Annotated in this window: 225 protein-coding genes, 6 tRNA genes and 1 pseudogene (1 of these 232 running past the window's edge); 104 read left to right on the top strand and 128 right to left on the bottom strand. The window is 70.8% G+C overall.

Annotated elements, in window-relative coordinates; all coding sequences use genetic code 11:
* The first annotated feature begins 13 nt into the window (after positions 1 to 13).
* From ABCS02_RS25410 to ABCS02_RS25315, 20 genes are all read left to right on the top strand, one after another.
* A complete protein-coding gene (locus ABCS02_RS25410; RefSeq protein ID WP_345838479.1) occupies positions 14 to 472 on the top strand; it encodes a flavodoxin in 459 nt (152 codons plus the stop codon).
* 120 nt (positions 473 to 592) lie between these two features.
* Positions 593 to 2,047 carry a 30S ribosomal protein S1 gene (gene rpsA / locus ABCS02_RS25405; RefSeq protein WP_345838478.1) on the top strand — a complete coding sequence of 485 codons (1,455 nt, stop codon included), beginning with the start codon at positions 593 to 595 and terminating at the stop codon, positions 2,045 to 2,047.
* An 82-nt stretch (positions 2,048 to 2,129) separates the two neighbouring features.
* The gene (locus ABCS02_RS25400; RefSeq protein ID WP_345838477.1) at positions 2,130 to 2,501 is read left to right on the top strand and encodes a DUF4440 domain-containing protein; all 372 of its coding nucleotides are present in this window, start codon (positions 2,130 to 2,132) and stop codon (positions 2,499 to 2,501) included.
* A 16-nt stretch (positions 2,502 to 2,517) separates the two neighbouring features.
* Positions 2,518 to 4,131, top strand: coding sequence for an MFS transporter (locus ABCS02_RS25395; protein WP_345838476.1), 1,614 nt, complete (start codon positions 2,518 to 2,520; stop codon positions 4,129 to 4,131).
* A gap of 27 nt (positions 4,132 to 4,158) precedes the next feature.
* Positions 4,159 to 4,857: a hypothetical protein gene (locus ABCS02_RS25390; protein WP_345838475.1), complete on the top strand. Its 699-nt coding sequence runs from the start codon at positions 4,159 to 4,161 to the stop codon at positions 4,855 to 4,857.
* A gap of 104 nt (positions 4,858 to 4,961) precedes the next feature.
* On the top strand, positions 4,962 to 6,731 hold the full coding sequence (locus ABCS02_RS25385; RefSeq protein WP_345838474.1) for a PAS domain-containing sensor histidine kinase: 1,770 nt from the start codon (positions 4,962 to 4,964) through the stop codon (positions 6,729 to 6,731).
* Complete coding sequence (locus tag ABCS02_RS25380; protein ID WP_345838473.1) at positions 6,731 to 7,915, top strand: hypothetical protein; 1,185 nt, start codon at positions 6,731 to 6,733, stop codon at positions 7,913 to 7,915. Before ABCS02_RS25385 ends, ABCS02_RS25380 begins: the two co-directional genes overlap by 1 nt.
* Before the next feature lie 24 nt (positions 7,916 to 7,939).
* Entirely contained in the window at positions 7,940 to 8,557 is a 618-nt protein-coding gene (coaE, locus tag ABCS02_RS25375; RefSeq protein ID WP_345838472.1) for a dephospho-CoA kinase, read from the top strand.
* A 177-nt stretch (positions 8,558 to 8,734) separates the two neighbouring features.
* Positions 8,735 to 10,816: an excinuclease ABC subunit UvrB gene (gene uvrB, locus ABCS02_RS25370; RefSeq protein ID WP_345838471.1), complete on the top strand. Its 2,082-nt coding sequence runs from the start codon at positions 8,735 to 8,737 to the stop codon at positions 10,814 to 10,816.
* 310 nt (positions 10,817 to 11,126) lie between these two features.
* Positions 11,127 to 12,638, top strand: coding sequence for a UDP-N-acetylmuramoyl-L-alanyl-D-glutamate--2,6-diaminopimelate ligase (locus tag ABCS02_RS25365; RefSeq protein ID WP_345838470.1), 1,512 nt, complete (start codon positions 11,127 to 11,129; stop codon positions 12,636 to 12,638).
* A 72-nt stretch (positions 12,639 to 12,710) separates the two neighbouring features.
* A complete protein-coding gene (gene uvrA, locus ABCS02_RS25360; protein ID WP_345838469.1) occupies positions 12,711 to 15,602 on the top strand; it encodes an excinuclease ABC subunit UvrA in 2,892 nt (963 codons plus the stop codon).
* Between the two features lie 17 nt (positions 15,603 to 15,619).
* Entirely contained in the window at positions 15,620 to 17,479 is a 1,860-nt protein-coding gene (gene uvrC, locus ABCS02_RS25355; protein ID WP_345838605.1) for an excinuclease ABC subunit UvrC, read from the top strand.
* 23 nt (positions 17,480 to 17,502) lie between these two features.
* Positions 17,503 to 18,381, top strand: coding sequence for an RNase adapter RapZ (gene rapZ, locus ABCS02_RS25350; RefSeq protein WP_345838468.1), 879 nt, complete (start codon positions 17,503 to 17,505; stop codon positions 18,379 to 18,381).
* Positions 18,382 to 18,513: 132 nt separating this feature from the next.
* Positions 18,514 to 19,494, top strand: a complete 981-nt coding sequence (whiA, locus tag ABCS02_RS25345; protein WP_345838467.1) for a DNA-binding protein WhiA — start codon at positions 18,514 to 18,516, stop codon at positions 19,492 to 19,494.
* A gap of 64 nt (positions 19,495 to 19,558) precedes the next feature.
* The gene (locus ABCS02_RS25340; RefSeq protein ID WP_345838466.1) at positions 19,559 to 20,185 is read left to right on the top strand and encodes a superoxide dismutase; all 627 of its coding nucleotides are present in this window, start codon (positions 19,559 to 19,561) and stop codon (positions 20,183 to 20,185) included.
* Positions 20,186 to 20,289: 104 nt separating this feature from the next.
* Complete coding sequence (gene gap / locus ABCS02_RS25335; RefSeq protein ID WP_345838465.1) at positions 20,290 to 21,300, top strand: type I glyceraldehyde-3-phosphate dehydrogenase; 1,011 nt, start codon at positions 20,290 to 20,292, stop codon at positions 21,298 to 21,300.
* A gap of 8 nt (positions 21,301 to 21,308) precedes the next feature.
* Entirely contained in the window at positions 21,309 to 22,523 is a 1,215-nt protein-coding gene (locus ABCS02_RS25330) for a phosphoglycerate kinase (protein ID WP_345838464.1), read from the top strand.
* Positions 22,514 to 23,305, top strand: a complete 792-nt coding sequence (gene tpiA, locus ABCS02_RS25325; RefSeq protein ID WP_345838463.1) for a triose-phosphate isomerase — start codon at positions 22,514 to 22,516, stop codon at positions 23,303 to 23,305. The genes ABCS02_RS25330 and tpiA overlap by 10 nt, the downstream gene beginning before the upstream one ends.
* Before the next feature lie 31 nt (positions 23,306 to 23,336).
* Positions 23,337 to 23,585, top strand: coding sequence for a preprotein translocase subunit SecG (gene secG, locus ABCS02_RS25320; RefSeq protein WP_345838462.1), 249 nt, complete (start codon positions 23,337 to 23,339; stop codon positions 23,583 to 23,585).
* Complete coding sequence (locus ABCS02_RS25315; protein ID WP_345838461.1) at positions 23,585 to 23,941, top strand: RNA polymerase-binding protein RbpA; 357 nt, start codon at positions 23,585 to 23,587, stop codon at positions 23,939 to 23,941. Before secG ends, ABCS02_RS25315 begins: the two co-directional genes overlap by 1 nt.
* A gap of 148 nt (positions 23,942 to 24,089) precedes the next feature.
* Here the strand turns inward: ABCS02_RS25315 and pgl are convergent, their stop codons facing one another.
* Genes pgl through tkt form a run of 6 tightly spaced genes read right to left on the bottom strand, consistent with a single transcriptional unit; the run spans position 24,090 to position 32,190 of the window.
* Positions 24,090 to 24,869: a 6-phosphogluconolactonase gene (gene pgl, locus ABCS02_RS25310; protein WP_345838460.1), complete on the bottom strand. Its 780-nt coding sequence runs from the start codon at positions 24,867 to 24,869 to the stop codon at positions 24,090 to 24,092.
* The gene (locus tag ABCS02_RS25305; RefSeq protein ID WP_345838459.1) at positions 24,862 to 25,806 is read right to left on the bottom strand and encodes a glucose-6-phosphate dehydrogenase assembly protein OpcA; all 945 of its coding nucleotides are present in this window, start codon (positions 25,804 to 25,806) and stop codon (positions 24,862 to 24,864) included. The genes pgl and ABCS02_RS25305 overlap by 8 nt, the downstream gene beginning before the upstream one ends.
* Positions 25,803 to 27,353 (bottom strand): glucose-6-phosphate dehydrogenase, encoded by a 1,551-nt coding sequence (gene zwf, locus ABCS02_RS25300; protein WP_345838458.1) that lies wholly within the window; start codon positions 27,351 to 27,353, stop codon positions 25,803 to 25,805. The genes ABCS02_RS25305 and zwf overlap by 4 nt, the downstream gene beginning before the upstream one ends.
* A 15-nt stretch (positions 27,354 to 27,368) precedes the next feature.
* Positions 27,369 to 28,991 (bottom strand): glucose-6-phosphate isomerase, encoded by a 1,623-nt coding sequence (locus tag ABCS02_RS25295; RefSeq protein WP_345838457.1) that lies wholly within the window; start codon positions 28,989 to 28,991, stop codon positions 27,369 to 27,371.
* Complete coding sequence (gene tal / locus ABCS02_RS25290; RefSeq protein ID WP_345838456.1) at positions 28,988 to 30,097, bottom strand: transaldolase; 1,110 nt, start codon at positions 30,095 to 30,097, stop codon at positions 28,988 to 28,990. The genes ABCS02_RS25295 and tal overlap by 4 nt, the downstream gene beginning before the upstream one ends.
* Positions 30,094 to 32,190, bottom strand: a complete 2,097-nt coding sequence (gene tkt, locus ABCS02_RS25285) for a transketolase (RefSeq protein ID WP_345838455.1) — start codon at positions 32,188 to 32,190, stop codon at positions 30,094 to 30,096. Before tkt ends, tal begins: the two co-directional genes overlap by 4 nt.
* A 238-nt stretch (positions 32,191 to 32,428) precedes the next feature.
* Here tkt and ABCS02_RS25280 point away from each other — a divergent pair, with 238 nt between their 5' ends.
* The gene (locus ABCS02_RS25280; protein WP_345838454.1) at positions 32,429 to 33,352 is read left to right on the top strand and encodes a heme o synthase; all 924 of its coding nucleotides are present in this window, start codon (positions 32,429 to 32,431) and stop codon (positions 33,350 to 33,352) included.
* Between the two features lie 6 nt (positions 33,353 to 33,358).
* Here the strand turns inward: ABCS02_RS25280 and ABCS02_RS25275 are convergent, their stop codons facing one another.
* Complete coding sequence (locus tag ABCS02_RS25275) at positions 33,359 to 33,751, bottom strand: TIGR03618 family F420-dependent PPOX class oxidoreductase (protein WP_345838453.1); 393 nt, start codon at positions 33,749 to 33,751, stop codon at positions 33,359 to 33,361.
* Between the two features lie 49 nt (positions 33,752 to 33,800).
* On the opposite strand from ABCS02_RS25275, the gene ABCS02_RS25270 reads away from it, so the two are divergent.
* Complete coding sequence (locus tag ABCS02_RS25270; RefSeq protein WP_345838452.1) at positions 33,801 to 34,235, top strand: MarR family transcriptional regulator; 435 nt, start codon at positions 33,801 to 33,803, stop codon at positions 34,233 to 34,235.
* A gap of 57 nt (positions 34,236 to 34,292) precedes the next feature.
* Here the strand turns inward: ABCS02_RS25270 and ABCS02_RS25265 are convergent, their stop codons facing one another.
* Together ABCS02_RS25265 and ABCS02_RS25260 are read right to left on the bottom strand one after the other, a co-directional pair.
* Entirely contained in the window at positions 34,293 to 34,730 is a 438-nt protein-coding gene (locus ABCS02_RS25265) for a hypothetical protein (RefSeq protein WP_345838451.1), read from the bottom strand.
* 104 nt (positions 34,731 to 34,834) lie between these two features.
* Positions 34,835 to 35,818 carry a COX15/CtaA family protein gene (locus ABCS02_RS25260; protein ID WP_345838450.1) on the bottom strand — a complete coding sequence of 328 codons (984 nt, stop codon included), beginning with the start codon at positions 35,816 to 35,818 and terminating at the stop codon, positions 34,835 to 34,837.
* Between the two features lie 212 nt (positions 35,819 to 36,030).
* Here ABCS02_RS25260 and sufB point away from each other — a divergent pair, with 212 nt between their 5' ends.
* From sufB to ABCS02_RS25220, 8 genes are all read left to right on the top strand, one after another.
* Positions 36,031 to 37,449, top strand: coding sequence for a Fe-S cluster assembly protein SufB (sufB, locus tag ABCS02_RS25255; protein ID WP_345838449.1), 1,419 nt, complete (start codon positions 36,031 to 36,033; stop codon positions 37,447 to 37,449).
* A 32-nt stretch (positions 37,450 to 37,481) separates the two neighbouring features.
* A complete protein-coding gene (sufD, locus tag ABCS02_RS25250; protein WP_345838448.1) occupies positions 37,482 to 38,672 on the top strand; it encodes a Fe-S cluster assembly protein SufD in 1,191 nt (396 codons plus the stop codon).
* Complete coding sequence (locus ABCS02_RS25245; RefSeq protein ID WP_345838447.1) at positions 38,669 to 38,998, top strand: non-heme iron oxygenase ferredoxin subunit; 330 nt, start codon at positions 38,669 to 38,671, stop codon at positions 38,996 to 38,998. Before sufD ends, ABCS02_RS25245 begins: the two co-directional genes overlap by 4 nt.
* A gap of 54 nt (positions 38,999 to 39,052) precedes the next feature.
* Complete coding sequence (gene sufC, locus ABCS02_RS25240; RefSeq protein ID WP_345838446.1) at positions 39,053 to 39,823, top strand: Fe-S cluster assembly ATPase SufC; 771 nt, start codon at positions 39,053 to 39,055, stop codon at positions 39,821 to 39,823.
* 10 nt (positions 39,824 to 39,833) lie between these two features.
* Positions 39,834 to 40,163 (top strand): metal-sulfur cluster assembly factor, encoded by a 330-nt coding sequence (locus ABCS02_RS25235; protein WP_345838445.1) that lies wholly within the window; start codon positions 39,834 to 39,836, stop codon positions 40,161 to 40,163.
* Positions 40,164 to 40,229: 66 nt separating this feature from the next.
* A complete protein-coding gene (locus tag ABCS02_RS25230) occupies positions 40,230 to 41,783 on the top strand; it encodes an FAD-dependent oxidoreductase (RefSeq protein ID WP_345838444.1) in 1,554 nt (517 codons plus the stop codon).
* A gap of 9 nt (positions 41,784 to 41,792) precedes the next feature.
* Positions 41,793 to 42,956: an aminotransferase class I/II-fold pyridoxal phosphate-dependent enzyme gene (locus ABCS02_RS25225; protein ID WP_345838443.1), complete on the top strand. Its 1,164-nt coding sequence runs from the start codon at positions 41,793 to 41,795 to the stop codon at positions 42,954 to 42,956.
* 80 nt (positions 42,957 to 43,036) lie between these two features.
* Positions 43,037 to 44,635: an ABC-F family ATP-binding cassette domain-containing protein gene (locus ABCS02_RS25220; protein ID WP_345838442.1), complete on the top strand. Its 1,599-nt coding sequence runs from the start codon at positions 43,037 to 43,039 to the stop codon at positions 44,633 to 44,635.
* Between the two features lie 12 nt (positions 44,636 to 44,647).
* Here the strand turns inward: ABCS02_RS25220 and ABCS02_RS25215 are convergent, their stop codons facing one another.
* From ABCS02_RS25215 to ABCS02_RS25190, 6 genes are read right to left on the bottom strand one after another with little or no spacing between them, the layout of a single operon-like run.
* On the bottom strand, positions 44,648 to 44,974 hold the full coding sequence (locus ABCS02_RS25215) for a CHY zinc finger protein (RefSeq protein WP_345838441.1): 327 nt from the start codon (positions 44,972 to 44,974) through the stop codon (positions 44,648 to 44,650).
* The gene (locus tag ABCS02_RS25210; protein ID WP_345838440.1) at positions 44,971 to 45,582 is read right to left on the bottom strand and encodes an energy-coupling factor transporter transmembrane component T; all 612 of its coding nucleotides are present in this window, start codon (positions 45,580 to 45,582) and stop codon (positions 44,971 to 44,973) included. The genes ABCS02_RS25215 and ABCS02_RS25210 overlap by 4 nt, the downstream gene beginning before the upstream one ends.
* The gene (locus ABCS02_RS25205) at positions 45,576 to 46,259 is read right to left on the bottom strand and encodes an ABC transporter ATP-binding protein (protein WP_345838439.1); all 684 of its coding nucleotides are present in this window, start codon (positions 46,257 to 46,259) and stop codon (positions 45,576 to 45,578) included. The genes ABCS02_RS25210 and ABCS02_RS25205 overlap by 7 nt, the downstream gene beginning before the upstream one ends.
* On the bottom strand, positions 46,256 to 47,380 hold the full coding sequence (locus ABCS02_RS25200) for a thiolase family protein (protein WP_345838438.1): 1,125 nt from the start codon (positions 47,378 to 47,380) through the stop codon (positions 46,256 to 46,258). Before ABCS02_RS25200 ends, ABCS02_RS25205 begins: the two co-directional genes overlap by 4 nt.
* A complete protein-coding gene (locus ABCS02_RS25195; protein ID WP_345838437.1) occupies positions 47,370 to 48,458 on the bottom strand; it encodes an AMP-binding protein in 1,089 nt (362 codons plus the stop codon). Before ABCS02_RS25195 ends, ABCS02_RS25200 begins: the two co-directional genes overlap by 11 nt.
* Positions 48,455 to 49,069 carry a biotin transporter BioY gene (locus ABCS02_RS25190; RefSeq protein WP_345838436.1) on the bottom strand — a complete coding sequence of 205 codons (615 nt, stop codon included), beginning with the start codon at positions 49,067 to 49,069 and terminating at the stop codon, positions 48,455 to 48,457. Before ABCS02_RS25190 ends, ABCS02_RS25195 begins: the two co-directional genes overlap by 4 nt.
* A gap of 85 nt (positions 49,070 to 49,154) precedes the next feature.
* Between ABCS02_RS25190 and ABCS02_RS25185 the strand changes: the two genes are divergently transcribed.
* Positions 49,155 to 49,772, top strand: a complete 618-nt coding sequence (locus tag ABCS02_RS25185) for a TetR/AcrR family transcriptional regulator C-terminal domain-containing protein (RefSeq protein ID WP_345838435.1) — start codon at positions 49,155 to 49,157, stop codon at positions 49,770 to 49,772.
* Positions 49,773 to 49,783: 11 nt separating this feature from the next.
* Here the strand turns inward: ABCS02_RS25185 and ABCS02_RS25180 are convergent, their stop codons facing one another.
* Genes ABCS02_RS25180 through ABCS02_RS25165 form a run of 4 tightly spaced genes read right to left on the bottom strand, consistent with a single transcriptional unit; the run spans position 49,784 to position 51,819 of the window.
* On the bottom strand, positions 49,784 to 50,683 hold the full coding sequence (locus ABCS02_RS25180) for an SURF1 family protein (protein ID WP_345838434.1): 900 nt from the start codon (positions 50,681 to 50,683) through the stop codon (positions 49,784 to 49,786).
* Positions 50,680 to 50,895 (bottom strand): hypothetical protein, encoded by a 216-nt coding sequence (locus ABCS02_RS25175; RefSeq protein ID WP_345838433.1) that lies wholly within the window; start codon positions 50,893 to 50,895, stop codon positions 50,680 to 50,682. The genes ABCS02_RS25180 and ABCS02_RS25175 overlap by 4 nt, the downstream gene beginning before the upstream one ends.
* On the bottom strand, positions 50,892 to 51,251 hold the full coding sequence (locus ABCS02_RS25170; RefSeq protein WP_345838432.1) for a DUF3099 domain-containing protein: 360 nt from the start codon (positions 51,249 to 51,251) through the stop codon (positions 50,892 to 50,894). Before ABCS02_RS25170 ends, ABCS02_RS25175 begins: the two co-directional genes overlap by 4 nt.
* 37 nt (positions 51,252 to 51,288) lie before the next feature.
* On the bottom strand, positions 51,289 to 51,819 hold the full coding sequence (locus tag ABCS02_RS25165) for a DUF4190 domain-containing protein (RefSeq protein WP_345838431.1): 531 nt from the start codon (positions 51,817 to 51,819) through the stop codon (positions 51,289 to 51,291).
* A gap of 112 nt (positions 51,820 to 51,931) precedes the next feature.
* Between ABCS02_RS25165 and fabG the strand changes: the two genes are divergently transcribed.
* Entirely contained in the window at positions 51,932 to 52,642 is a 711-nt protein-coding gene (fabG, locus tag ABCS02_RS25160) for a 3-oxoacyl-ACP reductase FabG (RefSeq protein WP_345838430.1), read from the top strand.
* Between the two features lie 70 nt (positions 52,643 to 52,712).
* Here fabG and serB read toward each other — a convergent pair whose 3' ends face one another.
* Both serB and glgC read right to left on the bottom strand, forming a co-directional pair.
* Positions 52,713 to 53,345, bottom strand: coding sequence for a phosphoserine phosphatase SerB (serB, locus tag ABCS02_RS25155; protein ID WP_345838429.1), 633 nt, complete (start codon positions 53,343 to 53,345; stop codon positions 52,713 to 52,715).
* A 36-nt stretch (positions 53,346 to 53,381) separates the two neighbouring features.
* Positions 53,382 to 54,626, bottom strand: a complete 1,245-nt coding sequence (gene glgC, locus ABCS02_RS25150; RefSeq protein WP_345838428.1) for a glucose-1-phosphate adenylyltransferase — start codon at positions 54,624 to 54,626, stop codon at positions 53,382 to 53,384.
* A gap of 46 nt (positions 54,627 to 54,672) precedes the next feature.
* Here glgC and glgA point away from each other — a divergent pair, with 46 nt between their 5' ends.
* The 4 genes from glgA to ABCS02_RS25130 all read left to right on the top strand — a co-directional run bounded on the left by glgA (position 54,673) and on the right by ABCS02_RS25130 (position 58,101).
* Positions 54,673 to 55,881, top strand: coding sequence for a glycogen synthase (gene glgA, locus ABCS02_RS25145; protein WP_345838427.1), 1,209 nt, complete (start codon positions 54,673 to 54,675; stop codon positions 55,879 to 55,881).
* Between the two features lie 10 nt (positions 55,882 to 55,891).
* Complete coding sequence (locus tag ABCS02_RS25140) at positions 55,892 to 56,677, top strand: ABC transporter ATP-binding protein (protein ID WP_345838426.1); 786 nt, start codon at positions 55,892 to 55,894, stop codon at positions 56,675 to 56,677.
* A 105-nt stretch (positions 56,678 to 56,782) separates the two neighbouring features.
* A complete protein-coding gene (locus ABCS02_RS25135; RefSeq protein ID WP_345838425.1) occupies positions 56,783 to 57,037 on the top strand; it encodes a type B 50S ribosomal protein L31 in 255 nt (84 codons plus the stop codon).
* Between the two features lie 158 nt (positions 57,038 to 57,195).
* Positions 57,196 to 58,101, top strand: a complete 906-nt coding sequence (locus ABCS02_RS25130; protein ID WP_345838424.1) for an alpha/beta hydrolase — start codon at positions 57,196 to 57,198, stop codon at positions 58,099 to 58,101.
* On the opposite strand, the gene ABCS02_RS25125 is transcribed toward ABCS02_RS25130, so the two are convergent.
* Positions 58,082 to 58,735, bottom strand: a complete 654-nt coding sequence (locus tag ABCS02_RS25125) for a histidine phosphatase family protein (RefSeq protein WP_345838423.1) — start codon at positions 58,733 to 58,735, stop codon at positions 58,082 to 58,084. The genes ABCS02_RS25130 and ABCS02_RS25125 overlap by 20 nt on opposite strands.
* A gap of 16 nt (positions 58,736 to 58,751) precedes the next feature.
* Positions 58,752 to 59,615: a Sir2 family NAD-dependent protein deacetylase gene (locus tag ABCS02_RS25120; RefSeq protein WP_345838422.1), complete on the bottom strand. Its 864-nt coding sequence runs from the start codon at positions 59,613 to 59,615 to the stop codon at positions 58,752 to 58,754.
* Positions 59,616 to 59,708: 93 nt separating this feature from the next.
* On the opposite strand from ABCS02_RS25120, the gene ABCS02_RS25115 reads away from it, so the two are divergent.
* On the top strand, positions 59,709 to 60,560 hold the full coding sequence (locus ABCS02_RS25115) for an RNA methyltransferase (RefSeq protein ID WP_345838421.1): 852 nt from the start codon (positions 59,709 to 59,711) through the stop codon (positions 60,558 to 60,560).
* Here the strand turns inward: ABCS02_RS25115 and ABCS02_RS25110 are convergent.
* Positions 60,557 to 61,417: an SGNH/GDSL hydrolase family protein gene (locus tag ABCS02_RS25110; RefSeq protein WP_345838420.1), complete on the bottom strand. Its 861-nt coding sequence runs from the start codon at positions 61,415 to 61,417 to the stop codon at positions 60,557 to 60,559. The genes ABCS02_RS25115 and ABCS02_RS25110 overlap by 4 nt on opposite strands.
* A gap of 62 nt (positions 61,418 to 61,479) precedes the next feature.
* On the opposite strand from ABCS02_RS25110, the gene ABCS02_RS25105 reads away from it, so the two are divergent.
* Together ABCS02_RS25105 and ABCS02_RS25100 are read left to right on the top strand one after the other, a co-directional pair.
* Positions 61,480 to 63,318, top strand: coding sequence for a DEAD/DEAH box helicase (locus tag ABCS02_RS25105; protein ID WP_345838419.1), 1,839 nt, complete (start codon positions 61,480 to 61,482; stop codon positions 63,316 to 63,318).
* A 106-nt stretch (positions 63,319 to 63,424) separates the two neighbouring features.
* Positions 63,425 to 64,525: a VIT1/CCC1 family protein gene (locus ABCS02_RS25100; RefSeq protein WP_345838418.1), complete on the top strand. Its 1,101-nt coding sequence runs from the start codon at positions 63,425 to 63,427 to the stop codon at positions 64,523 to 64,525.
* Between the two features lie 3 nt (positions 64,526 to 64,528).
* Here the strand turns inward: ABCS02_RS25100 and ABCS02_RS25095 are convergent, their stop codons facing one another.
* The gene (locus tag ABCS02_RS25095) at positions 64,529 to 65,113 is read right to left on the bottom strand and encodes a TetR family transcriptional regulator (RefSeq protein ID WP_345838417.1); all 585 of its coding nucleotides are present in this window, start codon (positions 65,111 to 65,113) and stop codon (positions 64,529 to 64,531) included.
* A gap of 64 nt (positions 65,114 to 65,177) precedes the next feature.
* Here ABCS02_RS25095 and ABCS02_RS25090 point away from each other — a divergent pair, with 64 nt between their 5' ends.
* The 5 genes from ABCS02_RS25090 (at position 65,178) to ABCS02_RS25070 (ending at position 69,143) form a co-directional block, all read left to right on the top strand.
* Positions 65,178 to 66,266, top strand: coding sequence for a hypothetical protein (locus ABCS02_RS25090; RefSeq protein WP_345838416.1), 1,089 nt, complete (start codon positions 65,178 to 65,180; stop codon positions 66,264 to 66,266).
* A 43-nt stretch (positions 66,267 to 66,309) separates the two neighbouring features.
* Positions 66,310 to 66,549, top strand: a complete 240-nt coding sequence (locus tag ABCS02_RS25085; RefSeq protein ID WP_345838415.1) for an AbrB/MazE/SpoVT family DNA-binding domain-containing protein — start codon at positions 66,310 to 66,312, stop codon at positions 66,547 to 66,549.
* Positions 66,546 to 66,965 carry a PIN domain-containing protein gene (locus ABCS02_RS25080; protein WP_345838414.1) on the top strand — a complete coding sequence of 140 codons (420 nt, stop codon included), beginning with the start codon at positions 66,546 to 66,548 and terminating at the stop codon, positions 66,963 to 66,965. The genes ABCS02_RS25085 and ABCS02_RS25080 overlap by 4 nt, the downstream gene beginning before the upstream one ends.
* 55 nt (positions 66,966 to 67,020) lie before the next feature.
* Complete coding sequence (locus ABCS02_RS25075) at positions 67,021 to 67,650, top strand: ABC transporter ATP-binding protein (protein WP_345838413.1); 630 nt, start codon at positions 67,021 to 67,023, stop codon at positions 67,648 to 67,650.
* Positions 67,651 to 67,739: 89 nt separating this feature from the next.
* Positions 67,740 to 69,143: a hypothetical protein gene (locus tag ABCS02_RS25070; protein ID WP_345838412.1), complete on the top strand. Its 1,404-nt coding sequence runs from the start codon at positions 67,740 to 67,742 to the stop codon at positions 69,141 to 69,143.
* Positions 69,144 to 69,233: 90 nt separating this feature from the next.
* Here the strand turns inward: ABCS02_RS25070 and ABCS02_RS25065 are convergent, their stop codons facing one another.
* Positions 69,234 to 70,571 carry an FtsX-like permease family protein gene (locus ABCS02_RS25065; protein WP_345838411.1) on the bottom strand — a complete coding sequence of 446 codons (1,338 nt, stop codon included), beginning with the start codon at positions 70,569 to 70,571 and terminating at the stop codon, positions 69,234 to 69,236.
* A complete protein-coding gene (locus ABCS02_RS25060) occupies positions 70,568 to 71,308 on the bottom strand; it encodes an ABC transporter ATP-binding protein (protein WP_345838410.1) in 741 nt (246 codons plus the stop codon). The genes ABCS02_RS25065 and ABCS02_RS25060 overlap by 4 nt, the downstream gene beginning before the upstream one ends.
* Before the next feature lie 125 nt (positions 71,309 to 71,433).
* Between ABCS02_RS25060 and ABCS02_RS25055 the strand changes: the two genes are divergently transcribed.
* On the top strand, positions 71,434 to 72,717 hold the full coding sequence (locus ABCS02_RS25055) for a histidine kinase (protein WP_345838409.1): 1,284 nt from the start codon (positions 71,434 to 71,436) through the stop codon (positions 72,715 to 72,717).
* Positions 72,698 to 73,372 (top strand): response regulator transcription factor, encoded by a 675-nt coding sequence (locus tag ABCS02_RS25050; protein ID WP_345838408.1) that lies wholly within the window; start codon positions 72,698 to 72,700, stop codon positions 73,370 to 73,372. Before ABCS02_RS25055 ends, ABCS02_RS25050 begins: the two co-directional genes overlap by 20 nt.
* Before the next feature lie 25 nt (positions 73,373 to 73,397).
* Here the strand turns inward: ABCS02_RS25050 and ABCS02_RS25045 are convergent, their stop codons facing one another.
* The 6 genes from ABCS02_RS25045 to ABCS02_RS25020 form a co-directional block, all read right to left on the bottom strand.
* Entirely contained in the window at positions 73,398 to 73,847 is a 450-nt protein-coding gene (locus ABCS02_RS25045) for a hypothetical protein (RefSeq protein WP_345838407.1), read from the bottom strand.
* Between the two features lie 34 nt (positions 73,848 to 73,881).
* Entirely contained in the window at positions 73,882 to 74,433 is a 552-nt protein-coding gene (locus tag ABCS02_RS25040; protein ID WP_345838406.1) for a hypothetical protein, read from the bottom strand.
* A 32-nt stretch (positions 74,434 to 74,465) separates the two neighbouring features.
* On the bottom strand, positions 74,466 to 74,879 hold the full coding sequence (locus ABCS02_RS25035; protein ID WP_345838405.1) for a hypothetical protein: 414 nt from the start codon (positions 74,877 to 74,879) through the stop codon (positions 74,466 to 74,468).
* Positions 74,880 to 75,013: 134 nt separating this feature from the next.
* Positions 75,014 to 75,364: a PadR family transcriptional regulator gene (locus ABCS02_RS25030; RefSeq protein WP_345838404.1), complete on the bottom strand. Its 351-nt coding sequence runs from the start codon at positions 75,362 to 75,364 to the stop codon at positions 75,014 to 75,016.
* Between the two features lie 85 nt (positions 75,365 to 75,449).
* On the bottom strand, positions 75,450 to 75,755 hold the full coding sequence (locus tag ABCS02_RS25025) for a type II toxin-antitoxin system RelE/ParE family toxin (RefSeq protein WP_345838403.1): 306 nt from the start codon (positions 75,753 to 75,755) through the stop codon (positions 75,450 to 75,452).
* Positions 75,752 to 76,015, bottom strand: coding sequence for a hypothetical protein (locus ABCS02_RS25020; protein WP_345838402.1), 264 nt, complete (start codon positions 76,013 to 76,015; stop codon positions 75,752 to 75,754). Before ABCS02_RS25020 ends, ABCS02_RS25025 begins: the two co-directional genes overlap by 4 nt.
* Positions 76,016 to 76,100: 85 nt before the next feature.
* On the opposite strand from ABCS02_RS25020, the gene ABCS02_RS25015 reads away from it, so the two are divergent.
* The 3 genes from ABCS02_RS25015 to ABCS02_RS25005 all read left to right on the top strand — a co-directional run bounded on the left by ABCS02_RS25015 (position 76,101) and on the right by ABCS02_RS25005 (position 78,075).
* Entirely contained in the window at positions 76,101 to 76,466 is a 366-nt protein-coding gene (locus ABCS02_RS25015; RefSeq protein ID WP_345838401.1) for a GntR family transcriptional regulator, read from the top strand.
* Between the two features lie 62 nt (positions 76,467 to 76,528).
* Positions 76,529 to 77,368, top strand: coding sequence for an ABC transporter ATP-binding protein (locus ABCS02_RS25010; protein ID WP_345838400.1), 840 nt, complete (start codon positions 76,529 to 76,531; stop codon positions 77,366 to 77,368).
* Positions 77,365 to 78,075, top strand: coding sequence for a hypothetical protein (locus ABCS02_RS25005; RefSeq protein ID WP_345838399.1), 711 nt, complete (start codon positions 77,365 to 77,367; stop codon positions 78,073 to 78,075). The genes ABCS02_RS25010 and ABCS02_RS25005 overlap by 4 nt, the downstream gene beginning before the upstream one ends.
* Positions 78,076 to 78,135: 60 nt before the next feature.
* Here the strand turns inward: ABCS02_RS25005 and ABCS02_RS25000 are convergent.
* Positions 78,136 to 78,220, bottom strand: a tRNA-Leu gene (locus tag ABCS02_RS25000).
* A gap of 108 nt (positions 78,221 to 78,328) precedes the next feature.
* Between ABCS02_RS25000 and ABCS02_RS24995 the strand changes: the two genes are divergently transcribed.
* From ABCS02_RS24995 to ABCS02_RS24985, 3 genes are read left to right on the top strand one after another with little or no spacing between them, the layout of a single operon-like run.
* On the top strand, positions 78,329 to 79,633 hold the full coding sequence (locus ABCS02_RS24995; RefSeq protein WP_345838398.1) for a M20/M25/M40 family metallo-hydrolase: 1,305 nt from the start codon (positions 78,329 to 78,331) through the stop codon (positions 79,631 to 79,633).
* Positions 79,634 to 79,688: 55 nt separating this feature from the next.
* The gene (locus ABCS02_RS24990; protein WP_345838397.1) at positions 79,689 to 80,519 is read left to right on the top strand and encodes an undecaprenyl-diphosphate phosphatase; all 831 of its coding nucleotides are present in this window, start codon (positions 79,689 to 79,691) and stop codon (positions 80,517 to 80,519) included.
* Positions 80,520 to 80,523: 4 nt separating this feature from the next.
* Complete coding sequence (locus ABCS02_RS24985) at positions 80,524 to 81,285, top strand: DNA alkylation repair protein (RefSeq protein ID WP_345838396.1); 762 nt, start codon at positions 80,524 to 80,526, stop codon at positions 81,283 to 81,285.
* 190 nt (positions 81,286 to 81,475) lie between these two features.
* On the opposite strand, the gene ABCS02_RS24980 is transcribed toward ABCS02_RS24985, so the two are convergent.
* Complete coding sequence (locus ABCS02_RS24980) at positions 81,476 to 82,339, bottom strand: PAC2 family protein (protein WP_345838395.1); 864 nt, start codon at positions 82,337 to 82,339, stop codon at positions 81,476 to 81,478.
* Between the two features lie 101 nt (positions 82,340 to 82,440).
* Here ABCS02_RS24980 and ABCS02_RS24975 point away from each other — a divergent pair, with 101 nt between their 5' ends.
* The 9 genes from ABCS02_RS24975 (at position 82,441) to lnt (ending at position 92,424) form a co-directional block, all read left to right on the top strand.
* Entirely contained in the window at positions 82,441 to 83,127 is a 687-nt protein-coding gene (locus ABCS02_RS24975) for an HAD family phosphatase (RefSeq protein WP_345838394.1), read from the top strand.
* The gene (locus ABCS02_RS24970; protein WP_345838393.1) at positions 83,124 to 84,134 is read left to right on the top strand and encodes a tRNA (adenine-N1)-methyltransferase; all 1,011 of its coding nucleotides are present in this window, start codon (positions 83,124 to 83,126) and stop codon (positions 84,132 to 84,134) included. The genes ABCS02_RS24975 and ABCS02_RS24970 overlap by 4 nt, the downstream gene beginning before the upstream one ends.
* A 4-nt stretch (positions 84,135 to 84,138) precedes the next feature.
* Positions 84,139 to 85,095, top strand: coding sequence for a hypothetical protein (locus ABCS02_RS24965; RefSeq protein WP_345838392.1), 957 nt, complete (start codon positions 84,139 to 84,141; stop codon positions 85,093 to 85,095).
* 26 nt (positions 85,096 to 85,121) lie between these two features.
* Complete coding sequence (locus ABCS02_RS24960) at positions 85,122 to 86,123, top strand: WYL domain-containing protein (protein WP_345838391.1); 1,002 nt, start codon at positions 85,122 to 85,124, stop codon at positions 86,121 to 86,123.
* Complete coding sequence (locus ABCS02_RS24955) at positions 86,110 to 87,075, top strand: WYL domain-containing protein (protein ID WP_345838390.1); 966 nt, start codon at positions 86,110 to 86,112, stop codon at positions 87,073 to 87,075. The genes ABCS02_RS24960 and ABCS02_RS24955 overlap by 14 nt, the downstream gene beginning before the upstream one ends.
* 86 nt (positions 87,076 to 87,161) lie before the next feature.
* Positions 87,162 to 87,434 (top strand): twin-arginine translocase TatA/TatE family subunit, encoded by a 273-nt coding sequence (gene tatA / locus ABCS02_RS24950; protein ID WP_345838604.1) that lies wholly within the window; start codon positions 87,162 to 87,164, stop codon positions 87,432 to 87,434.
* Between the two features lie 66 nt (positions 87,435 to 87,500).
* Positions 87,501 to 88,262: a twin-arginine translocase subunit TatC gene (gene tatC, locus ABCS02_RS24945; RefSeq protein WP_345838603.1), complete on the top strand. Its 762-nt coding sequence runs from the start codon at positions 87,501 to 87,503 to the stop codon at positions 88,260 to 88,262.
* Positions 88,259 to 90,724, top strand: coding sequence for a DEAD/DEAH box helicase (locus ABCS02_RS24940; protein WP_345838389.1), 2,466 nt, complete (start codon positions 88,259 to 88,261; stop codon positions 90,722 to 90,724). The genes tatC and ABCS02_RS24940 overlap by 4 nt, the downstream gene beginning before the upstream one ends.
* Positions 90,725 to 90,822: 98 nt before the next feature.
* Positions 90,823 to 92,424 carry an apolipoprotein N-acyltransferase gene (gene lnt / locus ABCS02_RS24935; RefSeq protein WP_345838388.1) on the top strand — a complete coding sequence of 534 codons (1,602 nt, stop codon included), beginning with the start codon at positions 90,823 to 90,825 and terminating at the stop codon, positions 92,422 to 92,424.
* Here lnt and ABCS02_RS24930 read toward each other — a convergent pair.
* The 4 genes from ABCS02_RS24930 to ABCS02_RS24915 form a co-directional block, all read right to left on the bottom strand.
* A complete protein-coding gene (locus tag ABCS02_RS24930; protein WP_345838387.1) occupies positions 92,421 to 92,807 on the bottom strand; it encodes an RNA polymerase-binding protein RbpA in 387 nt (128 codons plus the stop codon). The two genes, lnt and ABCS02_RS24930, sit on opposite strands and share 4 nt — an antisense overlap.
* A 130-nt stretch (positions 92,808 to 92,937) precedes the next feature.
* Entirely contained in the window at positions 92,938 to 93,714 is a 777-nt protein-coding gene (locus tag ABCS02_RS24925) for a glycerophosphodiester phosphodiesterase family protein (RefSeq protein WP_345838386.1), read from the bottom strand.
* Positions 93,711 to 94,649 (bottom strand): SPFH domain-containing protein, encoded by a 939-nt coding sequence (locus ABCS02_RS24920; RefSeq protein WP_345838385.1) that lies wholly within the window; start codon positions 94,647 to 94,649, stop codon positions 93,711 to 93,713. The genes ABCS02_RS24925 and ABCS02_RS24920 overlap by 4 nt, the downstream gene beginning before the upstream one ends.
* Positions 94,646 to 95,113, bottom strand: coding sequence for an NfeD family protein (locus ABCS02_RS24915; RefSeq protein ID WP_345838384.1), 468 nt, complete (start codon positions 95,111 to 95,113; stop codon positions 94,646 to 94,648). The genes ABCS02_RS24920 and ABCS02_RS24915 overlap by 4 nt, the downstream gene beginning before the upstream one ends.
* A gap of 40 nt (positions 95,114 to 95,153) precedes the next feature.
* On the opposite strand from ABCS02_RS24915, the gene ABCS02_RS24910 reads away from it, so the two are divergent.
* Positions 95,154 to 95,927 (top strand): SDR family oxidoreductase, encoded by a 774-nt coding sequence (locus ABCS02_RS24910; RefSeq protein ID WP_345838383.1) that lies wholly within the window; start codon positions 95,154 to 95,156, stop codon positions 95,925 to 95,927.
* 62 nt (positions 95,928 to 95,989) lie between these two features.
* On the opposite strand, the gene ABCS02_RS24905 is transcribed toward ABCS02_RS24910, so the two are convergent.
* Together ABCS02_RS24905 and ABCS02_RS24900 are read right to left on the bottom strand one after the other, a co-directional pair.
* Positions 95,990 to 96,541, bottom strand: a complete 552-nt coding sequence (locus tag ABCS02_RS24905; protein ID WP_345838382.1) for a DUF308 domain-containing protein — start codon at positions 96,539 to 96,541, stop codon at positions 95,990 to 95,992.
* Positions 96,542 to 96,621: 80 nt separating this feature from the next.
* Positions 96,622 to 97,542, bottom strand: coding sequence for an AEC family transporter (locus tag ABCS02_RS24900; RefSeq protein ID WP_345838381.1), 921 nt, complete (start codon positions 97,540 to 97,542; stop codon positions 96,622 to 96,624).
* 48 nt (positions 97,543 to 97,590) lie between these two features.
* On the opposite strand from ABCS02_RS24900, the gene ABCS02_RS24895 reads away from it, so the two are divergent.
* Both ABCS02_RS24895 and ABCS02_RS24890 read left to right on the top strand, forming a co-directional pair.
* Entirely contained in the window at positions 97,591 to 99,951 is a 2,361-nt protein-coding gene (locus tag ABCS02_RS24895; RefSeq protein ID WP_345838380.1) for an excinuclease ABC subunit UvrA, read from the top strand.
* 173 nt (positions 99,952 to 100,124) lie between these two features.
* Positions 100,125 to 100,643 carry a hypothetical protein gene (locus tag ABCS02_RS24890; protein ID WP_345838379.1) on the top strand — a complete coding sequence of 173 codons (519 nt, stop codon included), beginning with the start codon at positions 100,125 to 100,127 and terminating at the stop codon, positions 100,641 to 100,643.
* Between the two features lie 94 nt (positions 100,644 to 100,737).
* On the opposite strand, the gene ABCS02_RS24885 is transcribed toward ABCS02_RS24890, so the two are convergent.
* Positions 100,738 to 101,577 (bottom strand): aldo/keto reductase, encoded by an 840-nt coding sequence (locus ABCS02_RS24885; RefSeq protein WP_345838378.1) that lies wholly within the window; start codon positions 101,575 to 101,577, stop codon positions 100,738 to 100,740.
* A 105-nt stretch (positions 101,578 to 101,682) separates the two neighbouring features.
* Here ABCS02_RS24885 and ABCS02_RS24880 point away from each other — a divergent pair, with 105 nt between their 5' ends.
* The 6 genes from ABCS02_RS24880 to ABCS02_RS24855 all read left to right on the top strand — a co-directional run bounded on the left by ABCS02_RS24880 (position 101,683) and on the right by ABCS02_RS24855 (position 105,352).
* On the top strand, positions 101,683 to 102,033 hold the full coding sequence (locus ABCS02_RS24880) for a hypothetical protein (RefSeq protein WP_345838377.1): 351 nt from the start codon (positions 101,683 to 101,685) through the stop codon (positions 102,031 to 102,033).
* A gap of 122 nt (positions 102,034 to 102,155) precedes the next feature.
* Entirely contained in the window at positions 102,156 to 102,662 is a 507-nt protein-coding gene (locus tag ABCS02_RS24875) for a DapH/DapD/GlmU-related protein (RefSeq protein ID WP_345838376.1), read from the top strand.
* Between the two features lie 92 nt (positions 102,663 to 102,754).
* On the top strand, positions 102,755 to 103,099 hold the full coding sequence (locus ABCS02_RS24870) for a metalloregulator ArsR/SmtB family transcription factor (protein WP_345838375.1): 345 nt from the start codon (positions 102,755 to 102,757) through the stop codon (positions 103,097 to 103,099).
* Positions 103,096 to 103,743 carry a dihydrofolate reductase family protein gene (locus ABCS02_RS24865; RefSeq protein WP_345838374.1) on the top strand — a complete coding sequence of 216 codons (648 nt, stop codon included), beginning with the start codon at positions 103,096 to 103,098 and terminating at the stop codon, positions 103,741 to 103,743. Before ABCS02_RS24870 ends, ABCS02_RS24865 begins: the two co-directional genes overlap by 4 nt.
* 9 nt (positions 103,744 to 103,752) lie before the next feature.
* Positions 103,753 to 104,214 carry an SRPBCC domain-containing protein gene (locus ABCS02_RS24860; RefSeq protein ID WP_345838373.1) on the top strand — a complete coding sequence of 154 codons (462 nt, stop codon included), beginning with the start codon at positions 103,753 to 103,755 and terminating at the stop codon, positions 104,212 to 104,214.
* A gap of 97 nt (positions 104,215 to 104,311) precedes the next feature.
* Positions 104,312 to 105,352 carry an aldo/keto reductase gene (locus ABCS02_RS24855; RefSeq protein WP_345838372.1) on the top strand — a complete coding sequence of 347 codons (1,041 nt, stop codon included), beginning with the start codon at positions 104,312 to 104,314 and terminating at the stop codon, positions 105,350 to 105,352.
* Between the two features lie 10 nt (positions 105,353 to 105,362).
* Here the strand turns inward: ABCS02_RS24855 and ABCS02_RS24850 are convergent, their stop codons facing one another.
* Positions 105,363 to 105,959, bottom strand: a complete 597-nt coding sequence (locus ABCS02_RS24850) for a cation transporter (protein ID WP_345838371.1) — start codon at positions 105,957 to 105,959, stop codon at positions 105,363 to 105,365.
* Between the two features lie 21 nt (positions 105,960 to 105,980).
* Entirely contained in the window at positions 105,981 to 106,868 is an 888-nt protein-coding gene (locus ABCS02_RS24845; protein WP_345838370.1) for a helix-turn-helix transcriptional regulator, read from the bottom strand.
* Between the two features lie 95 nt (positions 106,869 to 106,963).
* On the opposite strand from ABCS02_RS24845, the gene ABCS02_RS24840 reads away from it, so the two are divergent.
* The 5 genes from ABCS02_RS24840 (at position 106,964) to ABCS02_RS24820 (ending at position 111,721) form a co-directional block, all read left to right on the top strand.
* Positions 106,964 to 108,529 (top strand): Na+/H+ antiporter, encoded by a 1,566-nt coding sequence (locus ABCS02_RS24840; RefSeq protein ID WP_345838369.1) that lies wholly within the window; start codon positions 106,964 to 106,966, stop codon positions 108,527 to 108,529.
* Positions 108,530 to 108,616: 87 nt separating this feature from the next.
* The gene (locus ABCS02_RS24835; protein ID WP_345838368.1) at positions 108,617 to 110,101 is read left to right on the top strand and encodes an MFS transporter; all 1,485 of its coding nucleotides are present in this window, start codon (positions 108,617 to 108,619) and stop codon (positions 110,099 to 110,101) included.
* Entirely contained in the window at positions 110,094 to 110,423 is a 330-nt protein-coding gene (locus tag ABCS02_RS24830) for a carboxymuconolactone decarboxylase family protein (RefSeq protein ID WP_345838367.1), read from the top strand. The genes ABCS02_RS24835 and ABCS02_RS24830 overlap by 8 nt, the downstream gene beginning before the upstream one ends.
* Positions 110,424 to 110,442: 19 nt before the next feature.
* Positions 110,443 to 111,330: an aldo/keto reductase gene (locus ABCS02_RS24825; RefSeq protein WP_345838366.1), complete on the top strand. Its 888-nt coding sequence runs from the start codon at positions 110,443 to 110,445 to the stop codon at positions 111,328 to 111,330.
* A 7-nt stretch (positions 111,331 to 111,337) separates the two neighbouring features.
* Positions 111,338 to 111,721 (top strand): nuclear transport factor 2 family protein, encoded by a 384-nt coding sequence (locus ABCS02_RS24820; RefSeq protein WP_345838365.1) that lies wholly within the window; start codon positions 111,338 to 111,340, stop codon positions 111,719 to 111,721.
* A gap of 22 nt (positions 111,722 to 111,743) precedes the next feature.
* Here ABCS02_RS24820 and ABCS02_RS24815 read toward each other — a convergent pair whose 3' ends face one another.
* A complete protein-coding gene (locus ABCS02_RS24815; RefSeq protein ID WP_345838364.1) occupies positions 111,744 to 112,658 on the bottom strand; it encodes a patatin-like phospholipase family protein in 915 nt (304 codons plus the stop codon).
* Between the two features lie 292 nt (positions 112,659 to 112,950).
* Between ABCS02_RS24815 and ABCS02_RS24810 the strand changes: the two genes are divergently transcribed.
* From ABCS02_RS24810 to ABCS02_RS24795, 4 genes are read left to right on the top strand one after another with little or no spacing between them, the layout of a single operon-like run.
* Positions 112,951 to 113,217 carry a PadR family transcriptional regulator gene (locus ABCS02_RS24810; RefSeq protein WP_345838602.1) on the top strand — a complete coding sequence of 89 codons (267 nt, stop codon included), beginning with the start codon at positions 112,951 to 112,953 and terminating at the stop codon, positions 113,215 to 113,217.
* On the top strand, positions 113,214 to 114,434 hold the full coding sequence (chrA, locus tag ABCS02_RS24805) for a chromate efflux transporter (RefSeq protein WP_345838363.1): 1,221 nt from the start codon (positions 113,214 to 113,216) through the stop codon (positions 114,432 to 114,434). Before ABCS02_RS24810 ends, chrA begins: the two co-directional genes overlap by 4 nt.
* A 12-nt stretch (positions 114,435 to 114,446) precedes the next feature.
* Positions 114,447 to 115,658, top strand: a complete 1,212-nt coding sequence (locus ABCS02_RS24800; protein ID WP_345838362.1) for a protein kinase — start codon at positions 114,447 to 114,449, stop codon at positions 115,656 to 115,658.
* 41 nt (positions 115,659 to 115,699) lie between these two features.
* Complete coding sequence (locus ABCS02_RS24795; protein ID WP_345838361.1) at positions 115,700 to 116,278, top strand: dihydrofolate reductase family protein; 579 nt, start codon at positions 115,700 to 115,702, stop codon at positions 116,276 to 116,278.
* Here the strand turns inward: ABCS02_RS24795 and ABCS02_RS24790 are convergent.
* Both ABCS02_RS24790 and ABCS02_RS24785 read right to left on the bottom strand, forming a co-directional pair.
* Positions 116,275 to 117,420, bottom strand: a complete 1,146-nt coding sequence (locus ABCS02_RS24790) for a HAMP domain-containing sensor histidine kinase (protein ID WP_345838360.1) — start codon at positions 117,418 to 117,420, stop codon at positions 116,275 to 116,277. The genes ABCS02_RS24795 and ABCS02_RS24790 overlap by 4 nt on opposite strands.
* Positions 117,414 to 118,109 carry a response regulator transcription factor gene (locus tag ABCS02_RS24785; protein ID WP_345838359.1) on the bottom strand — a complete coding sequence of 232 codons (696 nt, stop codon included), beginning with the start codon at positions 118,107 to 118,109 and terminating at the stop codon, positions 117,414 to 117,416. Before ABCS02_RS24785 ends, ABCS02_RS24790 begins: the two co-directional genes overlap by 7 nt.
* A 173-nt stretch (positions 118,110 to 118,282) precedes the next feature.
* On the opposite strand from ABCS02_RS24785, the gene ABCS02_RS24780 reads away from it, so the two are divergent.
* Entirely contained in the window at positions 118,283 to 118,729 is a 447-nt protein-coding gene (locus tag ABCS02_RS24780) for a DM13 domain-containing protein (RefSeq protein ID WP_345838358.1), read from the top strand.
* A gap of 2 nt (positions 118,730 to 118,731) precedes the next feature.
* On the top strand, positions 118,732 to 119,220 hold the full coding sequence (locus ABCS02_RS24775) for a DoxX family membrane protein (protein ID WP_345838601.1): 489 nt from the start codon (positions 118,732 to 118,734) through the stop codon (positions 119,218 to 119,220).
* Positions 119,221 to 119,296: 76 nt separating this feature from the next.
* On the opposite strand, the gene ABCS02_RS24770 is transcribed toward ABCS02_RS24775, so the two are convergent.
* From ABCS02_RS24770 to polA, 3 genes are read right to left on the bottom strand one after another with little or no spacing between them, the layout of a single operon-like run.
* Positions 119,297 to 120,064, bottom strand: a complete 768-nt coding sequence (locus ABCS02_RS24770) for an SGNH/GDSL hydrolase family protein (protein WP_345838357.1) — start codon at positions 120,062 to 120,064, stop codon at positions 119,297 to 119,299.
* A gap of 2 nt (positions 120,065 to 120,066) precedes the next feature.
* Entirely contained in the window at positions 120,067 to 121,740 is a 1,674-nt protein-coding gene (locus ABCS02_RS24765; RefSeq protein ID WP_345838356.1) for a DUF885 domain-containing protein, read from the bottom strand.
* Between the two features lie 28 nt (positions 121,741 to 121,768).
* A complete protein-coding gene (gene polA, locus ABCS02_RS24760) occupies positions 121,769 to 124,402 on the bottom strand; it encodes a DNA polymerase I (protein WP_345838355.1) in 2,634 nt (877 codons plus the stop codon).
* A 63-nt stretch (positions 124,403 to 124,465) separates the two neighbouring features.
* Here polA and ABCS02_RS24755 point away from each other — a divergent pair, with 63 nt between their 5' ends.
* A complete protein-coding gene (locus tag ABCS02_RS24755) occupies positions 124,466 to 124,885 on the top strand; it encodes a hotdog fold thioesterase (RefSeq protein ID WP_345838354.1) in 420 nt (139 codons plus the stop codon).
* An 11-nt stretch (positions 124,886 to 124,896) separates the two neighbouring features.
* On the opposite strand, the gene ABCS02_RS24750 is transcribed toward ABCS02_RS24755, so the two are convergent.
* Complete coding sequence (locus ABCS02_RS24750; RefSeq protein ID WP_345838353.1) at positions 124,897 to 125,505, bottom strand: response regulator; 609 nt, start codon at positions 125,503 to 125,505, stop codon at positions 124,897 to 124,899.
* 93 nt (positions 125,506 to 125,598) lie between these two features.
* Between ABCS02_RS24750 and ABCS02_RS24745 the strand changes: the two genes are divergently transcribed.
* Together ABCS02_RS24745 and ABCS02_RS24740 are read left to right on the top strand one after the other, a co-directional pair.
* Positions 125,599 to 125,681: transfer RNA gene (locus ABCS02_RS24745), tRNA-Leu, on the top strand.
* A gap of 39 nt (positions 125,682 to 125,720) precedes the next feature.
* Positions 125,721 to 126,533 (top strand): cytochrome c oxidase assembly protein, encoded by an 813-nt coding sequence (locus ABCS02_RS24740; RefSeq protein ID WP_345838352.1) that lies wholly within the window; start codon positions 125,721 to 125,723, stop codon positions 126,531 to 126,533.
* Between the two features lie 6 nt (positions 126,534 to 126,539).
* Here ABCS02_RS24740 and ABCS02_RS24735 read toward each other — a convergent pair whose 3' ends face one another.
* From ABCS02_RS24735 to ABCS02_RS24520, 44 genes and pseudogenes are all read right to left on the bottom strand, one after another.
* Complete coding sequence (locus ABCS02_RS24735; protein WP_345838351.1) at positions 126,540 to 126,911, bottom strand: SHOCT domain-containing protein; 372 nt, start codon at positions 126,909 to 126,911, stop codon at positions 126,540 to 126,542.
* A 90-nt stretch (positions 126,912 to 127,001) separates the two neighbouring features.
* A complete protein-coding gene (gene pyk / locus ABCS02_RS24730) occupies positions 127,002 to 128,450 on the bottom strand; it encodes a pyruvate kinase (RefSeq protein WP_345838350.1) in 1,449 nt (482 codons plus the stop codon).
* A gap of 45 nt (positions 128,451 to 128,495) precedes the next feature.
* Entirely contained in the window at positions 128,496 to 129,962 is a 1,467-nt protein-coding gene (locus ABCS02_RS24725) for a glutamate synthase subunit beta (protein ID WP_345838349.1), read from the bottom strand.
* Complete coding sequence (gltB, locus tag ABCS02_RS24720; protein WP_345838348.1) at positions 129,955 to 134,535, bottom strand: glutamate synthase large subunit; 4,581 nt, start codon at positions 134,533 to 134,535, stop codon at positions 129,955 to 129,957. The genes ABCS02_RS24725 and gltB overlap by 8 nt, the downstream gene beginning before the upstream one ends.
* 54 nt (positions 134,536 to 134,589) lie before the next feature.
* Positions 134,590 to 135,561 carry a prolipoprotein diacylglyceryl transferase gene (lgt, locus tag ABCS02_RS24715; RefSeq protein WP_345838347.1) on the bottom strand — a complete coding sequence of 324 codons (972 nt, stop codon included), beginning with the start codon at positions 135,559 to 135,561 and terminating at the stop codon, positions 134,590 to 134,592.
* Between the two features lie 43 nt (positions 135,562 to 135,604).
* Positions 135,605 to 136,390: a tryptophan synthase subunit alpha gene (trpA, locus tag ABCS02_RS24710; RefSeq protein ID WP_345838346.1), complete on the bottom strand. Its 786-nt coding sequence runs from the start codon at positions 136,388 to 136,390 to the stop codon at positions 135,605 to 135,607.
* The gene (trpB, locus tag ABCS02_RS24705) at positions 136,387 to 137,640 is read right to left on the bottom strand and encodes a tryptophan synthase subunit beta (protein ID WP_345838345.1); all 1,254 of its coding nucleotides are present in this window, start codon (positions 137,638 to 137,640) and stop codon (positions 136,387 to 136,389) included. The genes trpA and trpB overlap by 4 nt, the downstream gene beginning before the upstream one ends.
* Complete coding sequence (trpC, locus tag ABCS02_RS24700) at positions 137,637 to 138,422, bottom strand: indole-3-glycerol phosphate synthase TrpC (RefSeq protein ID WP_345838344.1); 786 nt, start codon at positions 138,420 to 138,422, stop codon at positions 137,637 to 137,639. Before trpC ends, trpB begins: the two co-directional genes overlap by 4 nt.
* A complete protein-coding gene (locus tag ABCS02_RS24695) occupies positions 138,419 to 138,649 on the bottom strand; it encodes a DUF6704 family protein (protein WP_345838343.1) in 231 nt (76 codons plus the stop codon). The genes trpC and ABCS02_RS24695 overlap by 4 nt, the downstream gene beginning before the upstream one ends.
* 40 nt (positions 138,650 to 138,689) lie before the next feature.
* Entirely contained in the window at positions 138,690 to 139,292 is a 603-nt protein-coding gene (locus tag ABCS02_RS24690; RefSeq protein ID WP_345838342.1) for a Trp biosynthesis-associated membrane protein, read from the bottom strand.
* On the bottom strand, positions 139,289 to 139,651 hold the full coding sequence (gene hisI / locus ABCS02_RS24685; RefSeq protein WP_345838341.1) for a phosphoribosyl-AMP cyclohydrolase: 363 nt from the start codon (positions 139,649 to 139,651) through the stop codon (positions 139,289 to 139,291). The genes ABCS02_RS24690 and hisI overlap by 4 nt, the downstream gene beginning before the upstream one ends.
* Positions 139,648 to 140,412, bottom strand: a complete 765-nt coding sequence (gene hisF / locus ABCS02_RS24680; protein ID WP_345838340.1) for an imidazole glycerol phosphate synthase subunit HisF — start codon at positions 140,410 to 140,412, stop codon at positions 139,648 to 139,650. The genes hisI and hisF overlap by 4 nt, the downstream gene beginning before the upstream one ends.
* Positions 140,412 to 141,254, bottom strand: coding sequence for an ATP phosphoribosyltransferase (hisG, locus tag ABCS02_RS24675; RefSeq protein WP_345838339.1), 843 nt, complete (start codon positions 141,252 to 141,254; stop codon positions 140,412 to 140,414). Before hisG ends, hisF begins: the two co-directional genes overlap by 1 nt.
* A 45-nt stretch (positions 141,255 to 141,299) precedes the next feature.
* Positions 141,300 to 141,563: a phosphoribosyl-ATP diphosphatase gene (locus ABCS02_RS24670; RefSeq protein WP_345838338.1), complete on the bottom strand. Its 264-nt coding sequence runs from the start codon at positions 141,561 to 141,563 to the stop codon at positions 141,300 to 141,302.
* A gap of 60 nt (positions 141,564 to 141,623) precedes the next feature.
* Positions 141,624 to 142,280, bottom strand: a complete 657-nt coding sequence (gene rpe / locus ABCS02_RS24665; protein ID WP_345838337.1) for a ribulose-phosphate 3-epimerase — start codon at positions 142,278 to 142,280, stop codon at positions 141,624 to 141,626.
* 208 nt (positions 142,281 to 142,488) lie between these two features.
* Positions 142,489 to 143,895: a transcription antitermination factor NusB gene (locus tag ABCS02_RS24660; RefSeq protein WP_345838336.1), complete on the bottom strand. Its 1,407-nt coding sequence runs from the start codon at positions 143,893 to 143,895 to the stop codon at positions 142,489 to 142,491.
* A gap of 71 nt (positions 143,896 to 143,966) precedes the next feature.
* Positions 143,967 to 144,887: a methionyl-tRNA formyltransferase gene (gene fmt, locus ABCS02_RS24655; protein ID WP_345838335.1), complete on the bottom strand. Its 921-nt coding sequence runs from the start codon at positions 144,885 to 144,887 to the stop codon at positions 143,967 to 143,969.
* Between the two features lie 8 nt (positions 144,888 to 144,895).
* Positions 144,896 to 146,884, bottom strand: coding sequence for a primosomal protein N' (locus tag ABCS02_RS24650; protein ID WP_345838334.1), 1,989 nt, complete (start codon positions 146,882 to 146,884; stop codon positions 144,896 to 144,898).
* A 1-nt stretch (position 146,885) separates the two neighbouring features.
* Positions 146,886 to 148,079, bottom strand: coding sequence for a methionine adenosyltransferase (gene metK / locus ABCS02_RS24645; protein ID WP_345838333.1), 1,194 nt, complete (start codon positions 148,077 to 148,079; stop codon positions 146,886 to 146,888).
* Positions 148,080 to 148,087: 8 nt separating this feature from the next.
* A complete protein-coding gene (gene rpoZ / locus ABCS02_RS24640) occupies positions 148,088 to 148,342 on the bottom strand; it encodes a DNA-directed RNA polymerase subunit omega (RefSeq protein WP_345838332.1) in 255 nt (84 codons plus the stop codon).
* Between the two features lie 62 nt (positions 148,343 to 148,404).
* Positions 148,405 to 148,602 carry a hypothetical protein gene (locus ABCS02_RS24635; RefSeq protein ID WP_345838331.1) on the bottom strand — a complete coding sequence of 66 codons (198 nt, stop codon included), beginning with the start codon at positions 148,600 to 148,602 and terminating at the stop codon, positions 148,405 to 148,407.
* A gap of 144 nt (positions 148,603 to 148,746) precedes the next feature.
* Positions 148,747 to 148,896: pseudogene (locus tag ABCS02_RS24630) on the bottom strand (helix-turn-helix transcriptional regulator); the annotation flags it as partial.
* A 122-nt stretch (positions 148,897 to 149,018) separates the two neighbouring features.
* Positions 149,019 to 149,924: a guanylate kinase gene (gmk, locus tag ABCS02_RS24625; RefSeq protein WP_345838330.1), complete on the bottom strand. Its 906-nt coding sequence runs from the start codon at positions 149,922 to 149,924 to the stop codon at positions 149,019 to 149,021.
* Entirely contained in the window at positions 149,917 to 150,756 is an 840-nt protein-coding gene (gene pyrF, locus ABCS02_RS24620; RefSeq protein ID WP_345838329.1) for an orotidine-5'-phosphate decarboxylase, read from the bottom strand. Before pyrF ends, gmk begins: the two co-directional genes overlap by 8 nt.
* On the bottom strand, positions 150,753 to 154,040 hold the full coding sequence (gene carB / locus ABCS02_RS24615) for a carbamoyl-phosphate synthase large subunit (RefSeq protein ID WP_345838328.1): 3,288 nt from the start codon (positions 154,038 to 154,040) through the stop codon (positions 150,753 to 150,755). The genes pyrF and carB overlap by 4 nt, the downstream gene beginning before the upstream one ends.
* Complete coding sequence (gene carA / locus ABCS02_RS24610) at positions 154,033 to 155,208, bottom strand: glutamine-hydrolyzing carbamoyl-phosphate synthase small subunit (RefSeq protein ID WP_345838327.1); 1,176 nt, start codon at positions 155,206 to 155,208, stop codon at positions 154,033 to 154,035. The genes carB and carA overlap by 8 nt, the downstream gene beginning before the upstream one ends.
* Complete coding sequence (locus ABCS02_RS24605; RefSeq protein ID WP_345838326.1) at positions 155,205 to 155,717, bottom strand: hypothetical protein; 513 nt, start codon at positions 155,715 to 155,717, stop codon at positions 155,205 to 155,207. Before ABCS02_RS24605 ends, carA begins: the two co-directional genes overlap by 4 nt.
* Entirely contained in the window at positions 155,714 to 157,024 is a 1,311-nt protein-coding gene (locus ABCS02_RS24600) for a dihydroorotase (RefSeq protein WP_345838325.1), read from the bottom strand. Before ABCS02_RS24600 ends, ABCS02_RS24605 begins: the two co-directional genes overlap by 4 nt.
* Before the next feature lie 17 nt (positions 157,025 to 157,041).
* Entirely contained in the window at positions 157,042 to 158,010 is a 969-nt protein-coding gene (locus tag ABCS02_RS24595; RefSeq protein WP_345838324.1) for an aspartate carbamoyltransferase catalytic subunit, read from the bottom strand.
* Positions 158,007 to 158,597 carry a bifunctional pyr operon transcriptional regulator/uracil phosphoribosyltransferase PyrR gene (pyrR, locus tag ABCS02_RS24590; protein WP_345838600.1) on the bottom strand — a complete coding sequence of 197 codons (591 nt, stop codon included), beginning with the start codon at positions 158,595 to 158,597 and terminating at the stop codon, positions 158,007 to 158,009. Before pyrR ends, ABCS02_RS24595 begins: the two co-directional genes overlap by 4 nt.
* Positions 158,598 to 158,766: 169 nt before the next feature.
* Complete coding sequence (locus ABCS02_RS24585; RefSeq protein WP_345838323.1) at positions 158,767 to 160,323, bottom strand: Rieske 2Fe-2S domain-containing protein; 1,557 nt, start codon at positions 160,321 to 160,323, stop codon at positions 158,767 to 158,769.
* A 64-nt stretch (positions 160,324 to 160,387) separates the two neighbouring features.
* Positions 160,388 to 160,798, bottom strand: a complete 411-nt coding sequence (gene nusB / locus ABCS02_RS24580; protein WP_345838322.1) for a transcription antitermination factor NusB — start codon at positions 160,796 to 160,798, stop codon at positions 160,388 to 160,390.
* Between the two features lie 4 nt (positions 160,799 to 160,802).
* Positions 160,803 to 161,363, bottom strand: coding sequence for an elongation factor P (gene efp / locus ABCS02_RS24575; protein ID WP_345838321.1), 561 nt, complete (start codon positions 161,361 to 161,363; stop codon positions 160,803 to 160,805).
* Between the two features lie 164 nt (positions 161,364 to 161,527).
* Positions 161,528 to 161,968 (bottom strand): type II 3-dehydroquinate dehydratase, encoded by a 441-nt coding sequence (gene aroQ, locus ABCS02_RS24570; RefSeq protein WP_345838320.1) that lies wholly within the window; start codon positions 161,966 to 161,968, stop codon positions 161,528 to 161,530.
* Entirely contained in the window at positions 161,965 to 163,041 is a 1,077-nt protein-coding gene (gene aroB / locus ABCS02_RS24565; RefSeq protein ID WP_345838319.1) for a 3-dehydroquinate synthase, read from the bottom strand. Before aroB ends, aroQ begins: the two co-directional genes overlap by 4 nt.
* Positions 163,038 to 163,592, bottom strand: a complete 555-nt coding sequence (locus ABCS02_RS24560) for a shikimate kinase (RefSeq protein WP_345838599.1) — start codon at positions 163,590 to 163,592, stop codon at positions 163,038 to 163,040. The genes aroB and ABCS02_RS24560 overlap by 4 nt, the downstream gene beginning before the upstream one ends.
* Entirely contained in the window at positions 163,564 to 164,817 is a 1,254-nt protein-coding gene (aroC, locus tag ABCS02_RS24555; RefSeq protein ID WP_345838318.1) for a chorismate synthase, read from the bottom strand. The genes ABCS02_RS24560 and aroC overlap by 29 nt, the downstream gene beginning before the upstream one ends.
* Before the next feature lie 30 nt (positions 164,818 to 164,847).
* Positions 164,848 to 165,672 carry a shikimate dehydrogenase gene (locus ABCS02_RS24550; protein ID WP_345838598.1) on the bottom strand — a complete coding sequence of 275 codons (825 nt, stop codon included), beginning with the start codon at positions 165,670 to 165,672 and terminating at the stop codon, positions 164,848 to 164,850.
* Entirely contained in the window at positions 165,666 to 167,024 is a 1,359-nt protein-coding gene (gene mltG / locus ABCS02_RS24545; protein WP_345838317.1) for an endolytic transglycosylase MltG, read from the bottom strand. The genes ABCS02_RS24550 and mltG overlap by 7 nt, the downstream gene beginning before the upstream one ends.
* Entirely contained in the window at positions 167,024 to 167,491 is a 468-nt protein-coding gene (ruvX, locus tag ABCS02_RS24540; protein WP_345838316.1) for a Holliday junction resolvase RuvX, read from the bottom strand. Before ruvX ends, mltG begins: the two co-directional genes overlap by 1 nt.
* Positions 167,488 to 170,154 (bottom strand): alanine--tRNA ligase, encoded by a 2,667-nt coding sequence (gene alaS / locus ABCS02_RS24535; protein WP_345838315.1) that lies wholly within the window; start codon positions 170,152 to 170,154, stop codon positions 167,488 to 167,490. Before alaS ends, ruvX begins: the two co-directional genes overlap by 4 nt.
* A gap of 64 nt (positions 170,155 to 170,218) precedes the next feature.
* Complete coding sequence (locus ABCS02_RS24530; protein WP_345838314.1) at positions 170,219 to 170,494, bottom strand: ATPase; 276 nt, start codon at positions 170,492 to 170,494, stop codon at positions 170,219 to 170,221.
* Positions 170,495 to 170,568: 74 nt separating this feature from the next.
* Positions 170,569 to 171,198, bottom strand: coding sequence for a 30S ribosomal protein S4 (rpsD, locus tag ABCS02_RS24525; protein WP_345838313.1), 630 nt, complete (start codon positions 171,196 to 171,198; stop codon positions 170,569 to 170,571).
* A 172-nt stretch (positions 171,199 to 171,370) separates the two neighbouring features.
* Positions 171,371 to 172,696, bottom strand: a complete 1,326-nt coding sequence (locus ABCS02_RS24520) for a replication-associated recombination protein A (protein ID WP_345838312.1) — start codon at positions 172,694 to 172,696, stop codon at positions 171,371 to 171,373.
* 83 nt (positions 172,697 to 172,779) lie between these two features.
* Between ABCS02_RS24520 and ABCS02_RS24515 the strand changes: the two genes are divergently transcribed.
* From ABCS02_RS24515 to ABCS02_RS24505, 3 genes are all read left to right on the top strand, one after another.
* Positions 172,780 to 173,049 carry a dioxygenase gene (locus ABCS02_RS24515; RefSeq protein WP_345838311.1) on the top strand — a complete coding sequence of 90 codons (270 nt, stop codon included), beginning with the start codon at positions 172,780 to 172,782 and terminating at the stop codon, positions 173,047 to 173,049.
* Between the two features lie 142 nt (positions 173,050 to 173,191).
* Positions 173,192 to 174,421, top strand: coding sequence for a DUF349 domain-containing protein (locus ABCS02_RS24510; protein WP_345838597.1), 1,230 nt, complete (start codon positions 173,192 to 173,194; stop codon positions 174,419 to 174,421).
* Between the two features lie 67 nt (positions 174,422 to 174,488).
* The gene (locus ABCS02_RS24505; RefSeq protein WP_345838310.1) at positions 174,489 to 175,064 is read left to right on the top strand and encodes a hypothetical protein; all 576 of its coding nucleotides are present in this window, start codon (positions 174,489 to 174,491) and stop codon (positions 175,062 to 175,064) included.
* On the opposite strand, the gene ABCS02_RS24500 is transcribed toward ABCS02_RS24505, so the two are convergent.
* From ABCS02_RS24500 to ABCS02_RS24420, 17 genes are all read right to left on the bottom strand, one after another.
* Entirely contained in the window at positions 175,043 to 177,292 is a 2,250-nt protein-coding gene (locus ABCS02_RS24500) for a bifunctional (p)ppGpp synthetase/guanosine-3',5'-bis(diphosphate) 3'-pyrophosphohydrolase (protein ID WP_345838309.1), read from the bottom strand. The two genes, ABCS02_RS24505 and ABCS02_RS24500, sit on opposite strands and share 22 nt — an antisense overlap.
* A gap of 127 nt (positions 177,293 to 177,419) precedes the next feature.
* Positions 177,420 to 178,415, bottom strand: a complete 996-nt coding sequence (gene secF / locus ABCS02_RS24495; protein WP_345838308.1) for a protein translocase subunit SecF — start codon at positions 178,413 to 178,415, stop codon at positions 177,420 to 177,422.
* Positions 178,415 to 180,136, bottom strand: a complete 1,722-nt coding sequence (gene secD, locus ABCS02_RS24490; protein ID WP_345838307.1) for a protein translocase subunit SecD — start codon at positions 180,134 to 180,136, stop codon at positions 178,415 to 178,417. The genes secF and secD overlap by 1 nt, the downstream gene beginning before the upstream one ends.
* A gap of 38 nt (positions 180,137 to 180,174) precedes the next feature.
* Positions 180,175 to 180,636, bottom strand: a complete 462-nt coding sequence (locus ABCS02_RS24485; protein WP_345838306.1) for a preprotein translocase subunit YajC — start codon at positions 180,634 to 180,636, stop codon at positions 180,175 to 180,177.
* Positions 180,637 to 180,733: 97 nt separating this feature from the next.
* Positions 180,734 to 181,765 carry a Holliday junction branch migration DNA helicase RuvB gene (gene ruvB, locus ABCS02_RS24480; protein WP_345838305.1) on the bottom strand — a complete coding sequence of 344 codons (1,032 nt, stop codon included), beginning with the start codon at positions 181,763 to 181,765 and terminating at the stop codon, positions 180,734 to 180,736.
* Positions 181,758 to 182,369 carry a Holliday junction branch migration protein RuvA gene (gene ruvA / locus ABCS02_RS24475; RefSeq protein WP_345838304.1) on the bottom strand — a complete coding sequence of 204 codons (612 nt, stop codon included), beginning with the start codon at positions 182,367 to 182,369 and terminating at the stop codon, positions 181,758 to 181,760. Before ruvA ends, ruvB begins: the two co-directional genes overlap by 8 nt.
* Positions 182,370 to 182,418: 49 nt before the next feature.
* Positions 182,419 to 182,985: a crossover junction endodeoxyribonuclease RuvC gene (gene ruvC, locus ABCS02_RS24470; RefSeq protein ID WP_345838303.1), complete on the bottom strand. Its 567-nt coding sequence runs from the start codon at positions 182,983 to 182,985 to the stop codon at positions 182,419 to 182,421.
* 120 nt (positions 182,986 to 183,105) lie between these two features.
* Positions 183,106 to 183,864: a YebC/PmpR family DNA-binding transcriptional regulator gene (locus ABCS02_RS24465; RefSeq protein ID WP_345838302.1), complete on the bottom strand. Its 759-nt coding sequence runs from the start codon at positions 183,862 to 183,864 to the stop codon at positions 183,106 to 183,108.
* Positions 183,865 to 183,912: 48 nt separating this feature from the next.
* Positions 183,913 to 184,446 (bottom strand): DUF1697 domain-containing protein, encoded by a 534-nt coding sequence (locus tag ABCS02_RS24460; RefSeq protein WP_345838301.1) that lies wholly within the window; start codon positions 184,444 to 184,446, stop codon positions 183,913 to 183,915.
* A 99-nt stretch (positions 184,447 to 184,545) separates the two neighbouring features.
* On the bottom strand, positions 184,546 to 185,145 hold the full coding sequence (gene pdxT, locus ABCS02_RS24455) for a pyridoxal 5'-phosphate synthase glutaminase subunit PdxT (protein WP_345838300.1): 600 nt from the start codon (positions 185,143 to 185,145) through the stop codon (positions 184,546 to 184,548).
* Between the two features lie 4 nt (positions 185,146 to 185,149).
* Positions 185,150 to 186,064 carry a pyridoxal 5'-phosphate synthase lyase subunit PdxS gene (gene pdxS / locus ABCS02_RS24450; protein ID WP_345838299.1) on the bottom strand — a complete coding sequence of 305 codons (915 nt, stop codon included), beginning with the start codon at positions 186,062 to 186,064 and terminating at the stop codon, positions 185,150 to 185,152.
* A 44-nt stretch (positions 186,065 to 186,108) separates the two neighbouring features.
* A complete protein-coding gene (locus tag ABCS02_RS24445) occupies positions 186,109 to 186,663 on the bottom strand; it encodes an HIT domain-containing protein (RefSeq protein ID WP_345838298.1) in 555 nt (184 codons plus the stop codon).
* On the bottom strand, positions 186,660 to 188,639 hold the full coding sequence (gene thrS / locus ABCS02_RS24440; RefSeq protein WP_345838297.1) for a threonine--tRNA ligase: 1,980 nt from the start codon (positions 188,637 to 188,639) through the stop codon (positions 186,660 to 186,662). Before thrS ends, ABCS02_RS24445 begins: the two co-directional genes overlap by 4 nt.
* 46 nt (positions 188,640 to 188,685) lie before the next feature.
* The gene (locus ABCS02_RS24435) at positions 188,686 to 189,111 is read right to left on the bottom strand and encodes a hypothetical protein (protein ID WP_345838296.1); all 426 of its coding nucleotides are present in this window, start codon (positions 189,109 to 189,111) and stop codon (positions 188,686 to 188,688) included.
* Positions 189,112 to 189,177: 66 nt separating this feature from the next.
* Positions 189,178 to 189,252 (bottom strand) — tRNA-Val (locus tag ABCS02_RS24430).
* A gap of 28 nt (positions 189,253 to 189,280) precedes the next feature.
* Positions 189,281 to 189,354, bottom strand: a tRNA-Cys gene (locus ABCS02_RS24425).
* Positions 189,355 to 189,422: 68 nt separating this feature from the next.
* Positions 189,423 to 189,495: transfer RNA gene (locus ABCS02_RS24420), tRNA-Gly, on the bottom strand.
* A 148-nt stretch (positions 189,496 to 189,643) separates the two neighbouring features.
* Between ABCS02_RS24420 and ABCS02_RS24415 the strand changes: the two genes are divergently transcribed.
* The 4 genes from ABCS02_RS24415 to ABCS02_RS24400 all read left to right on the top strand — a co-directional run bounded on the left by ABCS02_RS24415 (position 189,644) and on the right by ABCS02_RS24400 (position 192,782).
* Positions 189,644 to 189,719: transfer RNA gene (locus ABCS02_RS24415), tRNA-Val, on the top strand.
* Between the two features lie 140 nt (positions 189,720 to 189,859).
* Entirely contained in the window at positions 189,860 to 190,702 is an 843-nt protein-coding gene (locus ABCS02_RS24410; protein ID WP_345838295.1) for an NAD(P)H-binding protein, read from the top strand.
* A gap of 23 nt (positions 190,703 to 190,725) precedes the next feature.
* Positions 190,726 to 191,298 (top strand): YdeI/OmpD-associated family protein, encoded by a 573-nt coding sequence (locus tag ABCS02_RS24405; RefSeq protein ID WP_345838294.1) that lies wholly within the window; start codon positions 190,726 to 190,728, stop codon positions 191,296 to 191,298.
* A gap of 134 nt (positions 191,299 to 191,432) precedes the next feature.
* Positions 191,433 to 192,782, top strand: coding sequence for a DUF222 domain-containing protein (locus ABCS02_RS24400; protein WP_345838293.1), 1,350 nt, complete (start codon positions 191,433 to 191,435; stop codon positions 192,780 to 192,782).
* A 29-nt stretch (positions 192,783 to 192,811) separates the two neighbouring features.
* On the opposite strand, the gene zapE is transcribed toward ABCS02_RS24400, so the two are convergent.
* Positions 192,812 to 193,783, bottom strand: coding sequence for a cell division protein ZapE (gene zapE, locus ABCS02_RS24395; RefSeq protein WP_345838292.1), 972 nt, complete (start codon positions 193,781 to 193,783; stop codon positions 192,812 to 192,814).
* A 196-nt stretch (positions 193,784 to 193,979) separates the two neighbouring features.
* Between zapE and ABCS02_RS24390 the strand changes: the two genes are divergently transcribed.
* Genes ABCS02_RS24390 through ABCS02_RS24380 form a run of 3 tightly spaced genes read left to right on the top strand, consistent with a single transcriptional unit; the run spans position 193,980 to position 196,094 of the window.
* The gene (locus ABCS02_RS24390; RefSeq protein WP_345838291.1) at positions 193,980 to 194,879 is read left to right on the top strand and encodes a sulfurtransferase; all 900 of its coding nucleotides are present in this window, start codon (positions 193,980 to 193,982) and stop codon (positions 194,877 to 194,879) included.
* Positions 194,880 to 194,917: 38 nt separating this feature from the next.
* On the top strand, positions 194,918 to 195,355 hold the full coding sequence (locus ABCS02_RS24385; protein ID WP_345838290.1) for a SufE family protein: 438 nt from the start codon (positions 194,918 to 194,920) through the stop codon (positions 195,353 to 195,355).
* A gap of 1 nt (position 195,356) precedes the next feature.
* Positions 195,357 to 196,094: a dihydrofolate reductase family protein gene (locus tag ABCS02_RS24380; RefSeq protein ID WP_345838289.1), complete on the top strand. Its 738-nt coding sequence runs from the start codon at positions 195,357 to 195,359 to the stop codon at positions 196,092 to 196,094.
* On the opposite strand, the gene ABCS02_RS24375 is transcribed toward ABCS02_RS24380, so the two are convergent.
* Positions 196,063 to 197,301, bottom strand: a complete 1,239-nt coding sequence (locus ABCS02_RS24375) for an alpha/beta fold hydrolase (RefSeq protein WP_345838288.1) — start codon at positions 197,299 to 197,301, stop codon at positions 196,063 to 196,065. The genes ABCS02_RS24380 and ABCS02_RS24375 overlap by 32 nt on opposite strands.
* 25 nt (positions 197,302 to 197,326) lie before the next feature.
* On the opposite strand from ABCS02_RS24375, the gene ABCS02_RS24370 reads away from it, so the two are divergent.
* The 4 genes from ABCS02_RS24370 to ABCS02_RS24355 all read left to right on the top strand — a co-directional run bounded on the left by ABCS02_RS24370 (position 197,327) and on the right by ABCS02_RS24355 (position 202,609).
* A complete protein-coding gene (locus ABCS02_RS24370; protein ID WP_345838287.1) occupies positions 197,327 to 197,914 on the top strand; it encodes a DUF3000 family protein in 588 nt (195 codons plus the stop codon).
* Positions 197,915 to 197,990: 76 nt separating this feature from the next.
* A complete protein-coding gene (locus tag ABCS02_RS24365) occupies positions 197,991 to 199,148 on the top strand; it encodes a ribonuclease D (protein WP_345838596.1) in 1,158 nt (385 codons plus the stop codon).
* Positions 199,149 to 199,226: 78 nt separating this feature from the next.
* Complete coding sequence (locus tag ABCS02_RS24360) at positions 199,227 to 200,426, top strand: thiolase family protein (RefSeq protein ID WP_345838286.1); 1,200 nt, start codon at positions 199,227 to 199,229, stop codon at positions 200,424 to 200,426.
* 14 nt (positions 200,427 to 200,440) lie between these two features.
* Positions 200,441 to 202,609 (top strand): 3-hydroxyacyl-CoA dehydrogenase NAD-binding domain-containing protein, encoded by a 2,169-nt coding sequence (locus tag ABCS02_RS24355; RefSeq protein WP_345838285.1) that lies wholly within the window; start codon positions 200,441 to 200,443, stop codon positions 202,607 to 202,609.
* On the opposite strand, the gene ABCS02_RS24350 is transcribed toward ABCS02_RS24355, so the two are convergent.
* The 6 genes from ABCS02_RS24350 to dut all read right to left on the bottom strand — a co-directional run bounded on the left by ABCS02_RS24350 (position 202,606) and on the right by dut (position 210,230).
* Entirely contained in the window at positions 202,606 to 203,400 is a 795-nt protein-coding gene (locus ABCS02_RS24350) for a siderophore-interacting protein (RefSeq protein WP_345838284.1), read from the bottom strand. The genes ABCS02_RS24355 and ABCS02_RS24350 overlap by 4 nt on opposite strands.
* 53 nt (positions 203,401 to 203,453) lie before the next feature.
* Positions 203,454 to 205,400 (bottom strand): 1-deoxy-D-xylulose-5-phosphate synthase, encoded by a 1,947-nt coding sequence (dxs, locus tag ABCS02_RS24345; protein ID WP_345838283.1) that lies wholly within the window; start codon positions 205,398 to 205,400, stop codon positions 203,454 to 203,456.
* 61 nt (positions 205,401 to 205,461) lie between these two features.
* The gene (locus ABCS02_RS24340; protein ID WP_345838282.1) at positions 205,462 to 208,296 is read right to left on the bottom strand and encodes an aconitate hydratase; all 2,835 of its coding nucleotides are present in this window, start codon (positions 208,294 to 208,296) and stop codon (positions 205,462 to 205,464) included.
* A 46-nt stretch (positions 208,297 to 208,342) separates the two neighbouring features.
* Positions 208,343 to 209,089 carry a DUF3159 domain-containing protein gene (locus tag ABCS02_RS24335; protein WP_345838281.1) on the bottom strand — a complete coding sequence of 249 codons (747 nt, stop codon included), beginning with the start codon at positions 209,087 to 209,089 and terminating at the stop codon, positions 208,343 to 208,345.
* Entirely contained in the window at positions 209,086 to 209,772 is a 687-nt protein-coding gene (locus tag ABCS02_RS24330) for a DUF3710 domain-containing protein (RefSeq protein ID WP_345838280.1), read from the bottom strand. Before ABCS02_RS24330 ends, ABCS02_RS24335 begins: the two co-directional genes overlap by 4 nt.
* Complete coding sequence (dut, locus tag ABCS02_RS24325) at positions 209,769 to 210,230, bottom strand: dUTP diphosphatase (protein WP_345838279.1); 462 nt, start codon at positions 210,228 to 210,230, stop codon at positions 209,769 to 209,771. The genes ABCS02_RS24330 and dut overlap by 4 nt, the downstream gene beginning before the upstream one ends.
* A 12-nt stretch (positions 210,231 to 210,242) precedes the next feature.
* Here dut and ABCS02_RS24320 point away from each other — a divergent pair, with 12 nt between their 5' ends.
* Positions 210,243 to 210,716 (top strand): DUF3093 family protein, encoded by a 474-nt coding sequence (locus ABCS02_RS24320; RefSeq protein WP_345838278.1) that lies wholly within the window; start codon positions 210,243 to 210,245, stop codon positions 210,714 to 210,716.
* A 32-nt stretch (positions 210,717 to 210,748) separates the two neighbouring features.
* Here ABCS02_RS24320 and ABCS02_RS24315 read toward each other — a convergent pair whose 3' ends face one another.
* Complete coding sequence (locus ABCS02_RS24315; protein WP_345838277.1) at positions 210,749 to 211,042, bottom strand: DUF4193 domain-containing protein; 294 nt, start codon at positions 211,040 to 211,042, stop codon at positions 210,749 to 210,751.
* A gap of 203 nt (positions 211,043 to 211,245) precedes the next feature.
* Here ABCS02_RS24315 and sepH point away from each other — a divergent pair, with 203 nt between their 5' ends.
* Complete coding sequence (gene sepH / locus ABCS02_RS24310) at positions 211,246 to 212,304, top strand: septation protein SepH (protein WP_345838276.1); 1,059 nt, start codon at positions 211,246 to 211,248, stop codon at positions 212,302 to 212,304.
* A 10-nt stretch (positions 212,305 to 212,314) separates the two neighbouring features.
* Here sepH and ABCS02_RS24305 read toward each other — a convergent pair whose 3' ends face one another.
* The gene (locus ABCS02_RS24305) at positions 212,315 to 213,448 is read right to left on the bottom strand and encodes a nucleotide pyrophosphatase/phosphodiesterase family protein (protein ID WP_345838275.1); all 1,134 of its coding nucleotides are present in this window, start codon (positions 213,446 to 213,448) and stop codon (positions 212,315 to 212,317) included.
* Between the two features lie 76 nt (positions 213,449 to 213,524).
* Here ABCS02_RS24305 and ABCS02_RS24300 point away from each other — a divergent pair, with 76 nt between their 5' ends.
* Complete coding sequence (locus tag ABCS02_RS24300) at positions 213,525 to 215,999, top strand: DNA topoisomerase (ATP-hydrolyzing) (protein ID WP_345838274.1); 2,475 nt, start codon at positions 213,525 to 213,527, stop codon at positions 215,997 to 215,999.
* Positions 216,000 to 216,253: 254 nt separating this feature from the next.
* Here ABCS02_RS24300 and ABCS02_RS24295 read toward each other — a convergent pair whose 3' ends face one another.
* Complete coding sequence (locus ABCS02_RS24295) at positions 216,254 to 218,329, bottom strand: DNA topoisomerase IV subunit B (RefSeq protein ID WP_345838273.1); 2,076 nt, start codon at positions 218,327 to 218,329, stop codon at positions 216,254 to 216,256.
* 157 nt (positions 218,330 to 218,486) lie between these two features.
* Here ABCS02_RS24295 and ABCS02_RS24290 point away from each other — a divergent pair, with 157 nt between their 5' ends.
* Positions 218,487 to 218,702 (top strand): hypothetical protein, encoded by a 216-nt coding sequence (locus tag ABCS02_RS24290; RefSeq protein WP_345838272.1) that lies wholly within the window; start codon positions 218,487 to 218,489, stop codon positions 218,700 to 218,702.
* Here the strand turns inward: ABCS02_RS24290 and ABCS02_RS24285 are convergent.
* On the bottom strand, positions 218,686 to 219,741 hold the full coding sequence (locus ABCS02_RS24285) for an alanine racemase (protein WP_345838271.1): 1,056 nt from the start codon (positions 219,739 to 219,741) through the stop codon (positions 218,686 to 218,688). The two genes, ABCS02_RS24290 and ABCS02_RS24285, sit on opposite strands and share 17 nt — an antisense overlap.
* Positions 219,738 to 220,430 (bottom strand): alanine racemase C-terminal domain-containing protein, encoded by a 693-nt coding sequence (locus ABCS02_RS24280; protein WP_345838270.1) that lies wholly within the window; start codon positions 220,428 to 220,430, stop codon positions 219,738 to 219,740. The genes ABCS02_RS24285 and ABCS02_RS24280 overlap by 4 nt, the downstream gene beginning before the upstream one ends.
* Positions 220,431 to 220,477: 47 nt before the next feature.
* On the opposite strand from ABCS02_RS24280, the gene ABCS02_RS24275 reads away from it, so the two are divergent.
* Positions 220,478 to 221,500 (top strand): sugar-transfer associated ATP-grasp domain-containing protein, encoded by a 1,023-nt coding sequence (locus ABCS02_RS24275; RefSeq protein ID WP_345838269.1) that lies wholly within the window; start codon positions 220,478 to 220,480, stop codon positions 221,498 to 221,500.
* A 2-nt stretch (positions 221,501 to 221,502) separates the two neighbouring features.
* On the opposite strand, the gene ABCS02_RS24270 is transcribed toward ABCS02_RS24275, so the two are convergent.
* The 3 genes from ABCS02_RS24270 to ABCS02_RS24260 all read right to left on the bottom strand — a co-directional run bounded on the left by ABCS02_RS24270 (position 221,503) and on the right by ABCS02_RS24260 (position 224,822).
* Positions 221,503 to 222,201, bottom strand: a complete 699-nt coding sequence (locus tag ABCS02_RS24270; protein ID WP_345838268.1) for a coenzyme F420-0:L-glutamate ligase — start codon at positions 222,199 to 222,201, stop codon at positions 221,503 to 221,505.
* 10 nt (positions 222,202 to 222,211) lie between these two features.
* Positions 222,212 to 223,648 (bottom strand): RNA polymerase sigma factor, encoded by a 1,437-nt coding sequence (locus ABCS02_RS24265; protein ID WP_345838595.1) that lies wholly within the window; start codon positions 223,646 to 223,648, stop codon positions 222,212 to 222,214.
* A gap of 241 nt (positions 223,649 to 223,889) precedes the next feature.
* Positions 223,890 to 224,822 (bottom strand): PAC2 family protein, encoded by a 933-nt coding sequence (locus ABCS02_RS24260; protein ID WP_345838267.1) that lies wholly within the window; start codon positions 224,820 to 224,822, stop codon positions 223,890 to 223,892.
* Positions 224,823 to 224,947: 125 nt separating this feature from the next.
* On the opposite strand from ABCS02_RS24260, the gene ABCS02_RS24255 reads away from it, so the two are divergent.
* Positions 224,948 to 225,198 carry the beginning of a leucyl aminopeptidase gene (locus ABCS02_RS24255; RefSeq protein ID WP_345838266.1) on the top strand. It continues 1,216 nt past the right edge of the window, so only the first 251 of its 1,467 coding nucleotides appear in the window; it begins with the start codon at positions 224,948 to 224,950; its stop codon lies off the right edge, out of view.

Here is a 225,198-nt window from a genome sequence, read left to right as displayed (position 1 = left end):
GCAGGATCGGAGGGTGACGCATTCGACGCGGCTGCTGGTCGTCCACCATTCGCCCACGGCGCGAACGCAGGAGCTCGCGGGGCTCGTCCTCGCCGGCACGCGAGCGGACGGCCTGGAGGGCGTCGAGATCGTCGAGTCGGCCGCCTTGACGACGACGTCCGAGGACGTCCTGGCTGCCGACGGCTACCTCCTCGGGACCACCGCGAACTTCGGTTACCTCTCTGGCGCCCTCAAGCACTTCTTCGACACGACCTATGACGAGACGCGGGAGCTCACGGCCGGGCGCCCGTTCTCGTTCTGGATCCACGGCGGCCACGACACGACGGGAGCGGAGCGCGCGATGCGCTCGATCACGACCGGCTACGGCTGGCGCCTCGCTGCCGAGCCGCTCGTCTTCGTCGGCGAGCTCACGCCCGAGCGCCGGTCCCGAGCGCAGGAGCTGGGCGCGACCATCGCCGCGATGCTCCTCTGATACCCTGGAGTGTCACACGTATGGCTCGTTCCGCACGCCTGTGACAGCGCGTGACCACAATCCATTCGGCCCGGGTTCGACCGGGCCCCGACTTCCCACCCCAATAGGACAACCCACTACATGACTACCGCAACGACCGCCCCGGCCACCAAGCAGGTCGCGATCAACGACATCGGATCTGCCGAAGACTTCCTGGCCGCGGTCGAGAAGACCCTCAAGTTCTTCAACGATGGAGACCTCATCGAGGGCACCGTCGTGAAGATCGACCGCGACGAGGTCCTCCTCGACGTCGGGTACAAGACGGAGGGTGTCATCCCCTCCCGCGAGCTCTCCATCAAGCACGACGTCGACCCCAACGAGGTCGTCAAGGTCGGCGACCCGGTCGAGGCCCTCGTTCTCCAGAAGGAGGACAAGGAAGGCCGTCTGATCCTGTCCAAGAAGCGTGCGCAGTACGAGCGCGCGTGGGGCGACGTGGAGAAGATCAAGGAGAACGACGGCGTCGTCACCGGCTCGGTCATCGAGGTCGTCAAGGGTGGCCTCATCGTCGACATCGGCCTCCGCGGCTTCCTGCCGGCCTCGCTCATCGAGCTCCGCCGCGTCCGCGACCTGACGCCGTACCTCGGCCAGGAGATCGAGGCGAAGATCCTCGAGCTCGACAAGAACCGCAACAACGTGGTCCTCTCGCGCCGCGCCCTGCTCGAGCAGACGCAGTCCGAGTCGCGCACCACGTTCCTCAACAACCTGCACAAGGGTCAGGTCCGCAAGGGCACGGTCTCCTCGATCGTCAACTTCGGTGCGTTCGTCGACCTCGGCGGCGTGGACGGCCTCGTCCACGTGTCGGAGCTCTCGTGGAAGCACATCGAGCACGCGTCCGAGGTCGTCGAGGTGGGCCAGGAGGTCACCGTCGAGATCCTCGAGGTCGACCTCGACCGCGAGCGCGTCTCCCTGTCGCTCAAGGCGACGCAGGAGGACCCGTGGCAGGTGTTCGCCCGCACGCACGCGATCGGGCAGATCACGCCGGGCAAGGTCACGAAGCTCGTCCCGTTCGGCGCGTTCGTTCGCGTCGCGGACGGCATCGAGGGCCTCGTCCACATCTCCGAGCTGAGCGGCAAGCACGTCGAGCTCGCCGAGCAGGTCGTGTCCGTCGGTGAGGACGTCTTCGTCAAGGTCATCGACATCGACCTCGAGCGTCGCCGCATCTCGCTCTCGCTCAAGCAGGCGAACGAGTCGGTCGACCCGTACGGCGCCGAGTTCGACCCGGCCCTCTACGGCATGACCACGGAGTACGACGAGAACGGGGAGTACAAGTACCCCGAGGGCTTCGACCCCGAGTCGGGCGCCTGGAAGGACGGCTTCGACGAGCAGCGCGAGAAGTGGGAGCAGGAGTACGCCGCTGCTCAGGCGCGCTGGGAGGCTCACAAGGCGCAGGTCGCCAAGACGCTCGAGGCCGAGGCGGAGAACCCCGGTGGCCTCGACGCCGGGTCGTCCTCGTACTCGAGCGACAGCGGCTCGGTCGGCACCCTCGCCGACGACGAGGCGCTCGCGGCTCTCCGCGAGAAGCTCGCCAACCGCTGATCGCCAGCTGACACGGAACGGGTCGGGACTTCGGTCCCGGCCCGTTCTGCATTTCGACGCGTGGCACGTGTACGGTGGCGGCGTGGCCGCTCCACCCCCGGACCCCGAGCGCCTCGTCATCGAGGCGGAACGCCGCCTGCTCGACCCGCTCGTCCGCTCGGACGTGGTCGAGCTCAGCCGCCTGCTCGCGCCGAGCTTCCGCGAGATCGGCCGCTCCGGCACGGTGTGGAACCGCGACGCGATCATCGCCGCCCTCGCCGCCGATCCCGGTGTTCCGGAGGGGCGGATGGACGACATCCTCGTCGACGTCCTCGCACCGCAGCTCTACCTGCTCCTGTACTCGTACGCGACGCCGTCCGAGGTGGTGCGGCGTGCGTCCGTCTGGCGGATGACGGCCCGAGGTCCGCGGATGGTGTTCCACCAGGGCACCCCCGTGCACGAGTCCCTGTCATAGCCCTAGCCTTGAGCGGGTGAGCACCTCGACCGCCCCGGCGGATGCCCCGCGTCGCGCGCCCCTCGTGCTGACGGCCCTGATCCTCAGCGCGCTCGTCTGCAACATCAACCTCGCGACCGCCAACATCGCCCTGCCCGACATCGGCGACGCGTTCGGTGCGAACCAGACGCAGCTGAACCTCGTCGCGGTCGGATGCTCGCTGGGCCTCGCGATGTCGGTCGTGTACCTCGGCGCCCTCGCCGACCGATACGGACGGAAGCAGCTCCTGCTGCTGGGCCTCTCGCTCACGATCGTCGCGAGCCTTCTCGCCGCGTTCTCGGTCTCGATCGGGATGCTGATCGGGGCGCGCATCTTCACCGGCATCGCGGCGGGCATGTCGTATCCCACGACCCTGTCGCTCATCACGGCCCTCTGGGCACGCGGACCCCGGCGCACCGTCGCGATCGCCCTGTGGTCCAGCATCAGCGCGATGTCGTCCGTGATCGGCTCCGTGATCGCAGGCGTCCTCCTGATCTGGTTCTGGTGGGGCTCGACGCTGCTCATCGCGGTGCCGCTCGCCGCCATCGCGATCGTGCTCGTGATCCTCTACGTGCCCTCGCACGTCGCGGAGTCGAGCGACCCCGTCGATCACCTGGGCGGCGTGTTGTCAACGCTCCTGATCGCGTGTCTCGTCCTCGGGGTGAGCACGGTCTTCGCGCCCGACACGGGGCTGATGGGGATCATCCTCCTGGCCTCGGCCGTCGTGCTGCTGCTCCTGTTCGGCTGGCGCCAGCTCCGCGCGCGCTTCCCCCTGTACGACCTCGGCGTCGCCCGTCGGCGCATGTTCTGGGTGCCCGCGACCGGCGGCCTCATCGTGTTCGGCTCGCTCATGGGCGCGATGTTCGTGGGGCAGCAGTTCCAGCAGAATGTCCTGGGCTACCCGCCGCTGCAGGCGGCGGTCTCGATCGTCCCCGCCGCGGTCGGCCTGCTCCTGGTCGCGCGGTTCTCGGCGAGCATGGTCACGCGGTTCGGCTCCCGGGTCACGATGCTCGTCGGCTACGCCTTCGTGTTCTCCGGCTTCGTCACGATGCTGTTCTGGGGGGAGTGGACGCCGTACTGGTATGTGTCCATCGCCTACTTCCTCATCGGCTGCGGCGCGGGTTTCGGCATGACCCCCGCCTCTCGGGCGCTGACCGAGAGCACCCCCGTGCGGCGCGTGGGCATGGCCTCCGCGACGTCCGACCTGCAGCGCGACCTCGGCGGCTCGATCATGCAGGCCCTGCTCGGCGCGATCCTCGCGTCGGGCTTCTCCGTCGCGTTCGGGAAGCTCATCGCCGCGAGCCCGCAGGCGTCCCAGATCAGCTCAGAGACGACCGCGGCGCTGCAGGCCTCGTACGCGTCGGCGCTGCACGTGGCCGAGCAGTATCCGCAATACCAGAGCCAGATCATCGAGGCCGCCCGCGAGAGCCTCGTGAACGGGGCGATCGCGGCGTACGCGGTCGGTGCCGTCGCGATCCTCATCGGCGCCGCGGTCGTCGGGTTCCTGCTTCCCGCACACAAGCGCGAGCGCGAGCTGGTCGACGGGTACGCGGCGAAGGACGGTGCCGCGGCCTCCATCCCGGCACCCTCCCAGGCGGCCGGCCTAGGGTGAGGAGTCCCCGCGACCTGGAGGACGACCATGGGATTCCTGGACCGCCTGTTCGGATCTGACGAGCAGCGACCCAAACGCCCGACCGCCGCGCAGACGCCCCCCGCCTACGCGCAGACCCCGCAGCCCGCCGCGCCGCAGCAGCCTCTCACCGAGGACGAGCTCGCGATCCAGCGCTATCGCTACCTGCTGCGCACGGCCCCGCCCGAGACGATCGAGCAGGTCCACGCCGAGGCCTTCGCGAGGCTCACCGACGCACAGCGCCAGCAGGTGCTCGCCGACCTCTCCACCCAGCTCCCGCCGGCGGAGCGCCCGCGCACCGACAGCCCCGACGACCTGGCCCGCGCCGCGACCCGCGCGGAGTACACGAACCCCGGCTTCATGGAGCGCTCCCTCGGGAACAACGCTCGCGCGGGCGGCGGTCCGAGCTTCGGCTCGATGCTCGGCACCTCCATCCTCGGCGCGGTCATCGGCTCCGTCGTGGGCTCCGCGCTCGTGAGCGCGTTCGTCGCGCCGGCCGTCGCCGCCGACCAGGGCGGCGCCGACACCGGGACGGATGCCGCGGGCGCCGACTCCGGGACGGATGCCGGGGGTACCGCGGGCTCCGACGCGGGTGCCGCCGACGCCGGTGGGACCGACGCCGGCTCGGTCGACGCCGCGGGCTGGGACGGCGGGTTCGACGGGGGAGATTTCGGCGGCGGGGACTTCGGCGGCGACTTCGGCTTCTGACCGGCCCCGGAATCCGCTGAACGGGGGCCTTCGCGCACGAGCCTGACGGCGATTCCCGAGTCACGTGTGGGCTGCGTACCCTTCGACACGCTAACGTCGCGGGTATGCACGACGACCGCGCGATCGCCGGTGACACGCCCGCACCGCGTGGGGTGCGGGCGTTTCTCGCGCGGAACCACAATTCGTTCCTCGACAACGCGCGCGGACGCATCGCGGCGCTGAACCAGCTGCTGCTGTGCGTTATCGTCCTGGTCGTCGCGATGGTCGTCCTCTTCGACGACGGCGGCGGCTCTTACGACCTGTTCATGATCGGCGTCCTGCTCGTGTTCCTGGGCGGTGCGGCGGCGCTCATCGTGCCATGGAACCGGATCCCGCCGGTCTGGGTCTCGGTCATCCCGCTGATCGACATCGTCGCGATCGCGCTCTTGCGGATCGCGGAGCCCTCGGCCGGCTTCGCGCTGCTCTGGGCGTTCCCCGCCCTCTGGCTCGCTACCCTCGGCCTGCTCGGACTCGTCGCCTCGATCGTGGTGACCTCCACGATCTACTGGGTCATCCTGGCGATGCTCCCGCTGCAGACGCTCGGATACTCGAGCTTCCTGCTGCCGCTCGTCATGATCGCCATCTCGGTCACGTCCTACATCAGCACCCGTCGGTTCAACGCGCAGCGGATCCTCCTCGACAAGCAGGCCGGACTCCTCTCCGGTGCGCTCAAGCGCGCGCAGCAGCACGAGCAGCTCGTCGTCGACGTCATGGACGCCGTCGACTTCGGGGTCATCCGCATCTCGCTCGACGGCGACGTGTCGTTCGTGAACGAGGCCGTGAGCCGTATCCAGCAGGCGATCCCGGAGTTCGGGAAAGTCGACCAGCCGCTCCAGGAGATTTACCATCACGACGGGATCACGCCGCTCACCGAGGAGGAGCGACCCCTGCGCCGCGCCCTGCGCGGGGAGGTGTTCGAGAACGCCATCGTCTGGTACGGCGCACCGGATGCCGGACGCCGCTGGGCGATCAGCATGACGACCCGCCAGCTTCGCGACGGGCTCGGGAACCCGGCCGGCTCCGTACTCGTGGCCCGCGACGTGACGGCGGAGCTGACCGCGCTCCGGGCGCGCGACCGGCTCGTCGCGTCGGTCTCGCACGAGCTGCGCACGCCGCTCACCTCGATCCTCGGCTACCTCGACCTCGCGGCGGAGGACACCCGCGTGCCGGAGTCGACGCACGGCTACATCGAGGTGGCGCAGCGCAACGGCGAGCGACTGCTCGAGATCGTCGCGGACATCCTCGCGGCATCCAGCGCGTCGCGCTCGTCGGTCGACCTCACGATCTCCCCGGAGATCGTGGACGTCGCCCCGCTGGTGCGCCAGTCCGCCCAGGCGTGCGAGGCGTGGGCGGCGGAGCGCGCCATCCGCGTCGAGACCGCCGAACTCGAGAGCGCGCCCGCCTTCGCGGACCCGCTGCGCCTCCGGCAGGTGATCGACAACCTCGTTAGCAACGCCATCAAGTACAACCGCGACGGCGGCGTCGTCGGGCTCGCGAGCATGTCCGACGGGCGCACGACGTGGATCCTCGTGCGCGACAGCGGCATCGGGATGTCGGAGGACGACCAGGCACGCCTGTTCGAGCGGTTCTTCCGCGCCCGCGAGGACGTCGGCGGCACCGGGCTCGGGCTCGCGATCGCCCGCGACATCGCTCGCGCGCACGGCGGCGACATCACCGTGCGGAGCGCACCGGGCATCGGCTCGACGTTCGTCGTCCGGCTCCCCGCGACCGACGACGGGGAAGGCGACGGCGACGTGCTCCCGCACGAGACGGTCGTCGAGATGCTCGATCAGCGGCGAGCGCAGTCGCGCCGCCGCGCGGCGGAGGCCCACTGATGCTCGACCTGTTCTCCGTCTCGGTCATGACGGCTCTGGCCGTCAACGTCTGCGGCGTCGTCTTCATCGCGGAGACGCTCATCCGTCGCGACGAGCGCGCGGGCCGAGTCTGGTCGATCGCGTACCTGTTCGGGATGCTGACGACGCTCGCCTACGGCGTCTGGGCGTCCGGCCAGGGCGGCATCACCTCGGTCGCGATCGCCAACGGCTTCTTCGTCGCGTCGGCAGGCTTCATCTGGCTGGGGGCGCGGCGCTTCAACCAGCGTCCGCTCATCCTCGGCACGCTCGTGACCGCGGTGGGCATGATGCTCTCCTCCGGCATGGTGTTCGTGTTCTGGGACGCGGACGGCGAGTGGGCCGGCGTCGCGTTCATGTACGTCTCCGTCGCCCTGTTGACGGCGCTCGGCGCGATCGAGTGCTTCCGCGCCCCGATGGGCCGCATCCGCACGGCGTGGGCGCTCGCGTTCGTCCTGGCGTTCGTGTCTGCGTTCTACGCCGCGCGCGCGATCGTGTTCCTCGTCTGGGGTCCGGACAGCCCGGTCTTCTCGATCTGGTTCAGCACGATCGTGGCGAGCATGGTGACCGTGACCGTCACGATCGTGGGCGCGATCGTGACCTCGGTGCTGCGGTCGGCGGACGTCGATCCCCGCGCCTACGCGTGGGTCGGCTCGCGTCGCGTCACGTCCGACGGCATCCTCCTCAACGACGTGTTCACGGAGGCGCTCGACGACCTCCTGGAGCGGGCGGCGTGGCGGAAGGAGCTCGTCGCGGTGGTGTCGGTGCGGGTCGACGACCTCGGCCAGATCGCGACCGCCTTCGGTAGCGACATCGTCGACGCCATCACCGTCGCGTGGCGGGCCGGCGTGCGCCGCTACGCCCCGTCCGACGCGCTCGTCGGCGAGGACGGCCCGCGCGGCATCCTCGTGAGCTTCATGCCGTCGAACGCCGCAGAGGCGCGTCGCCACGCGGCCGTCATCTACCGCGGCCTGTTCGACGAGCTCGACGCACTGGAGACGGGGGTCATCCCCGTCGTGGGCGTGGGCATCGCCTTGACCGAGCGGTTCGGGCACGTCACCGACGTCCTGACCGCCAACGCGCAGCGCACGGCCCGCAAGGCCGCGACGAGCGCGGACTCGTCCGTGCTGTTCAGCGGCCTCGAGCCGGAGGCCGTGACCGGCGCCTGACGGCATCCGTGGCATCCTCGAACCATGCCGCTCGTCGCCCTCACCGGAGGCATCGCCTCGGGGAAGTCCACCGTCGCCCGCCGGCTCGCCGAGCACGGCGCCGTCGTGGTGGACGCCGATCAGATCGTCCGCGACGTGCAGGCGCCCGGGTCGCCGGTGCTGGAGCGCATCGCGGGGGAGTTCGGCACCCGGATGCTGCGGCCTGACGGGGCGCTCGACCGGGCCGCGCTCGGCGCGGTCGTGTTCGGCGACCCCGAGGCGCTGCGCCGTCTGAACCGGATCGTGCACCCGGCCGTCGCGTCCGAGTCGAAGGCCCGGTTCGAGGCGGCCTTCGACGCTTTCCCGCACGCGGTGGTGGTCTACGACGTGCCCCTGCTGGCGGAAGCCCGGGCATCCGACCCGTGGTCGTTCGTGATCGTGACGCACGCGCCGGAGGCGCTGCGGATCGAGCGGCTCGTCGAGCTGCGGGGCATGACCGCCGACGAGGCGCGGGCCCGGATCGACGCCCAGGTGGCCGACGAGGTGCGGCTCAAGCTCGCGGATGCCGTGATCGACACCTCGGGCGCGCTGGTGGACACCGACGCCCAGGTCGACGCCCTCTGGCCGCGCCTGGCCGCCCTCCCCACGCCACCCCCCGCCTGACCACCTCCACCTGAGAACGCGCTTGTGTCACGTTCTTGCGGCGTGTTCGTGACATACGCGCGTTCTCACGGGGCGAGTGCCCGAGCCACAGGGGCGAATGCCCAAGCCACGGGAGAGGCGGAGGCATGGGAGAGGGGCCCGAGGCCGATGTCGGAGGGCGCGCCTACGCTGGAGGGCATGCAGACCACGCGTTCCGTACGGCCGTTCGAGGTCGTCAGCGAGTATGCCCCGAGCGGCGACCAGCCGCAGGCGATCGCCGAGCTGGCGGCCCGCATCAACGCGGGTGAGACCGACGTCGTCCTGCTCGGCGCGACGGGTACGGGCAAGTCCGCGACGACGGCCTGGCTCATCGAGCAGGTGCAGCGGCCGACGCTCGTCCTCGCCCACAACAAGACGCTGGCGGCCCAGCTCGCGAACGAGTTCCGCGAGCTCATGCCGCACAACGCCGTCGAGTACTTCGTCTCGTACTACGACTACTACCAGCCCGAGGCGTACGTCCCGCAGACGGACACCTTCATCGAGAAGGACTCGTCGATCAACGCGGAGGTCGAGCGCCTGCGGCACTCGACGACGAACTCGCTGCTCTCGCGGCGCGATGTCGTCGTGGTCTCGACGGTCTCGTGCATCTACGGCCTCGGCGCGCCGGAAGAGTATCTGCGCGCGATGGTCGCGCTACAGACGGGGGAGCGGTACGACCGTGACGCCCTCATCCGGCGCTTCATCGCGATGCAGTACAACCGCAACGACGTCGACTTCTCCCGCGGCAACTTCCGCGTGCGCGGCGACACGATCGAGATCATCCCCGTGTACGAGGAGTACGCGATCCGGATCGAGTTGTTCGGCGACGAGATCGAGGCGCTGTACATGCTGCATCCGCTCACGGGCGACATCGTGCAGAAGCTCGACGCCGTGCCGATCTTCCCGGCGTCGCACTACGTCGCCGGCACCGATGTCGTGCAGCGGGCGATCGGCACGATCGAGCAGGAGCTGGAGGAGCGGCTGAAGGACCTCGAGTCGCAGAACAAGCTCCTCGAGGCGCAGCGGCTGCGCATGCGTACGTCGTTCGACCTGGAGATGCTGCAGCAGCTCGGCTTCTGCTCCGGCATCGAGAACTACTCGCGGCATCTCGACGGTCGCGTGGCCGGGGAGCCGCCGCACACGTTGCTCGACTTCTTCCCCGACGACTTCCTGCTCGTGATCGACGAGTCGCACGCCACGGTCCCGCAGATCGGCGCGATGTACGAGGGGGATGCGTCGCGCAAGCGCACGCTGGTGGAGCACGGGTTCCGGCTGCCCAGCGCGATGGACAACCGACCCCTGCGGTGGGACGAGTTCAAGAACCGCATCGGCCAGACCGTGTACCTGTCGGCGACCCCCGGCCGGTACGAGATGGGCATCGCCGACGGCGTCGTGGAGCAGATCATCCGCCCCACGGGTCTTATCGACCCGGAGATCGTCGTGAAGCCGTCGAAGGGGCAGATCGACGATCTGTTGGAGGAGATCCGCCTCCGGGTGGAGCGTGACGAGCGCGTGCTCGTCACGACGCTGACGAAGAAGATGGCGGAGGAGCTCACCGACTTTCTGGGCGAGCACGGCGTCCGGGTGCGGTACCTGCACTCCGACGTCGACACCCTGCGTCGCGTCGAGCTGCTGACCGAGCTGCGCGCCGGCGTCTACGACGTGCTCGTCGGCATCAACCTTCTGCGCGAGGGCCTCGACCTGCCGGAGGTGTCGCTGGTCTCGATCCTCGACGCCGACAAGGAGGGGTTCCTCCGCAGCGGGACCTCGCTGATCCAGACGATCGGCCGCGCGGCGCGCAACGTCTCCGGTCAGGTGCACATGTACGCCGACACGATGACGGACTCGATGCGCTCGGCGATCGAGGAGACCGAGCGCCGTCGCGAGAAGCAGGTCGCCTACAACCTCGCGAACGGGATCGATCCGCAGCCGCTGCGGAAGAAGATCGCCGACATCACCGACGCGCTCGCCCGCGAGGGCGCCGACACCCGCGCGCTGCTGTCCCGGAAGGATGCCGGGAAGACGAAGAGCGGGAAGGGCAAGTCCCCGACCCCGCAGCTGCGTCGCGAGGGCATCGCCGCCGAGGGCGCTCAGCAGCTCGAGGACACGATCGCCGATCTCAACGACCAGATGCTCGCGGCGGCCGGCGAGCTGAAGTTCGAGCTCGCCGCGCGGCTTCGCGACGAGGTGCAGGACCTCAAGAAGGAGCTCCGGGCGATGGAGCGGGCCGGCCACGCCTGACCCCCGCCGACGGGCGGGGCTCGCACACGCCTGCACCTGGTCCCGCACTCCCGCGCCGGCACGAGCGGAGGAGATGTGAGCAGCGGAGGGCCCAGCACCGGGATTCGGTCCTCCGCTCGTCCCATCTCCTCCGCTCGTGACCGGGCCGGCCACGCCTGACCCCCGCCGGCGGGCGCGGGAGTAGCGCTCCCGGTGTCTATGCGGTTCGTTCGGAGGGACTGTCGGTACGCTGTGAGCGCACCACGGCACGGGGCGGTCTCCTCCGGTCGATCGCAGGGGAGGTGCCCGAGAGAGCACGGAGTCGCCTACTTTGGCTGAGCAGTCGAACGCCAACCGACCCGCACGACCGCCGCAGCGGTCGATCGCGGAGGTCGCGTCGCAGCTCCCCGGGGGACACGTCCACGGCGACGCGGTCGTCACCGGTCTCAGCATCAGCGGCTCCTCCACCGTTCCCGGTGACCTGTTCGTCGCGGCCCGCGGTGCGCGGACGCACGGCGCCCGCCACGCCCCCGAGGCGCTCGCGGCCGGAGCCGTTGCGGTGCTCACCGACGAGGAGGGCGCGGCCCTGCTCGACCCGGGTACCCCGCACGTCGTGATGCCCGCCTCGCCGCGCACCGTCCTCGGCCCGTTGTCGGCGTGGTTCTACGACCACCCGGCCGAGGCGATGACGACGGTGGGCATCACCGGGACCCAGGGCAAGACCACCACGACCTACCTCGTCGCGGCCGCGCTCGCCGACCGGCACACGGGCGTCATCGGCTCGATCGGCACCCGCATCGACGGGGTGCCGATCCCGTCGTCCCTCACGACGCCGGAGGCTCCGCAGCTGCACGCGCTCCTCGCGCTCATGCGCGAGCGCGGGGTGCGCACGGTCGCGGCGGAGGTCTCGAGCCACTCGCTCGTGCAGGGACGCGTGGACGGGCTCCGGTTCGACGTCGGGATCTTCCTCAACCTCGGACACGACCACCTCGACTTCCACGGCGACCAGGCGAGCTATCTGGAGGCCAAGCGCGAGCTCCTGCTGCCCGCCCACTCCGCGCACGGGCTGGTGTGCGTCGACAGCTCGGTGGGTCGCCGGCTCGCCGCGGATCCGGGGCTCGACGCGCGGAGCTTCTCGATCGCGAACTCCGGCGCGGACTGGTTCGCGGAGGCGATCCGGGAGGATGCCGCGGGCACGACGTTCACCGTGCGCGGCCCGGACGGTGCGCGGCAGGAGTTCCGCACCCCGCTGCGCGGAGACTTCCACACCACCGACATCCTCGCCGCCGTGGCGGCCCTCGCGGAGTCCGGGCATCCGCTGCCGGAGCTGGCCGAGGCGATCGCCGGATACCCCGGCGTCGAGGGACGGATGCAGTTCCTCGACCTCGACCCCGAGCTGAAGGTCGTGGTGGACGCCGGCCACAAGCCCGAGGCCATCAACGCGCTGCTCGTCGCGCTGCGCCCGATGACGGACGGCCGCGTGATCACGGTCATGGGCTCCAACGGCAACCGCGATGCGCACAAGCGGCGGCTCATGGGCCGGCTCACGGCCATGGCGTCCGACATCCTCGTCGTCACGGACGACGACCCCGAGCACGAGGATCCCGCGGAGATCCGCCGCGTCGTGATCGACGGCACGCGCTCGACCGAGGCAGAGGTGCTCGAGGAGGGCGACCGGGCTAGGGCGATCCGGCTCGCGGTGTCGCTGTGCCGCCCCGGCGACGTGCTCGCGGTCGTCGGCAAGGGGAACAACCACTACCAACTGCTCGCGGAGGGGTGGACCTACTTCAACGACGAGGAGCAGATCGCCGCGGCGCTGCGCGAGCACCCCCTCCGCGCGTAACAGCCCTCCGCGCCTGATGCGCCGGAGGCGAACCCGGGCGCCCGTGTCGGAGGGCGCTTCTACACTTGACGGGTGCCCATCGTCCCCGTCGCCAGCGCTGCGACGCTCAGTGTCCGCGGAGCCCGAGTCCACAATCTGAAGGACGTCGATCTCGATATTCCGCGCGACGCGCTCGTAGTGTTCACAGGGCTCTCCGGCTCCGGGAAGTCGAGCCTTGCGTTCGACACGATCTTCGCGGAGGGCCAGCGCCGCTACGTCGAGTCGCTGAGCGCGTACGCGCGCCAGTTCCTCGGCCAGGTCGATCGGCCGGACGTGGACTTCATCGAGGGCCTCAGCCCCGCAGTGTCGATCGACCAGAAGTCGACGAACCGCAACCCGCGCTCGACGGTCGGCACGATCACCGAGGTGCACGACTATATGCGCCTCCTGTGGGCGCGCATCGGCGTGCCGCACTGCCCCGACTGCGATGCGGTGATCCAGCGGCAGACGGTGCAGCAGATCGCCGACCAGCTCATGGAGCTGCCCGAGCGCACCCGCTACCAGATCGTCGCGCCCGTCGTGACGCAGAAGAAGGGGGAGTTCGTCGACCTCTTCAAGGAGCTGTCCGCGAAGGGGTATGCGCGCGCGGTCGTCGACGGCGACCTCATCCAGCTGGCCGAGCCGCCGGCGTTGAAGAAGAGCTACAAGCACGACATCGCGGTCGTCGTCGACCGTCTCGTGGCGGGCCCCGACATCCTCAGCCGCGTCACCGACTCCGTCGAGACCGCGCTGAGCCTCGCGGGCGGCGTCATGCAGGTCAACTTCGTCGACGAGGAGGGGGATGCGGCGTGGCAGTCCTTCTCCGAGAAGCTCGCGTGCCCCAACGGGCATCCGCTGCAGCTCACGGAGATCGAGCCGCGCACGTTCTCGTTCAACGCCCCGTTCGGCGCGTGCCCGGCCTGCTCGGGCCTCGGCACGCGCATGTCCGTCGACGTCGACCTCATGCTCGGCGACGAAGACCTCTCGATCGCCGAGGGCGTCCTCATCCCGTGGACCACGCAGGGCAAGGGCCTGTTCCAGTACTACGAGCGGCTCCTCGAAGGGCTGGCCGCCGACCTGGGCTTCTCCCTCGACACCCCGTGGCGGATGCTGCCGCAGGACGTCCGCGAGGCGGTCCTCCACGGCGAGAACTTCAAGGTCAACGTGCGCTGGAAGAACCGGTACGGCCGCGAGATGCGGTACACGTCCGGCTTCGAGGGCGTCGTGCCCTACATCGAGCGGCAGTTCCTCCAGGCCGAGTCCGACACGCAGCGGCAACGCTGGTCCGAGTACCTGCGCGAGGTGCCGTGCCCGATCTGCGACGGCGCGCGTCTCAAGCCCGAGGTGCTCGCCGTCAAGGTCCACGGGCACTCCATTGCGGATGCCTCGCGGCTCAGCCTCGCCGACGCGCAGGCGTACTTCGCGAACCTGGTCCTGACCGACCGGGAGGCCGCGATCGCCGCGGCGGTGCTGCGCGAGATCCGCGCCCGGCTCGACTTCCTCATCCAGGTCGGGCTCGCCTACCTCAGCCTCGGGCGCTCGGCGGGGTCGCTGTCCGGCGGCGAGGCGCAGCGCATCCGCCTCGCGACCCAGATCGGCTCGGGCCTGACCGGCGTCCTGTACGTGCTCGACGAGCCGTCGATCGGCCTCCATCAGCGCGACAACCGCCGGCTCATCGAGACGCTCGTGACGCTGCGCGACCTCGGCAACACCCTGATCGTGGTGGAGCACGACGAGGAGACGATCCACGCCTCCGACTGGGTCGTGGACATCGGCCCGCGCGCGGGCGTCCACGGCGGCCAGGTCGTCCATTCCGGTCCGCTCGCCGCGCTGCTCGCGGCCGACGACTCGCTCACCGGCGACTACCTCGCCGGGCGCCGCGCCATACCGACGCCGGCGAAGCGCCGCAAGATCGACCGGAAGCGCCAGATCAGCGTCGTCGGCGCCCGCGAGAACAACCTGAAGAACGTCACGGCCGACTTCCCGCTCGGCGTCCTCACGGCCGTGACCGGCGTGAGCGGCTCCGGGAAGTCGTCGCTCGTCAACGACATCCTCTATGAGGTGCTCGCCTCGCGCCTGAACGGTGCCCGCACCGTCCCCGGCAAGCACACGCGCGTGACGGGTCTCGACAACCTCGACAAGGTCGTCCACGTCGACCAGGCGCCGATCGGCCGCACGCCGCGCTCCAACCCGGCGACGTACACGGGCGTGTTCGACCGCATCCGCACGCTTTTCAGCGAGACGCCGGAGGCGAAGGCGCGCGGCTACCAGCCGGGCCGGTTCAGCTTCAACGTCAAGGGCGGCCGCTGCGAGACCTGCGCGGGCGACGGCACGATCAAGATCGAGATGAACTTCCTGCCGGACGTGTACGTCGACTGCGAGGTGTGCCACGGCAAGCGCTACAACCGCGACACGCTCGCGGTGCACTACAAGGGCAAGAACATCGCCGAGGTGCTCGAGATGCCGATCTCAGAGGCCGCGGAGTTCTTCGAGCCGATCCAGGCGATCCACCGCTATATGAAGACGCTCGTCGACGTGGGCCTCGGCTACGTGCGACTCGGCCAGTCCGCGACGACGCTGTCCGGCGGCGAAGCGCAGCGCGTCAAGCTCGCGACCGAGCTCCAGCGCCGCAGCAACGGCCGCTCGATCTACGTCCTCGACGAGCCGACCACGGGCCTCCACTTCGAGGACGTGCGCCGGCTGCTCGAGGTGCTGAACGGGCTCGTCGACAAGGGCAACACGGTCATCGTGATCGAGCACAACCTCGACGTCATCAAGTCCGCCGACTGGGTCATCGACCTCGGCCCCGAGGGGGGCGCGGGCGGCGGCCAGGTCATCGCGACCGGGACGCCGGAGCAGGTCGCCCGCGCGGAGGGCAGCCATACCGGCGCGTTCCTCGCCGAAGTCCTCCCCGACGCGCAGGTCTCGCGCCGCAAGGCGGGCTGAGGATGGCTCGACCCGCCATCGGGTCGCCCCTGGCATACCGGCCCAAACCGGGGGAGATCCCGACCGAGCCCGGCGTCTACCGGTTCCGCGACGCCGAGGGCCGCATCCTGTACGTCGGCAAGGCGAAGAACCTCCGCGCGCGCCTGTCGAACTACTTCGCTCCGCTCCACACGCTGCACGAGCGCACGCGCCGCATGGTGACGACCGCGGCATCCGTCGAGTGGACGGTGGTCGCGAGCGACGTCGAGTCCCTGCAGCTCGAGTACATGTGGATCCAGGAGTTCACGCCGCCGTTCAACGTCCGGTACAAGGACGACAAGTCATATCCGTTCATGGCGATCACGCTCGCCGACGAGGCGCCGCGGGTCATCGTGACGCGCAACCGGCGCATCGCCGGCGCCAAGTACTTCGGTCCGTACCCGAAGGTGTGGGCCGTGCACGACGTGATCGACCTCATGATCAAGGTGTTCCCGATCCGCACGTGCTCCGACGCGTCGTACAAGAAGGCGATGGCCTCGGGCCGTCCGTGCTTCCCCGGGCAAATCGGGCGGTGCGGCGGTCCGTGCTCCGGCCGGGTCACGATCGAGGAGCACCGCGCGATCGTCGACGACTTCGTCGCGTTCATGGCCGGCGGCGACGAGCGTTTCACGCACGAGCTGACGGCCCGTATGCGCGAGGCGTCCGCGGCGATGGACTACGAGTCCGCCGCGCGGTACCGCGACCGGCTGCAGGCGATCGAGGCGGTCCTGAACAAGTCCGCCCTCGTCCTGCCCGACGACACGGATGCCGACCTGTTCGGCATCGCGGAGGACGAGCTCGCCGCCACCGTGCAGCACTTCGTGATCCGTGGCGGCCGCGTCCGTGGCGTCCGGGCCACGACGATCGAGAAGGAGCTCGACATCGCGGGCGCCGAGCTCGTCGACCAGGTGCTGCAGCGCACGTACGGCGACGCCGCGGCCGCGGACATCCCGCGCCAGGTGCTCGTGCCGGAGCTCCCGGAGGATGCCGCGGAGCTCGAGCAGTGGCTGCGCGAGACGCGCGGCAAGCAGGTGTCGATCCAGGTCGCGCAGCGCGGCCCGAAGGCGGACCTGATGGCGACGGCCGAGCGCAACGCGCAGCAGGCCCTGATGCTGCACAAGACGCGGCGGTCGAGCGACTACGTCGCCCGCACGCAGGCGCTCACCGACCTGCAGGAGGCGCTCGCGCTCGCCGAGGCGCCGCTGCGGATCGAGTGCTTCGACGTGTCGCATCTTTCCGGGACGAACGTGGTCGCCTCGATGGTCGTCTTCGAGGACGGGCTGCCCCGCAAGGACCAGTACCGCTCGTTCTCGATTCCCGAGACGACCGACGACACCGACTCGATCTTCCAGGTCATCACGCGTCGCGCGGCGTATCTCGACACTGACCCGGAAGACCCGGGCGCCGCCCCGAAGCGGCAGCGCTTCGCCTACCGGCCGCAGCTGCTCGTCGTCGACGGCGGCCAGCCGCAGGTCGAGGCCGCCGCCCGCGCGCTGCGCGAGGCGGGCCACGCGGACGTCGCCCTCGCGGGGATCGCCAAGCGCCTCGAGGAGGTCTGGCTGCCGGGGGAGGACTACCCGGTCATCCTCCCGCGCACCTCCGAGGCGCTCTACCTCCTGCAGCGGCTCCGCGACGAGGCCCATCGCTTCGCGATCACGCACCAGCGCAAGCGCCGGAAGCGCGACATCACGAGCGTCCTCAGCGAGGTCCCGGGGCTCGGGGAGGCGCGGATCAAGGCGCTCCTCCGCCACTTCGGATCCGTGTCCGCGCTCAAGCGCGCGACCCCGGAGGAGATCGCCGAGCTGCCCGGCATCGGGCCCAAGCTCGCGGCGGCGATCCACGCTCATCTCGCCCGCTAGTCTGGTGCGGGACGGGAGAGGGCATGGCGGAGACGAACCGGGCGGCCGGCGAGGTGATGGTCGTCACCGGGATGTCGGGAGCCGGTCGCTCCACCGTCGCCAACGCGCTCGAGGACCTCGGCTGGTACGTCGTCGACAACCTGCCGCCGCAGATGCTCACGCCGCTCCTCGACGTCACGGAGCGGGCCGGGGGAGCGCTGCCCCGGGTCGCGGTGGTCGTCGATGTCCGCGGGCGTGACCTCTTCGCGGACCTCCCGCAGGCGCTCGCCGCGCTGCGCGACGGCCGCAATCTCCGGACCGTGTTCCTCGACGCGTCCGACGCGGTCCTGGTGCGGCGCTTCGAGGCGGTCCGGCGTCCGCATCCGCTCCAGGGCGACGGGACGATCCTCGACGGCATCCACGAGGAGCGCGAGGAGCTCGCGCTGATCCGCGACGACGCCGATGTCGTGATCGACACGTCGCACCTGAACATCCACGAGCTGGCGTCGCGCGTCTACGAGCTGTTCTCCGAGGAGGGCGCCGCGCGGCACATGCTCACGATCCTGAGCTTCGGGTTCAAGTACGGCCTGCCGCCGGACGCGGACATGGTCGGCGACATGCGCTTCCTTCCGAACCCGTACTGGAACCCCGAGCTGCGGCCCTTGACCGGCCAGGACGACCTCGTCCGCGAGTACGTCCTGGGCCTCCCCGGTGCCGCCGAGTTCCTCGAGGGGTACTCCGCCGCGCTCGTGCCGGTGCTGGAGGGGTATCAGCGGGAGAACAAGCGTCACGCCGTGCTCGCGCTCGGCTGCACGGGCGGGAAGCACCGCTCCGTGGTCATGGCCCGCGAGCTCGCCGCCCGCTTGGCCGCGGTCCCGGGTGTGGCCGTTCGCGTGAAGCACCGCGACCTCGGCCGCGAGTAGAGCCGCTCCCGTGTCACTCGCGCACGCCGCGCGAGCCTCCGGACCGTGCGGAGGCGACACCGGAAGGGCTCGGGATGGGGCGGGATCCGAGTAGGGTAGATCCTCGTCGTCCGACCGAGCGTGAGGAGCACCGTGGCGCTGACCGCTGACGTGAAGGCCGAGCTCATGCGGATGCGGGATCCGCGTCCGGCGGCGCGTGTCGCGGAGGTGACGACGATCCTCCGCTTCGCGGGCGGGCTGCACTCGATCGCGGGGCGCATGGCCGTCGAGGCGGAGCTCGACTCGGAGGCCCTCGCCCGTCGCGTCGCCCGCGACCTCGTCGAGCTGTACGGGGTGCGTCCCGAGCTCGCGGTCGTGCAGGGCTCGGGCGGCCGCAACGGCGGCACGGGCTACGTCGTGCGCGTGATCGACGGCGGCGAGACGCTCGCGCGCCAGACCGGGCTCCTGGATCAGCGCCGCCGGCCGGTCCGCGGGCTCCCGAACCGCCTCACGACCGGCTCGCGCCCCGACCTCGCCGCGATCTGGCGCGGCGCGTTTCTCGCCGCCGGCTCCCTGACCGATCCGGGTCGGTCCGCCGCACTCGAGATCTCGTGCCCGTCGTCCGAGGCGGCGATGGCGCTCGTGGGCGCCGCGCACCGCATCGGCATCGCGTCGAAGGCCCGCGAGGTACGCGGCGTGCCGCGCGTCGTCGTGCGCGAGGGCGAGGCGATCCGCGAGTCGCTCCTCGAGATGGGGGCGGCGACCACGGCGGAGGAGTGGGATCAGCTGCGCCAGCGCCGCGAGGTGCGCGCGGGCGTCAACCGGCTCGTGAACTTCGACGACGCGAACCTGCGGCGATCCGCCCAGGCGGCGGTCGCGGCGTGCGCGCGCGTCGAGCGGGCGCTGGAGATCCTCGGCGACGGCGTGCCGGGGCACCTGCGCGAGGCGGGCGACCTGCGTCTCGCGCATCGCGACGCGAGCCTCGACGAGCTGGGCCATCACGCCGATCCGCCGCTCACGAAGGATGCCGTGGCCGGCCGCATCCGCCGGCTCCTCGCGATGGCCGACAAGAAGGCCGAGCAGGACGGCATCCCGGGCACGGAGTCCGCCGTGCCGCTCGGCGCCGACGACTAGGATCGAGACTGTTCCCCTCGCCGCGTCGAGGCCTTCGGCGCGGCGCCGACAGGAAGAAGAGAAGATGGCACAGTACAGCCTGCCCGAACTCCCGTACGACTACGCCGCGCTCGAGCCGCACATCAGCGCGACGATCATGCAGCTCCACCACGACAAGCACCACCAGGCGTACGTGACCGGCGCCAACACGGCGCTCGAGCAGCTCGCCGAGGCGCGCGACAGCGGCAACCTCGCGAACGTCAACAAGCTCGAGAAGGACCTCGCCTTCAACCTGGGTGGACACACCAACCACTCGATCTTCTGGACCAACCTCTCGCCGAACGGTGGCGACAAGCCGACCGGCGACCTCGAGTCCGCGATCGACGACCACTTCGGCTCGTTCGACAAGTTCCAGGCCCACTTCACGGCCGCGGCGCTCGGCGTGCAGGGCTCCGGCTGGGCCGGCCTGTTCTGGGACTCGATCGGGCAGAACCTGATCATCCAGCAGTTCTTCGACCAGCAGTCGCAGTTCGCCGCGGGTTCCGTGCCGCTCCTCCTCCTCGACGTGTGGGAGCACGCGTATTACCTCGACTACAAGAACGTGCGCGCGGACTACGTCAAGGCGTTCTGGAACATCGCGAACTGGGCCGACGTGCAGCGTCGCTTCACGACCGCCCGCGAGAAGACGGCGGGCCTGCTGGTACTGTCGTGAGCAGGTGAGGATGCCTCGGGGCCCCCGCCTTCTCGCGGGGGTCCCCGCATCCGCAAGTACGACTGTCAGGCGCGTCCGTGCGCCTACGAGAAACAGGAGACTGGGTGTCTGTCAAGATCGGCATCAACGGCTTCGGCCGCATCGGACGCAACTACCTTCGAGCGGCTCTCGCGCAGGGTGCCGACCTCGAGATCGTGGCGGTGAACGACCTCACCGACAACAAGACGCTCGCACACCTCCTCAAGTACGACTCCGTCGGCGGCAACCTGAGCGAGTCGGTCTCCTACGACGGCGACACGATCACCGTCGGCGGCCGCGCCATCAAGGTCTTCGAGGAGCGCGACCCCGCCGCCCTTCCGTGGGGCGACCTGGGCGTCGACATCGTCATCGAGTCGACCGGCCGGTTCACGAAGGCGGACGACGCGCGCAAGCACATCGCGGGCGGCGCCAAGAAGGTCCTGATTTCCGCGCCCGCCTCGGGCGAGGACGCCACGATCGTGATGGGCGTCAACGAAGAGGTCTACGACCCGGCGACGGACGTCATCATCTCGAACGCCTCCTGCACCACCAACTGCCTCGCGCCGCTCGCGAAGGTCTTCAACGACGCCTTCGGCATCGAGCGCGGCTTCATGATGACCGCGCACGCCTACACGGCCGACCAGAACCTGCAGGACGGCCCGCACAGCGACCTGCGCCGTGCGCGCGGCGCCGCGATCAACATCGTCCCGGCCTCGACCGGCGCGGCCAAGGCGATCGGCCTCGTGCTGCCCGAGCTGAACGGCCGGCTGAGCGGCTCGTCCTACCGGGTTCCGGTGCCGACCGGCTCGATCGTCGACCTCACGATCATCACGCCCACCGAGGGGCTGACCGTCGACGCCGTCAACGCCGCGTATGCGGCCGCAGCCGGAGCGGGCCGGCTCGAGGGCATCCTCGAGTACACGGCGGACCCGATCGTCTCCAGCGACATCCAGCTGAACCCGCACTCGTCGATCTTCGACTCCGGGCTCACCAACGTCAGCGGGAACCTCGTGAAGGTGTCCTCCTGGTACGACAACGAGTGGGGTTACTCGAACCGCCTCGTCGACCTGACCGAGTACGTCGCCGAGCGCCTCTAAGCATCGCCATGGCTCTGCGCACCCTCGACTCCCTGGGTCCGCTGGCCGGCAAGCGCGTCATCGTCCGTGCTGACCTCAACGTCCCCCTGAAGGACGCGGTCATCACGGACGACGGCCGTGTGCGGGCCACGCTTCCGACCCTCACCACGCTCATCGCCCAGGGCGCCCGTGTCATCGTCTGCTCGCACCTCGGTCGTCCCGACGGGGCGCCGGACCCGAAGTACAGCCTTGCGCCGGTCGCGCAGCGTCTGTCCGAGCTGCTCGGCAAGCCCGTCGCCTTCGCCGGCGACACCGTGGGGGAGTCGGCGCGCCAGACCGTCGCGGCCCTCGCCGACGGCGACGTGGCGGTCATCGAGAACCTCCGCTTCAACCCGGGCGAGACCTCGAAAGACGCCGGCGAGCGGGCGGCCTTCGCGGGCGAGCTCGCCGCGCTCGGCGACGTCCTCGTCTCCGACGGCTTCGGCGTCGTGCACCGGAAGCAGGCGAGCGTGTACGAGCTCGCCGAGCTCCTGCCGTCCGCGGCCGGTCTCCTCATCGCGGCCGAGCTCGACATCCTCGACCGCCTCACCGAGAGCCCCGAGCGTCCGTACACGGTCGTGCTCGGCGGCTCGAAGGTCAGCGACAAGCTGGGCGTCATCCAGCACCTGCTGCCGCGCGTCGACCGTCTCCTCGTCGGCGGCGGCATGATGTTCACGTTCCTCAAGGCCGAAGGCCACGAGGTCGGCAAGAGCCTCCTCGAGGAGGACCAGCTCGACACCGTCCTCGGCTACATCGCGCAGGCGAAGGAGCGCGGCGTCGAGCTGATCCTCCCCGTCGACGCCGTCGTCGCCGCTTCGTTCGCCGCGGACGCGGAGCACGTCGTCGCGGATGCCGACGCCCTGGAGGACACCCCGTTCGGGGCGTCCGGCCTGGGCCTCGACATCGGTCCGCGCACCGCGACGCTCTTCGCGGACGCGATCCGCGACAGCAAGACCGTGTTCTGGAACGGGCCGATGGGCGTGTTCGAGATGCCGAGCTTCGCGAACGGCACACGGGTGGTGGCTCAGGCGCTCACCGAGGTCGACGGCCTGAGCGTCGTCGGCGGCGGCGACTCCGCCGCAGCCGTGCGTCAGCTCGGCTTCCAGGACGACCAGTTCGGTCACATCTCGACCGGCGGCGGCGCGAGCCTGGAGTTCCTCGAGGGCAAGAAGCTCCCCGGACTGGAGGTCCTCGGATGGCAGTAGCGGCGCGCACGCCGTTCATCGCCGGCAACTGGAAGATGAACCTCGACCACCTGCGGGCGGTCGCGCTCGTCCAGAAGCTGAACTGGACGCTGAAGGATGCCGGACACGAGGCGGGCTCGGTCGAGGTCGGGGTCTTCCCCCCGTTCACCGACCTCCGCACCGTGCAGACGCTCATCGACGCGGACAAGATCGCGTTCGCCCTCGGCGCGCAGGACCTCTCCGTGCACGAGTCCGGCGCCTACACGGGTGAAGTGTCCGGGGCGTTCCTCGCGAAGCTCGACTGCACGTACGTGATCATCGGGCACTCCGAGCGCCGCCAGTACCACCACGAGAGCGACGAGACCATCGGCGCCAAGGCGCACGCGGCCATCCGCCACGGCCTCGTGCCCGTGATCTGCGTCGGCGAGACCGCGGAGGACCTGGAGACGTTCGGCGCCAGCGCGGTGCCCGTGGGCCAGCTGGAGGTCGCCCTGGAGGGGCTCCCGGCGGGCTCGGACATCGTCGTGGCGTACGAGCCGGTCTGGGCGATCGGGTCCGGTCAGGCGGCCACCCCCGAGCAGGCGCAGGAGGTCTGCGCGAAGCTCCGGGCGGTCGTCGCGGCCAAGCTCGGCGCCGAGGCGGCCGAGAAGACGCGCATCCTCTACGGCGGCTCCGTGAAGTCCGCCAACATCGCCAGCTTCATGCGGGAGCCCGACGTCGACGGCGCGCTGGTCGGCGGGGCGAGCCTCGTCGCGGACGAGTTCGCGGCGATCGTCCGCTATCAGAAGCACGTCGGAGTCTGACGCGCCGCACGCGCCCCGGTATACTCGATCGGTGCCCATCCTCGAGTTCGTCCTGCAGGTGCTGCTCGGCATCACGAGTCTGCTGCTGACACTTCTGATCCTGCTCCACAAGGGACGCGGCGGCGGCCTGTCCGACATGTTCGGCGGCGGGATGTCGTCGGCGATGGGGTCGTCCGGGCTCGCGGAGCGGAACCTCAACCGCTTCACGATCATCCTGGCGCTCGCCTGGTTCGTCTCGATCGTCGGTCTCGGCCTCATCACGAAGCTGCAGGGTCTCTGATGGCGACCGGCGGCAACGCGATCCGGGGCACGCGCGTGGGCGCGGGCCCGATGGGCGAGCAGGACCACGGCTACCACGCGGAGCGGATCTCGATCTCCTACTGGGACGCGCTCGGCAACGAGACGGTGCGCTACTTCGCGGCAGGCATCCCCGACGAGGAGATCCCCGACACGATCGACTCCCCGCACTCCGGCCTTCCCGCCGGTCGCGACCGGGAGAACCCGCCGGCGCTCGCCAAGACCGAGCCCTACAAGACGCATCTCGCCTACGTGAAGGAGCGCCGCACCGACGAGGAGGCGGAAGCCCTGCTCGACGAGGCGCTCCAGAAGCTCCGGGAGCGCCGCGGCGAGGTCTGACCCCGCGGGCGCTGACCCTCTGGGCGTGCCTCACCCCACCCGCGTGAGATCAGGTGATCTCGCGCAATCAGGAGGAAACGGGCGGGAATCGTCCTGTCTCCGCGAAATCACCTGATCTCGGCGGATGAAGGGACGGCCTGACCTCGCGTCAGTCGTCGTCGGTGCTCGGGGGGAGCTGGGCGGCGGCGGCCTCGTCGACGTAGAAGGTCGTCTCCAGGCGGCCCTTCGCCCCGGCGGCCGGCACGCGGGCGTAGCTCGCACCCGCGACCGCGAGCCCGAGCGCCGCGGCCTTGTCCGGGCCGGCCATGACCATCCAGATGCGCTGCGATCCGTTGATGACCGGACGCGTGAGCGTGATGCGCACGGGCGGCGGCTTGGGGGAGTCGAGCACCGCCAGCGCCGCGCGGTCGGTCACCTTGATCTCGTCGCGGTCGGGGAACAGCGACGCGATGTGCGCGTCCGGCCCTACACCGAGGAAGCACACGTCGAACGAGGGCCAGGCCCCCGCGGCATCCGGATCGGCGAAGCGCGCCAGCTCGCTCTCGTAGGCGCGGGCGCCCTCCTCGACCGTGACCCCGGCATCGCTCGCGGCCATCGCATGGATGTTCTCGGCGGGGATGCGGATGCGGTCGAGCAGAGCCGCCCGCGACTCGCTCTCGTTCCGCTCGGCGTCGCCCGACGGCACGAACCGCTCGTCGCTCCACCAGAAGTGCACGCGCGACCAGTCGATCCCCTCAATCCCGGGGTGGGCCAGCGCCGCGGTGAGGACCGCGCCGCCCATCGATCCGCCGGTCAACGAGATGTGCGCGACGCGCCCCGCGGCCTGTGCCGCCGTCAGCACCTCGAGGAACCGCGCCCCCACGACAGCGGCGAGCGTCTCCTTGTCCGGACTGACGGCGACCCGCTTCTCGGGGTGCGATTCAGGCATGCGTTCCCTCCGACACCGCGCCGATCCGGGCGCATCCGTCCGTGACGACTCGACCATACAGGAGGTCGGGATCCAGGCGACGGAGCTCCTCGGCGAGGCATTCGCGGAGGCTGCGTCGCGGGAACGCGAGCTCGTGGCTCGGCTGTCCCGGCTGCGTCAGGACGGCGGTGTCGTGCGTGTTCCGTTCGAGGACGATGTCGCCGCTGGGGCGCGTGAGCCGGACGGACTTGATGCCGTGCGACCACTCCTCCTCGGAGAGATAGCTCCAGCTGACCGGGATGTCGAGCGCGAGCGCGAGCCAGGCGGCCAGGAGCGGCGTCGACGGCGAGGACTCGGCACCGCGCACCTCCACCGCCGTCACCGGCTCGAACGGGGGCTGGTCGAGGACCGCCGCGAGCTGCTCGCGCCAGCGGGTCAGCCGCGTCCAGGAGAAGTCGGTGTTGCCGGGGGCGTAGTGCTCGCCGAGCGCGCCCACCCACTCGCCGGGGTTCGGCTGTGTCGCGGCATCCGTGATCCGCCGCTGCGCGATCTTCCCGATCTCGGAGCGCGACGTGAACGCGGGCGTCCGTGCCGGCCACCACGCGACGACGGGCGCGTCGGGGAGGAGGAGTCCGGTGACGAGGCTCTCCGGGTTGGACCCGGCGGCGCCGTGCGCCGTGAGCAGGACGACCTCGCTCGCGCCGGCGTCGCCGCCGACACGGATCTGGGCGTCGAGGCGTGGCGTCGGGTCATGGCCGAACATCAGCGCGATGACGCGCATCGGATGCTCGCGGGAGGCATCGTTCGCGGCCTCGATCGCCGCTTCCTCCTCGCCGTGCTGCGTCACGATGACGAGCGTGAGGACGCGGCCGAGGGCGACCGCGCCGCCCTCCTCGCGGACGTTGACCAGAGCACGGGAGATCTGGCTGACGGTGGTGTCGGGGAGCTCGATGATCACGGACGCCTCCAGGTGCGGCCATCGCGGGCGAGGAGCTCGTCGGCCGATCCCGGCCCCCACGAGCCGGGGGAGTACTGCTCGAGCGGCCCGCCCTGCTCCGCCCAATACCGCTCCACGGGGTCGAGGATGCGCCAACTGAGCTCGACCTCCTCGTGCCGCGGGAACAGGGGCGGATCGCCGAGCAGCACGTCGAGGATGAGCCGCTCGTAGGCTTCCGGGCTCGCCTCGGTGAAGGCGTGGCCGTAGCCGAAGTCCATCGTCACGTCGCGCACCTGCGTGCCGGCGCCCGGGATCTTCGAGCCGAAGCGGATCGTGACGCCCTCGTCCGGCTGCACCCGGATGACGAGTGCGTTCTGCCCGAGGCCCGAGGTCTGGTTGCGCGTGAACAGGTGCTCCGGCGCGCGCTTGAACACGACCGCGATCTCGGTCACGCGCCGGCCGAGGCGCTTGCCCGTGCGGAGGTAGAACGGCACGTCCGCCCACCGCCGGGTGTTGATCTCGAGCTTGAGCGCGGCGTACGTCTCGGTGGTCGACTTCGGGTCCATCCCGTCCTCGTCGAGGAAGCCGTGCACCTCCTCGCCGCCCTGCCAGCCGCCGGCGTACTGGCCGCGGGCCGTGGCGGAGGCGAGGTCGTCGGGGAGCGAGACCGCAGCCAGCACCTTCTCCTTCTCGGCGCGCAGGTGCGTCGCGTCGAACGAGATGGGCTCCTCCATCGCGGTGAGGGCGAGGAGCTGCAGCAGGTGGTTCTGGATCACGTCGCGCGCTGCGCCGATGCCGTCGTAGTAGCCCGCGCGGCCCCCGACGCCGATGTCCTCGGCCATCGTGATCTGCACGTGGTCGACGTAGTTGCGGTTCCAGATCGGCTCGTAGAGCTCGTTCGCGAAGCGCAGCGCCAGGATGTTCTGGACCGTCTCCTTGCCGAGGTAGTGGTCGATCCGGAAGATCGAGTCGGCCGGGAACGCGCTCTCCAGCGCGGCGTTGAGCTCGCGGGCGGAGGCGAGGTCGTGCCCGAACGGCTTTTCGATCACGACGCGCCGCCAGCCGTTGCCGTCGGAGGTCTGGTGGCCGACGAGTCCGGACTCCTTCAGCTGCTGCGCGACGACCGGGAACGCCTTCGGCGGGATCGACAGGTAGTAGGCGTGGTTGCCCATCGTGCCGCGCTCGACGTCGAGCTTCTCGACCGTCTCGCGCAGGCGCCGGAAGGCGTCCGGGTCGTCGAACTCGCCGGAGACGAATCGGATCCCGTTCATGAGGTGGTGCCAGGTCTCCTCGCGGAACTCCGTCCGCGCGTTCTGCTGCACCGCCTCCTTCACGACCTGCGCGAAGTCCTGGTCCTCCCAGTCGCGCCGGGCGAAGCCGACGAGCGCGAAGCCCGGCGGCAGGAGCCCGCGGTTGGCCAGGTCATAGACGGCCGGCATGAGCTTCTTGCGCGACAGGTCGCCGGTCACCCCGAAGATCACGAGGGCACTGGGTCCCGCGATCCGGTTGAGGCGGCGGTCGTCGGGGTCGCGCAGCGGGTTGTGCCCTCGCGAGATCTCCACAGTCATCCGGTTGTCGTATCCCTACTCTGCGGCTTGGAACAGTTCGAGGACGTCGGTCTGGGGGTCGGTCAGGGTGAGCGTCACGACCGGCCGGCCGTGGCCGTCCGCGAGCACGCTCGCGTCGCCCTGCGCCTGTGCGGCGATGAGCTCCCCGAACGTGAACGGCCGGCCGGGGATCTCCACGTCGACGTCGGTGCGCTCGGTGATCTGCAGGAACACGCCGTTCGCCGGACCGCCCTTGTGGTACTGGCCGGTCGAGTGGAGGAAGCGCGGGCCCCAGCCGAACGTGGTCGGCCGGTGCGCGTCGGCCGCGACGAGCTCGCGCAGGCCCTGGAGCGGGGCGAGCTCGTGCCGGTCGACGTAGGCCTGGATCGACACGTAGCCGGTCGGCGACAGCCGCGCCCAGAGCGCGTCGAGGACGCCCGCGATCGTGCCGGAGGCGGCCAGCTCGGGGTCGGACACGCGCACCTCGACGCCGTCCTCCTCGAACGCCGGCGCCGCCGGCTGCGGCCGGCTCTCCAGCAGGCCGCGCGCGGCGACCTTGGCCGACTCGACGTCGGGCTGGTCGAACGGGTCGATGCCCAGCATCCGTCCCGCGATCGCGACGGCGTACTCCCACACGAGGAACTGCGCGCCGAGCGTGCCGCTGACGAGGATCTCGCCGCGGTGGTGCTCGAAGAGGTGGCGGGAGCCGGCGTCCCCGACGAAGCGGACGACCTGCAGGTCCTCGGGATTCTCCTCCAGCTCGGGCGAGACAGGCAGCATGACGACGGGGAGGATGCCGGTGCCCTGCTTGCCGGTCGACTCCGCGACGAGCTGCTCGATCCAGTCCGGGAGGCCCACGATGTGGGTGCCGTCGGAGATCAGCGCGAGCTTGTCGCGGCGGGGGCTGCCGCCCGCGATCGCCGCGGCGAGTACGAGCGCCGGGTTCTCCGGGCTGTCGATCGCCACCTCGAGGAGCGTGGCCTCCGCCTCATCGAGGAGCTCGGCCAGGTCGACGCCGGCGAGGCCCGCGGGCACGAGACCGAACGCGGTGAGGGCGGAGTAGCGACCGCCGACCGTCGGGTCGGCCGTGAAGACGCGGTAGCCGTCGGCGCGCGCGCCCTCCTCGAGCGGCGAGCCCGGATCGGTCACGACCACGATCCGTTCCGCGGGGTCGATGCCGAGGTCGCGGTAGGCAGCCTCGAACGCGCGCTTGGCGGAGTCGGTCTCGACCGTGGAGCCGGATTTCGACGAGACGATGAGCACGGTCTTGTCGAGCCCGCCGGCTTCCGCGTCGCCGTCGATCGCCGCGAGCACCTGGCCCGGCGCGGTCGAGTCGACGATCACGAGCGGCACACCGTCCGTCTGCGCAATGACCTCGGGCGCGAGCGACGAGCCGCCCATGCCCGCGAGCACGAACCGCGTCAGGCCCTTCTCCAGGAACTGCGCGCGGAGAGCGTCGATCTCGGGCACGAGCGGGCGCGAGACGGACACCGCCTGGACCCATCCGAGCCGGTTCGACGCCTCCTGCTCTGCGTCGGGACCCCAGAGCGCGGGGTCGCCGGCGGTGATGCCCGAGGCGACCAGGTCCGCGACGAGGCCCGGCAGCGTCTCCTTGACGACGTCGGCGACGCGGCCGGAGAGGTGGATGTCGATGCTCATTGCTTGCTCGCTGCGAGCGCGGTCTGCACCGTGTCCTTCAGCTCGTGCCAGGAGACGATGAACTTCTCGACGCCCTCGTCCTCCAGCACCTGGGTGACGTCGGCGAAGTCCACGCCCACCGCCGCGAGGCCGTCGATCACGGCGTGCGCGTCCGCGTAGTTGCCGGTCACCGTGTCGCCGTCGACGACGCCGTGGTCGAACGTCGCCTGGAGCGTCTTCTCCGGCATCGTGTTCACGACCCCCGGCGCGACGAGCTCGACGACGTAGAGCGTGTCGGGGAGCGACGGGTCCTTGACGCCCGTCGACGCCCACAGCGGACGCTGCAGGTTCGCCCCAGCCGCCAGGAGGCCCCGGGCCCGCTCCGTCGCGAACGCCTGCTCGTACAGCTCGTAGGCCAGGCGCGCGTTGGCGACGCCCGCCTTCGAGGCCAGCGCGGCCGCGGCATCCGTGCCGATCGACGTCAGACGCTTGTCGACCTCGGTGTCCACGCGGGACACGAAGAACGACGCCACCGAGCGGATGCCGGTCGGGTCGATGCCGGCGGCGATCGCCTTCTCGAGGCCCGCGAGGTATGCCTCGATGACCTCGGCGTAGCGCTCGAGGCTGAAGATGAGCGTCACGTTGACGGAGATGCCCGCACCGATGACCTCGGTGATGGCCGGCAGGCCGGCCTTGGTCGCGGGGATCTTGATGAGCACGTTCGGGCGGTCGACCGTCGCGGCGAGCGCCTTCGCCTGCGCGATCGTGGCCTCGGTGTCGTGGGCGAGGTCGGGGGAGACCTCGATGGAGACCCGGCCGTCCACGCCACCGGTCGCGTCGTAGACGGGGCGGAAGATGTCGCTCGCGTTGCGGACGTCGTCGGTCGTGATCCGGAAGATCGCGTCGTCGACCGAGGTTCCCGCGGCGGCGAGCTCCGCGACCTGACCCTGGTATCCATCGCCCTTCGACAGGGCGCCCGCGAAGATCGTCGGGTTCGTCGTGACCCCGACGACGTTGCGCGTTGCGATGAGGTCGGCGAGGTTGCCGGTCTCGATGCGGCTCCGCGACAGGTCGTCCAGCCAGATGCTGACGCCGGCGGCGGAGAGCTGTCCGGTGGGGGTGCTCATGCGTTCTCCTCGATGGTCTCGTGGGCCGCCGCGACGACGGCCTCGGCGGTGAAGCCGAACTCCCGGTAGAGGGTCTTGTAGTCGGCGGAGGCGCCGAAGTGCTCGATCGAGATCGAGCGGCCGGTGTCGCCGACGATCCCGCGCCACGTGAGCGCGACCGCGGCCTCGATCGAGACGCGGGCCTTGATCGCCTTCGGCAGCACGCTCTCGCGGTACGCGGCATCCTGCTCCGCAAACCACTCGAGCGAAGGGGCCGACACGACCCGGGCGTTCACACCCTCGGCCTTCAGCTGCTCGCGCGCGGCGACCGCGATCTGCACCTCGGAGCCGGTGGCGATGAGGATGACGTCCGGCGTGCCGTTCGGCGCCTCGGCCAGGACGTACGCGCCCTTGGCCGCGTGCGAGGCGGCGGCGAACACGTCGCCCGACGCGTCACCCTCTCCGCGCTCGAAGACCGGCAGGTTCTGCCGCGACAGCGCGATGCCGGCGGGGCCGGCGTGCCGGCGCAGCATCTCGAGCCACACGACCGACGTCTCGTTGGCGTCCGCCGGGCGGACGAGCGCGAAGTTCGGGATCGCACGGAGCGTCGCGAGCATCTCGATCGGCTGGTGCGTCGGGCCGTCCTCGCCGAGGGCGATCGAGTCGTGCGTCCACACGAAGATCGTGGGGATGTTCATCAGCGCGGCCAGGCGCACCGGGGGGCGCATGTAGTCGCTGAAAATGAGGAACGTGCCGCCGAACGGCCGGGTCGGGCCGTGCAGCACGATGCCGTTGAGGATCGCGCCCATCGCGTGCTCGCGGATGCCGAAGTGGAGCACACGGCCGTAGGGGCCGCCCTTCCACTCGTGCGTCGACCACTCCTCGGGGATGAAGGACAGCGCGTCCTTGATCGTCGTGAGGTTCGACTCGGCGAGGTCGGCGGAGCCGCCCCACAGCTCCGGGAGCTGCGCCGCGAGCGCGTTGATGACCTGGCCGGAGGCCGCACGGGTCGAGACGTCCTTGCCGGGCGCGAAGACCGGCAGCGCCGAGGCGATGTCGGCGGGCAGCTCGCGGGCCTGCAGGCGGTCGAGGAGCGCCTTGCGCTCGGGGTTCGCCGCCGCCCACGCGTCGAACCGGGTCTGCCAGGCGTCCTTCGCGAGCTCGCCGCGCTGCACGAGCTCGCGCGTGTGGGCGATGACCTCGTCCGGCACCTGGAACGTCTTCTCCGGGTCCCAGCCGAGCACGCGCTTGACCGCCGCGAGCTCGTCGGCGCCGAGGGCCGAGCCGTGGATCTTGCCGGAGTTCTGCTTGCCGGGGGAGGGCCAGCCGATGATCGTCTTCAGGATGATGATCGAGGGCTTGTCCGTGACGCCCTTCGCCGCCTCGAGGGCGCCGTGGAGCTCCTCGACGTCCTCGTGGTACTGCCCGGTCTTCTTCCAATCGACCGTCTGCACGTGCCAGCCGTACGCGGCGTAGCGGTCGGCGACCTCCTCGGTGAAGGCGACGTTCGTGTCGTCCTCGATCGAGATCTGGTTCGAGTCGTAGATGACGACGAGGTTGCCGAGCTCCTGGTGGCCGGCGAGCGAGGAGGCCTCGCTCGTGACGCCCTCCTCCAGGTCGCCGTCGGACGCGATGACGTAGATGAAGTGGTCGAACGGCGACGCGCCGGCCGGGGCATCCGGGTCGAAGAGCCCGCGCTCGTAGCGGGACGCGTAGGCGAAGCCGACGGCGGAGGAGAGGCCCTGGCCGAGCGGGCCGGTCGTGATCTCGACGCCCGCGGTGTGGCCGTACTCCGGGTGGCCCGGGGTCTTCGAGCCCCACGTGCGCAGGGCCTCCAGGTCTTCGAGCTCGAGGCCGAAGCCGCCGAGGTAGAGCTGGATGTACTGCGTCAAGGAGGAGTGGCCCGCCGAGAGGATGAACCGGTCGCGTCCGAGCCAGTGCGGATCCGCCGGATCGACGTGCATGACCTTCTGATAGAGCAGGTAAGCCGCCGGCGCGAGGCTCATGGCGGTGCCCGGGTGGCCGTTGCCGACCTTCTCCACGGCATCCGCGGCCAGCACGCGGACGGTGTCCACGGCGCGCCGATCGATCTCATCCCAACGCAGATCCGACACGGGACCGCCTTTCGAGGGTGGGGTGTGAGGCGCCCGCGCGGGCCGATCCGCCGACCGCGTCACCACGGGAGGAGCAGCCGGCGCCGGAGCGCGCTTTCGGGTCCCAGCATAGCGAAGCCGCCTGTCGGGACGGCGGCCTGATCGGACCCCGTTTCCGGCGGGTTCGCCGACGGTTCCGACGGAGTTCGGAAACCGCACATGACATAGACTGTGCGGGGCTCGAGCGGATTGCGGGGAGATGGACATCACGACGACACCAGTCGAGGCGCCGACCTCGCGACCGTCGTTCGGGCGCACCGTCCGCGCGTACATCGCGCTGACCAAGCCGCGCGTCCTCGAGCTGCTGCTCGTCACCACGGTGCCGGTCATGATCCTCGCCCAGAACGGTCTGCCGAACCCCTGGCTCGTGCTCGCGACGGTCGTCGGTGGCTCGTTGAGCGCCGGTTCCGCGGCGGCGTTCAACATGTACCTCGACCGCGACATCGACGCGCACATGGAGCGCACGCACGACCGTCCGCTCGTGACGGGTGTCGTGTCGCCGCGCGGGGCGCTCGTCTTCGCGTGGACGCTCGCGGTCGTCTCGACCGTGTGGCTGTGGCTCACGACGAACTGGCTCGCCGCGGCGCTGTCCGTCACCGCGATCTTCTTCTACGTCGTGATCTATACGATCCTGCTCAAGCGCCGCACGGAGCAGAACATCGTGTGGGGCGGGATCGCGGGCTGCTTCCCGGTTCTGATCGGGTGGTCGGCCGTGACCGGCTCGCTGTCGTGGTCGGCCGTCATCCTCTTCGTCCTGATCTTCCTGTGGACGCCGCCGCACTACTGGCCGCTGTCGATGAAGTACAAGGACCAGTACGACGAGGTCGACGTCCCGATGCTCGGCGCGACGCGCAACGGCCGGCAGGTCGGCCTCCAGGTCATCCTCTACGCGTGGGCGACCGTGGCGTGCTCGCTGCTCCTCATCCCGGTCGCGCCGATGGGCCTCGTCTACAGCGTCGCCGCCGTGGTCTTCGGCGGCTGGTTCATCTACGAGTCGCACCGCCTCTACAACCGCGCGGTCGCGGGAGCCGAGGCACGCCCGATGCGTGTCTTCCACGCCTCGATCACGTACCTCACGCTCCTGTTCGTCGCGATCGCGATCGACCCCCTCCTTCCGTTCTGACGGGCGTCAGGCGAGGAGGTCCGCCGAGCCCAGGAGGGTGCTCGGCAGGATCCGGATGACGACGCGGTTCGGGTTCGGCTTCGGCTGCCGGTACCGCTCGGCGTAGAGGGCGACGGCGAGCGCGATCTCGTCCGGGTCGCGGGCGACGCTCGCCTCCCCGGCGATGCTCAGCCACTGCGGCCCGGCGACCTGAGCGACCGTCGCCCGGGCATCCCGTTCGACGTTGCGGACCTTCTGGCTGCGGTCGTTCGTGATGATGCGGACGACGCCGTCGACGAATGTGAAGCCGACCGCGACGACGTGGAGCGCGTCGTCCCGTCCGATCGTCGACAAGGTGGCCAGGTGCCGGTCGGCGGTGAAGACACGGCCGTGGTCGGTGAGGGATCGCGTGGGCGGCATCCGCCCAGTCTTCCAGCCCGGTATCCTGTCGCGAATCGAGGAGGCATTCATGGCGCAGGATCGCACCGTCACGTCGGCGACCCGGCTGGCCCTGGCGGTGGGCCGCATCAACCGTCAGCTGCGCGCGTTCGGCGAGGGGCTGTCGTACGGGCAGCTCTCGGCGCTGTCGACGATCATCCATCTCGGACCGCTGCGGCCCTCGGAGATCGCCCGCGTCGAGATGATCGCGGCGCCCACCTCGACCCGGCTCGTCGCGGAGCTCGAGTCGCGCGGTCTCGTGATGCGGGAATCCGACCCCGCAGACGGCCGCTCCTGGCTCGTCAGCGGCACCCCCGCGGGGGAGGACATGCTCCTGCACGCCCGCGAGGAGCGCACGATGCGGATGCAGGCGCTGCTCGACTCCCTCGACGAGCAGCAGCGCGCCGTGCTCGATGCCGCCATCGATGCGCTCGAGGTCCTCGCTGCCGCGACGCCGTCCCGGTAGCCCGTCCGTCCCACGAGAAAGCGCCCCCGACGGATCGGGGGCGCTTCTTCGTGGAGCTCAGCGAGCGGGCGTCGCCGGGGGCTCGTCCGTCGAGGACGCGGGGGAGGCCGGCTCGGCCTCGGTCACGACGGCCGGCTCTGCGGCGGCGGTCGGTGCGGGGTCGGTCGCCGAGGTCTCGACGTCGGCGTCCTCCGTGGTCCAGTCGATCGTCTCGACGACGGCGACCTCGGGGGCGGGGAGAAGCGACCGCAGCGCCAGGAGGGCGAGGGTCACGATGAGGCCGATGACGCCGGCGCCGACGAACGCTGCACCGAAGACGATCCACGACTGGCCCGCGTACACCTCGACGCCGGTCGCGGACTGGTCCTGCAGGGTCGACGTCATGACTCCGATCTTGTCCAGCACGATCCAGAGGCCGTAGCCCAGGCTCGCGAGAGACACGACCAGGAGCGCCCAGAACGAGACGCTTCGGACGAGACGGGGACGGGTGTTCATGTGATCGCACTCCTTGGATCTGCGGTCGTGTGCATGGATCGGCCGAGTGCCGGCCGTGGCGGCTTCATCCTGTCGATGCCGTCAGTGCACCGCCCATGCGAATCCTATGCGTGCACTGTGCGTGAGACCAGGGCCTCGTCGGCAGCGGCCGCCCGGACGGGCGCCTTCAGGTGCATGACGACCGCGGTCATGGCTGCCACGAGCATCATCGCCAGCACCATGTGGATGTTCACGAGCGCGATCGGGAGACCGGTGTTCGCCTGCCAGAGCCCGACCGCGATCTGCAGGATCTCGACCGCGAGCAGCAGCCCGGTCCAGAGCCGGAGTCGGAGGGCGGGAGCCGTGCGCCACGCGCCGATCACGAGCACCACCGTGAGGCCGAACGTCGCGTACGCGGGCCAGGAGTGGATGTGCTGCATGAGCTCGGGATCGAGCCCGTTTCGCGCCGCTGCGTTGTCGCCGGCGTGCGGGCCGGCGCCGGTGACGAGGCTTCCCACGATCACCGTCACCGCGACCGCGAGGCTCGTCACGTGCGTGACGATCGCGTACCAGAGGGGGACGGCCCGGGCGCGGGGGCCGGGAACGGCGTAGACCCGCACGACGAACGCGGCCGAGAGCGCGACGAGCACCGCCGAGGCGAGGAAGTGGAGGCTCACGACGTAGGGGTTGAGGTTCGTCAGGACCGTGATCCCGCCGAGGACCGCCTGCAGCGGGATGTACATGCCGATGCCGAACGCGAGCCAGAACAGGTCGCCGCGGTGGCGGCGCATCCGGAGCACGAGCAGGAACGTGACGATCGCGACGATCGCGAGCACGAAGGTGAGCAGCCGGTTGCCGAACTCGATGAGCCCGTGCTGCGCGTACTCCGGCGTGGGCACGAGCGAGTCGGTCGTGCACGACGGCCATGTCGGGCAGCCGAGCCCGGACCCGGTGAGGCGGACGAGGCCGCCGGTCCCGACGATCCCGATCTGCACGACGAGCGTCGTCCAGGCCGCCCAGACGACCCGTCGGTCCACGTTGGCGGGCAGCCAATCCCAGGCTCGACGGAGGAGACCGGGCCGTGAGGGTGAGACGGGATCCGAGGACATGGGCGTGCGGACCTCCCGGCAGAGCGTTGCCTGTAGAATCGAGGTGTTCGGGGAATACGGCGCGCGTGCGCGCACATTCTCGACAAGTGTAGGCGCGGACAGCAAGCGCCCTGAGCGGGCCCGGAAGCGGCGACCCACCTCCGCAACTCCACGGAGGACACGGTGAGCCGGGACGGATGACACCGTTGTGGCCCAAAGAGGAGAGTGACGTCATGTCGGATGTGCTGATCGACCGGCCCGAGCTCGATGGCCTGGGAGTGTACGAGTTCGGCTGGCACGACCCCGATTCCGCGGGTGCCAGCGCGAAGCGCGGGCTCTCGGAAGCGGTCGTGCGCGACATCTCGGGTCTCAAGAACGAGCCCGAATGGATGCTGCAGCGCCGCCTGAAGGGGCTCCAGCTCTTCGGCCGCAAGCCCATGCCCACGTGGGGCGCCGACCTGTCGGAGATCGACTTCGACAACATCAAGTACTTCGTCCGCTCCACCGAGAAGCAGGCGCAGTCCTGGGAGGACCTCCCGGACGACATCCGCAACACGTACGAGAAGCTCGGCATCCCGGAGGCGGAGCGCCAGCGGCTCGTCGCCGGCGTCGCGGCGCAGTACGAGTCCGAGGTCGTGTACCACCAGATCCGCGAGGACCTCGAGGCGCAGGGCGTCATCTTCATGGACACGGACACGGCGCTGCGCGAGCACCCCGAGTTCTTCGAGGAGTACTTCGGCACGGTCATCCCGGCCGGTGACAACAAGTTCGCGGCGCTCAACACCGCGGTGTGGTCCGGCGGCTCGTTCGTCTACGTCCCGAAGGGCGTCCACGTCGAGATCCCGCTGCAGGCCTACTTCCGCATCAACACCGAGAACATGGGCCAGTTCGAGCGGACGCTGATCATCGCCGACGAGGACTCCTACGTCCACTACATCGAGGGCTGCACGGCGCCGATCTACAAGAGCGACTCGCTGCACTCGGCCGTCGTTGAGATCATCGTGAAGAAGAACGCCCGCGTGCGCTACACGACGATCCAGAACTGGTCGAACAACGTCTACAACCTCGTGACCAAGCGCGCCGTCGCGCACGAGGGCGCGACCATGGAGTGGATCGACGGCAACATCGGCTCGAAGGTCACGATGAAGTACCCGTCGATCTTCCTGATGGGCGAGCGCGCCAAGGGCGAGACCCTCTCGGTCGCGTTCGCGGGCCCGGGCCAGCACCAGGATGCCGGCGCGAAGATGATCCACATGGCGCCGTACACGCAGTCGTCGATCGTCTCGAAGTCGATCGCCCGCGGCGGCGGCCGCGCAGGCTACCGCGGCGAGGTCCGCGTCGAGCCCAACGCGCACCACTCCGCCAACACCGTGCGCTGCGACGCGCTGCTCGTGGACACGATCTCCCGCTCCGACACGTACCCGTCGATCGACATCCGCGTCGACGACGTGCAGCTCGGCCACGAGGCCACGGTCTCGAAGGTCAGCGAGGAGCAGCTGTTCTACCTCCAGTCGCGCGGCCTCCCGGAGGACGAGGCCATGGCGATGATCGTGCGCGGCTTCATCGAGCCGATCGCGCGCGAGCTCCCCATGGAGTACGCGCTGGAGCTCAACAAGCTCATCGAGATGGGCATGGAGGGGTCGGTCGGATGAGTGCCGCCCTCAGTGAAAGGACTGTCGGCTAGATGACGGCCACGACGCAGGCGCCCCGAGAGGCGCCCGGTTCGAGCGCGCACACGGACGGCCAGTGGGGCAAGGCTCCGGTCCAGACCCGGTCGGAGCGGTTCCGGTCATACGACCCGGCGCTGTTCGAGACGCCGACGGGTCGCGAGATCGCCTGGAAGCACACGCCGGTCGCCGTCGCGGCGCCGCTGTTCGAGGATGCCGCGGGCGACGAGGGTGCCGTGAGCGTGACCGTGAACGGCCCGTTCGCCGCCGCCGGTCTCCCCGTCGGCACCGCTCCGCGCGGTGAGGCGTTCGAGCCGGAGGATCTGCCGAGCGCGATCGCGTGGACGCGCGCCGCCGAGGCCCTGTACCTCAGCATCCCCGCGGACGCGGAGCCGGAGGCTCCCGTCGAGATCGTCTTCGCCGGCGGCGGCGCCGGGCTGCGGGCGCACGCGCACATCGTGGTTGAAGCCGGGACGAACTCCCGTGCCACCGTCGTGCTCCGGCACGTGGGGTCCGCTCGGTTCGCGCAGAACGTCGAGATCCTCGTCCGCGACGGCGCCCAGCTCGAGCTCGTCACGGTGCAGACGTGGGACGATGACGCCGTCCACCTCGCCGCGCACCAGGCACGGGTGGGCCGGGACGCGACGCTCCGCCACACGATCGCGAGCTTCGGGGGAGCGCTCGTGCGCGTCAACCCCTCCGTCGAGCTCGCCGGAACCGGCGCGAGCGGCCACCTGTACGGACTGAGCTTCAGCGACGCGGGTCAGCACATCGAGAGCCAGGTGTACCTGCACCACAAGGGCGCGGAAACCCTCGGCGACGTCCTCTACAAGGGCGCGCTCCAGGGCACGAACGCCCGCAGCGTGTGGGTCGGCGACGTGCTCATCGGGCCGAAGGCCGTGGGCACCGACTCGTACGAGGCCAACCGCAACCTCGTGCTGACCGAGGGCGCGCGCGCCGACTCGATCCCGAACCTGGAGATCGAGACGGGCGACATCCGCGGCGCCGGGCACGCGAGCGCGACCGGTCGCTTCGACGAGGAGCAGCTCTTCTACCTGCAGGCCCGCGGGATCCCGGAGGACGAGGCGCGGCGGATGGTCGTGCTCGGCTTCCTCGCCGAGATCGTCCAGAAGATCAGCGTGGCCCCCCTCCAGGACGAACTGCTCGCCCTCATCGAACGCGAGCTCGAAGAAAGGAACGCCGAGTGACCGCGCACCGCGTCTGTGCCCTCAGCGAGCTCGAACAGGACACTCCGCGTCGCGTCGAGGTGGACGGCATCCCGATCGCCGTCGTGCTCGACTCGAACGGCGAGGTCCACGCGATCGGCGACACCTGCACGCACGGCGACATCTCGCTCGCCGACGGGTTCGTGGACGGCGAGACCCTCGAGTGCTGGGCGCACGGATCGGCGTTCTCGTTGATCAGCGGCAAGCCGCTCAACCTGCCCGCGTTCGAGCCCGTCCCGGTCTACGTCGTCCAGATCGACGGCGACGACGTTGTCATCGATCCGACCGTTACGAAGGCGCTGCCGTAGGCATCGCCTGGTCAAGATCATCATCATGATGCCCATCACAAAGGAAGTCTGAACATGTCCGTCCTGGAGATCCGCGACCTGCACGTGACGGTCGAGACGGATGCCGGCACCACGCCGATCCTCAACGGCCTGAACCTCACGGTCCGCACCGGTGAGACGCACGCGATCATGGGCCCCAACGGCTCCGGCAAGTCGACGCTCGCCTACACGATCGCGGGCCACCCGAAGTACACCGTCACCAGCGGCTCGATCACGCTCGACGGCGCCGACGTGCTGGAACTCACGGTCGACGAGCGCGCCCGTGCCGGTCTGTTCCTCGCGATGCAGTACCCCGTGGAGATCCCGGGCGTCACCGTCACGAACTTCCTCCGCACCGCGAAGACCGCGATCGACGGCGAGGCGCCCTCGATCCGGACCTGGACGAAGGACGTCAAGAACGCGATGACGAACCTCCGCATGGACCCGGTCTTCGCGCAGCGCAACGTCAACGAGGGCTTCTCCGGCGGCGAGAAGAAGCGCAACGAGATCCTTCAGCTCGAGCTCCTGAAGCCGTCGTTCGCGATCCTCGATGAGACCGACTCCGGGCTCGACGTCGACGCGCTGAAGATCGTCTCCGAGGGCGTCAACCGGGCCAAGGAGCAGACGAACCTCGGCATCCTCCTCATCACGCACTACACGCGCATCCTCCGCTACATCCAGCCGGACTTCGTGCACGTGCTCGTGAAGGGGCGCATCGCCGAAGAGGGGGGCCCGGAGCTCGCCGAGCGTCTCGAGGGCGAGGGGTACGCCCGCTTCCTCGAGCCCGCCGCCGGGGCGGAAGCGTAGAATGACGGCCATGACCGCGACGCTCAGCCCTGAGAAGCTCGACGAGGTCACCGAAGGCCTCAAGGACGTCATGGACCCCGAGCTCGGGGTCAACGTCGTCGACCTGGGCCTCATCTACGACCTCGCGTGGGACGCGGAGAACGACGCGCTCGTCATCCACATGACCCTCACCTCGGCGGGATGCCCGCTGACGGACGTGCTCGAGGAGCAGACGGCGCAGGCCCTCGACGGCATCGTCGACCGCTTCCGCATCAACTGGGTGTGGATGCCGCCGTGGGGTCCGGAGCGGATCACGGACGACGGGCGCGACATGATGCGCGCCCTCGGCTTCGCGATCTAGTCACCCCGCTTCCCCGCGACTGTCAACGGTCCTCCCGGCAGCGGCGGATGGGGCTTGACTCGCGGCATGCCCTCGCTGTGGAAGCACGCCGCGGTGCCCGTCGCCGGCACGCCGTTCGAACCGGGACGGGGTCATGACGTCATCGTCGTCGGCGCCGGGATCACGGGTCTTGCGACGGCTTACGAGCTGCAGCGGACCGGTTTCGACGTAGCCGTCGTCGAGGCGGGCGAGGTCGCGGAGCTCGCGACCGGCGGCAACACCGGCAAGGTCTCGCTGCTGCAGGGGACGGCGCTGTCGCGCCTGCGGAGACACCACCCCGCCGCGCTCGTCCGCGCGTACGTCGAGGCGAACACCGACGGCGCGGAGTGGGTTGCGCGGCGTGCCGAAGAGCTGGGGGTCCCGTACGTCCGGCGGCCCGCGTACACGTATGCGCAGCGGCCGGATGCCGTCGGTGCGGTGCAGGCGGAGCACGACGCCGCGCGCGAGGCGGGTCTCGCGACCTGGCTGGCCTCGCCCACGGAGCTCGCCGGGTTCGGTTTCCCGGCGGCCGCCGCCGTGGTCCTCGACAACGCCCTCGCGATCGATCCGGTGCGGTTCGCGTCCGCGCTCGCGCGCTCCTTCCTCGCCGCGGGCGGACGCCTCCATCTCCGGACGCCGGTTCGCCGCGTCGGGGTGCTTCCGCGGGCGTGGGTCGAGACGGACGCCGGTCCGCTGTTCGCCCATCGCCTCGTCCTGGCGACGGCGACGCCGATCACCGACCGGGGGCTGTACTTCGCCAAGGTGGAGGCTCTGCGGTCGGCGTGCGTGTCGTTCCGGCTCGAGGGGCCCGTCTCCGAGGGCATGTTCCTGTCGGCGGACGCTCCGACCCGCTCGCTCCGCCCCGTGGCGGACGGCGACGGCCCCGTCGACGTCGCGCAGCTCGTCGTCGGGGGAGCGGGGCACAGGGTCGGACGCGCCGGGTCGGAGCGGGCGTTGTTCGACGAGCTCGTCGACTGGGCGCGGCGGACGCTTCCGGTGGGGGAGGAGACGCATCGCTGGTCCGCGCAGGACTACGCGCCGCACGGCCTGATCCCTTTCGTCGGCGCGATGCCGCGTTCGCTCGGGCGCATCCGCTTCGCCACGGGCTACGCGAAGTGGGGCCTCTCGAACGGACCGGCCGCGGCGCTGCGGATCGTGTCCGAACTGCGCGGCGTCCCTCGTCGCGAGCGCCCGTCCTGGATCACCGTGATCGGCACCCGCGTGACGATTCCCGCTGACCTGTCGCGCGGGACCGAGGCCAATCTCGCCGTCGCGCGGGCGGCGGTGGGCGGCTGGGCGGACGCGGAGCGCCGGCCGGTTCCGGTGTCCCGTCCGCCGGAGGGGAGCGGTGTCGTCGCGCGCCGCGGACTGCGGCCGGTCGGGATCTCGACGACCGATGGCGTCACGCGCGGTGTCGAGGCGGTGTGCTCCCACCTCGGCGGTGTGCTGGAGTGGAACGACCTCGAGTGCACGTGGGACTGCCCGCTGCACGGCTCCCGATTCGGTCCGGACGGCGTGCGCCGGGAAGGACCCGCGCGGCGCGACCTCCGTCCGATGGGTCGGGTCGGCATCGCCGGGGAGCCGCGGACGCCGTCGCGATAGGCTCGGCGGATGACCACGCCGCTTCGTGCCCTGCCGATGGAGGTGCTGCGGCAGAGGTCCAGCACGAAGTGGCGGACCTATCCGGACGATGTCCTGCCGATGTTCGTCGCGGAGACCGACTTCCCGCTGGCCCCCGCCGTCACCGAGCGGCTGGAGCAGGCCATCGCGATCGGCGACACCGGCTACACGCCGCCGCGCCTCGCGCTCGCGGAGTCGTACGCCGCCTTCGCGCGTCGCCGGCACGGCTGGGAGGTCGATCCGGCACGGATCCGCTGGACGGGCGACGTCATGATGGGCGTCGTCGAGGTGCTGCGCGCCACGGTGCGCCCCGGCGACCGCGTCGTGGTCATGCCGCCGGTCTACCCGCCGTTCTTCGACAGCGTCGAGGAGGCGGGCGGCGTCGTCGAACGGGTGCCGCTGCGCGACACGGGCGAGGGCTGGGAGATCGACCTCGACGGCATCGCGGACGCGCTGCGCGGGGGTGCGCGGGCGATCCTCCTGTGCAACCCGCACAACCCGACTGGGACGGCGCACTCGCGCGCTTCGCTCCGGGCGCTCGCGGGGCTCGCCGAGAGCCACGGCGCCGTCGTCGTCAGCGACGAGATCCACGCCCCGCTCACGCATCCGGATGCCGAGTTCGTACCGTTCCTGTCGGTCTCGGATGCCGCGGCGCGCGTCGGCTACGCCGTCACGAGCGCGAGCAAGGCGTTCAACCTCGCCGGGCTGAAGTGCGCGCTCATGATCACGGCGAGCGACGGCCCGTCGAAGGTCGTGACGGACCTGCCGTGGGAGGTGGAGTGGCGCACCGGGCTGTTCGGCGCGCTCGCCGCGATCGCGGCGTTCGCACCGGAGAGCGACGACTGGCTCGACGGTCTCCTGCTGACGCTCGACGGCAATCGCCGCCTGCTGGCGGACCTACTGGCTGAGCACCTTCCCGCGGCCGGTTATCGCATCCCGCAGGCGGGGTACCTCGGCTGGATCGATGTCCGCGCGTACGGCTGGGGGGACAACCCCGCGTCGCGCATCCTCCGCGACGCGAAGGTCGCGCTGCACCGCGGACCGCTCTTCGGGGACGAGGGCCGCGGCCATGTCCGCGTCAACTTCGGCTGCTCGCCGGAGCTGCTGACGGACGCGATCGCGCGGATTGGGGAGCTCGCCCGGTCGAGCCGGTAGGGAAGGGATCCCGCCGCGGGCGACTTATACTTGGGGGCTGGCCCGTCGGCCGCTTCCCTCTCTACGAACGGACATCCGCTGTGCTCGCCGTGCACGACCTCGAGATCCGCGTCGGCGCGCGCGTGCTCATGTCTGACGTGTCGTTCCGCGTCGGCGCGGGCGAGAAGGTCGGGCTTGTGGGCCGCAACGGGGCCGGCAAGACGACCCTCACGAAGGTGCTTGCGGGCGACCTGCTCCCGGCGGCCGGGGGCGTGGAGCGCTCGGGCGAGCTGGGCTACCTCCCGCAGGATCCCCGCAGCGGCGACCCGGAGGAGCTCGCGCGCACGCGCATCCTCGACGCTCGCGGCCTCGGCAGTCTGACGCTCGGGATGAACGAGGCCTCGCACGCGATGGCGGACGACGATCCGGATGTCGCGGCGAAGGCGATGCGGCGCTACGGGCAGCTCATGGAGCGGTTCGAGGCCCTCGGCGGCTATGCCGCGGAGGCGGAGGCGGCCGTCATCGCGCAGAACCTCGCGCTGCCCGATCGCATCCTCGACCAGCCGCTGAAGACCCTGTCCGGCGGTCAGCGTCGGCGCATCGAGCTCGCCCGCATCCTCTTCTCCGACGCGCAGACGATGATCCTCGACGAGCCGACCAACCACCTCGACGCGGACAGCGTCGTGTGGCTGCGCGAGTTCCTCAAGGGCTACCGCGGCGGCCTCATCGTGATCAGCCACGACGTCGAGCTCGTGGGGGAGACGGTCAACCGCGTCTTCTACCTCGACGCCAATCGCCAGGTCATCGACATCTACAACATGAACTGGAAGAACTACCAGCGCCAGCGCGTCGCGGACGAGGAGCGCCGCAAGAAGGAGCGCGCCAACGCCGAGAAGAAGGCGAGCGCGCTGCAGCAGCAGGCCGCGAAGTTCGGCGCGAAGGCGACGAAGGCCGCCGCGGCGCATCAGATGATGGCGCGCGCGGAGAAGCTCCTGTCCGGCCTGGAGGAGGTGCGGCAGGAGGATCGCGTCGCGAAGCTGCGGTTCCCGAAGCCGGCCCCGTGCGGGAAGACCCCGCTCATGGCCTCGGGCCTGTCGAAGTGGTACGGGTCGCTGGAGATCTTCACGGACGTCGACCTCGCGATCGACCGCGGGTCGCGCGTCGTCATCCTCGGGCTCAACGGTGCGGGCAAGACGACGCTCCTGCGGATCCTCGCGGGCGTCGACAAGGCCGATACGGGCGTGATCGAGCCCGGCCACGGTCTGAAGATCGGCTATTACGCGCAGGAGCACGAGAACCTCGACGTGTCGCGCTCGGTCCTCGACAACATGATGTCCGCGGCACCGGACATCACGGCGACCGAGGCCCGCAAGGTGCTCGGCTCGTTCCTGTTCACGGGGGACGACGTGCTGAAGCCCGCCGGTGTCCTCTCGGGCGGGGAGAAGACGCGACTCTCGCTCGCGACCCTCGTGGTGTCGAGCGCCAACATGCTGCTGCTGGACGAGCCGACCAACAACCTCGACCCGGCCTCCCGCGAGGAGATCCTCGGCGCTCTCGCGCACTACGAGGGCGCGGTCGTGCTCGTCTCGCACGACGAGGGCGCCGTCGAGGCCCTGAACCCGGAGCGCGTGCTCATCCTGCCGGACGGCGTCGAGGACATCTGGGGTCGCGACTACGCCGACCTCGTCACGCTCGCGTGACTCGGCGCCCGGTCAGAGCTCGAAATACAGGTGCGCGTGCAGCGCGCAGCGCGGGTTGAACGGTGCCCGGCACTCGGGGCAGGCGTCCGCGTCGAGGTAGGTCGCGATCGTGAGCACCGTGCCGCACGCGCCGCAGAGGATCGCCCGCTCATCGCACGCGTCGCGCGGCCACGGTGCGGCCTCGTGCCCGGCGCTCTCCGCGTGACAGAGGTGGCAGGGGTAGAACTCGCCGCAGCAGGCGAACCGGATCGCGACGATGTCGAGCGGCGTCCGGTAGTGGATGCACCGCGTCTCGCCGTCGACCACGTGCCCGAGCACGCGCGGGCGGATCGCGGTCACCGCACGCCCCGGGCGGTGAGGGCGTCGCCGAGCTCGTCGGCGTGCTTGAGGGCGACCACGAGGAACGGGACCACGAACGTGCGCAGGCTGGAGCGGACGCCGCGCGCCCGTTGTGCGTCGCGGATCTCGCGGGCGAGACGCCCGAGGACGGGGATCGTGCCGATCGTGACGGTCAGGAGGAGCGCGGCGCGTTCGGGGGAGAGCCGGATCCGCGCGAGCGGCCGGAGGCTGCGCTCGAGCGCGTCGAGCAGGGCGGTGACCGTCGTCGTGAGCACGAGCAGCCCGGCGAGCGCGACGGCCGCCGTGAGCCGGACGGTGTTCGCGACGGCGAGCTCCGGGCCGAGGAAGAACAGCTGCGTCGCGATCGTGAACAGAAGGATCCAGCGCAGCGCGTGCACCTGCCGCGCGAGCTCGCGCATCCCGAGCGCGCCGTCGCGCAGATCCGCGGCGGCGTAGACGAGGATGCCGGCGCCGGCCGCGACCGCGGCCGCCCACCACGTGGAGGGGAGGAGCGAGACGGCGAGCACGAGGGCGAGGACGAGCACGGTCTTCGGGCCGGCGGGCGTGCGATGCAGCCAGCCGTTCCCCGGGCGGTACAGGCTCAGCATCGGAGGCTCGCCTCGTAGCGGGCGATGACGTCCGCGGGCTCGCCGATCGCCTCGACGCGTCCGTCGGCGAAGAGCACGGCGCATTCGCAGCGTCCGGCCAGCGCGAGGTCGTGGGTCACCAGGACGAGCCGGTGACCGCTGTCGTCGAAGAGGTGATCCGCGACGCGGGCCGCGTTGCGGGCGTCGAGGTACGCAGTCGGCTCGTCGGCGATCACGAGCGCGGGATCACGTACGAGCGCGCCACACACGGCGAGCAGCTGCTTCTGACCACCGGAGAGGGCGTGGGAGGAGCGGCCGGCCAGCTCCGTCAGCCCGAACCGCTCCAGGGCGGCCTCGACGCGCTCCTGACGCTCCGCGCGTCCGAGCCCGGAGCTGCGAAGGGAGAAGGCGACGTCCTCGGCCACGGTGGGCATGATGATCTGCGCGTCCGGGTTGCTGAAGACGAGAGCCGTCCGGCGGCGGAGCTCGGATGCCTGCGTGGCCGGATCGAGTCCCAGGATGCCGAGCCGCCCCGATCGCCGGGGCACGAGCCCGCCGAGCAGGCGCGCGAACGTGGACTTGCCGGATCCGTTCTCGCCGATGACCGCGATGGTGGTGGCGTCGATCTCGAGCGTGACCTCGCGGAGTACGTCGACGTCGTCGAGCCGGACGGAGACGTCCTCGAGCCGGATCGTCATCGGACCACCTCGAACACCGCGGCGATCCCGAGCCCGCCGCCGACGGACGCGGCGGCGACGCCGCGCGTGCCGGGGGCGGCGCCCCCGCGCACGAGCCGGCTGAACAGCCGCACGACGGCCACGGCCCCGCTCGCACCCCAGGGATGCCCGAGGGCGAGCGCGCCGCCGCCGGCGCTGACCCGGAGGTCGTCCTCGGCGATCCCGAGCCGGTCGAGCACCGCGAGGCTCTGCGCGGCGAAGGCCTCCACGATCTCGAACGCGGCGATATCGGTCTGGCGCAGGCCCGCGCGGTGCAGCGCGGCATCGACGGCGACCGCGGCGCCGAGGCCCGGCAGGGCCGGGTCGCAGCCGACGACGACGCCCGCCCGCACCGCGAGCCCGCGGGCGCTGCCCGCCGGCGCGACGACCACGACCGCGGCGCCGTCGCCGATACGGGTCGCGGTGCCGGCCGTGAGCGTGCCGCCGGGGAACAGCGGGGGGAGCCGCGGCAGGAGCCCCTCCGCAGCGCCGACCGCGTCGTCGTGCGCGAGTTCGGCCAGCGGCACGAGCTCGGCCTCGAAGCGGCCGGCGTCGCGGGCGGCCCGCGCCCGGGCGTGACTGCGCGCGGCATGGGCGTCCTGCCGGGCGCGCGAGATGCCGTCGTGCGCGGCGAGGTACTCGGCCGCGTGCACCATGTCAGGGTCCGGGAAGCCCTCGGGCGCAAAGGGCGCGCGCGCGTAGGGGATCCCGTCGACGGAGCGCACCGGGGCGGTCGACGCGCTCTCCGTGCCGCCCGCCACGCGCATCCCGGGGTCTCCCGCGCGGATCGCGGTCGCGGCATCCAGCACGGCCGCCAGGCCGCTGCCGCACTGCCGGTCCACCGTCCCGCCGGGGACGGAGGGATCCAGGCCGGCGGCGAGGGCGGCGACGCGCCCCAGGTTGCCACCGGGGCCCATGCAGTTGCCGAGCAGCACGTCGGCCACCGTGGGCGCCGCGCCCGAGGCCGCGGCGGCATCCGCCAGCGCCGCTCGGATGGCGCGGGCTGCGAGCTCCGCGGCGTCGAGGTGGGCGAGGGCGCGACCGCGTGTGCCGATCGGGGTGCGCCGGGCGGCGATGATGACGGGATCCTGCTCAGACGTCAAGGCGCGTCACCTCCCCGGCCAGCGCGCGGCGAACGGCCTCCGCGCGGGCGGGCTTTCCCGACGCGGTCCGCGGCAGCTCGCCCGCGAACCAGCGTCGCGGCCGATGGGCCGGAGCGAGGTGAGTCCGACTCGCGTGGCGGAGGGCGTCGATGCACGCGTCGCTCGCGTCCACGAACGCCGCGACGAGGGCCCCGACGGGCTCGCGTGGCCAGCCGAACACGATGGCGTCACGGACCCCGGGCACCGAGCGGAGGACGGCCTCGACCTCCTCGGGCACGATCGTCGCCGATGCCGTGAGGATCGCGTCGTCGGCGCGGCCGAGCAGCCGCAGGCACCCGTCCACGAGCTCGGCGCGGTCGCCGACCGTGGCCCAGTCCCCGTCGTGACGGAGCGGACCCGAGCCGCCGAGATACCCTCGGGCGACGAACGGCGACCGCACCCACAGCTCGCCGCAGCGGATATTGATCTCCACGCCGGGGAACGGCCGCAGCCCGTCGCCCTCGTCGATGGCGACGAACGAGAGCTCCGCGGCTCCGTAGTAGGCGACCACCCGGATGCCGGCGTCGTGTGCGCGGTCGCGGAGGTCCGGATCCATGTGCGAGCCGCCGACGAGCGCGGTCCGCACGGATGAGGGGGCGTCGTGCTCGAGCAGGGCGCGCAGTGCCTGCGGCGTCCCGTGGAAGCACGTCGCGCCGGATCCCGCGGCGGGCCCGATCAGCGGGCGCGGTCCTCCGCTGAGCGCGTGCGCCAGGGAGAACAGCGTGAGCGAGGCGGAGGCCGGCGCGGGGAGGGCGACAGCGTCGTCCGGGCCGGCGTCGAGCAGCCGGCTGACGATCGGGAACGACTCCTCCCACGACGACGCGCTGCGCAGGACGATGCGGGCGGGGCCGCTCGACCCCGAGGTGAGCGTGGCCCACGCGACATCCTCCGGCGGAGTGGCCTGGGCGGCCGCCACGAGGGAATCCCACGGGGCCGCGGGCCAGCGCGCGTCGCCCACCAGCGGGACCCGACCGGCGGCGCGGATCTCGCGCAGCCGGTCGAGGAGCGCCGGGGTGTCGCTCGGGAGCGGGACGATCACGGCATCGGCACCGGGGTGCGCTCGGCCGGCGCGGGCCACACGCGACGGAACGCCCGCGGGTAGGCCCGCACGAGCGTCGCGACGATCGCGGTGGCGAGCACGGCCTTCAGGAGGTCGCCGGGCAGGAAAACGAGGCTGGTCAGCGCGGTCTGGCCGATCGGCAGTCGCGTGACGAGGCTCTGCACCGGGATGCCGAACGCGTACACGACGAGGATGCCGCCGGTGACGACGCCGACGAAGGTCCGCCAGACGACCGGCTTGCGGCCGCGGGCGTGCACGATGAGCCCGATCACGATGGCGCCGACGATCCAGCCGATCAGGTAGCCGGCCGACGGGCCGAGGAACACGCCGATCCCGCCGCGGCCGCCGGCGAGCAGCGGCAGGCCGACCGCCACGAGGGCGAGGAGGACCGTCACCGACAGGCCGCCGAGCCAGGGGCCGAGGATCGCGCCGGCGAGCATCACGCCGAGGGTCTGCGCGGTGATCGGCACCGCTCCCAGGATCGTGAACGCGCCCGGAAGACCCAGCACGGCGATGATGCCGGCGAAGATCGCGATGCGGGCGAGATCGGCCGCATCGAGCCGGCGACGGGGGACGGCGAGATCGGTCATAGGGAGATTCTCCTGGGTGCGGCGGGTCGCGTGACGACCTGAACGGTGTTCACCGGGTCGTGAACGCCGTAAGTATAGTGAGAACGTGGAAGACGTCACACCCCGCCGGAGGCTTTCCCGAGAGGACGTCGTCCACGCGGCGTTGCGGATCCTCGACGACTACGGTCTCGCCGACCTGACGATGCGACGGCTGGCTGCCGCGCTCGACGTGCAGCCGAGCGCCCTCTACTGGCACTTCGCCAACAAGCAGACCATCATCGCCGAGTTGTCGGACCGGATCCTGGGCCGAGCACGGCCGGCGGACGCCGCCGCGGACGGCCCGGCGAGGCTGCGCGCCGAGGCTCTTGCGCTGCGCGACGCGCTGCTCGCGTACCGCGACGGCGCCGACGTCGTGGCCAGCACGCTCGCGCTGGGTCTGGGATCGGTCCGCCCGCAGGACCGCCTGGTGCGCGCGATCGCGGAGGCCGGGTTCGACCCCGGCACCGCGCGGGGAGCGGCGACCGCGCTCACCCACTTCGTCCTCGGACACGTCTCCCACGAGCAGCAGCGGATGCAGTACGAGAGCCTCGGCGTGCGCCCCGACGATAGCAGCCCGGACGCCGTCGACGACGGCGACTCCCAGCGCGAGTTCCTCTTCGGCGTGGGTCTGCTCGTCGGCGGCCTGATGGCCCTCCGCCCCGCGTCGTCCCGAGCCCGGGGCTGAGCCGCGCGGACTCAGCGGCCGGCGCGATCGAGCAGCGCGTCCTCGTCGGAGGCGTCGCGATCGGGACGCCGGCCGAAGAGCGAGCGTCGCCGGGCGACCCGAACGGGTGCGGCGTCCCCCTCGAAGAGCTCGGGGTTCGCCGCGCGCGCGGCGGCCTCGGCGGCATCCTCCCGGCGCTTGTGCACCTCGGTGCGGATGACGTAGCCGATGAAGACGAAGCCCATCACCGCGAACAGGATCCACTGGATCGCGTAGGACAGGAACGGACCCGGGTCGTTCGTCGGCGCCTCGAGCGAACTCGGGGCCGTCGCCGGCGCCGGATCCTCCGACATCATGACGATGTACGTGCTCTGGTCGAGCTGCGAGCCCTCGGTGCCCAGGCGCTCCGCGATGAGGGGGAGGTTGATCGTCGGCACCTGGCCGTCCGGCGCGGTCTCGCGCCCGGAGACGGGCAGCGACTCGCCCGGGAGCAGCCGCCCGATCACGGTCGCCGCGCCCGTGGGTGGAGTTGGCACCGAGTCGGGGCCGTCGCCCGCGCCCGGCGGCACCCACCCGCGGTCGATGAGGAGCACGCGCCCGTCGTCGAGCTGGAACGGCACGAGCACCTCGAACGCCACGGTCCCGCCGTGCGGGCGGTTGCGGGCGAGCAGCTGCTGATCCGGCAGATAGTGCCCGGTGAGGATGACCGGATGCCACTTGGCCGTGGACTCGTCGAACGCGCCCGGCGTGGGCACCAGCGTCGCGATCGGGACGGGCGGTGCGTCGTAGTTCTCGCTGACCAGGGCCAGCTCCGCGGAGCGATCCGCGTTGCGGCCGAACTGCCACTGCGACAGGAACGCGCACGCGATCGCGAACACGATCGCGATCCCGACGTAGATCCCCCAGCGGCCGAGCGCGGGCAGGCGCTTCATGCCGGCGCTCCCGCGGTCGCGGCATCCGTCAGGGGTGAGACTTCGAGGGGGAAGCGTCGGGCGTCCAGGAAGGCGCGCAGCTCCTCGCGGTGCTCGTCGCACGCGACCCACGTCTTACGTCGGTCGCCGTCATGGATGCGCGGGTTCCGCCAGTCGATCCGCCAGCGCGCCGCAGCGCCGCATCCCGCGCGGGAGCACGGCGCGGATGTCACGGGGTGGGCCCGTCGGACGTGCTGGGGGTCTCGCTGATCCGGATGACGGGCGGCTGCTCCGTCTTCGGCTTCTCGGCCTCGGGCGCGTCGCCGAGCGACCGCTCGGGATCGACGGCGGGAGCCACCTTCGTGTCCTGGCCGACGTTCGCGAGGACCACCGCGATGTACGGAAGGAAGATCGCTCCCGCGCCGAAGATCCACGTGTACCAGCCGTACGGCATCACGAGCACCATGAGCGCGAAGCAGACGATGCGCACGCTCATCATGACCAGATACGTGGTCGTGCGTTTGCCGGCGTCGTCGCGCGGGGCGCGTGGCAACGACGTCGCGGACTGCAGCCTTGCGATGCTCTTCACGGTGCTTCCAGCCTACGCCGCGCACCGGCACCCGGAGTCAGCTGTTGTAGTAGTAGTCCCGGTAGGTGAGCACGCCGCTGGACGCGAGGGCCGCGAAGAACCAGATGAGCACGATGATGCCGATCACCCAGAGGCCGAGGCTGACCCAGCCGATGATCACGCCGGCCAGCGCCATCCCGTGGCCGTTCTCGCCGGTCTTCTTGATCTGGCTGAGCGAGATGTGTCCGGTGATGACCCCGACGATCGAGGCGATGATCGGGATGATGAACAGCCCGACGAGCGAGGAGATGAGGGACACGATCGCGAGCGGGTTCGTCCGCGGTCCGGTCGGGTAGGGGGTGTAGACCGGCGGGGGGTAGGCCCCGGGGTACTGCGGTGACGGGGGCACCGGCTGGCCGTACTGCGGCTGCCCGTACGGCTGCTGCGGGGGCTGGGCGTACTGCGGCGGCTGCGCGGGAGCGGCGGGTTGTGCGGGAGGGGCGGGCTGCGCGGCCGGCGGCTCGGGGGCCGCGGGAGGGGTGGGGGGAGCGGGCGGCTGGGTCGGGTCCTCGGGGGTGGGATCGCTCATGGTGCGGCCTTTCGTCGTCCGGTGGCTCCAGGCTCGCAGCCCGGTGCGCGGGCTGTCAACGGGGCGTCTGTACAGTGGGACCCGGCCGCACGCCGAGGTAAGGAGCATCCGCATGGCAGAAGAGCGCGTCGTCCTGGTGACCGGTGGGAACCGCGGTATCGGCCGCGCGATCGCCGAGCGCTTCGTCGCCGACGGCTACCGCGTGGCGGTCACGGCGCGCTCGGGCGAGGGCCCGGAGGGTGCGCTGACGGTGCGCGCGGACGTGACGGATGCCGCGTCCCTCGACACCGCGTTCGCCGAGGTCGAGGCGACGCTCGGACCCGTCGCGATCGTCGTCGCGAACGCCGGCATCACGAAGGACACGCTCCTCCTGCGGATGAGCGACGACGACTTCGACTCGGTCGTCACGACGAACCTCGGCGGCTCGTTCCGCGTCGTCAAGCGCGCCGCGAAGGGCATGCTGAAGGCGCGGTGGGGTCGCGTCATCCTCATTTCGAGCGTCGTCGGGCTGCTGGGTTCGGCCGGTCAGATCAACTACGCGAGCTCGAAGAGCGCGCTCGTCGGCTTCGCCCGCTCGCTCACGCGGGAGCTGGGCAGCCGCGGGATCACGGCGAACGTCGTCGCTCCCGGCTTCATCGAGACCGACATGACCGCGGAGCTCCCCGAGGACCTCCAGGCCGACTACAAGAAGAGCATCCCCGCGGGCCGCTTCGCGACCCCCGATGAGGTCGCCGGCGTCGTGGCCTGGATCGCCTCCGACGCCGCCTCGTACATCAGCGGCGCCGTGATCCCGGTCGACGGCGGCCTCGGCATGGGCCACTGACCCCCGCTCCAGTGTCACCCGCGCACGGTTCCGGCGCGGGTAGAGCGTGCGCGAGTGACACTCGAGCGGCTCAGGGGAGGAGGGGGATGACCTCGCGGAGGTCGACCGGGCCGATCACGAGGTCGGCCTGGGCACGTACGGCGGGCTTGGCGTTGAAGGCCAGGCCCAGGCCCGCGGCGGCGAGCATCTGAAGGTCGTTCGCGCCGTCGCCGATCGCGATCGTCGACGACAGGGGGACGCCATGGTCCGCGGCCCATTCCCGGAGGGCGTCGGCCTTGCCCGCGGCATCCACGATGGGGCCGTCGACCTCACCCGTGAGCACGCCGTCGCTCGTCGCGAGCCGGTTCGCGCGCCACACGTCGACGGCGAGCGCGGGCGCCAGGTCGTCGAGGATCTCGTGGAACCCGCCGGAGACGACGGCGACGATCCCGCCGCGCTCGTGCACCGCGGCGACGAGCTCGTGGACGCCGGGTGTCGGCGTGATCCGCGCGCGGACCCGCGGGAAGGCCGACACCGGAACCCCCCGCAGCGCCGCGACGCGACCGCGCAGGCTCGTCGCGAAGTCGACCTCGCCGCGCATCGCGGCCTCGGTCGCCGCGGCCACCTCGAGGCCGCGGCCGGCCTCGTCCGCGAGCAGCTCGATGACCTCGTCACGGAGGAGGGTCGAGTCGGCGTCGAGGACGAGGAGAAGGCGCGCGGTCATCCCCCCACGCTAGCGAAGCGGAAGTGAGGCCTCGCGTCACCGCTCGATGTGGACGCCCTTGCCGACGACGGTGATCCCGGACTCGGTCACGGTGAAGCCCCGCGCCAGGTCGCGCTCCGTGTCGATGCCTACGGTCGCGCCGTCGGCGATGACCACGTTCTTGTCGATGATCGCGCGGTGCAGACGCGCGCCCGCGCCCACGTGGACCCGGTCGAAGAGCACCGAGTCGGAGATGTGGGTGCCCGCCTCCGTGAGACCCCACGGGCCGACCACGCTCCGCTCGAGGTGCGTGCCCGAGAGCACCGAGCCGAGCGACACGATCGAGTCGATCGTCTGTCCGAGGTTGCCCGCCGCGTCGCGCGCGAACTTCGCCGGCGGCGAGTTCACCAGCTGCGAGTGGATCGGCCAATGCCGGTTGTACAGGTTGAAGATCGGCAGCGTGGAGGTCAGATCCATGTGCGCGTCGAAGAACGAGTCGATCGTGCCGACGTCGCGCCAGTAGGCGCGGTCGCGGTCCGTCGACCCGGGCACGTCGTTGCGCTTCATGTCGTAGACGCCCGCCTCGCCGCGACCGACGAAGTAGGGCACGATGTCACCGCCCATGTCGTGGTTGGAGGTGGGCAGCTCGCCGTCCACCTCCACGGCCTCGATCAGGGCCTCGGCATCGAAGATGTAGTTGCCCATCGAGGCCAGTACCTCGCCGGGGCTGTCCGCGAGCCCGGTGGGCTTCTGCGGCTTCTCCAGGAAGTCGCGGATGCGCGCGGGGTCCGCCGGGTCGACGTCGATGACCCCGAACTGGTTCGCGAGCGAGATCGGCTGGCGGATGCCGGCCACCGTCGCGCGCGCACCCGAGGTGATGTGTGCGTCGAGCATCTGCTGGAAGTCCATCCGGTACACGTGGTCGGCGCCGATCACGACCACGATGTCGGGCTGCTCGTCGTTGATGAGGTTGAGGCTCTGCAGGATCGCGTCCGCCGACCCGGAGAACCAGCGCTTTCCGAGGCGCTGCTGTGCCGGGACCGACGTGACGTACGCGTCCAGGAGCGCCGACATCCGCCAGGTCTGCGAGAGGTGCCGGTCGAGACTGTGCGACTTGTACTGCGTGAGCACCACGATCTGCCGCAGATGCGAGTTGATGAGATTGGAGATCGCGAAGTCGATGAGCCGGTACTGGCCACCGAACGGGACGGCGGGCTTGGCGCGATCCGCGGTCAACGGCATCAGGCGCTTGCCCTCCCCTCCGGCGAGGATGATTCCGAAGACCTTCGGGGCAGCGGGCATGGCACCAGACTATGCCGCGCCCGCGCGGCCGTACTAGCGTCGAGACATGCGTGTTGACCTCGTCACGAAGGAGTATCCGCCGGCGATCTACGGCGGCGCCGGGGTCCACGTGACCGAGCTCGTCCGCGCCCTGCGCGCGCGCGATTCGGGGGAGCCGCTCGACGTCCGCGTGCGAGCGTTCGGCGAGCCCTGCGACGAGCCGGGTGTCGCGTCGTACCCGGTGCCCGCCGAGCTGCTCGCGGCGAACCCGGCGATCCAGACCCTCGGCACCGATCTGTCGATCGTGGCGGATGTCGCGGGCGCCGACCTCGTCCACTCCCACACCTGGTACGCGAACTTCGCCGGGCACCTCGCGTCGCTGCTCTACGGCATCCCGCACGTCCTGACGGCGCACTCCCTCGAGCCCCTGCGGCCGTGGAAGGCCGAGCAGCTCGGCGGCGGTTACGCCGTGTCGAGCTACTTGGAGAAGGCGGCGTACGAGTCGGCCGCGGCGATCGTGGCGGTGAGCGAGGGGATGCGGGCGGACATCCTCCGCAGCTATCCCGCGCTCGACCCGCAGAAGGTGCGCGTCATCTACAACGGCATCGACACGGCGGCGTGGGGTCCGCGGGAGGATCCCGAGCTGCTCCACGAGCTGGGAGTGGATCCGGGACGTCCCTCGGTCGTCTTCGTGGGGCGCATCACGCGCCAGAAGGGCCTGCCGTACCTGCTCCGTGCGGCCGAGCTGCTGCCGCCCGAGGTGCAGCTGATCCTCTGCGCCGGCGCACCGGACACGCCGCAGATCCTGGACGAGGTCTCCGGCCTCGTGCGCGGGTTGCAGGAGACGCGGTCCGGCGTGGTGTGGATCGAGAGGCTCCTGCCGCGCGACAGCCTGCGGGCGATCCTCACCGAGGCGACGACGTTCGTCTGCCCGTCCGTCTACGAGCCGCTGGGCATCGTGAACCTCGAGGCGATGGCGTGCGGAGCCGCCGTGGTCGGCACCGCGACCGGCGGCATCCCGGAGGTCGTCGACGACGGCGTGACGGGCCGCCTCGTCCCGATCGACCAGGTCGGTGACGGCACCGGGACCCCGCTGGATCCCGAGCGATTCGTCGCGGATCTGGCCAGCACGCTGACCGAGGTCGTGTCGGATCCCGGCCTCGCGGCGGCCTACGGGCAGGCCGGTCGGGAGCGCGCCGTGGCCGAGTTCAGCTGGGCCCGGATCGCGGATCAGACGGCCGCGCTGTACACCGAGGTGGTGGGGTCGGGCCGGTAGGCTTTCGGCCATGGTGCGCGTCCTCGAGTTCGCAGATGTGGTCGTCCGGCGCAACGCGCGGGACATCGTCTCGCACCTGAACTGGACGGTGAACGACGACGAGCGCTGGGTCATCCTCGGCCCCAACGGCGCCGGGAAGACGACCGTCCTCCAGCTCGCCGACACGATCGAGCACCCGACCTCCGGCACCGTGACGATCCTGGGGGAGCGGCTCGGCCGCACGGACGTGTTCGAGCTGCGTCCGCGGATCGGCTTCGCCTCGACCGCGATGGCCAAGCGCGTCCCGCCGACCGAGCGCGTGATCGATGTCGTGATGACCGCGGCGTACGCGGTCCTCGGCCGTTGGCGCGAGGACTACGACGACATCGACGAGCGCCGCGCGTTCCGGGTGCTCACCGAATGGAAGCTCGACGAGCTCGCCGACCGGACGTTCGACACGCTCTCCGACGGCGAGCAGAAGCGCGTGCAGATCGCCCGCGCGGTCATGACGGATCCCGAGCTCCTGCTCCTCGACGAGCCGAGCGCGAGCCTCGACCTGGGGGCCCGCGAGGAGCTCCTGAGCCTGCTCGGCGGGTATGCGCAGGCGCCGACGACGCCGGCCATGATCATGGTCACCCACCACGTGGAGGAGATCCCGGTGGGCTTCACGCACGCGCTGCTGCTCCGCGACGGCGCGGCGGTCGCCGCGGGTCCTCTTGCCGAGACGCTGACGGCCGACAACCTCACGCGTACGTTCGGACTCCCCGTCGCCCTCACGGAAGACGGCGGCCGGTACGCCGCTCGCGCGTCTTCCTGACGAGTCGCGTCCCCTCTTCGGGACGCGGTGGCGGGTTCCGCCTGATAGGCTGTCTCCTTGGTGCTTCGCGCACCCGAGACTTTCTCCGCATCGGCAAGGACTCCCATGAAGACTGACATTCACCCTGAGTACCAGGCGGTCGTGTTCCGCGACCTCGCCTCGGGCGACACCTTCCTCACGCGCTCGACGGTCTCGAGCGACAAGACGATCGAGCTCGACGGCGTCGAGTACCCGGTCATCGACGTCGAGATCTCGTCCGCGTCGCACCCGTTCTACACGGGCAAGCAGCGCATCATGGACTCGGCCGGTCGCGTCGAGAAGTTCAACAAGCGCTTCAAGGGCTTCGGCGGCGCGAAGTAAGCCCCGCCCGCTCTCGCTCTTCCGGAAGGCCCCGCTTCGGCGGGGCCTTCCGCGTCTCCGGGCCGTCCTCCCGCGAGACTGCATCTGGGCTCCGAGACCGCGGGATACGCCTGCAGTCTCGGAGCGTCGCTGATGTCTCGCGGACCTAGAATCGACGGATGAGCGCGAGCCACCCGTACCGCGACGCGCTCGACGCGGTGCCGGTCGAGCGACGCGAGGTCGCGCTCGCCGGCGGCGTCACCGCCTACTGGGCGTACGGACCCGAGGATGCCGCGACCACGATCGTCGCGGTGCACGGCTTCCGGGGCGAGCACCACGGGCTCGAGCCGATCGTCGCGTATCTCGAGGACGTCCGCGTGCTCTCGCCGGACCTCCCCGGGTTCGGTGAGACGCCGCCCCTCCAGGGGCGCGCGCACGACCTCGCCGGTTTCGCCGACTGGCTCGCCGAGTTCGTGGGTGCGACCGCCCCCGGCGCGGTCCTGCTCGGCCACTCCTTCGGCTCGATCGTCGTCGCCGCGGCCGTCGCCGGGGGGCTCGCGACGCCGCGCGTCATCCTCGTGAACCCCATCGGCGCTCCGGCCCTGGCGGGCCCCCGCGGGCTCCTCACGCGGCTCGCCGTCTTCTACTACTGGGTGGGCGCCCGCCTCCCGCACCGGGCGGGGGAGGCGCTCCTGCGCAATCGCGCGATCGTGCGGGTCATGAGCGTCTCGATGGCCAAGACGCGGGATCCTGCGCTGCGCCGCTTCGTGCACGCGCAGCACGACCAGTACTTCTCCCGCTTCGCCGACCGCGATGCGCTCCTCGAGGCCTTCCGGACCTCGGTCTCGCACGACGTGCGCGAGTTCGCGCCGCGCATCCCGCAGCCCGTACTCCTCGTGGCGGCCGACCGTGACGACATTACCCCGATCGAGGCCGAGCGCCATCTGCAGACGCTGTTCCCGCGCGCCGAGCTGGTCGAGATCCCCGAGGTGGGGCACCTGATCCACTACGAGACCCCCATGCCGGCGGCCGCGGCGATCACGCGGTTCCTCGCGGAGGGATCCGCTACGCGTCCTGCTCGATGACGATGCCGTCGTTGGAGTGCGGTGCGTCGGTCTCGGCCAGCACGTCGAAGCCGACCAGGCTGAGGCGGTCGCGTTCGACGAGGAACGTGTAGCCGGAGCCGTTCGCGAGCCGCTCCCCGGAGCCCGGGCGGTCGCCGCCCGTCGCGTGCCGGACGAGCGCCCGGATGAGGGCGCCGTGCGACACGCCGACGACCTCGACCGGACCGGGTGCGGCCTGGGCACGTGCGTCCGCCACCGCGCGACGGACACCCGCGAGCGCGCGCTCGCGCACGACGTCCACGTGCTCCGCACCGGGGACGGCGGAGGCGTGCCGATCGCCCCAGCGCTCTTCGAGCTGCTCGGCGTTGAGCCCCTCGCCCTGGCCGTACGCGCGTTCGCGCAGCTCCGGGTACAGGCGGGGCTCGTCGAGTCCGAGCGTGTCGGCGATGATCTCGGCCGTCTCGCGCGCCCGGGAGAGGTCGCTCGCGACGATGACCACGGACCGGTCGCGCGGCAGCAGGCGCGCGAGCGTCTCGCCGGCGGTGCGGGCCTGCGCGCGTCCGGTGTCGTTGAGCGGGATGTCGGATGCGCCCTGGATGCGGCCGTCCCGGTTCCAGTCCGTCTCGCCGTGGCGGATGAGCGTCAGCGAGGTCATCCCCCGAGCCTAACCGTCAGGCGGCGGAGGGAAGCGCGTCGGCGAGCGCCGAGAGGACCTCGCTCGTGCCCGCGTCGATCTTGACGGTCGCCCGAGGGTCGCCCCGGGTCTCACCACGGTTGACGATCACGATCGGGATGCGCCGCCGCCGCGCGCGCTCGAGGAGCCGGACCCCCGAGTTCACGACGAGCGACGAGCCCGCGATCAGGAGCGCCTCACTGGTGCGCACCAGCTGCTCGGCCTCGCGGAACTTCTCCGCGGGGATGAACTCGCCGAAGAAGACCACGTCGGGCTTCAGCATCCCGCCGCAGACCGTGCAGTCCGGGATGCTGAAGCCCTCGACGGTCTCGGGGGCGACGTCGCCGTCGGGGCCGAGGGGGAGCTCCGTGTCGCGTCGCAGCCAGGGGTTCTCCGCCTCGATGCGCGCGACCAGGTCGCGGCGGTCGAACATCTGCCCGCAGCGGACGCAGAAGACGCGGCTCATCGCCCCGTGCAGCTCGACGACGCGATGGCTGCCGGCGCGGGTGTGCAGGCCGTCGACGTTCTGGGTCACGACCCCGGATGCCACGCCGGCGGACTCGAGCCGCGCGATCGCGCCGTGCCCCCGGTTCGGGTCGGCGGCTGAGAACGTGCGCCAGCCGAGGTGGCTGCCGACCCAGTACCGCCGACGGGAGAGTTCGCTGCCGAAGAACTGCTGCACGGTCATCGGCGTGCGGGCCGGGGCGCCCTGGCCGCGGTAGTCCGGGATGCCGGAGTCGGTCGACACGCCCGCGCCGGTGAGGATCGCGATGCGGCGGCCGGCGAGGACGTCCACGGCACGCTCGACCAGGGCGATCGACTTCTCGTCGAGGCCCGCTGCAAGCGTGTCTGGTGCCGTCATCGCATAACCCTCGGTGGGGGGACTCTACGCCCCGCGGTTTTCGGGTATGTTACGGCGGGCGGAATGGCCGGGGCGGCGGGCGAGGAACAGACGATGCGGATCGAGCGGATCGAGCGGGCGGACGACCCGCGGCTCCGGGACTACCGCGACCTCACCGACACCGCCCTACGCCGCGCGCTCGAGCCCGCGGGCGGCCTGTACATCGCGGAATCGGCGAAGGTGATCGCGCGGGCCCTCGCGGCCGGGCACGCGCCGCGCTCCGTGCTCGTGCAGGAGCGCTGGCTCGACGAGGTCGCGGAGCTGCTGGGCGCGGCGGCGGCCTCGGGTGGGGCGGGTGCGGCGGACGTGCCCGCGGGCGGGGCGGACGTGCCCGTCTACCTCGTGGACGCGGAGATCGCGGAGGGTGTCACCGGGTATGCCGTGCACCGCGGAGCGTTGGCCGCCATGCACCGGCCCGAGCTGGCCTCGGTGGCCTCGGTCGTCGCCGGCGCCCGACGCGTGCTCGTGCTGGACGACCTCGTGGATCACACGAACGTCGGGGCCGCGTTCCGTGCCGCCGCGGGGCTCGGAGCGGACGCCGTGCTCGTGGGCCCGCGCTGCGCAGACCCGCTCTACCGGCGGAGCGTGCGCGTGTCCATGGGGACCGTGTTCCAGGTGCCGTGGACCCGGCTGCCGGCCTGGGACGAGGCGCGGGGGCTCCTGCACGCCGAGGGGTTCCGGATCGCGGCCCTGGCGCTGGCACCCGACGCCGTCCCGCTCGACGAGTTCGCGGCGGATCCGCCGGAGCGGATCGCGCTCGTCCTCGGTGCGGAGGGCGACGGGCTCAGCCGGCGCGCGCTCGCCGCCGCCGACACGGTCGTCACGATCCCGATGACCGGCGGGGTGGACTCGCTGAACGTGGCCGCGGCATCCGCCGTCGCCCTCTGGGCGCTCCGGACCGGCTAGAGCTCCTCCGCCGGGCGCGGATTCGGGCCGGGGAGGATCGTGATCACCGGCAGGGGCTCGGGGCGCTTCGCGGTCATGTGGTCGCCGGAGGACTGGTGGCGCAGCCGCCGCAGCACCCACGGCATGAGGTGCGTGCGCGCCCACACCAGGTCGCTGGCGCGGGCGGCGCGCCAGGTCGTGATCGGGAACGGGTCGGGCTGCATCGGCCGCAGCTCGTTCGGCACGTTGAGCGCGCGCAGCACCATGCGGGCGACCTCGTGGTGTCCGAGGGCGTTCAGGTGCAGGCGGTCGTCGCTGAAGAAACGCGGATCCTGGATCTCCTTGAGCGCCCACTGGTCGGCCACGATGCAGTCGTAACGCTCGGCGATCGCCCGCACGTTCTCGTTGTAGATCGCGATCTTGCCCCGGAACTGCCGGAAGACGGGCGCGAAGTTCGTGTCGATCCCGGTGAAGACGACGACGCTGGCGCCGCCCGAGCTCAACCGCACGACGGCGTCCTCGAACTGCTGCGCGATCTCGTCCGGGTCGGTCCCGGGCCGGATGACGTCGTTGCCGCCGGCGCAGAACGTGATCAGGTCGGGCTTCAGCGCGAGGGCCGGCTCCACCTGCTCGGCGACGATCTGCGTGATGAGCTTGCCGCGGATCGCGAGGTTCGCGTAGGCGAAGTCGTCGACCTGCTCCGAGAGCGTCTCGGCGACGCGGTCCGCCCAGCCGCGGAGCCCGCCCGGAGCATTCGGCTCGGGATCGCCGACGCCCTCCGTGAACGAATCGCCGATCGCGACGAACCGGCGCCAGGGATGCGGCCCCGCGTTCGCGACGAACGGGGAGCGGACGGATGCCTCGTCATCGGCGGACATGCGACCTCCTGTCGGTGATCGTCGTTATCGTAGTCCGGGCGATGCGGACGGAGGCCGGCGACATGAACACCGATGCCGCCACGGCGAACCCGCATTTCGGCAGCTTCGCGGCCGAGCAGCTGTCGCCGTCGTACCCGCAGCGCGCGCCGTGGGGCACCGCCCAGAGTCTGCGTGCCTGGCAGGCGGAGGCGCTCGACCTGTACTTCTCGCTCGACGGGCCGGACGGGGTGGGCAAGGGCCCGCGCGACTTCTTCGCCGCCGCGACCCCGGGCGCCGGCAAGACCACGTTCGCGCTGCGGCTCGCGTCCGAGCTTCTGCGCCGCGGGGTGATCGACCGGATCGTCGTCGTGGCGCCCACCGAGCACCTGAAGACGCAGTGGGCGGATGCCGCGGCCCGCGCCTCGCTCCGGATCGATCCCGCGTTCAGCAACCGCCACGCCGTCCCGTCGCGGCAGTACCACGGCGTCGCCGTCACGTACGCGCAGGTCGCCGTGAAGGCATCCGTCCACGAGAGCCTGATCCTCGATCGCCGTACGCTCGTGATCCTCGACGAGGTGCACCACGGCGGCGACGCCCTCAGCTGGGGCGACGCGCTCCGCGATGCGTACGGGCGGGCGACGCGGCGGCTCCTGCTCTCGGGTACGCCGTTCCGCAGCGACACGGCACCTATTCCGTTCGTGGAATATCACCCGGACGACAGCGGCATCCGGATCTCGCGCACCGACTACGCCTACGGCTACCGGCGGGCCCTGGAGGACGGCGTGGTCCGGCCGGTCGTGTTCCTCGTCTACGCCGGGCAGATGCGGTGGCGCACGCGCGCGGGGGACGAGATGGAGGCCCGGCTCGGGCAGGACAACACGAAGGACGTCACCGCACAGGCGTGGCGCACGGCGCTGGATCCGGCGGGGGACTGGATCCCCGCGGTCCTGCGCTCAGCGGACCGCCGGCTGAGCGAGGTGCGTCAGCATCTGCCCGACGCCGGAGGGCTCGTGATCGCGACCGATCAGACGGCGGCGCGCGCGTACGCGGAGATCCTCCGCGACGTCTCGGGGGAGGAGCCGACGGTCGTCCTGTCGGACGAGGCGGAGGCCTCGGCGCGGATCGAGACGTTCGCGTCGTCGGACAGCCGGTGGATGGTCGCGGTCCGCATGGTGTCGGAGGGCGTGGACGTGCCGCGGCTCGCGGTCGGCGTGTACGCCACCTCGGCCTCGACGCCGCTGTTCTTCGCGCAGGCCGTGGGCCGGTTCGTCCGGGCCCGGCGCCGCGGCGAGACCGCCAGCATCTTCCTGCCGAACGTGCCGCAGCTGCTCGCGCTTGCGAACGAGCTGGAGCGGCAGCGCGACCACGCGCTCGACCGGGACGACGCGAACGCCGACGAATGGGCGCTCGAGGACGACCTGCTCGCGGCGGCGGAGCGGGAGGATGCGGCGAGCGACGCGCTGACCGCGGAGTTCACGTATCAGGCGCTCGGCTCGGTCGCGCACTTCGACCGGGTCTTGTTCGATGGCAAGGAGTTCGGCGAGCTCGCCGTGCCGGGGACGCCGGAGGAGGAGGAGTTCCTGGGCCTGCCCGGCCTCCTCGAGCCGGAGCACGTGCACGAGCTGCTCATGCAGCGCCAGGCGCGGCAGGCGCGGCATCGGCGCACACGGGAGGCGCGGGAGGCGGAAACGGTATCGGCGGAGCCGGCGCCGAGCATCCCGGCGCCGCTGCATCGCACGCTGCGTGAGCAGCGGCAGCTGCTCAACAGCCTCGTCGGGCTGTACGCGCGGCAGACGGGCGAGGCGCACGGGCAGGTGCACGCGGAGCTGCGGCGGGTCTGCGGCGGCCCCGCCGTCGCCCAGGCCACCGTCGCGCAGCTTCAGGCGCGCATCGACGTGCTGCGCTCGCGCGTCCGCTCCTGACCCCCCGGCGGTTCGGGACGGCGAAATGCTGGCAATCCCGCGGAATGACGGATGCCGCGCCGGACGCGCCGATACTGTCGAGGGCGGCACGAGCGAGAGGCGGCCCATGACCGAGGACCCGGCATCGCGGACGCCCACCGCACGGGATCGCAGGCGCTGGGCGCAGTATCTCGTCAACGAGCGGGCCGAGGCCGAGGTCTACCGGCAGCTCGCCGAGCGCCGTACCGGGGAGGAGCGGGAGATCCTGCTCGCGCTCGCGGCGGCGGAGGGGCGCCACGAGGCGCACTGGCTCGCGCTCCTCGACGGCGAGCAGGCGCGGCTGCCGCGAGCGTCGTTTCGGACCGTCCTGCTCGGATGGATGGCGAAGCGATTCGGCGCGATCTTCGTCCTCGCGCTCGCCCAGAACGCGGAGGACCGGTCGCCGTACGACGACGACCCCCACGCGACGCCCGCGATGGCGGCAGACGAGAAGATCCACCGCGAGGTCGTGCGCGGGCTGGCCGCGCGCGGCCGCCGCCGTCTGTCCGGGACGTTCCGCGCCGCGGTGTTCGGCGCGAACGACGGCCTCGTCTCCAACCTCGCCCTCGTGATGGGCATCGGCGCCACCGGCGTCGCCCCCCAGTTCGTCCTGTTCAGCGGCATCGCGGGGCTTCTCGCCGGCGCCCTGTCGATGGGCGCGGGGGAGTTCGTTTCGGTGCGTTCGCAGCGTGAGCTCCTGGAGGCGACCGAGCCGAACAACGACAGCGACGCGTTCCTGCCCGACCTCGACCTGAACGCGAACGAGCTCGCCCTCGTCTACCGCACGCGCGGCGTCGACGCGGACGAGGCGATGCGCCGCGCGCATCAGGCCGTCGCGGCCGCGCAGGCGGCGGATCGCTCCCTGCCCTACCGCCGCCCTCGCGAGGCGAAGGACGGGCACGAGGTCGTGGGCAGCGCCCTCAGCGCGGCGACCTCGAGCTTCCTCTTCTTCGCGTCCGGTGCCGTCATCCCCGTCCTCCCGTGGCTGTTCGGCCTGTCCGGCCTCACCGCCGTCGTGCTCGCGCTCGTGTTGGTCGGCATCGCGCTGCTGGGGACCGGGGCGATGGTGGGTCTGCTCTCCGGCGGTCCGCCCCTGAAACGCGGCCTGCGCCAGCTCGTGATCGGCTTCTCGGCTGCCGCTGTGACCTACCTTCTCGGCCTGCTCTTCAACGTCACCCTCGGCGGCTGACGGTCACGACCGCTCTTCCAAGAGCACGCCGGCGGCGGCGTCGAGGTACTCGTCGACGGTGCGGGGACCGAAGATCGCGACGTGGGTGATGTAGCCCTGCGCGAGCGACATCATGCCGCGGACGACGTCGTCGAGCGTGCGTCCCCGGGCTTCGGACCACGGGCGCACAGCGATGGAGATGGACGTCGCGATCTCGGCCACCGTGCGATCGAGCTCCTCGCGAAGGCCCGGGTCGACGGTGGATGCCGCCCAGAACTGGAGGGGGACCATCGGTCGGACGAAGCCCTCGGCGTCGACGAATCCGGCCAGCATCGTCCGCAAGATCTCCCGCGGCGCGAGCAGTTCGCCGCGGCGCCCGGCCGCCTCGATCTCCTCGCGGCGCATGCCAAGGAAGTGGCCCACGATGTAGCGCGCGAGCTCGGCCTTGTTCGTGAAGTGGGAGTAGATCGCGCCGGCGGAGAGTCCCGACTCGCGAACGATGTCGGCGACCGTCGTCTCGTTGAGTCCGGAACGTTCGATGCAGCGCAGCGCGGCGAGGGCGATCTCCTCGCGTCGGGCCTCGCGATAGGCGTCGGTCACTCGGGGCATGGAAAGAGAATACCCGTTCTGCTACAGTCCAAAAGAAAACGGACGTTCTTTTTAGGAGCAGATCATGGAGACCGTGGTGCACAAGACGAAGTGGGGCTTCGCGGCCCTGTACGGCGTGGTCGGTGCGGCGATCGTCAGCATCCTCGTCCTCGGGTTCATCTGGCCCGCCGCCACGGCGCAGCCCCAGAACCTGCCCGTCGCGATCGCCGGCCCCGCCGATCAGGTCACGACGCTGGAGGGCGCCCTCGCCGAGCAGGATCCGAGTCCGTTCGATCTCCACGAGGTCACCGGTCGCGACGAGGCCGTCACGATGATCGAGGACCGCCAGGTCTACGGAGCGATCCTGCTCGGGCAGACTCCCGAGGTGCTCGTCGGCTCGGCGGCCAGCCCCGTCGCCGCGCAGGCCCTGCGTGGCGTGGCGGTGCGGCTTCAAACGGAGATCTGGGCGGCCGCGCAACAGCGGCTGACGCAGCAGTTCGCCGCCCTCGGGCAGGCGTTGGCGGCCGGCGCCGTCCCGCAGCTCCCCTCGGCGGCACCGCAGATCCCGACCGTCGTCGTAACGGATGTCGTCCCTCTGTCCGCCGACGATGCGACCGGCGCGGGACTCGGCGCCGCGGCGTTCCCGCTCGTCCTCGGCGGCCTCCTCGCCGGTGTGCTCCTGGTGCTCCTCGTCTCCGGCGTCGTGCGTCGCCTGCTCGGTCTCGCCGTCTTCGCGGTCGTGGCGGGAGCCGGGATCGTGCTCGTGCTGCAGACCTGGTTCGGAGTCCTGCAGGGACCGTGGATCCTGAACGCGCTCGCCGCCGGTCTCGGGGTCGCGGCGACCGGCGCCGTCATCATCGGGTTCAATGCGGTCATGGGTCCCGCCGGGATCGGCGTCGGTGCCGTGATCACGATGCTGATCGGGAACCCGCTCTCGGCCGCGGCGATCCCGTGGCAGTTCCTCCCCACGCCGTGGGGCGCGATCGGCCAGGGATTCGTGCCCGGTGCCTCCGCGACGCTGCTGCGTTCGATCTCCTACTTCCCGGATGCCTCGACCCTCGCGCCCTGGCTCACGCTCACGGCGTGGACGGTCGGTGGCGTGCTGCTGGCCCTCGTGGGACGCTTCCGCTCGCGCGCCGACGTCGAGCCGCCGGTCCACCAGCTCGAGGCCTGATCCCTCCCGTCCGCGGATGGGATTGCGATGGTAGATTGATCCCATGCAAGCCACGATCGACTCCGGCGGACGACTGCTGCTCCCGAAGAAGCTTCGTGACGCCTTGGGGCTGGTGGCCGGCTCGACGGTCGACATCTCGCCCTACGGCGCGGGCCTGCAGATCATCGTGAGTGGTCGCACGGCACGGATCGAGCGGGGGGCGGACGGTCATCTGGTCGCGCGTTCCGAGACCGTCGTGACCGACGACACCACGTTCGCGCTGATCGACGCGGGGCGCCGGTGACGGCTTCGGCGGTCCTGGCCGTCGACACGAGCGTCGCGGTGCCGCTCCTCGTCGCCGCGCACGAGGCACACGTGGTCGTCCGCGAGTGGGCGGTGGGGCGCACACTCGCGCTCAGCGGTCACGCCCTTGCTGAGACGTACGCGGTGCTGACCCGTCTGCCCGGAGATGCGCGCGTGGCACCCGAGGATGCGGTGCTGCTCATCGAGGACCGCTTCACTGAGCGAGTCGTGCTGGCGCCGCACCGGTCCGGCGAGGTGCATCGGGATCTGGCCCGCGCCGGGATATCCGGGGGCGCGACCTATGACGGGCTGGTCGCGTTGGCTGCGCGCGACCATGGCGCCGCGCTCGCCACGCGTGATGCGCGCGCCCGCCCGACCTACGAGGCGGTCGGTGTGCAGGTGCTGGTCGTCGGCTGACGCCAGCTCGGCGTCGGCCGACCTCCTTGCTCCATGGGCATGAAAGCATGAGCCTGTGATCGAGGTCGATGAGGTCGGGGTCGTCGCCGACGGTGTGACGCTGCTGGCCCCCGTCTCGGTATCCGCCGAATTCGGCGAGGCTTTGATCGTGCGTGGCCGGAACGGGACCGGGAAATCGACGCTGTTGCGTGTTCTCGCCGGCCTCCGTGCGCCGTCGAGCGGCACGGTCCGGATCGGCGGCGAAGACGTTTGCGAGCGGGATCCCCGGTTCCGTCGCCGGGTCGCCGCCATGATCGGCCTCCCGCCGGTGGCCGTGGATCTCACCGTGGTCGATCACGTCACGCTGGTCGCGAGGACCTGGCTCGACGATTCACACGAGGCCGAACGACTCGCGCCGGCGGTGCTCAGCGAGCTCGGACTGGGGGCGCTGCACGAGCGGTTCCCGCATGAGCTGTCGTCCGGTCAGATGCAGCTGTTCGGTCTCGCTCTCGTCTTGGCGCGGCCGTTCGAGGTGCTGATCCTCGACGAGCCCGAGCAACGACTGGATCCGGAGCACGTGGAGTCCGTCATCCGCGTCCTCCAGGCGCGCCGCGCAGCCGGTGCGGCGCTCGTCATCGCCACACACAGTGCGGTGCTGGCCGATCGCCTGGGCGATCGAACCCTCCGCTTGGACGCTGCGGCATGACTCCTCGGGCGCGGGCGGCAGTCCAGATCTGGCGTGACCGCAGCCCCCGGACCACCGGGGATCGTGCGTATCTCGTCTATGCCGTGCTGATGGTCTTGATCGTCGCCGTCATGCCGATGGCGCGGGCCATCTGGTTGAGCGCCGCGAGCCCGGCGGGCGTCGCCTTCTTGGCATCGTCGGCCGCACCGGGCGTCACGGCACTCCTCGTCTCGGCGCTCTGGGCCGGTGCCCTGCTGCTCGGACGAGAGCGAGGGCCGGTCGTACGCGCACCGTTCCTCACGCATGCGCTGGCCGTGAGCGACCAGCCCCGATCGGCGACGTTTCGCGGACCGCTCCTGCGCGCTGGCGCGCAGGTGACCGGCGCGACCATGATCATCGCCGCATTGGTCGCTGGCAGCCTCGTCAACGGAGGGCTCGCGGATCCGTTCGAGGCCGCGCTCTTCGTCGTGGCCGGCGGTCTCACCGGCATCGTCGCGACGGTCGCATGGCTCGCCGGTCAGGCGCTCCCGCGCGCGGCGTTGCCGATCGCTCTGGGTCTCCTCGTGCTCGGGGCGGCGACGGCAGTGGTGCCGGTCACCTATGCCTTCGCCCCCTGGGGCTGGGTGGGCCTCCTCTATCCCACCGCTGGTTCGCCGCACGTCCTGGTCCTCTTCACTGCCCTGTGCGTCGCGCTCGTCGCTGCCGTACCCACGCTGATGAGTCGTCTCGGCATCGTGGGGCTCGTCACGCAGGCCCTGCGCTGGGACGCCGCGACGACCCGTGCCAGAGGCATGGACTTCAGTGGGGCGACCGAGCTGTACCGCACGCGACCTCATGTCGGCCGTCGCATCCGAGCCGTTCGCTCAACGGGCCACATGTCGCTCATGTTCCTGCGCCGCGACGCCATCGGTGCCGCTCGGACTCCGGGGCGACTCGCCGCAGGCATCCTCACCCTCGCCGCCGCCGGAGCGCTCATCGCTCTTGCATCGGTGCCGACCGTGCCGGGCTGGCTCCTGGGCGGGGTCGCAGGGTTGTTCGTGTTCGCCGGGCTCGGTCCGCTCACGGACGGGATCCGGCACGCCGTGAGCATTGCATCCGACCTCCCTCTCTACGGGATCTCCGACGGACATCTGCTGGTACAGCACGCGCTGTTCCCTCTGGGGGTGGTTGTCGTTGTGTTGCTTGCCGCCGCCACTGTCGCCGCGATCGTCGTGGGCATCCCGGCCGTGGCCTCGATCGTCGGGGCCCTCGCGGTCGGGCTGCTGGGGCTCGTCATCCGCATCGGCGGCGCGGTGAAGGGCATGTTGCCGCCGGCTCTCCTCGCGCCGATGCCGACACCGATGGGCGACCCGAGCGCTGCGGTGCGACTGGTGTGGGCGCTGGACGGCGTCCTGCTCGCCGCGTCGGCGGGCGCCGCAGCCGCGATCGCCTTCGAGTCGCCGCTCTGGCTGGCCGTCGTCGCCGCAACGGCCGGTGCGATCGTCATCCGGCGCTGGCGCCGCCGACGTTTGTAAATGTGCCCGGGTCAGTCGCGCTCGGCTGCGATCAGGGCTTCGTAGTCCTGTCCGTCGTACTAGACGCCGTGGATCTCGACGGTGGTGCCACTACTCGACAGCGAGGGTTCGCGGTATCTCGTGCCGAAGTGCCGCGACCGTGGGCGCCGCGGTCGCGGCGAGGATGAGCACGAAACCCGCCCCGGCGATCAGTCCAATGGTGGGGAAGGACGCGACGAGCGGCAGCGAGAGTGCGGCAGCCACGATCACCCCGCCGATCGCAATAGCGGCCGTACCGAGGATCGTTGCCGTGATGACATAGATGACCGCCTCCCAGCTCGCGGCCAGGATGATCGCGCCACGCGTGGACCCGGCGGCCTGGATGAGCGCGAACTCGCGTTCGCGAGCGTGGCCGGTCATGAACACGGTGGCAGCGGAGGCGACGGCGGACAGGAGGAGTGGGCCACCGAGCAGGATGACGACGCCCTCGGGGGCGAGGTCGAATCGGCCGCTTGCGCCGGTTTGCGCGGCGCGGGCCGCAAGAGTGGCGCTGGTGGTGTAGAGGCCGCCGGCGAGGGCGATGGCGATCATGAGCGGACTGATGGCGGCGCTGGACTGGCTGAGACGGTAGCGGGCGGAGTTGCGCGCGAGGAACCAGGATGCCGATGCTCTCGCGGGCAGCAGCGCCGTCCAGGCGCGGAGTGCCAGCGGGAAGAGCGCTGGTCCTGCCGTGGCGAGGGCGGCCGCAATGAGGGGGGTGAGGAGGATCGCTCGGCCCGAGAACGCGCCGATCGTGTCGCGGCCGTCGAGGCTCTGAGCGACCGCGATGGCGCCGCCGAGCAGGAGAACGGTCAACACGATGCGGAGCCATCCCATCCGGATTCGCCGGGGCTCCGGATCGCGCAGCGCCTCGACCGGGGGTGTCCGACTGGCGTTGCGCGCGCCCCTTACACCGCTGAGCAGCACGACACCCGTGACAGCGGCCGTCACGGCGAGCGCACTGATGCTGCCGATCTGGAGGGTGATGCCCTGCATGTCGGGCCAGGTTCGGAACGCCCAGGTGAAGAGCGGAGGGAAGATCGGCATCGCGGCGAGGCAGCCCGCAAACGCGCCGACAGCACCGACGACCCCGAGCTGGGCGAGTACCGCCAGGGCGACGAGCGCAGGCCGGACGCCGACGAGCTGCCAGAGGGCGTAGTCGCGCCGCTGCAGAGCGACAGTGAGGTTCGTGGTGGAACCGAGGACGATCACCGCAGTCACCGCGGTGAACATGATGACCGCGCTGCTGGTGCTCCCGAGGCCCGACAGCACGCGGCCGCCGTAGGCGATACCCGTCTCGATGAGGCCAGCCGCGACCGCGCCGACGAATCCCGTGGCGGTGGTCACGGCGAGGACACCGAACCACACACGGGCGTGCGCCGTCAGGTCGGACAGGACGAGCCGGATCATGCGACGGCCCCGGCGAGAGTGATCGCTTCGAGCACTTGCTCTGGTGTGGCTCGTCGGAGCTCTTGGTGAAGGAGCCCATCCCGCAGCACGAGGACCCGGTCGGCCAGCGCGGCGGCCTCGAGGTCGTGGGTGACGACGACCACCGATCGACCAGCGCCGGCCGATGCGCGCAGGAGCCGGAGCACCTCGGAGCCAGCTGCTGTGTCGAGCGCACCGGTGGGCTCGTCGGCGAACACGATGTCGGGCTGCATCGCGAGCACGCGGGCGATCGCAACGCGTTGTTGTTCCCCACCCGAGAGCTGTCCGGGTCGATGCCCGCCGCGATCGACCAGTCCGACGTCGGCGAGGGCGCGGTCGATGGCCGTTCGACTCGTAGGACGTCGCGCAAGACGAGCGGGTAGCGCGATGTTCTCTCTGGCAGTCAGGGACGGGATGAGGTTGTAGGACTGGAACATGAAGCCGACATGCTTGCGGCGGACCGCGGCGAGCGCACCGCGACCGAGCGTGCCGAGTTCGTGACCTGCGAGGCGGACCGAACCCGAGTCGCTCGACTCGAGTCCGGACAGGCAATAGAGCAGCGTGGACTTCCCGGAGCCGGAGGGGCCGACGACGCTCACCATCTCGCCCGGATGAACATCGAGGGAGATGCCACGCAGCACGGGCACTCGGGTCTTCCTGGTTCCCGCTGAGGCGAAGGTCTTGTGCAGGTTCTCGGCGCGGATGAGGGGTTCGGTCACACCTCCAATTCGAGGCGACGGCGCTGGCGAGCGCGAGGAGGCACGGTCGAGAGTCGGGGTAGTGCTGGCTCTACTCTTCGCCGGTCGCCACGTCGGGGTCACCGGCCTCTCCCTAGGGTGGTCCTATGGGATCGGCAGGCCTGTGGCACGCGTTGACGCGCAGGCCGTGGAGGTTCCTTGCCGGCGGATGGCCCTGGCGGGCGCTCGTCTATCTGCTGGCGAGCGCAGCGGCCGGGATCGTCCTGCTTCCCGTGACGGTCGTGACATTCTTGCTCCTGCCCCTGTGGGGCCTTCTCATCGGTGCCATCGAGCGGCGGCGAACGACCCTTCTCGGCTTTCCGCGTCAGAGGTCCGGGCACGTTCCCCTGACGCGCGAGCAGCGGCACATCTGGCTGTCCGTGCGGATGAATGAGGGGGCGACATGGCGGGAGACCGCGGCGCTCGTGCTCGACCTCGTGGTCGGTTGGGTGGTCGTGACCGTTCTGTTCACCCAGGGGCTCTGCCTGGTGGTGTTCGCCTTCATTGGAGTCTCGGGGGCGCGCGGTCCCGCGTGGATCAATCTCGCGGCTGACGTTCGGATACTGGTGGGCCCGGACACCTGGTGGGCGGTCATTCCGATCGCGCTGATCGCGGTGTGTCTGTTCGCGTACGTCAACGCGCTGCTCGCCGCGGGGCAGGTCTCGCTGCTGCGAATGCTCTGCGGTCCCAGGCAACGCGAGCTCTCGCGCAATGTCGAACGGCTGATCCAGTCGCGTGCGGTGCTCGTGGAGGCGTTCGAGACCGAGCGGCGACGCATCGAACGGGACCTCCACGACGGTGTTCAGCAGGAACTCGTGATCCTCGCCGCGCGGCTCGGCATCGTCCGTCTCGAACTCGACGAGCTCGGCGCGCGTGGAACCGAGATCGGACCCATCCGGGATGCGCTCGACACGGCCCAGGGTCAGGCGGAGCACGCGATGGCGACGTTGCGGAACACGGTGAGAGGCATTCATCCCGGCGTGCTCAACGACCATGGGCTGAGCGCAGCGCTGGGCGAACTGGCTGACCGCGCGCCCATCCCGATCACATTCGACCTCGACGATTTCGGTCGTCTGCCCACGGCGGTCGAGACCGCCGGCTACTACCTTGTGACGGAAGCGATCAGCAACGCGGCGAAGCACACCGCGGCAACCCGGCTGACTGTCCGCGCCCGTCTCGAGGACGACGCACTCGCCGTGACGGTCACCGATGACGGGAACGGGGGAGCGGACGAACGCGTCGGAACCGGCCTGCGGGGGCTGCGTGAGCGCGCGGAGACCCTCGGCGGGGAGTTCGTCCTCGTGAGCCCCGATGGTGGACCCACCACACTGCACATGACACTGCCGATCCTCACGGAAGGGACCATCCTGGATGCGCCTGCTGTTCGCTGAGGACTCCGCGTTGCTCCGCGAAGCGCTCATCGCTCTTCTGGAACGGCTCGGTCACTCCATCGTCGCGACCGCGGAGACGGCCCCTGAGCTTCTCCTGACGTTCGGGCGGCTCGTGGACGCCGGCGAGCCGCCCGACCTCGTGCTCACCGACGTCCGCATGCCGCCCGGGAACGCCGATGACGGGCTTCGCGCCGCGCTGGAGATTCGGGCCGCGCGACCGAGCCAGCCGGTGATGGTGCTCTCGCAGTACATCGCGGACACCTACGCGCGTGAACTGCTCACGCTTCCCCAAGGCGCGATCGGCTATCTGCTCAAGGACAGGGTGAACCGGATCCGCGATTTTGCATCGGCGCTCGAAACCGTCGCATCCGGGGGCACCGTGATCGACCCCGACGTGGTGCAGCACCTTCTGAGCGCGTCTCGACCGGGGCCGCTCGACCGGCTCACCGCGCGAGAGCGCGAAGTGCTCGATCTCATGGCCGATGGTCAGTCCAACGCCGAGATCGCCAGCACGCTCACCCTCTCCGATGCCGCCGTCAGCAAGCACATCGGCAGTATCTTCGCCAAGCTCGGACACGGACCGGTCGAGGAGAATCGCAGGGTCAAGGCCGTGCTGACCTACCTCCAGATCCCCGGGCGCAGCGCGTCTCGGTAGTGCGGCACCACGATCGGGCGGCGGGTCAGTCGGCGGTCTGAGTACCGGCATCCGGTCGCGTTATCCGCGCCGACCCGAACCAGGCGGTCAGGATGAGGATGAGCGCGGTGCCGGAGAGCAGCCCGTCGAGGATGCCCGCGGGCAGCAGGAAGACCATGAGCGCGAGGGTGACGGTGCAGTTGATGACCGAGAGCGCGAGCCCCCACATGCGGTCCCGGAGCAGGCCGATCGCTCCGACGATTCGCAGCGCGCCGAAGATGCCGCTCATCACCATCATGAGCGCGAGATCGTCCTTGAGGTAGGGGAGGGCGAACACCTGGGCGTGTGCGGTGATCGCTGCGGCATCGACCCCGAACGCGAGGATCACGAGGAGTCCGAGGAACGGCAACCCCTCCATGAGACCGCCCTGGATGAGCTGAAGCACCCCGGCCGCTCGAAGTCGTCCTGTACCGACCGGTCGGGTGCGTGGAGTCATGCGATCAGCGTATCCAGCGCCGGACGAGGGTCACTCACCCGGGCACACGCATCGAGGACGTTCGATAGATGAGGTACAGCGGGATAGCGGAGAGCAGGAGGATGGCGCCGCCGATACATCCGCTCAACTCCCGAAGGGCGGGTATCCAGAACAGTGACGCCGCGCCGAGAGCGACAAGCACCCCCGCGAGTGCACCGTATGCCCGCATCCCGTAAAGCGAGATGAAGGTCAGGTAGTGCGCCCCGACGATGATGAGCGAGGCAGGCAAGAACAGCGTCGGGTCGAAGGTGCCCAGGGCAATCGCGACCAGCAATCCGAGAGGAACGGTGAAGGCGCTCTGCATTGCGAGTGAGATCGACGGGTGTCCCTTGGGCAGAGCGGCCGGCCCACCCATGAGTTTCAGGAGCAGCGTCGAGAGCGGAAAGATCAGGATGCCGCCGAGAAACAGCACGGCCATGGCCGCGCCGGGTGATGCCCACTGGTAGGCCGCAGTCGCGGCGAACCAGACGAACGCGGCGACGAGAGGACCCGTGAATCCCCCTCGATAGAGGTCCCGAACCTCGGCCTGTGCCTGCCTGACATCCATGGGCTCCTCCTGGCAGACGCTGAAATGCGAGCTCAGTGAGCGGAGCGGGGGAGGAGTCGCCAGGCGCGGCTCGTCAGGAGGAACGTGATGGCCACGATGATCAGCGGCACGATCAGCCAGGCGAGTCCGCCGCTCCAACCGATACCGACTCCGGACTTGTCCGCAAACGCCGTCACATCGATGAACAGGAAGCGGGATTCGGCGTGGCCCAGCGCCGCCTGCTCTACGACCGCCAGCATGCCGAGCGTGTATGCGAAGAACACGATCCAATACAGCAGCAGCGCAACGCCGCTGAAGATGGTTCCTGCGACCCACTGCGGACGCGGCCGAGCTGTGTCATCGATGTAGCCACGGGCGAGAGTTCGCGGCTCTCCCAACCCGGCCGACGTGTCGTGGATTCCGTGTCGCGAAGACTCAGCCACGATGTCGCTGCGGAGCGCGTTCATGATCCGCTTGCGATCGCTGCTCGGCACGAGGCCGTCCAGATGCCAGTCGACGCGGGTCAGGAACCACTCGCGTCGCAGCCGATCGACTACTCGCGAGGATCGTCGCGCTTCGGCGACCGGCGCTGTCCTCGATGTCATGCGTGTTTCTCCTTTCGGTCCAGTCCTCGCTCGGCGATTCGCGCGATGGCGGTCCACTTGGCGGCCGCGTCCATCTGGGCGCTTCGACCGTGTTCGGTGATCGCGTAGTACCTTCTGGCCGGTCCCGACGACGACGCCACGAGACGGCTCGTCACGAGGTGGTCTCGCTCGAATCGGCCGAGAACCGGATAGACCACTCCCGTTGCCAGTCCGGCCAGCCCAAGCTCGCGGAGCCGCTCGACGAGTTCGTATCCGTAGGACTCGCGCTCATCGAGCAGCGTCAGGATGAGCAGCGGGAGCACGCCACGCAGGAGCTGCGAGTCGTGACCACCCACCGGATCGCCCATAACTATTACTCAAGCATGAATAGTCATCGGCGATCAATACTTCAGTCGCCTATCCAGATCAATACTTCAGTCGCCTATCCAGGCGTCAGGGAACGCGCTCGGTGAGAGCGTCATCCCCACTCCGGTGGTGCAGCACGGCAACGACCTGCACGAACCGCTCGACCTCGAAGAGCCGATACCAGAGGTAGTAGCGGAATGTCTCGGTGCTGACATGGCGCAGCCCGAAGCGGCTGGCCGTTGGTTGGTGCGCGTATTCCGCGATCCAATCCAGGGCCGCCTCGATGGAGTCGAGGCAGCGGTCCGTCTCCTGCGGGACGTGCTCGTCGTAGTACGCCTCGATGTCAGCGAGGTCTCGCTGTGCGTTGGCGAGGAGTCGGACGGTGTAGCTCACGCGGTGCGCCGCGCCGCTCGCTGCGCCTTCCACTCATCGAGGGTGACGTAGTCGTCCGGCTTTCCATCTGCCTCGGCGACGCGCTGCTCCAGGATCGCCCACTGACCGGCCGGCACATCGTCGCCGAGCTTGGTCTGGATCGCGTCGCGAAGCTCGACCAACTCGGACGGACTGAGCTGGTCGACCTGCTCCATGAGCGCCGGGTTCACCATGCCCTCATGGTACGCGGTCGTCCCGACAGTCGACCGGGCGCGCGTCATGTCGTTGCACGGTTGAACAGGCGGACCGCCCAGCTGGCTGAATGGGCATTAGTCAATTAGTAGAGTAATGGACTAGTGTGATGGTGTGTTCTCCGGAGAGGCCCCGATCTTCCAGCAGCTCGCCGACAAGATCGCGGACGACATCGTCGCGGGCGTCTATCCGGAGGAGACGGCTGTCCCATCGGCGACCGATTTTGCGGCGTTCCATCGAATGAATCCCGCGACGGCCAGCAAGGGCGTCAACCTGCTCGTCGAGCTGGGCGCGCTCTACAAGCAGCGGGGGATCGGAATGTTCGTCGCGACCGGAGCTCGAGAGCTCTTGAGGAGGACGCGCCGGGATGACTTCCGCACGCGATATCTCCGCCCACTTCTCGAGGAGGCGCGAGTGCTGGGCATCGACAGCGACGAGCTGCACCACCTGATTAGTGAAGAAGAGAGAGGCCAACAGTGACGAGCGCAATCGAGATCCACTCTGTCACTCGCTCATATAGCGGCTCGAAAGCGCTAGACGATGTGAGTCTGACCGTGCCCGAGGGATCCATCGTGGGCTTGCTCGGGCGCAACGGGGCGGGGAAGACCACGTTGATGTCTCTCATTGCGGGGCAGGACCGGCCCTCGTTGGGCCATGTCACGGTGCTGGGCAGGCGTCCGTATGAGAACGAGTCCGTGCTTTCGAACGTCATCTTCGTTCGGGACAACCAGCGCTATCCCGACGGATACCGGCTCCATCAGGTGCTTCGCATTGCGCCGACCTATGCGCCGAACTGGAACGCGGATGTGGCTGAGGAACTGGTCGACGGTCTGCGCATACCCTCGAAGACTCCCATCAAGAAGTTCTCCCGCGGCCAACTCTCGGCGGTCGCCATCGTCCTCGGCATCGCCTCGCGTTCGGCCGTCACGCTCCTCGACGAGCCGTACCTCGGTCTCGACGTCACCGCGCGCGCGTCTTTCCATGACATGCTGCTGCGCGACTATCTGGCGCATCCACGCACGATCGTCTTGTCGACGCACCTGATCGAGGAATCCGAGGCGCTTTTCGACCGGGTCGTCATCCTGGACCGTGGAAAGGTCCGCATGGATGGGCCGAGCGAGAGCGTTCCTGACCAGGCGTTCGTGCTCAACGGTCCGAGTGATGCTGTCGACCGGCTTGCTGCCGAGCGCATGATCTTGAATTCTCACTCGGCTCCTGGCCTCAAGTCCGTGACCGTGGGAGGCTCGGTCGATACGGATCTGCGGCATGAGGCGGCGCGGAGCGGAGTCCATGTCTCGCCCGTTTCGCTTCAAGAACTCGTCGCGGCGCTCGGCGCGGGCACCGTCGAACCGCGGATTCTCCCGGAAGGTACCGTCTCATGAGCGCAGTCATCTTCGCCGTCCGGCTGCATCTCAATCAGCGTCGCCGCACGTTTCTTGCTCCGCTGTGGATCGCGGCCCTGGTCGGTCTCATCTCCGTGCTCATTGCGCTGATCTTCTGGCGTGGTGGCAGTCAGCCTGGATCGCTCGAATGGATCCAGGGCAGCCGGAGCAACCCGGGCGTCATTTACGCTTTCGGCAGCTTTCTCGTGTATTTCGGTGTCGCCTCGGTGGCGACGACATACCCGTTCGCCCTCACGCTCGGTTCCACGCGGCGGGCATTCGTGGCCGGAACTCTGATCTGGCAGGCGCTCGTTGCCGCATATGTCGCGGTCGTGTTCCTCGTCCTGAGCCTCGTCGAGGTGGCCACCAACCACTGGTTCGTCGGCTTCTACGTTTTCGACATCTATGCGCTCGGGGCGGGCGATCCGGGAAGGCTCCTCGCCATCGTCTTCCTCGGCGTGCTCGTCTTCCTTGCCGCAGGGGGTGTCTTCGCGGCGGCATGGGTACGTTTCGGAGTGCGTGGACCTCAATTGCTCGGAGTCGGCGTGCTTGTCGCCGTTGGACTCGGCGTCGCTCTCATCGTCCCCGACTTCGCCGAGATCGTGGCGGCGTTCCAACTGTGGTGGCTCGCTGTCGCGGCGGGCGCGGCGGTCGTGCTCGCCTCGCTGGGGACGTGGCTCTTCCTGCGTTCCGCCGTCATTAGATGACGGGAACGAAAGCGGCTCCTCTCGAAACTGAAGTTCTGAGAGGAGCCGCTTTTTGCTCTGTGCGCGAGGGGGGACTTGAACCCCCACGCCCTATACGGGCACTAGCACCTCAAGCTAGCGCGTCTACCTATTCCGCCACCCGCGCAGAGTGTGTGCCGGTCACAGCACCGAGGATCGACTCTACCACGTCCGGTCCGCGGGCCCGCATCGCCGCGGCGCAGGGGGGACACCGCGGGCCGGTAGCCTGGACGCCATGCCCGCGAGCGCACCGTCCGACCTGCCCGAGGTCGTCCGCATCGCGCGAGACCTCATCCGCTTCGACACCACCAACCACGGCGGTGGTCGGGCGCGGGGGGAGCGGGAGGCGGCGGAGTACGTCGTGGCGTACCTGGAGGACCTGGGCTTCGCGCCCGAGGTCTACGAGCCGGTGGAGCGGCGCACGAGCCTCGCCGTGCGGGTCCCGGGTCGCGATCGCGCGAAGCCCGCGCTCGTCGTGCACGGACACCTCGATGTCGTGCCGGCGCTCGCGGAGGACTGGTCGGTCGATCCGTTCGCCGGGGAGATCCGCGACGGGCTCCTCTGGGGTCGCGGCGCCGTCGACATGAAGGACATGGATGCCATGATCCTGACCTCGGTTGCCGATATCGTCCGCTCCGGGGACGCGCCCGCGCGCGACCTCGTCGTCGCGTTCTTCGCCGACGAGGAGGACGGCGGCGTCCAGGGATCGCACCGCGTCGTCGCGGATCGCCCCGAGTGGTTCGCCGGCGCCACCGAGGCCATCAGCGAGGTCGGCGGCTACTCGGTCCAGGTCGCCGGACACCGCGCCTATCTCCTGCAGGTGGGGGAGAAGGGGCTCCTGTGGCTCCGGCTCGTCGCCCGCGGCACCGCGATGCACGGCAGCGCCTTCCATGCCGACAACGCGGTCACGCGGGTCGCGGAAGCGGTCGCGGCCATCGGTCGCACGACCTGGCCGGTGCACCTCACCGCCACTACGACCCAGCTGCTCGACGCGATCCGGCAGCTCGCGGGGACGGATGCCGGTGACCCCGACGCCGTGGCCCTGGAGGCGGGCGCGGCGTCGCGCTTCATCCGCTCCACGCTGCGGACGACTGCCAACCCGACGGGACTCACGGCGGGCTACAAGCACAACGTCATCCCGGACCGCGCCGAGGCGCTCATCGACGTCCGCGTGCTTCCCGGCACGGAGGATGACGTGCTCGCGGCCCTGCGGGGGATCGTCGGGGAGGGCGTCGAGATCGAGGTCGTGCATCGCGACATCGGCCTCGAGGCGCCGTTCGCGGGCGAGCTCGTCGACGCGATGGTCGCGACCCTCGGCCGGCACGATCCGGGGGTTCCGGTCCTGCCCTACCTCCTGAGCGGCGGCACGGACAACAAGGCGCTGTCCCGTCTCGGCATCCGAGGGTACGGCTTCGCGCCGCTGCGGCTGCCGGAAGGCCTCGACTTCACGGGGATGTTCCACGGGGTCGACGAGCGCGTTCCGCTCGACGCCCTCGTCTTCGGCCAGCGCGTCCTCGCCGATCTCCTCCGCACGTACTGACCTCGCGCCGACCCCGGCCGATCCCGCACCGCTCGGTCCCGCTCGAAAGGCACGCATGCAGAACCTGTTCGAGGCGTTCCTCTTGGGGCTCGTCCAGGGCCTCACCGAGTTCCTTCCGGTCTCCTCGAGCGCGCATCTGCGCATCCTCGGCGCCTTCCTCCCGAACGCGCAGGATCCGGGCGCGGCGTTCACCGCGATCACCCAGATCGGCACCGAAGCCGCCGTCGTCGTGTTCTTCTGGCGCGACATCGTCCGCATCGTCGCACGCTGGTTCCAGGCCCTCTTCGGCCGCATCCCGCGCAACGACCCCGATGCCCGGATGGGCTGGCTCATCATCGTGGGCAGCATCCCGATCGTCGCCCTCGGCATCCTGTTCCAGAACCAGATCGAGACCGTCTTCCGCTCGCTGTACATCATCGCGGCGACACTCATCTTCTTCGGCGTGCTCCTCGGCATCGCCGACCACGTCGGATCCAAGCGCCGCAAGCTCGAGCAGATGACGTACGGACAGGGCATCGTCTACGGTCTCGCGCAGGCGCTCGCCCTGCTCCCCGGCGTCTCGCGCTCCGGCGGCACGGTGACCGCCGGTCTGTTCATGGGGTTCGAGCGCGCCGCGGCCGCCCGATACTCGTTCCTCCTCGCGATCCCCGCCGTGTTCGGCAGCGGTTTCTACCAGCTCGCGAAGAGCTGGAACGCGCCGGGCGTGTACAGCCTCGGGGAGACCGCCGTCGCGACGGTCGTCGCGTTCGTCGTAGCCCTCGGCGTGATCGCGTTCTTCATGCGGTGGATCTCGCGTCACAGCTTCCTGCCCTTCGTCGTCTACCGCGTCGCGCTCGGAACGCTCGTGCTCGTGCTCCTGAGCCTCGGCGTCATCCACCCGTACTAGGCCCATGACCACCGATCTCGTCCCCGAGCTGACGGCCGCCGCCCTCCAGGCCGCGATCGACGCGGCCGGCGACCCGGAGGATGCGCTGTTCCTCCAGCGCTTCTTCAAGACGGGTCCGGGGGAGTACGGCGAGGGCGACGTCTTCGTCGGCGTGCGGGTGCCGGCTACCCGTGCGATCGTGAAGCGCTTCGAGCGGATGCCGCTGTCCGAGGCACTGCGGACGCTCCGGAGCCCCGTGCACGAGCATCGTCTCGCGGCGCTGCTCGTGATGGTGCGGCAGTTCGCGGTTGCGAGCTCGGCCCGGCAGCGGGACGACGCCCTTCGCTCCGCGTTGCACGACGGCTACCTCGACGCCGTGCGCGAGGGGTGCGTCAACAACTGGGATCTCGTCGACGCCTCCGCCGAATACCTCGTCGGCGAGTTCCTGCGCGGCGGCGGCGGGGACGCGGATGCCGAGCTCGACGCACTCGCGGCGAGCCCCGCGCTGTGGGAACGGCGGGTCGCGATGCTCGCGACCTTCGCGTGGACGAAGGCCGGCGATGGCGGTCCGGCGCTGCGGATCGCCTCGCTCCTCCTCGACGATCGCGAGGACCTCATGCACAAAGCGGTGGGCTGGATGCTGCGCGAGGTCGGCAAGCGCGTGGATCGGGCGCTCCTTCTCGGCTTCCTTGACGCCCATGCGGCACGGATGCCTCGCACGGCCCTGAGCTACGCGACCGAGCACCTCTCACCCGAGGACCGCGCGCGCTACCGCGCCCTCCGCTGACCCTGCTCTCTGGGCGCCTCGGGCGGGCGCCCACCCACGGCACCCCGACCCCCGGCACCCACCCACGTGAGAACGCACTTGTGTCACGAAGATGACCCAAAAAGGTGACACACGCGCGTTCTCGCGGGGAGGGGGCCTGACTCGGAAGCGCGCGGGGAGCGCCGCCGGGCCGGCGGAGCCGGACCGAGCCTCAGCGGCGGGGGTCGTCGCGGCCGGGCTTGCCGTCGCCGCCGCCGCGGTGGCGGAGGTACTGCTCGAACTCGCGGGCGATCGCGTCGCCGGATGCCTCGGGCGAGTCCCAGGTGTCGCGCGTGCGCTCGAGCTGGTGGATGTACTCCGTCATCTCCTCGTCGTCGGCCGCGGCCGCGTCGATCGAGGCCTCCCAGGCCGCGGCATCCGTCGCGAGCGTGCCGCGCGGGATGCGGGCTCCCGTGACATCCTCGAGGCGGTCGAGGAGGGCGAGCGTCGCCTTCGGCGAGGGGCTGTGGCCGGCGACGTAGTGTGGCACGCTCGCCCACAGGCCTGCGGTCGCGATCCCGGCGCGGTCCGCGGCATCCTGCAGCACGCTCAGGATCCCGACCGGACCCTCGTACGTGCTCTTCTCGAGCCCGAGCGCGACGCGGATCTGCTCGTTGTCGCTGCCGGCGAAGACCGAGATCGGCCGCGTGTGCGGCACGTCGGACATCATCGAGCCGAGGCCGACCAGCCCCGTGATGTCCTCGCGGAGGGCGACGTCGATGATCTCCGAGGCGAACGCCTGCCAGGCGCGGGCGGGCTCGACCCCGGTCAGGAGCCACAGCTGCGTGCCCCGCGTCGGGTGCACCGGCCGGAAGATCGTCGTCTCGGGCCACTTAATGGTGTTGTGCCCCTGCGGATCGACCACGACGGTCGGGCGCGTGTACTGGTAGTCGAAGTACAGTTCGGGGTCGACGGAGAAGATCGGCTCGTACTCGCCGTGCTCGCGCAGCATCGAGATCGCCGCGGAGGCGGCTTCGCCCGCGTCGTTCCATCCGTCGAACGCTGCGACCAGCACGCGGCGACCGAGTCCTTCCACGGGACCTCCTCGGCTCGGAAGTTCTCTCCAGGATAGGCGCACCCGCGCGGGACCGGGGCCGCGGACGGTCGCGGCGCGGCGACCGCCGATACGATGGCGTGATGACTTCGCGCACGCCCGCCGCCGTCCTGTGGGACATGGACGGCACGCTCGTCGACACGGAGCCGTACTGGATCGCCGCCGAGACGCCGCTCGTCGCGCGGCACGGCGGGCAGTGGTCGAAGGAGCAGGCGCTCGCGATGGTCGGGCTCGGTCTGGACGATGCCGCCCGTCTTCTCCAGGGTGCGGGGGTCCGGATGCCGGAGCACGCGATCGTCGATCACCTCACGGCGGATGTCATGACTCGGCTCGCGGTGGACGGCGTGCCGTTCCGTCCCGGTGCGCGCGACCTGTTGCACGGGCTGCGGAGCGCCGGCGTCCGCACCGCGCTCGTCACGATGTCGCTGCGGCGGATGGCGACGGTCATCGCGGACCTCATCGAGTTCGACGCGTTCGACGTCATCGTCGCGGGCGACGACGCGACCCGGCCGAAGCCGTTCCCGGACCCGTATCTTCAGGCGTGCGCCGAGTTGGAGGTGGCGCCGGAGGATTGCGTCGCGATCGAGGACTCGCCTAACGGGCTGCGTGCCGCGGTCGCCGCGGGGGTGCCGGTGATCGGCGTCCCGCACATGGTGTCGCTCGAGGGTGCCGGCGCAGACGTCCTCTGGGAGTCGCTCGCCGGCCGGACGACTATGGATGTCGCGGACTTCCATGCCGCCCACCGCGCGCGGACGGGGTCCGCAGCGTGAGCGGCGGCATCCGGCCGAGCGGGCCGTTCCGGTACGGCGACCGGGTCCAGCTCACGGGCCCGAAGGGGCGCCTCTCCACGATCACCCTTCGCGACGGCGGCGAGCTGCACACCCACCACGGCGTCCTCCGCCACTCCGAGCTGGTCGGTCAACCGGACGGATCCGTCGTCGTGAACAGCGCAGGGCACGAGTACCTCGCGCTCCGGCCGCTCCTCCGCGACTTCGTCATGTCGATGCCGCGGGGCGCGGCGATCGTCTATCCGAAGGACGCGGTCCAGATCCTGGCGCAGGCCGACATCTTCCCGGGCGCGACGGTCGTGGAGGCGGGGGTCGGCTCGGGCGCGCTGTCGCTGTGGCTCCTGCGCGCCGTCGGCGCGGAGGGGCGGCTCGTCTCGTTCGAGCGCCGTCCGGAGTTCGCCGAGGTCGCCGTCGCCAACGTGTCGACGTTCTTCGGCGCCACGCCTGCGAACTGGGAGGTCGTCGGGGGAGACCTCGCCGAGACGCTCCCGGACACGGTGGCGCCGGGCTCGGTCGATCGCGTCGTCCTCGACATGCTCGCGCCATGGGAGTGCATCGACGTCGTCGCCGACGCCCTCACGCCCGGCGGCGTCGTGATCTGCTACATCGCGACCGCCACGCAGCTCAGCCGCGTCGCCGAGTACATCCGCGGCACGGGGCTGTTCACGGAGCCCGAGGCGAACGAGACGATGGTGCGCGGCTGGCACGTCGAGGGGCTCGCCGTCCGGCCCGATCACCGCATGATCGCTCACACGGGCTTCCTTCTTTCCGCTCGCCGGCTCGCGCCCGGCGCGGTACCCCCGGAGCGCAAGCGGCGGGCCTCGAAGACCAGCTACGGGGACGAGGACGTCGAGCTGTGGACGCCGGGCGCCGTGGGCGATCGCGAGATCACGGACAAGAACCTCCGCAAGCGAGTCCGCGAGGCCCAGCGGGCCGCCGGCGCCGCCCGCGACGCGTGGGAGGACGCGGAAGACGAGCACCTAGACTGATCCGGTGCGCAGACTCCCCGCAGCCCTCGCCGCTCTCGGCATCGTCGCTCTCGGTCTCGTCGGCTGCTCCGCGTCCGCGTCGACCGCGGCGGGCTGCCCTCGTCCGATGCCGAGCTCGAGCGCAGCGATCGATCTCGTCCATGTGAGCGGTTCGACGGATGTCGCGCCGACCGTCGACGTCAACGCTCCGCTGAACGTCGACCAGACCCAGTGGCAGGACCTGACGACCGGCGGCGGCACCACGGTGACGCAGCCGAACCAGCTCGTCGTCCTCGACGTCACGCTCGTGAACGGGCAGACCGGCCAGCGCACGGTCTCCACCAACTACGACGGCGACCTGTCGCGCCCCGCCCCGCTCTCGCAGTGGGAGGCCCTGTTCCCGACGCTGGGCACGGCGCTGCAGTGCGCGACGGAGGGTTCCCGGGTCGTCGTGACGCTGCCGCCGGACGCGGTCGATCTGGCCAACGCCGGCAACATCGGCATCTCACCCGGCCAGTCGGCGGTGCTCGTGATCGATCTGCGCAAGGTGTACCTGCCCGCCGCGGACGGTGCTCTCCAGTACAACGACGCGCACGGCCTGCCGACCGTCGTCCGCGCCGCGGACGGGCGGCCCGGCATCATCATCCCGGACGGCGACGCGCCGACCCAGCAGGTCGTACAGGTGCTGAAGAAGGGCGACGGTCAGACCGTGCAGTCCGGCGATTCGGTGCGTGTCCAGGTGACCCAGGTGAACTGGAACACCCGGAAGGTCACGAACACGACCTGGGACAGCACGGCGCAGTCGGTCGACCTGAGCTCGACGTCCCTGCCGCCCGGCTTCTCGGACGCGCTGGTCGGCCAGACGGTGGGCTCGCAGATCCTCCTCGTCACGCCGGCCGGCGGCGGCGCGGACTCGGCCACGGTCACCGTGTTCGACATCGTCGGCATCGACGTGCCGGCCAGCCCTCAGCCGACTCCCTGACGCACCGCCCGCCTAGGATGGGGGCCATGGCGGTCGGCAGGGCAGGCGAGCGCGGTGCTCCGGAGGAACGCCTCGTCAATCTCGTCGTTGCTCTGATGGCGACCGAGCAGGGGCTGACGAAGGACACGATCCTCGGCTCGGTGGCCGGATACCGCGAGCAGCGGGATGCCGGAGCGTCGAAGGACGCGCTGGAGAAGATGTTCGAGCGCGACAAGGAGAGCCTCCGCGGCCTCGGCATCCCCATCGAGACGATCGGGGATTTCACCGATCCGGACGATCTCCGTGAGGCCCGCTATCGCGTGCCGCGGACGGAATACGCCCTGCCGGAGGACATCGTCTTCTCGCCGGCGGAGGTGACGCTGCTGAATCTCGCCGGCGGGGTCTGGAGCCAGAGCTCGATGTCCGCGGACGCGCGCAGCGGCCTGCGCAAGATCCGCGCGCTGGGCATCTCGGTCGACGCGCCGATCGTCGGCTACTCGCCGCGCGTGAGCCTGCGCGATCCCGCGTTCCGCCCGTTGCAGACGGCGATCGAGGAATCGCGCCTCGTTCGCTTCGCGTATCTCAAGCCGGGGGACCCCGCGGCCCGGATCCGTCGCCTGCGGCCGCTCGCGCTGGTCGAGTACGAGGCCCGCTGGCACGTCTTCGGCGACGACCTGGATGCCGGCGCGGAGCGCACCTTCCTCCTCTCGCGGATCACGGGCGACGTCGACGTGACGCGCACGCGATTCGATCCCGAGCGCCGCGACGGCGCGGGTGAGCGCGCGCTGGCCGGCCTCCGTGCGGTCGCCGCGCGCCAGTCCGCGGAGCTCCAGGTCGATCCCGCGACGGAGGCCGAGCTGCGCCTCGGCCGCCGCGGCAGGCAGGACGGGCGGCAGCTCCTCGTGCCGTACGTCGACGCGCACGTGCTGGCCGACGAGCTCGCCTCGTACGGCCCCGAGGTGCGGGTCGTGGCGCCCGCTGCGCTCCGCGACGAGGTGATCGCGCGGCTGCGCGCGACCGCGGAACGGAACGCGGATGCCCGAGCGTAGGACGACGCCCGCGGCCGACCGCGCCGCGCTCATGATGCAGCTCGTGCCGTATCTCATCGCCCAGGGCGAGGTCTCGGTGAGGGAGGCCGCGGCCGAGTTCGACGTCCCGCCGGCGCGCATGCGCGAGATGGTGCAGCGGCTGACGATGATCGGCCTGCCGGGCGACGACGGGTACTGGGGGCTGCCGCACGAGCTGTTCGACATCGACTGGGACCTCCTCGACGAGCGCGATGTCATCTCGATCACCAACACGGTCGGCCTCGAGCGCTCCCCGCGGCTGACCGCGGGGGAGGCCGCGGCGCTCCTGGCCGGACTCCGCGTCGCGATGTCGCTGCCCGGCGTCGGCGACAGCGAGGTCCTGCGCGGTCTCCTCGCGAAGCTCGCCCGCGGCGCCTCGGCGGCACCGGCCGACGTCATCGTGGCCCCGGCGCCCGTGGACTCCGTACGCGAGACCGTCGACCAGGCCCTGCGCCGCGGCGTCGCGGTCTCCTTCACGTACAAGGCGCCGGATGCTCCGCCCACGACGCGCACGGTCGACCCGGTCAAGGTGCATCTCGCGAACGGGCAGTGGTACCTGCAGGGATGGTGCCACCTCCGCGAGGCCATGCGCACGTTCCACCTCGACCGCGTGTCCGCGCTCGAGCTCACCGATCTTCCGATCGAGCACGGGCAGGAGCCGGTCCCCGCCCTGTTCGAGCCGGGCGCCGAGGACCTCGTCGCCCGGATCCGCTTCCCCGCGTCGATCACTCAGCTGCTCGGCGACTACCTCGATCGCGCGGAGGTCGTCGTGGATGGCGACACGGCGACCGCGACGATGCGGGTCGCGGACGAGCACAGCCTGCGTCGCCTCGCCGCTCGGCACGGGGGCGCGGTGGAGATCCTCGAGCCGGCGGGTGCCCGGGTCGCGGCGGCGCAGTGGGCTCGCGCCGGACTCGCGCAGTACGGAGTGTAGCGGCTGCGCCGCGCGCAATGAGGTCCCGATCAGAGGGGCCGGGTTAGACTTGCCTCACGATCGCTCGGAGGGAGCGTACATTGGGCATCTTTGGCAACGCATTCGGGTGGCCGCACCTGCTCATCATCCTCGCGGTCATCCTCCTGCTGTTCGGCGCCGCCCGCCTTCCCGCCCTCGCTCGTAGCATCGGTCAGTCGGCTCGCGCGTTCCGCGGCGAGATGAAGGCCATGAAGGACGAGGACAAGAAGGACGACGGGACGCCGGCGGATTCGACCGCCGCCAAGCCCGTCGAGGGCACCGTCACGAACGAGGCGGCGAACGGAAGCACGACCGGCACCTCGCCCGACACCAAGTCCTAGGCCCGCGTGGCCACGACGGAGTCGTCGCGCGTGGAAGGGCCCGGCCGGCCGAAGCGCGACAAGCGGATGTCGCTCAGCCGGCATCTCGTTGAATTGCGCCGGCGCCTGCTGATCGCGGTGCTGGCGCTCATCGTCGGCATGGTGATCGCGTTCATCGTCGCTGATCCGGTCATCCGGCTGCTGACGGTGCCGATCCAGCAGATCGCCGAGCAGCGCGGAAACGTCGGTGACGTGCAGCTCATGTTCACCACCGTCACGAGCGGCTTCGACCTCCGGATGCGGATCGCGTTCTCGATCGGCATCCTGATCTCCGCGCCGATCTGGATCTGGCAGATCTGGGCGTTCTTGATGCCGGGGCTGACCCGGAAGGAGATCCGCTACACGGTCGGCTTCGTGGGCGCGGCGGTCCCGCTCTTCTTCGGCGGTCTCTTCGTCGGGTGGCTCATCATGCCGCACATCGTGGAGCTGATGGCGCAGTTCGTGCCCGATCAGGCGGCGTTGTTCTACGACTACAGCTACTACTACGACTTCATCCTCAAGCTCCTCCTCGTCGTCGGCGTCGCCTTCGTCCTCCCGGTCTTTCTCGTGGCCCTCAACGTCGCGGGGATCCTCTCCGGGAAGGGGATCCTGAAGGGCTGGCGCATCGCGGTCCTCGTGATCTGCCTCTTCGCTGCGATCGCCACCCCGGCGGCGGACATCGTCTCGATGTTGCTGCTCGGCGGCATCCTCGTCGTGCTGTACCTCGGCGCAGCGGGCGTCTCCCTCCTGTTCGACTGGCGCAAGGCGCGGCGCGAACGGGCGGTGCTCGCGACCGAGGGCGGCCTATGAGCGGCCCGAGTCCCGCGGAGCGCTACGCCGCCGCGCGCGAGGTGCGGCAGCATCCGGTGACGGCGGACTTCGCGGCGTCGCAGCGGTTCGAGCTGGATCCGTTCCAGATCGCCGGATGCCAGGCGCTGGAGGACGGGCGCAGCGTGCTGGTCGCGGCGCCGACGGGCGCGGGCAAGACGATCGTCGGGGAGTTCGCGATCCATCTCGCGATGCAGGATCCGGCGGCCAAGGCGTTCTACACGACGCCGATGAAGGCGCTCTCCAACCAGAAGTTCCGTGAACTCCAGGAGGTATACGGCGCGGAGAACGTCGGCCTGCTGACGGGGGACACGAGCGTCAACGGCAACGCCCGGGTGGTCGTCATGACCACCGAGGTGCTCCGCAACATGCTGTACGCCGACTCGCCGGGCCTGCGTGACCTGCGCTTCGTCGTGATGGACGAGGTGCACTACCTCGCCGACCGCTTCCGCGGTGCGGTGTGGGAGGAGGTCATCATCCACCTCCCGCGGTCCGTGCGGCTCGTGTCGCTGTCGGCGACCGTGTCGAACGCGGAGGAGTTCGGCGCGTGGCTCGACACCGTGCGCGGCGAGACGGAGCTCATCGTCTCGGAGGTGCGGCCGGTGCCGCTCGAGCAGCACGTGCTGGTCCGCGGCGACCTCCTACCGCTCTTCGACGATCGCGCCGGGGTCGCGGTGGCGCAGGTGAACCAGGAGCTCCTGCGCATCCGGTCGGCGGGCGGCGCGCGCTACGAGTCGAACCGGCGCGCCCACCCGTACCGGTCCGGCGGTCCGCGCGGAGGGAGGAAGCCCGCCCGAGGCAACCGCCCCTTGCGCGCCGACGCGCAGCGCATCGGGCGGATCGATCGCCCGGAGGTCGTGGAGCTGCTGGGGCGGGCCAACCTCCTGCCCGCGATCTTCTTCATCTTCAGCCGGGTCGGATGCGATCAGGCCGTCCAGCAGGTGCGGAGCGCCGGGGTGCGCCTCACGACCCCGGAGGAGCGGGCGGAGATCCGGGCGATCGTCGAGGATCGCACGCAGACACTGCTCGACGAGGACCTCGCCGTGCTCGGCTACGGGGAATGGCTCGACAATCTGGAGCGGGGGGTCGCCGCGCACCACGCCGGGCTCCTGCCGGCGTTCAAGGAGGTGGTCGAGGAGCTCTTCCAGCGGAAGCTCCTCAAGGCCGTCTTCGCGACCGAGACGCTCGCGCTCGGCATCAACATGCCAGCGCGGACGGTCGTCCTCGAGAAGCTGGAGAAGTTCAACGGCGAGGCGCGGGTCGCCATCACGTCGGGGGAGTACACGCAGATCACCGGCCGTGCCGGCCGCCGCGGGATCGACGTCGAGGGACACGCCGTCGTGCAGTGGACGGAGGGGCTCGATCCGCAGCAGGTGGCCTCGCTCGCGTCGCGCCGCACGTATCCGCTGACCTCCAGCTTCCGGCCGACGTACAACATGGCGGTCAACCTCATCGACCGGTTCGGCCGGGCGCGGTCGCGGGAGATCCTCGAGTCCTCGTTCGCGCAGTTCCAGGCCGATCGCGCCGTCGTCGGGCTCGCGCGGCAGGTGAAGGAGGCTGAGGCATCCCTCGCCGGCTACGCCGAGGCGATGGCGTGCGACCGCGGCGACTTCGCCGAGTACGCGGGCATCCGCCGCGAGCTCAGCGACCTCGAGAAGCTGAACCGGAAGGATGCCACGGCGTCGCGCGCGACGCGGGACGCCCGCCAGCGCGAGCTGCAGTCCCTCCGCCGGCGGATGCAGCGGCATCCCTGCCACCAGTGCCCGGAGCGCGAGCAGCACGCGCGCTGGGCGGAGCGATTCGCGAAGCTCGATCGCTCGACGGACGCGCTGCGGCGGCAGATCGCCTCCCGCACGGGGACCGTGGCGCGGATCTTCGACCGGGTCGTCGACGTCTTGTCCGCGCTGGACTATGTCCGCGTCGATGACGAGCGCACGGCGCTGACGGATGCCGGACGCACGATGCGCCGCATCTACGGCGAGCGGGACCTCCTCGTGGCGGAATCCCTGCGCCGGGGGATCTGGGCGAAGCTCGATGCCCCGTCGCTCGCGGCGCTCGTGTGCAGCCTCGTGTACGAGCCGCGTCGGGACGAGCGCGGGCCGGGGGAGCGGGGCCTGCCCCGCGGCGCGTTCCGGACGGCGCTCGACGCCACGCAGGCGCTGTGGCAGGAGCTCGACGACCTGGAGCGCGATCACCGGCTGCCCGGCTCCGAGCCGCCCGCGACCGGCCTGGCCCAGGCGATGTTCGGATGGGCGCGTGGCCTTCCGCTCGACCGGGTGCTCGGCGACGCCGACATGGCCGCGGGCGACTTCGTGCGGTGGGCGAAGCAGACGATCGACCTCCTCGATCAGCTGAGCCTCGTCGCCGACGCCGACATCGCCCGGACGGCGCGCACCGCGCTGGACGCGGTCCGCCGCGGCATCGTTGCGTACAGCACCCTCTGACCCGCCCCACCCCGCTGAGAACGCCCTTGTGTCATCAAATGGGCCCCATTTGATGACACAAGGGCGTTCTCACGGAGGGGGGACCTAGGGTGTAACTCGTGCCCGAACGACCTCTGCCGCTGTGGGCAGCGGTCATCGCCTCCGCCGTCGCCGGGCCCGTCCTCGCCCTCGCGTTCCCGGGCGTCGGCTGGTGGCCGCTCGCGTTCGTCGGGATCGCCTTCGCCCTCGTGTCGCTCATCGGCCGGTCGGCGTGGGGCGCGTTCCTCGTCGGGTGCGTGTTCGGCGCATCCTTCTACCTCACGCACATCGAGTGGATCACGCGCTACCTCGGCGTCATCCCGTGGTTCGCGCTCTCCGCGCTGCAGACCCTCTACATGGGGCTCGGCTCGATCCTGATCGCGCTGGCGTATCGCTGGATGCCGCGCGTCCTGCCGTCCCGCTGGGTGCAGCTCACGCTCCTGCCGCTCCTTGTCGGGGGCCTCTGGGCGATGCGCGAGCTCGTCATGGGGTCGTTCCCGTACGGAGGGTTCCCGTGGGGCCGGATCGGGATGAGCCAGTCCGAGAGCCCCCTGTCGCATGTCGTGTCATGGACCGGTGTGACGGGCCTGACCTTCCTCATGGTGGTGTTCTGCGCCGCCGTCATCGAATGGCTGCGCGCGGTGCGCTGGCGCGACGCCCGTCGGGCCGCCGTCACGGCGATACCGTCGGTGGGCCTTGCCGTCCTGCTGCTGGCGACGCCGCTGTTCCCCACGACGGACGCCGGGCCCTACACGGTGGGCGCCGTGCAGGGGAACGGGCCCACAGGGTACTTCGACGTCCGCACCCGCAACGCGGTGCTGAACGCGCAGCTGGCAGCCACCGCCCCGCTGTACGGGAAGCACATGGACGTCCTGCTGTGGCCCGAGGGGAGCATGGACAGCGATCCGACCCACGATCCGTCTACGGCCGCGGCGCTCGACACCGTCGTCCGGAAGGTCGGCGCGCCGCTGCTCGCGAACGCCGCGACGCAGCGGAGCAACGAGTTCTTCAACACCAGTTTCCTGTGGGAGCAAGGGAGCGGGCTCACCCAGACGTACGACAAGCAGCATCCGGTGGTCTTCGGCGAGTACGTCCCGGACCGCTGGCTCTACAGCGCGCTCGTGCCGGACCTGATCGGCCTGCTGCAGCGCGACTACACGCCGGGGACGCAGCCGCCGTACATGGACGTCAACGGCGTCGGCGTCGGTCTCGCGATCTGCTTCGACGTGGTCTACGACGACGTCATCTGGACCGGCGCGCGCGACGGCGCGGAGGTCTACATGTTCCAGACGAACAACGCGGACTTCCGTGGGACGGACGAGAACCTGCAGCAGCTGGCGTTCGCCCGGATGCGCGCGATCGAGACCGGCCGGTCCGTCGTGAACCTCTCGACGGTCGGCACGAGCCAGGTGATCGCCCCGGACGGAACCGAGATCGACGGCCTGCCCGAGAGCGAGGCGGGCGCGATGCTGACGACCCTGCCGCTGCGGACCGGTCTCACGCCGGCCGTGGTGCTGGGGCCATGGATCCAGGCGTTCCTCGCGTGGGGGAGCATCGCCGCCATCGTGGTGCTCGGGGTCGTCGTGTTCGTCGGGCGCCGCCGTGCGCGGTCGTCCGCCGAGCGCACGAGAACGGCGCCGGAGTCAGGAGACTCCGACGCCGCGGTGATGGCTTCGTCTTAGGCTGAGAGCTTCTCGTTCGAGACGTCCTCACCGGCTCCGCGACGCGCGCGGAGAAGCGTGAGACGCTCCTCGAGGAGCTGCTCGAGCTCAGCGATCGAACGACGCTCCAGGAGCATGTCCCAGTGCGTCCGGGGGGTCTTGTCCTCACTGTGGTCGACCGTCACGGTCGTGCCCTCTTCGGTGCGCAAAACTGCCTCGGCGCCGCACGAGCGGCACTCCCAGGTGTCGGGAACATCTGCGTCGATCGCGAATGTGAGGGTGGTCTCGTGTCCGCAGGAGCTGCAGACGTAGGTGGTCTGCATCCGCTGGTGGAACACGACGCCCTCTTCGCTCTGAAGGCTCGGAGCGCCGAGACGAACGCCGCGGAGACTGCGATCTGCCATATGTGGTCCTCTCATCCGCTGGTCGCGTGTCAGGTATAACGTCGCAGCCTGTGCGGAGCATCCGAACCAAGGCTGCCGATAACGGATTCACAGCCGATGCCCAGCGGACACGAGCGGCCTCGGGCGAGGGTCAGGACAGCGCCGCGAGGGCGACGTCGGCGCGGTCGGTCACGATGCCGTCGACGCCCATCGCGACGAGGCGTCGCATGTCGTCGGGATCGTTCACGGTCCAGACGTGGACCTCCACGCCGTTGCGGTGGGCAGCCTCGATGAACCGGGGCGTCACGACATGGATGCCGCGCTGACGCTCCGGCACCTGCAGGGCGTCGATGCCGGCGAGCTGTCGCGCGACTCCGCGGGCCGAGCGCACCACGAGCATCGCCAGGAGGCGCAGGATCGTGCCGCTCCCGGCCGAGGTCGCGGGCAGGAGGTCGGCCCTCACCTCCCTGGCGGACGTGAGCGCTTCTCGGCGGCGTTCGTCGGAGAAGCTCGTGAGGAGCACCCGCTCCGCGTACGGCGCGACGATCGCTCCGGCCTGCGCGGCGGCGGCAGCAGCTTTCACGTCGATGTTGAAGCGCGTCTCGGGGAAGGCGTCGAGCGCCTGCTCCAACGTGATGAGGCCGCCGCGCTCGGCCATGAGGTCCTCGAGCTCCGCGAGCGGGACATCCGCGAGCTTCCGCGGGTCTCCCGTGACGCGCGAGAGGTCCGGGTCGTGGAAGAGTACGACCGTCCCGTCGGCGGTGAGGTGGCAGTCGGACTCCACGTAGTCGGCGCCGGCGGCATGTGCGGCGGCGACGGCGGCGAAGGAGTTCTCCACGATCCCGGAGGACGCCGCATCCGCCGTCACGAGACCGCGGTGCGCGAGCACGCGCGGGACGGGGAGCCCCGTCAGGTACGGATGCGTCATGCCTTCGGATCCGCGGGCGGCGCCGGCTCGGCGGACGCGCGGAGGCCGCTCGCGAAGGCACCACCGACGCCCTTGAGCGCCTCGGTGAACTCGCTCGGGATGATCCAGAGCTTGCTCGACGGGCTCTGGCTGATCTTCGGCAGCGTCTGCAGGTACTGGTAGGCGAGCAGCTTGTCGTCGGGGTTGCCGGCGTGGATCGCGGCGAACACGGCCTGGATCGCCTGAGCCTCGCCCTCGGCGCGCAGGACCGCCGCCTGCTTGTCGCCTTCGGCCTTCAGGATCTCCGCCTGCCGGCGTCCCTCCGCCTCGAGGATCTGGGACTGCTTCGAGCCCTCCGCGGTGAGGATCGCGGCGCGGCGGTCGCGCTCGGCGCGCATCTGCTTCTCCATCGAGTCCTGGATGGAGACGGGCGGATCGATCGCCTTGAGCTCGACCCGGGAGACGCGGATGCCCCACTTCCCGGTCGCCTCGTCGAGCACGATGCGCAGCTGCCCGTTGATCTCGTCGCGGCTGGTCAGAGCCTCTTCGAGGTTGAGGCCGCCGACCACGTTGCGGAGGGTCGTGGTGGTGAGCTGCTCCACGGCGCCGAGGTAGTTCGCGATCTCGTAGGTCGCGGCCCGGGCATCCGTCACCTGGAAGTAGACGACCGTGTCGATCGAGACGACGAGGTTGTCCTCCGTGATGACCGGCTGCGGCGGGAACGACACCACCTGCTCGCGCATGTCGATGAGCGGACGCACGCGGTCGATGAACGGCACGAGGAGGTTCAGGCCCGGCAGGAGGGTCTTGTGATACCGCCCGAGCCGCTCCACGATGCCGGCCTTGGCCTGGGGGATGATGCGGATCGAGCGGGCCAGGACGACCACGACGAGGATGAACGCGGCGAGCGCGATCACCCAGCCCACGACCGAGGGGACGACGTCTGCGGGGTTCATGATGAGCTCTCCTCTCGGCGGACGATCGCGGTCGCGCCCTCGATCCGCACGACGCGCACGGTCGTGCCCGGTGGCAGGGACGCGGGATCATCGGAACGCGCGGTCCAGACGTCGCCGTTCGCGAGCTTGACCTGCCCCGAGGCCGCGTCGACGGTCGACACGACTGCGCCGGACATCCCGAGGAGGGCGTCGATGTTGCTCGGCGTCGTGTCCTCGCCACGCCGCAGCCGGTGCAGGAGCGGGGGTCGCAGGAACAGCAGCAACAGGATCGAGACCGCGGCGGCGGCGACCACCTGCAGCCAGACCGGCGCGCCGAACAGATCCAGGACGAGGGCTGCCGCGCTACCCACCGCGAGCATGAGGAAGATGAGGTCCAGTGTCAGGATCTCGATCACGAGGAAGAGGACGATCAGGACCACCCAGCCGATCCAGGCGAACTGCACGACCGCCGTCCCCGTGTCCATGACTCCTCCTCCCTCGAACCTACCCGGTAGGGTCTTTGACGTGCCAGACCTCGACGCTGCCCTCGCTCCCGGATCGCTGAGCGGAAAGGTCGCCCTCGTCACGGGGTCCTCCCGCGGGATTGGGGCCGACACGGCGCGCTATCTCGCGCAGGCCGGCGCGAACGTCGTCATCAACTACCGCAACAAGGCGCCCCGTGCGGAGAAGCTCGCCACCGAGCTGCGCGGCCTCGGCGTCGAGGCGCTCGTTGTCGGCGCGGACCTCACCGACGACGCGTCCGTGACCGAGATGTTCCGGCTCGTGGGCGAGGAGTTCGGCGGCCTCGACATCCTCGTGCTCAACGCGTCCGGCGGCATGGAGGCGGGGATGGCGGCGGACTATGCGCTGCAGCTCAATCGCGACGCGCAGCTGCGCGTCCTCGATGCCGCTCTTCCGCTCCTGCGCGAGGGGGGCCGCATCGTGTTCGTCACGAGCCACCAGGCCCACTTCATCCGGACTACTCCGACGATGCCGGAGTACGAGCCGGTCGCGCTGTCGAAGCGGGCGGGGGAGGACGCGCTCCGCGCGCGCATCCCCGAGCTCGACGAGCGCGACGCCTCGTTCGTCGTCGTGTCCGGCGACATGATCGAGGGCACCATCACCGCGACGTTGCTGGAGCGGGCGAACCCGGGCGCGATCTCGTCCCGGCGCGAGTCCGCCGGCCGCCTCTACAACGTGGCGGAGTTCGCGGCCGAGGTCGCGCGGGCCGCGGTGGATCCGGTGCCCGACGACCACACCCGCCTCATCGGCGACGTCTCCTCCTTCGTCGCGGAGTAGCGCCGGAAACGCGAAAGAGGCGGGATCCCCACGCTCGGGATCCCGCCTCTTCGCGTTCGGGCTCAGGCCTTGAAGGTGAAGGCGCGCACGACCTGGATGATGCCCAGGACGATGAGCGAGATCCCCAGCAGCCACCAGAGCACCGCGATGCCCCAGAGCGGCGAGAACAGCAGGATGACCCCGGCGACGATGCTCAGGATCGCGAAGAAGATCGTCCATGCCTTCGAGGACCGGCCCGCGAGGGTGGTCAGCGAGATGATGCCCTCCACGATCCACAGGATCCCGACGAGGATTCCGAGGAACAGCGCGAGCCAGGCGGTGGTCGCGCTGAGGTTCGAGAAGGCGATGACGCCGGCGATGACGAACAGGACGCCGAGGACGATGTGTCCGACGCGCGCCCAGCCGCCCATCGACCTCGAGAAGATGCCGAGACCGGCATACACGAGGCCCGCGGCGATCGCGTAGGCCGCGATGATCGCGGTCACGACCATGGCGGTCTTCCCGGGCCACACGAGGATGAGGATGCCGACGATGATGGCGATGATTCCGCCGATGCCGAAGGCAGCGCGGATGCCGTTGACCGCGGACTTCTCGGTCGCAGATGCGGTAGTCATTGTGGGTCCTTTCTGAGAGTTCCCTGAATGCGTGTCTCCAGAGTAGCGCTCGGGGCCGATTCCGGCGCCTGACCTGGCCGTCAGCCGAGAAGCCACATCACGGCGAACAGGACCGGGACGCATCCGATGGTCGTGATCAGGACCGTGTCGCGGGCGATGATCTCGCCGACGCGGTAGTGCTGCGCGTAGTTGAAGACGTTCTGCGCGGTAGGGAGGGCGGCGAGCACCACGACGATCAGCACGTCATGGCGGCTGAGCCCGAACACGAATTGCGCGACCGCCCAGGCCACGAGCGGCATCGCGACGAGCTTGAGCGCGCTGGCGACGAGAATGTCGCGCCGATGTTCGCGGGCGCCGAGCACCCGCTGCCCGCGGAGCGACATCCCGTATCCGATCAGCAGCAGGGGGACGCAGGCGGCGGCGACCGTGTCGATCGGCGCCGACACGATCTGCGGGAGCGGGAGCCCGGTGAGGGAGACGACCACGCCGAGCAGGGAGCCGATGATGAGCGGGTTGAGCGCGACCCGGCGCAGCAGGGGTCCGAGCCGCCGATGCGTCGTCGCCGCGGTGTCGAGGAGCGTCAGCGCCACCGGGGTCATCGCGATGAGCTGCAGGAGGATGACGGGCGCGGGATACGCGGCGCTGCCGAGGAGGTAGAGCGACAGCGGGATGCCGATGTTGTTCGAGTTCACCTGACCGGAGCCGAGCGCGCCGATCACCGTGTCGGCGAGCGGACGTCGCCAGGCCAGACGCGCAACGAGCACGTATCCCGCGACCATCGCGGCGGCCGCGATCGCGGAGACGGGCAGGAGGGCGGAGAACAGCGTGTGGATGTTGGCGTGCGCGAGCACGCTGAACATGAGGATGGGGGAGAGGACGAAGAACGTCAGCCGCCCCAGCACGACGCGGGCCTGATCCCCGAGGAGATCGATGCGGGCGAGGAGGTAGCCGATGCCGATCATGAAGCCGACCACGACGAATCCAGTCACCGCGTTCAGCATCCTTCCAGCCTAGAGCGGGGGTCGGAGGGCCTCGATATCGTTGCCGGCATGGAGACCCGACTGCCTGCCGACAGCCACGACACCATCCGCGTGCAGGGAGCCCGCGAGAACAACCTGAAGGATGTGACGATCGAGCTGCCCAAGCGGCGGCTGACCGTCTTCACGGGCGTCTCCGGCTCGGGGAAGAGCTCGCTCGTGTTCGGGACCATCGCGGCGGAGTCGCAGCGCATGATCAACGAGACCTACAGCGCGTTCGTGCAGGGGTTCATGCCGTCGCAGGCGCGTCCGGACGTGGACGTGCTCGAGGGTCTCACGACCGCGATCATCGTCGATCAGGAGCGGATGGGGGCGAATGCCCGCTCGACGGTCGGCACCGCCACCGATGCGAACGCCATGCTGCGGATCGTGTGGAGCCGGCTGGGGGAGCCGCACGTCGGGGCGCCGCAGGCCTTTTCCTTCAACGTGGCATCCGTCACCGGGAAGGGCGCGCTGACGACGGAGAAGAACGGTGCGAAGTCGGTCGAGCGGCGCAGCTTCTCGATCACGGGCGGGATGTGTCCGCGCTGCGAGGGCATGGGGTCCGTGTCCGAGCTCGATCTCGCACAGCTGTACGACGAGACGAAGTCCCTCGCCGAGGGCGCGATCACGATCCCGGGCTTCACGGCCGACGGCTGGGCCGTGCGGATGTACTCCGAATCGGGCTTCGTCGACGGCGGGAAGCCGATCCGCGAGTTCACCGAGCAGGAGCTGGCGGACTTCCTCTACAAAGAGCCCACGAAGGTCAAGGTCAGCGGCATGAACCTGACCTACGAAGGTCTCGTGCTGCGTATCCAGAAGTCGATGCTGTCGAAGGACGTCGACGCGATGCAGCCGCACATCCGTGCGTTCGTCGAGCGGGCGGTGACGTTCACCGCGTGCCCGGAGTGCGACGGCACCCGCCTGAGCTCGCTCGCTCGGTCGTCGAAGGTCGGCGGGATCGGCATCGCCGACGCGTGCGCGATGCAGATCAGCGACCTCGCCGAGTGGGTCCGCGGTCTCGACGCGCCGTCCGTCGGGCCGCTGCTGCGGAACCTCCAGCATCTGCTCGACTCGTTCGTCGAGATCGGGCTCGGCTATCTCTCGCTCGACCGCCCTTCGGGGACGCTGTCCGGGGGAGAGGCGCAGCGCACGAAGATGATCCGGCACCTCGGCTCGTCGCTGACCGACGTCACCTACGTCTTCGACGAGCCCACGACCGGGCTGCACCCGCACGATATTCAGCGGATGAACGGGCTGCTGCGGCAGCTGCGCGACAAGGGGAACACCGTGCTCGTCGTCGAGCACAAGCCGGAGATGATCGCGATCGCCGACCACGTCGTGGATCTCGGCCCGGGTGCGGGCTCTGCCGGGGGAGCGATCACCTACGAAGGGCCGCTCTCCGGGCTGCGCGCAAGCGGCACGCTCACCGGGCGGCATCTCGACGACCGGGCGCGGGTGAAGGATGCCGTGCGCACGCCTTCGGGTGCGATCGAGATCCGCGGCGCGACGTCGCACAACCTGAGGGATGTCGACGTCAACATTCCGCTCGGAGTCCTCGTCGCGGTGACAGGCGTCGCTGGCTCCGGGAAGAGCTCGCTCATCCACGGCTCCGTCGCCGGCGGGGAGGGCGTGGTCGCGATCGACCAGGGCGCGATCCGGGGGTCGCGGCGCAGCAATCCCGCGACCTATTCGGGGATGCTCGACCCGATCCGGTCCGCGTTCGCGAAGGCGAACGGGGTCAAGCCCGCGCTGTTCAGCGCCAACTCCGAGGGCGCGTGCCCGGTCTGCAACGGGGCGGGCGTGATCTACACGGATCTCGGCGTGATGGCGAGCGTCGCGACGCCGTGCGAGGTCTGCGAGGGCAAACGCTTCCAGGCATCCGTCCTCGAGTACACGCTCGGCGGGCGCGACATCAGCGAGGTGCTGTCGATGCCGATCGCCGAGGCCGAGGAGTTCTTCGGCTCGGGCGACGCGAAGGTGCCGGCCGCGCATCGCATCCTGAAGCGGCTCGTCGACGTCGGGCTCGGGTACGTGAGTGTCGGGCAACCGCTCACGACGCTGTCCGGGGGAGAGCGGCAGCGTCTCAAGCTCGCCGTGAGCATGGGGGAGGACGCCGACGTCTACGTCCTCGACGAGCCCACGACCGGGCTGCATCTCGCGGACGTCGAGCAGCTCCTGGGGCTTCTGGATCGCCTTGTCGACGCCGGCAAGTCGGTGATCGTGATCGAGCATCACCAGGCCGTCATGGCGCACGCCGACTGGATCGTCGACCTCGGCCCCGGCGCCGGCCACGACGGCGGGACGGTGGTCTTCGAGGGCACCCCTGCGGCTCTGGTGGCCGCTCGCGCGACCCTCACCGGCCAGCACCTCGCCGACTACGTCGGCGCCTGACCCCACCGTCCCGCGCCGCCGTCACCGCGAGATCAGGTGATTTCGCGTAGTCAGGACGATCGGCGCGACAAACGTCCTGACTCCGCAAGATCACCTGATCTCGCGTGAGGTTAGGCACCCACCAGGGGCCTCCGACGGTCGTTGCAAGTAGGCCGTCAGAGGATACTGAGGCCATGCGGTTCACACCTGCCTCAGACGACGAGGTGGCGCGACGGAAGGCTCTCGGCGCCGAACTGTGGACGAGGAAGAGCTTTCCGCCGCTCTACAGGGTCGCCGCAATGGACCCCGAGAGCGTGCTGCATGGGAACTTCGGCTCCTCTTCTCCGGTGAAGACCACATTTGTCTTCACCGGAGAAGAGAGCCTCAGCAGGCCCCGCCTCGAGGTGCACACGCTAGAACGGGGAGCAGTCGACAGTGGAGCACCGCTCCTCTGGCTCCGAAACTTCCGCAGCGTCATTCCGGAACCCTCGCGTTCCGCGGAACCGGTCCCGGTTCGGGTGTCCAAGTCGACAGGAAGCGGGACATTGATCGCCGCCACTGCCGAGGGATGGATGGTGTCTGTCGAGGCGCCGGATGCCACGCTGCTGGTGATGGGCCCGGGGGAGCTCCCGAGTCGGCTCTCGCTCGAGCCGGTAGATATGCACGCGTTGAAGCGATCCGAGTTCCGCAATTCCGGGATCGCCGAGACCTGACAGCCACCGCGCGAGATCAGGTGATTTCGCGTAGTCAGGACGATCGGCTCGACAAACGTCCTGACTCCGCAAGATCACCTGATCTCGAGTGGGGCTACTGCTCCTCGTGGGTGTCGGGGTCGCCGTTGAAGAGGCGGCCGTCGGGACGGCCGAGGGCGGTGATGGCGTCCATCTCGGCCTCGCTGAGCTCGAAGCCGAAAACGTCGAGGTTCTCCGCCTGCCGGGACGGGGTCGCGCTCTTGGGCACTGGGATGCTGCCGAGCTGGACGTGCCAGCGAAGGATCGCCTGAGCGGGCGTCACCCCGTGCGCCGCCGCGGCCGACGCGATCGCCGGCTCCTCGTAGATGCCGCGGCCCTTGCCGATCGGGCTCCATGCCTCGGTGACGATGCCCAGCCGGGCGTGCACCTCGCGTTGGTCGGCCTGCGGGAAGTACGGGTGCAGCTCGATCTGGTTGAGCGCCGGCGTCACACCGGTGGCGCTGATCACCTCGTCGAGGTGCTTGGGGGTGAAGTTGCTCACGCCGATCGAGCGCACCAGACCCCGCTCGCGCGCCTCCACGAGGTTCGCCCACGACTCGACATAGCGACCGACGCTCGGGTTCGGCCAGTGGATGAGGTACAGGTCGAGGTAGTCGAGCCCGAGCCGCCACAGCGACTCCTGAAGCGCGTTGATCGTGAACTCGCCCTGGTAGCGGCCCGGCAGCTTCGAGGTGACGAACAGCTCGTCGCGGGCGATGCCGCTGCGACGGATGCCTTCGCCGACGGCGCCCTCGTTGTCGTAGTTGAACGCGGTGTCCAGCAGCCGGTATCCGGTGCGGATCGCCGAGACCACGGCCTCCGCGCCATCCTCGCCGCGCATCGGGTAGGTGCCGAACCCGATCGTCGGAATGCTGTATCCGTCGTTCAGGGCAACGGTAGGTGCGATGTCAGTCATGCAGCCACGCTACAGGCGAGCACGACGAGGCTTTCGCCATATCACCGATAATGCACATTATGTCAGTTGACGGTTCCCTTCTGGCGTCTCACTACGCTCGTGATCGTGGCTGACCGAGAGGTTCCTACCCACCGATACCTGGCACCCACTCTTGTTGCGGTGCAGGTGGTCGTCGCTGCCGGAACGAGCCTTCTTGCGTGGCTGCAGCGATTGAGTTTGGACTCGTGCGCGAGCGCGTCCGTGACGTGCGACACGGGACTGATGTGGGCTGCTGGCGATGTGTTCTTCGTCGTGGCGGCGCTCCTGCTCGCCGGCACGATGGCGTTGCTGTTCACGCTGGCACGTCGACGAACCGAATACGACGATGGATCCCTGACGTGGGTGCCCGCGCTGGGAATCTCGCTCACCGTGATCGCGTATGTGATCTCAGCCCTCGTGTTCCAGTCCGCGATCTGACGGTGTTTGTCGGTCGACTCGACACGCGTCGTCCCGCGCAGCGGGCGCCCCGCTGCGCGGGACGATTACGACCTATGCGAAACGAACGTCTCATTCTCAGACACACTCCCGAATCGAAAGCTGTGACCGACCGAACGCAGGTTGTCATGGACCTGACGTCGCGCCTCAACATGCTGCGCCACAGCGATGTCGTCGGGCGTACCGAGCTTCTCTGCGAAATCTTCGGTCGTCCCGTTCCCGAGACGCTGAGGCTCTTCCCCCCGTTCTTCTGCGACTTCGGTCTCAACCTGGAGTTCGGGGACTATGTCTTCGTGAATCAGAACTGCGCGTTCTACGACATGGGGGGCATTTCGATCGGAGACAGAACTCTGATCGGCCCCGGGGTGACGCTGGCGACCGCAGGCCACCCGGTTGACCCCGCCAAGCGATTCGACGGCATCACGGTCGCCCCGATCGTCATCGAAGCGAACGTGTGGATTGGAGCCAACGCGACCGTGGCCCCGGGGGTGACCATCGGAGCCGGCGCCGTCGTCGCGGCTGGTGCCGTCGTGGCGAAAGACGTGCCGGCCAACTGCATCGTCAGCGGCCACAACTACATCACTCGTCGGAACTTCGAATCGGCGTCATAGGGAGCTGTTGGGGTCCTCCCCTCAATCCGTGGGGGCTCACGATGCGTCGGCGTCCCTTGACACGCTCTCCCCTGCTGCTAATATTTAGGCAAATGCCTAAGTATATCGACGAACTCGACGCCGTCCTCCGCGCGCTTGCGGATCCGACGCGTCGGGCCGTCGTGGAGCGGTTGGCGAAATCGCCGGCCGTGGTGTCGGAGCTCGCGGCGCCGTTCTCGATGGCACTCCCCTCCTTGATGCAGCATCTGGGGATCCTCGAGAAGGCGGGCGTGGTGACGTCGGAGAAGGTCGGCCGCGTCCGCACGGTCAGCCTGCGGCCGGGCGCCCTCGACGTGCTGCACCTGTGGCTCGGCGAGCAACGGACACCGGCAGAGCGACGAGCCGACCGGCTCGGCGTCCACTTGACCCGCACGACCCCCGAAGGAGACCTGACATGACACGTGTTCGCATGGACCTGTTCCTCTCGCTCGACGGCTACGCCGCGACCGCCGAGCCGACGCCCGAGAGCCCGATGGGCCTGGACTGGGATCGCCTCACCGCCGCCTATGTCGCGACCCGTACCTTCCGTCGCACGTTGTTCGGCGACACGAGCGGTGCCGGCACGACCGGCGTCGACGACCAGTACGCCGCCGCATTCACCGAGGGCATCGGCGCCGAGATCATGGGCGCCGGGATGTTCGGCCTCCACTCCTTCCCCGACGATCCGGACTGGAAGGGCTGGTGGGGCGACGAGCCCCCGTTCCACACGCCCGTCTACGTGCTCACGCACACAGCGCCCCGGCCGCCGATCGAGATGGCCGGCGGGACGACCTTCCACTTCCGTGACGACGCCATCGCCACGGTGCTCGCGGAGGCGAGCGAGGCTGCGGGCGGGAAGGACGTGCGGGTCGGCGGCGGGATCAGCACCGCGCGGCAGTTCCTGCTCGCGGGCCTCGTCGATCGGCTGCACGTCATGATCGCGCCGGTCATCCTCGGCCGCGGGACGCTCCTCTGGGACGACCTGCGTGGTCTGGAGGACGGCTACACCGTGACGACCGAGGTCGCCGAGAGCGGCGTCATCCACGTCACCTTCGCCCGCTAGGAGATCGCCATGACCGAAAGACGCCTCGCGCATTCCGGATTCACCCTGCACCGCGACTACCCCGTCCCCCTCGAACGCGTCTGGGACGCGTTCGCGCGGGAGGAGGAGAAGTACGCCTGGTTCGCCGTCGACGACGCGTTCGAGCCCGGCGCCTGGGTCTTCGACTTCCGCGTCGGCGGGCGCGACATCGCTGAGGGGGCGTTCCACGCCGGCCCGGTGTCCCGGTTCGAGGGGACCTACACCGACATCGTCGAGCGCGTCCGGATCGTGAACACGTACGACATGTGGCTCGACGGGGTCCACATGTCGACCTCGGTCGCGTCGTTCGAGTTCGAACCGATCGACGGCGGCACACGATTGACGCAGGCGGAGCACGGGGTCTTCCTCGACCGGTTCTGGGCGGACGGACCGAACCGGGAGGCCGGCAGCCGCGGCATCCTGGAGAAGCTCGGACAGTACGTCACCCGGTGACCGCTCCTCCCCCGCTCGGTCCGGCCACCGAGATCGGCGTCCGCTTCTCCCCCGCGTGTATTCATAGGCTCCTGGACACGGAGATCGGAGACCGCCCATGGAGTACGTGAAGCTCGGCAGCAGCGGCCTGGAGGTGTCGCCGATCGCGGTCGGTTGCCTCACGTTCGGTGAACCGGATCGGGGCCATCCCACCTGGTCGCTCGACGAGGACGCCTCTCGCCCGCTGATCCGGCACGCGATCGAGGCCGGCGTCAACTTCTTCGACACGGCGAACATGTACTCGAACGGATCGAGCGAGGAGATCCTCGGCCGGGCGCTGCGCGACTACGGCGACCGCGACGCGCTCGTGATCGCGAGCAAGATCCGTCACGAGATGCGGTCCGGTCCGAACGCCGACGGCCTCTCGCGCAAGACGATCATGACCGAGGTCGAGCACTCGCTCCGGCGGCTCGGCACCGACTACATCGACCTCTACCAGGTCCACCGCATCGATCGCTCCGTGCCGTGGGAGGAGACGCTCGAGGCGTTGCACGACCTCGTCAAGGCGGGCAAGGTCCGCTATCTCGGCGCCTCCTCGATGCGGGCATGGGAGTTCGCCAAGGCACTGCGCCTGCAGCGCGAGAACGGGTGGGCACGGTTCGTGTCGATGCAGGACCACTACAACCTGCTGCAGCGCGAGGAGGAGCGCGAGATGGTCCCCCTCTGCCTCGACGAGGGTGTGGGGACCCTCGTCTGGAGTCCCCTCGCCCGCGGTCGCCTCGCGCGGGCATGGGACGAGAGCAAGGCCACCGCACGCGGGCAGCGGGACGAGTACGCCGACATTCTCTACGGATCCCTCACGGAGGAGTCCGATCGGGCGATCATCGACGCGGTAGGACGCGTCGCCGAGCGGCGGGGACTCCCCCGCGCGCAGGTGGCGCTCGCCTGGCTGCACGCGCAGCCCGTGGTGACGGCGCCCGTCGTGGGCGTGAGCCGCGTCTCGCAGCTCGACGACGCGATCGCGTCGATCGACGTGCGGCTGGATGCCGACGAGATCGCCGAGCTGCAGCGGGACTACACGCCGCGCCACGACTTCCAGGCCGCTGACGAGAAGGAGCTCATGGCGAGCCTCCCCCAGTTCGCCCTCGACAAGCGCTGAGCGGGTACCCTCAGCCGCGGAGGGCGTGGATCGCTTCCCGCACCGCGTAGAAGACGATCACGAGCCCGGCGAGCGGATCGGCCCACCACCAGCCCAGCAGCGCGTTGAGCAGGATGCCCACCAGCACAGCCGTTGCCAGGATCCCGTCGACGAGGGTCACCTTCCCCTCCGTGATGAGCACGGGGTTCCCCAGCCGGCGGCCGATACGGTGCTTCCCCGCGGCAAGGGCGAACATCGCCACGGCGGTCGCCGCGGTCCACCAGATCCCCCCGGCGGTCGGCTCCGCCCGATGGCCCGACAGCAGCGCGATCGCCGCCTGGACCAGCAGGTACAGCGCGAGCAGCAGGAACGCGATCCCGATCAGCCGGAGCGCGACGCGCTGGCGCTCCTCGCTCGCACCCGTCAGCTCCCAGATCACGACCGCCGAGGCCCCGATCTCGATCAGGCTGTCGAGGCCGAAGCCCAGCAGCGCGACCGAGCCCGATCGATAGGCGAGGTAGGCCAGCAGGACCACGCCGACGACGTTCCACCCGAGGGTGATCGCCTCCAGCCCGATCCCGGCGCGGCGGAGCCTCGTTCGATCCGCGGGCAGGCGATCGGTAGGCACGCCGAGAAGGATAGCGGAGTCCTACAGGTCGGCGGACTCCGTCCGCGGCGCGGGCGCCGGTGGGGCGGTCGTGGCGGCCCAGCTGGCGAGCATCCGAAGCGCGTCGGCGGAGGGCGAACCCGGCTCGGCGGTGTACGTGGAGAGGGTCAGCCCCGGGTCGGCCGGGAGCTCGAACGCCTCGTAGGTGAGCTCGAGGTCGCCGACGACCGGGTGGTGGAGCCGCTTGACGCCCGAGCGGTGGTAGCGGACGTTGTGCGCCGCCCACAGGGTGCGGAACCGCTCGGAGCGGGTCGACAGCTCCCCCACGAGGTCCGTGAGCCGCTTGTCGTACGGGTTGCGCCCGGCCTCGCCGCGCATCGTCGCGACGAGCTCCTGCGTGTTCTTGTCCCAGTCGACGTAGAACTCCGGCGCGTCCGGGTTGAGGAAGGCGAACCGGGCGCTGTTGGGCGCGGGCTCCGCGAACACCGGCGAGTACAGCGCGCGGCCGAGCTGGTTCGCGGCGACGTAGTCGAAGTAGTTGTTGCGGATCATCGCCGGGGCATCGGTGATCGCGTCCAGCAGACGCAGGATGCTCGGTCGGATGCCGTCGTCCGCGCGTTTGCGCGGCTTTCTCGCCCCGGGCGACGCGTTCGCCGTGCGGGCGAGGTCGAACAGGTGCGCGGTCTCCGCGTCGTCCAGCTGCAGGGCGCGGGCGAGGGAGTCCAGCACGCTGTCGGACGCGCCCGAGAGGTCACCGCGCTCCAGGCGCGTGTAGTAGTCGACGCTGACGCCGGACAGCAGAGCCACTTCTTCGCGGCGCAGCCCGGGCACGCGACGGTTGCCGCCGTAGGCAGGCAGTCCGGCCTGGTCCGGCGTGATGCGATCTCTGCGCGTGGAGAGGAACTCGCGCACTTCTTTGCGGTGATCCATGACATCGACGGTACGCGGCGCGCGACACCGGCGGGAGGGTCTGTCAGTACCAGGGATGCCCGTACCCTGAGGGGGATGTCGAAAGGAGCGGAGGCATGAACCCGCTGGAGATCATCGTCCTCATCGGCGTTCTCGTCCTGCTGGGGTCCTGGCTCGCCCCGTGGCTGAGGGTACCCGCTCCGCTGCTGCAGCTCGTGCTCGGGCTCCTCGCCGGCTTCGTGCCGCTGGTCCGGGAGATCCACCTCCCGTCCGAGGCGGTGTTGGTGCTGTTCCTCCCGGCGCTGCTGTTCTGGGAGTCTCTGACGACGTCGCTGCGCGAGATCCGGCGGGACCTGCGCGGCATCCTCATCCTCAGCACGCTGCTCGTCGCCGCGAGCGCCTTCGGCATCGCCGGGATCGGAGTCGCCCTCGGGCTCGGATGGGGCGCGGCGCTGATCCTCGGCGCGGCGCTCGCCCCGACGGATGCCACCGCGGTCGGCGCGATGGCCCGCTCGCTCCCGCACCGGAACATGACGATCCTCCGCGCGGAGAGCCTCATCAACGACGGTAGCGCCCTTGTGATCTACTCGATCGCCGTCGGCGCGGCCGTCAGCCATGTCGCCTACACGGGCTGGGAGATCACCGGCCTGGTCGTCCTCGCCTACGTCGGCGGTGGCGCGGTGGGCCTCCTCGCGGGATGGCTGGGCACTCTCCTGTTGCGGCGGCTCGGCGAGCCGATCGTGAACAACACCGCGCTCGTGGTCGTGCCGTTCGTCGCGTTCCTCGGCGCGGAGCTGATCCACGCGTCGGGAGTGATCGCGGTCGTCGTCGCGGGCCTCATGCTCAGCCAGACCGGTCCCCGCGCGAGCACCCCGCAGTCCCGTCAGCAGACGGCGGCGTTCTGGTCGCTGACGACCAGCATCCTCAACGGGGCCCTCTTCGTGCTCATCGGCATCGAGGCGCAGTCCGCGATCCGTGCCGTCGCCGGGTCGGAGATCCCCGTGCTGATCGCCCTGACCGTGCTGGCGTGGCTGGCGATCATCGTCATCCGATTCGTGTTCCAGATGGTTACGGTGTGGCTGATCCGCCTCCTCGACCGGCGTCCCTCGCAGCGCGGACGCCGCATGACCTACCGGGCCCGGGTGGTCTCCGCGATCGCCGGCTTCCGCGGCGCGATCTCGCTCGCGGTCGCGCTCGCGGTGCCCGCGACCCTCAGCGGGCGCGCGGAGATCATCTTCGTCGCCACCGGCGTCGTCATCCTCACGCTCGTCGTACAGGGCATTCTTCTGCCGCCGGTCGTCCGGTGGGCGAGGTTCCAGCCGGACACCTCCGTGGACGACGAGCTCGCCAAGGCGCAGCACGCCGCCACCGCGGAGGCGCTGGCCGACATCGGCGACCTGTCCGCGCATCTGGGCCTCTCCGACGCCGTCCGCGACCGCGTGTTCGAGGAGTACCGGGATCACCTCGAGGTGATGGATGCCAGCGGGAACGAGGACGACCGACTCCTCCTCGCCCGCGACGAGGAGTACACGACCCTGCGACTGGCGCTGCTGAAGCGCAAGCGCGACGTCATGATCCGGCTTCGCGACGAGGGCGTCATCAGCGACACCGCCCTGCGGATCATGCAGACCCGCCTGGACCGGGAGGAGCTGCGGCTGAGCCAGCCCGAACTCCTCGAGTGACGGGAGGGGGGTTGCGGCAGTACCTGGGACACCTGACACTGCCATCGCCCCGGGTGCGGTGATGCCATAGATGCGGGAAGGAACTCCATGACCGCGACATCCGGTGCCATCCGCACCACGACCCTGCACAGCACCACCCGGCTGCACAAGGGCGCGATCCTCACGATCGTCCTCGTCAGCTACTTCATGATCCTGCTCGACAACTCGGTGATCTTCACCGCGCTGCCGAGCCTGCAGGCGGATCTGCACTTGACCGGGACCGAGCTCGCCTGGGTGCAGGACGCCTACACGCTCGTGTTCGGCGGGCTGCTGCTGCTGGGCGCGCGTGCCGGCGACATCCTCGGCCGCAAGCCGGTCTTCATCTTCGGGCTCATCGTGTTCGCCGTCGCGTCGCTGCTGATCGCCCTCTCCCCCGCCGCCTGGTGGATCATCGCGACCCGGGCCATCCAGGGCATCGGCGCCGCGATCGTCGCTCCGTCCGCCCTGTCGCTCATCACCGCCACCTTCGAGGGCGAGGAACGCTCCCGCGCCGTCGCGTGGTACTCGGCCACCGCCGGCATCGGCGCGAGCCTGGGTCTCGTCGTCGGCGGCGCCATGGCCTCGTGGTTCTCCTGGCGGGCCGGCTTCTTCATCAACGTCCCGATCGGGCTCGCGATGCTGATCCTCGCGCCCCGGTTCCTCCCCCGTACGCCCGCGCTCCCCGGCCGGTTCGACATCGTCGGCGCGATCACCTCGACCGTCGGGGTCGGATCCCTCGTGTTCGCCATCCTCTACGCGGCGGAGTTCGGCTGGACCACCGTCCCGACGCTCGTCGGGTTCGCTGTGGCCGCCGTCGTGCTGACCCTCTTCATCATCGCCGAGGCCCGCGCCGTTCAGCCGATCATGCCGCTGCGTCTGTTCGCCAGCCGCCTGCGCACGGGCGCCTACCTGACCCGTCTGCTGTACCTCGGCGCGATGATCGGGTTCTTCTTCTTCACCAGCCAGTACCTGCAGGAGGTCCTCGGGTTCACACCGCTCCAGGCGGGGCTCGCGTTCCTGCCGATGACGTTCGTGAACTTCGCGTTCGCGCTGGCGATCCCGCGGCTCACCGCGTGGCTCGGCAACACGCTGCCGCTCATCGCCGGAGTCGTCCTCACGCTCGGCGGAATGTTCTGGCTCAGCCACATCACGCCGTCCAGCGACTACCTCACCGGCGTCGCCCTTCCGATGCTCTTCATCGGTGCCGGCCAGGGTCTCGCGTTCGCGCCGATGACGACGTTCGGCATCAGCGGCGCGACCGCTGCCGACGCCGGTGCGGCATCGGGCGTGGTCAACACGTTCCACCAGATCGGCTCCTCCCTAGGCCTCGGCATCCTCGTCGCCATCGCGGGCGCCGCGGCAGCCGGCACGACGGGAGGCACGGCGGTCACCATCACGGCGGAGGCCACCGCCGCCCTGACGGGCGGAAGCCTGTTCCTCCTCGCCAGCCTCGTGATCGTCCTCGCGCTGGTCGTCCCCGCGTCGATCGCCCGCCGGCGGCGCCCCGCGGACCCGGCTCCGGTCGCCGTCCGGAAGGAGAACGCTCATGTCTGACACCGAGGCGACCCCTGTGCAGCGCATGCTCGGCGACTTCTCCCCGGCGTTCGTGGAGCTCACCGACGACCTGCTCTTCGGCGACATCTGGCAACGTCCCGGCCTCACGCCGCGCGACCGCAGCTTGATCACGGTCGCTACCCTGATCGCGAACGGATCCACCGACCAGCTGGTCGGCCACCTCGGAGTAGCCCAGCAGAACGGGCTCACCCCGGAGGAGCTCAAGGAGGCGATGATCCATCTCGCGTTCTACGCGGGCTGGCCGCGGGCGCTCAGCGCCCTCCTCGTCGCCAAGAACGTCTTCCCCGCCTCGACCGACTGACCGACTGAAAGAAGGCATCATGCTCGACCTCACTCTCAACAACGGCGTCACCCTCCCCGCGATCGGGCTCGGCGTCTTCCAGAGCCCGCCGGCTGAGACGGCCGCGGCCGTCGAGGCGGCGCTGCGCGTCGGATACCGGCACATCGACACGGCCGCGGCCTACGGCAACGAGCGCGAGGTCGGCGAGGGCCTCCGCAACTCCGGGGTCGACCGCAGCGACGTCTTCATCGAGACGAAGGTCTGGGTCACCGACTTCGGCTACGACGAGACGATCCACGCCTTCGACAAGTCGGCGGGCAAGCTCGGCGTCGACACGCTCGACCTGTTCATCCTGCACCAGCCCGTCCCCGCTCGCTTCGAGACGACGATCGCCGCGTACAAGGGCCTCGAGACCCTGCTCGCGGAGGGCAAGGTCCGCGCGATCGGCGTGAGCAACTTCATGCCGCACCACCTGGAGCGCCTGCTGCAGGAGACGAACGTGGTCCCGGCCGTGAACCAGATCGAGCTGCACCCCTACTTCACCCAGCCCGACGTGCAGCGCGCCGATGCCGCACACGGCATCCTCACCCAGGCGTGGTCGCCCATCGGCGGGATCACGTTCTACCCGGGCCCGTGGGGCGACGAGCGCCGCAACGTCATGCAGGACCCGACGATCGCGGAGATCGCGCGCGAGCACGGCAAGAGCCCGGCGCAGGTCATGCTGCGCTGGGGCATCCAGGAGGGCCGGTCGGTCATCCCCAAGTCGACCAACCCGACCCGGATCGCCGAGAACTTCGACGTGTTCGACTTCGAGCTGAGCGGCGAGGAACTCGCCCGTATCGACGCGCTCGACACCGGTGTCCGTGGCGGGCCCGACCCCGACCAGGCCCGGGAAGAGTTCTTCAGCTGGTCGATTCCGGAGGCGTGATCCGGGCATGACCGACGAGACCGACCAGGACGTCGCCGCGCAGGTCACGGCGAACTATCTCGCGCAGTGCGAGGCGATGACCGGCGCGGACGCGGACGGGCTCGGCGACCTGCTGGCCCCGGACTTCACGCTCACGCACATGACCGGGTACGTCCAGTCGCGGAGAGAGTGGCTGGGCGACGTCGAGAGCGGCGAGATGACCTACCACTCCATCCGCAACGTCGACATCACGACCGATGTCACGGCGGAGCGGGTCAGTCTGACGGCGCGCTCGCACACGCACGCCACGATCTGGGGCGCGGAGGGGAACTGGCCCCTCCGGCTCCGGATCGACTACACGCGGACTCCGGACGGATGGATCGCGAGCCGCACCGTCGCCAGCACCTGGTGACCGCGCGGCTCGCCCGCCGTCCTCAGCGCCAGAAACCGGCGAGCGACGCGGCGAGCGTGCGGCCTTGGTCGTAGCCTCCCCGGGCCGCGCGCTGCCGTGTCGCCGGATCCAGCGCGTTGGCGTCGAACAGGTCGGCCGTCGTTGCGTCCGGAACGATCGTCTCCACGCGGCTCCCCGCCGCGCGGAGCTCGGCGACCTGCGTCGCGAGGTCCATGCCCCACGTGGCAGGCATCCGTGACCTGCCGCCGAAGGGCACGAGCACGAGGACGCGACGGTAGCCGAGGGCCAGGTCGGCGTTCTCACCGCGCCGGTAGCTGCCGTTGAGGTAGCGGTTCTCGCCGATCCGGTAGGGCGTCATCGCCGAGGTGCTGGCCGCGACGGCGTCGACGAGCTCGACGCCGCTGTCGCGGTCGAACACGACCGGCTCCCCGCTGCGGGCGTCGACGGCCGTGATGAGCACGCGCTGCTGCGGCCAGTGCGCGTTCGGCAGCCGGGCGGCGACGATCTCGCGCCAGCGCGTCGGCGAGCCGTCCGCGGCATCCCGCTCCAGGGCGGCCGCGCCGATCCGGCGACGCATGTCGGAAGGATCGGCCGAGGACGCGATGATCGCGTTCGACCAGTCCAGGTAGCTCTGCCCGGACAGGATGGGGGCGCGTGCGCCCGCGGATCCCCGATCGGCGGCCGTGGGGGCCTCGGCGAGGATCGAGGTGTAGAGCGCGGCCGGTGGAGTGTCACCGGTGATCTGCGCGGCTACCGTCGATCCCGACGAGGTCCCGATGACGACGTCGGCGTCGACGACGTCGACTCCGGCATCGGAGAGGCCGGCGATGACGCCGAGCACCCAGGCGTTGCCCGCCGCTCCCCCGCCGGCGAGGACGAGGGCCCGCTCACCGGACGTCGGGTGGAGGTGCGGAGTGGAAGAAGATGTGGTGTTCATGGGAGTCGTCTTTCGCGAATGCGTGCGGACGCTCCCTGACGCGACTACCTCGGTCGCGCGATCGTGAGCGAGGGAGCACCCACTGCGGATGTGCGGACATGGGTCTGACCTCCTCTCGGCGGAACACGATCATCGAGCAGCCTACCGGTCGGGCGAGGAGCGATGAACACTTCGGGAACAGGCGATCTTCAGCAGCCGGATTTCGTTATCGACACTCGATACTGAGGGTGTGACAGAGGAAGCAACGCCCGACGAGTGGGAGCATCGCGACCTGCTCGCGGGGTTCGTACGGATGCACATCCTGTTCCACGCGTCGCAGGAGGAGATCTACGGGCTCTGGATGATCGAGGAGCTGGCGAGCCACGGCTACCGCCTCTCCCCCGGCACGCTCTACCCGATGCTGCACAAGATGGTGGAGGACGGATACCTCACCGTGCGGTCGGAGCGCGACGGGCGGACGACGCGCAAGCTGTACGCCGCGACCGAGAAGGGGCGACAGGGACTCGCGCTCGCCCGGGAGCGCGTACGCATCTTCGTGCGAGAGGAGCGCGACGCATGACGACAGAGGTGCAGCCCGCGGTGCAGGAAGGTCAGGGCTCAGCATGGGAAGTGTTCCGCGTCTTCTTGAAGCTCGGTGTGACGTCGTTCGGCGGCCCGATCGCCCACCTCGGCTACTTCCGCGCCGAGGTCGTGACGCGGCGGCGTTGGCTCGACGACAAGGAGTTCGGGGACCTCGTCGCGCTCGGCCAGTTCCTGCCCGGCCCCGCGTCGAGTCAGGTCGGGTTCGGGATCGGGCTCTTCCGCGCGGGATGGCGTGGTGCGCTCGCGGCCTTCCTCGCGTTCACGCTGCCCTCCGCGATCCTCATGGTCGCGTTCGCATACGGCGCGAGCCTGTTCGACAGCGTGGTGGGCCGCGGCATCCTGGACGGACTCCAGATCGTCGCGGTAGCCATCGTCGCGCAGGCGGTCTGGGGCATGGCGCGCACGCTGACCCCCGACCGGCGGCGGGCCGGGATCGCCGTCGTCGCGGCGGTCGTCGCGATCGCGTTCGCCGGCTCGGTCGGCCAGCTCGGCGCGATCGTGGTCGGCGCCGTCGCCGGCCTGCTCCTGTGCCGCGAGGCGGCGAACGACCCGTCCGCGATGATCCGTTTCCCCGTCTCGCGCGTCGCCGGGGTCATCTGCCTCGCGTTGTTCGCGGGCATCCTCGTGGTCACGCCGATCCTCGCAGCCGTCACGGGGGTCGGCGGCATCGCCCTGTTCGACGCGTTCTACAGCGCCGGATCGTTCGTCTTCGGCGGCGGCCACGTCGTGCTGCCGCTCCTGCAGGCGAGCGTCGTCCAGCCGGGCTGGGTCACGCCCGCTCAGTTCCTCGCGGGATACGGTGCGGCGCAGGCGGTGCCCGGACCCCTGTTCACGTTCTCGGCGTATCTCGGTGCCCTGTCCTCCGTGGGCCCCGGCGGTGTCGCGGGCGCCGCAATCGCGCTCGTCGGGGTCTTCCTGCCGGGCTTTCTGCTGCTGACCGGCGTTCTGCCGTTCTGGAACGGCTTCCGGCGGCGCATCTGGGCACAGGCCGTCATGCGCGGCGCCAATGCGGCGGTGGTCGGCATCCTGGCGGCAGCGCTCTACAACCCGGTGTTCACGACCGCGATCACCGGTCCCGGGCCGTTCTGCCTCGGGCTCCTGTGCTTCGTCCTGCTCATGTCGTGGAAGCTCCCGCCGTGGCTCGTGGTCATCGTCGGAGCCGCCGGGGGGATCCTGCTCGCCTTCCTTCCGTAGTTGACTGGAACCATGACGAGTGTGTTCGAGGCCTCCGGGCACCGTGCCGGCCATCGCCTGCACGGCCGGTACCTCATCGAAGAGCTCGCCGGCGAAGGCGGGATGGCGCGGGTCTATCGGGCGCGGGACGAGCTCCTCGGCCGGGATGTCGCGGTGAAGGTCTTCCACCCCGGGAGCGCCTCCGCCGATCGGCTCCGGAACCTGTCGGAGACGCGCCTGCTCGCATCGCTCAGCCACCCGTCGCTCGTCACCCTCTTCGACGCGCATCTCGCCGATCCCGGCGACGCATACCTCGTGATGGAGTACCTCGACGGCCCGACCCTCCGCGAGCGGATCGCGCGCGGGCCGATCGGCGGCCGGGACCTCGCGGGGATGGCGGTCGAGCTCGCCGACGCGCTGAGCGTCGTGCATGCGGCCGGCATCGTGCACCGGGACATCAAGCCGTCGAACGTGATCCTCCGCAGCATCCGGTCGAGGGATCGCACGTTCCGCGCGACGCTCACGGACTTCGGCATCGCCCACCTCGTGGACTCCGCCCGCGTGACCGCGACCGGCACGGTCCTCGGGACAGCCGCCTATCTCTCGCCCGAGCAGGTGCGCGGCGAGCGTCCCGGACCCGGCTCGGACGTCTACGCCCTTGGGCTGGTTCTGCTGGAGGCGCACACCCGCCGGCCGGCGTTCGGCGAGGCCTCGGTGCCGGAGACCCTGGCCGCGCGGCTCGTGCGGCAGCCCGACATCCCCGCGTCGCTCGGCGACGAGTGGGCGTCGCTCCTGGCGGCGATGACTGCGCCGCGCCCCGAGGCGCGGCCGACCGCGCGCGAGGTGGCGGAGCGGGCCGCCCGGCTCCCGACCGAGGCGGTCGCGGGCGGAGCCACCGCGCCGACGCGCCCGATGACCGCGGGCATGGTGGCGGGCTCGGTCGCGGCGAGTCCGGTGGATGCCGGTCGCCGTGGCATCCGGGCACGGATCTGGGTGCCGCTCCTCGGCGGAGCCGCGGCCGTCGTGCTCGCGGCGGCCGTCGTGACCGTGTCCCTGGCGGCGATGCCGGCGGGGACGCCCGCACCTCTCGTGTCCGCGTCGACGCCCGCACCGTCGCCGACCGCGGTCGTGTCCGTGCCCGTCACGGGCGGGAACCAGGGCGAGGACAACGGGAACGTCACCAAGGGGAACAAGGGACCCGGTTCCAGCAATGGCAACCGCGACAAGGGCAACGGCAAGGACTGACAGCGACGCCCGTGTCGGAGGGGCGCGCTAGCGTCGGGCGCATGCCCCGCGTGATCTACAACACCGCCACGAGCCTCGACGGCTTCATCGCGACGACCGACCATTCCCTGCAGTGGCTCTTCGACGTCCCCGGCGCAGAGGACGCCGAGTCCGCCTTCCCTGCCTTCCTCGACGGCATCGGGGCGCTCGTCCTGGGCTCCTCGACGTACGACTGGGTCTACCGCGAGCAGGATCTGGGCGCGCACCCGGAGACCTGGAATACCTACTACGGCGATCGCTCGACGTGGGTGTTCACGACGCGGGATCTGCCGATCGCGCGCCCGACGATCCAGCTGCGGCGAGGCGCCGTGGCCGACGCCTGGCCGGAGATCGCCGCGAGCGCGGGCGATCGTGATGTGTGGGTGGTCGGCGGGGGCGATCTGGTGGGCCAGTTCGCGGACGCGGGCCTGCTCGACGAGATCCGCGTGTCGATCGCGCCGGTGACCCTGGGCGCCGGCCAGCCGCTCCTCCCCCGGACGCTGCTCGCCGACCGGCTCTCGCTCGTCTCGGCCGAGCGGGCCGGGTCCTTCGCGGAGCTCCGCTTCGCGGTCGCGCCGGTCGCCGATCCGTCGCGCGGTTAGGAGGCGGGACCGATGGGGAGCCGAAGGTCGAGCTGGAAGCCGGCGTCCGACTGCCGGGCCTCGACCGTGCCACCGTGGGCCTCGACGATGCCGCGGACGATGGCGAGGCCGAGCCCTGCGCCCCCCGTCGTCCCGCCGCGGTGGTCGCTGGTACGTGCCGTATCGGCGCGCCAGCCGATGTCGAACATGTGACCGAAGTTCTCGGCAGCGACACCCGGCCCCTGGTCGATGATGCTGAGGACGAGTTGCGTACCACCGACCGTGTCCCCGCGGACCAGGACGGTGCTGTCGTCCGGGGCGTGTCGCAGGCTGTTCGCCAGCAGATTGCCGATCGCGCGGGTGAGCTCCCGCGGGTCGGCCCAGATTAGGTGACCGTCGACGCCGTCCTGGTCGATGGCGATGTTCCGGGCGGTGGCGAGCGCCTGGATATCGGCCACGGCGTCGCTCACCAGGTCCAGGAGGACTACGGGCTGGGGATGCAGTTCGAGCGTTCCGGTCTGCAGCTTGGACAGCTCGAAGAGGTCGCCGACCATCTGGTTCACGGTGTCGACCTTCGTGCGGATGACGCGCGCATAGGCGACCGGATCCGGCGCGGTCCCCTCCTCCAGGGCTTCCGCCATGGCTGCCATGCCGGCCAGCGGAGTACGCAGGTCGTGCGAGATCCACGCGAAGAACTGGCGGCGTGCCGTATCGAGCTCGGTGATCTGTGCACGCGCTTCGGCGAGGCGCCGCGAGGCGTCGGAGAGCTCGGCGGAGACCTCGTCGAGCTCACGCCATCCCGTGTCCGCCGGAGTGACGAGGTCGCCATCGCCCAGGCGCCGGGCGTCGCCGACGAGCGCGGCGACGGATGCGCGGACGCTGCGGCCGGTGACGATCCAGGTCGAGGACATGCTCATTGCAGCGGAGATGGCGATGACCCAGGTGAGGACGATGACGTCGTGGTCTTCGAGGTACATCTGCTGTGCCACGGCGATGGAAGACGCGATCACCGACAGGAGCGCTCCGCCCACGACGATCGCGACGCGGACGCCGGTGCCGCCGTGTCGCGCGAGGTGCAGCACGAGCAGCGTCAGCGCCGTCACGACGGCCGTTGCGGCGAGAGTGGTGAGGGCGATGAGCAGCAACTGGGGCGCGGCTAGCATCGGGCGCCGTCCTGGACGGTGAAGCGGTAGCCGGCACCCCACTCGGTGTGCAGGAAGGACGGGATTCGGGGGTCGGGCTCGATCTTCTCGCGAAGACGCCGCACGTGCACGGTCACCGTGGAGGCGTCACCGAAGGCCCACTGCCACACCTCGCGCAGGATCTCCTCACGGCTGACGACCCGGTCGGGATTGCGGACCAGGTAGAGGAACAGTTCGTATTCGCGGGCGGTGAGAGCGACCTCCTTCTCCCCCGCCCACACACGTCGATGCGCGGGATCGATGCGGAAGCGCCCGGCAGTGAATGTGAGGGGCACGGCTGCGCTGCTGCGACGCAACTGCGCGTTCACGCGTAGCTGCAGCTCACGCAGGGAGAAGGGCTTGCCGAGATAGTCGTCGGCGCCGTGTTCCAGGCCCTCGATGCGATGCTCGAGGCTGTCGAGGGCCGTGAGCATGATGATCGGTACCCGAGACCTCTCGCGGATGCGCCGACACAGCTCATCGCCGTCGATGCCGGGAAGCATCCGGTCCAGGATCAGCAGATCCGGCATCCGCGCCTGGACACCCTCCCATGCGGCCGCGCCGTCGGAGAACTGCTGGATCTCGCATCCGGCAGCGCGCAGGTGATCGGCGACCACCGTGCGCACGGCGGGGTCATCCTCGACGACCGTGATCCGGGCTCCTGTCTGCATGTCTTCGAGGGTAAGCCGCCGCACCCGGCCCGTGCCGCCGCCGCTTCTTACGGCTCTGCAAGATGCGCTTACGGGGTTGAAACCTTCGCCGGATCGGGACCGCCCAATTGCTTCACTGGCCGAAGGCCGCACGAGGCGGCCGTCTCGGATCGACCAGGAACAGGACACACATCATGCGCATGAAGGCACTTCTCTCCGGTGGCACCGCAGCAGCGGCTCTGGCGATCGCCCTCACCGGCTGCGCCTCCGCGTCCGGAGGCGCGAACGCCGCGGGCACCGCGCAGGCCACGGCGGCCGCGCCGACGTCGACCGTGAAGCTCGTCGGCACGTTCCAGGGCGAGAACGGCAAGAACGCGGTCGGCACCGTCACGATTACGGGCAACACGCTGGCACTCTCCGGCTTCTCCTCCGACCAGGGCCCCGACCTCCACCTCTACCTCACCAATGGGACGACCGAGGCGGACGTGACCGCCGGCGTCGAGATCAGCTCGGTCTCCTACAACACCGCCTCGCAGACCTTCACGCTCCCCGGTGGCGTGGACGCGTCGAAGTACACCGATCTCGTCGAGCACTGTGACAAAGCGAAGGCCGTCTTCGGCGCGGCACCGCTGTCACGGTGACGATGACCACCCTGCGGCCCCAGGCCGGGAGGAGGACGGCGGCCATCCTCACCGCCCTCCTCCGGGTCGCCCTCGGGGCGCTATGGATCAACGAGGGCCTCCTCAAGTACCATGCCGGCTTCGGTGCAGCGGACATCCTGCTCGTCTCCCAGAGCGCGGCGCAGAACCCGAGGGTGCCGGACTTCTACAAGCTGTTCAGCGGCGCCGTGCTCGGCCAGGCTCCCGCCGTGTTCGGCGTCGGTGTGCCCCTCGTGGAGCTCTGCCTCGGCATTGCCCTCGTCCTCGGCGTCTTCACTCTGCCGGCGGCGCTGGCGTCGGTGGCGTTGCTCTGCAGCTATTGGCTGGCGGATCAGCTCATCGCCGAATACCCGATCATGCTCGCTCTGTCGGCCGTCGTGGCGACCTTCGCCCCCGCCGCGTCCCGCTACTCCGTCACGAGCGTGGCCCTGCGACGCCGTTCGGTCCCCGCGGCCCTCCGGCGCTGGCTGTGACACGTGCGAATGAACGAGCGAGGTGTCCGCCTGTCGATGCCGAGGTCATGGTACGCGTGGCACTCGAGGCGTCAGATCATACCTCGGTCGCGGGTGTGATGGTCACCCAGTCCGCGAACTTCGCGACCCGGCCGTCGCCCGACGAGCGCCCCGTCAGCCGTCGCCGCACCCAGGGCAGCACGTGCTCCCGGTAGTAGGAGGCTCCGCGGAGGTGGGTGGCGGCGCCGTCGTCCGGGAGCGACCACCACTCCGCGGGCGCGGTCTGCCCCAGAGCCTCCAGCAGTCGGGCGGCGACGCGGTGATGACCCCGGGCGTTCATGTGCAGGCGGTCCGCCGACCAGAACGAGGGGGTGGACAGCGTGCGATCGGGCCAGTTGTAGGACCGGATGACGTCGGGCCGCGCGGCGATCCGGCGGTCGGCGGCGGCCGCGAGCTCGTCGCCGCGGCGCTGGATGAGCCGGCGGAGGGGCAGCTGCCCGGACGGATTCGCGCCGGAGAGCAGCAGGAGCCGCACGCCCTCCTCGTCGCAGCGACGGAGGGCATGGGCGAACGCGTCGGCGATGTGCTCGATGTCGGCCCTCGGCCGGAGCATGTCGTTCCCGCCGCCGTTGAACGACAGGTGCGTCGGCTTCAGCGCGAGCGCCGGCTCCAGCTGCTCGTCGACGATCGGCCAGACGAGCTTGCCGCGGATCGCGAGATTCGCGTACTGGATGCTGTCGCCCCGAGCGTTCGCCCAGCCCTGGGCGGCGAGGTCCGCCCAGCCGCGGACCGTGCCATTGGGCAGTTCGTCGCCGACGCCCTCCGTGAACGAGTCGCCGATCGCGACGTACCGAACCTCTCCCACGCTCAGCGGGCCAGTGCGATGCGGAGGGTGTCGAGGCCGACACCGCCGAGGTCGAGTGCACGGCGGTGAAAGTCCTTCATCGAGAAGTCGGCGCCCCGAGCCTCGCGGTAGTCGTCGCGGAGCTGCTCCCAGATGCGCTGCCCGATCTTGTACGACGGCGCTTGGCCCGGCCAGCCCAGGTAGCGGTTCACCTCGAACCGCACGAACTCGTCGGGCATGTTCACGTTGTGGCGGAGGAATGCCAGCGCGTAGTCGGCATCCCACGCCCCTCCGTCGTCGGGGCGGGGCTTCTCCAGGTGCACGCCGATGTCGAGGACGACGCGTGCGGCCCGCATGCGCTGACCGTCCAGCATCCCGAGCCGGTCCGCGGGGTCGTCGAGGTAGCCGAGCTCCTGCATGAGCCGTTCGGCATACAGCGCCCAGCCCTCGGCATGCCCCGACGTGCCTCCGAGCAGGCGCCGCCACGTGTTGAGCTCGGCGCGGTTGTAGACGGCCTGCCCGATCTGCAGATGATGGCCGGGCACGCCCTCGTGATAGACCGTCGTGAGCTCCCGCCACGTGTCGAACTCCTCGACGCCGTCGGGCACCGACCACCACATGCGACCGGGCCGGGAGAAGTCGTCGGTCGGACCCGTGTAGTAGATGCCGCCCTCGTTCGTGGGTGCGATCATGCACTCCAGCCGCCGCACCGGTTCCGGGATGTCGAAGTGGGTGCGGCCGAGCTCCGCGATGGCGCGGTCGCTCGTCTCCTGCATCCACCGCTGCAGCGCATCGGTGCCGTGCAGCCTCCGCGCGGGATCCGCCTCCAGGTGCGCGACGGCCGCCTCCACGGTCGCGCCGGGGAGGATCTCGCCCGCGATGCTTTCCTGTTCCGCGACCATGCGCGCGAGCTCCTCGAGCCCCCACTCGTACGTCTCGTCGAGATCGACCGTCGCGCCGAGGAAGCGGCGGGAATGCAAGGCGTAGAGCTCGCGGCCGACCGCGTCCCGCTCGGTCGCGCGCGCCGCGAGCTCCTCGGTGAGGAACGTCGCGAGCTGGTCGTAGGCCTCCCGCGCGGCGGAGGAGCCGGATGCCAGATCACGGGCGAGGCTCTCCGGCAGTGCGCCGTCCTCGGGCGCCGCGCCCGTCACGAACGTCTCGAAGAAGCCGTCGGATGCCGTGTACCGTGCGATCTGCGTCGCGACCTCGGTCACCTGCCGTCGTGCGGGTGTCACGCCCTCCGCGATCCCCTGGCGGAGCGTCGCCACGTACCCGTCGATCGCGGCCGGAATGGCGGCGAGGCGGCGGGCGACGACCGCCCAGTCGTCCGTCGTCACGGTCGGCATGAGGTCGAACACGGAGCGGATGTCCTGCGACGGGGACGCGATCACGTTCAGGTCGCGCAGCGGTGCCCGCGCGTCGATCAGCTCGAGCTCGAGTCGCAGCTCGCGTGCGAGGTCGAGCTTCGTGACCTCGTCGACCGCGTCGACCGGCGCCGCGCCCGCCAGGGCGGTCAGCGTCGCGCGAGCCTCGTCGGCGAGCTCGGCGGTTCCGGTCGGCGAGTAGTCGCCGAAGCGGTCGTCGTACTCGGACCGGCCGATGTACGTCGCGAGCGTCGGCGACAGGCGGGCGACCGTGTCGACCCACGCGTCCGCGATCCGATCGATGGGCGTCGACGAACGGGGTGATGCGCTCATGCGCCCCATCCTCGCAAATTCGAGGGCGTCAGTGGGCGGCGGCGTTCCAGTCGTCCCCTCGGCCGATCTGCACGTCGAGAGGAACGGTCAGCTCGGCGGCGTCGCCCATGCGGCCCCGGACGACCTCCTCCGCGACGTCCCACTCCCCCGGCGCGACCTCGACCACGAGCTCGTCGTGGATCTGCAGGAGCACGCGGGAGCGCAGCTCGCGACGGGCGAACTCGTCGTGGATGCGGAACAGCGCGATCTTCATGATGTCGGCCGCGCTTCCCTGGATCGGGGCGTTGAGGGCCGCGCGCTCGGCGTTCTCGCGCAGCACCCGGTTGGGGCTCGTGAGGTCGGGGAACGGACGGCGCCGGCCGAAGATCGTCTCGGTGTAGCCGTCGACCCGGGCGCGCTCGACGGAGGACCGCAGGTAGTCGCGAACCGCGCCGAACCGCGCGAAGTACTCCGTCATCAGCTCCCGCGCCTCGGCCTGCTCGATACGCAGCTGCTTCGACAGGCCGAACGCGGACAGGCCGTATACGAGGCCGTACGACATCGCCTTCACCTTCGTGCGCATCTCGCTCGTGACGGCGGCCTGGTCGACCGAGAAGACGCGCGCGCCGACGAAACGGTGCAGGTCTTCTCCGCTGCGGAACGCCTCGACGAGCCCCGGATCGGCGGACAGGTGCGCCATGATCCGCATCTCGATCTGCGAGTAGTCCGCCGTGAGGAGCGTCTCGTAGCCTTCGCCCACCTCGAAGCCGGACCGGATGCGGCGGCTCTCCTCCGTGCGGACCGGGATGTTCTGCAGGTTCGGGTCGGTGCTGGAGAGACGGCCGGTCTGACTGCCGGTCTGCAGGTACGTCGTGTGGACGCGCCCGTCCGGCTGGATCGCCGTGTCCAGCGACTCGATGATCTGCCGCAGCTTCGTGGCCTCGCGGTGCTGCAGCAGCAGGTCGAGGAACGGGTGCGGGTTGGTCTCCTGCAGGTCGACGAGGACCGCGGCATCCGTCGAGTACCCCGTCTTCGTCTTCCGCGTCTTCGGCAGCTGGAGCTCGTCGAACAGCACCTCCTGCAGCTGCTTCGGCGACCCCAGGTTCACCTCGCGCCCGATCGCCGTGTAGGCGTCGGCGGCGATGGCGTCGGCCCGGATGCCGAGCTCGGCCGAGAACCCGGAGAGCTTCTCGTGCGAGACCGCGACACCCGCGAGCTCCATGTCCGCGAGCGTCGTGAGCGTGGGCAGCTCGATCTCGTCGAGCACCCGGCCGAGCTCGGGGGGAAGCTCGTCGCGCAACGCGGCGCTGACCCGCAGCGTGTACCAGGCGAGCTGGCCGGGGGTCGCCCCCTCGGTCTCGGGCACGAGCTGGTTCGGGTCGGCCTCTGGCAGCTTCTCGCCGAGGTAGCGGTCGACGAGGTCGGCGAGGCTCTTGTCGGGGAAGCTCGGACGCAGGAGCCAGCCCGCCAGGATCGCGTCGAAGGCGAGGCCTCCGAGGTCGGCGCCCGCGCGGCGCAGCGCCTTCACCTGGGGCTTCGCGTCGGCCAGGATCTTCGGGGACTCCCCCGCGAGCCAGGGGCCGAGCACGGCCGCCGACGCCGCATCCCAGTTCGCCTCCACGGCGGACTCGGCCGTCGCGAGTCCGATGCGGGCGGGGACGCCGCCGTGCACTACGAGCGTGACGCCGACCTCGCCGGCAGCCGTCGCCAGCCAGGCGGCGAGCGCCGCGGCATCCGGCTCGGTGGGCGTCGGCGCGGAGACGGCGGGCGCCGTGACCGCGTCGCTGTCGATCGCGCCGGCCGCCTCGAACACGCGCGGCAGCAGTGTGCGGAACTCCAGCCGGGCGAAGATATCGCGGACCGCCTGCGCGTCGATCGGCTCGACCGCGAGCTCGGCGGGGCTCAGGGGCAGTTCGACATCGCGGAGCAGGCGGTTGAGCGCGCGGTTGCGCCGCACGTCGTCGAGGTGCTCGCGGAGGTTGTTGCCGACGACGCCCGTGACTTTGTCGGCGTTCTCGAGAAGCGCGTCGAGCGAGCCGAACTGGGTGAGCCACTTCACGGCGGTCTTCTCGCCCACCTTGGGGACGCCCGGGAGGTTGTCGCTCGTCTCCCCCACGAGCGCCGCGATGTCGGGATACTGCTCGGGCTCCACGCCATACCGCTCCCGCACGGCGGCCGCGTCGTAGCGCTTGAGCTGCGACACCCCCTGCACGTTCGGGTAGAGGAGCGTGACCCGGTCGTCGACGAGCTGGATCGTGTCGCGGTCGCCGGAGCAGACCAGCACGTCGAAACCGGCCTCGGCTCCCTGCGTCGCGAGCGTGGCGAGGATGTCGTCGGCCTCGATGTCCTCCTGCTGCAGGACCTGGATGCTCATCGCCGCGAGGCACTCCTGCAGGAGCGGGATCTGGCCCACGAACTCCTTGGGGGTCTCCGACCGGTTCGCCTTGTACTCCGCGTACTCGCGCGTGCGGAACGACTGCCGCGACGTGTCGAACGCGACGGCCAGGTGCGTCGGCTTCTCCGCCTTGATGAGGTTCACGAGCATCGACAGGAACCCGTAGATCCCGTTCGTGTGCTGCCCGTCCTTCGTCGTGAAGTTCTCCACCGGAAGCGCGTAGAACGCGCGGAACGCGAGCGAATGGCCGTCGACGACCAGAAGGGTAGGCTTTGCGGAGTCCGTCACCCTGTCAGCCTAACGAGGGGGTCGGTCATGAATTTTCCGGCCCGGAACGAGCGAGGTGTCAGCATGACCGAGGACATCCGCGGGATCGACTGGGCCCGTCAGCGCGGCCTCGGTGCCCTCGCCGACAAGATGGGCATCGAGCTGGTCGAGTTCACCGTTGAGCGCAGCGTCGCGCGGATGCCGGTGGAGGGCAATACGCAGCCGGTCGGCCTCCTACACGGCGGGGCCTACGTCGTCCTCGGCGAGTCGCTGGGTTCCATGATGGCGAACCTCCACGCGGGGCGCGGGCGTCTCGCGGTCGGCGTCGACATCAACGCGACGCACACCCGCTCCGCCACCTCCGGCTGGGTGACGGGCGTCTGCACGGCCGTGCACCTCGGGCGGTCGCTGACGGTGCACGAGATCATCGTGACCGACGACGAGGGCCGACGGTGCTCGACGGTGCGGATCACCAACATGATCCGCGACCTGTCGCCGCAGTAGTCCGGGGCGCGTTACTTCTTCGGCGCCAGCTGCTCGATGATGGCCTTCGCCACGTCCTGCATCGTGAGGCGGCGGTCCATCGAGGCCTTCTGGATCCAGCGGAACGCCTCGGGCTCGCTCAGGCCCATCTTCTCGTTGAGCAGGCCCTTCGCGCGGTCCACGAGCTTGCGCGTCTCGAACCGCTCGACCATGTCGGCGACCTCGGCCTCGAGCGTGATGATCTGCTCGTAGCGCGCCAGCGCGATCTCGATCGCCGGCAGCAGATCGTTCGGCGTGAACGGCTTCACGACGTACGCGAGAGCGCCCGCCTCGCTCGCCCGCTCGACGAGCTCCTTCTGGCTGAACGCGGTGAGGAGCACGACCGGCGCGACATGGTTCTTGCTGAGCCGCTCGGCGGCGGAGATGCCGTCGAGCTGCGGCATCTTCACGTCCATGATGACGAGGTCGGGGCGAAGATCCGTCGCCAGTTGCACCGCGGTCTCGCCGTCGCCCGCCTCGCCGACGACATCGAAGCCGTTGTCGCGGAGGATCTCGACGATGTCCAGCCGGATGAGCGACTCGTCTTCAGCGACGACGACGCGTCGCGGAGCGCTCCCCGAACCCTGTTCCTGCTCAGTCACTCGTCAATCCTAGAGGATGGCCTCTCGGCACCGAGGTGCCCGGTCCGCGGCGTGCGGTAGTGTTCGGAGGCGGTCGGACGCAGTGTCGCTCGGGCCGGTGTGGCGGAATGGCAGACGCGGGGCACTCAAAATGCTCTGTCCGAAAGGGCGTGTGGGTTCGAATCCCACCACCGGCACGGTCCTCGGAGCAGGGCCGCCGGGGCGATACTCGATGCGTGACCTTCGCCGATCTCTTCACCGCGTGGGCACCGACCCCATGGGGCATCGGTCTCCCGGCGCTCTGCGCCGCCGCCTATCTCGTCGCCGTCCTGCGTCTCCGCCGCCGCGGCATCCGCTGGTCGCGGTGGCGTTCGCTGTGGTGGCTCCTCGCCTGCCTGCTCGCCGTCTGGACGCTCTGCGGGGCACCTTGGGCGCTGCGGACCGAGAGCGACTGGATGGACGGCCTCGCGGTGGGCATGGCCGCTGCGGTGCTGCCGCTCGGCGCCGCGCTCGCCGATCCCGTCCGTCTGGCCGAGACGGTGCGGGGTCGGCCGGTGCGGTTCCTGCGGGGACGAATCGCCCGCGCCTTCATGTATCCGGGCGTGTCGTCCGCCCTCAGCGCGCTGTTCCTCACGATCGCGATGACGTCGCGGTGGTACTCGCCGCACGGGCAGACCCCCGAGCTCGCCTGGCTGCTCCTGCTGCTCGGCGCGTTCGTCACCGGGATGCTCGTGAACCTTCCGCTGTTCGGGGAGGATCTGCTGCCGGTGTGGGCCACCCCCGGGGTGAAGACGCTCATCGCGTTCCTCGACGGGATCTTCGACGCGATCCCGGGGATCGTCGTGATGCTGCTGGTGAACATGAAGACCGGAGGCGCGCTGCTGGCGACCGCCGAGGTCATCGGGATCCCGATGATCGCCGCGACGCTGGTCCAGTGGGTGCGGGCGGACGCTGCCACGACGCGCGTGATCGATGCTGAGCTCGACGCGGAGGAGCCGGGAGACGGCCTCTGGTGGCAGTCGGACCCGCGGTTCCAGGATCGGTACTGAGCGCGCTCAGTATGTGCCGAAGTACTGCGTGCCGAGGGCGCGGCTCTTCAGGGCGTTGAACTCGTCCTGCGTGATGGCGCCCGACTGGAGCAGCGCGTTCGCGCGCTCGATCTCCGTCGTCGCCGACGTGCCGGTGGCCGGGCTCGTCGTCGGGCGGCTGCCGCGGGAGCGCTCCGCCATGCCGCGACCGCGGGCGATGACGTAGACGAGGGCCGTCAGGAACGGCACGAAGATCAGGAAGAGCAGCCACACGGCCTTCCACCAGCCGTTGAGCTTGTGATCGCGGAACACGTCGATGACGATCAACACCAGGACGAACAGGTAGGCGAAGAAGAAGAACGCCCAGATGATCGTCCAGAAGACGTCCCAGATTCCCATGCCCATGACGGTCCCTTTCCCCAGAGCCCAAAGCGGTGTGGCCGCGCTCAGCTTAGCGAGCGCGGCCACACCGGGGGAACGAGGATCTTGCTATTGCCCGCTCTGATAAATGGGCGCGGCACCGTGCACCGCGTCGCCGACCTTGTGGACGCGGACGTCGTTCGTGGTCCCCTGGATCCCGGGAGGGGATCCGGAGATGACGACGACCTTGTCGCCGACCTTCGCGAGGTCGTTGGCCAGCAGGTAGTCGTCGACCTGGATGAACATCCGGTCGGTGTGCGGCACGTGCTCCACGAGGGTGGAACGGATGCCCCACGTGACGGCCAGGCGGCGCTGGATCGCGGGGTCGGGCGCGAACACGAGCATCGGGATCTTCGGGCGCAGACGCGACAGGCGCCGCGCCGAGTTGCCCGACTCGGTGAACACGCAGAGGTACTTCGCGTCGACGAAGTCGGCGACCTCGTTGGCGGCGAGCGTGATGATGCCGCCCTGCGTGCGCGGTCGCGTGTTGATCGGCGCGATCCGCTCCAGGCCGTGGTCCTCGGTCGACTCCACGATCCGCGCCATCGTCTCGACGACGACGACCGGGTAGGCGCCGACGCTCGTCTCGCCGGACAGCATGACGGCATCCGCGCCGTCGAGCACCGCATTGGCGACGTCGCTCGTCTCGGCGCGCGTGGGGACCGGGTTGGTGATCATCGACTCGAGCATCTGGGTCGCCACGATGACGGGCTTCGCCATCCGGCGGCAGAGCTCGACCGCGCGCTTCTGCACGATCGGGACCGCCTCGAGCGGGAGCTCGACGCCGAGGTCGCCGCGGGCGACCATGATGCCGTCGAACGCGTCGATGATCTCCTCGAGGTGGTCGACCGCCTGCGGCTTCTCGATCTTCGCGATGACCGGGATGTGGCGCCCCTCCTCGGCCATGATGACGTGAACACGCTGCACGTCCTTCGCGTCGCGCACGAAAGACAGGGCGATGAGGTCCGCGCCGACGCGAAGGCCCCAGCGCAGGTCGGCCTCGTCCTTCTCGCTCAGCGCGGGCACGTTCACGGCGACTCCGGGCAGGTTGATGCCCTTGTTGTTCGAGACCGTGCCGGCGACGACGACCTCGGTCGTGACGACCGTGGCGCTCGTGTCCAGCACCTTGACGCGGACCTTGCCGTCGTCGATCAGCAGGAAGTCGCCCGGCTTGACGTCGTCCGGCAGGCCCTTGAACGTCGTGGAGACGAGGTCCTTCGTGCCGGGCACGTCCTCCGTCGTGATCCGGAAGATGTCCCCCACCGCGAGTTCGTGCGGGCCGTCCGCGAACGTGCCGAGGCGGATCTTGGGGCCTTGCAGGTCCACGAGGACGGCGACGGGACGGTTCGCGTCTTCCGCCGCCTTCCGCACGTTCGCGAGATTGCTCTCATGAACGGAGTAGTCGCCGTGGCTGAGGTTCAAACGGGCAACGTCCACCCCGGCGTCGATGATCGCGCGGACCATCTCATAGGTGGATGTTGCCGGGCCGAGGGTTGCGACGATCTTCGCACGTCTCATTCGTGAATGCTCCGGCTGCTCTGGGGATGTGGGGGCGCCGCCAGCCTATGCAGGCTGGAGGCCGATAGCCACGTCTCGTGGGCTGACCGGTGCTGGCAGCGCCGTCTCCCCCATCAGGTAGCGATCGACGTGCGCGGCGGCGGCTCTGCCTTCCGCGATGGCCCAGACGATGAGCGACTGCCCGCGACCCGCATCACCGGCGACGAAAACGCCGGGCACAGTGGTCTGGAAGTCGTCATCACGATCGAGATTGCCCCGGTCCGTGAACTGCGCGGCGATCTGCTCCTCGAGCTCGACGCGATCCGGTCCGGTGAAGCCCATCGCGATCAGCACGAGGTCGGCGGGGATCTCCCGCTCGGTGCCGCTCTTGGGGACGCGGCGCCCGTCGACGTACTCGGTCTCGGCCACGCGCAGCGCGCGCACCTCGCCCGCGCCGTTGCCGAGGAACTCGACCGTGGAGGCCAGGAACATGCGCTCGCCGCCCTCCTCGTGGGCGGACTGCACCTCGAAGACCGCCGGCGTCATCGGCCACGGCTGCGAGTCGGGACGCGACGCGGGCGGCTGCTTGCCGATCGCGAGGTTCGTCACGCTCAGCGCGCCCTGACGGTGCGCGGTGCCGATGCAGTCGGCGCCGGTGTCGCCGCCGCCGATCACGACGACGTGCTTGCCCTCCGCCGAGATCTGGTGGGGCACCTGGTCGCCGGCGGTGGCCTTGTTCGACTCGACGAGGTACTCCATCGCGAAGTGCACGCCCGCGAGGTCGCGACCCGGGATCGACAGATCGCGCGGGATCGTGGACCCGGTCGCGACGATGACCGCGTCGTAGCGGGCCCGCAGCTCGTCCCACGGGATGTCAGTGCCGATCTCGACGCCCGCGCGGAAGCGCGTGCCCTCGTCCTGCATCTGGCGCAGACGCGCCTCGAGGTGCCGCTTCTCCATCTTGAAGTCCGGGATGCCGTAGCGCAGCAGACCGCCGATGCGGTCGTCGCGCTCGAACACGGCCACCGTGTGGCCGGCCCGCGTGAGTTGCTGCGCGGCGGCCAGGCCGGCGGGTCCCGAGCCGACGACCGCGACGGTCTTGCCGGTGAGGCGCCCCGGGGGCTCCGGCGTGACCCAGCCGTGGGAGAAGGCCTCGTCGATGATCGAGACCTCGACCTGCTTGATCGTCACGGCCGGCTGATTGATGCCGAGCACGCAGGCGCTCTCGCAGGGCGCCGGACAGAGGCGTCCGGTGAACTCCGGGAAGTTGTTGGTCGCATGCAAGCGCTCGATCGCGGTATGGAACTCGCCCCGCCACACGAGGTCGTTCCACTCCGGGATGATGTTCCCGAGCGGGCAGCCCTGGTGGCAGAACGGGATGCCGCAGTCCATGCAGCGCCCGGCCTGACGGCGGAGCACGGCCGAGTCGCCCGGCTCGTACACCTCACGCCAGTCCTGGATGCGGACCGGGACCGGACGCCGTGCGGGGAGCTCGCGCTCCGTGACCTTGAGGAAGCCCTTGGGATCAGCCACCCGTCACCTCCAGGATGCGGCTCCAGACGACGTCGCCGTCGGGGTCGAGGCCCTCTGCGACCGCGTCCTGCCGGGTCTGCAGGACGGCGGCGTAGTCGCGCGGGACAACACGGACGAAGTTCAGCACCTCGTCGTCGAAGTTCGCGAGCATCGCGGCGGCCAGGGTCGAGTCGGTCTCCGCGACGTGCTGCTCGAGGAGATCGCGGAGGATCTCCGCGTCGCCCGAACCGAGCACGTCGAGCACGAGCTCGCCCGAGCTCAGCGCCTCGCGGTTGACACGGGACTCGTCGAGGCGGTGGACGTACGCCGTTCCGCCGGACATGCCCGCGCCGAGGTTGCGGCCGGTGTCGCCGAGGATGACGGCGAGACCGCCGGTCATGTACTCCAGCGCGTGGTCGCCCACGCCTTCGACGACGGCCGTCGCGCCGGAGTTGCGGACGAAGAACCGCTCCCCCACGACGCCGCGGAGGAACATCGTGCCCTGCGTCGCGCCGTAGCCGATCACGTTGCCCGCGATGACGTTCTGCGACGCGTCGAACACGGCGCCGCGCGGCGGGCGCACGACGATCTGTCCGCCGGAGAGGCCCTTGCCGACATAGTCGTTCGAGTCGCCCTCGAGGCGCAGCGTGATGCCGGCCGGTAGGAACGCGCCGAACGACTGACCCGCGGAGCCCGTGAGGTTGATGACGATCGAATTCGACGGCAGGCCGTTCTCGCCGTGCGCGGCGGTCACGTGGTGCCCGAGCAGCGTTCCGACCGCGCGCGCCGTGTTGCGCACCGGCAGGTCGATCTCGAGGTGGCCGCCGTGGGCGATCACGTCCTGTGCGCGCTCGATGAGCGGCACGTCGAAGTGGTCGTCGAGCTCGTGGTCCTGCCCGCGTCCGTGACGACGCGGCTCACCGTCCGCGAACCGCGGGCCCTCCAGGACCGGTGTGAGGTCGAGGCCGCTCGCCTTCCCATGCTCGATCGCGCCGTTCACGTCGAGCAGCTCCTGGTGGCCGATCACCTCGTCGAGCGAGCGGAACCCGAGCTCCGACAGGTACTCGCGCACCTCCTGGGCGATGAACTCCATGAAGTTCACGACGAACTCCGGCTTGCCGCCGAAGCGGGCGCGCAGCACGGGGTTCTGCGTCGCGACGCCGACCGGGCACGTGTCCAAGTGGCAGACGCGCATCATGATGCAGCCGGACACGACGAGCGGGGCGGTCGCGAAGCCGAACTCCTCCGCGCCGAGCAGCGCGCCGATGATGACGTCGCGGCCGGTCTTGAGCTGGCCGTCGACCTGGACCACCACGCGGTCGCGCATGCCGTTGAGCATGAGCGTCTGCTGCGTCTCGGCGAGGCCGAGCTCCCACGGCGTGCCCGCGTGCTTGAGCGAGTTCAGCGGGCTCGCGCCGGTGCCGCCGTCGTGGCCGGAGACGAGGATGACGTCGGCCAGGGCCTTCGCCGTGCCCGCCGCGACCGCGCCGATCCCGGACTGGCTCACGAGCTTCACGTGGATGCGCGCCGACGGGTTCGCCCGCTTCAGGTCGAAGATCAGCTGCTTGAGGTCTTCGATCGAGTAGATGTCGTGGTGCGGCGGCGGCGAGATGAGGCCGACGCCGGCCGTCGCGTGCCGCGTGCGCGCCACCCAGGGGTACACCTTCGTGGGCGGAAGCTGGCCACCCTCCCCCGGCTTGGCGCCCTGGGCGAGCTTGATCTGGATGTCGTCCGCCTCGGTGAGGTAGAGGCTCGTGACCCCGAATCGCCCGGAGGCGACCTGCTTGATCGCGCTGCGGCGCGACGGGTCGAGCAGGCGGTCGACGTCTTCGCCGCCCTCGCCCGTGTTCGACTTGGCGCCGATGCTGTTCATCGCGATCGCGAGCGTCTCGTGCGCCTCGCGCGAGATCGAGCCGTAGCTCATCGCCCCCGTCGAGAAGCGCTTGACGATCGCCGACACCGGCTCGACCTCGTCGATCGGCACGCGCGGACGGAGGCCGGTGCGCAGGCCGAACAGCCCGCGCAGCGTCTTCAGCTCCGCGGCCTGATCGTCGACCAGCTTCGTGTACTCGCGGAAGATGTCGTAGCGACGGTTGCGCGTCGCGTGCTGGAGACGGAAGACCGTCTCCGGGGTGAACACGTGCGGGGAGCCGTCACGGCGCCACTGGTACTCGCCGCCCGTCCAGAGCCGCTCGTGCGCGCGCGCTGCGGCATCCTCCGGGTAGGCGAACGCGTGCCGCGCGGCGTTCTCCACCGCGACGACATCGAGGCCGACGCCGCCGAGCTTCGTCTCGGTGCCCGTGAAGTACGCGTCGACGAACTCCTGCGAGAGCCCGATCGCCTCGAAGACCTGCGCGCCCGCGTACGACGACACGGTCGAGATGCCCATCTTGGACATGATCTTGAGGACGCCCTTGCCGAGCGCGTAGATGAGGTTCTTGACCGCCTTCTGCGGCGTGACATTGGAGATGAAGCCCGCGCGGACGAGGTATTCCACCGTCTCCATCGCGAGGTACGGGTTGACCGCCGACGCGCCGTAGCCCATGAGCGTCGCGACGTGGTGCACCTCGCGGACGTCGCCCGCCTCGACGACGAGCCCCACCTTCATCCGCGTTTCGTTGCGGATGAGGTGGTGGTGGACCGCGGCGAGCATGAGCAGCGACGGGATCGGCGCAAGGTCGGAGGTCGAGTCTCGGTCGCTGAGGACGAGGAACTCCGCCCCGTCCTCGATGGCGCGATCGGCCTCGGCGCACATCTGCGCGATGCGCTTCTCCATGCCGGCGGCACCGGCCTCGACGCGGTAGAGGCCGCGGATCGTGACGGACGAGCGCCCGTGCAGCGCCGCGTCGATGTGCTGGATCTTCGCGAGCTCGTCGTTGTCGATGACGGGGAAGTCGAGCGTCACGTTGCGGGCGTGGTCGGCCCCCCAGCTCAGCAGGTTCGGCTCGGGGCCGAGACCAAGGCTGAGGCTCGTCACGACCTCTTCGCGGATCGAGTCGAGCGGCGGGTTCGTCACCTGCGCGAACTGCTGCGTGAAGTAGTCGAAGAGGAGGCGGGGGCGCTCGCTCAGGACCGCGACAGGGGTGTCGCTGCCCATCGCGCCGAGCGGCTCGGCGCCGGTCTGGCCCATGGGCGTGAGGAGGATGCGGACCTCCTCCTCCGTGTAGCCGAACGTGCGCTGCCGGCGCGTGATCGACGCGACCGGGTGCACGATGTGCTCGCGCTCGGGGAGATCGGCGAGGCGGACCCGGCCCTCGTCGAGCCACTGCTGCCACGGCGCGAGCGTCGCGAGGTCGCGCTTGACCTCCTGGTCCTCGATGAGGCGGCCCGCGGCCGTGTCGACGAGGAACATCCGTCCGGGGCGCAGGCGGCCGCGGCGCTTGATCCGCTCCGGGGCGAAGTCGAGCACGCCCGTCTCGCTGCCGATGACGACGAGGCCGTCGGTCGTCTCCGTCCAGCGACCGGGGCGCAGGCCGTTGCGGTCGAGTGTGGCGCCGACGAGCGTGCCGTCGGTGAAGATGAGCGCCGCCGGACCGTCCCACGGCTCCATCTGCATCGAGTGGTACTCGTAGAACGCGCGGAGGTCGGGGTCGATGTCGGTCTGCTTCTCGTACGCCTCCGGCACCATCATCATGATGGCGTGCGGCAGGCTCCGGCCGGTGAGCGTCAGGAGCTCGAGCACCTCGTCGAACGACGCCGAGTCGCTCGCGCCCGCCGTGCAGATGGGCAGCAGCGGACGGATGTCGCCGAGCAATTCGGACTCGAGCTGCGACTGGCGTGCCCGCATCCAGTTCCGGTTGCCGTTGACCGTGTTGATCTCGCCGTTGTGCGCCAGCATCCGCAACGGCTGCGCCAGCGGCCACGACGGGAACGTGTTCGTCGAGTAGCGCGAGTGCACGACGGCCAGCTCGCTCGCGAACCGCTCGTCCTGCAGGTCGGGGTAGAACGGCTCGAGCTGCAGGGTCGTGACCATGCCCTTGTAGCCGAGCGTGCGCGACGACAGCGACACGAAGTACGCGCCGAGCTCGTGGCCCGCGCGCTTGCGCAGGCGGTAGACCCGGCGGTCGAGGGCGATGCCGGAGAGCGCAGGCGCGTCGCCGACCGCGGGACGGCTCACGAAGAGCTGCTCGAAGGACGGGCGGGCCTCGAACGCGAGCTTGCCGAGGTGCTCCTCCTCGGTGGGCACCTCGCGCCACCCGAGGACAACGAGGTTCTCGCTCGCGGCGAGCCGCTCGATCCCGGCCTTCTGCTCGGCACGGGCCTCTTCGTCGCGCGGGAGGAACGCAAGACCGACGGCGTATTCGCCCACCGGCGGCAGCTCGAAGTCGGTGACCGCCCGCAGGAACGCATCCGGAATCTGGGTCAGGATGCCCGCGCCGTCGCCGGTGCCGGCGTCGGAGCCGATCGCCCCGCGGTGCTCGAGGTTGCGCAGCGCGGTGAGCGCGAGGTCGATGATGTCGTGCCCCGGCTCGCCGCGAAGGGTGGCGACCATCGCAAGGCCGCACGCGTCCTTCTCGAAGGCAGGGTCGTACATGCCCTGCCGGGCGGGCAGCGTGGCCAGGTGGCCAGCGCCATGAGGGGGGCTCGAAGCCATACGTACCGTCCTCAGGGATGTCTCGGGGGCGGGACGTCGTCGGCCCGGAGGGAGCTAGTGGGTTTGTGCTGGGCTTGTGGCCCCAGCCGTCTCGATCTCGGACGCGGGCGGCTCGCTCACGTCGACGAAGTCCTCGGTGTCAGCTGATTCTACAGCCCCCTTCGGACGCCGCTCTCGACCGGGCTGATAGGGGGACGGCTCGAGGCCCGTGTGCCGGATTCCCTGCACGATGATGATGGCGAGGCCCAGGATGACGCCGATGATCGCCGCCCACACGTTCGTGCGGATGCCGAGGTAGATCTCGCTCGGATCGATGCGGATCGACTCCCACACGATGCGGCCGGCGGAGTACCAGACGAGGTAGAGGCCGAACAGGCGGCCCCACTGCATCCGCAGGGAACGGCTCGCGAGCAGCAGGACGATGCCGCCGAGCGTGTTCCAGATGACCTCGTAGAGGAACGTGGGGTGGAACAGGGTGTCGGGGGCGAGGCCGGCCGGGAACGCGGAGTTCGACGGGTCGATCTGCAGGCCCCACGGCAGGGTCGTCGGGAGGCCGAAGAGCTCCTGGTTGAAGTAGTTCCCGAAGCGGCCCAGGGCCTGTGCGAAGATGAGGCCGGGCGCGAGCGCGTCCGCGAACGTCCAGAACCGGACGCCCGTCCAGCGGCATCCGAGCCACGCGCCCACGGCGCCGCCGATGAGGGCCCCGTAGATGGCGATGCCCCCGTTCCAGATCGCGAAGACCTCCCAGAGGTTCTTCCCCGGGCCGAAGTAGAAGCCCGGGTGCGTCAGCACGTGGAAGATGCGGGCGCAGACGATCGCGAGCGGGACCGCGATGAGCGCGATGTCGATGACGATCCAGGGCTCCGCCCCGCGTCGCGTCATCCGCCAGTTCGTGAGGAGAACCGCGACGATGATGCCGGCGATGATGCACAGGGCGTAGAAGTGGACGCGAACCGGGCCGATATCGATGTAGCTGATGCTCGGGCTCGGGATGCTGGCCACGACGGAGAGTGCCGAGAAAGTCACGACGGCGAGTCTACTTCCCGGCTCGCGTCCCCCTTCGCCGCGCTCAACGGCGGGTGCCGGCGGCGAGGGCGCGCGCGGTCTCGGCGAGGCCGTCGAGGCCGCCGTCGCGGAGAGCTCGGACGAGAGCCGTGCCGACGATCGCGCCGTCGGCGTAGTCGAGCACGCCCTCGACCTGGGCCGCGGTGGAGATGCCGATGCCGACGCAGGCGTGCTCGGCCCCGTGGGCGCGCAGGCGCTCCACGAGCCCGCGGGCCGCGGCATCGAGCTGCGCCCGCTCCCCCGTGATGCCCATCGTCGAGACGGTGTAGACGAAGCCCGTCGAGTTCCGCACGATGAGCTCGAGCCGTTCGTCCGTCGACGTCGGGGCCGCGAGGAACACCCGGTCGAGGCCGGTGCGCTCGCTCGCGGCGATCCACTCGGGCGCCGCCTCCGGAGTGACGTCGGGGGTGATGAGGCCCGCCCCGCCCGCGGCGAGGAGATCGTCGGCGTAGCGGTCCACGCCGTACTGGAGCACGGGGTTCCAGTACGTCATGACGAGGATCGGGATGTCGACGCGGCTCGCGATCTCGCGGATGGCCGGGAACAGGTCGCGCAGGCGGAACCCCGCGGCGAGCGCCGTCTCGGTGGCCTCCTGGATGATCGGTCCGTCCATGACGGGATCCGAGTACGGCGGGCCGAGCTCGAGAATGTCGGCGCCGTTCTCCGCGAGTGTGACGGCGGCCTCGATACTCGTGGCGAGGTCGGGGAAGCCGATCGGGAGGTAGCCGACGAACACGCCGCGCCCCTCGGCGCGGGCGGCGTCGATCGCCGCCGAGACGCGCGAGCTCACAGCTCGGTCCCCTCGCCGTTGGCGCCGTCGGCGCCGGTAGGCGCGGCAGGGGCGTCGTCGTCGTAGAGGCCGAAGTAGCGGGCGGCGGTGTCCATGTCCTTGTCGCCGCGTCCCGAGAGGGACACGACGAGCACCGCCTCGGGACCGAGCTCCTGCCCGATCCGGAGCGCGCCGGCGAGGGCATGGGCGGACTCGATCGCGGGGATGATCCCCTCCGTCCGCGACAGCAGCCGGAGCGCCTGCATGGCCTCGTCGTCGGTCGCGGGGATGTACGCCGCGCGGCCGATGTCCGCGAGCCAGGCGTGCTCCGGGCCCACCCCGGGGTAGTCGAGGCCGGCGGAGATCGAGTGGGACTCGATCGTCTGGCCGTCCTCGTCCTGCAGGACGTATGTCCTCGCGCCGTGGAGGACGCCGGGGCGGCCGCGCTCGATGGATGCCGCGTGCCGGTGGGTGTCGACGCCGTCGCCGGCCGCCTCCACGCCGTACAGCCGGACGCCCTCGTCGTCGAGGAAGGCGTCGAACATGCCGATCGCGTTCGAGCCGCCGCCGACGCACGCCAGAACGGCGTCCGGCAGTCGGCCGACCTCGTCGAGGATCTGCGCGCGCGCCTCCTCGCCGATGATCTTCTGGAAGTCGCGCACCATCGCGGGGAACGGGTGCGGACCGGCGGCGGTGCCGAAGATGTAGTTCGTCGTCTCGACCGAGGCCACCCAATCGCGGTAGGCCTCGTTGATCGCGTCCTTGAGCGTGCGGGAGCCGGTCGTCACCGAGACGACCTCGGCGCCGAGCAGCCGCATCCGCGCGACGTTGAGCGCTTGGCGCTGCGTGTCGACCTCGCCCATGTAGATCGTGCAGTCGAACCCGAACAGCGCCGCCGCGGTCGCGGTCGCGACCCCGTGCTGGCCGGCGCCGGTCTCCGCGATGACGCGGGTCTTCCCGAGGCGCTTCGTGAGCAGGGCCTGGCCGATGACGTTGTTGATCTTGTGCGAGCCGGTGTGGTTGAGGTCCTCGCGCTTGAGGAAGACGCGGGCGCCGCCGGCGCGCTCCGCGAACCGCGGCACCTCGGTGAGCGGGGACGGGCGGCCGGCATACGAGCGCAGCAGGCCGCGATACTCGGCGTCGAACGCCGGATCCGCCATCGCCTCCTCGTACACGCCCGTCAGCTCGTCGATCGCGGCGATGAGGGACTCCGGCATGAACCGGCCGCCGAACTCGCCGAAGAACGGACCGGACGCGCTGCGGAGGCTCACCGCGCGTCCTCGCCGAGGAACGCGCGCAGCGTCGCGACCGGATCGCCCGTGACGAGGGCCTCGCCGACGAGGACCGCATCCGCGCCCGCGGCGCGATAATGCGCGACGTCGGCGGGCGTCTGGACGGCGGACTCCGCGACGGCCACGGAGGATTTCGGGATCCCGTCCACGAGCCGGCCGAAGAGGTCGCGGTCGAGTTCGAACGTGCGCAGGTCGCGGGCGTTGACGCCGATGAGCTCCGCGCCAACGTCGACGGCGCGGGCCACCTCGTAGGACGAGTGGGTCTCGACGAGCGGCGTCATCCCCAGCTCGCGGACGAGCGTGTGCAGGGTCGTCAGCTGCTGCTGATCGAGGGCCGCCGCGATCAGGAGGACGAGGTCGGCGCCGGCGGCCCGGGCCTCGAACACCTGGTACGCGTTCGCGATGAAGTCCTTGCGGAGCACGGGCAGCGTCACCGCCTCGCGCACCGCGGTCAGGTCGGCGAGGCTCCCCTTGAAGCGGCGGCCCTCCGTCAGGACCGACACCACCGAGGCGCCGCCCTCCTCGTAGAGCCGCGCCTGCTTCGCCGGATCCGGGATCGCGGCGAGGTCGCCGCGCGAAGGACTCGCGCGCTTGATCTCCGCGATGATCTTGACGCGCTCGCCCGGGGCGAGCGCGGCCAGCGCGTCACGCGCCGGCGGCTGGGCGAGCGCCTTCCACTCGACTTCGCCGAGACTGACGGACTCCTCGCGGATCCGCGCGTCTTCGACGGCTCCGGCGACGAGGTCGGCGAGAAGGGTCAATGCTCGCGCGAGGCGACCTTGGCCCCGCCGACGCCGTAACCGGCCCTCTTCATGATCCAGCCGACGATGGCGCCGACGACGACGAGCCCCGCGCAGGTCCAGACGAGCCACGGGAGGTCGAACCAGAAGAACACGGTGCCGAGCGTGATGGCCGCGAGCATGATCACGACGGCCGTCCAGGCGGCCGGGGAGTGGCCGTGTCCGGGGTCTCCGATGTGGTCGCTCATGCGTCTCCTTCGCTCCGGGCGCGCGAGCGCCGTGTCGATTCTAGCGGGGGTCCGCCGGGGCGGTGGGATCGTCGCCTCGCGTGAGGTCGTCCCACGAGTCGACGGCGTCCAGCGGCTCACCCTCCCGCGCGGCGCGGTGCGCTCCGGCGGTGCGGTAGCGGCGTCCGGTCCCGCGCCAGCGGTGCGCAGTCGCCAGCGTGAAGACGCCGGATGCCAGGAGCAGGAGCCACGCGAGCACCGTCAGGACGGGCCACGGGGTCGAGGCGATCGAGACGACGAGGCCGGAGACCGCGTCGCCGGAGATGCCCGTCGCGGTCGTCACGGCGGCTGCGACGGCATCCACGGGGTGCCCGAACGCGACGCGCGCCGTGAGGATGAGCATCGTCACGCCGATCGCGAGCATGAGCCCGCCGAAGACGTAGCGGACCACCCGGCCGACGATCGACAGGGCGGCGCCGAGGGCCATCGTCGCGAGGCTCAGCGGGGCGAGGACCGGGATCGCCGCCGCGCCGGACACCGTGAGGCTGTCGCTCGCCCCGCCCGTGACGGTGACATCGAGCCACGTCTGGGTGGACGAGATGATCCCGATCACGCCCGCGAGGAGCGCGGTGAGGACGGCGATCAGACGCGCGCGGCGCGTCATGAGGCCGCCGCGCCGTCGACGGGCTCGAGATCGTCGGCGTCGAAGCACGTGCGCGTGCCCGTGTGGCAGGCGGGCCCGGTCTGGTCGACGGACAGGAGCACCGTGTCGCCGTCGCAGTCGAGGCGCGCTCCGCGGACCACCTGGATGTTGCCGGACGTGTCGCCCTTGCGCCAGTACTCCTGCCGCGAGCGCGACCAGTACGTCGCACGACCGGTGGTCAGGGTGCGGCGCAGGGCCTCGGCATCCATCCATCCGAGCATGAGCACCTCGCCGGTGTCCCACTGCTGCACGACGGCGGGAACGAGCCCGTCCGCGTTGAACGCGACGCGGCCGATGCGCGCCTCGAGGTCGTCGGTCACGCCCTCACCTCGATTCCTGCGCCGCGGATCGCGGCCTTGACGTCGCCGACCGTCAGCTGGCCGGAGTGGAACACGCTCGCCGCGAGGACGGCATCCGCCCCCGCTTCGAGCGCCGGCGCGAAGTCGGCCGCCGCTCCCGCGCCGCCGGAGGCGATGACCGGGACGCTCGCGATCTCGCGCATCAGGCGGACGAGCTCCAGGTCGAACCCGTCCTTCGTGCCGTCCGCGTCGATCGAGTTGACGAGCAGCTCGCCCGCACCGCGCTCGATCGCCTCGCGCGCCCAGTCGCGGGCGTCGATGCCGGTCTCGGTGCGGCCGCCATGCGTCGTGACCACGAAGCCCGACGTCGTCTCCGCGGACCGCTTGACGTCGAGCGACAGCACCAGCACCTGCGCGCCGAAGCGGTCCGCGATCTCGTCGACGAGCGCCGGACGGGCGATCGCGGCCGAGTTCACGCCGACCTTGTCGGCGCCGACCGCGAGGAGGCGCGCGACGTCGTCCGCCGTGCGGACTCCCCCGCCGACGGTGAGCGGGATGAAGACGTTCTCGGCCGTCCGCTGCACGACGTCGTATGTCGTCGCCCGGTCGTCGACCGTGGCGGTGACGTCGAGGAACGTGATCTCGTCCGCGCCTTGCTGGAAGTAGCGCTCCGCGAGCTCGACGGGATCGCCCATGTCGCGGAGGTTCTCGAAGTTCACGCCCTTCACGACGCGGCCCGCGGCCACGTCGAGGCACGGGATGACCCGGCAGACGAGGCTCATCAGAGCCTCGCGGCGTGGATCGCGGTCACGAGGATCGCGCGGGCGCCGATGCCGTACAGCTCGTCCATCACCTGGTTCACGCCCGTGCGCGGGATCAGGACGCGCACCGCCACCCATGCCGGGTCGCGGAGCGGCGAGATCGTCGGCGACTCGATGCCCGGGGTGATCGCGACCGCGGCGTCGACGAGGTCGGCGGGAAGGTCGTAGTCGATCAGCACGTAGCGCCGCGCGACCAGCACGCCGCGCAGGCGCCGGAGCAGCGTGTCGAGCCCGTCCGCGGTGCTCGGGCCGCTGATGAGCACGGCCTCAGACTCGAGGAGCTTCGGACCGAAGATCTCGAGCCCGGCCTGCCGCAGGGTCGTACCGGTGGAGACGACGTCGGCGACGGCATCCGCCACGCCCAGCTCGACCGCGGACTCCACCGCGCCGTCGAGCGGGACGAGGTCGACCGCGACGCCGTGCTCGTCGAGGTAGCCGTCGACGAGGCCGGGGTACGCGGTCGCGACACGGAGGCCCTCGAGGTCGGCGACGTCCTGGAAACGGCCGGGAGGGCCCGCGAAGCGGAACGTCGAGGCCCCGAAGCCGAGAGACTCGATCTCGCGCGCCCCCGGCATCCGGGCGTCGAGCAGGAGGTCGCGGCCGGTGATGCCGACGTCGAGCGCCCCGGAGCCGACGTACGTCGCGATGTCCTTCGGGCGGAGGTAGAAGAACTCGACGTCGTTCAGCGGGTCGATGACGTGGAGGTCCTTGGGATCGCGGCGACCGGTGTATCCGGCCTCGGCGAGCATCTCGGTCGCGGTCTCGGCGAGCGAGCCCTTGTTCGGCACGGCGATTCTGAGCATGTGTGTGCTTTCGATGGTCGAAGACGGACGGCTGAGGGACGGGCCTCAGAGATGTCGGCCCACGTCCTCGAGCGTCAGGCCCTTCGCGAGCATGAGCACCTGAAGGTGGTACAGCAGCTGCGAGATCTCCTCCGCGGTCGCGTCGTCGGTCTCGTACTCGGCGGCCATCCAGACCTCGGCGGCCTCCTCGACGATCTTCTTGCCGATCGTGTGGACGCCGCCGTCGAGGAGCTCGACCGTGCGCGACCCCTCGGGGCGCGCGAGGGCCTTCTCACGCAGCTCGTCGAACAGCCCCTCGAAAGTCTTCACCCTGACAGGCTACCGGCCCGCGGGCTCGGCCCGGCTCGGGGTGGCTCCGAGCCGCCAGGGTCAGTGGCGGTGGCGGTGGGCGAGCTCGCGGAGGGCCGCGATCGCGGCATCCGGATCGTCCGCGCCGAACACCGCGGAGCCGGCGACGAACGTGTCGGCGCCCGCCTCGGCGGCCTGCGCGATCGTGGATTCCGAGATGCCGCCGTCGACCTGGAGCCACACGGAGCTCCCCCGTCGACGCGCCTCGGCCGACAGGGCGCGGAGCTTCGGCATCGTCTCGGGCAGGAAGGACTGGCCGCCGAAGCCCGGCTCGACGGTCATCACGAGGATCTGGTCGAACGCGTCGAGCTCGTCGAACAGCCACTCGACGGGCGTTCCGGGCTTCACCGCGACCCCGGCGCGCGCGCCGATCTCGCGCAGGCGCCGCGCGAGGGCCACCGGGGCGCTCGACGCCTCGGCGTGGAACGTGACGGATGCCGCGCCGAGCTCGGCGTAGCCCGGCGCCCAGCGCTCCGGGTCGTCGATCATGAGGTGCACGTCGAGGGGCACGGGGCTCGTCGCCTGTACGCGCTGGACCATCTGCGGACCGAATGTGAGGTTCGGCACGAAGTGGTTGTCCATCACGTCGACGTGGACGAAGTCGGCGCGGTCAATGCGTGCGAGATCCCGCTCCATGTTCACGAAGTCGGCGGACAGGATGCTGGGGTTGATGCGCACTCTCTCATTATCCCGGCATCCCGCTCCCCGCCCCTTCCCCGGGCCTGGCCCCCTTCTTGCCGAGAACGCGCGTATGTCACGAATGCACGGCGTGTCTGTGACACAAGCGCGTTCTCGCGGGGAGGTGGCGCGGGGCTGGGGCGCGGGGGCCGGGGCGCGGGGGCCGGGGAGACGGGCCGGGCGCGGGGCAGGGCGGGGCAGGGCGGGATCAGCGGCGGCGGAGGAGGGCGAGGAACATCGCGTCCGTGTCGTGGCGGTGGGGCCAGAGCTGGGCGTGCCGGGCGCCCTCGGGGCGGGCCAGGTCGAGCGGATGCGCGGCGACCGACTGGAGCGCTGTCGCGGCATCCAGCTCCTCGACCTCCTCGCCGCGCTCGCGCAGCACCTCGGCCACCACGCCGGTCGTCTCGGCGATGTGCGGGGAGCACGTCACGTACGCGACGACTCCGCCGGGCTTCAGCGCGGTGATCGCCGCGGACAGGAGCTCGCGCTGCAGGTCGACGAGGGTCGCGACATCCGACGGCTGTTTGCGCCAGCGCGCCTCGGGGCGGCGGCGGAGGGCGCCGAGGCCCGTGCAGGGAGCGTCCACGAGGATGCGGTCGTACGCGCCCGGGGCGCGGATGGCGCGCTCGCGCCCGTCCTCCTCGGAGACCTCGACACCGCCGGGCACGCCCGCCACCGCGTTCCGCACGAGGCCCGCCCGCGCCGGCGCGATCTCGTTCGCCTCGAGCGTCGCCCCGACGCGCCGGGCCTCCGCCGCGAGCAGGGCCGTCTTCCCTCCAGGACCGGCGCACAGGTCGAGCCACCGCTCCCCCGCGGACACCGGCGCGAAGCGCGAGAGGGCGAGCGCCACGAGCTGGGATCCCTCGTCTTGCACGCGCAGACGCCCGTCCGACGCCCGGATCAGGACCTCCGGATCGCCGCCGCCCACCCGGAACGCGGTCGGCGCGTAGTGCCCGGGCGTCGCCGCCGCGGGCGGCTCCCCGAGGCCGGGGAGCGCCGCCATCGTGACCCGAGGCGCGGCGTTGTCCGCACGCAGCAGGTCCTCGAGCTCGTCGCCGCGGCCCTCGGCCGTCAGCGCCCGCCGCAGCGCGCGGAGGATCCACACCGGATGCGAGAACGCGAGCCCCAGCCGCTCGTCCTCGGATCTCGCACGGCGCTCGATGCGCTCGTACCACGCGCCGGGAGTCTCGCGGGCGATCCGGCGCAGGACGGCGTTCGCGAATCCGGCGGCGCCGGCCCCCGCCGCGGCCCGGACGAGCGCGACCGACTCGTTGACGGCGGCGTGCGAGGCGATCCGCGTGGAGAGGAGCTGGTGGCAGCCGAGCCGTAGCGCATCGCGAACCTCCGGGTCGATCCGCTCCACGGGGCGATCGGATGCCGCGGCGATGATGGCGTCGTAGGTGCCCTGCCGGCGGAGCGTGCCATACGTGAGCTCGGTGGCGAGCGCGGCATCCTTCGCGTCGAGCCCCGCGCGCGCGATTGCGACGGGGAGCAGGAGGTTGGCGTACGCGTCGGAGTCGTTGACGCTACGGAGGGTCTCGTACGCGACGCGGCGGGCCGTCCCCTCGCCCCGAGAACGCCCGTGTGTCTCGTTTCGGGCCCGATTTCGTGACACAGGCGCGTTCTCGCGGGGAGGGTGCCCGGGCTCACGGGGAGGGGGCCCGGGGTCCTGGGGGGCGGCGGGGGTCACGCGTCGGCCTGCGCTTCCTCGCGGCGGAGGCCCCGCCACCAGTCCGCCGCGGGCATGGCGCCGCGGCCGGCCGGCTGCACGTGCACCAGCGCCACGGGCTCCGTCGCCGTGCCGACGACGACCTCGCGGCCGGCGGTCGTGATCTGCCCGGGCCGCAGGGCGAGGGCGTGCTCGGCGCGGCGGGCCTCCAGCACCTTCAGCCGGGTGTCCTCGATCGTCGTGAAGGCGCCGGGTTCCGGAGTCGTGCCGCGAACCCGATCGAGCACCGCCGTGGCCGGCTCGTTCCAGCGGATGCGGCCGTCCTCGAGGCCGAGCTTGTGCGCGTACGTCGGCTCGCCGACCTGCGGGCGGCTCCGCGCGGTCCCGTTCGCGAGGGCGTCGACCGTGTCGGCGAGGAGCCTCGCCCCCTGATCGGCGAGCGTGGTCAGCAGCTCCCCCGCCGTCGCCAGGGGCGGGATCGGCAGTTCGAGCTCGGCGAGGATCTCCCCCGCGTCGAGCTCGGCCACGAGGCGGAAGACGCCCGCCCCCGTCGCACGGTCGCCGGCGATGACCGCGCGCTGCACAGGGGCGGCGCCGCGCCACCGCGGCAGGAGGGAGAAGTGCAGGTTGATCCAGCCCAGGGGCGGGTGTGACAGGAGCGGCTCGCGCAGGATGCCGCCGTACGCGACGATCACGCCGAGGTCCGGCTGCGCGGCCGCGATCCGCTCGGTCGCGGCCGCGTCGAGCCGGTCCGTCTTCAGGACCTCGAGCCCCGTCGCCTGCGCCGCGGCGGCCACGGGCGACGGAGTCAGCATGCGCTTCCGGCCCAGCGGCGCGTCGTGCCGGGTCACGACGAGCGCGACGTCGTGGACGGATGCCGCGAGAGCGGCGAGCGAAGGGACGGCGGCTTCCGGGGTGCCCGCGAACACGAGGCGCATCGCTCTCCTCACAGCTCCACGTCGGGCGGATCGACCCGAACTCTGAGTGTATTGCGGGCGGCCGCCGCGCGATCCCGGCCGCGCCCGCGCGCCCGCACCGCGGCCGAGACGACGCTGGCCCGCAGCGACCGCGCGACGGCCGCGCCGTGCGCGTAGTCGAATCGCACGAGGGCACGCAGGCCCTCCGGGGCATCCGGCTCGGTGCGGCGCACAACGGGGCCGAGCACGTCCGCGTCGGCGATCGCGGGCACGTCCGTCCGTAGCGCCGCCAGGCAGGCGTCGACGGCGGGTCGGGGTCCTTCGATGCGGGCGAACCGCACGGCGGGCGGCATCCGGGCGTCGACCCGGGTCGCGAGCTCGCCGCGGGCGTAGACCGGCTGCGTCCACGTCGCGAGGGCGCGGGCGGCGGGGCCGGTCACCCCCACGAGGTGCACGGGCGCTCCCGCCGCGGCGAGGGCGGCGGCGTTCGACCACCAGCGCAGCGCGGACTCGGCGATCCGCAGGTCCTCCGCCAGCAGCATCCGGTCGCCGTCGAGGAGGAGGATCGCGCGATAGCCGCCCACCGCGAGCGGCTCGGCCCCGCGGGTCGCGACGACGAGCGCGGGGGTCTCGGCCACCTCGGTCACCGGGTGGCTGCCGTCGGACACGATCACCCGCACCCCGGGGAACGCGCGGCCGAGCTCGTCGGCGGTGCGCTCGCTGCCGACGGAGGCCATGCGCAGCCGCTCGCCCTCGCAGTGCGTGCAGCGCCAGTCGCGCGTCTGGCGCCCGCACCACGCGCACTCCGGCGCGCCGCCGCCACGCGTCCGCCGCAGCGGTCCGCCGCAGTGCGGGCACCGGGCGGGGGTGCGGCAGTCCGCACACACGAGCGTGGGCGCGTACCCCGGGCGCGCGACCTGCACGAGGACGGGGCCGGTGCGAAGGGCCTCGCGGGCCGCGGCGAACGCGGCGGACGGCAGGCGCGCCGCGCGCACCTCGTCCGGGGCGGGCGGGCTGAGGATCACGCGGGGGGTCAGGCGGCGCGCGGGCGGGACCTCCCGCATCCAGCCGCGCTCGACGAGGCGCGCGACGTCCGTCGTGCGGGTGTGCCCCGCCACGACGAGCGCGGAGCCCTCCAGCTCCTGCCGCACGAGCGCTGCCTCGCGCGCGTGCACGCCGGGGCTGAGGGGCTCGCCGAGGAGCGGATCGCCGTCGTCCCAGATCGCGACGAGCCCGACGTCGTGCGCCGGCGCGTACACCGCCGAGCGGTTCCCGATCACGACCGCGGGCACGGGGTCGAGGAGGCGCAGGTACGCGGCGTAGCGCTCCGGGCCGCTGCGGCCCGCGTCGTCACGGACGAGCGCGGACGTCGGCAGGCGCGCCGCGAGCACGGCCTCGAGCTGCGCGAGATCGCGGTGATCGGGCACGACGAGGATCGCGCTGCGTCCGCGCGCCCAGGTCTCCACGGCGAGCGCGCCAAGGAGGATCGCCCACGCGCCGACCGGCGGCGAGCCGTGGGCCGGGCGCGGCGGCGCGTCGAGCGCGATGCGCCCGCCCTCGGCGACCGCGTCCGCGAGGCCGGGATACGCGTCGAGCACGCTGCGCGCCCACGAGGCGACGTCGGGGTCCGGCTGGGTGGCCGGGGCCGGTCCGCGGGTCGCCCAGGCCTTCTCCGCGCGCACCATGCGCTTCGGGATCGCGAGGCGCAGGATGTCGCTCGCCGACCCCGCCGCGCGGTCTGCTGCGCGGCGGGCGAGGCGATAGAGCGCATCCGGCAGGACGCGGACCGGGGACACCACCGATTCGAGCTCGGACAGCGGGCGGTCCGGGTCTTCGGCCTCGGCGAGCTCGACCAGGTAGCCGTCGACCGTGCGCCCCGCGCTCCGCAGCGGGACGCGCACGCGGACGCCGGGGACGGCATCCGCTCCGAGCTCCGCGGGGATCGCGTAGTCGAACAGGCGGTCGAGCTGCGGAAGCGGCGAGTCGAGCAGCACGCGCGCGACACGCGGACCCGTCATGTCAGAGGCCCGCGGCGGCGCGCAGCTCCTCGACGCGGTCGCGTCGCTCCCACGTGAAGTCGGGCAGCTCGCGACCGAAGTGGCCGTATGCCGCGGTCTGCGCGTAGATGGGGCGGAGAAGCTCCAGCTGCTCGATGATCGCGGCCGGGCGAAGGTCGAACACGTCGAGGATCGCGCGGGTGATCACGTCGTCCGGCACGAGGCCGGTGCCGAACGTCTCGACGTACAGGCCGACGGGGCTCGCCTTGCCGATCGCGTACGCGACCTGCACCTCGAGCCGGGACGCGAGGCCCGCGGCGACCGCGTTCTTCGCGACCCAGCGCATGGCGTAGGCGCCGGAGCGGTCGACCTTCGACGGGTCCTTGCCGGAGAACGCGCCGCCGCCGTGGCGGGCCGCTCCCCCGTACGTGTCGATGATGATCTTGCGCCCGGTGAGGCCGGCGTCGCCCTTGGGCCCGCCGGTGACGAACGGACCGGCCGGGTTGATGTAGTACTTCACATCGGGCAGGTCGAGGCCCGTCGTCTCCAACACCGGGTCGATGATCTCCGCCCGGATGCGCTCGCGCAGGTCGTCCTGCGTGATGTCCGGGTGGTGCTGGGTCGAGAGCACGACCGACTCCACCGTCTTCGGGACGGCGCCGTCGAACCCGAGCGTGACCTGGGTCTTGCCGTCCGGCCTGAGGAACGGCAGGAACTCCGTGCGACGCGCATCGGCGAGACGCTCCGCCATCCGGTGCGCGGTCCACATCGCCATCGGCATGAGCTGGGGCGTCTCGTCCGTGGCGTAGCCGAACATGATGCCCTGGTCGCCGGCGCCCTGCTCGTCGCGTGGGTCGGCGGAGCGCTGCTCGCGCTGCTCGAAGGCCTTGTTGACCCCGGCGGCGATGTCGGAGGACTGCGCGCCGATCGACACGCTCACGCCGCAGGAGCCACCGTCGAAGCCGGTCTCGCTCGATGTGTAGCCGATGCGGTTCACGACCTCGCGCACGATCGCGGGGATCTCCACGTACGCGCTCGTCGACACTTCGCCGGCGACATGTACGAGGCCCGTGGTGACGAGGGTCTCGACCGCGACACGGCCCGCGGGGTCTTCGGCGAGGATCGCGTCGAGGATGCTGTCGGAGATCTGGTCGCAGATCTTGTCCGGATGCCCCTCCGTGACCGACTCGGAGGTGAAGAGGCGCAGCTCGCTCACGCCTCCGGTCACTCCGGGCGACGGAGTCGGAGCTTGTCCTCGTGGATCTCGTGCAGTGCGATCGTCAGAGGCTTGTCCTCGACGGTCGAGTCGACGAGCGGTCCGACGTTGTCGAAGAGGTTCCCCTCGTGCAGGTCGGAGTAGTAGTCGTTGATCTGGCGGGCGCGCTTCGACGCGTAGATCACGAGCTGGTACTTCGAGTCGACCTTCTCGAGCAGGCTGTCGATGGGCGGGTCGATGATGCCCTGGTTGCGCGTGGCCATGGCGTGCCTCCTGGTTGGGGGGAAGTCTGGATGCCGCGACTGGCGCGGCGCATCCGCCTATTCTACCCGGCGTCCGTGCTCTCAGCCCGTACCTGTGTACGAATGCGTCGACGCCGATGCCGCGACAGCGGGTAGCGGCCGTCCAGCCACGGATCGAGGACGAGTCGGCGGAGCGCGGTGAGGATGATGAACCCGCCGGACCAGTAGCACGCCATCACCACCCACCCGACTTGGCCGAAGAAGAAGCTCACGAGGGTCACGACGACGCCGATCCCGATGAACAGCGAGCGCCACCCGCCGCTGATCCGATCGCGCGCCGCCTGCTGGGCCTCGGTCCGGGCCTGCAGCGACTCGACGCGGTCGCTGAGATCGGCGTCCTCGATCTCGGTGAAGAGGTCGCGGACCGGGACGCTCAGCGCTTCCGCGACGAGCGACAGCGTCTCGAGGCTCGCGTCTTGCCCTGCTTCGAGCCGCTGGATGGTGCGGATGCCGACCCCGCTCTCCGCGGCGAGACGCTCCTGCGTCCAGCCGAGGTCGTGGCGGAGCTCGACGATGCGGTGTCCTGTTCATGCCCCTCATGCTTCGCGCTCCCCCTCCGCCATCACCACGTCACGGCCCCGCCAATGGCGCGCCACGACCCCGCCACCACCGTAGCGGGGGCTGGGCGACCGCCCGGTCAGTGCCGGGCGGCGAGCGCGACGACCTCGCGGGCGGCGGTCTCGACGTCGTCGTTCACCACGCGGTAGTCGAACTCGTTCTGCGCGGCGAGCTCGACGCGGGCGGTGCGCAGGCGGCGCGCGCGCTCCTCGGCGCCCTCGGTCCCGCGGCCGACGAGGCGCTCCACGAGCTCGTCCCAGGACGGGGGCAGGAGGAACACGAGCGACGCGCTCGGCTCGGCCGCGCGTACCTGGCGTGCTCCCTGCAGGTCGATCTCGAGCAGCACCGTGCGGCCGGCTGCCAGGGCTTCCTCGATCGGCTGCCGGGGCGTTCCGTAGCGGTACCGGTTGTGGACGGTCGCCTGCTCCAGGAGGGCGTCGTCGGCGATGAGCCGGTCGAATGCGTCGTCGTCGACGAAGTAGTAGTGCTCGCCCTCCACCTCGCCGGGCCGCGGCGGGCGCGTCGTCGCGGACACCGACAGGAGGATCTCGGGGTACTCGCGCCGGATGACGGCCGCGACCGTGCCCTTCCCGACCGCGGTGGGGCCGGCGAGGACGAGCAGGGCGCTCCGGCCGGCGCGAGGGGCGGGGAGCGGGAACCGCCCCGCCAGCCACTCCTCCAGCGCCACGCGCTGCCGCACCCCCAGGCCGCCGAGGCGCTTGACCGGCGAGATCCCGAGCTCGTCGAGGATCCGGTCCCGCTTGCCCTCTCCGATCGCGGGGAGCGCCGTGAGGAACTCGGTCACGCGCATCGAGGCGGCGGGCGACGCGGCATCCTCGGTCGCGGCACGCCGCAGCACGTCGAGCGGATGGACCACCCGGGTCGTCAGGTCGCGCTTCAGGCTCGCGCGTGCCTGCCGTGCGGCGACGGCGCGGCGGGACGCGGCGGCACGGTCCACCTCGGGCGGGGACGGGCGCTCAGCCATCCATGCTCCCATAGAGAGCAGCGCGCTCCGCGATGCGGGCCTCGAGCCCGTTCGGGCCGGCGCTGAGGATGCTGCGGCTCTCGTTCGCGATGACGGACGGCGCGAGTGCGCCGAACAGGCGCGCCAGGTCGGCCGGCTCGGCTCCCTGCGCGCCGAAGCCCGGCGCGAGGACCGGCGCCGCCGGGGCAAACCCGTCCGGGAGCCCATAGCGCGTGCGGTCGACCGTCGCGCCGATGACGAAGCCGACGCTGGCCAGCGGAGCGGCCGTGGCGTGGGCCGCGTTCCACTCCGACACCTCGCGCACGATCTCGCCGGCGAGGGTGCCCGTGCCGGCGCGCGCGAGCTGCACGGCCGCGCCCTCGGCATTGCTGGTCGCGGCGAGCACGAACACGCCCTTGCCGTTGTCCCGGGCGAGGGCGAACGTCTCGTGCAGGGCGCCGACGCCGAGATACGGCGCGACCGTGAGGGCATCCGCCTCCAGCGGGGAGCCGGGCGTGAGCCACGCCCGAGCGTAGGCATCCATCGTCGTGCCGATGTCGCCGCGCTTCGCGTCCGCGATCACGAGCAGCCCGGCCGCACGCGCGGCCGACAGCACGTCCTCCAGCGCCGCGAACCCGACGGCGCCGTAGCGCTCGAAGAACGCCACCTGCGGCTTCACGATCCCGACGCGCCCTGCCGCGGCCTCGACCAAACGGAGGCCGAGCTCCCGAGCTCCTTCCGCCGATACGTCGAGCCCCCACTGCGCGAGCAGGTGCTCGTGCGGGTCGATCCCGACGCACAGCGGCCCATGCGCCGCGAGGGCGCCCGCGACCCGCTCGCCGAACGAGGTCATGCCCGGACCTTCCGGTCCTCCGCGTACTCCTGGAGGCTCCGCACCGCGAAGCCCTCGCCCATCGCGTCCATCGCCGAGACGGCCGCACCGAGGGTCGAGATCGTGGTGAACAGCGCCTTGTCGGCCGCGACCGCGGCGGCGCGGATCTCGTAGCCGTCCGCTCGCGCCGACATCCCGCTCGGCGTGTTCACGACGATGTCGATCTCGCCGGCGTTGATGAGGTCGACGATGTTCGACTCCCCCGTCGCCTGCGTCTCGCCGTACTTGCGGACGACCTCGACGCGGATGCCGTTGCGCCCGAGGATCTCCGCCGTCCCCTCCGTCGCCACGATCGAGAAGCCGAGCTGCTGCAGCCGGTGCGCGGGAAGGATGACCGCGCGCTTGTCGCCGTCGGCGACCGAGATGAACACGGTCCCGGCGAGCGGGATGCCGCCGTACGCGGCATCCTGGCTCTTCGCGAAGGCGCGGGGGAAGTCGCGGTCGATGCCCATGACCTCACCGGTCGAGCGCATCTCCGGCCCGAGGATCGAGTCCACGGTCTGTCCGTCGCGCGTGCGGAAGCGCTTGAACGGCAGCACGGCCTCCTTCACGGCGACCGGCGCGTCGAGCGGGACGCGCGAGCCGTCCTCCGCGGGGAGCAGCCCCTCGGCCTTGAGCTCCGCGAGGGAGCTGCCGGCCATGATGCGGGACGCGGCCTTCGCGAGCGGGATGCCGAGGGCCTTCGACACGAACGGCACCGTGCGGCTCGCGCGGGGGTTCGCCTCGATGACGTAGAGCACGTTCGCGCTGATCGCGAACTGCACGTTCAGCAGTCCCCGGACCCCGACGCCCTGGGCGATCGCGAGCGTCGCCTCGCGCACCCGATCGATGTCGGTGCGGCCGAGCGAGACCGGCGGGAGCGTGCAGCTGGAGTCGCCGGAGTGGATGCCGGCTTCCTCGAGGTGCTCCATGACGCCGCCAATGTAGAGCTCGTCGCCGTCGTACAGCGCGTCGACGTCGATCTCGATCGCGTCGTCGAGGAACCGGTCGACGAGGAGCGGCATCCCTTCGCCGATGATCGCCTGGTCGGCGACCCGGACGAAGTAGTCGCGCAGGCTCGGGGTGTCGTAGACGATCTCCATGCCGCGTCCGCCGAGGACGAAGCTCGGCCGCACGAGCACCGGATAGCCGATGTCCTCCGCCACCGCGACGGCGCCGTCGACGTCGATCGCCGTGCCGTGGCGCGGCGCCACGAGGCCGGCGGCGTCGAGGATGCCGGAGAACAGGCCGCGCTCCTCGGCGAGGTCGATCGCGGTCGGGCTCGTCCCGAGGATCCGGTACCCGGCGGCCTCGATGCCCTTCGCGAGTCCGAGCGGCGTCTGGCCGCCGAGCTGGCACACGACCCCGAGGATCTCTCCCGAGGCCGACTCCGCGTGGAGCACCTCGAGCACGTCCTCGAGCGTCAGGGGCTCGAAGTACAGCCGGTCGCTCGTGTCGTAGTCGGTCGACACGGTCTCGGGGTTGCAGTTGACCATGACGGTCTCGAAGCCGGCGGCGGACAGTGCGAAGCTCGCGTGCACGCACGAGTAGTCGAACTCGACGCCCTGGCCGATGCGGTTCGGCCCGGATCCGATGATCACGACCTTCCGCCGATCCGACGGGGCTACCTCGGTCTCCAGGTCGTAGCTCGAGTAGTGGTATGGCGTGAGCGCCGGGAACTCCCCCGCGCACGTGTCGACGGTCTTGAACACCGGGCGGATGCCGAGCGCGTGCCGGATGCCGCGGACCTCGCTCTCCGTCCCGCGGCGCAGCTGCGCGATCTGCGCGTCGCTGAAGCCGTGCTCCTTCGCGACGCGGAGGGTCTCGGCATCCAGTTCGCCGGCATCCCGGACGAACTGAGCGACCTCGTTGATGAGCACGATCTGGTCGAGGAACCACGGGTCGATGCCGGTCGCCTCGAACGCCTGCGCGATCGTCGCGCCCTTGCGCAGGGCCTGCTGGACGACCACGATGCGACCGTCGGTCGGGGTCTTCGCGACCTCCAGGAGCTCGTCCACCGAGCGGTCCTCGTCACCCCAGTGGAAGCTCGATCCGCGCTTCTCCAGCGAGCGGAGCGCCTTCTGCAGCGCCGTCGTGTAGTTGCGCCCGATCGCCATCGCCTCGCCGACCGACTTCATGGTGGTCGTGAGCGTCGTGTCGGCGGCGGGGAACTTCTCGAAGTTGAACCGGGGCACCTTGACGACGATGTAGTCGAGCGTCGGCTCGAAGCTCGCCGGCGTGACCTTCGTGATGTCGTTCGGGATCTCGTCCAGGCGGTAGCCGATCGCGAGCTTCGCGGCGATCTTCGCGATCGGGAAGCCGGTCGCCTTCGAGGCCAGGGCCGACGACCGCGACACACGCGGGTTCATCTCGATCACGATGATGCGGCCGGTCGCGGGATCCACCGCGAACTGGATGTTGCAGCCGCCCGTGTCGACGCCCACGGCCCGGATGATGTCGATCCCGATGTCGCGGAGCCGCTGGTACTCGCGGTCGGTGAGGGTGAGGGCGGGCGCGACCGTGATGGAGTCGCCGGTGTGCACGCCGACCGGGTCGACGTTCTCGATCGAGCAGACGACGACCGTGTTGTCGGCGGTGTCGCGCATGAGCTCGAGCTCGTACTCCTTCCACCCGAGGATCGACTCCTCGAGGAGCACCTCGTGCGTCGGCGAGTCGTGCAGGCCTGCTCCACCGATGCGGCGGAGGTCGGCCTCGTCGTACGCGAAGCCCGAGCCGAGGCCGCCCATCGTGAACGACGGCCGGACGACGAGCGGGTAGCCGAGCTTCGCAGCTCCCGCGAGGAGGTCGTCCACGGAGTGGCAGATGACCGAGTCGGCGACGTCCGCGCCGGCCTCGATCACGAGCTCCTTGAAGATCTGCCGGTCCTCGCCCTTGCGGATGGCGTCGACCTTCGCGCCGATCAGCTCGACGTCGTACTTCTCGAGGATGCCGAGGTCGTGGAGGGCCATCGCGGCGTTCAGGGCCGTCTGGCCGCCGAGCGTCGGGAGGATGGCATCCGGCTTCTCCTTCGCGATGATCGTCTCGATGACCGCGGGCGTGATCGGCTCGATGTACGTCGCGTCGGCGAAGTCGGGGTCGGTCATGATCGTCGCCGGGTTCGAGTTGACGAGGATGACGCGGACGCCCTCCTCCCGCAGCACGCGGCAGGCCTGCGTGCCGGAGTAGTCGAACTCGCAGGCCTGACCGATGACGATCGGGCCGGAGCCGATGACCAGGACGGAGCGGATGTCGTCGCGCTTAGGCATTCGTGCTGTCTCCTGTGGTGCGCGGGCTGGCGGTCCGGGTCGCGACGACGAGGTCGCGGAAACGGTCGAAAAGGTAGTTCGCGTCGTGCGGGCCGGCCGCGGCCTCGGGGTGGTACTGCACGCTGAACGCGGGGATGTCGAGCGCGCGCAGACCCTCGACGACGCGGTCGTTGAGGCCGATGTGGCTCACCTCGACCCGGCCGTAGCCGTGCGGGCTGTCGAACTCCCCGTCGAGCGGGGCGTCCACGGCGAAGCCGTGGTTGTGCGCCGTGATCTCGACGCGGCCCGTCGTCTTGTCGAGCACGGGCTGGTTGATGCCGCGATGCCCGAACGGGAGCTTGTACGTGCCGAGCCCCAGGGCGCGGCCGAGGAGCTGGTTGCCGAAGCAGATCCCGAAGAACGGGAGCCCCGCGTCGAGCACGCCGCGGAGGACCTCGACGTGGGCGTCGGAGGCGGCCGGGTCGCCGGGGCCGTTCGAGTAGAACACCGCGACCGGGTCGATCGCGCGGATGTCGGCGAGGGTCGCCGTCTGCGGCAGGACGTGCACCTCGAACCCGCGGGCGGCGAGGTTGTCGATCGTGGACTGCTTGACGCCGAGGTCGAGCACAGCGAGGGCGCCGAGCCGCTCCCCGGACGCCGGGGTCACCTCGGCGACGGACACGGAGACCGCGGCGGACAGGTTCTGCCCGGCCATCGCGGGGGCCTCCCGCACGAGCCGCAGCTGCTCCTCGGGGTTCAGGCCCGCGGCGTCGCCGGAGAAGATGCCGCCGCGCATGCTGCCGGCGGAGCGGATGTGGCGGGTCACGGCGCGCGTGTCGATGCCGCTGATCCCGACGATGCCGTCGTTCACGAGCGCGTCGTCGAGGGACTCGTCGGCGCGCCAGTTCGACACGACCCGGGAGGGGTCGCGCACGATGTAGCCGGCGACCCAGATGCGCCGCGACTCGGGGTCCTCGCCGTTCATGCCGGTGTTCCCGATGTGCGGCGCGGTCTGCAGCACGATCTGCCCGGCGTACGACGGGTCGGTGAGAGTCTCCTGGTAGCCGGTCATCCCGGTGGCGAAGACCACCTCGCCGAGGGTCGTGCCGGTCGCGCCGTACGCGTGGCCGGCGTGCCGGGTCCCGTCCTCGAGGACGAGCACGGCGGGGTTCCGCGTGAAGCGGGTCATGAGTCACCTTCCATGGCGTCGTGCGCCGGGAGGATGCCGGAGACGGCGGCGGCGAGCTCGCGCGCCGATGCCTCCTGCGGGCGGACGTAGGAGTCGACGGTCGTCCCGTCGTCGAGACGCCACGAGACGCGCGCCAGACCGTCGCGCTCCACGACGCGGTCGATGGCGACCGTCGCCTGCGCGGCAGACTCGACGCGGGCGGCGTCGATGAAGATCGGGCCCTGGCCCTGCAGCTCTAGCAGGATGCCGGCATCCGTCACCGTGACGAGCGCCTGCGCGCGGTACGCCAGGCCGCCGATCGCGAGGCGCTCCAGTGCGGCGCCGTGCGCGGTCGTGGCGACATAGAGGCCCGGGAACGTGCCGCGCACCGCCGCCTCGGCCGGCGCGGAGCCGAAGGGGGCCTTCGCTCCGCGGTCGCGCCGGATCCGGCGGATCCACCCCCAGAGCATGAGTCCGAGGAGGACGACGGCGATCCCGATCATGAGGATCAGAGCGCCCTGCTGGCTCACGCGCCCACCCCCGCGGTCTCGGTGAGCAGGCCGTCGGCGACGGTCGGGCGACCGCGGTGGAACGTCCACACGACGCGGCCCGGCAGCTCGCGGTCGAGGTACGGCGAGTTGCCGCTGCGCCCGTGCAGGTCGTCGGCGCCGAAGACGCCGCCGGCGTTCGGGTCGTACAGCGTGACCTCGGCGGCCGCGCCGGCCTCCAGCGTCCCGCCCTGTCCGTCGAGCCGTCCGATGCGGGCGGGCGTGCGCGACATCACGCGGGCGACGTCGGCCCAGTCGAGGAGCCCGGTCTGCACCATCGCGGCGTGCACGACGCGCAGCGCGCTCTCGAGCCCCACCATGCCGTTGGCCGCGGCGGACCACTCGGTCGCCTTGGCCTCCGCGGGGTGCGGGGCGTGGTCGGTCGCGACGATGTCGATCGTGCCGTCGGCGAGGCCCTGGCGGACGGCGAGGACGTCCTCCTCGCGCCGCAGCGGCGGGTTGACCTTGAAGCGCGCGTCGTACCCGCGCACGAGCTCCTCGGTGAGGAGCAGGTGGTGCGGGGTGACCTCGGCGGTCACGTCGATGCCGCGCTGCTTGGCCCAGCGGATGATCTCGACGGAGCCGGCGGTGGAGAGGTGGCAGACGTGGAGGCGCGAGCCGACGTGCTCGGCGAGGAGCACGTCGCGCGCGATGATCGACTCCTCCGCGACCGCCGGCCAGCCGGCGAGGCCGAGCTCGGCGGAGACGGAGCCCTCGTTCATCTGCGCGTTCGGGGTCAGGCGCGGGTCCTGCGCGTGCTGCGCCACGACACCGTCGAACGCCTTCACGTACTCCAGCGCGCGGCGCATGATGAGCGGATCGTGCACGCAGAAGCCGTCGTCGCTGAACACGCGCACCCGAGCCCGGGAGGAGGCCATGGCGCCGAGCTCCGCGAGCCGCTCGCCCTTCTGCCCGACCGTGACGGCGCCGATCGGCTGCACGGTCACGTAGCCGGCGGCCTCGCCGAGCGCGAGCTCCTGCTCGACGACCCCGGCGGTGTCGGCGACCGGCGACGTGTTCGGCATCGCGAAGACGGCGGTGTAGCCGCCGGCCGCGGCGGCGCGCGAGCCCGTGAGGATCGTCTCGGATGCCTCGTACCCGGGCTCGCGGAGGTGCGTGTGGAGGTCGACGAGACCGGGCAGCGCCAGGAGTCCGTCGGCGTCGACGATCGTCGCGCCGGCGCGGCTGAGGCCGGTGCCGACCTCGGCGATCCGCCCGTCGTGCAGGACCAGATCCGTCGCGTCGCCGCCCTCGAGGCGTGCTCCCCGGATGAGGAACGTCTCCGTCATTCGCGTTCCTTCCTGGTTCATCCTTCGCCCGCCCCGGCGTGCTCCGCGCGGTCGCCCGCGAGCAGCAGGTACAGCACCGCCATCCGCACCGAGACGCCGTTGGCGACCTGTTCGAGCATGGTGGCGCGCGGCGAGTCCGCCGCTTCGGCGGAGATCTCGAGCCCGCGGTTCATCGGTCCCGGATGCATGACAATGCTATCGGCTGGCAGTGCCGCGAGCCGTGCCGCGTCCAGCCCCCAGCGCCGCGCGTACTCGCGCTCCGTCGGGAAGTACGCGGCGTTCATCCGCTCGCTCTGGATGCGCAGCATCATGAGCGCGTCGGGGCCCGAGGCGATCGCCTCGTCGAGGTCGTAGAGGATGCGCGCCGGCCAGGCCGACACGTCCTGCGGCACGAGCGTCGGCGGGGCGACGAGCGTCACCTCGGCGCCGAGCGTGTGCAGGAGCCACAGGTTCGACCGCGCGACGCGGGAGTGCAGGATGTCGCCGACGATCGCGACGCGGACGCCGTCGAGCGTCTTGCCGCGGCTCGCGTCGCCGAAGCGCCGCTTGCGGATCGTGAACGCGTCGAGGAGGGCCTGCGTCGGATGCTCGTGCGTGCCGTCGCCCGCGTTGACGACGCCGGCGGTGATCCAGCCGCTCGTCGCGAGGGTCCGCGGCGCACCCGACGCGCCGTGGCGGATCACGACGGCATCCGCTCCCATCGCCTGCAGCGTCTGCGCGGTGTCCTGCAGGGACTCGCCCTTGGAGACGCTCGACCCCTTCGCGGAGAAGTTGATGACGTCGGCGGACAGGCGCTTGGCGGCCGCCTCGAAGGAGATGCGCGTGCGCGTCGAGTCCTCGAAGAAGAGGTTGACGATGGTCTTGCCGCGGAGCGTCGGGAGCTTCTTGACCTCGCGCCGCTGCGTGTCGGCCATGTCCTCGGCGACGTCGAGGATCCGGAGCGCCTCCTCGAGCGTCAGGCTCGTGGTGTCGAGGAGGTTCCTCATGACTCGATCGTCACCTCCTCGATCCGGTCGACGTCGGCAAGCCGGACGAAGACGCGTTCGTCACGTGCGCTCGGCAGGTTCTTGCCGACGAAGTCGGGCCGGATCGGCAGTTCGCGGTGGCCGCGGTCGACGAGGATCGCGAGCCGCACGGCGGCGGGGCGCCCGATGTCGCCGAGCGCGTCGAGAGCTGCGCGGATCGTGCGGCCGGAAAAGAGCACGTCGTCGACCAGCACGACGGTCTTCCCGTCGATCCCCTCTGGCGGGATGGAGGTCGGCTGAGGCGCCCGCGTGGGATTGCGCGACAGGTCGTCGCGGTACATCGTGATGTCGAGCGCGCCGACGGGGACCGGCGTGCCGCTGAACTCCGTCAGGAGCGCAGCGACGCGGGTCGCGAGGGTCGCGCCGCGAGTCGGGATGCCGAGGATCACCAGATCGTCCGGTCCTCGGTTGGACTCGAGGATCTCGTGCGAGATCCTCGTCAGCGCGCGGGCGATGTCCGCCTCTTGAAGCACGGTTCGCGTGCTCATGCGCCGCTCCCTTCTCCGCCTCTCGGACGGTGTTAAAGGTTGCTGGGCCTGCTCGTCGATCCTATCCGACCTCCCCCGAGACCCGTTCCACCCCTCCCCGACCCCGGTCCACCCCTCCGCGGCGCAGGTCCACCCCTCCGCGGAGCAGGTCCACCCCTCCGCGAGAACGCGCCTATGTCACGGAATTGGGCTCAGAACATGACACGGGCGCGTTCTCGCGGGGAGGAGGTCAGGCGGGCGTCGGGGTGTTCTCGACGGCGCGGGCACGGATGGGGTGCCCCTGCGAGGTCAGGCAGCGTCCGCTGGCCAGATCCCAGCTCCAGTCGTGCAGGGAGCAGGTGAGGACGCCGTCCTCGATCTTGCCGGTCTTGGCGAGGTCGGCCCGCAGGTGCGGGCAGCGACGCTGGAGGACCCAGTCGCCGAGCTCGACGTCCTCCGACACGTCGGACTGCTCGGAGTACCAGTTCTCCACGTACTCGATCCGGTCCCGGGACAGGCACTTGAAGAACGTGTAGATGAACTCGTTGAACTTGCCGACCCGGCCGGCCGTGAACTGCAGCGAGAGGAAGATCGAGTTCGACCAGTCGATCTCGTGGTCGGCGATGTTGGTCGAGACGAGGTCGGCGGGGATCGTGAACCAGTAGCTCGTCTCCTCCCCCGCATACTCCCGCACCCGCGCCTTGGGGAAGTCGACGACGAGATCGAGCTCGCCGATCGTCATGCGGACCGGGCCGCCGACGCCGTCGCGGAAGATGCGGCCGCGGCGCAGGAGCGGCTCCCACCACTCCTGGAGGGCGGCGAGCATCTCGGCTGGCGGCAGGATCGGGGCGCGCGATGCCTCCTCGGCGGCCACCTCGTCCTGGCGGCTGTCGCGCTGCTCGGCGAGGTAGGCCCACTTGTCGTCGAAGATGCGGTCGATCTCGGCATCCGTGTAGAGCGTCTGCGTGACGGAGATCTCCCCGTCGTTCAGCTCCACGAGCGTGCCCGGGAGGAACTCGTAGCCCTTCTGCGCGGGTCGCTGCTCCCGCATGTGGGCGAGGAATTCGCGCTGGTCCGTGAAGATCGAGTCGTCGTCGAGTCCCGTCCCGTTGTACCGGAACAGGTCCTCGCGCAGGAACATGGGCGGCCCCGCCATCGGGAAGACGTGCTCCGCGCCGACCTTCTCGACGTAGTACATGGCCCGCTTGTTCTGCGCCTCGCGCTTGAGGCGCGCGAAGTTCTGCTTGGCATCCTGCGGGAGGTCGTAGACCATAGGCCACCAGATGGCGCCGGACACCTGCGTGAAGTACGCCTCGGGCTTCGAGAAGGCCAGGAGCTTCTCGAGGTCCAGCGGGTGCGAGTCGTTCTGGTTGAGGATGCTCGCCGTGCCGTCGTCGACGCTCAGCGACGAGTCGCCGATCGGCCCGTCGCTCGGGGCGCGCAAGGGCGTCACCATGAGTTTGAGGTCGCCGTACTCCAGCGGCACGCCGGCCCGCGTGTAAACGATGTTCTCGTAGCCGAGCCCTCGGAGGTCGCGTTCGAGGTCGTCGGTCGGGTACTCGGGCAGGAGCACGCGGATGTCTGTGGGGACGTAGCGCCGCAGGAGCCGCGGGTCGAAGTGGTCGCGGTGCCGGTGGGAGACGTACAGGAAGTCGGCGCGCCCGAAGCGCTCCCAGTCGAGGGCGCGGTTGTCTGGGAACGGGAACCAGGATCCGAAGAAGGTCGGCCCGATCACCGGGTCGCAGAGGATGCTGCCGCCTCTGGTCTCGATGAACATGCCGGCGTGACCGAGCCCCGTGATCCGCATGGATCTCCCTTCGTCCTGTTCGAGTGTAGGCAGCGGCGCCCGGGAGACCCCCGAGCACCGCCGCTCAGGAGGAGCGAGCGATGCGGCCGAGGATGCCGTGGACGAACGAGCCGGAGTCGTCCGTCGAGTACTCCTTCGCGAGCTCGACGGCCTCGTCGATCGCGACGGCGGAGGGCACGCCGTCGTTGAAGAGGATCTCCCACACGCCGATGCGGAGGACGGCGCGGTCGACCGCCGGCATCCGGGTCAGCGGCCAGTCCTTCGCGAAGGTCGTGATCTGCTCGTCGATCTCGTCGCGGTGGTCGATGACGCCGTCCACGATCTCGCGGGCGTAGAGCCACGACGACTCGCGGCTCGGCTCGCTCGCCGCGCGGCGGGCTTCGGCGGCGAGGATCGCGCCCTCGTCCTCGCCGCGGACATCGGCCTGGAAGAGGATGTCGAGGGCGCGCTTGCGCGCCTTGCTGCGTGCGCTCACGCGCTCAGTTCACGCGGCCGAGGTAGTCGCCCGTGCGCGTGTCGACCTTGACCTTCGTGCCGGTCTCGAGAAACAGCGGCACCTGGATCTCGTAGCCGGTCTCGACGGTCGCCGGCTTGGTGCCCGCGGAGGAGCGGTCGCCCTGCAGGCCCGGCTCGGTGTACGTGATCTCCAGCACGACGGAGGCCGGGAGCTCCACGTAGAGCGGGTTGCCGTTGTTGAGGGCGATCTGCACCTGCTGGTTCTCGAGCAGGAAGTTCGCCGCGTCGCCGACGGTGGCGGCCGGGATGTTGATCTGGTCGTAGTCATCGACGTCCATGAACACGAAGCTCTCGCCGTCGTTGTACAGGTACTGGAAGTCGCGGCGGTCGACGTTCTCGATCTCGACCTTGGCGCCCGCGTTGAACGTGCGGTCGACGACCTTGCCGGTCATGACGTTCTTCAGCTTGGTCCGCACGAACGCGCCGCCCTTGCCGGGCTTCACGTGCTGGAAGTCCACGACGTTCCAGAGCTGTCCGTCGATGGAGAGGACGACGCCGTTCCTGATGTCTGCGGTCGATGCCATGGGCCTGGGTCCGTTTCGTGTGGGGAAGCTTTCCGGGCGCAACGGCCCGACTGACGATTCTATGCGTCGCGGCCCCTGCCCCCGCCCACGTGAGAACGCGCGTGTGTCACAGAACTGGCGTGTTTTCGTGACATACGCGCGTTCTCGCGGAGGAGGGGGCCAGGTCAGAGCAGGTCGCAGAGGCGGTGGACGGCGGTCGCGTAGCCGGGGACGCCCTCCCCCACCACGTGGACGACCGCGACATCCGCGACATAGGAGAAGTGGCGGAACTCCTCGCGCTGCGCGACGTCGGAGATATGGACCTCGGCCACCGGCAGGCTCACACCCGACAGGGCGTCGCGGAGCACGACCGACGTGTGCGTGAGACCGCCGGGGTTGATGACGATCCCGGCGCAGTCGGTGCGGGCCTCGTGGATGGCGTCGATCAGCACGCCCTCGTGGTTGCTCTGGACCGCCCGCACCTCGTAGCCGCGCTCGGCCGCCGCCTCGCGTACGAGCTCCTCGACGTCGGCGAGCGTCTGGTGTCCGTAGACGTCCGGCTCCCGCACGCCGAGCAGGTTGAGGTTCGGCCCGTTCACGAGCAGGAGCCGGCGCGGCCCGCTCACTCCGCGACCTCCTGGTACGCCGCGAAGAGGAGCGACTCGTCGGGCGCCTGCAGCACGGTCGGGCGGGCGAGGTCGTCGAGCACGATGAAGCGCAGCATCCCGCCGCGGGACTTCTTGTCGCGCTGCATCGTCGCGAGCAGCTGCGGCCACGCGCCGGCGCGGTACGCCGTCGGCAGCCCGAGCGACGTGAGGATGTCGCGGTGCCGCTGGGCGACCGCGTCGGGCAGGCGCCCCGCGAGGCGCGACAGCTCGGCCGCGAACACCATGCCGATCGAGATCGCGGCGCCGTGCCGCCAGCGGTAGCGCTCGGCGTGCTCGATGGCGTGGCCGAGCGTATGGCCGTAGTTCAGGATCTCGCGGAGCCCCGCCTCGCGGAGGTCCTCGCCGACGACGCGCGCCTTCATGTCGATCGCGAGCTCCAGCGAGCGCCGGAACGCGGACGTCGAGGGGTCGACGACCGCCTCGGGATCCGCCTCGATGAGATCGAGGATCTCCGGATGCCAGATGAAACCGGCCTTCACGACCTCGGCGAAGCCCGCGACCGCCTCGTTGCGCGGCAGAGACCCCAGGAGGTCGAGGTCGCAGAGCACGGCCCGCGGCGGCCAGAACACGCCGACGAGGTTCTTCCCCTCGGCCGTGTTGACGCCGGTCTTCCCGCCGATCGCCGCGTCGACCATCGCGAGCACGGTCGTCGGCACCTGCACGATCGCCACGCCCCGGAGCCAGGTCGCGGCGACGAACCCGGCGAGGTCGGTCACCGCTCCCCCGCCGAAGCCGATGATCGCGTCCGTCCGGGTGAAGTCGGCCTGTCCGAGGATCTGCCAGCAGAAGGCGGCGACCTCGACCCGCTTGCCCTGCTCGGCGTCGGGGATCTCCGCGAGCAGCACCTCGCGATCGCCTTGCAGCTCGGCGCGGAGCTCTTCCGCACGAGCCGCGAGCGACGGCGGGTGGATGACGAGGACCTTGCGCGCGGCCGGCGGAAGCGCGTCGCCGAGTCCCGCGAGGATCCCGCGTCCGATCGTGACGTCGTACGGCTGTTCGCCGCCGACCGTGATCGTCGTGCTGTCGCTCATGACTCCGTCGCTCCGCTCATGCCCGTGCTCTCGTTCTTCCGCGCCCACGCCACGATCGCGTCGACGACGTCGGACAGCGGTCCGGTCGACGTGTCGAAGACGACGTCGGCGACCGCCTCGTACAGCGGTCGGCGCTGTTCCATGATCTCGCTCCAGCGCGCCAGCGCGTCCTCGGTCTGCAGCAGGGGGCGCGTCGTGTCCGCCAGACGCGAGGCGACGACCTCGGGCGTCACTGTGAGGAGCACGACGCGGTGGTGCGCGAGATCGGCGCGGGTCGCGGCATCCATGACCGCTCCTCCGCCGAGCGCGACGACGCCGCCGGTCTCGAGCCCCACGCGGACCGCCTCGCGCTCGAGCTCTCGGAAGCGCTCCTCGCCGGCGGTCGCGAAGATGTCCTCGATCGGGCCGTGCGCGCGGACGACCGCCACGTCGCTGTCGTAGAACCCGACCGCGAGCCGCTTCGCGACGCGGCGGCCGATGCTCGTCTTGCCGGCCCCCATCGGCCCGACGAGGACGATCGCGTCAGTCGACGGCGTCGTCGGGGTCGTCATCATCGTCGGTGCCCTCGAGCAGGTTCGCGTCGCTCGCCGCGGTCGTGCGCAGGGTCTCCGGGATCGCGGCGAGGTAGGACTCGAGGTTCCGCCGGGTCTCGCCGATGCTGTCGCCGCCGAACTTCTCCAGAACGGCGTCGGCGAGCGTGATCGCGACCATGGCCTCGGCGACGACGCCGGCCGCCGGCACGGCGCACACGTCGGAGCGCTGGTGGTGGGCGGCCGCGGTGTCCCCCGTCGCGACGTCGATCGTGCGGAGGGCGTGCGGGACCGTCGCGATCGGCTTCATGCCGGCGCGCACGCGCAGGACCGTACCGGTCGACATCCCGCCCTCCGTGCCGCCCGCGCGGTCGCTGCCGCGGGTCAGGCCGTCGGCGGTCGCGAAGAGCTCGTCGTGCGCTGCCGACCCGCGCCGGCGCGCCGTGAGGAAGCCGTCGCCCACCTCGACGCCCTTGATCGCCTGGATGCTCATGAGCGCCTGTGCGAGCTTCCCGTCGAGGCGACGATCCCACTGGACGTGCGAGCCGAGCCCCGGGGGCAGCCCGTACGCAAGCACCTCGACGACGCCGCCGAGCGTGTCGCCGTCCTTCTTCGCGTCATCGATCTCGGCGACCATCCGCGCGGAGGTGTCGGCGTCGAAGCAGCGGACCGGGTCGGCGTCGAGCACCGCCACGTCGTCGGCGGTGGGGAGGGCAGCGTCCTCCGGCGCCGCGACCGCGCCGATCGCGACCGTGTGGCTCACGAGACGGATGCCGAGCTCGGACAGGAACGCGCGGGCGATCGCCCCGAGGGCGACGCGGGCGGCGGTCTCGCGCGCGCTCGCGCGCTCCAGGATCGGCCGCGCCTCGTCGAAGGCGTACTTCTGCATGCCGACGAGGTCGGCGTGACCCGGACGCGGGCGCGTGAGGGCGGAGCCGCGGCCGCGGGAGCGGTCGGTGAGCTCGACGGGCTCCGGGCTCATGACCTCGACCCACTTCGGCCACTCCGTGTTGCCGATGCGCACCGCGATCGGGCTGCCCAGGGTCCGGCCGTGGACGACGCCGGACGAGAGTGTGAGCTCGTCCTCCTCGAACTTCATGCGCGACCCGCGGCCGTAGCCGAGCTTGCGGCGGGCGAGATCGGCGCGGATGTCGGCGATCGCGACCGGGATGCCCGACGGCAGACCCTCGATGATCGCGACGAGCTCGGGACCGTGGGACTCGCCGGCAGTGAGGACGCGGAGCATCCCCCTAGTCTTTCACGCGCGGGTTCCCCGTCACGCCAGCGCGTGGCGCATCGCGGCGAGGACGTCGTCCTCGCCGGGGAGCGGCCGGTCCGGATCGCCCGCTACGAAGACGCGCACCTGCAGGAGCGCCTGGTGCAGCAGCATCCCGAGTCCGTCCTGTGCCGGCGCGCCGAGCGCCTCCCACGCGCGGGCGAGCTCGGTCGGCCAATGCCCGTAGACCGCATCGGACAAGAAGCCTCCGGCCGCCGCCAGCCGCCCGGCGACCGCGGGATCGAGGGCGACCCCGCCGGGGAGCGTCGCGAGCGTGAGGGGCACCGGCGCAAAGGTCGCCGCGTCGAGCGGCGTCGCCGTGACGCGCACGTCGAGCGATGCCCCGAGCTCGGCGAGCTGCACGACCGGGCCGGGGCGCCGCGAGGCCACGTCGACGTCGCGCGCGCCGAGCTCGGCGAGCGCGACGAGCGCCGAGCGGGCCGTCGCCCCGGCGCCGACGATGCGCGCCGTCTCGACGCCGTCGATCCCGGCCTGGCGGACCGAGCGGACGATCCCACCGACGTCGGTGTTGTAGCCGCGGCGGCCCTCCGGGACGAACGTGTTGACGGCGCCTGTGAGCGTCGCCCGCCGGTCGAGGACGTCTGCCGCGCGGAAGGCGACGTCCTTCAGCGGCATCGTGAGCGACAGTCCGCGCAGGTGGGAGCCAGGTCCGTCGAGGGTCGCCGCGAACGCCTCCGCGGACACCTGCCGGCGGTCGTACTCCCAGTCGAGACCGAGCGCGCGGTACGCCGCCGTGTGCAACACGGGCGAGAGGCTGTGGGCGATCGGATCGCCCCACACCTCGAGCCGCACGGGTGTCAGCATCCGGAGTTCGGGTTCTGCACGCACCACTGTCGCCACTGCGCGACGGCGGCGTCGTGGTCCTGCACGGTGACGGAGAACACGGTCTCGCCGGTGTCGAGGTTCACGGTCACGAAGTACAGCCACGGCCCATCGACCGGATGCATCGCGGCGTCGATCGCGACATCGCCCGGGTTCGAGATGGGGCCCTTCGGCAGGCCCTTGTTGACGTACGTGTTCCAGGGGTTGTCGTCCGTGAGCGCGGCCTCGGACGAGCTGACGGTCCCGTTGTGCAGCTCGTTGTAGCCGTACTGCGCCGTGGAGTCCATCTGCAGGAGCATGTCGGCGGCGAGACGGTTCTGGATGACGCGCGAGACCTTGTAGAAGTCGTCCCGCTGGCGCGCCTCGCGCTGGATGATGGAGGCGATCGTGAGAATCCGCTGGCGTTGGTCGGGTGTGACGCCGGCCGCGTCGAGCGACTGCACGGCGCGATTCACCATCGTCTGGATGACCTCCTGCGCGGTGACGCCCGGGTCGAACGTGTACGTCGCGGGGAACAGCCAGCCCTCGAGGCTGCCGGCGGACACCTGATACGTGGCCGGGTTGGCGACGGCGGCCTGGAAATCGGACAGCGGGATGCCGAGCGAGTCGGAGAGCCGGGAGATCGTGTCGCTGACGGTCAGTCCCTCGGGGATCTGCGCCGTGTAGTCCATCTTGTTCGCGGGATCCTGCAGCGCCTGAAGCGCGGCGGTCGCGCTCATCTGCTGCTGGAGCTTGTAGACACCGGGGTAGAACGTCGGCGACGACGGAAGTTTCACGAGCATGTCGTAGAACGCGTCCGCGGTCTTGGTGACGCCTGCGTTGTAGAGGGACTGCGAGATCTGCTGTCCGCCGTCGCCGGTGCGGATCGTGACTGTCGCCTGCCCCTGGGCCATGCCCTCGGCGTAGTCCTTCGACTCCCCCCAGCCGAGCGCGGAGCGGATCTGCCCGCCGTACGCGTTCCAGGCCCAGAGGCCGCCGCCCGCGGCCCCGCCGACGAGGACCACGACGATGACCAGCGCGATCCACAGTCCGCGCCGCCGCCGCTTCTTCGTCTTCATCGCCTTCTTCTTCGTCGTCGGAGGGATGCGGCCCGCGGTCGCGAAGAGGTCGTCGAGCGCGGGAGCCGGTTCGGGAGCGGGTTCCGGCACGGGTATCGCCACGGTGGGCGGCTGCGCGGGGGGTTCGTGCGACGCGCGCGCCGCGGCCTCCCGGGCCTCGCGGCGGGACTTCGGGACGGTGTCTCCGTCGGCGTCCGCGCGCGACCGCGCATCCGGGAGCCGGCCGTAGAGGTCCGCGAACGGATCCTCGGACGGCGGCGGCGTCGGATCGGGCATCAGGGAGACTCCTCCGGGGGGACAGGCGTGCCGGGGGGCGTTCCTGTCCGCTTCTCGACGTCGATCGCGTGCTGAAGCAGAACGACGGCTGCGACTTGGTCAACAATGCTACGAGACGTTCTTGTGCTGCGGCCGGACGCGCGCAGAGCGTCGTGTGCGCTCACGGTGCTGAGCCGCTCGTCGAAGAGCCGAACGGGAAGGGGACCCCGCGCGAGCTCGACCGCAAACGCCCGCGCATCCGCCGTCGACGGGGTCTCGTGACCGGACATCCCGAGCGGAAGCCCGACGACGAACTCGACCGCGCCCTCGTCCGCGGCGATCCGCTGCACGCGCCCGATCGAGAGGTCGTCCCGCGGCACGGTCTCCACCGGAGTCGCGAGCAGCCCGTCCGGATCGCACCGCGCGACACCGACGCGGGCCCGTCCGACGTCGACGCCGATCCGGACCCCGCGGCGGAAGCCGGTCACGACGCCGCCGTCTCCAGTGCCGTCCGGATGGCCGTCAGCGCAGCCGGCAGGGACGCGGCATCCGTGCCGCCGCCCTGCGCGACATCGTCGCGTCCGCCGCCGCCACCGCCGAGAACGGATGCCGCGACCTTGGCGAGGGCGCCCGCCCGGGCGCCTCGCTCCCGCGCGGCTTCGTTCGTGACGACCACCACGACGGGACGCTCGCCAGCGACCGCGCCGAGCGCGACCACGCCCGGTTCGTCGCCGAGCCGGTCTCGTACGCGCAACGCGATCGTGCGCACGTCGTCGGCCGAGGAGGCGCCCGCCAGCTCGTCCGCGACAACGGTGAACGCGCCCGCGCGCACCGCCGACGCGGCGAGCGTCGGGACGCGCTCCTCGAGCGCCCGCGCCTCGAACGCCGCGATCCGGCGCTCGGCCGCCTTGAGGCTCGCGGCGAGGTCCGCGACGCGGGCGGTCAGCTGGTCGCGCGGGGTCTTCAGCGACGCGCTGAGCTCGGATACGATCGCGCGCTCGGCCGCGAGCTCGCGGAAGGCGTCCGCGCCGACGAGGGCCTCGACGCGGCGTGCGCCGGCGCTCACGGACGACTCGCCCACGATGCTGATGACGCCGATCTCCGCGCTCGTGCCCACGTGCGTCCCGCCGCAGAGCTCGCGCGACCACGGGCCGCCGATGTCGACCATCCGGACGAGCTCGGGGTACTTCTCGCCGAACATCGCCATGGCGCCGAGCTCGCGCGCCTCGGTGAGCGGGAGGAGCCGCGTCGCCACTGCGAGGTTGTCGCGTACGGCGTTGTTGGCGATCTCCTCGATCTCGGTCCGGGTCTCGGGCGAGAGCGCCGAGCCCCAGGAGAAGTCGAAGCGGAGGTATCCGGCGCGGTTGAGCGAGCCGGCCTGCGTTGCGGTCCGCCCGAGCGTGTCGCGCAGGGCCGCGTGCACGAGGTGCGTCGCCGAGTGCGCCTGCTGTGCCGCCCGACGGTTCACCGCGTCTACGACCGTGGTCGCGGCCTGGCCGGTGCCGACCTCGCCCTGGGAGACCTCGACCGTGTGGCTGACGAGCCCCGGGACGGGCCGCTGCACGTCGAGCACCTCGAGCTCGAAGCCGGGACCGACGATCGTGCCCCGGTCCGCGACCTGGCCGCCGGACTCCGCGTACAGCGCGGTCTCGGCGAGGATGACCTCGGCGATCTGCCCCTGGGTCGCACGCTCGGTGGGAACGCCGTCCACGAGGATGCCGAGGATGCGCGACTCCGTCTCGAGGTCGCTGTAGCCGGTGAAGACCGTCTCCCCCGCCGCGCGGAACTCGCGGTAGACGGAGAGGTCGGCGATCGTCCGGCGGCGTGACTTCGCGTCCGCCTTCGCGCGCGCCTTCTGCTCCTGCATCAGCGTGTCGAACGCGGCGCGGTCGACCGTGAGCCCGGCCTCTTCTGCGACCTCGAGCGTGAGGTCCACGGGGAAGCCGTACGTGTCGTGCAGGAGGAACGCGTCGGGGCCCGAGATCGTCGGGGTGCCGGCATCCTTCGCCTGCGCGACCGCGACGTCGAGGATCGTGGATCCCGCCGCAAGCGTGCGCAGGAACGTCTCCTCCTCGGCGTACGCGTACTGCGAGATGCGCGCCCAGTCCGTCTCCACGACGGGGTATGCGGCCGACATCGCGTCGCGCGATGCCGTGAACAGCTCGGGGAACGTCGGTCCGTCGACGCCCAGGAGACGCATCGACCGGATCGAGCGGCGCATCAGGCGGCGCAGGATGTAGCCGCGGCCCTCGTTCGACGGCGTGACGCCGTCGGACAGGAGCATGAGCGACGAGCGCACGTGGTCCGCGATGACGCGGAAGCGGACGTCGTCCTCGTGCACGGCGCCGTAGCGGCGGCCGCTCAGCTCGACGGCGCGGTCCAGGACCGGGCGTACCTGGTCCGTCTCGTACATGTTCTCCACGCCCTGCGTGATGAACGCGACGCGCTCCAGGCCCATGCCGGTGTCGATGTTCTTCTGCGGCAGCTCCCCGACGATCCGGAAGTCCGTCTTGCTCGCGACATCCGCGATGAGATCCTGCATGAACACGAGGTTCCAGATCTCCGTGAAGCGGTTGTCGTCCACGGCGGGGCCGCCGTCCTGCCCGTAGGCGGGTCCACGGTCGAAGTAGATCTCCGAGCACGGGCCCGCCGGGCCGGGCTGGCCGGTCGACCAGTAGTTGTCGTCCTTGCCCATCCGCTGGATGCGCTCGTCGGGCAGGCCTGCGATGCGCTTCCACAGCGCCGCCGCCTCGTCATCGTCGTCGTACACGGTGACCCACAGGTCGCGCTCCGCGAACCCGAGGCCGCCATCGCGCTCGACATTCGTCAGGAGCTCCCACGCGTACGTGATCGCCCCCTCCTTGAAGTAGTCGCCGAACGACCAGTTGCCGAGCATCTGGAAGAACGTGCCGTGGCGGGCGGTCTTCCCGACTTCCTCGATGTCGTTCGTGCGGATGCACTTCTGCACGTCCGCGGCGCGCGGGTACGGCGGGGGCACGACGCCGGTGAGGTACGGGATGAACGGCACCATGCCGGCGATCGTGAACAGGATCGACGGGTCATCGCTCACGAGCGATGCCGACGGCACGATCGTGTGACCGTTCTTCTCGAAGTAGTCGAGGTAGCGCTGCGCGATCTCGGCGGTCTTCATGGGGATTCCTCGGGGTGGGCGTGCACGAGCGACCCGCGGCCGCGGGTGCGCGCCGTGCGCGAGCTCAGTCGGTCAGCTTGTCCTTCGCGGAGGTCACCGCGTCGGTGGTCGTCTCCGCGGCGACGTTCACCGTCTCGACGAGGTCGTCCGCGAGCCCCGCGGCCGCCTGACCGAGCCGGCTCTGCTGCTCGCGGTAGGCGTCCGCGATGCGGTCGGTGAACTCCGTGATGCGCGCGTCGGCCTGCGCGAGCAGCTCGTGCCCGCGCGGGTCCTTGTCGACGAAGTGAGCCAGCACGAAGCCGGCCCCGATCCCCAGCACGAACCACACGAACTTCTTCATCACTCCATGCTAGGCCCCGGGGAGGAACGACGAAGGGCGCCGGGAACGATCCCGACGCCCTTCGATTCGCGGTGTTAGCGAGCGGCGTAGTACTCGACGACGAGCTGGACGTCACACGTGACGGGCACCTCGGCGCGCTTCGGGCGGCGGACCAGCCGCGCGTGCAGCGTGGAGAGGTCGACGTCGAGGTAGGCGGGGACGGGCGGCAGCACCTCGGCGTGACCGCCGAGCGCGGCGACCTGGAAGGGCTCGGTGCCCTCGCTCTTCGGCTTCACGTGGATGAGCTGGCCCGGCTTCACGCGGAAGGACGGACGGTCGACGGTCTGGCCGTCGACGAGGATGTGGCGGTGCACCACGAGCTGGCGGGCCTGCGCGGTCGTGCGGGCGAGGCCGGCGCGGAGCACGAGGGCGTCGAGGCGCATCTCGAGGAGCTCGACGAGGTTCTCACCCGTCAGGCCGTCCTTGCGACGGGCCTCGTTGAACGTGTTGCGCATCTGCTTCTCGCGGATGCCGTACTGCTCGCGCAGACGCTGCTTCTCGCGCAGACGCACCGCGTAGTCGCTGTCGGCCTTGCGCTTGGTGCGGCCGTGCTCACCCGGAGCGTACGGACGCTTCTCGAGGTAGCGCGCGGCCTTCGGGGTCAGCGCGACGCCGAGCGCGCGCGAGAGGCGGACCTTGCGGCGGTCCTGGGACTTCGTGGGCACGAAGGTGTCCTTTCACGACATGGCCGCGTCTTTCGCGGCTCACGGACGTATCTCCCCGTCCTGCCTCCGTGCGCACGTCGGGGCGCTGCGGAGGTGGGGGACGAACGAGGGGATGCCCGAAAACGAGGTTTCGAACCGGCCTAGCCTACCAGAGCACGGCTCCCGCCGAGGATCACTCCCCCAGCACGCGCCGGATCTTCTCCAGCCGCGCCGCGACCTCGCGCTCCTGGCCGTGCGTGGTCGGCTCGTAGTAGCGCCGCCCGCGCAGTTCGTCGGGCAGGTACTGCTGCGGCGCGATCCCGATCTCGGTGTCGTGCGGATACACGTAGCCCTTGCCGTGACCGAGGCGCGCGGCGCCCGGGTAGTGCGCGTCGCGCAGGTGCTTCGGCACGCGGCCGAAGCCGCCCGCCTTGACGTCGGCGATCGCCTGGTTGAGCGCGTTGTAGGCGGCGTTCGACTTCGCCGTCGTCGCGAGGTACACGGTCGCCTCGGCGAGCGGGATGCGGCCCTCCGGCATCCCGATGAGCTGCACGGCGTCGGCGGCGGCGATGGCGATCGAAAGCGCCTGTGGGTCGGCGAGGCCGATGTCCTCGGCCGCCGAGATCACGAGCCGGCGGGCGATGAACCGCGGGTCCTCCCCCGCCTCGATCATGCGCGCGAGGTAGTGGACCGCCGCGTCGACGTCGGACCCGCGGATCGACTTGATGAACGCGCTGATCACGTCGTAGTGCTCGTCGCCCTGGCGGTCGTACCGCAGCAGTGCCCGGTCGGCCGCCGCGGCGACGTCGTCGGCCGTGACGGCCGGGGTCTCCCCGTCGGACTCGGCGACGGCGAGGGTCGCGGCCGCCTCGAGCGCCGTGAGCGCCCGCCGCGCGTCGCCGGAGGCGAGACGCACGAGCGCATCCCGCGCGGCGTCGTCGAGACGGATGCGGCCGTCCAGCCCCCGCGGGTCGGCGACGGCGCGCTCGAGCAGCGCGCCGATGTCCGCCTCGTCCAGCGGGTTGAGCGTGAGCAGGAGCGAGCGGGACAGGAGCGGCGAGACGACCGAGAACGACGGGTTCTCGGTCGTCGCCGCGATCAGCACGACCCAGCCGTTCTCGACGCCCGGCAGCAGCGCGTCCTGCTGCGACTTCGTGAACCGGTGGATCTCGTCGAGGAACAGGATCGTCGACTGGTCGTACAGATCGCGCTGGGTCAGCGCCTCCTGCATGACCTCGCGCACGTCGCGCACGCCCGCCGTGACCGCCGACAGCTCCACGAAGCGGCGGCCGCTGGAGCGCGCGACCGCGTGCGCGAGCGTCGTCTTCCCCGTCCCCGGCGGACCCCAGAGGATGACGGACACCGAGCCGGCCGTCGTCCGGTCGGGCGACGCTAGCGCGACGAGTGGCGAGCCCTTCCCCAGGAGGTGCCGCTGGCCCGCGATCTCGTCGAGCGAGGTCGGGCGCATCCGCACCGCGAGCGGCGCTCGGCCAGGGAACAGACCGGACGCGGACTCCATCCTTGAAGGCTACCGCCGGGCTCCGACACGACGGCTGTCGTATGATCGACCCGCCCGCGCCGCGGGCGGGGAGGAGACGCGCCGTGGCGAGCAGTTCCAAGCAGCGCGAGGCGCGCACCGCGCGCGAGCGGACGCGCAAGTATCAGGCGCGCCAGTCGCTCTATGCGGATCAGAAGCGCCGCCGCACGCGCGACAACCTCATCGCCGGCATCGGCGGAGGCATCCTGCTCCTCGCGATCGTGGCCGGTCAGGTCGCCTTCTACGTGTCGGGTCCGGGCGCTCCGGGGCCGGCCGCGTCGCCCACCCCCACCTCGACGTCGCCGGATATCGGCTCGTTGCTCGGCAACCAGTAGCGCTCGGTGACGGAGGGCGCCTCGTACTAGGCTGTTTCGCGTCCTTCCCGCCCTACGGCATCGCCGCTACGAGGTCACCGTGACTGCTGACGCAGACTCTCCCGAAACCACCGACATCGCCGCTCCCGAGAGCACGGACGTCGTGCTCGAGACCGACTGGGGCCGTGTGGCTTCCGACGGCACCGTCTCCGTCCGCGAGGGCGAGACCTGGCGCGTCGTCGGGCAGTACCCGGACGGCGATCCGCAGGAGGCGCTCGGCTACTACCAGCGCAAGTACGCCGATCTCGCCGGCGAGGTCGGGCTGCTCGAGGCGCGGCTCCGTCGCGCCGGCGTGAGCGCGTCCGATCTGCGCGGTCCGGCCACGGCCCTCCGCGCGCGGATCGCGGATGCCGCGGCCGTGGGCGACCTCGCCAGCCTCGACGTGCGCGTCGCCGCGCTCGTCGGCGACCTCCAGCAGGCGAGTGAAGCGCAGGCGCAGGAGGCGCGTGAGGCCGTCGAGGCCGCCATCGCGGAGCGGACGACGCTCGTCGTCGCGGCCGAGGCGATCGCCGCGCGCGATCCGCGCACCGTGCAGTGGAAGCAGGCCACGACCCAGCTGCAGGAGCTGTTCGACAGCTGGCAGTCCCAGCAGCAGAACGGCCCGCGCCTGCCCAAGGGCGTGTCGCAGGACCTCTGGAAGCGTTTCCGCGACGCGCGTGCGGCGGTCGACCGCCACCGGCGCGAGTTCTACGCCGAGCTCGACGAGGTCCACAAGGCCGCGCGCGACCGCAAGGTGCAGCTCGTGGAGCGCGCGGAGGCCCTCGCCTCGCGCGGCGAGGACGGCATCGCCGACTACCGCAACCTCCTCGACCAGTGGAAGGCCGCCGGCCGTGCCGGCAAGAAGGCCGACGACAGCCTCTGGATCCGTTTCAAGGCCGCGGGAGACGCCCTCTACGGCGCCCGCTCCGCTCGGGAGACCGCCGAGGTCGAGGCCTCCCGCGAGAAGATCGACGCCAAGCGCGCGCTCCTCGACGAGGCGAAGGCCGTTCCCGCCGAGCGCGACCTCGCCTCCGCGCGGCGACTGCTCACCGGCATCCAGCGCCGGTGGGACGAGATCGGCCGGGTCTACCCCCGCGACACCGAGCGGGGCCTCGACGACCAGCTGCGCGCGATCGAGCAGGAGGTCCGCGGCCGCGAGGACGTCGACTGGAAGCGCAACGACCCCGAGCAGAAGGCGCGCGCGAACGACATGACGCGCCAGCTGACCGACGCGATCGAGAAGCTCGAGGCGGAGCTCGCGGCCGCGAAGGCGACCGGAGACAAGCGCGCGATCGCGGAGGCGAGCGAGGCCCTCGAGGCCCGCAAGGGGTGGCTCCGCGCCATCGGCGGCTGACGGCGGATTCTCCACAATCCGGCATCCAGCCCCGGTGCGGGGAGATCCGCGGGCGAGACTGCTGTGCATGCGGTCGCCCTCGCTTCTGCTCTATGCCGGTGACCGGCTCACCCTCGCCGAGCTGTGCGCGGCGCGGCTCGACGGCGATGTCGTCGAGCTGGGCGAGGCGTTCCTGCCGGCGGATGCCGTCGAGTCCGCGGCCCTGCGTGCGCAGTCGCTCGCTCCCCTCCTGACCCCGGCGGTCGCGATCACGCACGCCAGCGCCGCCTGGGTGCACGGGGCGATCCCGGAGGCTCCGGCGCGGCACACGCTGCAGCGCGCGGTGCCGTGGCGGCCGCACCACCTGTGGGACCGCCGGTTCGTGTACCGCGACGCGCTGCTGCCCGCGGACGACGTGCGGGAGCTGGGCGGCATCGCGATCGCCTCGCGGGAGCGGACGGTCGTCGACCTCCTCCGTCGTGGGGCGCCGGGCGACCAGGATGCCGCGCGATCGCTCGCCGGGCTGCATCCGGAGGTCCTGCCCGCCGCCCTGCGCTGGACGGAGCGGAACCTGCCGCACGCGGGGATGCGCGCGGCCCGCGCCCGCCTGCTCGCGTGGACGGTCCGGCCCGACGGGCGGGACTACGAGGAGGTGACGCGGTAGACGTCGTAGACGGCGTCGATCCGCCGCACGGCGTTGAGCACGTGGTCGAGGTGCACGGTGTCGCCCATTTCGAAGACGAAGCGGCTGAGCGCCAGCCGGTCGTTCGTCGTCGACACCGTCGCGGAGAGGATGTTGACGTGGTGCTCGCTGAGCACGCGTGTGACGTCGCTGAGGAGTCCGGAGCGGTCGAGCGCCTCGACCTGGATCTGCACGAGGAAGACGCTCTTGCTGGTCGGCGCCCATTCGACCTCGATGAGGCGCTCGGGGTCGGCCATGAGGGCCGTGACGTTCGTGCAGTCCGTGCGGTGGATCGAGACCCCGCTGCCGCGCGTCACGAAGCCGATGATCTCGTCGCCCGGCACCGGCGTGCAGCACTTCGCGAGCTTGACGAGGATGTCGCCCGCGCCGCGGACGAGGACCCCCGAGTCGCCCTCGCGAGGCGCCCGGCTCCGGCCGACGTGCGGGATGTCGATCGGACCGGTCGACGTGTCGTCGGTCTTGACGAGTGCCGTGACCTTCTCGATCACCGACTGGGTCGAGACGTGGCCCTCGCCGACCGCCGCGTAGAGGGCGGAGACGTCCTCGTACCCGACCTGATGCGCGACGGTCGTCAGCGTGTCCTGGTTCATGAGGCGCTGCAGCGGCAGGTTCTGGCGCCGCATCGCGCGGGCGATCGCCTCTTTGCCCTGCTCGATCGCCTCCTCGCGGCGTTCCTTCGTGAACCAGCCGCGGATCTTGTTGCGCGCGCGAGTGCTCTTCACGAAGGTCAGCCAGTCCTGGCTGGGGCCGGCATCCGGGTTCTTCGACGTGAAGATCTCGACGACGTCGCCGCTCGACAGCACCGACTCCAGCGGAACGAGCCGGCCGTTGACCTTCGCGCCCATCGTGCGGTGCCCGATCTCGGTGTGCACGGCGTACGCAAAGTCGACCGGCGTGGCACCCGCGGGCAGGCCTACGACGCGCCCCTTCGGGGTGAAGACGTAGACCTCCTTCGCGCCGATCTCGAACCGCAGGGAGTCGAGGAACTCCCCCGGGTCGGCGGTCTCCGCCTGCCAGTCCGAGATGTGCGCGAGCCACGCCATGTCCGCGTCGGCGCGATCGCCGGGCTTGCCGCCGTTGACCCGTTCCTTGTACTTCCAGTGCGCGGCGACGCCGTACTCGGCCTGCTGGTGCATCTCGTTCGTGCGGATCTGGATCTCGACCGTGCGTCCGCCGGGGCCGATCACGGTCGTGTGCAGCGACTGGTACAGGTTGAACTTCGGCGTCGCGATGTAGTCCTTGAACCGGCCCGGCAGCGGCGTCCACCGCGCGTGGATCGCTCCGAGCACCGCGTAGCAGTCGCGCACGGTAGAGACGATCACGCGGATGCCGATGAGGTCGTAGATGTCGTCGAACTCGCGGCCCCGCACGACCATCTTCTGGTACACGGAGTAGAGCTGCTTGCCCCGGCCGGCGACGCGGCCGCGGATGCGGAGCTCGCGCAGGTCCTCCTCGACGGCATCGATGACGGACTGCACGTACTGCTCGCGCTTCGGCGTGCGCTGCTTCACGAGGCTGTCGATCTCGGCGTAGATCTTCGGGTGGAGCACCGCGAACGACAGGTCCTCGAGCTCGGACTTGATCGCCTGGATGCCGAGCCGGTGCGCGAGCGGCGCGTAGATCTCGAGCGTCTCGGTGGCCTTCTTCGCGGCCTTCTCCGGGGGCACGAAGCCCCAGGTGCGCGCGTTGTGGAGGCGGTCGGCGAGCTTGATGATGAGCACGCGGATGTCGCGGGACATCGCCACGATCATTTTGCGGACGGTCTCGGCCTGGGCGCTGTCGCCGTACTTGACCTTGTCGAGCTTCGTGACCCCGTCGACGAGCATGGCGACCTCGTCGCCGAAGCGCCCGCGCAGCTCGTCGAGCGGGTATCCGGTGTCCTCCACGGTGTCGTGCAGGAGCGCGGCGGCGATCGCCTTGGGCCCGAGGCCGAGGTCGGCGAGGATCTGCGCGACCGCGAGCGGGTGGGTGATGTACGGCTCGCCGCTCTGGCGGGTCTGCCCCTCGTGCGCGTGGGCCGCGACGTCGTACGCCTGCTCGATGACCGACAGGTCGCCCTTCGGGTGGTGCGAGCGCACCGTGCGGATGAGCTGGTCGACGCCGTCGCGTCGCACCGAACGCGAGAAGATGCGCGGGACGAGGCGGCGGAGCGACGAGGTCTGGGACCCCGGTGGGACCGTCTCTGTCATGCGCTCACCTCCCGGGATCCGACCATCCTACGCCCCCCACGCCTCCCCCTCGCGAGAACGCCCTTATGTCATAAACACGCCGTACGAACGTGACACAGGCGCGTTCTCACGGGGAGGTGGACGGGGATCAGGCGGGGGCGGGGGCGACGGCCTTTTCGCGCGAGAGGCGCACGCGCTTGTCGCGCTCCGTGATCTTCTTCTCGCCCTCGCGGAAGAGCGAATAGAGCGGGGCGGCGACGAACAGCGTCGAGTATGCGGCCACGATCGTGCCGACGAAGATCGACAGCGAGATGTCGGTCAGCGTCTGCGCGCCCAGCCAGAACGCACCGATGAAGAGGATGGCGCCGGTCGGGAGGATCGCGACGACGGTCGTGTTGATCGAGCGCACGAGCGTCTGGTTGACGGCGAGGTTCACCGATTCCCCGAACGTTCGCGCGGATCCCTCGCCGTCCTCGGTCGTATTCTCTCGGATCTTGTCGAAGACGACCGTGGTGTCGTACAGCGAATAGGCGAGGACCGTCAGAAAGCCGATCACGGCCGCCGGCGAGATCGCGAAGCCGCACGCGGCGTACACGCCGATCGTGACGATGAGCACGTCGAGGACGCCGACGATCGCGGCCGCGGACATCTTCCACGTGCGGAAGTAGAGCCCGAGGATCACGAACGTGAGCGCGAGGAAGATCGCGAGGCCCCACAGCGACTGCCGGGTGACGTCGTTGCCCCAGCTCGGGCCGATGAAGGAGTTCGTGACCTCGCTCGTCGGCACGTTGTACGCCTGGGCGAGCGCGGCGCTGACCTGCTGGGTCTGCTCGGACGTCATCTGGTCGGTCTGGACGCGCACCGCGTCCGTGCCGACCGTCGTCACCTTCGCCGTCGCGTCCGGGACCACGGAGTGCACCGCGCCCGAGGCGATCGACTGGTCCGGATTGCTGAGCCCGGTCACCGTGAACTGCGATCCGCCGGTGAACTCGATCGAGAACTGGATCGGTCGGAACAGCGGCACGAGCGCCGACCCGACCACGAGGATCGCCGCGATCAGGAACCACAGCCGCCGGCGGCCGATGAACGGGAACGAGACCTTGCCGGTGTAGAGGTCGTTGCCGAGCCGGTTCATAGAGGCCATTACCGCCCGCCTCCCTTCGTCGTGGCATCCACCTTTTCGGTGGTGTCCTCCGCCCCGATTTCGGCGGCGCGCTTGCGCTCCGCGATCGTCTGCCGGCGCTCCGCCTCCCCGCGCGAGCGGGCCGTGCGGCCCTTCGTCGCGGCGACCGGCGCGCGGAACTGCGCCCGTCCTCGGTAGACGGCGCCCAGCGCGTCCGGATCGAGGCCGGACAGCGGATGCCCGGACCCGAAGAACCGTGTGCGGGCGAGCAGCTGCAGCACGGGGTGCGTGAAGATCAGGAAGATCAGGACGTCGATCGCCGTCGTGAGACCCAGCGTGAACGCGAAGCCCTTCACGGTCGCGTCGGCCAGGATGTACAGCACGACCGCGGCCAGGATGTTGATCGACTTCGAGATGTAGATCGTGCGGCGCGCACGGCCCCAGCCGTCCTCGACGGCCGACGTGATCGACTTCCCGTCGCGCAGCTCGTCTCGTATTCGCTCGAAGTACACGATGAACGAGTCGGCGGTGAACCCGATCGACACGATGAGGCCCGCAACACCCGCGAGGGAGAGGCGGAAGCCCATGCGCCACGACAGGATGCACAGCGTCAGGTACGTCAGCACCGCCATGACGGCGAGCGACGCGATGATGACGAAGCCGAGCGCGCGATAGACGATCAAGGAGTACACGGCCACGAGCGCGAGACCGATGAGGCCCGTGATGAGGCCGATCATGAGCTGCTGCGAGCCGAGGGTCGCGGAGATCGTGTCGGAGCTGACGACCGAGAAGCTCAGCGGCAGCGCACCGTACTTCAGCTGGTCGGCGAGGGTCTTGGCGGACTCCTGCGTGAACGAGCCGGAGATCGACGGACGGCCGTCGAGGATCACGCCCTGCATCGCCGGCGCCGAGAGCACCTTGCCGTCGAGGACGAAGGCGAACTGGTTGAGCGGCGACTGCTGGCCGTAGAGTCGCTGGCTGATCTTGCCGAACGTCGTGGTGCCGTCTGCGTCGAACACGAGGTTGACGACCCACTGGCCGTTCTGCTGATTCAGCCCCGAGCTCGCGTCGCTGATCGATGTGCCGTCGAGCTCGACCGGACCGAGGATGTACTTGACGGTCCCGTTCGCGTCACACGTGATGAGCGGCTGGTCGGCCGGCGCCTGCGAGGGGTTGTTCGCCGGGTTCGCGCAGTCGTAGGCGAGGTACTGGGCCTGCAGCGCGGGCGTGATCCAGTTCGTGTCCGAGCCGTTCGTCGGCGCGATCGTCGGCGTCGCCTGCAGGCTCGGGTCGGGCGTCGGGTACGGCGTGGATTTGCCGTCGGAGCCCACGAACGTGTTCGTGCCGGCGGATGTCGCGAGCACGGCGCGGAGCTGGAGCTGCGCGGCCGCCTCGATGCGCTGCCGCGTTTCCTCGTCCGCCTGACCGGGGATCTGGACGACGATGTTCTTGCCGCCCTCGGTGGTCACCTCGGCCTCGCCGACGCCCGAGGCGTCGACGCGCTGGCGGATGATCGTGACCGCCTGGTTCATCTGGTCGGTCGTGGGATCCGACCCGTTCGCCGTCTGCGCCTGCAGGATGATCTGCGTCCCGCCCTGGAGGTCGAGCGCGAGCTGCGGAGTCCAGGTGCTCTGCTGGAAGACGTAGACGCCGAGCGCGTTGATGCCGAAGAGCACCGCGGTGATGACGATGAGTCCGGTCAGCGCGCGCCAGGCACGCCGGACGGGAGACGGTGGGGCCACGGGGGCTCAGCTTTCTCGGGTGGGAGGGACCGCGGCGGTTATGCCTCGGGCTTGTCCTTCTTCTCGGGGTCCGTCTCGTTCTCCTGCTTCGCCGCGGCGCGGCGCTGGTCGTCGCTGATCGAGCTGATCTCGCCGTCTGCGACGCCGTCGACGTACTTCTCCTCCGAGGCCTCGGACTGGATGAAGTCATCCTCCGTGACGAAGCCGCGCGCGGGCTCGACGACCCGCAGGATCGCCTGGCTGTGCACCTTGATGACGACGCCGGGCGCGAGCTGCACCTCGGCGGGCTTGTCGAGGTCGTTGGCGTCGAACGCGATGATCGTGCCGTAGAGACCGCCCTGCAGCAGGACCTCGGCGCCCGGCACCGTCTCGCGCCCCTTCTTCTCCTGCTCCGCCTTCGCGCGCTGGGAGCGGCGACGCGAACTCCACACCAGGAAGATGAGGAGGATCACCATGACGATGATCAGTCCGTAGTTGCCGATGAAACTGCCGAAATCCATGGGGCGTGAAGCCTTTCAGGTGAGGCACGTCGTCATGACGCTGCCGAAGAGGGCGAGGGGGCATACCGCCCCCGAGGGGCCACGTAGCCCTCGGAAATTATAGGTCATCCAGCCTGAGCGCCCCATCGGGGTGGCTGACACCCAGATGGGACCATGCGGCGGGGGTCGCAACGCGTCCGCGCGGTGTCCGGCCCATGAATCCGATGCGCACGAGATAGGGCTCGACGACCGACTCGATCGTGTCGGCTTCCTCCCCCACGGCGACCGCGAGCGTGTTCAGGCCGACCGGACCGCCGCGGTACCGCCGGACGATCACATCGAGGACCGCGCGGTCGAGACGGTCGAGGCCGATCGGGTCGACGTCGTAGAGGTCGAGCGCGGCGTCGACGACGTCCGGCGCCACCCCGCCGCCCGCGTCTCCGGGTCCGTGCACGATGACGTAGTCGCGGACGCGACGCAGGAGCCGGTTCGCGATGCGCGGCGTCCCGCGCGACCGGCGGGCGATCTCCGCGCGCGCGGGGCGGGGCAGCTCGACTCCGAGCATCGCCGCCGAACGCGCCAGCACCTGCTCGAGCTCCTCCGGCTCGTAGAACTCGAGGTGCGCCGTGAAGCCGAACCGATCGCGCAGGGGGTTGGGCAGCAGGCCCGACCGCGTCGTGGCGCCGACGAGCGTGAACGGCGCGAGATCCAGCGGGATGCTGGTGGCTCCGGCGCCCTTCCCGACCATGATGTCGATGCGAAAATCCTCCATCGCGAGGTAGAGCATTTCCTCCGCGGACCGCGCCATCCGGTGGATCTCGTCGATGAACAGCACCTCGCCGGGCGTGAGGCTCGACAGGAGCGCGGCGAGGTCGCCGGCGTGCTGGATCGCGGGGCCGCTGGACAGGCGCAGCGGCCGGCCGCTCTCGTGAGCGACGATCATCGCGAGCGTCGTCTTGCCGAGCCCGGGTGGGCCGGCGAGGAGGATGTGGTCGGCCGGGCGCTGCTGGATGCGGGCGGCGTCGAGCAGGAGCTGGAGCTGCCCCCGCACCTTCTGCTGCCCCACGAACTCCGCGAGCGACGCGGGCCGGAGGGCGCCCTCGATCGCGAGCTCGCTCTCGTCCGGCGCCGGGTCGGTCAGGTCAGCCACCGGCGGGCTCCTTCCGCGCGGGGCCGAGCTGCGCGAGAGCGAGCCGCAGGAGGACCGGGACCGAGGCGTCCGCCGCATCCCCGGCCACCGACTCGGCGGTCTCCGCGGCGACGCGTTCGGACCAGCCGAGGCCGACGAGCGCCTGCACGACCTGCGCGACGATCGTCCCGGCGCGGGCCGGTGCCGCGGTCGTCGGCTCCGCCACCGGCGCGAGCTTGCCGGCCAGCTGCACGACGATGAGCTTCGCGGTCTTGGGCCCGATGCCGGAGACCCGGCGGAACGGCGCGTCGTCCTCGTCGGCGACCGCCTGCGCGATCTGCGCGACCGTCAGCGACGCGAGGACCCCGATCGCGGACTTGGGGCCGACCCCCGCGACCCCGAGCAGCAGCCCGAACGTCGCGAGCTCCTCGCGCGTCTCGAAGCCGACGAGCGAGAGCGAGTCCTCCCGCACGATGAGGCTCGTGTGCAGACGGAGCTCGTCGCCGAGCCGCGCGGAACGCGCGAGCTGGGGCGTCACGCCCACGGCGTAGCCGACGCCGCCGACCTCGACCACGACGGAGTCCGCCTCGACGTGCAGGACCGTGCCGCGCAGGGAGGAGATCATGCGCTCAGCCTAGGTGCGGTATTCGAAGCTGTGTTCGAGCGACACGCGCTCAGCGGCGCGCGAGGCGCTCGGCATCCCGCCAGGCGCGCTGCGCCGGCGTGAGCGCCCCCTCCTCGGGGGTCGCCGCCGTGTGACCGCGCCGCCAGGCGTGGCACAGGGCGAGCGCGAGGGCGTCCGCGGCATCCGCCGGCTCCGGCGCGCGGTCGAGCCGCAGCACCCGGGCGACCATGGCCTGCACCTGGCGCTTGTCGGCGGCGCCATAGCCGGTGATGGCGGCCTTGACCTCGCTGGGGGTGTGCGTCGCCGCCGGGACGCCGTGCTCCGCGGCGATGAGCAGCGCGATGCCGCTCGCCTGCGCCGTTCCCATGACGCTCTGGCGGTTGTGCTGTGCGAACACGCGCTCGACCGCGAGGACGTCCGGTCGGTGTTCGCGGAGGACCTCCCGGATGCCGGCCGCGATCGTCGCGAGCCGGAGGGCGATCGGCTCATCCGGCGCCGACCGCACCACCCCGACGTGCACGAGCGTCGCCCGCCGGTCCGGCAGGACGTCGACGACGCCCACGCCGCAGCGGGTCAGGCCCGGGTCGACCCCGAGGACGCGAAGAGCGGATGCCACTCCCCCACGCTACGCGCCCACCCCCTGGGTCGCCCCGTCGCCGCGCCCACGGGCAGCTCCGGTGTCAGTCGCGCACAGGTCCCCGCCCGGCAGGCTGTGCGCGGTCGACACCGGAAGCGCTCAGTCGTCCTGCTCGAGCTCGGCCTGGACCTCGGGGGTCAGGTCGAAGTTGCTGAAGACGTTCTGCACGTCGTCGCTGTCCTCGAGCGCGTCGATGATGCGGAACACCTTGCGAGCGGTCTCCGCGTCGACCTCGACCTTGAGGTTCGGCACGAACTCGACGTCCGCCGACTCGTAGTCGATCCCGGCGTCCTGCAGGGCGGAGCGCACCTTCACGAGGTCGGTCGCCTCGGTGATGACCTCGAAGCCCTGCGCGTGGGGCTCGACGTCGTCCGCGCCGGCCTCGAGGACCGCGAGCATGACATCCTCCTCGCTCGTCCCCTCGCTTCCAACGACGATGACGCCCTTGCGGGTGAAGTTGTAGGCGACGCTGCCGGGGTCGGCGAGCGTGCCGCCGTTACGGCTCAGCGCCGTGCGGACCTCCGCCGCGGCGCGGTTCTTGTTGTCGGTGAGGCACTCGATCATGAGGGCGACGCCGTTCGGCCCGTAGCCCTCGTACATGATCGAGGTGTACTCGACCGCCTCGCCGCCGATGCCGGCGCCGCGTTTGATGGCGCGATCGATGTTGTCGTTCGGGACCGACGTCTTCTTCGCCTTCTGCACGGCGTCGTACAGCGTCGGGTTCCCCGAGAGGTCGGCGCCGCCCATCTTGGCGGCGACCTCGATGTTCTTGATGAGCTTGGCGAACGACTTGGCACGACGCGCGTCGATGACGGCCTTCTTGTGCTTCGTCGTCGCCCACTTGGAGTGACCGGACATGCACTCCAGTCTACGAAACGGATGCCGCGCGGGAGTGCGGGGCGCTCGTCAGCCGAGGATCTTCCGCAGCGTGCGGAGGTTCCGGGTCGTGGTGCGGGCCTTGTAGGTCGTGCGGGCCGCGATCTTCGCGAACGGCGTGTCCGTGCTCTGGCCCTTCGGCGGATTCCAGTAGACGACGCCGGCGCCGGAGGCCACGGGATCGACGGAGGCGTCGAGGGATGCCGCGGCATCCGCCAGCTCGGCGCGCGTGTGCTCGTCGACGCAGAACACGACGTAGGGCTGGCGGTCGGCATCCGCATCGTCGAACGGGAAGGCGTCGATCGCCGCGGCGAGCTCGTGATGGGCGACGAGGAGGATCCACGCGTCGTAGCCGAAGCGGTCGCGCAGGCCCTTCTCGATCCGGTCCTTCAGGTCCGACCGGGCGCTGAGCTCGTCATCGGACCGGAACGTCGCGTTCCCGCTGGCGAGCACGGTCTTGACCTCGCTCAGGCCGAGGTCGCGCAGCAGTGCGGCCAGGTCCACGCTCCGGATCGTGATGCCGTTGACGTTCACGCCCCGCAGGAGCGCCACCCATTCCGTCACGAGGCCAGGCTACGCGTGCCCCGAGCTGCTCCGGTGTCACCCGCGCACACTCTTATCAGCGCGGGCTATGCGCACGCGACACTGGAGCGGCTCGATTGGCTACGCGGCCGCCCCGCGGACGTGGGCGAGGAACCGCTCGTGGAAGCGTGTCTCGCCGGAGACCTCCGGGTGGAACGATGTGCCGAGGAGGGGGCCCTGCTCGACCGCGACGACCCTGCCGTCGGGCAGCGCGGCGAGCGCGGTCGCCCGATCGCCGACGCGCGTCACCACGGGGGCGCGGATGAAGGCCGCGTGCACGGGGGCGCCGTCGAAGCCGGCGACCTCGAGTTCGGTCTCGAACGACTCGGTCTGACCGCCGAACGCGTTGCGGGCGACGACGACGTCGAGGCCGCCGAATGTCTCCTGGCCCGCGATCGCGCCGGTGATCTCGTCGGCGAGGAGGATGAGCCCGGCGCACGTGCCGTAGGCCGGCATCCCGGATCGGATCGCGGCGCGGATGGGCTCCTGCATCCCGAAGGCGCGCGCGAGCTTGTCGATCACGCTCGACTCCCCACCGGGGAGTACTAACCCGTCGACCGCCGCGAGCTCCTTGGGACGCCGCACGAGTGTGACGTCCGCGCCGAGGCCCGTCAGGACGCGGACGTGCTCGCGGACATCGCCCTGGAGGGCGAGCACGCCGACCCGGGGCCGTGCCGCCACGCGGTTACCAGCCGCGCTCGGCGAGGCGGTGCGGCGCCGCCAGGTCGCCGACGTTGATGCCGACCATGGCCTCGCCGAGGCCGCGGGAGACGTCGGCGAGCACGCGCGGGTCGTCGAAGAACGTGGTCGCCTTCACGATCGCGGCGGCGCGCTGGGCCGGGTTGCCGGACTTGAAGATGCCCGATCCGACGAACACGCCGTCGGCGCCGAGCTGCATCATCATCGCGGCATCCGCGGGGGTCGCGACGCCGCCCGCCGTGAACAGCACGACGGGGAGCGTGCCGGTCTCAGCGATCTCGGCGACGAGCTCGTAGGGCGCCTGCAGCTCCTTGGCGGCGACGTAGAGCTCGTCCTTCGTCATGGAGCGGAGGGCGTTGATCTCGCCGGTGATCTTGCGGATGTGCTTCGTGGCCTCGGACACATCGCCGGTGCCCGCCTCGCCCTTGGAGCGGATCATGGCGGCGCCCTCGTTGATGCGGCGCAGCGCCTCGCCGAGGTTGGTCGCACCGCAGACGAAGGGCACGGTGAAGCGCCACTTGTCGATGTGGTTCACGTAGTCCGCCGGGGAGAGCACCTCGGACTCGTCGATGTAGTCGACGCCGAGCTCCTGCAGCACCTGCGCCTCGACGAAGTGGCCGATGCGGGCCTTCGCCATGACGGGGATGGACACCGAGGCGATGATCTCGTCGATGAGGTCCGGGTCGCTCATGCGGGCGACGCCGCCCTGGGCGCGGATGTCGGCCGGGACGCGCTCGAGGGCCATGACGGCGACGGCGCCGGCGTCCTCGGCGATGCGGGCCTGCTCGGCAGTGACGACGTCCATGATGACGCCGCCCTTCAGCATCTCGGCCAGTCCGCGCTTGACGCGGTCCGAACCGTGTTGAGTGGGCGCAGGGGAAGAAGAGGAGCTATCGGTCACGAAGGACTAGCTTATCGAGGCTGCCGCCAGGTTTCGCCCCCGGGTCAGGCGTGGTGGGGCCAGGCATCCGCGACCGCGTGCCGCACCTCGCCGAGCAGCTGCGGCAGCGCCTTGGTCTTCGCGATGATCGGGAAGAAGTTCGCGTCGGCGGACCACCGCGGCACGATGTGCTGGTGCAGGTGCTCGTCGACACCGGCTCCGGCCACGGCGCCCTGGTTCATCCCGAGGTTGAAGCCGTTGCAGCGCGAGACGTGACGGAGCACGCGCATCGCCTGCTGCGTCAGCTGGCCGATCTCTGCGACCTCCTCGGGCGTGGCGAGGTCGTACGTCGGGATGTGGCGGTACGGGCACACGAGCAGGTGGCCCGAGTTGTACGGGAACAGGTTCAGCAGAACGTATGCCGTGCGCCCGCGCGCAACGATCAGCCCGTCCTCGTCGCTCTTGTGCGGCGCGGCGCAGAACGGGCAGTCCTCACGCAGGGGCTCCGGCCCCGCCTGGATGTACGCCATGCGATGCGGCGTCCACAGGCGCTGGAACTCGTCCGGGACCCCGGGGAGCTCGGCGGCGTCGAGGAGCTCGCGGTCCTCCTCGACGCTCATGCGAACTGCTCCGCCGTGTCCACGAGCGCCTTGCCCTCGATGGCCGCGCCGACGCGGGCGATCGCCTCGTCGACGGGGATGCCGTTGAGCTGGGTGCCGTCGCGGAACCGGAAGGACACCGTGCCTGCAGAGCGGTCCTGCTCCCCCGCGATCAGCAGCAGCGGCACCTTCTGGGTGGTGTGCGTGCGGATCTTCTTCTGCATCCGGTCGTCGCTGTGGTCGACCTCGGCGCGCACGCCCTGCGCGCGCAGCCGGCCGACGACCTCGTCGAGGTAGTCGGCGTACTCGTCGGCGACCGGGATGCCGACGACCTGCACGGGCGAGAGCCAGACCGGGAACGCGCCCGCGTAATGCTCCAGGAGGATCGCGAAGAAGCGCTCGGCCGAGCCGAACAGGGCCCGGTGGATCATGACGGGCCGGTGCTTCTCGCCATCAGCCCCGGTATAGGTGAGGTCGAAGCGTTCGGGCAGGTTGAAGTCGAGCTGCACGGTGGACAGCTGCCACGTACGGCCGAGCGCGTCCTTCGTCTTGAGGTCGATCTTGGGCCCGTAGAAAGCTGCCTCGCCGGCGACCTCGGTGAGCCTCAGGCCGGATGCCTGGGCCACACGACGGAGGGCGTCGGTCGCCGTCGCCCAGTGGGCCTCGTCGCCGATCCACTTCGATTTCTCGTCGTCGCGCATCGAGAGCTCGAGTTCGAACTCGGTCAGCCCGAAGTCGCGGAGCATCGTGAGCACGAAGTCGAGCACCTTCGAGGCCTCGTCCTCGAGCTGCTCGGGGGTCACGAACAGGTGCGAGTCGTCCTGCGTGAAGCCGCGCACGCGAGTGAGGCCGTGCAGCGCGCCGGACAGCTCGTACCGGTAGACCGTCCCGTTCTCGTACAGCCGCATCGGCAGGTCGCGGTAGCTGCGCCCGCGCTCCCGGTAGATGAGGATGTGCATCGGGCAGTTCATCGGCTTCAGGTAGTAGTCGATGCCGGCCTTCGTGATCTCACCGTTCGCGTCGCGCTCCTCGTCGAGGCGGATCGGCGGGAACATCCCCTCCTTGTACGTGACGAGGTGGTTCGACTCGATGAAGAGGTCGCGCTTGGTGATGTGCGGCGTGTAGACGTACGTGTAGCCGCCCTCACGGTGACGGCGCAGTGCGTGCTGCTCCATCTCCTGGCGGATGATGCCGCCCTTCGGATGCCACACCGACAGACCCGAGCCGATCTCGTCCGGGAAGGAGAAGAGGTCGAGTTCCTTGCCGAGCTTGCGGTGGTCGCGCTTGGCGGCCTCCTCGAGGCGCTGCTGGTACGCGCGCAGCTCGTCCTTCGTGGGCCACGCGGTGCCGTAGATGCGTTGGAGCTGCGGGTTCTTCTCGCTCCCCCGCCAGTAGGCGCCGGCGACGCGCGAGAGGGACCAGCCGTTTCCGAGCATTCGGGTCGAGGGGACGTGCGGACCGCGGCAGAGGTCTTTCCAGACCGTCTCGCCGGACTTGGGGTCGACGTTGTCGTAGATCGTCAGCTCGGTGCCGCCGACCTCAACGTCCGCGCCCTCGGCCCCGCCGCCCTTGAGGCCGATGAGCTCGAGCTTGAACGGCTCGTGCGCGAGCTCGGCGCGCGCCTCGTCCTCCGCGACGACGCGGCGGACGAACCGCTGACCCTCGCGGACGATGCGTTGCATCTCCTTGTCGATCGCCTTCAGGTCCTCCGGCGTGAACGGCTCGGTCACCCCGAAGTCGTAGTAGAAGCCGTCGGTGATGGGCGGGCCGATGCCGAGGTTCGCCTGCGGGTTGATGCGCTGCACGGCCTGCGCGAGCACGTGCGCCGCGGAGTGACGCAGGATGCTGAGGCCCTCGGGGCTGTCGATCGTGACCGGCTCGACGGCATCCGTCTCCGTGACGACCGTCGCGAGGTCGCGCAGTTCGCCGTTCACCCGCAGGGCGACGACGGACCGATCGGGGAACAAGGCGAAGCCGTCAACCGGGGAGGAAACCACCCGCCGAGTCTATCGGGGGCCGCCGACGCCCCTCGCGGCGCCGGACCTAGCGGATCTCGTCCTCGTCGTGCCGGGACTGCCGGAGCTCGCGGATGTACTCCTGGTCCTCCGGGCCGAGGCGGAAGTCGCCCGTCGTGTCGTCCCGGACCGGGATGCCTCCGGCACCGACGACCGAGTCGAGCGCTTCGGCATCGAGCGCCGCCTTCGGCTCCTCGGACAGCCAACGCTGGATCTTCTCCGAGGTGCGGTGGAACCAGTGCCCCGACCCCTGCGTCTCGCTCATCCCGCCAGTGTGCGGGGGCGAGGTTACGGAGAGGCGAACGTGGGGCTCGGTGTCGGGCGTGGCCCGGAGGGCGTCGGCGATCGCCTCCTCCGGCCGCGGGGCGATCGTCTCGTCCTCTTCGAGCTCAGGAACGCTCGGCTCCCCCGGCAGCGGGATGTGTTCCGGGGTGTGGTGTTCGTTGCCGGCCATGCCCCGAGACTATGCCGAGATGTCCCTGGCAGACAGCAGAAAACCCCCGGAATTCCGGGGGTTTGGTGGTGGGCGATACTGGGATCGAACCAGTGACCTCTTCCGTGTCAGGGAAGCGCGCTACCGCTGCGCCAATCGCCCATGCGTTTTCCGGTGCAGGACCCGGGAGTGGAGGTGGCGACGGGATTCGAACCCGTGTAAACGGCTTTGCAGGCCGGTGCCTAGCCGCTCGGCCACGCCACCGCGTGTGGTTCGACCCACGTGACGTGATGCTCGCTCCGGTTTCCCGGAAGCGAGCATCCCCGCACTCGAGCGGATGACGAGACTCGAACTCGCGACCCTCACCTTGGCAAGGTGATGCGCTACCAACTGCGCTACATCCGCGTGCTCCCGGCGTTCCGGGCGCTTGAACGACTTTAGCCCATCCCCCGGCCCCCTCCAAACCAGTGACGGCCGTGCGTGTCGCGCCGCCGCGATTCCGTGCGGCCAGGCCGTATCGGGTAACATCGGTGTTCGGCCCTCGCGGGCCTGAGGGCGATTGGCGCAGTTGGTAGCGCGCTTCCTTCACACGGAAGAGGTCGTCGGTTCGAGTCCGGCATCGCCCACCACAGAGGCCCGGAATCACGCTGAGACAGCGGATTCCGGGCCTCTCCCCGTTCTGCGGGTCCGCTCCGCGTACCGCGTGCGCGCCGGTCGCGACATGACACCCCGTAGCGTGGCGTGTGTCAGTGATGCGGAGGGGAACGGCATGAGCAACGGCGAACGAAAGAACATCCTCGTCCTCGGGGGCACCGGCAAGACGGGATCGGCGGTCGTCGAACGCCTGCAGGCGCGCGGGCACGACGTCCGCGTCGGATCCCGCCGCGGCACTCCCCCGTTCTCGTGGGAGGACCCGCAGGGCTGGGATGCGCTGCTCGACGGCATCGAGCGCGTGTACATCGTGCATCCCTTCCCCGCCGGTGACGAGCCCGGCGCGCAGGTGGCGGCGTTCGCCCGCGCCGCGGTCGCGCACGGCGTCGACCGGCTCGTCCTCCTGAGTGCGCATGGGTGGGAGGATGCCGCGACGGTGGCCGAGACGGGCGTCCGGGAGTCCGGTGCCACGTGGACCATCGTCCGGCCGAGCTGGTTCGACCAGAACTTCGAGGACCCGAGCTTCTTCATGGGTTTCCGCGACGCGATCCGGCAGGGTGAGCTGGCGATTCCGTTCGGCCAGGCCCGGTACTGGTTCATCGACACGGGCGATATCGCGGATGTCGTGGTCGCCGCGCTCCTCGACGACGGTCACGCCGGCCAGGCCTACGACCTCACCGGACCGCGCCTCCTGGGGATGGCCGACATCGCGGCCGACCTCACCGCAGCCCTCGGGCGCCCCGTCGTCTACACGCCCGTGACCGGGGCGGAGTATCGGGATCGCGCCCTTGCCGCCGGAGCATCCGCCGAGGAGGCCGACATGCTCGCGTCGATGGAGATGCCCGACGTCGACGAGGCTCCGGCTGGCGGCGTCACGCGGGCCCTCGGCCGCCCGCCGCGCGACTTCGCGGACTACGCGCGGGACGCGGCAGCGCGGGGCGTCTGGGACGCGGCGAGCTAGAGCCGCGGGGCTATCCTCCCGTCATGGCCGACCGTCCGAACAAGCCCGAGTTGCACGTCGACACGGTCGCGGACTGGGAGGCCTGGCTGAGCGCCGACCCCGACCAGGGCGGAGTCCTGCTGCGTCTGCGCAAGAAGGCGTCGGCCCGTCCCGGGATCACGTACGCCGAGGCGCTCGACGTCGCGCTGTGCTTCGGATGGATCGACGGGCAGTCGAAATCCGTGGATGCCGACTACTTCCTGCAGACGTTCACGCCACGGCGACCGCGAAGCATGTGGTCGAAGGTCAACATCGGTCACGTGACACGGCTGATCGAGGCAGGACGGATGCGGCCCGAAGGCCAGCGCGAGATCGACCGCGCCCAGGCGGACGGACGCTGGGACAGCGCGTACCGGCAACGCGACGGTGACCTCCCTGTCGAGCTGCAGGAGGCGCTGGACGCCGACCCCGCGATCGCTGCGGCCTTCGCGGCGCAGTCCGCACAGAACCGGTTCGCGATGGCCTTTCGCGTGGCCAATCTGAAGCGGCCGACGTCGCGGGTGGCGCGCGTCGCGGAGTACGTCGAGATGCTCAAGCGGGGCGAAACCCTGCACTGAGGACGCGTGTAGGGGTCGTGTCGGTGGTCGGTGGCAGGGTTGTCGTATCGGCCATCGGGTGCCCTCTTCCGATCGGTGGTCTGGGTCCTTCGCGTGGTGTGCGTGGGGGGTGGAGACCGGTTCGAGGGGGCAGTGTGAGCGACGCGCAGGTTCGTGGCGTGTTCGGTGGGGTGCCGTCGGAACGCGCGCGTTTGTCCGTGCTGGTGGCGGAGCTGGTCGAGGTGCGTCGCGCGGGGGCGGTGCTGGCGGCGCGGGAGGCGCGGATCCTCGCGGAGGCTGAGCAGATCGCGGAGGCCCAGACGGCGCGGTTGGGGTCGGTGGGTGCGCGGGAGCGGGAGATGCCGCGCCGGTGTGTGGCGGCGGAGCTGGCGGTGGCGGTGCGGGTGAACGACCGGGCCATGCAGGCGGCGATGAACGCCGCGGCGGTGCTGACCGGCTCGTTCCCCGCGACCCTGGCGGCGTTGGAGGCGGGGCGGATTTCTCGTCGGCATGTGGATGCGATCGTGGATGCCGGGTACCGGCTCCCGGGTGAGGCGCGGGCCGCGTTCGAGCGGGTGGTGTTGGACCGGGCGGTGACGCAGACCGCCGCGCGGGTGCGGGTGTTCGCGCGGGAGTTGGCGGAGCGGGTGGACCCTCGTCCGATGACCGAGCGTCACGCGGACGCTGTTGTCTCACGGGTGGTGACGGTGCGGGAGGTGGAGGACGGGATGGCGGAGCTGGTCGCGTTGTTGCCCGCCGCGGTCGCGTTCGGGATCCACGACCGTCTCACCCGGCAGGCGAAACGGATCCGCCTGGTCGCCCGCACCACCACCGCAGACGTGAATACGGAAGGGCGTGACCCGGAGGCGGGTGGCTCAGACGGGGTTGTGCGGGATGTGCGGTCGTTGGATCAGGTTCGGGCGGACGTGTTCGCCGACATGCTGCTGACCGGTGCGCCGGCGATCGATCCGACCGGGGATGTCGAGCCGGGCGGGTTGGGGGCGATCCGCGCCCAGGTGCAGGTCACCGTCCCGGTCACGACCCTGGCGGGGACGACCGGGTCGGGGGCGATGGTGGAGGGGCGGGCGCCGATCGATCCGGACACGGCACGCCGGTTCGCGGGCGGGTGCGGCGGCTGGGATCGGGTCATGGTCCACCCGGTGTCCGGGGTGGTGTTGGCCGTGGACCGGTACCGGCCCAGCGAAGACCTGAAACGCAGCCTCCGCGCCCGGGACCGGCACTGCCGGTTCCCCGGATGCCGGATCCCCGCCCGACGGTGCGACCTCGACCACACCCACGACCACGCCCACGGCGGGGCGACCGCGCTGTGCAACCTGGCCTGCTTCTGCAAACGCCATCACACCCTGAAACACGCGACCGACTGGACCGTCCGCCGACTCGGCGACGGCACCCTGGAATGGACCAGCCCCACGGGCCGCAGCTACCGCGACGACCCACCCGCACCCGTCGTCTTCGTACCCGACGCCGACCCGCCCCCGTTCTGAGGGGTCGGGTCTGAGGGGTGGGGAGTGTGTCAGGAGTGCGTCAGCGCCACAAGGCGTGAGATGGCCCGGAGGTACTTCTTCCGGTATCCGCCGGAGAGCATGTCCTCGGGGAACACGCCGTCGAGCGGCTGACCCGTCGCGCGGATGGGCACCTGCGCGTCGTAGGCGCGGTCGACGAACGCGACGAAGCGGAGCGCGGCGGACTGGTCCGTGAAGGGGACGACGTCGCGCAGCCCGATGGTCGAAATGCCGTCGATGAGTCGGATGTAGCGCGACGGATGCACCGCGGCGAGGTGATCGACGAGCCCGGTGAACGCGTCATCGGATGCCCCGGCGCCGCCGGCCGCGATCGCGGCGGCATAGTCCTCGGCATCGAGCACCCGGGCGCGGCCGTCGATCGCGCGCTGACGATAGTCCGTGCCGTCGATCCGAAGGGTCGTGAAGCTGTCGGCCATCGCGTGGATCTCCCGCAGGAAGTCCTGCGCGGCGAACCGGCCCTCCCCCAGCGCGTTCGGCGGGGTGTTCGAGGTGGCGGCGAGCCGCGTCCCCGAGGTCACGAGTTCGCCGAGCAGCCGCGTCATCACCATCGTGTCGCCCGGATCGTCGAGCTCGAACTCGTCGATGCACAGCAGGTCCGCGCCCCGGAAGAGGTCGACCGCGCCGCGATAGCCCAGCGCGCCGACCACGGCGGTGTACTCGATGAAGGACCCGAAGTACTTCCGGCGAGCCGGCATCACGTGATACGTCGCCGCGAGGAGGTGGGTCTTGCCGACGCCGAATCCACCGTCGAGGTATACGCCCGGCTTCATGGGCTCGATCCGGGGCGCACGGCGGAACAGGCCGCGCCGCTCCACGGGCGCCGGGCCCCCGGCGAAGGTCTGCAGGGTCTGCTTCGCCTCCTGTTGCGACGGGTAGGCGGCATCCGCGCGGTACGAGTCGAACGTGGCATCCGCGAACTGCGGCGGTGGAACGAGGGAGGCCACCATCTCCGCCCCGCTCATCTGAGGCGTCCGGTCGACGAGATGAAGCTGAGTGGTGGAGGGCAGCGAAGACAAGATGGGTTCCTGTGTCAATTCGTGACGGCGACGGGACGCGGCGCCCCCACCGGAACTAGGGTCGAAGACGGGCGCAGTCCACCCTACGCCGTCCCGCACGACGAGAATTCCCCTGCACGACGAGAGTTCCGAAGGAGTCCTCATGACCGTCGAGTTCGACAACGGATCGCCGAAGTTCGGCGCATACGCCCACCCCGGCCGCCTCGTCACCGCCGACTGGCTGCAGGAGCGCCTCGGGCAGCCCGGGCTCGTCGTCGTGGAGTCCGATGAGGACGTGCTGCTGTACGAGACGGGCCACATCCCCGGCGCCGTCAAGGTCGACTGGCACACCGAGCTCAACGACCCGGTCGTGCGCGACTACGTCGACGGCGAGGGCTTCGCCGCGCTCCTCAGCCGCAAGGGCATCTCGCGCGACGACACGATCGTGATCTACGGCGACAAGAACAACTGGTGGGCCGCCTACGCCCTGTGGGTGTTCTCGCTCTTCGGCCACGAGGACGTCCGCCTCCTCGACGGCGGACGCGACCGCTGGATCGCCGACGGTCGTCCGATCACCACCGACCTCCCGACGCGCGCGGCGACGGACTACCCCGTCGTCGAGCGGGACGACTCGACGCTGCGCGCCTACCGCGACGACGTGCTCGCGCACCTCGGCAACCCCCTCATCGACGTGCGCTCCCCCGAGGAGTACACCGGCGAGCGCACCTCGGCCCCCGCGTACCCGGAGGAGGGCGCGCTCCGCGCCGGCCACATCCCCAGCGCGCAGAGCGTCCCGTGGGCGCGGGCCGTGGCGGAGGACGGCACGTTCAAGCCGCGCCCGGAGCTCGAGGCCATCTACCTCGGCGAGGCCGGGCTGAAGCCCGGCGACCGGGTCGTCGCGTACTGCCGGATCGGCGAGCGCTCGAGCCACACGTGGTTCGTGCTCGCACACCTTCTCGGCTTCGAGAACGTCCGCAACTACGACGGCTCGTGGACCGAGTGGGGCAGCTCCGTGCGCGTCCCGATCGTGACGGGCGCCGAGCCGGGCGCGGTCCCGGCCTGACCGCGACGGCACCCCTCGCCGGGTGGGAGAATGACGGGATGACGTCCACCGGCCTTCCCACCGCGCTCGCGGAGACGCGCGACGAGTTCCTGGAGCTCCCGGAAGCCGACCGGCTGCAGCTCTTGCTGGAGTACTCGCGCGAACTGCCGCCGATGCCGCCCGAGCTCGAGGGGCACGAGGAGCTCTGCGAGCGCGTCACGGAGTGCCAGTCGCCGGTGTATATCTTCGTCGACGTGGATGCCGACAGCGTCGTGCACATGCACGCGACGGCGCCCCAGGAGGCGCCCACGACGCGCGGATTCGCGAGCATCCTCGCCCAGGGCCTCTCCGGCCTCTCCGCGGCGGATGCCCTGGCCGTGCCCGACGACTACCCCCAGTCGATCGGGCTCACGCGCGTCGTCTCCCCCCTGCGGATCGCCGGGATGACGGGGATGCTGCTGCGCGCCAAGCGGCAGATCCGCGCGAAGCAGAGCTGACGTGCTCCGCGTCCCGGGGACGGCCGGCGCGTTCGACCCGCGGACCGAGGACGGCCGTGCCTGGCTCCACGAGGCGTACGCGCTCCCTGACCCGGAGTACGTGCGGCTCAACATGATCACGAGCCTCACGGGATCCGCGGCGGGCTCCGACGGGACCAGCGAGACCCTGACGAGCGCCGACGACCGCGCGATCCTCGGCGTCATCCGCGCCCAGGCCGACGTCGTGCTGGTCGGCGCGCAGACGGTCCGCGCCGAGGGCTACGTCGTCCCGCGGACGGCCCGGCTCGCGATCGTGACCGCGACCGGCGTGCTCGACGGCCACCGGCTCACGCTGGACGCCCCCGCGGATCGCGCCCGCGTGCTGATCCTCTCGCCCGCCGATCGTGCCGACGCGGTGCGCGATGCGGTGGCGCCCCTCGGCCTCCGGGTCGTACCCGTGCCGGTGCCTGTGCCGAACCCTGGGGCGAGCGAGGGCCGCCCGACACCGGCCGCCCTCGTTCAGGCGCTCCGTGCCGAGGGCCTCCCCCGCATCGTCTGCGAGGGCGGACCCGGTCTCGCGTCGCAGTTCGTGGCGGCGGGCGCGATCGACGAGTACTGCGTCACGGTGGCCCCGGTCATCGGCCCGATCGCCCGGCCGTTCGTCGACGTGGATGCCGCGCACGTCCCGCGCACGCGCGTCGTCGGCCAGCTCACCGACGACGCCGGCTTCACCTATCTGCGTCTACGGCCTGCGCGATGAAGCCGTGGTCGCCGACCCAGGTGCGGATCCGCGTGCTCCAGCGCTCCTCGTCGTAGTTCCACAGCTTCGTGTGGCGGGCGACCTCGAACACGTCCAGCTCGACGAGATCCGGCCGCGCCTCGGCGAGGGCGTGGGATGCCGTCGACGGCACGAACCCGTCGTCGTCGCTGTGGAGGATCAGCATGGGCGCTTGGAGCTCGTCCGCGCGGGCCACGACGTCGAGCCGGTCGAACGGGATCGGCGCGCCGCTCCCGACCAGGGCGCTCCCCCATCCCGAGCCCAGCATGTCGATCGCGAGGTCGCGGACCGTGCCGGGGATGTGCGAGAGCTGGGCCTGGTAGTCGAGGACCACGCGCCAGTCGACGACCGGCGAGTCCAGGATCACGCCGACGACGTGGTCGCGATGCGCCGAGTTCAGCGCGACCTGCAGCGCGATCGCGCCGCCCATCGACCAGCCCATGAGGAGGATGCGGCGCGCTCCGCGACGCCGCGCGAACGCGATCGCCGCGTCCACGTCGCGCCATTCGGTCGCGCCGAGGCCGTACGTGCCCGTGCGGCTGCGCGGGGCCTCGCCGTCGTTGCGGTAGGAGACGACGAGCGTCGTGATCCCGAGGCCATGGAACACGGGCACCGCGCGCAGGCATTCCGCACGCGCCGCGCCGCGACCATGTACCTGGATGCACCAGAGGTCGTTCGCGTCGTCGCCCGCGGCCTCGGCGGGGAAGAGCCAGCCGGGGCACGGACCCACGGGCGAGCCGATGAGCTCCGACGTGTACGGCAGGTGCAGCTGCTCGGGCCGGTCGTAGTACCAGCCGCTGAACGCGCTGTCCGCGGCGATCCGGGCGCCCGAGCCGACGTGCGTGAGGAGCTTCCGGGTGACGGTGTCGGACGTCTCGCCGAGCACCGCGCCGAGCTTGACGTACGACTCGCTTCCGGCGGTGAACAGGCCGTACCGGCCCGGCAGTTCGCTGTCCGGCGTCCGCGTCAGGGTGATCGTCTGCGACGCGGTGTCGAGGGCGGCGATCCGCGTGTCGGCACGCCGCGAGGCGGGCGTGACGACGACCTTCGCCGTGCGCAGCGCCGCGAAGCCCAGCGCCGTCATGACCGCCGCGAACACCGCGGTGATGACGAACAACAGCAGACGGATGCCGCCGGCCAGCGTGCTTCGAGGGCCGCCGATGGCCGCGGCGCGCCTGGATGCCATCATCGACCGATCACTTTAGTCTGTCGGCGTGGACGGTACCCCCTTCGCCGCCGCGTCGCCCTTCGATCACGCGGAGGCGGACGTGCGCGCCACCGACTTCCGGGCCGATCTGCGGGTGCGCGAGATCCCCGCGCCGACCGGCCTCGCCCCGCAGGCGCTCGCCCTCGCGGCGGACGTGCGTCCCGACGGCGACGACGAGGAGTCCCGCTACGGCACCGGCCGCTTCGTGCTCCTCTACGACCCCGAGGAGCCGACCCCCTGGAACGGCCCGTGGCGGGTCATCTCGTTCGCGCAGGCGCCCCTGGAGCGCGAGATCGGCTCGGATCCCCTGGTGGCGGATGTCGCGTGGTCGTGGCTGATCGACGCCCTCGACTCCCGCGGCGCGGTCTACCACTCCGCGTCGGGCACCGCGACGACGACCCTCTCGAAGGGCTTCGGGGGCCTCGCCGACGAGGGCGACGGCGCCCAGGTCGAGCTCCGCGCCTCCTGGTCCCCGACCGGACGCCTGGGCGCCCACGTCGAGGCCTGGGCTGAGCTCGTCTGCATGTTCGCGGGTCTCCCGCCGGGGTCCGACGGCGCGCCCGTCCTGCATAGGAACGGAGCATCCGGTGGCTGAGGGAGCATCCGGCGCGGTCCCGGAGGCATCCGGCGCGGCCGCCGAATACACAGTCCTCGCCTCGCTTGCCGAGGCGATCGCAGCGGCCGAGTCGCTGGCGGCGGGCACCGGACCGGTCGCCGTCGACGTCGAGCGCGCCTCCGGCTTCCGCTACTCCCAGCGCGCCTACCTCGTGCAGCTGTACCGGCGCGACGGCGGGCTCTTCCTGCTCGACCCGCCGGCGATCGGGGACTTCTCGGCGATCCAGGCCGCGATCGCGGATGCCGAGTGGGTCTTCCACGCCGCCAGCCAGGACCTGCCGTCCCTCCGCGAGCTCGGCCTCGAGCCGGCCCGCGTGTTCGACACCGAGCTCGCCGCGCGCCTCCTCGGCCACGAGCGTGTCGGCCTCGGCGCCGTCGTCGAGCGGACGCTGGGCGTGACCCTCGCGAAGGCGCACTCCGCAGCCGACTGGTCGACCCGGCCGCTGCCGCAGGCCTGGCTGGAGTACGCGGCTCTCGACGTCGCGCATCTGCTGGACGTGCGGGACGCGCTCGCCGACGAGCTCGTCGCGCAGGGGAAGACCGAGATCGCCGCACAGGAGTTCGACGCGGTGCGCGTGCGCGTCCCCAAGCCGTCCCGTGAGGAGCCGTGGCGCCGCCTGAGCGGGCTCCATGCGCTTCGTGGCCGGACCGCGCTGGCGGTCGCCCGCGAGCTGTGGACCGCGCGCGAGGAGTTCGCCCGCGAGCAGGACATCGCGCCCGGGCGACTGGTCCCCGATCGCTCGCTGGTCGCGGCGATCCAGGCCGATCCTCGCTCCAAGGGGCAGCTCGCGGCGGTGAGCGCCTTCACCGGCCGTGCCAGCCGGTCGGAGCTCGACCGGTGGTGGGCCGCGATCGAGCGCGGGCGCGCGGCGACGGATCTCCCCTCGCCGCGGGGTCCGGGCGAGTCCCTGCCGCCCGTGCGGGCGTGGCCGGACCGCAACCCGGCGGCCGACGCGCGGCTCAAGCTCGCCCGTCCGCGGGTCGAGGAACGGGCGACCGAGCTCACGATGCCGACCGAGAACCTCCTGACGCCCGAGCTCCTCCGCCGCGTCGCGTGGGCTCCGCCGGAGCCGACGACGCCCGAGTCGATCGCCGTGAGCCTCGCCGAGGGCGGCGCACGGGCCTGGCAGATTGAGTACACTGCACACATCATCGCCACGGCTTTTGTCGAATCCGCACAGGAACCCGAGGCAGCTCCGGAAACGGCGTCGTAGGAAAGGGCGCACCGATTCGGGGTGCCCGGATCGATTGTCTAGCCTGGACCCATACCCGACTTTTGGAGGCAGAGCGCCGTGGCTTCGGACGTCTACTTCATCGATGGAATGCGCACCCCGTTCGGTCGCGCCGGCGAGAAGGGCATGTACTGGAACACCCGTGCCGACGACCTCGCCGTGAAGGCGATCATCGGAGTGCTGGAGCGGAATCCGCAGGTTCCGACGGACCGGATCGACGACGTCGCGATCGCGGCGACCACGCAGACGGGTGACCAGGGCCTGACGCTCGGCCGGTCGGCCGCGATCCTCGCGGGTCTGCCGCTGACGGTGCCGGGCTTCGCCATCGACCGCATGTGCGCGGGCGCCATGACGAGCGTGACCACCCTGGGCGCCTCGATCGGCGTCGGGATGTACGACCTCGCTCTCGCGGGCGGCGTCGAGCACATGGGACACCACCCGATCGGCTCCGACTGGGATCCGAACCCCCGCTTCGTCGCGGAGAAGCTCGTCGACCCCGGCGCGCTCAACATGGGCGTGACCGCCGAGCGCATCTTCGACCGCTTCCCGCACCTGACGAAGGAGCGCAGCGACCGGTACGGGATGCTGAGCCAGCACAAGGTCGAGGCGGCCTATCAGGCGGGCAAGATCCAGCCCGACCTCGTGTCCGTCGCCATCAAGGACGCGAGCGGTGCGTGGGGCCTCGCGACCGAGGACGAGGGGCGTCGCCCGCAGACGACGATGGAGGGTCTCGCGACCCTCAAGACGCCGTTCCGCCCGCACGGCCGCGTCACCGCGGGCACCTCGTCGCCGCTCACCGACGGCGCGACGATGAGCCTGCTCGCCGGCGGGGACGCCGTGAAGGAGTTCGGCCTGCAGCCGAAGATGAAGCTCGTCTCGTTCGCGTTCGCCGGCGTCGAGCCGGAGGTCATGGGGATCGGTCCGATCCCCTCGACCGAGAAGGCGCTGCGCAAGGCGGGCCTGACGATCGACGACATCGGGCTGTTCGAGCTCAACGAGGCCTTCGCGATCCAGGTGATCTCGCTCCTCGACCACTTCGGCATCGAGGACGACGACCCCCGGGTCAACCCGTGGGGCGGCGCGATCGCGGTCGGTCACCCGCTCGCGGCATCCGGCGTGCGTCTCATGATCCAGCTCGCGGCGCAGTTCGCGGAGCGCCCCGACGTGCAGTACGGCCTGACGGCGATGTGCGTCGGGCTCGGCCAGGGTGGCTCGGTCATCTGGGAGAACCCGTTCTACGACGGCAAGAACAAGCGGTAAGGGAAAGAGACGCCATGACGAACTACGACGCCATCGACTTCTCCCCCCTCGACAACCTCAGCGACGACGAGGTCGTCACGCACTCGCACACCCGTGACGTGCGTCTCCCCTCGGGGCGCACGCTCGCGCTCATCACGCTCGACAACGGCCGCGACTACAAGCGCCCCAACACGCTGGGTCCGGGCACGCTCACCGAGCTCGGCGCCACGCTGGACGCTCTCGCCGCCCGCGCGGCGGCGAGGGAGATCGACGCGGTCGCGATCACCGGCAAGCAGTACGTCCTGGCCGCCGGCGCCGACCTCAGCGAGGTCTCGGCGGTGCCGAGCATCGAGGCCGCGCGCCTCGTCGCGCAGCGCGGGCACCAGGTGCTCGGCCGGCTGTCCGAGCTCGGCGTCCCCTCGTTCGCGTTTGTGAACGGGCTCGCGCTCGGCGGCGGCCTGGAGATCGCGTTGAACGCGACGTACCGGACGCTCGACTCCTCGGCCGCGGCGATCGCCCTGCCCGAGGTGTTCCTCGGCCTCATCCCGGGCTGGGGTGGCGCGTACCTGCTGCCGAACCTGATCGGCATCGAGAACGCGCTCGAGGTCGTCATCTCCAACCCGCTGCGTCAGAACCGGATGCTCAAGCCCGAGCAGGCCGCCGACCTCGGCATCGTCGACGCGATGTTCGGCGCCGCGAACTTCCTCGAGGACTCGCTGCGCTGGGCCGACGGCGTCCTCGGCGGCACGGTCACCGTCGAGCGGAAGAACGAGCCGGGTCGCGTCGAGCGGCTCACGAAGTGGCCGCTCGCGATCCGCGCGGCCCGCGCCACGCTCGAGAGCCGGATCGGCACGGTGCCCCGCTCCCCCTACGTCGCGCTCGACCTTCTCGACAAGGCGAAGGGCGGCACGAAGGAGGAGGGCTTCGCCCGCGAGGATGACGCTCTCGCCGAGCTCGTCGCCGGCGACCAGTTCGCGGCATCCATGTACGCGTTCGACCTCGTGCAGAAGCGCGCGAAGCGGCCCGTCGGCGCCCCCGACAAGGCGCTCGCGAAGAAGGTCGCCAAGGTCGGGATCATCGGCGCGGGACTCATGGCGAGCCAGTTCGCGCTGCTGTTCGTCCGCCGGCTGCAGGTGCCCGTCCTCATCACGGACCTCGACCAGGCCCGCGTCGACAAGGGCCTCGCCTACATCCGCGACGAGATCGGCAAGCTGGCCGACAAGGGCCGGATCGACGCCGACACCGCCAACCGCCTGCGCGCCCTCATCCACGGGACGACCGACAAGAGCGAGTACGCGGACTGCGACTTCGTGATCGAGGCCGTCTTCGAGGAGGTCGGCGTCAAGCAGCAGGTGTTCGGCGAGATCGAGAAGATCATCGCGGAGGACGCGATCCTCGCGACCAACACCTCCTCGCTGTCGGTCGAGGAGATCGGCGAGAAGCTCGCCCACCCGGAGCGGCTCGTCGGCTTCCACTTCTTCAACCCGGTGGCCGTCATGCCGCTCATCGAGATCGTGAAGACGCCCTCGACGACGGATGCCGCCCTGTCGACGGCGTTCGTCGTGGCGAAGGACCTCGGCAAGAACGCGATCCTCACGGCCGACGCCCCCGGCTTCGTCGTGAACCGGCTCCTCGCGAAGGTCATGGGCGAGGCGGCCCGCGGCGTCTACGAGGGCACGCCCCTCCTCACGGTCGAGAAGGCGTTCGCTCCGCTCGGGCTGCCGATGACGCCGTTCCAGCTCATCGACCTCGTCGGCTGGAAGGTCGCAGCCCACGTGCAGGACACGATGACGCACGCGTTCCCCGACCGCTTCTTCACCTCGGCGAACCTCCACGAGCTGGCCGAGCTGCCGAAGGTCGTCGAGAAGGACAAGAGCGGCCACGTCACGGGCTGGACCAAGGATGCCGAGAAGGTGCTGAAGGGCGCCGTCGGCTCGACGCCGTCAAGCGAGGCGGAGATCCTGCGCCGCGTGCAGGACGGACTCGCGCAGGAGATCCGGATCATGCTCGACGAGGGCGTGGTCCCCGAGGTCGAGGACATCGACCTCGGCCTCATCCTCGGCGCGGGCTGGCCCTTCATCGACGGCGGCGCCTCGGCCTACCTCGACCGTGAGGGCGCGTCCGACCGCGTGTTCGGCGACACATTCCACCACCCGGTCATCCGCGGGGTGGGCGCGGGCGTGGCGGCGGGCGCAGCCGGCTAGGACGCGCGGCCCGCGCGCCAGTACCCGCAGAACGTGACGTTCGCCTTGGCGACGCCGCGGTCGTTGACGAGGTGCCGGCGCGCGCCGGTCGCGAGGGCGGACTCCCCCACGGCGAACGCGTAGACGGAGGTCGACGGGAACTCCAGCGCCCGCAGGGCGGGGAGCGCCGCCGACCCCGGAGCCTCGGCCGGAGACCGCTCGAGCCAGTGCAGTTCGACACCTGCGGGGCGTTCGAGGTCCTGCCGGTCGGCGGCGTCGAACAGCTCGATGAACGCATGGCCGGTCGCGTCCCCCGGGAGATCGCGGAGGATGCCGGCGACCGCGGGCAGACCGCTCTCGTCGGCCACGAGCAGCAGCCAGTCGGCGGGGACCGGCTTCCAGCCCCGGCCCTGGTCGATGAAGGCGACCTCGACGCCGGGGTCGACGGATGCGGCCCACGGCCCCGCGACGCCCTCGGTGCCGTGCACGACGAAGTCGACGTCGAGCTCGACGGGGTCCGGCCGGAAGGCGCGGACCGTGTAGTTCCGGATGACCGGCCGCGTGCCGCGCGGCAGCGTGAGGTAGCGCAGGTAGCCGCCGACGCCGAACTTCTCCGGGAGGTTGTCGAGCCGGGCCTGGTCGTGCGCGGGCACCGCGAGACGGAACCGCTGGTCGAAGCCCTGGTACTCGAACGCCGCGAGGTCGCCGCCGCCGAACGTGACGCGCACGACGTGCGGGGAGATCCGTTCGCTCCGCACGACCGAGGTGCGCACCAGCCCCGACGGCGCGTGGGTGATCGTGATGTTGCTCATGCGACACTCCTCGGATTGGTAAGGGTAGCCTTACCATATCGGAAGTGAGGGCGTCAGCGCTCCGCGGGGTGCGGCAGGCCGCGCAGCGCAGCGTCTGCGGGCGTCGGACGTGCGATCGGGATGCGGGTGCCGAGCACCTGCGACACGACGTCCTGTGCGATCTTGGCCGGCGTCAGTCCGGCATCCCGGAGGATCTCCGCGCGGGAGGCGTGCTCGAGGAACGCGTCGGGGACGCCGAGCTCGTCGACGGCCGTGTCGACGCCCGCCTCGCGCAGCACCTGACGTACGCGCGTGCCGATGCCGCCGACGCGGATGCCGTCCTCGATCGTGATGACGAGGCGGTGTGCCGCGGCGAGCGTCACGAGCGACTCGGGCACCGGCACGACCCAGCGCGGGTCGACCACGGTGGCGCCGATCCCCTGCGCGCGCAGCCGCTCCGCGACCTCGATCGCGATCTGTGCCATGGGCCCGATGCCGACGAGCAGAACGTCCTCGGCTCCGTCGCGCACCAGCACGTCGACGCCGTCCGGAAGCCGCTCGAGCGCCGGCAGGTCGGCGGCGACAGCGCCGCGGGGGAAGCGGATGACGGTCGGAGCATCCGAGACCTCCAGCGACTCCTCGAGCTCCTCCCGGAGCCGGGCGGCGTCACGCGGCGCGGCGAGCCGGATGCCGGGCACGATCTGCAGCATCGCGAGGTCCCACACGCCGTGGTGGCTGGGGCCGTCGGGCCCGGTGACGCCCGCGCGATCGAGCACGAACGTGACGCCGGCCTTGTGCAGCGCGACATCCATCAGCACCTGGTCCATCGCCCGGTTCATGAACGTGGCGTAGATCGCCACGACCGGATGCAGCCCGCCGAACGCGAGGCCGGCCGCCGACGTCACGGCGTGCTGCTCCGCGATGCCGACGTCGAGGACGCGCTCAGGGAAGCGCTGGGCGAACGGGAGGAGACCCACCGGGCGCAGCATGGCGGCCGTGAGCGCGATGATGTCCGGGCGATCCTCCGCCAGATCGACGAGCGACTCCGCGAACACGTCGGTCCACGTCTGCTCGCGGGCGGCGGACAGCGGAGCCCCGGATGCCGCGTCGATGCGTCCGACGGAATGGAACTGGTCGGCCTCGTCGTTCAGCGCCGGCTCGTACCCCCGGCCCTTCTCCGTGATGGCGTGGACGATGACCGGCGCGCCGAAGTCCTTCGCCAGCTCGAGCGTCTCGATCAGGGCGGGGATGTCGTGACCGTCCACCGGCCCGAGGTACTTGATGTCGAGGTTCGAGTACAGCGCCTCGTTGTTGATGAAGCGCGACAGGAAGCCGTGCGCTCCCCCGCGGACGCCGCGGTACACGGCGCGCGCGATCGGGCCGAGACGGCGCGAGAGCGTGTCGGAGCCCTGGCGCAGCGTGCGGTACGAGTCCGCCGTCCGGACGCGGTTGAGGTACCGCGCCATCCCGCCGATCGTCGGGGCGTAGGAACGACCGTTGTCGTTCACGATGATGACGAGGTTGCGGTCGTTGTCGTCGCTGATGTTGTTCAGCGCCTCCCACGTCATCCCGCCCGTGAGCGCACCGTCGCCGACGACCGCCACGACGTGGCGGTCGCGGCGACCGGTGCGCGCGAACGCGCGGGAGACGCCGTCCGCCCAGCTCAGCGAGCTCGACGCGTGCGACGACTCGACGACGTCGTGCACGCTCTCCGCCCGCTGCGGGTAGCCGGCGAGGCCCCCGCGCGAACGCAGCCGCGAGAAGTCCTGCCGCCCCGTGAGGAGCTTGTGCACGTACGACTGGTGGCCCGTGTCGAAGATGATCGGATCGCTCGGCGAGTCGAACACGCGGTGAAGTGCGATCGTGAGCTCCACGACACCGAGGTTCGGCCCCAGATGCCCGCCCGTCTGGGCGACGTTCTCGATCAGGAACGCACGGACCTCATCGGCCAGCTGTGCGAGCTGCTCGAGATCGAGCGCGTCCAGATCCCGAGGGTTCGAGATCGTCGGCAGTATCCGCATCCGTTCCCCTCACGTCGACAGTGAACCTCCCCAGTTTACGGCCGGGACCCTGGGGAGCCCCTTAGACGAGCGAGCGCAGTACGTACTGGAGGATGCCGCCGTTGCGGTAGTAGTCCGCCTCGCCGGGGGTGTCGATCCGCACGACCGCGTCGAAGGTCACCGGCTGCTTGCCCGCCGGCGAGAACTCGCTCGGCGCCGCCGTGACGCGCACCGTCTTGGGGGTGACGCCCTCGTTGAGCTGCTCGAGGCCCTCGATCGAGACGATCTCGGTGCCGTCGAGGCCCAGCGACTTCCAGGTCTCGCCCGCGGGGAACTGCAGCGGCACGACGCCCATCCCGATGAGGTTCGAGCGGTGGATGCGCTCGAAGCTCTCCGTGATGACGGCCTTGACGCCGAGGAGGTTGGTGCCCTTCGCCGCCCAGTCGCGGGACGAGCCGGAGCCGTACTCCTTGCCGCCGAGGACGACGAGCGGAACGCCGGCGTCCTGGTAGTTCACGCTCGCGTCGTAGATGTACGACTGCGGGCCACCGGCCTGCGTGAAGTCGCGGGTGTAGCCGCCCTCCACGATCTGGCCGTCGTTGACGGCCGCGACGAGCTCGTTCTTCAGGCGGATGTTCGCGAACGTGCCGCGGATCATGACCTCGTGGTTGCCGCGGCGCGAGCCGTAGGAGTTGAAGTCCTTCTGCGCGACGCCGTGCTCCGTGAGGTACTGCGCCGCCGGCGTGCCGGCCTTGATGTTGCCCGCGGGGCTGATGTGGTCGGTCGTGACCGAGTCGCCCAGCGTCGCGAGGACGCGCGCGCCGTGGATGTCGGCGACCGGGGTCAGCTCCATCGACATGCCGTCGAAGTACGGGGCCTTCCGCACGTACGTGGAGGCCGGGTCCCACTCGAACTTCGCGGCATCCGGCGTCGGCAGGCTCTGCCAGCGCTCGTCGCCGTCGAAGACCGTGGCGTACTGCTTGATGAACTGCTCGCGCGAGATGGACGAGTCGATCGTCGTCTGCACGTCGTCCGGCGAGGGCCAGATGTCCTTGAGGAACACGTCGTTGCCGTCGGCATCCGTCCCGAGCGGGTCGGTCTCGAAGTCGAAGTTCATCGAGCCGGCGAGCGCGTACGCCACCACGAGCGGCGGCGACGCGAGGTAGTTCATCTTCACGTCGGGGCTGATGCGGCCCTCGAAGTTGCGGTTGCCCGAGAGGACGGCCGAGACGGCGAGGTCGTTCTCGTTGACGGCCGCCGAGACCTCCTCGATGAGAGGGCCGGAGTTGCCGATGCAGATCGTGCAGCCGTAGCCGACGGTGTAGAAGCCGATCGCCTCGAGCGCCTTGTCGAGGCCCGACTTCTCGTAGTAGTCGGTGACGACCTTCGAGCCGGGGCCGAGCGTCGTCTTGACCCACGGCTTGCGCTTCAGACCCTTGTTCACGGCGTTCTGCGCGAGGAGGCCGGCCGCGATCATGACCGACGGGTTCGACGTGTTGGTGCACGAGGTGATGGCCGCGAGCGTGACCGCACCGTTGTCGAGGATGTACGACTGCCCCTCGGGCGTCGTCACCCGGATCGGCTTGGACGCGCCGTTCGGGTGCCCCGAGGAGATGAGCACCTCGCTCGTGGAGGTCGCCTGCTCCCCCGGGAACACGCCCGGGTCGGAGGCCGGGAACGAGCTCTGCGAGTCGAGGTCGATGATCGAGTCGCTCGTGGACGGCGTCGCGTAGTTGACGATGTCCTTCTCGAACTGCGCCTTCGCCTCGGACAGGAGGATACGGTCCTGGGGGCGCTTCGGGCCGGCGATCGAGGGGACGACCGTCGCGAGGTCGAGCTCGAGGTACTCGCTGAAGACCGGCTCGTGAGCGGCGTCGTGCCAGAGCTTCTGCTCCTTCGCGTACGCCTCGACGAGCGCGACGGCCTGCTCGCTCCGACCGGTGAGGCGGAGGTAGTCGAGCGTGACGTCGTCGATCGGGAAGATCGCCGCGGTCGAGCCGAACTCAGGGCTCATGTTGCCGATCGTGGCGCGGTTGGCCAGCGGCACGGAGGCGACGCCCTCGCCGTAGAACTCGACGAACTTGCCGACCACGCCGTGCTTGCGCAGCATGTCGGTGATCGTGAGCACGACGTCGGTCGCGGTGACGCCCGACGGGATCGCCCCGGTGAGCTTGAAGCCGACGACGCGCGGGATGAGCATGGAGACGGGCTGGCCGAGCATCGCGGCCTCGGCCTCGATGCCGCCGACGCCCCAGCCGAGCACGCCGAGGCCGTTGACCATCGTCGTGTGGGAGTCGGTGCCGACGACGGTGTCGGGGTACGCGCGGAGCACGCCGTTCACGGTGCGGTCGTAGACGACCTTCGCGAGGTGCTCGATGTTCACCTGGTGGACGATGCCGGTTCCCGGCGGGACGACCTTGAAGTCGTCGAACGCCGTCTGGCCCCAGCGGAGGAACTGGTAGCGCTCGCCGTTGCGCTCGTATTCGATCTCGACGTTGCGCTCGAGGGCGTTCTCGGTGCCGAAGAGGTCGGCGATGACCGAGTGGTCGATGACGAGCTCAGCCGGAGAGAGCGGGTTGATCCGCTCCGGGTCGCCGCCGAGCGAGGTGACGGCCTCGCGCATCGTGGCGAGGTCGACGATGCAGGGGACGCCGGTGAAGTCCTGCATGACGACGCGCGCCGGGGTGAACTGGATCTCCGTGTCGGGCTCTGCGGCCGGGTCCCAGGAGCCGAGCGCCTCGATCTGGGCCTGTGTGACGTTCGCGCCGTCCTCGGTGCGCAGGAGGTTCTCCAGCAGCACCTTGAGGCTGAAGGGGAGCTTGGCGTGACCGTCTACCGCGTCGATGCGGAAGATCTCGTAGTCGGTGCCGCCCACCGTGAGGGTGCTCTTCGCACCGAAGCTGTCGACTGTGGACACGGTCTTCTCCTTCACCGGATTTTATCTTGACGTCGAGATAAACGTATCACTCCGCGGCGTCCGCCTGAGGCTTCGCGGCGGGGCGCTGGTACAGCGTGCGCACCGCGAGCCAAGACACGGCGACGAGGGGCGCGAACAGCGGGATCCCCATGATCAGCTTCGTGCTGCCGAGCGCCGTGACGTCGCCCGCGAAGTAGAGCGGGAGCTGCACCGCGAGGCGCGCGTAGAACAGGATCGCCCACGCGATCGCGAGCCAGAAGAACACGCGGCGCTTCCGCTTGCTGCGGCGCCATGCGAGGCCCTCGTTCATGAGGAAGCCGACGGCGAGCCCGATGAGGGACCAGCCGATGAGCGCCGAGACGAGGAAGGCCGTGCCGTACGCGGCGTTCGTCACGAAGCCCCACACGAAGTTGTCCTGCGCGCGGCCGGTGAGCAGGGACAGCACCGCGGCGCCGACGGCGGCGACGAGGCCGCCGATCGCGGCGGTCGCCGGCTGGCGCATCGCGAGGCGGACGATCGTGAAGACGGCCGCGATGCCGACGGAGATCACGAGGGACCACAGGAGGTCCTGCCAGATCGTGTAGATGACGAGGAACGCGAGCGAGGGCAGCACCGATTCGAGGATGCCGCGCCATCCGCCCATGGCCCGCCAGACGGCGTGCCCGGTCGATCCGCCGCTCGACGGGTCGAGGCCTGCGCGACGGGCCGCCTGGCCGAGCGCGGCGCTCCACGTGGCCGCCGCGCCGGTGCCGTCCTGCTCGGACGGCTTCTCGGATCCGGGCGGCGTGCTCATGCGGTGCCGGGCGTCGCCGGCATCTTCAGCGGGATGAGGTCGCGCGGCGGCATCGGGGAGCCCCCGCGCACGACGACGAGCGAGCGGAAGAGGTCCTCCACCTTCGCGGCCGCCTCGATGTCGCCGGTCGCGGCTCCCCCGATGACCCCGCGGAGGAACCAGCGGGGACCGTCCACACCGACGAAGCGCGCGAGGCGCATCTCGGAACTGCCGACCGCTGCCGGCACCTCGGCGAGGAGCTCCGGCCCGAGCGGACCCTCCCGCTCCTCGACCCGGCCGCCCTGCTGCCGCACCTGCGCGCGGATCTGCTCGCGGGTCTCGTCCCACAGGCCGGCGCTGCGCGGCGCGGCGAACGGCTGCACCTGGAGCGTGGAGTCGGCGTAGTCGAGGCCGACGGCGACGATGCGTTTCGTCTGCTCCTCGACCTCGAGCCGGAGGTTCAGGCCCTCGCGCGGGAGGACCTTCACGCCGCCGAGGTCGATGTACGGCCGGACGGGGTTGACCTCGGACTCGTCGAACGGGCCCTCCGTCTCGCGGTCCGCCGGCGCGCTCTTGCGTGCGGGCTGGTCCGCGGCCTCGATCGCCTCGCGCGCCTCGTCGCCGGTGTCTGCGGCGTTGTCGTCCGTGGTGTTCTCGCCCGCGGCGTTCTCGTCGGTGGGGTCGGGGGTCTGGGCGTCGCTCATGCGCGTGCTCCCTCCGTGCGCTCTGCCTGGTAGCCGGTCGAGCCGAAGCCGCCCTCGCCGCGGGCGCTCTCGGGGAGCTCCGACACCGGGAGGAATCGGACGCGCGGCACCGGCATCACGATGAGCTGCGCGATGCGATCGCCGACGTTGACGTCGTACGCCTCGGTCGCGTCGGTGTTCAGCAGCGAAACCTTCACCTCGCCCCGGTAGCCGGCATCCACCGTGCCCGGCGCGTTGACGATCGTGATGCCGTGCTTCGCGGCGAGGCCGCTGCGGGGCACCACGAACGCGGCGTATCCGTCTGGCAGTGCGATGCGCACGCCGGTGCCGACGAGGGCGCGCTGGCCGGGCTCGAGCCGCACCGCCTCGGCGGCGACGAGATCGGCCCCCGCGTCGCCGGGGTGGGCGAAGGCCGGGAGCTCGGGAGCGATAATGGGGACGTCAACCGTTTCGGCCACGCAACGAGGGTAATGCAGAAGCCCACTCCCGGCATCCGACTGCCGCAGGACCGCTATCGCGAGCGTCTTTCGCCCTCGCTGTGGACGCTGATCGCGCTCGCGGTCTGCGCTCCGATGGTCGCGCTCACGTTCACCCCGCTCAACTCCGCGCTGGCGCTCGTGCTCGGCGCGCTGACCGCCGTCGTGCTCGTCGCCGCGGCCGTGTTCGCCTCCCCGGTCGTCTCCGTGGAGGACGGGATGCTGCGCGCCGGTCGCGCCCGGATCCCGGTCGAGCTCCTCGGCGAGCCCGTGGCCCTGACGGGCGAACAGGCGCGTCAGGCGCGCGGGATCGAGCTCGATCCGCGCGACTGGCACCTCATCCGCGGCGGCATCGACGGCGTCGTCGTCGTGCCCGTCCAGGATCCGGACGACCCGACGCCGGCCTGGGTCATCTCCACGCGGACGCCGGACCGCCTCGCGGCGGTCGTCCGCCGCGCGCGCGGCTAGTCAGCCACCCGCGCACGCGGGCGCGCGGGTGGCTACGCGGCGCACTCCACGCAGATCGGGCCCAGCCGGTCCTCGTGGTCGAGCTGCGAGCGGTGCTTCACGAGGAAGCAGCTGACGCAGGTGAACTCGTCCTCCTGCGGCGGGAGCACGACGACGTCGAGCTCGAGGTCCGAGAGGTCGGCGCCCGGGAGCTCGAAGCCCGAAGGGTTGTCGGCGTCCTCCACGTCCACAGAGCCGGACAGCTTGTCGGGGACGCGCTCCTTGAGCGCCTCGATCGATTCGCTGTCGTCCTCGGTCTTGCGGGGGGCGTCGTAGTCGGTTGCCATTCGCGGTTGTCTCTCCAGAAGCTGTGCGCCGTCAGCGGGCGGCGATAGTTTGCACGACCTCCTCCCCTTTTGCAAATGCCCGGTGCGCGCTTAAGTGGATGCGGTCGCAGGCGTGAAACTCGCGGCGCGCGTCGGATATTCCGGAGGATGCCATCGGCCTGTGTCAGCATGGGCGCACACGGCAGATCGGAGGCGTGTTTCGCATGGAGAAGCTGAGAGTGATCGGCACCGAGGACGGTGCCCTCGTCCTCGCCACCGAGTCGGGCCAGCGGTTCTCGCTCCCCGTCGACGAGGTGCTCCGCGCTGAGCTCCGGCGCACCCAGCGGCGTGAGCCGCAGGAGCGTGCGGCACGTCCGAGCCCGCGGGAGATCCAGGCGCAGATCCGCGCTGGACTCTCCGCCGCCGAAGCCGCGCAGCTGCTCGGCATCAGCGTCGAGGACGTCGTCCGTTTCGAGGCGCCCGTCCTCGCCGAGCGCGAGTACGTCGTCGGGCAGGCGCTCGCCGTGCCGGTCCTCCTCGGCACCGAGATCGACCACGACCTCTCCTCGACCTTCGGCGCCGCGGTGCGCGCGAAGCTCGCCGACGCCGGCGCGATCGGCGAGCGGTGGACGAGCTGGAAGGAGGAGTCGGGCTGGGTCGTCAAGCTCGAGTTCACCTCCGCGGACGTGGACCACGACGCCCGCTGGTCGTTCGATCCCCGGCACAGCTCGCTCGCGCCCCTCAACCCCGACGCGACCCAGCTGTCGCGGCCGGGCACCCTGCCGGAAGGGCTCATCCCGCGTCTCCGCGCCCTCGAGGTGAGCGGCACGAAGGACGATTCGCGCTTCGACAGCGGCGCGTTCGGGATGCGGCGCACGGCCGAGGTCGAGCCGATCACGGCCCCCACGTCCAGCCCCGCGGCGCAGGATGCCGCGATCAAGCGCGCGCCGGAGACGCCCGTCGCTTCGACCGACACCGCCGATCTGCTGGAGGCGCTGCGCCGCCGCCGCGGTCAGCGCGAGCCCATGCCGAACGGCGAGCCGGAGCGCGCGACCGCTGCGGCTCCCGTGGCCCTGTTCGACGCCCTCGAGCCCGGCTACGACGACGCGCCGGGCGGAGACGCCGTCCTCGGCGAGCTCGCGGAGCACGACGACCCGCTCGCGTTCGTCGACGACACGGTCGTCGTGGCCGAGCACACGACCGACAACGGCCGTCGTCGCGGGCGCCCCGCGATGCCGTCGTGGGACGAGATCGTCTTCGGCGCCCGCACCGACGAGAGCTGAGCGCTCGGGTTCAGCCCGCGGCGTACGCGCCCAGACGGTGTAGCGGGACGATCCGCTCCGCATCGGTCAGGGAGCCGTGCTGACCCACCATGCGCTGCGGCGTCTTGTCCGCGACCCGATCGTCGTAGTACACGACGCTCGCGCGCGCGGCCACCAGGACATCGCCGATCCGGTCCCGCACCGCCGGATCCACGCGGGGCCCGAACAGGCCCGCGGCGATCGCCTCCTCGCGGGAGAGCACCCACGAGCGCGAGGACTCGGTCTCGCGCCAGCGGTCGAGCACGGCGTCGGCCCGGCCGTCTTCCGCGTACAGGTGCAGCATCCGCGGCTCTCCGCCGACCTCCGCGACGCCGTCGAGGAGCGGATCGCCCTCGCCGAGGAGGATCTGACGGTGTCGCGGGACGTCGATCATGCCGTGATCGGCCGTCACCAGCAGGCCGACGTCGGGCGGGAGGGCACGCGTGAGCTCACGGACGGCGGCATCCGTCTCCTCCAGCGCCGCGAGCCACTCGCCGGAGTCGACGCCGTGGCGGTGCCCGGCGCTGTCCAGCTCGGAGACGTAGAGGTAGACGAGAGCGCCGTCGTTCCCGTCGGCGAGGGCGCGAGCGCGGCGCACGCGCTCCCGCAGGTCGAGGACGCCGTGGAACTCGGCTCCCCGTGTCGTCGCGAGGCTGAAACCGGATCCTGCGAACTCGGGCTTCGAGACGACGAAGCCCGGCCTGCCGGCTCGTGCCCGGGCGGCGAGGAGCGGCTCGGTCCGCTGCCAGAGGCCCGGCGCCATGTCGGGCTCACGCCATCCGGTCAGCTGGTTGCGCACGTCGCCCGGGGCGACGCGGACGCGGTAGCCCACGATCCCGTGCTCCCCCGGCTCGACCCCGGTGAACAGGCTCGTCAGCGCGCTCGCCGTCGTGCTGGGGAAGACCGTCGTGGCGACGTCGCGCTTCCCGCCCGCCGCCGCGAGGAACCGGGCGTGGCCGGCGCGCTCGGCGATCATCCGCGCGCCGAGCCCGTCGATCACGAGCAGGATCGCGCTGCGCACCGGCGGCAGCCACCCGGACGCGGCGTCGAGGCTGGCGAGCATCTCCGGGAGCACGCCGGTGAGGCTCCGTGCCCGGGGGGACGCCGCCGGTAGGCTGACGGACATCGGGCCAGTCTCGCACGTCCCTCGACCGGTGACGTGAACCCCTGCACGCGGCCCTCCCCGACCCGAGGCACGCCGCATGACCCCTCCCGATCCCGCCCTCCACGACACGTCCCGTGTCGAGGACGTCGACGTCTCCACGGAGATGCAGGGCTCCTTCCTGGAGTACGCGTACTCCGTCATCTACTCGCGTGCGCTCCCGGACGCACGCGATGGGCTGAAGCCCGTGCAGCGCCGCATCGTGTACCAGATGGCCGACATGGGCCTGCGGCCCGACCGCGGGCACGTCAAGAGCTCCCGCGTCGTCGGCGAGGTCATGGGAAAGCTCCACCCGCACGGCGATGCGCCGATCTACGACGCGCTCGTGCGGCTCGCGCAGCCGTTTTCCCTGCGCGTTCCGCTGGTGGACGGCCACGGCAACTTCGGCTCGCTCGACGACGGCCCGGCCGCGCCCCGCTACACGGAGGCGCGCCTGGCCGCCGCCTCTCTCGCGCTGACCGCCGACCTCGACGAGGACGCGGTCGACTTCATCCCCAACTACGACGGGCAGTTCCAGCAACCCGAGGTACTCCCGGCGGCCTTCCCGAACTTGCTGGTCAACGGCGCGACCGGCATCGCCGTCGGCATGGCGACGAACATGGCTCCGCACAACCTCGGCGAGGTCGTGAGCGCCGCCGTGCACCTGCTCGAGCATCCGGACGCGACGCTCGACGACCTCATGGAGCACGTCCCCGGGCCCGACCTCCCCTCGGGGGGCGTCATCGTCGGCCTGGACGGCGTGAAGGATGCCTACGCCACGGGCCGCGGCACGTTCCGCACGCGGGCCCAGGTGGCGGTCGAGCAGCTGGGTCCGCGGCGCACGGGCCTGGTCGTGACGGAGCTGCCGTACCTCGTCGGGCCCGAGCGGGTGATCGAGAAGATCAAGGATGCCGTCGGCTCGAAGAAGCTGCAGGGCATCGCGGACGTCACCGACCTCACCGACCGCAAGAACGGGCTGCGGCTCGTGATCGGCATCAAGACCGGTTTTGATCCGAACGCGGTGCTCGAGCAGCTGTACCGTCTGACGCCTCTCGAGGACTCGTTCGGCATCAACAACGTCGCGCTCGTCGAGGGCCAGCCCCAGACGCTCGGACTCGTCCCGCTCCTGCGCGTCTACCTCGACCACCGCATCAGCGTGGTGCGACGCCGCAGCACGTTCCGCCTGGCGCGGCGGCGCGAGCGGCTGCACCTCGTCGAGGGCCTCCTCATCGCGATCCTCGACATCGACGAGGTCATCCAGGTCATCCGGGGCTCGGACGACGGCGAACAGGCGCGGGGAAGGCTCCGTGAGGTGTTCGACCTCTCCGAGGCCCAGGCCGAGTACATCCTCGAGCTCCGTCTGCGCCGCCTCACGCGGTTCTCGCGCATCGAGCTGGAGTCGGAGCGCGACGCGCTGCAGCAGGAGATCGCGGAGCTCGAGCGCCTTCTGGCCGACCCCGCGCTGGTGCGGTCCCAGGTCGCGCGTGAGCTGCAGGCCGTCGCCGACCAGCACGGGACACCGCGGCGCACCCTCCTCCTCGGGAGCCACCCCGTCGCGCCTCGGTCCGCCAAGGCGGCGGCGAACGCCGATCTGCGCCTCGCGGACACCCCGTGCCGGGTCTTTCTGTCCGCGACGGGGCGGATGGTGCGGGCCGAGCTGTCCGGGAACGGCGAGGCCGACGAGCCCGGGGCCGGCCCCACGGGCATCGTGCCCCCCGCACGGCGTTCGAAGCACGACGCCATCCGCTCGACGGCCGACACGACGACGCACGGCGAGCTGGGCGCGGTCACGAGCGCCGGGCGTCTGGTGCGCTTCTCCCCCGTCGACCTCCCCTCGGTTCCGGGCAACTCCGTACAGCTCGGGGCCGGCACGCGCGTCGACCACTATCTGACGCTCGCAAAGGGCGAGACCGTGCTCGCGGTCGTGCCGCTGACGGATGCGGTGCCGATCGCGATCGGGACGGCACAGGGCGTCGTCAAGCGCGTCTCCGCCGCGGAGATCGCCGCGCGCCCCGAGATCGAGCTGATCGCGCTCAAGCCCGGAGACACCGTCGTGGGGGCGGTCGTCGCGCCCGACGACACGGAGCTCGTGTTCGTGACCTCCGACGCGCAGCTCCTCCGCTTCGACGCCGGCTCCGTGCGACCGCAGGGTCGCGCCGCCGGCGGGATGGCCGGCATCCGCCTCTCCGCCGGCGCTCAGGCGCTCTTCTTCGGTGCGGTTGCGGCGGGCGCGGCGGAGGTCGTCGTCGTGACGATCGCGTCGGCATCCGAGGCCCTTCTCGGGACGGATGCCGGCACCGCGAAGGTGTCGGACTGGGCCGAGTTCCCGGCCAAGGGCCGCGCGACCGGCGGCGTCCGGGCGCAGCGGTTCCTGAAGGGCGAGGACGCGCTCGTCGTCGCGTGGGTCGGCGAGCAGCCGCGCGCCGTCGGCGCCGACGGCGCCGTGCGTCCGCTGCCGGCGCCGGGAGCGAAGCGCGACGCGAGCGGCGCGCCCCTGGACGCGGTCATCGCCGCGGTCGGCACCGCCATCCGCTGACCCCGACCCGGTCTCCCCGCAGCCGCCCCGCCCGCGCAGAGCCCGCCGCCCGCGCAGAGCCCGCCGCCCGCGCAGAGCCCGCCGCCCGCGCAGAGCCCGCCGCCCGCGCAGAGCCCGCCGCCCGCGTCATGAGCGGAGGAGATGTGAGGAAGGGAGGACCAGATGCGGCGGATCCGTCCTCCGCTCGTCCCATCTCCTCCGCTCGTCGCGCGGCAGGGGTGGGGAGGCGAGCGCGAAAGGGGCTCCGAACGGGGTCAGGCGTCGATGCGCTCGCGGGCGAGGCGGTCGCTCGACTCGACGATGAACTCGCGACGGGGGGCGACCTCGTTGCCCATGAGGAGCTCGAACACGGTCGCGGCGGACTCGGCGTCCGGCACCCGGACGCGGCGGAGCGTGCGGCCGGCGCGATCCATGGTGGTCGTCGCGAGCTGCTCGGCATCCATCTCGCCCAGGCCCTTGTAGCGCTGGATCGGCTCCTGCCAGCGGCGCCCGGCCGACCTCAGCCGCGCGAGGAGCTCGTGCAGCTGCTGCTCGCTGTAGGTGTAGATCGTCTCGTTCGGCTTGCTGCCGGGATGGATCACGACGACGCGATGCAGCGGCGGCACGGCCGCGTACACGCGGCCGGCCTCGATGAGCGGCCGCATGTACCGGAAGAAGAGCGTCAGCAGGAGCGTGCGGATGTGCGCGCCGTCGACGTCGGCGTCGCTCATCAGGATGACCTTCCCGTAGCGGGCGGCCTCGAGATCGAACGAACGGCCGGAGCCCGCACCGATCACCTGGAGGATGGACGCGCATTCGGCGTTGCCGAGCATGTCGCCGATGGAGGCCTTCTGCACGTTGAGGATCTTGCCGCGGATGGGCAGGAGCGCCTGGAATTCGCTATCGCGCGCGAGCTTCGCCGTCCCGAGCGCGGAGTCGCCCTCGACGATGAACAGCTCCGAGTCGCCCACGTCGTTGGAGCGGCAGTCCACGAGCTTCGCGGGCAGGGACGAGGACTCGAGCGCGTTCTTTCGGCGCTGCGTCTCCTTGTGCGCGCGGGCGGAGATCCGCGCCTTCATCTCGGCGACGATCTTCTCGAGGAGGAGGGACGTCTGCGCCTTGTCGTCCCGCTTCGTCGATGCGAATCGGGCGGTGAGCTCGGACGTGACGACGTTCGCGACGATCTGGCGCACGGCGGGCGTGCCGAGCACCTCCTTCGTCTGGCCCTCGAACTGCGGCTCCGGCAGCCGGACGGTCAGCACCGCGGTGAGCCCGGCGAGGATGTCGTCCTTCTCGAGCTTGTCGCTTCCGACCTTCAGCCGGCGGGCGTTCTGCTCGACCTGCGTGCGGAGGACCTTCATCAGCCCCTGCTCGAAGCCCTGCTGGTGGGTTCCGCCCTTCGGCGTCGCGATGATGTTGACGAACGACCGCGTCGTCGTTTCGTAGCCGTTCCCCCAGCGGAGGGCGATGTCGACCTGGCACTCGCGCTCGAGCTCGGTCGGCATCATGGCGCCGGATGCCTGCAGCACGGGCACGGTCTCGCGGAAGGTCCCCGTGCCTTCGAGACGCCAGGTGTCCGTCACCCCCGGGTCGGGCGCAACGAAGTCGGCGAACTCGGAGATGCCGCCGTCGAAGCGGTACGCGGTCTCGGACGGAGCCGCGTCGGCATCGCGCTCGTCCCGGATGACGATCTCCAGCCCCGGTACGAGGAACGCGGTCTGGCGCGCGCGCTGCTCAAGCTCGTCCAGGTGGAACGTCGCGTCGCGCGTGAAGATCTGGCGGTCGGCCCAATAGCGGATGCGGGTGCCCGTGACGGACTTGCCGACCTTCCCGGCCTTCCGGAGCTCGCTCGACCGTTCGAACGCCGCGAAGCCGGCATCCGGACCCGAGGCCCCGAACATCCCGGGCTCGCCGCGATGGAAGGACATGGCCCACGTGGCGCCGTCCCGGTCGACCTCGACGTCGAGACGTTCCGACAGCGCGTTGACCACGGAGGCGCCGACGCCGTGCAGACCTCCGGAGGCCGCGTAGGACCCGCCGCCGAACTTGCCGCCCGCGTGCAGCTTCGTGAAGACGACCTCGACACCGGTGAGCCCGGTCCGCGGTTCGACATCGACGGGGATGCCGCGCCCCTGGTCGCGCACCTCGACGCTGCCGTCCGCGTGGAGGACGATGTCGATCCGCGACCCGTTGCCGGCAAGGGCCTCGTCGACCGAGTTGTCGATGATCTCCCACAGGCAGTGCATGAGGCCGCGGGAATCGGTCGAGCCGATGTACATCCCCGGACGTTTCCGGACCGCCTCGAGGCCTTCGAGGACCTGAAGGTGATGGGCGGAATACTCGGACGTCACGGTCGTCCAGCCTAAGCCGGACTCGTGCGACCGCCGCGTCAACGCGCGGAACCCGGCCAGTGTGGTACGCGGACAGCGAAATGTCCGGCGCTCCGGGCATACCCCCGGGGTACGCGTGGTTTCATGTAACGACTCGCACGACAGAGGAGGCAGCGAAATGAGCACACTTTCAACATCGGAGCCCACCGTCGTGTACCGCCTCACCGCGATGGACCGGTGCGACTCGTGTGGCGCCCAGGCCTACATCGCCGCGGAGGTCAACGGCAGCGAACTCCTCTTCTGCGCCCACCACGGTCGCCGGTACGAGGAGAAGCTGCGCAGCATCGCGACGTCGTGGCACGACGAGACCGCGCGACTCAGCGAAGCGGTCTGACGCCCGAGTAGACCCGCGGCACGAGCGGGGAGATCCGCACGGCGATCTCCTCGCCGACCGTGCCGATCCGCTCGGCGAGGTCGGTGGCGGACGCTCCGCCGGCATCGGCGGTCCCGTAGATCACGACATGGTCGCCGATCCGCAGCACGTCGGAGCGGATGAGCGACTCGGTCTCGCCGAGCGGGCCCAGCACGTGCGGGCCGCGCTCGGTCGCCACCTCGAACGCCCCGAGGGTCGACGGCAGACCGTGCAGCGACCCGACGGGGACGACGACCGCGTCGCCGCGTCGCTCGACGACGTCCGCCTCGAGGCGTCCGATCGGACGGATGCGGAGCTGCGACTGGTCCGGACCGCCGGCCGGCCGGATGCCGTACGCGAAGGCGCCGACGCGGGCGAGGTCGAAGCGGAACTCCGGGCGGGCGAAGCTCGCGGCGCTGGCGGAGAGGTGCCGGAGGGCATGCCTGCCGAGGACCGCGTCGAGCTCGTCGGCCGCCGCCTCGAAGGCGGCGCGCGCCGTGTCGTCCTCCTCGTCGGAGGCCTCGGCGAGGTGGCTCCAGACGCCCTCGATGCGGATCGACCCGGCCCGCTCATGGGCGACCGCGCGCTCGACGAACGCGGCCCAGTGCTCGGGGCGGACGCCGTTACGGTGGAGGCCGGTGTCGATCTTGAGGTGTACGCGTACGCCGTGGCCGACCGCGGCGACGTCCTCGAGCAGCTCCGGGTCGCCCACGCCGATGTCGAGCGCCGCCTTGGCGGCCGCTTTCGCCTCGGCCCGGGACCCGAGCATCCACACGAACACGCGCGCGAACGCGGAACCGCCGTCGGGGAGAGCGTGGCGGACGGCCAGCCCCGTGGCGAGGTCGAACGCGCCGAACCAGCGCACGCCCTCCATCCACGCGCGGCGCACGATGGGACCGAGGCCGTGGCCGTACGCGTCGTCCTTCACGACGAGCAGGTGCTCGGTGTCGCCCAGGATCCCGCGGATGCGCGCGAGGTTCCGGGAGAACACGTCGAGGTCGACGTGGAGCGCGAGCGTCACCGGAGGTGCTCCCGCCCCGCGCGGAGGCCGACGACCGTGATGATCTCGGCGGCGTGCAGTCCCGTGGCCTCGCTCCAGTCCCGGACAGGGGGCTCACCGGCATCCGGCTCGCCGAAGAAGACGACGTCGTCGCCGCGCGCGAGGTCCGCGGCGCCGATCTCGATGACGCAGACGTCCATCGCGACGCGACCGATGATCGGATGCCTCTCCCCCGCTGCCGTCACGGTGACGCGATTGCCGAGCGCGCGGACGATCCCCTGCGCGTAGCCGCCGGTGACGAGCGCGATCCGCGTGTCGCCGGCGGCGCGGTGCGTATAGCCGTACGAGACGCCCTCGCCGGCGCGCAGCTCCTTCACCGAGAGCACGCTGCCGGAGAGTCGCATGACGGCGTGTCCGCCGTCGCCGGACAGCCCGAACAGGGTCACGAGGTCGACGCAGCGGCCGCCGGGGAGGTGCTCCAGCACGCGGTCGGAACCGAATCGCTCGGCCAGGTCGTCGCGCTGGGCGGGCTCCACCACGACCCGGGCGATGCCCGTCTCGAGCAGGGTCGCCGCGACCTCGACGGCGCCGTGGCCCCACGCGTCCGCTCGGAGGTCCGCGGCCGCGTCGCCGCCGGACCAGGGTGCCGCGTTCGCTCGCAACGCGGTGTGCGAGATCTGCGCGACGGGCCCCGGGATGCTACCCACCACGCCCTCTAGACTATCCGGGTCCCACCCGCCGACCCTCCGGAGACCGCATGCCGCCGCGCAGACTCGACCTGTCCACCCGCGTCTCGTACCTCCTCGAGCGGGCGCGCCGGATCGACGTCGGCTCGGTCGTCGAGCGCGCGCGGGAGACGTCGCAGCTGCACGACAAGTGGATGCCGGCGGTCGTCGTCGACATGCTGTGGCAGGCCGGCGTCCGCAACGTCGGGTTCCAGGACTACGTCGACTACGACTTCGCGATCCTCGGCCGCACCGAGCGCGCGACGTACATGACGCATCCGGTCTCGAACCAGATCGCGCAGAAGTACGCGCATCCCGACGACCGGCACCTGTTCCACGACAAGATCGAGTTCGACCGCGTCTTCGACCGTTACCTCCGGCGCGAATGGATGACCGTGGAGCCGGACAACGCCGACGGGCTTCGCGCGTTCGCCGAGCGCCTGGGCACGATCGTGACCAAGGTGCCGGTGAGCCAGGCCGGGCTCGGCGTGCACCGGTACCGGGCGGCGGACATCGAGGACTGGACCGCTTTCCATCGCGGCCTCCGCGAGCGCGGCGAGCTGCTCGTCGAGGAGGTCATCGTGCAGCACGCCGACCTCGCCGCGGTGTGCCCCGGCACGGTCAACACCACACGTGTCACCGCGTTCTTCGACGGGACCGAGACGCACGTGCTCGCGATCGCGCAGAAGTTCGGTCGCGGCGAGGTGAGCGACCAGATGTCGTTCGGCGGCTTCTACACGATGCTCGACGACCGTGGGCACGCGGTCGGACCCGGCTACGACTCGCACGGGCACGTGCACGAGTTCCACCCGGACTCCGGCGTGCGGATCGCGGACTTCCAGCTGCCCATGATCGACGAGGTCCTCGCGTTCGTCGACGAGGTCGCGCGCGTCGTCCCCCGCGTGCAGTACGTCGGATGGGATGTCGTGGTCTCGCCCGACGGCCCGGTCCTCGTGGAGGGAAACTGGGCCGCCGGCGTGTACGAGAACAAGCCGAGCGTCACCGGCATCCGCACCGGCCACAAGGCCCGCTACCGCGACGCCATCGGCTTCTGAGGTCAGGCGGGGCGGACGACGCCCAGGGGCGTGGACTCCGTGCCCTGGCCGAGGGGGTTGTCGGCGAGGATGCGCACCAGCCGCTGCTCGCCGGCCCGGTCGAGGGTCGAGCCGAGGATGTTGCCGCCGAGGTCGTTGATGTCGACCACCGCGACATCGACCCGCCCGCCGAGCAGCTGCCGCAGATGCGCGGCCACCTCGCGCGGGCGCGCAGGACCCAGCACGACCGACCGGTCGTACGGGGGGATCGTGCCCGTGGTCGGGCCGTCGATCGCGCGCGCCTTCTCCCCCGCGACACGGTAGAAGTCGCCGCGGCGGCCGAACAGCTTCGTCACGGCGGAGACCGCGGCGGCGAAGAGGATGCGCAGCGTCCCGCATTCGCGGAGCGCCATCTCCATCGTCTCCGGCATGCCGAGCCCGATGCCGTACGGCGTGCGCACGACGAACCGGGAGAGGAACCGCGCGAGCCGGCGGGGCCGGATGTCCTCCACGAGGTACGAGCGGCCCTGCGTGATCGCGACGATCTTCTCGGTCACGAACAGCAGATCGCCCGGCTCCACGGCATCCGTCGCGTACTCGCGCACGACGTCGTCGAGGACGTCGCCGGGCATCACGACCCGGGTGCGGATCGGGATGCGCGCGTACGACGTGCCATCGACGGCGACGACGAGCGTCTTGCCGGCGTTCGCCTCCGGTGTCATCGAGCGGAGCTCACTCGAGGTAGTCGCGCAGCGACTGCGACCGCGAGGGGTGGCGGAGCTTCGCCATCGTCTTCGACTCGATCTGGCGGATCCGCTCGCGCGTGACCCCGAACGTGTCGCCGATCTGGTCGAGCGTCTTCGGCTGCCCGTCGCCGAGCCCGAAGCGCATGCGGATCACGCCCGCCTCGCGCTCGGACAGGGAGTCGAGGAGCGACTCGAGCTGGCGCTGCAGCATCGTGAAGCCCACCGCGTCGGCCGGCACGACCGCCTCGGTGTCCTCGATGAGGTCGCCGAACTCGCTGTCGCCGTCCTCGCCGAGGGGCGTGTGCAGCGAGATCGGCTCCCGGCCGTACTTCTGCACCTCGATGACCTTCTCGGGGGTCATGTCGAGCTCGCGGCTGAGCTCCTCGGGCGTGGGTTCGCGACCCAGGTCCTGCAGCATCTGCCGCTGCACGCGGGCGAGCTTGTTGATGACCTCGACCATGTGGACCGGGATACGGATCGTCCGCGCCTGGTCGGCCATCGCGCGCGTGATCGCCTGACGGATCCACCACGTGGCGTAGGTCGAGAACTTGAAGCCCTTCGTGTAGTCGAACTTCTCGACGGCACGGATGAGGCCCAGGTTCCCCTCCTGGATGAGATCGAGGAACTGCATCCCGCGGCCCGTGTAACGCTTCGCGAGCGACACGACGAGGCGTAGGTTCGCGCCGAGCAGGTGGCTCTTGGCGCGCTGGCCGTCGCGCGCGACCCACTGCAGGTCGAGGCCGAGCTGGCCCGACTTCTCCGCAGCCGACATGTGCGAAAGCTTCTCCTCGGCGAACAGGCCCGCCTCGATCCGCATCGCGAGCTCGACCTCTTCGGCCGCGTTCAGCAGCGGGACCTTGCCGATCTGCTTCAGGTAGTCCTTGACCGGGTCGGCCGTGGCGCCCGTGATCTGCGTCGAGTACACGGGGACGTCGTCCTCGTCACTCGACGAGATGACGATCGCGCCGGACGGCAGCGGCTCGGTGAACGGACGCTTCCCCGACTCCTCCTCATCGGAGTCGTCGTCGGATGCCGCGGCCGCGGTCTTCTTCTCGGCGGCGGGCCCGTCCTCCCCGTCGGCGCTCCCGGAGTCGTCGGAGTCGGAGTCGTCGGAATCGGTGTCCGAGTCGGTGTCGTCGCCGTCCTCCGAGTCCGCGGAGTCGTCCGTGTCCTCGCCGTCGGCGTCCTCGACGTCGACCTCGTCGAGGTCGGCGTCTTCGTCCTCATCGACCTCGTCCGACGGCTTCTTCGCCGACTTGGCCGCGGTCTCGGCCTTCTTGGTGGTGGTCCGCTTCGTCGCGGTCGCCGTCTTGGCCGTGGTCGTCGTGTCTGCCTCGTCCGTCTCAGAATCGACCGTCTTCTTCGTACGAGAACGCGTCGTGGTCTTCGTGGCTGTCGTCACAGTTCGCCTTTCACCGGGTATCGCACATCTGGCCGACACCGGTCGCTTTCGTACACGAGATATGACCCTTGTCAAGTCCCTCGCGTGGCGCGACGCCGATCGAAGGTTGACAACGGGTCAGAACTCTCATTGTCTCACACGGACCCGCGCGCCCCGTACGGCCGATGTCCACTCTCCACACAACTCCCGACGGGCCCGTGGTATTCCCTCGGCGGTTCGGACAAAGGGTCTACACGGGAATCGGCGACGAGTCGGTCGCGAGTCAGCCGAGGGGGCCGCCGCGCCGGTCGTCGTCGCTCGGCGGGCGGGTCGCGAGGAATCGCTCCAGCTCGGCGGCGAGCTCGTCCGCGGTCGGCAGGTCGCCGGCGTGGAGGATCGGCGTGGCCTGCGTCGCGCCCGCCATGTAGGCGTCGTAGCGCTCCTCCAGGTTCGCGAGCATCTGGGTCAGCTCCTCGCTGCCGGTCACCTGTTCCGCGACCCGCTCGAGGTACTCCGTGTTCGCCTCGCGCAGGTCGTCGATCGAGAACACCCGGCCGGTGGCGAGGCTGATGCTGTCGAGCGCCGCGAGGGTCGAGCCGGGGTACTCGGTGTCGCCCAGGTAGTGCGGGACGAGCAGGACGAACCCGGCGATGCTCATGCCCTCTTCCGCGAAGCGGTATTCGAGGAGATGACCGACCGTGGCCGGTACCTGCGTGTGCGGCTTCCAGATCGAGTGGGCCTCGGTGAGGTCCCCCCGGTTCCCGGATACCGTCGTTCCGATCGGGCGCGTGTGCGGCACGGGCATCGGGATCGCGTGTACCCAGGTGACGGTCGACACCTGGAACTCGTCCGCGAACTCGAGCACCGATCGGCTGAAGGCATCCCACGCGAAGTCGGGCTCGTAGCCCGCCAGGAGAAGGAACTCGCTCCCGAGGGCATCGTGCGCGAGCGAGAGCTCGAGTCGCTGCGGCGCGTAGTCCGTGAGATGGTCAGCCTCGAACGTCACGATCGGGCGCCGCGCGCGGTAGTCGAGCAGCACATCGTTCGCGTAGAGGGCGATCGGCTCGGGGTTCAATTCCGCACGGGCATAGTCGACGAGCTGCGTCACCGCGGAACCGGCATCCGTGAAACCGGTCAGCGCGATCACGAGCGGGAGTCCGGGCGGCACGAGAGGCGCCGGTTGGACACGCTCGAAAAGGGGCGCTGCGGCAGGCATGGCACCACTCTAGGCGGCGGCCTCCGGCGACGCTCCGGATACCGCTGTGGGCGAACAGTCACGGGGAGGGGCGCGCTGGCGGTTTATGGGAGGGCACGTATGTGTCGCTTCCTAGGATGGAGCCCATGCCGTTTCCCGAGCTGTCGCGCAGCGATGCGCCCGTGACCGAGACCGACGCCGACGCCATCGTCCTGGCCCTTCCCCCGCTCGAGGAAGCCGCTTCGGTGCTCAGGGCCTGGCCCGGGCTCGCGGACGCGCTCGCGGCGGTGGGCTTCACCGGAGCGGCGAATGCGTATGCGCGTGTCTATGCCCCCGCGAGCACGCGGCGTCCGATCGCCGTCGTCGGCACCGGCAAGGCGCCGGATGCCGCGACGGT

It is taken from the genome of Microbacterium sp. X-17, from assembly GCF_039615055.1.
This window is presented reverse-complemented; position numbering and strand designations above follow the sequence as displayed.

Coding starts and splice junctions, on each gene's coding strand:
- ABCS02_RS25035 (WP_345838405.1), bottom strand. CDS start 74,879: ATGAACGCGCTCCGCAGCGACATCGTGGCTGAGTCTTCGCGACACGGA.
- ABCS02_RS24820 (WP_345838365.1), top strand. CDS start 111,338: ATGACCGACGAGACCGACCAGGACGTCGCCGCGCAGGTCACGGCGAAC.
- ABCS02_RS25135 (WP_345838425.1), top strand. CDS start 56,783: ATGAAGACTGACATTCACCCTGAGTACCAGGCGGTCGTGTTCCGCGAC.
- fmt (WP_345838335.1), bottom strand. CDS start 144,887: ATGCGCCTCGTGTTCGCGGGCACCCCGGAAGCCGCCGTCCCTTCGCTC.
- ABCS02_RS24985 (WP_345838396.1), top strand. CDS start 80,524: ATGACCACCGATCTCGTCCCCGAGCTGACGGCCGCCGCCCTCCAGGCC.
- zwf (WP_345838458.1), bottom strand. CDS start 27,353: ATGACTGTGGAGATCTCGCGAGGGCACAACCCGCTGCGCGACCCCGAC.
- ABCS02_RS25045 (WP_345838407.1), bottom strand. CDS start 73,847: ATGACTCCACGCACCCGACCGGTCGGTACAGGACGACTTCGAGCGGCC.
- ABCS02_RS24830 (WP_345838367.1), top strand. CDS start 110,094: ATGTCTGACACCGAGGCGACCCCTGTGCAGCGCATGCTCGGCGACTTC.
- ABCS02_RS24860 (WP_345838373.1), top strand. CDS start 103,753: ATGACCGAAAGACGCCTCGCGCATTCCGGATTCACCCTGCACCGCGAC.
- ABCS02_RS24595 (WP_345838324.1), bottom strand. CDS start 158,010: ATGAGGAACCTCCTCGACACCACGAGCCTGACGCTCGAGGAGGCGCTC.
- ruvA (WP_345838304.1), bottom strand. CDS start 182,369: ATGATCTCCTCCCTGCGCGGCACGGTCCTGCACGTCGAGGCGGACTCC.
- ABCS02_RS24520 (WP_345838312.1), bottom strand. CDS start 172,696: ATGGAGTCCGCGTCCGGTCTGTTCCCTGGCCGAGCGCCGCTCGCGGTG.
- ABCS02_RS24330 (WP_345838280.1), bottom strand. CDS start 209,772: ATGAGCGACGCCCAGACCCCCGACCCCACCGACGAGAACGCCGCGGGC.
- uvrB (WP_345838471.1), top strand. CDS start 8,735: ATGCAGACCACGCGTTCCGTACGGCCGTTCGAGGTCGTCAGCGAGTAT.
- dxs (WP_345838283.1), bottom strand. CDS start 205,400: ATGCGGATACTGCCGACGATCTCGAACCCTCGGGATCTGGACGCGCTC.
- ABCS02_RS24305 (WP_345838275.1), bottom strand. CDS start 213,448: ATGTCCGTCAGCCTACCGGCGGCGTCCCCCCGGGCACGGAGCCTCACC.
- ABCS02_RS25270 (WP_345838452.1), top strand. CDS start 33,801: ATGGCGCAGGATCGCACCGTCACGTCGGCGACCCGGCTGGCCCTGGCG.
- aroC (WP_345838318.1), bottom strand. CDS start 164,817: ATGCTCCGCGTCCTCACTGCCGGCGAGTCCCACGGTCCCGAGCTCGTC.
- ABCS02_RS25100 (WP_345838418.1), top strand. CDS start 63,425: ATGACCGAGGACCCGGCATCGCGGACGCCCACCGCACGGGATCGCAGG.
- ABCS02_RS25390 (WP_345838475.1), top strand. CDS start 4,159: ATGGGATTCCTGGACCGCCTGTTCGGATCTGACGAGCAGCGACCCAAA.
- gmk (WP_345838330.1), bottom strand. CDS start 149,924: ATGGCTGAGCGCCCGTCCCCGCCCGAGGTGGACCGTGCCGCCGCGTCC.
- ABCS02_RS24375 (WP_345838288.1), bottom strand. CDS start 197,301: ATGATGGCATCCAGGCGCGCCGCGGCCATCGGCGGCCCTCGAAGCACG.
- carB (WP_345838328.1), bottom strand. CDS start 154,040: ATGCCTAAGCGCGACGACATCCGCTCCGTCCTGGTCATCGGCTCCGGC.
- ABCS02_RS24485 (WP_345838306.1), bottom strand. CDS start 180,636: ATGGATTTCGGCAGTTTCATCGGCAACTACGGACTGATCATCGTCATG.
- ABCS02_RS25125 (WP_345838423.1), bottom strand. CDS start 58,735: ATGACCTCGCTGACGCTCATCCGCCACGGCGAGACGGACTGGAACCGG.
- serB (WP_345838429.1), bottom strand. CDS start 53,345: ATGACCGCGCGCCTTCTCCTCGTCCTCGACGCCGACTCGACCCTCCTC.
- ABCS02_RS25055 (WP_345838409.1), top strand. CDS start 71,434: ATGGGATCGGCAGGCCTGTGGCACGCGTTGACGCGCAGGCCGTGGAGG.
- tpiA (WP_345838463.1), top strand. CDS start 22,514: ATGGCAGTAGCGGCGCGCACGCCGTTCATCGCCGGCAACTGGAAGATG.
- ABCS02_RS24500 (WP_345838309.1), bottom strand. CDS start 177,292: ATGACAGAGACGGTCCCACCGGGGTCCCAGACCTCGTCGCTCCGCCGC.
- ABCS02_RS25210 (WP_345838440.1), bottom strand. CDS start 45,582: ATGCTGAGCCTGTACCGCCCGGGGAACGGCTGGCTGCATCGCACGCCC.
- ABCS02_RS24690 (WP_345838342.1), bottom strand. CDS start 139,292: ATGACGCGCCGCGCGCGTCTGATCGCCGTCCTCACCGCGCTCCTCGCG.
- ABCS02_RS24990 (WP_345838397.1), top strand. CDS start 79,689: ATGCAGAACCTGTTCGAGGCGTTCCTCTTGGGGCTCGTCCAGGGCCTC.
- ABCS02_RS24765 (WP_345838356.1), bottom strand. CDS start 121,740: ATGAGCGCATCACCCCGTTCGTCGACGCCCATCGATCGGATCGCGGAC.
- ABCS02_RS24800 (WP_345838362.1), top strand. CDS start 114,447: ATGACGAGTGTGTTCGAGGCCTCCGGGCACCGTGCCGGCCATCGCCTG.
- ABCS02_RS24550 (WP_345838598.1), bottom strand. CDS start 165,672: ATGCTGACACCCGTGCGGCTCGAGGTGTGGGGCGATCCGATCGCCCAC.
- ABCS02_RS25030 (WP_345838404.1), bottom strand. CDS start 75,364: ATGGGCGATCCGGTGGGTGGTCACGACTCGCAGCTCCTGCGTGGCGTG.
- ABCS02_RS24270 (WP_345838268.1), bottom strand. CDS start 222,201: ATGACACCGGAGGCGAACGCCGGCAAGACGCTCGTCGTCGCCGTCGAT.
- ABCS02_RS25095 (WP_345838417.1), bottom strand. CDS start 65,113: ATGCCCCGAGTGACCGACGCCTATCGCGAGGCCCGACGCGAGGAGATC.
- ABCS02_RS25130 (WP_345838424.1), top strand. CDS start 57,196: ATGAGCGCGAGCCACCCGTACCGCGACGCGCTCGACGCGGTGCCGGTC.
- ABCS02_RS24975 (WP_345838394.1), top strand. CDS start 82,441: ATGACTTCGCGCACGCCCGCCGCCGTCCTGTGGGACATGGACGGCACG.
- ABCS02_RS24940 (WP_345838389.1), top strand. CDS start 88,259: ATGAGCGGCCCGAGTCCCGCGGAGCGCTACGCCGCCGCGCGCGAGGTG.
- chrA (WP_345838363.1), top strand. CDS start 113,214: ATGACGACAGAGGTGCAGCCCGCGGTGCAGGAAGGTCAGGGCTCAGCA.
- ABCS02_RS25120 (WP_345838422.1), bottom strand. CDS start 59,615: ATGACGGCACCAGACACGCTTGCAGCGGGCCTCGACGAGAAGTCGATC.
- sufC (WP_345838446.1), top strand. CDS start 39,053: ATGTCCGTCCTGGAGATCCGCGACCTGCACGTGACGGTCGAGACGGAT.
- ABCS02_RS24815 (WP_345838364.1), bottom strand. CDS start 112,658: ATGAACACCACATCTTCTTCCACTCCGCACCTCCACCCGACGTCCGGT.
- alaS (WP_345838315.1), bottom strand. CDS start 170,154: ATGAAGACCGCCGAGATCGCGCAGCGCTACCTCGACTACTTCGAGAAG.
- ABCS02_RS25180 (WP_345838434.1), bottom strand. CDS start 50,683: ATGAAGCGCCTGCCCGCGCTCGGCCGCTGGGGGATCTACGTCGGGATC.
- ABCS02_RS24900 (WP_345838381.1), bottom strand. CDS start 97,542: ATGCTGAACGCGGTGACTGGATTCGTCGTGGTCGGCTTCATGATCGGC.
- ABCS02_RS24890 (WP_345838379.1), top strand. CDS start 100,125: ATGCGGTTCACACCTGCCTCAGACGACGAGGTGGCGCGACGGAAGGCT.
- secF (WP_345838308.1), bottom strand. CDS start 178,415: ATGGCCTCTATGAACCGGCTCGGCAACGACCTCTACACCGGCAAGGTC.
- tatC (WP_345838603.1), top strand. CDS start 87,501: ATGTCGCTCAGCCGGCATCTCGTTGAATTGCGCCGGCGCCTGCTGATC.
- gltB (WP_345838348.1), bottom strand. CDS start 134,535: ATGGCTTCGAGCCCCCCTCATGGCGCTGGCCACCTGGCCACGCTGCCC.
- ABCS02_RS24905 (WP_345838382.1), bottom strand. CDS start 96,541: ATGACTACCGCATCTGCGACCGAGAAGTCCGCGGTCAACGGCATCCGC.
- ABCS02_RS24465 (WP_345838302.1), bottom strand. CDS start 183,864: ATGTCCGGTCACTCCAAGTGGGCGACGACGAAGCACAAGAAGGCCGTC.
- ABCS02_RS24435 (WP_345838296.1), bottom strand. CDS start 189,111: ATGGCCGGCAACGAACACCACACCCCGGAACACATCCCGCTGCCGGGG.
- ABCS02_RS24835 (WP_345838368.1), top strand. CDS start 108,617: ATGACCGCGACATCCGGTGCCATCCGCACCACGACCCTGCACAGCACC.
- hisG (WP_345838339.1), bottom strand. CDS start 141,254: ATGCTCAGAATCGCCGTGCCGAACAAGGGCTCGCTCGCCGAGACCGCG.
- ABCS02_RS24350 (WP_345838284.1), bottom strand. CDS start 203,400: ATGAGCAACATCACGATCACCCACGCGCCGTCGGGGCTGGTGCGCACC.
- ABCS02_RS24695 (WP_345838343.1), bottom strand. CDS start 138,649: ATGAGCGACCACATCGGAGACCCCGGACACGGCCACTCCCCGGCCGCC.
- mltG (WP_345838317.1), bottom strand. CDS start 167,024: ATGCCCGATCCGACGCCGCCGCCGTCCGAGGATCCGTTCGCGGACCTC.
- ABCS02_RS24870 (WP_345838375.1), top strand. CDS start 102,755: ATGCCTAAGTATATCGACGAACTCGACGCCGTCCTCCGCGCGCTTGCG.
- ABCS02_RS24955 (WP_345838390.1), top strand. CDS start 86,110: ATGCCCGAGCGTAGGACGACGCCCGCGGCCGACCGCGCCGCGCTCATG.
- hisF (WP_345838340.1), bottom strand. CDS start 140,412: ATGAGCCTCGTCTGCCGGGTCATCCCGTGCCTCGACGTGGCCGCGGGC.
- ABCS02_RS24390 (WP_345838291.1), top strand. CDS start 193,980: ATGACCGTCGAGTTCGACAACGGATCGCCGAAGTTCGGCGCATACGCC.
- sepH (WP_345838276.1), top strand. CDS start 211,246: ATGGAGAAGCTGAGAGTGATCGGCACCGAGGACGGTGCCCTCGTCCTC.
- ABCS02_RS24795 (WP_345838361.1), top strand. CDS start 115,700: ATGCCCCGCGTGATCTACAACACCGCCACGAGCCTCGACGGCTTCATC.
- ABCS02_RS25205 (WP_345838439.1), bottom strand. CDS start 46,259: ATGACGATCCGGCTCGAGGACGTCTCCGTCCGGCTCGACGACGTCGAC.
- ABCS02_RS24600 (WP_345838325.1), bottom strand. CDS start 157,024: ATGACGGAGACGTTCCTCATCCGGGGAGCACGCCTCGAGGGCGGCGAC.
- ABCS02_RS24855 (WP_345838372.1), top strand. CDS start 104,312: ATGGAGTACGTGAAGCTCGGCAGCAGCGGCCTGGAGGTGTCGCCGATC.
- ABCS02_RS24865 (WP_345838374.1), top strand. CDS start 103,096: ATGACACGTGTTCGCATGGACCTGTTCCTCTCGCTCGACGGCTACGCC.
- ABCS02_RS25225 (WP_345838443.1), top strand. CDS start 41,793: ATGACCACGCCGCTTCGTGCCCTGCCGATGGAGGTGCTGCGGCAGAGG.
- ABCS02_RS24775 (WP_345838601.1), top strand. CDS start 118,732: ATGACCACCCTGCGGCCCCAGGCCGGGAGGAGGACGGCGGCCATCCTC.
- ABCS02_RS25315 (WP_345838461.1), top strand. CDS start 23,585: ATGGCGACCGGCGGCAACGCGATCCGGGGCACGCGCGTGGGCGCGGGC.
- ABCS02_RS24840 (WP_345838369.1), top strand. CDS start 106,964: ATGAACCCGCTGGAGATCATCGTCCTCATCGGCGTTCTCGTCCTGCTG.
- ABCS02_RS24275 (WP_345838269.1), top strand. CDS start 220,478: ATGCCGCCGCGCAGACTCGACCTGTCCACCCGCGTCTCGTACCTCCTC.
- ABCS02_RS25380 (WP_345838473.1), top strand. CDS start 6,731: ATGCTCGACCTGTTCTCCGTCTCGGTCATGACGGCTCTGGCCGTCAAC.
- zapE (WP_345838292.1), bottom strand. CDS start 193,783: ATGAGCGGGGCGGAGATGGTGGCCTCCCTCGTTCCACCGCCGCAGTTC.
- ABCS02_RS25105 (WP_345838419.1), top strand. CDS start 61,480: ATGAACACCGATGCCGCCACGGCGAACCCGCATTTCGGCAGCTTCGCG.
- ABCS02_RS24920 (WP_345838385.1), bottom strand. CDS start 94,649: ATGAACCCCGCAGACGTCGTCCCCTCGGTCGTGGGCTGGGTGATCGCG.
- ABCS02_RS25050 (WP_345838408.1), top strand. CDS start 72,698: ATGCGCCTGCTGTTCGCTGAGGACTCCGCGTTGCTCCGCGAAGCGCTC.
- pyrF (WP_345838329.1), bottom strand. CDS start 150,756: ATGACCTCGTTCGGCGAGCGGGTCGCGGGCGCCCTCGCGGCGCATGGG.
- ABCS02_RS25065 (WP_345838411.1), bottom strand. CDS start 70,571: ATGATCCGGCTCGTCCTGTCCGACCTGACGGCGCACGCCCGTGTGTGG.
- ABCS02_RS24335 (WP_345838281.1), bottom strand. CDS start 209,089: ATGAGCACGCCGCCCGGATCCGAGAAGCCGTCCGAGCAGGACGGCACC.
- ABCS02_RS25115 (WP_345838421.1), top strand. CDS start 59,709: ATGCGGATCGAGCGGATCGAGCGGGCGGACGACCCGCGGCTCCGGGAC.
- ABCS02_RS24290 (WP_345838272.1), top strand. CDS start 218,487: ATGAGCACACTTTCAACATCGGAGCCCACCGTCGTGTACCGCCTCACC.
- ABCS02_RS24355 (WP_345838285.1), top strand. CDS start 200,441: ATGACGAACTACGACGCCATCGACTTCTCCCCCCTCGACAACCTCAGC.
- rpsA (WP_345838478.1), top strand. CDS start 593: ATGACTACCGCAACGACCGCCCCGGCCACCAAGCAGGTCGCGATCAAC.
- ABCS02_RS24505 (WP_345838310.1), top strand. CDS start 174,489: ATGCGGTCGCCCTCGCTTCTGCTCTATGCCGGTGACCGGCTCACCCTC.
- ABCS02_RS25385 (WP_345838474.1), top strand. CDS start 4,962: ATGCACGACGACCGCGCGATCGCCGGTGACACGCCCGCACCGCGTGGG.
- ABCS02_RS24260 (WP_345838267.1), bottom strand. CDS start 224,822: ATGCCTGCCGCAGCGCCCCTTTTCGAGCGTGTCCAACCGGCGCCTCTC.
- ABCS02_RS25165 (WP_345838431.1), bottom strand. CDS start 51,819: ATGAGCGATCCCACCCCCGAGGACCCGACCCAGCCGCCCGCTCCCCCC.
- ABCS02_RS24385 (WP_345838290.1), top strand. CDS start 194,918: ATGACGTCCACCGGCCTTCCCACCGCGCTCGCGGAGACGCGCGACGAG.
- ABCS02_RS25085 (WP_345838415.1), top strand. CDS start 66,310: ATGCAAGCCACGATCGACTCCGGCGGACGACTGCTGCTCCCGAAGAAG.
- ABCS02_RS24930 (WP_345838387.1), bottom strand. CDS start 92,807: ATGGCAGATCGCAGTCTCCGCGGCGTTCGTCTCGGCGCTCCGAGCCTT.
- ABCS02_RS25140 (WP_345838426.1), top strand. CDS start 55,892: ATGGTGCGCGTCCTCGAGTTCGCAGATGTGGTCGTCCGGCGCAACGCG.
- ABCS02_RS24560 (WP_345838599.1), bottom strand. CDS start 163,592: ATGACGACCCCGACGACGCCGTCGACTGACGCGATCGTCCTCGTCGGG.
- ABCS02_RS24585 (WP_345838323.1), bottom strand. CDS start 160,323: ATGCGGATCACGGGGCTCGGTCACGCCGGCATGTTCATCGAGACCAGA.
- ABCS02_RS24790 (WP_345838360.1), bottom strand. CDS start 117,420: ATGCTAGCCGCGCCCCAGTTGCTGCTCATCGCCCTCACCACTCTCGCC.
- ABCS02_RS24315 (WP_345838277.1), bottom strand. CDS start 211,042: ATGGCAACCGACTACGACGCCCCCCGCAAGACCGAGGACGACAGCGAA.
- ABCS02_RS25340 (WP_345838466.1), top strand. CDS start 19,559: ATGGCACAGTACAGCCTGCCCGAACTCCCGTACGACTACGCCGCGCTC.
- ABCS02_RS25280 (WP_345838454.1), top strand. CDS start 32,429: ATGGACATCACGACGACACCAGTCGAGGCGCCGACCTCGCGACCGTCG.
- ABCS02_RS24300 (WP_345838274.1), top strand. CDS start 213,525: ATGACCCCTCCCGATCCCGCCCTCCACGACACGTCCCGTGTCGAGGAC.
- ABCS02_RS25275 (WP_345838453.1), bottom strand. CDS start 33,751: ATGCCGCCCACGCGATCCCTCACCGACCACGGCCGTGTCTTCACCGCC.
- ABCS02_RS25295 (WP_345838457.1), bottom strand. CDS start 28,991: ATGAGCATCGACATCCACCTCTCCGGCCGCGTCGCCGACGTCGTCAAG.
- sufB (WP_345838449.1), top strand. CDS start 36,031: ATGTCGGATGTGCTGATCGACCGGCCCGAGCTCGATGGCCTGGGAGTG.
- ABCS02_RS24810 (WP_345838602.1), top strand. CDS start 112,951: ATGCACATCCTGTTCCACGCGTCGCAGGAGGAGATCTACGGGCTCTGG.
- ABCS02_RS25190 (WP_345838436.1), bottom strand. CDS start 49,069: ATGACCGATCTCGCCGTCCCCCGTCGCCGGCTCGATGCGGCCGATCTC.
- ABCS02_RS24405 (WP_345838294.1), top strand. CDS start 190,726: ATGGCCGACCGTCCGAACAAGCCCGAGTTGCACGTCGACACGGTCGCG.
- ABCS02_RS24845 (WP_345838370.1), bottom strand. CDS start 106,868: ATGGATCACCGCAAAGAAGTGCGCGAGTTCCTCTCCACGCGCAGAGAT.
- ABCS02_RS25020 (WP_345838402.1), bottom strand. CDS start 76,015: ATGACGCGCGCCCGGTCGACTGTCGGGACGACCGCGTACCATGAGGGC.
- coaE (WP_345838472.1), top strand. CDS start 7,940: ATGCCGCTCGTCGCCCTCACCGGAGGCATCGCCTCGGGGAAGTCCACC.
- ABCS02_RS24650 (WP_345838334.1), bottom strand. CDS start 146,884: ATGACGGGTCCGCGTGTCGCGCGCGTGCTGCTCGACTCGCCGCTTCCG.
- ABCS02_RS25330 (WP_345838464.1), top strand. CDS start 21,309: ATGGCTCTGCGCACCCTCGACTCCCTGGGTCCGCTGGCCGGCAAGCGC.
- ABCS02_RS25265 (WP_345838451.1), bottom strand. CDS start 34,730: ATGAACACCCGTCCCCGTCTCGTCCGAAGCGTCTCGTTCTGGGCGCTC.
- efp (WP_345838321.1), bottom strand. CDS start 161,363: ATGGCATCGACCGCAGACATCAGGAACGGCGTCGTCCTCTCCATCGAC.
- ABCS02_RS24530 (WP_345838314.1), bottom strand. CDS start 170,494: ATGAAGAAGTTCGTGTGGTTCGTGCTGGGGATCGGGGCCGGCTTCGTG.
- ABCS02_RS24755 (WP_345838354.1), top strand. CDS start 124,466: ATGACCGAGGACATCCGCGGGATCGACTGGGCCCGTCAGCGCGGCCTC.
- ABCS02_RS24885 (WP_345838378.1), bottom strand. CDS start 101,577: ATGACTGACATCGCACCTACCGTTGCCCTGAACGACGGATACAGCATT.
- ABCS02_RS25230 (WP_345838444.1), top strand. CDS start 40,230: ATGCCCTCGCTGTGGAAGCACGCCGCGGTGCCCGTCGCCGGCACGCCG.
- ABCS02_RS25005 (WP_345838399.1), top strand. CDS start 77,365: ATGAGCGCAGTCATCTTCGCCGTCCGGCTGCATCTCAATCAGCGTCGC.
- ABCS02_RS24925 (WP_345838386.1), bottom strand. CDS start 93,714: ATGACGCATCCGTACCTGACGGGGCTCCCCGTCCCGCGCGTGCTCGCG.
- aroB (WP_345838319.1), bottom strand. CDS start 163,041: ATGAGCGACAGCACGACGATCACGGTCGGCGGCGAACAGCCGTACGAC.
- ABCS02_RS25110 (WP_345838420.1), bottom strand. CDS start 61,417: ATGTCCGCCGATGACGAGGCATCCGTCCGCTCCCCGTTCGTCGCGAAC.
- ABCS02_RS24320 (WP_345838278.1), top strand. CDS start 210,243: ATGCAGAAGCCCACTCCCGGCATCCGACTGCCGCAGGACCGCTATCGC.
- ABCS02_RS24785 (WP_345838359.1), bottom strand. CDS start 118,109: ATGCAGACAGGAGCCCGGATCACGGTCGTCGAGGATGACCCCGCCGTG.
- rapZ (WP_345838468.1), top strand. CDS start 17,503: ATGGCGGAGACGAACCGGGCGGCCGGCGAGGTGATGGTCGTCACCGGG.
- ABCS02_RS24960 (WP_345838391.1), top strand. CDS start 85,122: ATGGCGGTCGGCAGGGCAGGCGAGCGCGGTGCTCCGGAGGAACGCCTC.
- fabG (WP_345838430.1), top strand. CDS start 51,932: ATGGCAGAAGAGCGCGTCGTCCTGGTGACCGGTGGGAACCGCGGTATC.
- carA (WP_345838327.1), bottom strand. CDS start 155,208: ATGACCCGCTTCACGCGGAACCCCGCCGTGCTCGTCCTCGAGGACGGG.
- pyk (WP_345838350.1), bottom strand. CDS start 128,450: ATGAGACGTGCGAAGATCGTCGCAACCCTCGGCCCGGCAACATCCACC.
- ABCS02_RS25070 (WP_345838412.1), top strand. CDS start 67,740: ATGGTCTTGATCGTCGCCGTCATGCCGATGGCGCGGGCCATCTGGTTG.
- rpoZ (WP_345838332.1), bottom strand. CDS start 148,342: ATGGCCACGCGCAACCAGGGCATCATCGACCCGCCCATCGACAGCCTG.
- ABCS02_RS24410 (WP_345838295.1), top strand. CDS start 189,860: ATGAGCAACGGCGAACGAAAGAACATCCTCGTCCTCGGGGGCACCGGC.
- ABCS02_RS25260 (WP_345838450.1), bottom strand. CDS start 35,818: ATGTCCTCGGATCCCGTCTCACCCTCACGGCCCGGTCTCCTCCGTCGA.
- ABCS02_RS24895 (WP_345838380.1), top strand. CDS start 97,591: ATGGAGACCCGACTGCCTGCCGACAGCCACGACACCATCCGCGTGCAG.
- glgA (WP_345838427.1), top strand. CDS start 54,673: ATGCGTGTTGACCTCGTCACGAAGGAGTATCCGCCGGCGATCTACGGC.
- ABCS02_RS25090 (WP_345838416.1), top strand. CDS start 65,178: ATGGAGACCGTGGTGCACAAGACGAAGTGGGGCTTCGCGGCCCTGTAC.
- ABCS02_RS24915 (WP_345838384.1), bottom strand. CDS start 95,113: ATGGACACGGGGACGGCGGTCGTGCAGTTCGCCTGGATCGGCTGGGTG.
- tal (WP_345838456.1), bottom strand. CDS start 30,097: ATGAGCACCCCCACCGGACAGCTCTCCGCCGCCGGCGTCAGCATCTGG.
- sufD (WP_345838448.1), top strand. CDS start 37,482: ATGACGGCCACGACGCAGGCGCCCCGAGAGGCGCCCGGTTCGAGCGCG.
- ABCS02_RS24780 (WP_345838358.1), top strand. CDS start 118,283: ATGCGCATGAAGGCACTTCTCTCCGGTGGCACCGCAGCAGCGGCTCTG.
- glgC (WP_345838428.1), bottom strand. CDS start 54,626: ATGCCCGCTGCCCCGAAGGTCTTCGGAATCATCCTCGCCGGAGGGGAG.
- ABCS02_RS25040 (WP_345838406.1), bottom strand. CDS start 74,433: ATGGATGTCAGGCAGGCACAGGCCGAGGTTCGGGACCTCTATCGAGGG.
- ABCS02_RS24825 (WP_345838366.1), top strand. CDS start 110,443: ATGCTCGACCTCACTCTCAACAACGGCGTCACCCTCCCCGCGATCGGG.
- ABCS02_RS25235 (WP_345838445.1), top strand. CDS start 39,834: ATGACCGCGACGCTCAGCCCTGAGAAGCTCGACGAGGTCACCGAAGGC.
- ABCS02_RS24735 (WP_345838351.1), bottom strand. CDS start 126,911: ATGGGAATCTGGGACGTCTTCTGGACGATCATCTGGGCGTTCTTCTTC.
- ABCS02_RS24995 (WP_345838398.1), top strand. CDS start 78,329: ATGCCCGCGAGCGCACCGTCCGACCTGCCCGAGGTCGTCCGCATCGCG.
- ABCS02_RS24445 (WP_345838298.1), bottom strand. CDS start 186,663: ATGAGCGTCGAGGAGGACCGCGAGCTCCTCGACGCCGCCGAGCTCCCC.
- pgl (WP_345838460.1), bottom strand. CDS start 24,869: ATGCCTGAATCGCACCCCGAGAAGCGGGTCGCCGTCAGTCCGGACAAG.